The sequence below is a fragment of the Kriegella aquimaris genome (genome assembly GCF_900103215.1).
Classification (GTDB): domain Bacteria; phylum Bacteroidota; class Bacteroidia; order Flavobacteriales; family Flavobacteriaceae; genus Kriegella; species Kriegella aquimaris.
In genome coordinates this window covers 173015-403700 of sequence record NZ_FNGV01000002.1, presented here as the reverse complement: position 1 = coordinate 403700, position 230686 = coordinate 173015, and the positions used below count along the sequence as shown (strand labels likewise).

At 39.9% G+C, this 230686-nt stretch carries 184 protein-coding genes and 2 pseudogenes (2 of these 186 cut by a window edge); 80 read left to right on the top strand and 106 right to left on the bottom strand.

The window, feature by feature from the left end:
* The 5 genes from BLS33_RS06785 to mutY form a co-directional block, all read right to left on the bottom strand.
* On the bottom strand, positions 1-125 hold the 5' end (the start) of the coding sequence (locus tag BLS33_RS06785) for an MBL fold metallo-hydrolase (protein ID WP_089886721.1). The gene continues 985 nt to the left of window position 1, outside the view; only the first 125 of its 1110 coding nucleotides appear in the window; it begins with the start codon at positions 123-125; its stop codon lies off the left edge, out of view.
* Positions 126-228: 103 nt separating this feature from the next.
* A complete protein-coding gene (gene gldD, locus BLS33_RS06780; RefSeq protein ID WP_089886720.1) occupies positions 229-783 on the bottom strand; it encodes a gliding motility lipoprotein GldD in 555 nt (184 codons plus the stop codon).
* The gene (locus tag BLS33_RS06775) at positions 773-2101 is read right to left on the bottom strand and encodes a gliding motility-associated protein GldE (protein ID WP_089886719.1); all 1329 of its coding nucleotides are present in this window, start codon (positions 2099-2101) and stop codon (positions 773-775) included. The genes gldD and BLS33_RS06775 overlap by 11 nt, the downstream gene beginning before the upstream one ends.
* Positions 2102-2124: 23 nt before the next feature.
* A complete protein-coding gene (locus BLS33_RS06770) occupies positions 2125-2595 on the bottom strand; it encodes a single-stranded DNA-binding protein (protein WP_089886718.1) in 471 nt (156 codons plus the stop codon).
* A gap of 24 nt (positions 2596-2619) precedes the next feature.
* The gene (gene mutY / locus BLS33_RS06765; protein ID WP_089886717.1) at positions 2620-3666 is read right to left on the bottom strand and encodes an A/G-specific adenine glycosylase; all 1047 of its coding nucleotides are present in this window, start codon (positions 3664-3666) and stop codon (positions 2620-2622) included.
* 126 nt (positions 3667-3792) lie between these two features.
* On the opposite strand from mutY, the gene BLS33_RS06760 reads away from it, so the two are divergent.
* The 3 genes from BLS33_RS06760 to BLS33_RS06750 all read left to right on the top strand — a co-directional run bounded on the left by BLS33_RS06760 (position 3793) and on the right by BLS33_RS06750 (position 6620).
* Positions 3793-4083 carry an HU family DNA-binding protein gene (locus BLS33_RS06760; RefSeq protein ID WP_089886716.1) on the top strand — a complete coding sequence of 97 codons (291 nt, stop codon included), beginning with the start codon at positions 3793-3795 and terminating at the stop codon, positions 4081-4083.
* Positions 4084-4339: 256 nt separating this feature from the next.
* Positions 4340-5887, top strand: a complete 1548-nt coding sequence (locus BLS33_RS06755; protein ID WP_089887128.1) for an Rne/Rng family ribonuclease — start codon at positions 4340-4342, stop codon at positions 5885-5887.
* Between the two features lie 259 nt (positions 5888-6146).
* Entirely contained in the window at positions 6147-6620 is a 474-nt protein-coding gene (locus BLS33_RS06750) for a regulatory protein RecX (protein ID WP_089886715.1), read from the top strand.
* Positions 6621-6627: 7 nt separating this feature from the next.
* Here BLS33_RS06750 and BLS33_RS06745 read toward each other — a convergent pair whose 3' ends face one another.
* The 3 genes from BLS33_RS06745 to bioB all read right to left on the bottom strand — a co-directional run bounded on the left by BLS33_RS06745 (position 6628) and on the right by bioB (position 9211).
* Positions 6628-7125, bottom strand: a complete 498-nt coding sequence (locus BLS33_RS06745) for a DUF6646 family protein (protein ID WP_089886714.1) — start codon at positions 7123-7125, stop codon at positions 6628-6630.
* Positions 7126-7159: 34 nt separating this feature from the next.
* Complete coding sequence (locus BLS33_RS06740; protein WP_089886713.1) at positions 7160-8041, bottom strand: cupin-like domain-containing protein; 882 nt, start codon at positions 8039-8041, stop codon at positions 7160-7162.
* Between the two features lie 69 nt (positions 8042-8110).
* Positions 8111-9211, bottom strand: coding sequence for a biotin synthase BioB (gene bioB / locus BLS33_RS06735; protein WP_089886712.1), 1101 nt, complete (start codon positions 9209-9211; stop codon positions 8111-8113).
* A 272-nt stretch (positions 9212-9483) separates the two neighbouring features.
* Here bioB and BLS33_RS06730 point away from each other — a divergent pair, with 272 nt between their 5' ends.
* The 3 genes from BLS33_RS06730 to BLS33_RS06720 all read left to right on the top strand — a co-directional run bounded on the left by BLS33_RS06730 (position 9484) and on the right by BLS33_RS06720 (position 13049).
* A complete protein-coding gene (locus BLS33_RS06730; RefSeq protein ID WP_089886711.1) occupies positions 9484-10734 on the top strand; it encodes a LamG domain-containing protein in 1251 nt (416 codons plus the stop codon).
* 501 nt (positions 10735-11235) lie between these two features.
* On the top strand, positions 11236-12369 hold the full coding sequence (locus BLS33_RS06725; RefSeq protein WP_176801348.1) for a sensor histidine kinase: 1134 nt from the start codon (positions 11236-11238) through the stop codon (positions 12367-12369).
* Positions 12369-13049, top strand: coding sequence for a LytR/AlgR family response regulator transcription factor (locus tag BLS33_RS06720; RefSeq protein WP_089886709.1), 681 nt, complete (start codon positions 12369-12371; stop codon positions 13047-13049). The genes BLS33_RS06725 and BLS33_RS06720 overlap by 1 nt, the downstream gene beginning before the upstream one ends.
* 20 nt (positions 13050-13069) lie before the next feature.
* On the opposite strand, the gene BLS33_RS06715 is transcribed toward BLS33_RS06720, so the two are convergent.
* Positions 13070-14284, bottom strand: a complete 1215-nt coding sequence (locus BLS33_RS06715) for a beta-ketoacyl synthase N-terminal-like domain-containing protein (protein WP_089886708.1) — start codon at positions 14282-14284, stop codon at positions 13070-13072.
* 42 nt (positions 14285-14326) lie between these two features.
* A complete protein-coding gene (gene bioA, locus BLS33_RS06710) occupies positions 14327-15595 on the bottom strand; it encodes an adenosylmethionine--8-amino-7-oxononanoate transaminase (RefSeq protein ID WP_245731310.1) in 1269 nt (422 codons plus the stop codon).
* Between the two features lie 133 nt (positions 15596-15728).
* Between bioA and BLS33_RS06705 the strand changes: the two genes are divergently transcribed.
* On the top strand, positions 15729-17156 hold the full coding sequence (locus tag BLS33_RS06705) for an ArnT family glycosyltransferase (RefSeq protein WP_245731309.1): 1428 nt from the start codon (positions 15729-15731) through the stop codon (positions 17154-17156).
* Here the strand turns inward: BLS33_RS06705 and bioD are convergent.
* From bioD to BLS33_RS06690, 3 genes are read right to left on the bottom strand one after another with little or no spacing between them, the layout of a single operon-like run.
* Positions 17142-17759 (bottom strand): dethiobiotin synthase, encoded by a 618-nt coding sequence (gene bioD / locus BLS33_RS06700; RefSeq protein WP_089886705.1) that lies wholly within the window; start codon positions 17757-17759, stop codon positions 17142-17144. The two genes, BLS33_RS06705 and bioD, sit on opposite strands and share 15 nt — an antisense overlap.
* The gene (locus BLS33_RS06695) at positions 17756-18196 is read right to left on the bottom strand and encodes a DUF2007 domain-containing protein (RefSeq protein WP_245731308.1); all 441 of its coding nucleotides are present in this window, start codon (positions 18194-18196) and stop codon (positions 17756-17758) included. The genes bioD and BLS33_RS06695 overlap by 4 nt, the downstream gene beginning before the upstream one ends.
* 12 nt (positions 18197-18208) lie before the next feature.
* Positions 18209-19369 carry an aminotransferase class I/II-fold pyridoxal phosphate-dependent enzyme gene (locus BLS33_RS06690; RefSeq protein WP_089886704.1) on the bottom strand — a complete coding sequence of 387 codons (1161 nt, stop codon included), beginning with the start codon at positions 19367-19369 and terminating at the stop codon, positions 18209-18211.
* Positions 19370-19449: 80 nt separating this feature from the next.
* On the opposite strand from BLS33_RS06690, the gene BLS33_RS06685 reads away from it, so the two are divergent.
* Positions 19450-19977: a GNAT family N-acetyltransferase gene (locus tag BLS33_RS06685; protein WP_089886703.1), complete on the top strand. Its 528-nt coding sequence runs from the start codon at positions 19450-19452 to the stop codon at positions 19975-19977.
* 9 nt (positions 19978-19986) lie between these two features.
* On the opposite strand, the gene BLS33_RS06680 is transcribed toward BLS33_RS06685, so the two are convergent.
* The 8 genes from BLS33_RS06680 to BLS33_RS06645 all read right to left on the bottom strand — a co-directional run bounded on the left by BLS33_RS06680 (position 19987) and on the right by BLS33_RS06645 (position 31902).
* Positions 19987-20505, bottom strand: coding sequence for a hypothetical protein (locus tag BLS33_RS06680; protein ID WP_089886702.1), 519 nt, complete (start codon positions 20503-20505; stop codon positions 19987-19989).
* 70 nt (positions 20506-20575) lie between these two features.
* Positions 20576-20854 (bottom strand): F0F1 ATP synthase subunit delta/epsilon, encoded by a 279-nt coding sequence (locus BLS33_RS06675; protein ID WP_089886701.1) that lies wholly within the window; start codon positions 20852-20854, stop codon positions 20576-20578.
* Between the two features lie 78 nt (positions 20855-20932).
* Positions 20933-22441 carry a F0F1 ATP synthase subunit beta gene (gene atpD, locus BLS33_RS06670; protein ID WP_089886700.1) on the bottom strand — a complete coding sequence of 503 codons (1509 nt, stop codon included), beginning with the start codon at positions 22439-22441 and terminating at the stop codon, positions 20933-20935.
* A 183-nt stretch (positions 22442-22624) separates the two neighbouring features.
* The gene (locus BLS33_RS06665) at positions 22625-24259 is read right to left on the bottom strand and encodes an SGNH/GDSL hydrolase family protein (protein WP_245731307.1); all 1635 of its coding nucleotides are present in this window, start codon (positions 24257-24259) and stop codon (positions 22625-22627) included.
* Positions 24260-24271: 12 nt separating this feature from the next.
* A complete protein-coding gene (locus BLS33_RS06660) occupies positions 24272-27043 on the bottom strand; it encodes a TonB-dependent receptor (RefSeq protein WP_089886699.1) in 2772 nt (923 codons plus the stop codon).
* 185 nt (positions 27044-27228) lie between these two features.
* Positions 27229-29076: a glutamine--fructose-6-phosphate transaminase (isomerizing) gene (gene glmS / locus BLS33_RS06655; RefSeq protein ID WP_089886698.1), complete on the bottom strand. Its 1848-nt coding sequence runs from the start codon at positions 29074-29076 to the stop codon at positions 27229-27231.
* Positions 29077-29263: 187 nt separating this feature from the next.
* Complete coding sequence (locus BLS33_RS06650) at positions 29264-31087, bottom strand: DUF4270 family protein (RefSeq protein ID WP_089886697.1); 1824 nt, start codon at positions 31085-31087, stop codon at positions 29264-29266.
* Between the two features lie 5 nt (positions 31088-31092).
* Positions 31093-31902 (bottom strand): glycogen/starch synthase, encoded by an 810-nt coding sequence (locus BLS33_RS06645; RefSeq protein WP_089886696.1) that lies wholly within the window; start codon positions 31900-31902, stop codon positions 31093-31095.
* A 104-nt stretch (positions 31903-32006) separates the two neighbouring features.
* Here BLS33_RS06645 and panC point away from each other — a divergent pair, with 104 nt between their 5' ends.
* Genes panC through BLS33_RS06625 form a run of 4 tightly spaced genes read left to right on the top strand, consistent with a single transcriptional unit; the run spans position 32007 to position 35359 of the window.
* Positions 32007-32852, top strand: coding sequence for a pantoate--beta-alanine ligase (gene panC, locus BLS33_RS06640; RefSeq protein WP_089886695.1), 846 nt, complete (start codon positions 32007-32009; stop codon positions 32850-32852).
* Between the two features lie 13 nt (positions 32853-32865).
* Positions 32866-33216: an aspartate 1-decarboxylase gene (gene panD, locus BLS33_RS06635; protein WP_089886694.1), complete on the top strand. Its 351-nt coding sequence runs from the start codon at positions 32866-32868 to the stop codon at positions 33214-33216.
* 1 nt (position 33217) lies between these two features.
* Positions 33218-34183, top strand: a complete 966-nt coding sequence (locus tag BLS33_RS06630; protein ID WP_089886693.1) for a lysylphosphatidylglycerol synthase transmembrane domain-containing protein — start codon at positions 33218-33220, stop codon at positions 34181-34183.
* 33 nt (positions 34184-34216) lie between these two features.
* Positions 34217-35359, top strand: coding sequence for an alpha/beta hydrolase (locus tag BLS33_RS06625; protein ID WP_089886692.1), 1143 nt, complete (start codon positions 34217-34219; stop codon positions 35357-35359).
* 114 nt (positions 35360-35473) lie between these two features.
* On the opposite strand, the gene BLS33_RS06620 is transcribed toward BLS33_RS06625, so the two are convergent.
* Positions 35474-35992, bottom strand: coding sequence for a DUF4494 domain-containing protein (locus BLS33_RS06620; RefSeq protein WP_089886691.1), 519 nt, complete (start codon positions 35990-35992; stop codon positions 35474-35476).
* 376 nt (positions 35993-36368) lie between these two features.
* Between BLS33_RS06620 and aroE the strand changes: the two genes are divergently transcribed.
* The 8 genes from aroE to radA all read left to right on the top strand — a co-directional run bounded on the left by aroE (position 36369) and on the right by radA (position 42588).
* Positions 36369-37244: a shikimate dehydrogenase gene (gene aroE / locus BLS33_RS06615; protein WP_089886690.1), complete on the top strand. Its 876-nt coding sequence runs from the start codon at positions 36369-36371 to the stop codon at positions 37242-37244.
* A 66-nt stretch (positions 37245-37310) separates the two neighbouring features.
* Positions 37311-37895, top strand: a complete 585-nt coding sequence (locus BLS33_RS06610) for a DUF1349 domain-containing protein (protein ID WP_089886689.1) — start codon at positions 37311-37313, stop codon at positions 37893-37895.
* 194 nt (positions 37896-38089) lie between these two features.
* Positions 38090-38419, top strand: a complete 330-nt coding sequence (locus tag BLS33_RS06605; protein ID WP_089886688.1) for an ArsR/SmtB family transcription factor — start codon at positions 38090-38092, stop codon at positions 38417-38419.
* 48 nt (positions 38420-38467) lie between these two features.
* The gene (locus BLS33_RS06600) at positions 38468-38935 is read left to right on the top strand and encodes a DUF6428 family protein (protein WP_089886687.1); all 468 of its coding nucleotides are present in this window, start codon (positions 38468-38470) and stop codon (positions 38933-38935) included.
* Positions 38936-38963: 28 nt separating this feature from the next.
* A complete protein-coding gene (locus BLS33_RS06595; protein WP_089887116.1) occupies positions 38964-39593 on the top strand; it encodes an arsenate-mycothiol transferase ArsC in 630 nt (209 codons plus the stop codon).
* A 2-nt stretch (positions 39594-39595) separates the two neighbouring features.
* Positions 39596-40648 (top strand): ACR3 family arsenite efflux transporter, encoded by a 1053-nt coding sequence (arsB, locus tag BLS33_RS06590; protein WP_089886686.1) that lies wholly within the window; start codon positions 39596-39598, stop codon positions 40646-40648.
* A 107-nt stretch (positions 40649-40755) separates the two neighbouring features.
* Positions 40756-41157, top strand: coding sequence for an ACT domain-containing protein (locus BLS33_RS06585; protein WP_089886685.1), 402 nt, complete (start codon positions 40756-40758; stop codon positions 41155-41157).
* Positions 41158-41223: 66 nt separating this feature from the next.
* Positions 41224-42588, top strand: a complete 1365-nt coding sequence (gene radA, locus BLS33_RS06580; protein ID WP_089886684.1) for a DNA repair protein RadA — start codon at positions 41224-41226, stop codon at positions 42586-42588.
* 125 nt (positions 42589-42713) lie between these two features.
* On the opposite strand, the gene BLS33_RS06575 is transcribed toward radA, so the two are convergent.
* Together BLS33_RS06575 and BLS33_RS06570 are read right to left on the bottom strand one after the other, a co-directional pair.
* Complete coding sequence (locus tag BLS33_RS06575) at positions 42714-43754, bottom strand: NADP(H)-dependent aldo-keto reductase (protein WP_089886683.1); 1041 nt, start codon at positions 43752-43754, stop codon at positions 42714-42716.
* Between the two features lie 71 nt (positions 43755-43825).
* Positions 43826-44593, bottom strand: a complete 768-nt coding sequence (locus tag BLS33_RS06570) for an exodeoxyribonuclease III (protein ID WP_089886682.1) — start codon at positions 44591-44593, stop codon at positions 43826-43828.
* 205 nt (positions 44594-44798) lie between these two features.
* Here BLS33_RS06570 and BLS33_RS06565 point away from each other — a divergent pair, with 205 nt between their 5' ends.
* Complete coding sequence (locus BLS33_RS06565; protein WP_089886681.1) at positions 44799-46868, top strand: TonB-dependent receptor family protein; 2070 nt, start codon at positions 44799-44801, stop codon at positions 46866-46868.
* A 172-nt stretch (positions 46869-47040) separates the two neighbouring features.
* Here BLS33_RS06565 and BLS33_RS06560 read toward each other — a convergent pair whose 3' ends face one another.
* Together BLS33_RS06560 and BLS33_RS06555 are read right to left on the bottom strand one after the other, a co-directional pair.
* Positions 47041-48585: a glycine--tRNA ligase gene (locus BLS33_RS06560; protein ID WP_089886680.1), complete on the bottom strand. Its 1545-nt coding sequence runs from the start codon at positions 48583-48585 to the stop codon at positions 47041-47043.
* 37 nt (positions 48586-48622) lie between these two features.
* A complete protein-coding gene (locus BLS33_RS06555; RefSeq protein ID WP_317039839.1) occupies positions 48623-49474 on the bottom strand; it encodes a hypothetical protein in 852 nt (283 codons plus the stop codon).
* A gap of 99 nt (positions 49475-49573) precedes the next feature.
* Between BLS33_RS06555 and BLS33_RS06550 the strand changes: the two genes are divergently transcribed.
* Together BLS33_RS06550 and BLS33_RS06545 are read left to right on the top strand one after the other, a co-directional pair.
* On the top strand, positions 49574-50275 hold the full coding sequence (locus tag BLS33_RS06550) for a ComF family protein (RefSeq protein WP_089887114.1): 702 nt from the start codon (positions 49574-49576) through the stop codon (positions 50273-50275).
* A gap of 63 nt (positions 50276-50338) precedes the next feature.
* A complete protein-coding gene (locus BLS33_RS06545) occupies positions 50339-51955 on the top strand; it encodes an Ig-like domain-containing domain (RefSeq protein WP_089886678.1) in 1617 nt (538 codons plus the stop codon).
* Here the strand turns inward: BLS33_RS06545 and BLS33_RS06540 are convergent.
* From BLS33_RS06540 to BLS33_RS06530, 3 genes are read right to left on the bottom strand one after another with little or no spacing between them, the layout of a single operon-like run.
* The gene (locus BLS33_RS06540; RefSeq protein WP_089886677.1) at positions 51939-52715 is read right to left on the bottom strand and encodes an amidohydrolase; all 777 of its coding nucleotides are present in this window, start codon (positions 52713-52715) and stop codon (positions 51939-51941) included. The two genes, BLS33_RS06545 and BLS33_RS06540, sit on opposite strands and share 17 nt — an antisense overlap.
* Positions 52716-52726: 11 nt before the next feature.
* Positions 52727-53350, bottom strand: coding sequence for an NUDIX hydrolase (locus BLS33_RS06535; RefSeq protein WP_089886676.1), 624 nt, complete (start codon positions 53348-53350; stop codon positions 52727-52729).
* Between the two features lie 7 nt (positions 53351-53357).
* The gene (locus BLS33_RS06530) at positions 53358-53828 is read right to left on the bottom strand and encodes an ankyrin repeat domain-containing protein (protein ID WP_089886675.1); all 471 of its coding nucleotides are present in this window, start codon (positions 53826-53828) and stop codon (positions 53358-53360) included.
* Between the two features lie 440 nt (positions 53829-54268).
* Between BLS33_RS06530 and BLS33_RS06525 the strand changes: the two genes are divergently transcribed.
* The 3 genes from BLS33_RS06525 to BLS33_RS06515 are packed head-to-tail and all read left to right on the top strand — an operon-like array spanning position 54269 to position 57325.
* Positions 54269-56464 carry a PAS domain S-box protein gene (locus BLS33_RS06525; RefSeq protein WP_089886674.1) on the top strand — a complete coding sequence of 732 codons (2196 nt, stop codon included), beginning with the start codon at positions 54269-54271 and terminating at the stop codon, positions 56462-56464.
* Positions 56465-56478: 14 nt separating this feature from the next.
* Positions 56479-56880: a response regulator gene (locus tag BLS33_RS06520; RefSeq protein ID WP_089886673.1), complete on the top strand. Its 402-nt coding sequence runs from the start codon at positions 56479-56481 to the stop codon at positions 56878-56880.
* A 55-nt stretch (positions 56881-56935) separates the two neighbouring features.
* Positions 56936-57325 (top strand): response regulator, encoded by a 390-nt coding sequence (locus tag BLS33_RS06515; RefSeq protein ID WP_089886672.1) that lies wholly within the window; start codon positions 56936-56938, stop codon positions 57323-57325.
* A gap of 34 nt (positions 57326-57359) precedes the next feature.
* On the opposite strand, the gene BLS33_RS06510 is transcribed toward BLS33_RS06515, so the two are convergent.
* Together BLS33_RS06510 and BLS33_RS06505 are read right to left on the bottom strand one after the other, a co-directional pair.
* On the bottom strand, positions 57360-58721 hold the full coding sequence (locus BLS33_RS06510) for a DUF5689 domain-containing protein (protein WP_089887112.1): 1362 nt from the start codon (positions 58719-58721) through the stop codon (positions 57360-57362).
* Between the two features lie 61 nt (positions 58722-58782).
* Complete coding sequence (locus tag BLS33_RS06505) at positions 58783-61512, bottom strand: carboxypeptidase-like regulatory domain-containing protein (protein WP_089886671.1); 2730 nt, start codon at positions 61510-61512, stop codon at positions 58783-58785.
* An 83-nt stretch (positions 61513-61595) separates the two neighbouring features.
* Here BLS33_RS06505 and BLS33_RS06500 point away from each other — a divergent pair, with 83 nt between their 5' ends.
* Positions 61596-62678, top strand: a complete 1083-nt coding sequence (locus BLS33_RS06500) for an endonuclease/exonuclease/phosphatase family protein (protein WP_089886670.1) — start codon at positions 61596-61598, stop codon at positions 62676-62678.
* Positions 62679-62704: 26 nt separating this feature from the next.
* Here BLS33_RS06500 and BLS33_RS06495 read toward each other — a convergent pair whose 3' ends face one another.
* The 16 genes from BLS33_RS06495 to uvrC form a co-directional block, all read right to left on the bottom strand.
* Positions 62705-63295, bottom strand: coding sequence for a 3-keto-disaccharide hydrolase (locus tag BLS33_RS06495; RefSeq protein ID WP_089886669.1), 591 nt, complete (start codon positions 63293-63295; stop codon positions 62705-62707).
* An 88-nt stretch (positions 63296-63383) separates the two neighbouring features.
* Complete coding sequence (locus BLS33_RS06490; protein WP_089886668.1) at positions 63384-63824, bottom strand: hypothetical protein; 441 nt, start codon at positions 63822-63824, stop codon at positions 63384-63386.
* Positions 63825-63916: 92 nt separating this feature from the next.
* Complete coding sequence (locus tag BLS33_RS06485; protein WP_089886667.1) at positions 63917-66619, bottom strand: TonB-dependent receptor; 2703 nt, start codon at positions 66617-66619, stop codon at positions 63917-63919.
* Positions 66620-66799: 180 nt separating this feature from the next.
* Entirely contained in the window at positions 66800-68437 is a 1638-nt protein-coding gene (pgi, locus tag BLS33_RS06480) for a glucose-6-phosphate isomerase (RefSeq protein WP_089886666.1), read from the bottom strand.
* 1 nt (position 68438) lies between these two features.
* A complete protein-coding gene (locus BLS33_RS06475; protein WP_089886665.1) occupies positions 68439-69728 on the bottom strand; it encodes a peptidoglycan DD-metalloendopeptidase family protein in 1290 nt (429 codons plus the stop codon).
* 2 nt (positions 69729-69730) lie between these two features.
* On the bottom strand, positions 69731-70699 hold the full coding sequence (locus tag BLS33_RS06470; protein WP_089886664.1) for a tryptophan 2,3-dioxygenase family protein: 969 nt from the start codon (positions 70697-70699) through the stop codon (positions 69731-69733).
* An 8-nt stretch (positions 70700-70707) separates the two neighbouring features.
* Entirely contained in the window at positions 70708-71487 is a 780-nt protein-coding gene (locus BLS33_RS06465; protein ID WP_089886663.1) for a DUF3108 domain-containing protein, read from the bottom strand.
* A gap of 319 nt (positions 71488-71806) precedes the next feature.
* Entirely contained in the window at positions 71807-72949 is a 1143-nt protein-coding gene (gene hppD, locus BLS33_RS06460) for a 4-hydroxyphenylpyruvate dioxygenase (RefSeq protein WP_089886662.1), read from the bottom strand.
* 285 nt (positions 72950-73234) lie between these two features.
* Entirely contained in the window at positions 73235-77458 is a 4224-nt protein-coding gene (locus tag BLS33_RS06455; protein ID WP_089886661.1) for a T9SS type A sorting domain-containing protein, read from the bottom strand.
* A gap of 4 nt (positions 77459-77462) precedes the next feature.
* Positions 77463-79526, bottom strand: a complete 2064-nt coding sequence (locus BLS33_RS06450; RefSeq protein ID WP_089886660.1) for a fibronectin type III domain-containing protein — start codon at positions 79524-79526, stop codon at positions 77463-77465.
* A gap of 21 nt (positions 79527-79547) precedes the next feature.
* Positions 79548-84455 (bottom strand): hypothetical protein, encoded by a 4908-nt coding sequence (locus tag BLS33_RS06445; RefSeq protein WP_089886659.1) that lies wholly within the window; start codon positions 84453-84455, stop codon positions 79548-79550.
* A gap of 117 nt (positions 84456-84572) precedes the next feature.
* Complete coding sequence (locus tag BLS33_RS06440; RefSeq protein WP_089886658.1) at positions 84573-85019, bottom strand: hypothetical protein; 447 nt, start codon at positions 85017-85019, stop codon at positions 84573-84575.
* A 1-nt stretch (position 85020) separates the two neighbouring features.
* Positions 85021-90654, bottom strand: a complete 5634-nt coding sequence (locus tag BLS33_RS06435) for a hypothetical protein (RefSeq protein ID WP_143017583.1) — start codon at positions 90652-90654, stop codon at positions 85021-85023.
* Positions 90655-90694: 40 nt separating this feature from the next.
* On the bottom strand, positions 90695-93127 hold the full coding sequence (locus BLS33_RS06430) for a TonB-dependent receptor (RefSeq protein ID WP_089886656.1): 2433 nt from the start codon (positions 93125-93127) through the stop codon (positions 90695-90697).
* A gap of 286 nt (positions 93128-93413) precedes the next feature.
* Complete coding sequence (locus BLS33_RS06425) at positions 93414-95687, bottom strand: patatin-like phospholipase family protein (protein WP_089887110.1); 2274 nt, start codon at positions 95685-95687, stop codon at positions 93414-93416.
* 22 nt (positions 95688-95709) lie between these two features.
* Complete coding sequence (gene uvrC, locus BLS33_RS06420) at positions 95710-97497, bottom strand: excinuclease ABC subunit UvrC (RefSeq protein ID WP_089886655.1); 1788 nt, start codon at positions 97495-97497, stop codon at positions 95710-95712.
* A 560-nt stretch (positions 97498-98057) separates the two neighbouring features.
* Here uvrC and BLS33_RS06415 point away from each other — a divergent pair.
* Positions 98058-98627 (top strand): 5-formyltetrahydrofolate cyclo-ligase, encoded by a 570-nt coding sequence (locus BLS33_RS06415; RefSeq protein ID WP_089886654.1) that lies wholly within the window; start codon positions 98058-98060, stop codon positions 98625-98627.
* Here BLS33_RS06415 and BLS33_RS06410 read toward each other — a convergent pair.
* Genes BLS33_RS06410 through ileS form a run of 4 tightly spaced genes read right to left on the bottom strand, consistent with a single transcriptional unit; the run spans position 98606 to position 103734 of the window.
* Positions 98606-99265, bottom strand: coding sequence for a lipoprotein signal peptidase (locus BLS33_RS06410; protein WP_089886653.1), 660 nt, complete (start codon positions 99263-99265; stop codon positions 98606-98608). The genes BLS33_RS06415 and BLS33_RS06410 overlap by 22 nt on opposite strands.
* Before the next feature lie 32 nt (positions 99266-99297).
* Positions 99298-99918: a DUF4097 family beta strand repeat-containing protein gene (locus tag BLS33_RS06405; protein WP_089886652.1), complete on the bottom strand. Its 621-nt coding sequence runs from the start codon at positions 99916-99918 to the stop codon at positions 99298-99300.
* A 28-nt stretch (positions 99919-99946) separates the two neighbouring features.
* On the bottom strand, positions 99947-100330 hold the full coding sequence (locus BLS33_RS06400; protein ID WP_089886651.1) for a TraR/DksA family transcriptional regulator: 384 nt from the start codon (positions 100328-100330) through the stop codon (positions 99947-99949).
* 5 nt (positions 100331-100335) lie between these two features.
* The gene (gene ileS, locus BLS33_RS06395) at positions 100336-103734 is read right to left on the bottom strand and encodes an isoleucine--tRNA ligase (RefSeq protein ID WP_089886650.1); all 3399 of its coding nucleotides are present in this window, start codon (positions 103732-103734) and stop codon (positions 100336-100338) included.
* Positions 103735-104201: 467 nt separating this feature from the next.
* Here ileS and BLS33_RS06390 point away from each other — a divergent pair, with 467 nt between their 5' ends.
* Positions 104202-104501, top strand: coding sequence for a YtxH domain-containing protein (locus tag BLS33_RS06390; RefSeq protein ID WP_143017582.1), 300 nt, complete (start codon positions 104202-104204; stop codon positions 104499-104501).
* Positions 104502-104597: 96 nt separating this feature from the next.
* Here BLS33_RS06390 and BLS33_RS06385 read toward each other — a convergent pair whose 3' ends face one another.
* From BLS33_RS06385 to BLS33_RS06370, 4 genes are all read right to left on the bottom strand, one after another.
* A complete protein-coding gene (locus BLS33_RS06385) occupies positions 104598-106967 on the bottom strand; it encodes a TonB-dependent receptor plug domain-containing protein (protein ID WP_089887107.1) in 2370 nt (789 codons plus the stop codon).
* Positions 106968-107112: 145 nt separating this feature from the next.
* Entirely contained in the window at positions 107113-107832 is a 720-nt protein-coding gene (gene recO, locus BLS33_RS06380) for a DNA repair protein RecO (protein WP_089886648.1), read from the bottom strand.
* Between the two features lie 180 nt (positions 107833-108012).
* Positions 108013-109356 (bottom strand): NADP-specific glutamate dehydrogenase, encoded by a 1344-nt coding sequence (gene gdhA, locus BLS33_RS06375; RefSeq protein ID WP_089886647.1) that lies wholly within the window; start codon positions 109354-109356, stop codon positions 108013-108015.
* 104 nt (positions 109357-109460) lie between these two features.
* On the bottom strand, positions 109461-110615 hold the full coding sequence (locus tag BLS33_RS06370; protein WP_089886646.1) for a cystathionine gamma-synthase: 1155 nt from the start codon (positions 110613-110615) through the stop codon (positions 109461-109463).
* 87 nt (positions 110616-110702) lie between these two features.
* Here BLS33_RS06370 and BLS33_RS06365 point away from each other — a divergent pair, with 87 nt between their 5' ends.
* Complete coding sequence (locus BLS33_RS06365; RefSeq protein ID WP_089886645.1) at positions 110703-111446, top strand: DUF3298 and DUF4163 domain-containing protein; 744 nt, start codon at positions 110703-110705, stop codon at positions 111444-111446.
* On the opposite strand, the gene BLS33_RS06360 is transcribed toward BLS33_RS06365, so the two are convergent.
* The gene (locus tag BLS33_RS06360) at positions 111443-111913 is read right to left on the bottom strand and encodes a DinB family protein (RefSeq protein ID WP_089886644.1); all 471 of its coding nucleotides are present in this window, start codon (positions 111911-111913) and stop codon (positions 111443-111445) included. The genes BLS33_RS06365 and BLS33_RS06360 overlap by 4 nt on opposite strands.
* A gap of 148 nt (positions 111914-112061) precedes the next feature.
* Here BLS33_RS06360 and BLS33_RS06355 point away from each other — a divergent pair, with 148 nt between their 5' ends.
* Positions 112062-112415, top strand: a complete 354-nt coding sequence (locus BLS33_RS06355; RefSeq protein ID WP_089886643.1) for an arsenate reductase family protein — start codon at positions 112062-112064, stop codon at positions 112413-112415.
* Complete coding sequence (locus BLS33_RS06350) at positions 112412-113311, top strand: DMT family transporter (RefSeq protein ID WP_089886642.1); 900 nt, start codon at positions 112412-112414, stop codon at positions 113309-113311. The genes BLS33_RS06355 and BLS33_RS06350 overlap by 4 nt, the downstream gene beginning before the upstream one ends.
* Positions 113312-113317: 6 nt before the next feature.
* On the opposite strand, the gene BLS33_RS06345 is transcribed toward BLS33_RS06350, so the two are convergent.
* Positions 113318-113800 (bottom strand): acyl-CoA thioesterase, encoded by a 483-nt coding sequence (locus BLS33_RS06345; protein ID WP_089886641.1) that lies wholly within the window; start codon positions 113798-113800, stop codon positions 113318-113320.
* Between the two features lie 103 nt (positions 113801-113903).
* On the opposite strand from BLS33_RS06345, the gene BLS33_RS06340 reads away from it, so the two are divergent.
* The 4 genes from BLS33_RS06340 to BLS33_RS06325 all read left to right on the top strand — a co-directional run bounded on the left by BLS33_RS06340 (position 113904) and on the right by BLS33_RS06325 (position 117857).
* Positions 113904-114878 (top strand): NAD(P)H-dependent flavin oxidoreductase, encoded by a 975-nt coding sequence (locus BLS33_RS06340; protein ID WP_089886640.1) that lies wholly within the window; start codon positions 113904-113906, stop codon positions 114876-114878.
* 264 nt (positions 114879-115142) lie between these two features.
* Entirely contained in the window at positions 115143-116105 is a 963-nt protein-coding gene (locus tag BLS33_RS06335; RefSeq protein WP_089886639.1) for a YheT family hydrolase, read from the top strand.
* A 42-nt stretch (positions 116106-116147) separates the two neighbouring features.
* The gene (locus BLS33_RS06330) at positions 116148-116636 is read left to right on the top strand and encodes a c-type cytochrome (protein WP_089887105.1); all 489 of its coding nucleotides are present in this window, start codon (positions 116148-116150) and stop codon (positions 116634-116636) included.
* A gap of 93 nt (positions 116637-116729) precedes the next feature.
* Positions 116730-117857, top strand: a complete 1128-nt coding sequence (locus BLS33_RS06325; protein ID WP_218129542.1) for a glycoside hydrolase family 88/105 protein — start codon at positions 116730-116732, stop codon at positions 117855-117857.
* Between the two features lie 84 nt (positions 117858-117941).
* On the opposite strand, the gene BLS33_RS06320 is transcribed toward BLS33_RS06325, so the two are convergent.
* Both BLS33_RS06320 and BLS33_RS06315 read right to left on the bottom strand, forming a co-directional pair.
* Positions 117942-119519 carry a SulP family inorganic anion transporter gene (locus BLS33_RS06320; protein ID WP_089886638.1) on the bottom strand — a complete coding sequence of 526 codons (1578 nt, stop codon included), beginning with the start codon at positions 119517-119519 and terminating at the stop codon, positions 117942-117944.
* 81 nt (positions 119520-119600) lie between these two features.
* Positions 119601-120575 carry a phytanoyl-CoA dioxygenase family protein gene (locus tag BLS33_RS06315; RefSeq protein ID WP_176801347.1) on the bottom strand — a complete coding sequence of 325 codons (975 nt, stop codon included), beginning with the start codon at positions 120573-120575 and terminating at the stop codon, positions 119601-119603.
* Between the two features lie 150 nt (positions 120576-120725).
* On the opposite strand from BLS33_RS06315, the gene BLS33_RS06310 reads away from it, so the two are divergent.
* The 3 genes from BLS33_RS06310 (at position 120726) to BLS33_RS06300 (ending at position 124330) form a co-directional block, all read left to right on the top strand.
* Positions 120726-121574, top strand: coding sequence for an AraC family transcriptional regulator (locus BLS33_RS06310; RefSeq protein ID WP_089886637.1), 849 nt, complete (start codon positions 120726-120728; stop codon positions 121572-121574).
* 315 nt (positions 121575-121889) lie between these two features.
* Complete coding sequence (locus BLS33_RS06305; RefSeq protein WP_089886636.1) at positions 121890-122888, top strand: NAD(P)H-dependent glycerol-3-phosphate dehydrogenase; 999 nt, start codon at positions 121890-121892, stop codon at positions 122886-122888.
* Between the two features lie 41 nt (positions 122889-122929).
* Positions 122930-124330 (top strand): alpha/beta fold hydrolase, encoded by a 1401-nt coding sequence (locus tag BLS33_RS06300; protein WP_089886635.1) that lies wholly within the window; start codon positions 122930-122932, stop codon positions 124328-124330.
* Here the strand turns inward: BLS33_RS06300 and BLS33_RS06295 are convergent.
* The 5 genes from BLS33_RS06295 to BLS33_RS06275 form a co-directional block, all read right to left on the bottom strand.
* Entirely contained in the window at positions 124313-125980 is a 1668-nt protein-coding gene (locus BLS33_RS06295) for a glycerol-3-phosphate dehydrogenase/oxidase (protein ID WP_089886634.1), read from the bottom strand. The genes BLS33_RS06300 and BLS33_RS06295 overlap by 18 nt on opposite strands.
* A 151-nt stretch (positions 125981-126131) precedes the next feature.
* Positions 126132-127613 (bottom strand): glycerol kinase GlpK, encoded by a 1482-nt coding sequence (glpK, locus tag BLS33_RS06290; protein ID WP_089886633.1) that lies wholly within the window; start codon positions 127611-127613, stop codon positions 126132-126134.
* 134 nt (positions 127614-127747) lie between these two features.
* On the bottom strand, positions 127748-130090 hold the full coding sequence (pbpC, locus tag BLS33_RS06285; RefSeq protein ID WP_245731330.1) for a penicillin-binding protein 1C: 2343 nt from the start codon (positions 130088-130090) through the stop codon (positions 127748-127750).
* 46 nt (positions 130091-130136) lie between these two features.
* Positions 130137-130445: an antibiotic biosynthesis monooxygenase family protein gene (locus BLS33_RS06280; RefSeq protein WP_089886631.1), complete on the bottom strand. Its 309-nt coding sequence runs from the start codon at positions 130443-130445 to the stop codon at positions 130137-130139.
* A 136-nt stretch (positions 130446-130581) separates the two neighbouring features.
* Positions 130582-130938, bottom strand: a complete 357-nt coding sequence (locus BLS33_RS06275) for a hypothetical protein (protein WP_089886630.1) — start codon at positions 130936-130938, stop codon at positions 130582-130584.
* A 178-nt stretch (positions 130939-131116) separates the two neighbouring features.
* Between BLS33_RS06275 and BLS33_RS06270 the strand changes: the two genes are divergently transcribed.
* Complete coding sequence (locus BLS33_RS06270; RefSeq protein WP_089886629.1) at positions 131117-131620, top strand: CvpA family protein; 504 nt, start codon at positions 131117-131119, stop codon at positions 131618-131620.
* 298 nt (positions 131621-131918) lie between these two features.
* A complete protein-coding gene (locus tag BLS33_RS06265; protein WP_245731306.1) occupies positions 131919-132350 on the top strand; it encodes a hypothetical protein in 432 nt (143 codons plus the stop codon).
* 32 nt (positions 132351-132382) lie between these two features.
* Here the strand turns inward: BLS33_RS06265 and BLS33_RS06260 are convergent, their stop codons facing one another.
* A complete protein-coding gene (locus BLS33_RS06260; RefSeq protein ID WP_089886627.1) occupies positions 132383-137896 on the bottom strand; it encodes an alpha-2-macroglobulin family protein in 5514 nt (1837 codons plus the stop codon).
* A 376-nt stretch (positions 137897-138272) separates the two neighbouring features.
* Between BLS33_RS06260 and BLS33_RS06255 the strand changes: the two genes are divergently transcribed.
* The 5 genes from BLS33_RS06255 (at position 138273) to amaB (ending at position 143320) form a co-directional block, all read left to right on the top strand.
* Positions 138273-138749 (top strand): CAP domain-containing protein, encoded by a 477-nt coding sequence (locus tag BLS33_RS06255; RefSeq protein ID WP_089886626.1) that lies wholly within the window; start codon positions 138273-138275, stop codon positions 138747-138749.
* A gap of 218 nt (positions 138750-138967) precedes the next feature.
* On the top strand, positions 138968-139501 hold the full coding sequence (locus tag BLS33_RS06250) for a 3-hydroxyanthranilate 3,4-dioxygenase (protein WP_089886625.1): 534 nt from the start codon (positions 138968-138970) through the stop codon (positions 139499-139501).
* Positions 139502-139591: 90 nt separating this feature from the next.
* The gene (locus BLS33_RS06245; protein WP_089886624.1) at positions 139592-141235 is read left to right on the top strand and encodes a CHASE domain-containing protein; all 1644 of its coding nucleotides are present in this window, start codon (positions 139592-139594) and stop codon (positions 141233-141235) included.
* Between the two features lie 88 nt (positions 141236-141323).
* On the top strand, positions 141324-141683 hold the full coding sequence (locus BLS33_RS06240; protein ID WP_089886623.1) for a DUF1304 domain-containing protein: 360 nt from the start codon (positions 141324-141326) through the stop codon (positions 141681-141683).
* Positions 141684-141766: 83 nt separating this feature from the next.
* A complete protein-coding gene (gene amaB, locus BLS33_RS06235; RefSeq protein ID WP_089886622.1) occupies positions 141767-143320 on the top strand; it encodes an L-piperidine-6-carboxylate dehydrogenase in 1554 nt (517 codons plus the stop codon).
* A gap of 506 nt (positions 143321-143826) precedes the next feature.
* Here the strand turns inward: amaB and BLS33_RS25290 are convergent.
* Both BLS33_RS25290 and BLS33_RS25285 read right to left on the bottom strand, forming a co-directional pair.
* Positions 143827-143949 carry a hypothetical protein gene (locus BLS33_RS25290; RefSeq protein ID WP_262495058.1) on the bottom strand — a complete coding sequence of 41 codons (123 nt, stop codon included), beginning with the start codon at positions 143947-143949 and terminating at the stop codon, positions 143827-143829.
* Between the two features lie 386 nt (positions 143950-144335).
* On the bottom strand, positions 144336-144470 hold the full coding sequence (locus BLS33_RS25285) for a hypothetical protein (protein ID WP_262495057.1): 135 nt from the start codon (positions 144468-144470) through the stop codon (positions 144336-144338).
* Positions 144471-144955: 485 nt separating this feature from the next.
* Between BLS33_RS25285 and BLS33_RS06230 the strand changes: the two genes are divergently transcribed.
* A complete protein-coding gene (locus tag BLS33_RS06230; RefSeq protein WP_089886621.1) occupies positions 144956-145498 on the top strand; it encodes a hypothetical protein in 543 nt (180 codons plus the stop codon).
* A gap of 66 nt (positions 145499-145564) precedes the next feature.
* Here BLS33_RS06230 and BLS33_RS06225 read toward each other — a convergent pair whose 3' ends face one another.
* From BLS33_RS06225 to BLS33_RS06200, 6 genes are all read right to left on the bottom strand, one after another.
* Positions 145565-146563 carry an acyl-ACP desaturase gene (locus tag BLS33_RS06225; protein WP_089886620.1) on the bottom strand — a complete coding sequence of 333 codons (999 nt, stop codon included), beginning with the start codon at positions 146561-146563 and terminating at the stop codon, positions 145565-145567.
* A 62-nt stretch (positions 146564-146625) separates the two neighbouring features.
* Positions 146626-147357 carry a metallophosphoesterase family protein gene (locus BLS33_RS06220; RefSeq protein WP_089886619.1) on the bottom strand — a complete coding sequence of 244 codons (732 nt, stop codon included), beginning with the start codon at positions 147355-147357 and terminating at the stop codon, positions 146626-146628.
* Positions 147354-148436, bottom strand: coding sequence for a TFIIB-type zinc ribbon-containing protein (locus tag BLS33_RS06215; RefSeq protein WP_089886618.1), 1083 nt, complete (start codon positions 148434-148436; stop codon positions 147354-147356). Before BLS33_RS06215 ends, BLS33_RS06220 begins: the two co-directional genes overlap by 4 nt.
* Before the next feature lie 126 nt (positions 148437-148562).
* Positions 148563-149699: an SPFH domain-containing protein gene (locus tag BLS33_RS06210; protein WP_089886617.1), complete on the bottom strand. Its 1137-nt coding sequence runs from the start codon at positions 149697-149699 to the stop codon at positions 148563-148565.
* A 148-nt stretch (positions 149700-149847) separates the two neighbouring features.
* Positions 149848-150984 carry an ATP-binding protein gene (locus tag BLS33_RS06205; protein WP_089886616.1) on the bottom strand — a complete coding sequence of 379 codons (1137 nt, stop codon included), beginning with the start codon at positions 150982-150984 and terminating at the stop codon, positions 149848-149850.
* On the bottom strand, positions 150981-151736 hold the full coding sequence (locus BLS33_RS06200; protein ID WP_089887098.1) for an SDR family NAD(P)-dependent oxidoreductase: 756 nt from the start codon (positions 151734-151736) through the stop codon (positions 150981-150983). Before BLS33_RS06200 ends, BLS33_RS06205 begins: the two co-directional genes overlap by 4 nt.
* Before the next feature lie 504 nt (positions 151737-152240).
* Here BLS33_RS06200 and BLS33_RS06195 point away from each other — a divergent pair.
* The 20 genes from BLS33_RS06195 to BLS33_RS06100 all read left to right on the top strand — a co-directional run bounded on the left by BLS33_RS06195 (position 152241) and on the right by BLS33_RS06100 (position 177667).
* Entirely contained in the window at positions 152241-153242 is a 1002-nt protein-coding gene (locus tag BLS33_RS06195) for an AAA family ATPase (RefSeq protein WP_089886615.1), read from the top strand.
* A gap of 90 nt (positions 153243-153332) precedes the next feature.
* Complete coding sequence (locus BLS33_RS06190) at positions 153333-154199, top strand: DUF58 domain-containing protein (RefSeq protein WP_089886614.1); 867 nt, start codon at positions 153333-153335, stop codon at positions 154197-154199.
* Positions 154200-154204: 5 nt separating this feature from the next.
* Positions 154205-155863, top strand: coding sequence for a BatD family protein (locus BLS33_RS06185; RefSeq protein WP_317039836.1), 1659 nt, complete (start codon positions 154205-154207; stop codon positions 155861-155863).
* A complete protein-coding gene (locus tag BLS33_RS06180; protein ID WP_089886613.1) occupies positions 155864-156862 on the top strand; it encodes a vWA domain-containing protein in 999 nt (332 codons plus the stop codon).
* Positions 156863-156923: 61 nt separating this feature from the next.
* The gene (locus BLS33_RS06175) at positions 156924-157976 is read left to right on the top strand and encodes a VWA domain-containing protein (RefSeq protein ID WP_089886612.1); all 1053 of its coding nucleotides are present in this window, start codon (positions 156924-156926) and stop codon (positions 157974-157976) included.
* A gap of 1 nt (position 157977) precedes the next feature.
* On the top strand, positions 157978-158835 hold the full coding sequence (locus BLS33_RS06170) for a tetratricopeptide repeat protein (protein WP_089886611.1): 858 nt from the start codon (positions 157978-157980) through the stop codon (positions 158833-158835).
* A 23-nt stretch (positions 158836-158858) separates the two neighbouring features.
* The gene (locus tag BLS33_RS06165; protein WP_245731305.1) at positions 158859-160619 is read left to right on the top strand and encodes a BatD family protein; all 1761 of its coding nucleotides are present in this window, start codon (positions 158859-158861) and stop codon (positions 160617-160619) included.
* A gap of 7 nt (positions 160620-160626) precedes the next feature.
* Positions 160627-161430 carry an SH3 domain-containing protein gene (locus tag BLS33_RS06160; RefSeq protein ID WP_089886609.1) on the top strand — a complete coding sequence of 268 codons (804 nt, stop codon included), beginning with the start codon at positions 160627-160629 and terminating at the stop codon, positions 161428-161430.
* A gap of 57 nt (positions 161431-161487) precedes the next feature.
* Positions 161488-161787 carry a hypothetical protein gene (locus BLS33_RS06155; RefSeq protein WP_089886608.1) on the top strand — a complete coding sequence of 100 codons (300 nt, stop codon included), beginning with the start codon at positions 161488-161490 and terminating at the stop codon, positions 161785-161787.
* 97 nt (positions 161788-161884) lie between these two features.
* On the top strand, positions 161885-162511 hold the full coding sequence (locus BLS33_RS06150; protein WP_089886607.1) for a carbonic anhydrase: 627 nt from the start codon (positions 161885-161887) through the stop codon (positions 162509-162511).
* A gap of 126 nt (positions 162512-162637) precedes the next feature.
* Complete coding sequence (locus BLS33_RS06145) at positions 162638-164533, top strand: SulP family inorganic anion transporter (protein WP_089886606.1); 1896 nt, start codon at positions 162638-162640, stop codon at positions 164531-164533.
* 288 nt (positions 164534-164821) lie between these two features.
* Positions 164822-165841, top strand: coding sequence for a phenylalanine--tRNA ligase subunit alpha (gene pheS, locus BLS33_RS06140; RefSeq protein ID WP_089886605.1), 1020 nt, complete (start codon positions 164822-164824; stop codon positions 165839-165841).
* A gap of 10 nt (positions 165842-165851) precedes the next feature.
* Positions 165852-166247: a hypothetical protein gene (locus BLS33_RS06135; protein WP_089886604.1), complete on the top strand. Its 396-nt coding sequence runs from the start codon at positions 165852-165854 to the stop codon at positions 166245-166247.
* 105 nt (positions 166248-166352) lie between these two features.
* Positions 166353-167474: an efflux RND transporter periplasmic adaptor subunit gene (locus BLS33_RS06130; protein WP_089886602.1), complete on the top strand. Its 1122-nt coding sequence runs from the start codon at positions 166353-166355 to the stop codon at positions 167472-167474.
* 6 nt (positions 167475-167480) lie between these two features.
* The gene (locus BLS33_RS06125) at positions 167481-170624 is read left to right on the top strand and encodes an efflux RND transporter permease subunit (RefSeq protein ID WP_089886599.1); all 3144 of its coding nucleotides are present in this window, start codon (positions 167481-167483) and stop codon (positions 170622-170624) included.
* A 182-nt stretch (positions 170625-170806) separates the two neighbouring features.
* The gene (locus BLS33_RS06120; RefSeq protein WP_089886597.1) at positions 170807-171286 is read left to right on the top strand and encodes a GbsR/MarR family transcriptional regulator; all 480 of its coding nucleotides are present in this window, start codon (positions 170807-170809) and stop codon (positions 171284-171286) included.
* 82 nt (positions 171287-171368) lie between these two features.
* The gene (locus BLS33_RS06115) at positions 171369-172454 is read left to right on the top strand and encodes an efflux RND transporter periplasmic adaptor subunit (protein WP_089886596.1); all 1086 of its coding nucleotides are present in this window, start codon (positions 171369-171371) and stop codon (positions 172452-172454) included.
* 42 nt (positions 172455-172496) lie between these two features.
* Entirely contained in the window at positions 172497-175643 is a 3147-nt protein-coding gene (locus tag BLS33_RS06110) for an efflux RND transporter permease subunit (protein WP_089886594.1), read from the top strand.
* Positions 175644-175650: 7 nt separating this feature from the next.
* Positions 175651-177051, top strand: coding sequence for an efflux transporter outer membrane subunit (locus BLS33_RS06105; RefSeq protein ID WP_089886592.1), 1401 nt, complete (start codon positions 175651-175653; stop codon positions 177049-177051).
* A gap of 7 nt (positions 177052-177058) precedes the next feature.
* On the top strand, positions 177059-177667 hold the full coding sequence (locus BLS33_RS06100) for a TetR/AcrR family transcriptional regulator (RefSeq protein WP_089886590.1): 609 nt from the start codon (positions 177059-177061) through the stop codon (positions 177665-177667).
* A gap of 32 nt (positions 177668-177699) precedes the next feature.
* On the opposite strand, the gene BLS33_RS06095 is transcribed toward BLS33_RS06100, so the two are convergent.
* The 3 genes from BLS33_RS06095 to BLS33_RS06085 are packed head-to-tail and all read right to left on the bottom strand — an operon-like array spanning position 177700 to position 179332.
* Positions 177700-178182 carry a YciI family protein gene (locus BLS33_RS06095; protein WP_245731304.1) on the bottom strand — a complete coding sequence of 161 codons (483 nt, stop codon included), beginning with the start codon at positions 178180-178182 and terminating at the stop codon, positions 177700-177702.
* Positions 178179-178652 (bottom strand): CYTH domain-containing protein, encoded by a 474-nt coding sequence (locus BLS33_RS06090; RefSeq protein WP_089886587.1) that lies wholly within the window; start codon positions 178650-178652, stop codon positions 178179-178181. The genes BLS33_RS06095 and BLS33_RS06090 overlap by 4 nt, the downstream gene beginning before the upstream one ends.
* Positions 178652-179332, bottom strand: a complete 681-nt coding sequence (locus tag BLS33_RS06085) for an NAD(P)H-binding protein (protein WP_089886585.1) — start codon at positions 179330-179332, stop codon at positions 178652-178654. Before BLS33_RS06085 ends, BLS33_RS06090 begins: the two co-directional genes overlap by 1 nt.
* Before the next feature lie 82 nt (positions 179333-179414).
* Between BLS33_RS06085 and dinB the strand changes: the two genes are divergently transcribed.
* On the top strand, positions 179415-180515 hold the full coding sequence (dinB, locus tag BLS33_RS06080; RefSeq protein ID WP_089886583.1) for a DNA polymerase IV: 1101 nt from the start codon (positions 179415-179417) through the stop codon (positions 180513-180515).
* A 21-nt stretch (positions 180516-180536) separates the two neighbouring features.
* Here dinB and BLS33_RS06075 read toward each other — a convergent pair whose 3' ends face one another.
* The 22 genes and pseudogenes from BLS33_RS06075 to BLS33_RS05975 form a co-directional block, all read right to left on the bottom strand.
* On the bottom strand, positions 180537-181709 hold the full coding sequence (locus BLS33_RS06075) for a dipeptidase (RefSeq protein ID WP_089886581.1): 1173 nt from the start codon (positions 181707-181709) through the stop codon (positions 180537-180539).
* Positions 181710-181895: 186 nt separating this feature from the next.
* Positions 181896-182270, bottom strand: coding sequence for a hypothetical protein (locus tag BLS33_RS06070; RefSeq protein ID WP_089886578.1), 375 nt, complete (start codon positions 182268-182270; stop codon positions 181896-181898).
* 209 nt (positions 182271-182479) lie between these two features.
* Positions 182480-183193: a hypothetical protein gene (locus BLS33_RS06065; RefSeq protein WP_089886576.1), complete on the bottom strand. Its 714-nt coding sequence runs from the start codon at positions 183191-183193 to the stop codon at positions 182480-182482.
* 297 nt (positions 183194-183490) lie between these two features.
* Complete coding sequence (locus tag BLS33_RS06060; protein WP_089886574.1) at positions 183491-184744, bottom strand: FG-GAP repeat domain-containing protein; 1254 nt, start codon at positions 184742-184744, stop codon at positions 183491-183493.
* Positions 184745-184827: 83 nt separating this feature from the next.
* A complete protein-coding gene (locus BLS33_RS06055; protein WP_089886572.1) occupies positions 184828-185409 on the bottom strand; it encodes a pyridoxine/pyridoxamine 5'-phosphate oxidase in 582 nt (193 codons plus the stop codon).
* Positions 185410-185717: 308 nt separating this feature from the next.
* On the bottom strand, positions 185718-186608 hold the full coding sequence (locus BLS33_RS06050) for a hypothetical protein (protein WP_143017581.1): 891 nt from the start codon (positions 186606-186608) through the stop codon (positions 185718-185720).
* Positions 186609-186786: 178 nt separating this feature from the next.
* Complete coding sequence (locus BLS33_RS06045; RefSeq protein WP_089886567.1) at positions 186787-188394, bottom strand: sulfatase family protein; 1608 nt, start codon at positions 188392-188394, stop codon at positions 186787-186789.
* A gap of 308 nt (positions 188395-188702) precedes the next feature.
* Positions 188703-188870, bottom strand: a complete 168-nt coding sequence (locus BLS33_RS24810) for a hypothetical protein (RefSeq protein ID WP_176801346.1) — start codon at positions 188868-188870, stop codon at positions 188703-188705.
* A gap of 227 nt (positions 188871-189097) precedes the next feature.
* Entirely contained in the window at positions 189098-189511 is a 414-nt protein-coding gene (locus BLS33_RS06040; protein WP_089886564.1) for a DUF6691 family protein, read from the bottom strand.
* Between the two features lie 3 nt (positions 189512-189514).
* A complete protein-coding gene (locus BLS33_RS06035; protein WP_089886562.1) occupies positions 189515-190072 on the bottom strand; it encodes a YeeE/YedE family protein in 558 nt (185 codons plus the stop codon).
* A gap of 104 nt (positions 190073-190176) precedes the next feature.
* Positions 190177-191253 carry a cytochrome d ubiquinol oxidase subunit II gene (cydB, locus tag BLS33_RS06030; RefSeq protein WP_089886560.1) on the bottom strand — a complete coding sequence of 359 codons (1077 nt, stop codon included), beginning with the start codon at positions 191251-191253 and terminating at the stop codon, positions 190177-190179.
* 2 nt (positions 191254-191255) lie between these two features.
* Positions 191256-192587 (bottom strand): cytochrome ubiquinol oxidase subunit I, encoded by a 1332-nt coding sequence (locus BLS33_RS06025; RefSeq protein ID WP_089886558.1) that lies wholly within the window; start codon positions 192585-192587, stop codon positions 191256-191258.
* Positions 192588-192763: 176 nt separating this feature from the next.
* A pseudogene (locus BLS33_RS25140) lies at positions 192764-192950 on the bottom strand (rhodanese-like domain-containing protein); the annotation flags it as partial.
* A 218-nt stretch (positions 192951-193168) separates the two neighbouring features.
* Positions 193169-193801 (bottom strand): Crp/Fnr family transcriptional regulator, encoded by a 633-nt coding sequence (locus BLS33_RS06015; protein ID WP_089886556.1) that lies wholly within the window; start codon positions 193799-193801, stop codon positions 193169-193171.
* 149 nt (positions 193802-193950) lie between these two features.
* Positions 193951-194331: a plastocyanin/azurin family copper-binding protein gene (locus BLS33_RS06010; protein ID WP_089886554.1), complete on the bottom strand. Its 381-nt coding sequence runs from the start codon at positions 194329-194331 to the stop codon at positions 193951-193953.
* 79 nt (positions 194332-194410) lie between these two features.
* On the bottom strand, positions 194411-194959 hold the full coding sequence (locus tag BLS33_RS06005; protein ID WP_089886552.1) for a carboxymuconolactone decarboxylase family protein: 549 nt from the start codon (positions 194957-194959) through the stop codon (positions 194411-194413).
* Between the two features lie 310 nt (positions 194960-195269).
* Positions 195270-196121, bottom strand: coding sequence for a helix-turn-helix domain-containing protein (locus BLS33_RS06000; RefSeq protein WP_089886550.1), 852 nt, complete (start codon positions 196119-196121; stop codon positions 195270-195272).
* 132 nt (positions 196122-196253) lie between these two features.
* Positions 196254-197696 (bottom strand): pyruvate kinase, encoded by a 1443-nt coding sequence (pyk, locus tag BLS33_RS05995; protein WP_089886548.1) that lies wholly within the window; start codon positions 197694-197696, stop codon positions 196254-196256.
* A 4-nt stretch (positions 197697-197700) separates the two neighbouring features.
* Positions 197701-198165 (bottom strand): IPExxxVDY family protein, encoded by a 465-nt coding sequence (locus BLS33_RS05990; protein WP_089886546.1) that lies wholly within the window; start codon positions 198163-198165, stop codon positions 197701-197703.
* 105 nt (positions 198166-198270) lie between these two features.
* Positions 198271-199014, bottom strand: a complete 744-nt coding sequence (gene rnc / locus BLS33_RS05985; RefSeq protein WP_089886544.1) for a ribonuclease III — start codon at positions 199012-199014, stop codon at positions 198271-198273.
* 8 nt (positions 199015-199022) lie between these two features.
* Positions 199023-200273 (bottom strand): beta-ketoacyl-ACP synthase II, encoded by a 1251-nt coding sequence (gene fabF / locus BLS33_RS05980; protein ID WP_089886542.1) that lies wholly within the window; start codon positions 200271-200273, stop codon positions 199023-199025.
* 108 nt (positions 200274-200381) lie between these two features.
* The gene (locus tag BLS33_RS05975) at positions 200382-200615 is read right to left on the bottom strand and encodes an acyl carrier protein (RefSeq protein WP_010519573.1); all 234 of its coding nucleotides are present in this window, start codon (positions 200613-200615) and stop codon (positions 200382-200384) included.
* A gap of 164 nt (positions 200616-200779) precedes the next feature.
* On the opposite strand from BLS33_RS05975, the gene purN reads away from it, so the two are divergent.
* The 5 genes from purN (at position 200780) to BLS33_RS05950 (ending at position 206323) form a co-directional block, all read left to right on the top strand.
* Positions 200780-201352, top strand: coding sequence for a phosphoribosylglycinamide formyltransferase (gene purN / locus BLS33_RS05970; protein ID WP_089886540.1), 573 nt, complete (start codon positions 200780-200782; stop codon positions 201350-201352).
* Positions 201352-201990, top strand: a complete 639-nt coding sequence (locus tag BLS33_RS05965; RefSeq protein WP_089886538.1) for a ribonuclease H1 domain-containing protein — start codon at positions 201352-201354, stop codon at positions 201988-201990. Before purN ends, BLS33_RS05965 begins: the two co-directional genes overlap by 1 nt.
* A gap of 157 nt (positions 201991-202147) precedes the next feature.
* On the top strand, positions 202148-203161 hold the full coding sequence (locus BLS33_RS05960; protein ID WP_143017580.1) for an endonuclease/exonuclease/phosphatase family protein: 1014 nt from the start codon (positions 202148-202150) through the stop codon (positions 203159-203161).
* Positions 203162-203454: 293 nt separating this feature from the next.
* Positions 203455-204381: a PfkB family carbohydrate kinase gene (locus BLS33_RS05955; protein ID WP_089886534.1), complete on the top strand. Its 927-nt coding sequence runs from the start codon at positions 203455-203457 to the stop codon at positions 204379-204381.
* A 43-nt stretch (positions 204382-204424) separates the two neighbouring features.
* Positions 204425-206323 (top strand): amidophosphoribosyltransferase, encoded by a 1899-nt coding sequence (locus tag BLS33_RS05950; RefSeq protein WP_089886532.1) that lies wholly within the window; start codon positions 204425-204427, stop codon positions 206321-206323.
* A gap of 1029 nt (positions 206324-207352) precedes the next feature.
* Here the strand turns inward: BLS33_RS05950 and BLS33_RS05945 are convergent.
* Positions 207353-207961, bottom strand: coding sequence for a superoxide dismutase (locus BLS33_RS05945; RefSeq protein WP_089886530.1), 609 nt, complete (start codon positions 207959-207961; stop codon positions 207353-207355).
* Between the two features lie 103 nt (positions 207962-208064).
* Between BLS33_RS05945 and BLS33_RS05940 the strand changes: the two genes are divergently transcribed.
* The 4 genes from BLS33_RS05940 (at position 208065) to BLS33_RS05925 (ending at position 216674) form a co-directional block, all read left to right on the top strand.
* Positions 208065-211199, top strand: a complete 3135-nt coding sequence (locus BLS33_RS05940) for a UvrD-helicase domain-containing protein (RefSeq protein WP_245731301.1) — start codon at positions 208065-208067, stop codon at positions 211197-211199.
* Positions 211200-211208: 9 nt separating this feature from the next.
* Positions 211209-212402 (top strand): glycine C-acetyltransferase, encoded by a 1194-nt coding sequence (gene kbl / locus BLS33_RS05935; RefSeq protein WP_089886528.1) that lies wholly within the window; start codon positions 211209-211211, stop codon positions 212400-212402.
* Between the two features lie 112 nt (positions 212403-212514).
* Positions 212515-213861: an OmpA family protein gene (locus tag BLS33_RS05930; protein WP_089886526.1), complete on the top strand. Its 1347-nt coding sequence runs from the start codon at positions 212515-212517 to the stop codon at positions 213859-213861.
* Between the two features lie 68 nt (positions 213862-213929).
* On the top strand, positions 213930-216674 hold the full coding sequence (locus tag BLS33_RS05925) for a PD-(D/E)XK nuclease family protein (protein WP_089886525.1): 2745 nt from the start codon (positions 213930-213932) through the stop codon (positions 216672-216674).
* A gap of 2 nt (positions 216675-216676) precedes the next feature.
* Here the strand turns inward: BLS33_RS05925 and BLS33_RS05920 are convergent, their stop codons facing one another.
* The 6 genes from BLS33_RS05920 to BLS33_RS05895 form a co-directional block, all read right to left on the bottom strand.
* On the bottom strand, positions 216677-217390 hold the full coding sequence (locus BLS33_RS05920; protein WP_089886523.1) for an SDR family oxidoreductase: 714 nt from the start codon (positions 217388-217390) through the stop codon (positions 216677-216679).
* A 479-nt stretch (positions 217391-217869) separates the two neighbouring features.
* Positions 217870-219423 carry an Ig-like domain-containing protein gene (locus BLS33_RS05915; RefSeq protein WP_089886521.1) on the bottom strand — a complete coding sequence of 518 codons (1554 nt, stop codon included), beginning with the start codon at positions 219421-219423 and terminating at the stop codon, positions 217870-217872.
* A gap of 41 nt (positions 219424-219464) precedes the next feature.
* The gene (locus BLS33_RS05910; RefSeq protein WP_089886520.1) at positions 219465-220985 is read right to left on the bottom strand and encodes a SusD/RagB family nutrient-binding outer membrane lipoprotein; all 1521 of its coding nucleotides are present in this window, start codon (positions 220983-220985) and stop codon (positions 219465-219467) included.
* A gap of 17 nt (positions 220986-221002) precedes the next feature.
* On the bottom strand, positions 221003-224590 hold the full coding sequence (locus BLS33_RS05905) for a SusC/RagA family TonB-linked outer membrane protein (RefSeq protein ID WP_176801345.1): 3588 nt from the start codon (positions 224588-224590) through the stop codon (positions 221003-221005).
* Between the two features lie 160 nt (positions 224591-224750).
* On the bottom strand, positions 224751-225938 hold the full coding sequence (locus BLS33_RS05900; protein WP_089886516.1) for a FecR domain-containing protein: 1188 nt from the start codon (positions 225936-225938) through the stop codon (positions 224751-224753).
* A gap of 152 nt (positions 225939-226090) precedes the next feature.
* Positions 226091-226702 (bottom strand): RNA polymerase sigma-70 factor, encoded by a 612-nt coding sequence (locus BLS33_RS05895; protein ID WP_089886514.1) that lies wholly within the window; start codon positions 226700-226702, stop codon positions 226091-226093.
* A 411-nt stretch (positions 226703-227113) separates the two neighbouring features.
* Here BLS33_RS05895 and BLS33_RS05890 point away from each other — a divergent pair, with 411 nt between their 5' ends.
* From BLS33_RS05890 to pbfA, 3 genes are read left to right on the top strand one after another with little or no spacing between them, the layout of a single operon-like run.
* Positions 227114-228466 (top strand): alkaline phosphatase family protein, encoded by a 1353-nt coding sequence (locus tag BLS33_RS05890; RefSeq protein WP_176801344.1) that lies wholly within the window; start codon positions 227114-227116, stop codon positions 228464-228466.
* A complete protein-coding gene (locus tag BLS33_RS05885) occupies positions 228427-228774 on the top strand; it encodes a PA14 domain-containing protein (protein WP_089886511.1) in 348 nt (115 codons plus the stop codon). The genes BLS33_RS05890 and BLS33_RS05885 overlap by 40 nt, the downstream gene beginning before the upstream one ends.
* 58 nt (positions 228775-228832) lie before the next feature.
* Positions 228833-230182, top strand: coding sequence for a (R)-1-hydroxy-2-aminoethylphosphonate ammonia-lyase (gene pbfA / locus BLS33_RS05880; protein ID WP_089886509.1), 1350 nt, complete (start codon positions 228833-228835; stop codon positions 230180-230182).
* Positions 230183-230324: 142 nt separating this feature from the next.
* Here the strand turns inward: pbfA and BLS33_RS05875 are convergent.
* Positions 230325-230686 (bottom strand): annotated as a pseudogene (locus tag BLS33_RS05875) (efflux RND transporter periplasmic adaptor subunit) (its annotated part continues 919 nt past the right edge of the window); the annotation flags it as partial.

The window sequence follows — 230686 nt, the reverse complement described above, 5'->3', positions numbered from 1 at the left end:
TGCGATTGCGTGTAAATTGCCTTTTGCGCTTTAGTTGCCGAACCACCAAATTGAGGACTAAAATTAACAAAGAGCATTACTCCTACTATCAAAATGAGGATAATTCCGCCAATGAAAACCACCATTCTCTTAAATATTTTTATGCTTTTAGACATTATTTCTTAATCTCCCTGTTATTACCCGTAACTTTTTAATACTGCCAATGAACTATTAGAACTGCTAAAAGCGCTACTTCCATCGCAGGGTTTCCATAATCTTTCGAATATCTTTTTGAAGATATTGGGCTGCCGGGTAGATAGAATCATAGTTGGGCTTTACATAGAAATAAAGCGAACCCGTCACAAAATGTTCAGTGCTATCGGTAACATAGAATTGCGACTGAGATGCCGCATTACCGCTGATTTCATAAATCATTCCGAAGACCTTATTTTCTTCATCGACAAAGGAATCACCTTCGATTCCGTCTGCCTTCACCACGTGTTCATACGATAATTTCTGGGCATCGGTCAAGAGTTTGTCAAGATTACCATCAACGTCTTTATAGGTTAGAAATATTGACCCCTTCATACTGGGGTAATCTAAGGTAAGTGATGTTTCTCTCTTGTCCTTTAGCCTTGCAATCGTGTTGTACTCAAATTCAAATTTCTCGGTTTCGAGCTTCTTTCTTTCCACTTTAGGATATTCAAGTCGCAATTGGGCCTTGGGCTTGGGAAGCACATCTTCCTTACAACTTAAAAAAGCGAACAGAACGAAAAGAACGAAAATTATTGAATTATTCTTCATGGGGCAGGGTCACCTTAATTTGTTTTAGACGCTTCTTATCAAGACTCTCGATCAAAAATTGATACTCTTTAAAAGCTACTATATCTCCCTTTTTCGGAAAATTTCCAGCTATCTCAAGCACAAAACCAGCTATTGTTTCAGATTCCCCTTTTTGTTCTTCAAATATCGAGGCATCATCTATTTTGATTACCCGATAAAAATCTTTCAATGCCGTCTTTCCATCAAAAACATAATTAAAGTCATCAAGTTTAGAGTACACCAAGTCTTCATCATCGAATTCATCACTAATATCACCCACAATTTCTTCAATGATATCTTCCAGCGTTACAATACCCGAGGTGCCACCATATTCATCAACGACCACGGCCAAATGGTTCTTTTTCTCCTGAAATTCCAACAACAGATCATCTAATTTTTTGTTTTCAGGCACAAAGTATGGATCACGGATCAGAGACATCCAATTAAAAGTCTTTCGATCGATATATGGTAGAAGATCTTTTACATAAAGAACACCCAGAACATTATCCATATTTTCAGAAAAGACGGGTATTCTTGAGTATCCGTTCTGTTTTATCTCTGTCATCACCTCCAGAAATTTCATTTCCTCGCTCAGCGCAAAAATATCGATCCTGGGGCGCATTACTTGCTTGGTATCGGTATTGCCAAAAGAAACTATGCCTTCCAGAATTTTTTGCTCTTCTTTGGTGGTATCTCCTTCAGAGGTAAGCTCCAATGCTTGCGAAAGATGATCGACACTTAAACTAGATTTCTCTTTTCCCAATTTATTATATAGAAAAATAGTGCCCGACCTCATGGGCAGGCTCAAGGGGGAAAAAATAAAATCTAGGACTTTCAAGGGGTATGCCATGAACTGAGAAAAATCAACGCGATTTCTATTGGCATAGACTTTAGGTAAAATTTCACCGAACATCAGAATCAAAAAAGTAGCGACCACGACCTCTAAAAGAAAGCGTACGGAGATAAAACCAAGGAGAACCGAATCAATACCAAAGAAAATGGTATCGCCAATTATGCTAAACAACAGTACCACGCAAATATTAATACCATTATTGGCAATCAAAATGGTTGCAAGTAATTTTTTTGGTCGCTCTAAAAGTTTTACAATAATGCTACTACGCGAGGTTTTTGCCTCTTCCATTTCATTGATATCGGTCGGGGATAGACCGAACAAGGCCACCTCTGCACCAGAAATAAGGGCAGAGCAAGCCAACAGCACTATAAGAAAGCCGATCTTAAGCGCCAGTGCACTGTCAAATACAATAAAATTAAATAGTAAACTATAGGGGTCAGGGTCCAACAGTCACGGTTTTATTTAGTTTTTTAGAACGGTAGATCATCTTCGGGTTCGGGTTCTTTTACCGGGGCCGGTTGCGTGGGCTTTGGGTTTGCTTTCTGCGCGGGTGTATTACCAGAATTTGGTTGGCCCGTACTTTGGTTGTTTGCCATACTCTCTTTTTTGGTAGTCAAGAAAGTAAAATCTTGCACTTGCACTTCGGTCGAGTAGCGGGTATTACCATCTTCACCCTGCCATTGCCGATTTTTTAGCCGTCCTTCTACATACACTTTATCACCTTTGCTTAAATACTTTTCACAAATTTCAGCGGCCTTATTGCGCACAACCACATTATGCCAGTCGGTATTGGTCACTCTCTCGCCGGTCTGCTTATTGGTATAGGTTTCATTCGTGGCAATCGGAAATCTTCCAATACAGCCACCACCCTCGAAATAATGCATTTTAACCTCATCTCCAAGGTGCCCTATCAACATCACTTTATTCAATGTTCCACTCATACTGCTGTCTTAACTTATTGGATATCAAAAGTACGAATTTTTCAGTGTTTTTATTAAATCTGCAATTAAAACAGGAACAGGAAATTCATCGAGCTTTCTCAATGCGATACCATCATCAAATCTAGCATCGGTTTTAACAATCCAAAATTTGGTGTAAAGATGCTGGTGTGACAATTTATGAACGATTTGATCTTCGTTGTGCAATGAAATTTCCGTTGATGAACCGAGCCCAAAGTTACTCGTAAGATGGTGCTTAATTTCACTCATATTACTTTCTGTTTTTGTTTCAAAAAGCGGAAATTCCCATAAATTCTGCCAAATCCCCTTCCCTCTGCGCTGCTGCAGCTTAATTTGATTTTCCGTATCCAACATCACCAAATAATTAAAATATCGCTTTTTTACTTTGGTCTTATTGATTTTTACAGGAAGCAGATCGACTAAATTCTTTTGAAGTGCAACACAACTTTCATTTAAGGGACAATTGCTACATTTCGGATTCTTTGGAGCGCATTGTATTGCTCCGAACTCCATGATAGCCTGATTATAGTCGCGAATGTTCTCGGTATTCATGACCTCTCTAGCCAACTGCTTAAAGTATTTAACCCCCGAAGTACTGTTAATCGGCGTATCAACGCCAAAATAACGCGCCAATACCCGATATACATTGCCATCGACTACCGGCTGGAGCTCATCAAAACATATCGATGCAATAGCACTGGCCGTATAATCACCAACACCTTTTAAGTTTAAAAGTTCTTTATAGGTGTTGGGGAAATGACCTCCGTAAGCTTCTACAACCATTTTAGCGGTAGCATGTAAATTTCTGGCGCGGGAATAGTACCCTAACCCCTGCCAAAGTTTTAAGACCTGCTCTTCTGAAGCATTGGCCAAATGTTCAACAGCAGGAAACGCTTCATTAAATTTTAAATAATACGGCAAACCTTGCGCCACCCGGGTCTGTTGAAGCATAATTTCTGACAGCCAAATCTTGTACGGATCTCGTGTACTCCGCCATGGGAGTGAGCGTTTATTACCTGAATACCAAAGGAGAATTTTTTCGGAAAAAGACATCAACTAGAATAGTGATTAACAAAAGTAGCAGTTTATATACTTAAAATTAGTTCTTTAGCCTGAAAGATTGAATTTAATTTATATATTTGCAACCCAAAAAAACATACAGAAAATCTAAAATTCAAGATGACGAAAGCGGAAATTGTATCGAAAATCTCAGACAAACTGGGAATTGAAAAAGGTGATGTGCAAGCAACGGTCGAAACATTCATGGAAGAGGTAAAATCTTCATTAGAGGGCGGAGACAATGTTTATCTCAGAGGCTTTGGCAGTTTTATAGTAAAAACTAGAGCCGAAAAAACAGGGAGAAACATTTCTAAGAACACGACCATCAAAATACCCGCCCATAATATTCCCGCATTTAAGCCTGCAAAGGTTTTTGTCGAAGGAGTTAAGAGCAATGTCCGGGTAAAATAATTTTTTAAGAATAATAACTAAAGCAGAACTTTATGCCGAGCGGTAAAAAAAGAAAAAGACATAAGGTAGCTACCCACAAACGCAAAAAGCGTAGGAGAGCTAACCGACACAAGAAAAAGTAGTTTTTAAACTACTTTTTCGTTTTAACACGTTCTTTGACATAGAAATTCACAAAGGAATTTCGACGGGTTTATATAACCTGTTTTGACAATTGTTTAATCTATCTGCCACAGTTGGCAGGTACAAATACATTCAGGTGAATAGAGAATTAATCGTAAGGTCTAGTTCAGACGCTGTCGATTTTGCCTTGTTAAAGGATGGAAAACTCACTGAATTACATAAAGAGGAAGACAACAACAATTTTTCTGTTGGAGACATATTCTTGGCCAAGGTACGTAAACCCGTAACTGGCCTGAATGCGGCATTCGTAAATGTCGGTTATGAAAAAGATGCTTTTCTGCATTATCATGACCTTGGTCCGCAACTTTCCACTATGCTAAAATTCATAAAAGGAGTAAGTACTGGGAAACTTAGGGATTACACCCTGAAAAATTTTCCCATTGAGAAAGATATTGATAAAAATGGCACTATTAGCGATGTCATAAAAGCCAATCAATCCTTATTGGTGCAAATCGTAAAAGAACCCATCTCAACCAAAGGACCCAGAATAAGTTCTGAGCTTTCATTAGCTGGACGTTATTTGGTCATGGTACCTTTTTCAGATCGTGTTTCCGTCTCTCAAAAGATCGAAAGCAAAGATGAAAAAGATAGGCTAAAAAGGCTTGTTACAAGCATTAAGCCAAAAGGGTTCGGAGTAATTATACGTACGGTCGCCCAAGGTAAAAAAGTCGCTGAACTGGATAAAGATTTGGAAAACTTGCTGAGCAAATGGTCAGCAATGTGTAAAAAATTGTACAAGGCGCCTACTCCTTCTAAAGTATTGGTCGAGCTCAACAGGGCTTCCTCTATTTTAAGGGATGTTTTCAATGATTCCTTTACAGGTATCCATGTTGACAATGAAACGCTTTTTGCACAAGTTCAAGATTACGTGCAAGAAATAGCACCAGGTAAGGAGTCTATGGTAAAATTATACAATACCCCTGTTCCCATTTTTGAAAAATTCGGGATCGAGAGGCAAATAAAAACCTCTTTTGGCCGCACCGCCTCAATGAGTAAGGGCGCCTATTTAATTATAGAGCACACAGAAGCATTGCACGTCATAGACGTGAACAGCGGTAATCGTTCAAACAAGGCCAAAAATCAAGAAGACACCGCTTTGGAAGTAAATCTTTTAGCGGCTTCTGAAATTGCACGGCAATTACGCCTTCGCGATATGGGAGGCATCATCGTAGTAGATTTTATAGATATGGTTAAGGCACCTCATAGGAGAAAGCTATTTGACCATCTCAGAGACGAAATGAAAGATGATCGTGCCAAACATAAAATTCTACCTCCGAGTAAGTTTGGTCTTATTCAGATTACCAGACAACGGGTACGGCCCGAAATGAATATTAAAACAACAGAGGAAAACCCTAACGGCAATGGCCAACAGGTAGAAGCCCCGATTGTTTTGATAGACAAAATAAACTCCGATTTGGAAAAACTTTTAAAAGGTCCGAAAAAGGATAATGGCATTATTTTGAACATACATCCGTTCATTGCCGCCTACATTACTAAAGGCTTTCCATCCATGCGCTCCAAATGGTTCTTAGAGCATAAGAAATGGATTAAAATACAACCTAGGGATGCGTATACGTATCTTGAATACCGTTTTAAAGATAAAGATGGTAAAACAATTTATTAAGTACTAAAAGCGACCTCAGTTACGGGGTCGCTTTTTTTATACCCCAATTTCGCCCTTTAAATAAAAATCCAGATTGACTATATTTTGGGTTTAGAATAATGAATTACTTGATATTTGTATACTTTAGCACTTTCAAGGCAGAAAATTGATAGCTTCTACGTAAACTAGAAACCTCGTCATTTAAAGAAATTTTTCTCCGAAAAAACAAGCAACAAAACTTCCAATCTCTAATCGGCCACAATTCGAAACCATAGTATAAATGACAACCCGAAAGTCATACACGCTTACCGAAGCAACCAAAAAAGTGGAGTACTACTGCGCGTACCAAGAACGTTGCCATAAAGAAGTTGCTGCCAAGCTACGTGAAATGAGAATGATTCCCGAGGCCATAGACCAAATCATAGTCCATCTTATCAAAGAAAACTATTTAAATGAAGAGCGTTTTGCACACAGTTTTGTTCGCGGCAAATTCAACATCAAAAAATGGGGAAAAAAACGTATCGAGCTTGAACTAAAACGTCGTGATATCTCTCCCTTTTTAATAAGAACAGCATTAAAAGAAATTGATAACCGCGCATATCAAGAGACCCTCGATACCCTAATTCATAAGAAATTGGCAACGCTAAAAGAGAGCAACATTCAAAAAAAGAAAAAGAAGCTCGCTGACTACCTATTGTACCGAGGATGGGAAAGTCATTTGGTATATGACAAATTAAATAATCTCGTCAAATAGGTTATACCTATTGTATATTGAACGATGCCCCAATATTAATCGTGAACTGATTGTGCAGCTTTTCAGCGGCCGTCAAATCTTCAGTTTTATATTTAGCAATTGGTGTTTGCAATTCGGTAAAAACACCAAAGCCATCGGTAAAGAAATATCGAGCCCCCAAGTGTCCCCCAAAATTCTTTAGCCCAAGATTTAATCCTGGATAAATATCTACATTATCGCCCAATTGAAATACACTCCCCAAATTAGCATTGAATTTCGCCTTAAGGTCTATTCGATCACTAAAATCGGCATCTACTATTTCATTTACCCCTAAAAGGTAAGTGGATGCAGCCCCAATTGAAAAATTTTCGCCTAGGCCGTAGTCCAAGCTCGTCATGATACCGCTACCATTATTTTGAAAGTTGGCACCAATCTGTAGTTTTAAATCCCCTTTTCCATCATAAGCTTGGGCGCTACCTATGGCAGTTATTAAAAGCAATAAGGCAAGAATCGATAATTTTCTCATTATAAAAATGTTAGTGTTTAGAATACAAATGTATCTATTTATCTAAAACTGGAGTGGTTGCCGCCAATTGTTTATTTGTTTTTGCAATGGCCTGTTCATTCTTCCAATCGATCCATTTCTGCCCCTTTACCTTTCGCATCATATTATCATATGTTCTCATAACGAATACATTGTACAACCCTTTGGCGAAATTAGCAGGGTTTTTAGGCCACGCCCTTAAGCTCATTGAAAATCCGGGGGAAATGTACTTCATATAGTGCCAGTATCCTTCTGGCATATAAAGTACCTCACCATGCCCGAGATGGGTTCGATATCCTTTTGCGTCTTTCAAAGAAGGCCATTTCTCAAAATCGGGATTGGAAAAATCGATACTTTCGTGGGTAATCAAAGAGTGTGGTACTTTGTAAAGGTTTTTAGTTTCTGATTGCGGAAACAAGATACATTCTTTTTTACCCTCAAAATGAAAGTGAAAAATATTGGCCATATCGATATCGTAGTGCATGAAAGTATATGAATCCATTCCTCCAAAAAAGAGCATGGGCAGCTTTTTCTTTAGTTTCAACCCAAAATCTGGATAGGCAAAGTCATTTTGTAACTCGGGCACCTGTTTAAATATGTTCCAAAGAAAAATACGGTATTTTGTAGGCTCTGACTTTAACAACTCAATGTATTCGGCCATCTTCATTTGGGCATGTGGCTGGTTAAAGCCCTCTTCATGCCTTACGGGACGGTCATCATATAGCGGAACTATTTTATCACCGGCCACCTTTTTCATATACTCCATATTCCATTTGGAGTAGGCAGGCCAATCTTCAACCGATTGCTCGATCACTACCGGTTTTTGGGGTTTAAAATAGTTATTAATAAACTCCTTTTTGGTAATCTTTTTGACTCTGGGGATGTCTTTTAAATTCAAGCTTACTAAGGTTATTTGGATTCAAAGTTAAAAAACCTTACAAAAAATTAGCCCAAAATTAACCTTTGATTAAGATTGCCCTGCTAATTTGGCCTTAGCCTTGGCTATTTCATTGCGTTCGATGGTATGGCCAGGTCGTGTCCATCTTGGCTTTTCACCCAAAGTCATGAACTCAGAATCTTGGGCCTCCACAGTTTTCGGCTGGGAAACCTTCGTAAACGGTTTCTGCGGACTTAAACCCAACAATTTGAACATTTCCATATCTTCATTTACGTCTGGATTTGGAGTTGTCAATAATTTATCGCCGGCAAAAATAGAATTTGCGCCTGCGAAGAAGCACATTGCCTGCCCTTCTCTACTCATCTCGGTTCTTCCGGCCGATAAGCGTACTTGGGTCTCTGGCATTACGATACGCGTAGTAGCCACCATACGTATCATTTCCCAAATGGAAATAGGTTCTATATCTTCCATCGGTGTACCTTCGACGGCAACCAATGCGTTTATAGGCACTGATTCGGGTTGCGGACTTAAGGAAGCAAGTGCCACCAACATTCCGGCGCGGTCTTCCAATTGTTCTCCCATTCCTATAATGCCACCACTACACACGGTTACATTACTTTTTCGCACATTATCAATGGTTTCCAGGCGATCTTCGAAAGCACGCGTTGAAATAATGTCTTTGTAATAATCTTCAGAAGTATCTAAATTGTGGTTGTAAGCGTATAGTCCGGCTTCCGCCAAACGCTTCGCCTGGTTTTCGGTTAACATACCCAAAGTGCAGCAGACCTCCATATCCAATTTGTTAATGGTACGTACCATTTCGAGCACTTGATCGAATTCAGGGCCATCTTTTACGTTTCGCCATGCCGCTCCCATACAAACACGAGAACTGCCTGACGCTTTAGCACGCAGCGCTTGGGCTTTTACATGGGGTACCGTCATAAGATCATTCCCTTCTATATCGGTATGGTATCGCGCCGCTTGCGGACAATACCCACAATCTTCGGGGCAACCACCAGTTTTTATCGACAATAAAGTCGACACCTGAACCGTATTGGGATCATGATGTTTACGATGAATCGTTGCCGCATCATACAACAACTCCATCAAGGGCTTGTTGTAAATATCCAGTATTTCTTGTTTGGTCCAGTTATGTCTTATCGTGCTCATCAATCTTAATTTCTTCTTGGCATCAAAAATAGCGGAAAACAGCTAGAAAATTGAATTCTAACCTTAAATATTGTCGCGACTTAATATAAAGGAAAAGAATAGTGCTATTTGGAATGCCAAAAATTCATGTCTTATTGAACTATAGGTCTAATCCCGATCACAATTCACCAAATAAAATACTCATAATTGGCCATATGTAGCACAATTTTACATATCTCGCTCATCGCTTCGTCTTATTTGTTATTATTTTCGTTTACTATAAATGAGCTGTAATGAAACTACTATTACTCACTTCACTATATTTTTTACCATTTAATATAATAACATTCGACCCTCCCGAACCTGAAATTGGAAAAAGATGGGTATTGAATTTACAGTACTCAGATGAGTTCGATGGAAACGTTCTTGATTCAAAAAAATGGCGAAATAGCTATATGGGCTGGAAAGGTAGAAGTCCTGGGTACTTTTCGCCAGATGCAATATCTGTAAAAGAAGGAACGTTGCAAATCAAAAATGGAGTTTTAGATAAAACCGTAAAACATCATGTTAAAGGTCAATACAGCATCAAGGGCGGCGCAGTTCAATCATTGGAAAAAACAGCTCATTTTGGCTATTACGAGGCTAGTTTTAAGGCTTCCAAAATAGCCATGTCGACTACCTTTTGGATGTCAAATCAAAAAATACCTGTTGATTTTGTCACCAAAATAAGTGACGGCAATTGTCAGAAAGACCAATTTAGTCAAGAACTTGACATTGCCGAGAGTATTGGAGGTACCATAAGTTCTGGGGATAAATTCAAGAAAAATATGAACTTTAACACCCACTACAGATACATTGATTGTGCTGGAGGAAAAGAAAAGTTCTATTCCGCAGGAAATAATGCTATAGAGGGTAATGGACAAGAAATTAATGCTCAACTAAGTTCGGAGTCTTGGGAAGATTTCCATATCTACGGGGCTTACTGGAAAAATGCAAACGAAGTTGCCTTTTACTCCGATAACGCCTTAATAGGGGACGTTCAGATACGAACAGACGTTGTGGACGAGCCGTTTCCCAGACCCCTGGGCATAAACATGGTTACAGAAACGTATGACTGGGCAACCCCCTATCCCACAAATAAAGAATTGACCGATGACACAATAAACACTTCTTATTATGATTGGGTTCGTTCATATTCTTTGGTAGATATCAATTATGAAGAAGAGAAAACCAATAATTATAGCGGGGAAGGGGCCAAGATTTACGTTGAAGAAATACGCTTTTTTGAAAAGCCCTCGGTAGCAGATGGAGTGCTAAAAATTCCTTATGTATACAAAGCAAATACAAATAAATTGCTTGTCTTTAAAGTAATCGACTCCAAGAACAAAGTGGTTTTTGAAACTTCTTTCACGCTTCTTTCCGGCTACGGAAAAGATATTAAGACATTGGAACTGCCTACGCTTGAGACCGTAAAAAATTACACCTTTTTGGGCGAGCTCACTACCTTAGATGGAAAAACGGTCAGTAGTAATACGGAGAAGTGATGAATGTACTGGCGTTGTATTATACTTATAATCTTTCTTTAAATAGACTTCAACAGTAACGTAGAATCCGAAGAAATAGCAATTTTTAAAATCCAAATCGAAAATATATCCCATAAATCATACAATCTATAACATTAATTTTTTTAACCTTAGGACAAGAAATACTTTGGCTTCAAAACCATATTCATGTTCGCTTCAAATTTTTTTTCGCCTAAATACAAATATTATATTCACGGGCTTATCTTTATTTGCTTGGTCTGGTTATTTTTTGATTCTATTGAATCTATGAACGATATGATTCAGAAACATAACTACCATGAAGATTTTAAAACTTACGGAAGCGCAAGGCTAATAATTCAAATTTTTTCATTTTATGTACTAGCATGGTGGTTAGTTCCTTTAACCATAGTTAACAGAAAAAAAGGTCTTCTTTATATTCTACTTTATTCACTTTTATACACCGTATGTGTTTCTTGGCTGTATGTCAATGTAACCTACATTATGTTTAATGCAGAAGCCCATGATTCAACAACATTTAACTATAGTTTTTTAAGCATTAAGCATCTAACCCGTAGTTTTTATGAATTTGCTACATTTATTTTTCTGTCTTCCGTTTATAGTATTGCCATAGTAGACAAACGTTTGTTGACAAAAAAGTTTACGAATAAACAATTAGAGGTAACAATAAACCTAATAATATTGTTTTTTGTCTATCATCTATTCATTCATAATGCGGGCATCATTCAGGTTTTCTTTCAAGTATCATTGTACATAGTCTTTTTCTATATAAACTCATTTCTATTCGGCCCTTTTTTACTAGGGGATAAGAAAATAGGTAACTATCTATTTAAGGTAATTCTGTCTTATTTATCTATTATCATAATAACCCTATTAATATATGGCACCCATTTTCTAGATTTCATACATTCCGCTGATTTATTTAACCTTACTATCTTCTTCATAATTACCACCATACTATCATTAACCTACACCTATATACGTTTAAAAATAAAAAATAGAGAACGCTTCTATAACCTCAAGTTAGAAGCCCAGGAGTCTGAACTCAATCTGTTAAAGTCACAGGTCAATCCTCATTTTTTATTTAATACCCTGAACACTTTGTACGCAACCGCCTTGGAGGAAAATGCCCTGAAAACTTCAGAAAGTATAGCCAAATTGGCTAACCTTATCCGTTATATGCAAAATGATATTAAAAAGAATTTTATTCCGTTGGAAAACGAAATAACATATTTAAAAGATTATATCACCATTCAAAAATTGCGCTGCGAAGTCACACCGGAAATCGTGACCAACTTTAAAAATATTGAAGGAAAAATCATCAGTCCGGGTCTGCTAATTCCGTTTGTGGAAAATGCCTTTAAATACGGAATAGACCCTTCGAAACCTTCAAAACTAATTCTGTCGGTAACGGGAGAAGAAAAAAAAATCAATTTTGAATGCACCAATAGCTACGATATCGAATTTAAAACTCCTTATAAAGATCGAGGGTTTGGAATCGGAATCACCAATACCAAACAACGATTACAATTGATTTATCCTAAAAAACATACCTTGGTTATTATAAAGGAAAAGGAAGTATTTAAAGTTAAACTCAGCATAACCACCATAGACTAATGATTCATGCCATTGCCATAGACGACGAGCCCAAGGCCATTAGTATCATCGAAAACTATATTTCAAAACTGGCCAATGTGATGTTGCTTAATCATTTCTACGACCCTAAAAAAGCCCTAGCCTTTTTGAAGCAGCATCCTGTGGACCTCATTTTTCTGGATATCAATATGCCCCATATGTCTGGCTTAGAAATGCTTCAGAATTTACAATTGAAACCTTTGGTGATATTTACTACGGCGTATTCTGAATTTGCATTGGAAAGCTACAATATGAATGCCGTAGATTATTTATTGAAACCGTTCGAATTCGCACGGTTCCAAATAACTATTAAAAAAGTTGAAGACCGGCTTTCAGTCCTAAAATCACAAAACACCTTTTTCTTTGTAAAGGATGGATTTAAAAATATAAGACTGTTATTCGACGAAATCTTGTTTATTAAAGGGGCCGGAAACTATTTAGATATTACTACAAAAGAAAAAAAATATAGTCCCAGAATGACTTTTATCGATGTTGTAGCGAAATTACCCTCACAGCACTTTATCAGGATACATCAATCTTATATTGTAAATATTTCTGCAATAGATAAAATAGAAAACAATCATATTCACATAGGAACCCATAAGGCTCCCATTAGTACCAAATACAGGGAAGTTCTTTTTAAGCGATTAAATATTAGTTGAAGGAGAAGAAACTAGGAAAACTAATTTTTAGAAAAAAGCACAGATACTGCATTCCCTCCAAAACCTACGGCATTAACCATAATCTTGTTGATCTGTGATGGAACTGTCTTATAATCTATAAAAGGAACCTTTATAAACTCTTGTTTTTGCAACATCAGAACTGCCATTTCAAGACTCAACATACCCGATGCCCCGAAAGTGTGCCCAATCTTCCATTTATTTGTGGTCAAAGTCGGTATCTGTTCACCAAATACCTTTTTTATCGCGTTGCACTCCGAAGAATCCCCTTTGATCGTACCCGGTGCATGCATTACGATAACATCGATATCCTCGGGAGACGTATCGCCTAAGGCCATTTTCATGGATTGTTGAAAGCATTCGGCATCCGAAGAAATGGAAACATTATGTTTCAATACCTCTGTTGCATACCCGATGCCTTCAATAACCGCTAAAGCATTATCTGTACGGCCCGCCTCTAAACAAACTACGGCTGCCCCTTCCCCCAGAATCATCGAATTTTTAACTTTATCAAGATCAAGTGCCCGACATGGATAACTTTGATTGTCTTCAGCTACATCCTCTTGTCTGGCGTAAACTTTTAGCGCTTTCATTTGTGCTATGGTGAAAGGCGTCAATGGAGCCTCGCTACCGCCCACCAAAAACTTATTGGTCATACCACTTTTGATCCAAGCCACTCCGTTCAAAAGCGCGTGCAGTGCGGTGGAACAGGTTATGGAATGTGATATTTCAGGACCTTTTGTCTGTAAATCATGCGCTACCCATGAAGAAATATTGCCTAAAGTGGTCGTTGGCGAAGCCAATGTCGACGTTTTGCCTTGGTTGAGAAACTCGGCATAGTACTTTTCAAATAGCGCCGTGGCACCACGAGAAGAACCGATATTAACGCCAAAGTTGTCTCCAGATTTCCACCCGGCGACAGCAACACTCTTTCTAGCCACATAAATGGTAAAAAGCACCGTATCATCAAGATCTTTGTATTTGGAATCTGACTTTCGAAGCTGTTGAATGGCATTTTTTGCTTCTTCCGGCAATGGAGCTGCCCAATCTTCAGTCGTACCAAACCGCACCTTCTTAAAAAAATGACGATCCGTTTTATAATTCTGCCAGACTTCCTCCGTCGAAATTCCCAAAGGGGAAATGGAACTTATCGCCGTTATTGAAATGAGCCCTTGATCTGTCCGCTCCTTCAATGGAAAGGAAGTTTCATTCTCCATACTTTTAAACTTTTGACTCCTTTTAGAAACAAAAAACCTGCTTTAGACCAAATCGAAAGCACTTTTTATGGTACTATAAACCTTTTGTAGTTGGCCATCGGAAATAATATACGGGGCCGATATATATATTGTATTCCCAAGCGGACGCAAATATACGCCGTTATCCATAAAGTGTTTGAAAAGCCGGTCCCTTAAATTGCCGTATCGTTCCATTTTCACATTTAAGTCTAGCGCATAAATGATTCCACATTGCCGTGTACGGGCCACTTTGGGGTGGTTTTTTATTTCCGTATCAAATTTTTGATGAGCGGCAACAACTCGTTTGATATCATTTTGAATCTCATCGGACCGCAATAGTTCTATTCCTGCCAAAGCTGCTGTACAAGCTAGAGGGTTGGCGGTATAGGTATGCCCATGAAATAACCCTTTTGTCAATTCGTCACTATAAAAGGCATCGTAAACTGTGCGGGTGCAACTCGTAATTGCCATAGGCATCAAACCTGCTGTCAAGGCCTTTGAAAAGCACATAATATCTGGCTTGGCAGCCATATGGTCGGAAGCAAAATAGCTCCCCGTTTTGCCAAAACCGGTCATGACCTCATCAGCTATGGTCAGTACATTATGTTGCTGTAAAAGGGCAAGTATTCGATTTAATCCATCGGCATCGTGCATTTTCATTGCCGCAGCTCCTTGCACAAGGGGTTCATAAATAAATGCCGCAACAGTATTCTGCTTCAGTATTTTTTCTAAAGCAATAAGAATACTTTCAATATTCTTCTTTGTTGGCACGGGAATGCGCTCTACCTCAATAAAGAAATCTTCAAAAGGACCGTTGTATACCGATAGACTAGAAACCGACATGGCACCAAAGGTGTCGCCGTGAAAACTATCTTCAAATGCCAACAAAACCTGCTGGTTATTCCCTTGATTATGATGGTACTGCAACGCCATTTTAATACCTACTTCGACAGCTGTGGAACCATTATCGGAAAAAAAAAGTTTCTCTTGATTTCCTGGCAAAATACTCATAAGTTCTTCAGACAATTTTACCGCAGGTTCGTGGGTAAAACCACTAAAAACAACCTGATCCAATTGTTGCATTTGCTCATATACCTTTTTCAAGATGAAATCGTTGCAATGCCCATAAGCACTGGTATACCATGAGGCAATACCATCAATATATTCGACACCTTTATCATCGTACAGCAAGGAGCCCTTCGCCTTAACTATGGGCAACATTTCAGGATGTAGTTTGTGCTGGGTTAAGGGATGCCACAAGTATTTTTTATCTCTTTCCGCTAGATTTTTCAAAACAATTGAATTCGTTAAACTCGCTTTTTCTATCTTGCAAAGATGGGAATTAATCCCTAAACAATTCATGTTCCAAAGGCTTATACATTCATTGGCAAACAATTGCGATTCCCTGAAAAACCGAACTGTTTTTATGGTTCTGTTTTTGACCTCTTTCCTAATTCGATTGCCCTTTTTTTTCCGCGATTATATCGACCGTGATGAAAGCACTTTTATTTTAATGGGACAATCGTGGGTCGACGGACATCTACCCTATACCGAACTCTGGGATTTAAAACCACCGGTCATCTTTCTATTTTTTGCCGCTATCATCTACGGTTTCGGTAAAAGTTTTTTTGCCATTCGGTTTTTTGGTGTCATCATCGTAGCACTGACCGCTTTTTTCACCTATAAAATTGGTGAAACTGCACACTCTAAAAAAATAGGGCTATGGTCGGCCATCGGTTGTGTTTTGCTTTTGAGCCTCTTCGGAAGCCTGCAAGGGGTAATGTCTGAACATATATGCATGTTATTTTTTGTGCCTGCACTGTACCTTTTAGTACATTATGAAAAATTATGGGCTTATTGTCTTGCCGGACTATTATTAGGGCTGGCCGTAATGTCTAAATTGAATATCGCTTATGTCGTTCTTGTTTTATGTCTCTATCTCCTATCCCTCGATTACAAGGAAAAAAAACCTTGGATAGGGATTTTACATCTGGCCGGTCTCACCTTAAGTTTTGTACTTGTCGGTTTACTTACTTTATTACCGTATTATCTTCACGGCCAAACGGAAATTTGGTGGAATTCAGTGGTTATGGCGCCCATCGAATATTCGGCTTCACAACAAAATCCGATATACAAAACGGCTCCTTTTTGTATCGTCGTTCTAGCTTTCTTGTTTTTCACATGGAAAAGGAGGCTTTTAAACTTTAAAGACAGAACGGTGGGTATTTTAACCTTTACCGTTTTAGGTATCATACTAATGTTTGTATTGGGTGGAAAGGTAAATGGGCATTATTTAATTCAATTTCATCCTGTCTTCATCGTATTATTCGTTGAGGTGGTAAGTCAGATTAAAATATTAGAGTCGAAGAAACTATTGCGTTACCTACCAATCGTATTGCTTTTGCTTCCTATGGAAAGCTATTTAGAGTATGCCAACATCATCAAGCATCGCTGGAAACAGGGTACTTTTTACAATGGCGAAGGAATCGATGTGCCCAACTACATTATTAAAAATCACATTGAAACCAAAAACATCCTCTTTTTGGAATACCACATTGGTTATTGGGTTTTAGGAAAAACACCCCCGACAGTAGCAGCTACGCACCCAAGCAATATACTGCGAGAGGCACTTTTTCCATATTATAAAAACCCGAGAGTAACGGGTCTAGAAGAACTTCATCATATCATGGAAACCCTCAAACCACAAACAGTGGTCACTCGAAAGAACAGAAGGGTGTTTGATGAACAATACGAAGATGCCAACACCTACATCGACAACTATTTAGAAAATCACTACAAACTTATTGAAACCGTTGGTAACGCCAATATATTACAGCGATTAGAGAGATTCTAGCACTCCCCTGAATTTATCGGCATATTTACTGATTGTCTCTTTATCAAATATTTCTTCCTCGTCAATTCTTCCTATCAATGAAACGCCCGTTTTGTGCAATATGATGTTTTCAGTATGCGGATTGGCATCTCCACTGAATAGGACAGATACGTCATATCCCTTTCCGGTAAGCCAATTGATAGTCAATAAAGAATGGTTTATACTTCCCAAATAATGTCGAGAGACTACGATAACCTTATAACTTGGCATAATGATATCGAACATGGTATCTTCTTCGTTCAAAGGCACAAGTAGGCCTCCCGCCCCTTCAATAACCAAATGGTTCGAAGTTTCTGGTTGATTGATATGAAAACGGTCTATTCGAATTCCGTCAATTTCAGCGGCGGCATGCGGACTCATTGCTGTCTTGAGCTCATAGCCGCTCTTATGAATCACCGTTTTGTCGTTTGAAATCAAGGATTTAACCTTATGACTATCAGAATTATCTAAATCACCTGCTTGTATAGGCTTCCAATAATCAGCCTGCAAAGCTTCCGTTATAATGGCCGAGGCCATTGTTTTTCCTACTCCGGTCGATATTCCCGTGACAAAAATTTCTTTCATATATTGAACTTATTTTTACAATTTTCACACCGATATTCATATTTGGTATAGAATGGAAGTACTCCGAATATAAATCCAACTAAAAAGGAAATCAGTGATTTAAAATCTTTAACATTAGTGAAATAATCTACTTTTTTACTGTTACAGTTTGGGCATACGACCGCATTTCCTTGATCATCAATCGAGTACCTGTTTATCGATTTCAAGATGCTAATTGCGTCGTCTTCATCTTCAAATCGAACTTTCAGCTTGACTCCACCAATGGCGTTACTCACCAATGGGTCGGTATCAATGGTAAGATTGTCGGAAAGAAAAACCCGAATACCTTCTGCTTCTAGCCGCCCTTTTACAATCTGCGCCTCCGAAGAATACTGAAAAGACGCAACTGTGCTAAATATTTCGTCGTTCTTAACAAATTTGAGTTTCCTTATCGTCAAAATACAGCGGGATTAGACTTCTTTTGTAAAAATAGCTAATAATTGTAAAACCTTTCGTATTTCTTTCTTAGTATTAAAGCTATGTAAACAGATACGCAAACGTTCTTTGCCTTTAGGAACGGTCGGGGAAAGAATGGGGCGTATGTCGAATCCTTCCCTTTGGAGCCTTACACCAATTGAACGAACTTGGTCGTTACCGGAAAACACCCAACAATGTATTGCAGAAGTACTCGGAATAAAAAACGATTTCAGATTTAAAGATTCGACCTGTTCGTTGAAATAATCTATTTTTTCTCTCAGTTGCACCTGAGCTTCATGCTGCTTATCAAGCTTAGTATAGGCCGCAGAAATCGAAGCTACGGTATGGGGCGGAAGTCCAGTCGTATAAATAAAACTACGCGCAAAATTTACCAAGTAGGTTTTTAGGGCGGCGGAACCCAAAACTGTGGCCCCGTGTGCACCAATGGCCTTACCAAATGTTATGATTCGAGCAAAAACATCATCTTGTAAGTTCATTTGTTGTACTAGACCTTCTCCATTTTTTCCGAAAACCCCGATTGCATGTGCTTCGTCTACCACTAATAAGCAGTTGTATTTTTCACTGATTTCCGCCATTGCCCTTAAGTCCGGAGAATCGCCATCCATAGAAAACACTGATTCCGTAACGATGTATATTACCAAATCGGACGAACTTTGACTGCGCTCAGCCTCACACTTCTTTTCAAGGTCTGAAAAACTATTATGTTTGAATTTATAACTCTTTGCGTTGCCAAGATTGATACCGTCACGTATACTTGCATGTATGTATTCATCGTACAGAACTATATCACCGCGTTGGGGAACTGCACTGAAAAATCCGATATTGGCATCGTACCCAGAATTAAAGACCAAGGCAGCTTCGGTTTCGTGAAAAGTGGCAAGCATCTTCTCTAGCTCGGTATAATATGAATGATTGCCCGTAAGCAGCCTAGACCCCGTTGCGCCATTCTGAACCCTTCCGTTTGTGGAAAGTATCTGGGATGTCATTTGAATAAGGGATTCATCCCTAGAAAATCCAAGATAATCATTTGAAGAAAAATCGACCAAATCACCATTGTCGATTAGACTACGTAACGCTTTCGCTTCTTCTCTTTTGACAAGTTTAGCTTCTAATTTTTTTGGAAATTGGGCCATATATCAAATTTACTACCTTTAAAGACTAGTTCTAAAACTTGGCGAATTATTCTTTATGCTTTTTGACGAAACTATGTGCTATGATTATTTATAAACAAGTCTCAGAAGAAGCGGAACTCATTCAAATTTTGGAGTTACAGCAAAAAAACCTGAATGCCGTTTTAGAAGAATTAGAAAGAAAACAAGAAGGTTTTGTCACCGTATCCCATAATTTGGACCTATTAAGGGAAATGAACAATGCTTGTCCGCACATAATCGCATTGGCAAATGATGAGGTTATAGGTTATGCCTTATGTATGCATCCAAAACTCGCCCATACAATTGATGTGCTCAAACCCATGTTCCATGAAATAAAAAAGACATTACCCAAAATCGAAAATTATTTGGTTATGGGGCAAATCTGCATTGCCAAAAACTATCGCCAACAAGGAGTCTTTCGCAAACTATATGAAAAGATGCAAATAAGCATCGCCCCTAATTATACTAGTATTGTTACCGAAGTAGATCGCAAAAACATAAGATCACTAAATGCCCATTATGCCATTGGTTTCAAACATCTGAAAAGCTACCCATCCGCGGGACATCAATGGGAATTGATTATTTTATAGTAATACAATCTACTTTACCCAAAAATAGTTGTTTGGTGTTGTAGCATTCAATAAATCTATGTTCAACTTTTGCGCCACCGATTTCCCCATAGCAAAAGCCAGTTCTGGGTCAACACTCTCATAAATATTAAAATGCTTATTTTTTTGATACCACAAATTGGTTTCAAAAATATAGTGCCCATCACTTTTTGGTTGTCTGAAGACCGATACGTAGTCTATTTCTGGAAGTGTTTTCCATTGCCCCACACATACAGGCCCGACACTATGCTGAACTTTATACCTTTTTGTATCTAAGTCGAAAAAAACACGTTTTACCGAGGAAAACAAAACACCTTGCGACGCACAGGCAATCGCAAGCCACAAGACACCAAAATCCCATCTTGAAGAAACACCTTCTGAGGGAAACACTTCATAACCGAAAAAGAACATTGCCATCAATATTACTGAGATGGTGAAAAAAAAGGAAGCTGTCACACTTTGCCAAAACGGCCTGTTTCCCTCTGAGATAATGATTTTTTCTTCTTTCATTACTTCAACTAACGAAAAAAGGCCATACAATTTGTATGGCCTTTTAATCTGTACTATATATTCTCACCGACTAATCTGCCAGCACAATTGCTTTATTATCTTTCATTTCAAGCGTTCCGCTAGAAATTGGCAGAACCGTTTTTCCGTTCGCATCTTTTGAGAATTTGTTTTCATAAGCCTTATTGATGGTAATATTACCCTCAACTTTGACATTACCTTTCTGCAATAAAGACACTATTGGTGCGTGATTTTCCAACATCTGAAATTCCCCGTCAACCCCTGGTACAGTGACCGAGATAACTTCTCCGGAAAATAAGGTCGCTTCTGGCGATACAATTTCTAAATACATATTCTATAATTGTTGGTTGATAATTGTTAATGAATGTTTTAGGTTAACCAAAACAATCATCAGTCAACTATCGACTAATTAAGCCTCCGCAAGCATTTTTTCACCTGCCTCAATAGCTTCCTCAATAGTTCCTTTTAGGTTAAAAGCAGATTCTGGAAGGTGATCTAATTCCCCTTCCATGATCATATTAAACCCTTTGATACAATCTTTAATATCTACCAACACTCCAGGGATACCTGTAAACTGTTCTGCTACATGAAAAGGTTGAGACAAGAAACGTTGTACACGTCTCGCTCTACCTACTGCCAATTTATCTTCCTCAGATAATTCTTCCATACCCAAGATGGCAATAATATCTTGAAGCTCTTTATAACGCTGCAACAACTCTTTTACACGTTGTGCACAATTATAATGTTCGTTACCTAAAATGTCTGCAGTCAAAATTCTAGAGGTAGAATCCAAAGGATCAACCGCTGGATAAATACCTAGTTCAGCAATTTTTCTTGAAAGTACCGTTTGAGCATCCAAATGCGCAAAGGTGGTCGCTGGTGCTGGATCCGTTAAATCATCTGCAGGTACGTAAACCGCCTGAACCGATGTAATGGAACCTCTTTTTGTTGAGGTAATACGTTCTTGCATAGCGCCCATTTCAGTTGCCAAAGTAGGTTGGTACCCTACCGCAGATGGCATACGACCCAAAAGTGCCGATACCTCAGAACCCGCTTGTGTAAATCGGAAAATATTGTCAACAAAGAACAATACATCTTTCCCTTGACCGTCACCGGCCCCATCACGGAAATATTCTGCAATAGTCAACCCAGAAAGTGCTACTCGAGCACGTGCTCCAGGTGGCTCATTCATTTGTCCGAAAACAAAAGTCGCCTTAGATTGTTTCATGGCTTTTTTATCAACCTTGGAAAGGTCCCATCCGCCATCCTCCATAGAATGAAGGAAATCGTCACCATATTTTATTATGCCTGATTCAAGCATTTCACGCAATAAATCGTTTCCTTCCCTAGTTCGTTCACCTACACCGGCAAAAACTGAAAGTCCACCATGACCTTTCGCAATGTTGTTAATCAACTCTTGGATCAATACTGTTTTACCTACACCTGCACCTCCGAACAATCCAATTTTACCACCTTTTGAATATGGTTCAATCAAATCAATAACTTTAATACCTGTAAATAGCACTTCGGTAGAAGTAGAAAGATCTTCAAACTTCGGGGCCTCACGGTGAATAGGAAGACCATCTTTTCCTGCCTTAGGCAAATCTCCAAGTCCGTCAATAGCATCACCGATTACGTTGAACAAACGTCCGTAAACATCTTCACCAATCGGCATCTGTATGGCGCTACCAGTAGAAAGCACTTCAACTCCGCGGCTCAAACCATCGGTCGAATCCATAGAAATTGTTCTAACTGTATTTTGACCGGTGTGCGACTGCACTTCCAATACCAATTTAGAACCATCCTTGTTGGTAATTTCCAAAGAGTCATAAATCCTGGGAAGGTCCGCTCCCGATTCAAATTCTACATCGACCACTGGCCCAATAATCTGGGATACTTTGCCTGTAACTTTAGCCATTCTATTGCGTATTTATCTTTTTAAGATTAACCTAGATAAAAAAACCAGGCTTGGAAGCCTTTGTTTTTCAGGCTGCAAAGATAGGTTTTCAATCTTAAATAAGAAACTACTTTTTTCTTTTTTTAGCGCCGCCAAAAAAAACGTCATTTTCGGTATATTGTTATGGTTTAAGACCCACAAGTGCTATTGCAGTAGCGGGGAGTAATTAGTAGGAAAATCCTCTAAATTAACCAACGACCCCGAGGCCTCAAAATTTGACCCATAGGTTACATCGATAGCCTTCATAAACTCGTTCGCCATAACTGCATATCCTTTTCCCGTAAGGTGAACGCCATCAAGCGAAAATGCCCCGCCTCTTACCAAGCTAGCGGTTAGTGTGTAATCTCCATAGGTGACCCCTCCGCTTGCCAATGTCTGCATCAAGGCATTCGCGTCGACAAAAGCAAGACCGGCCCCAGTTGCCGCTGAGGCAATCGTCGCATTAAAAGTGTCGGTCGCCAATTTGATTTCATCTTGCTCTTCAGGAAGTAAAACCCATTTATCTTCCAATGGATAGCTAACACCCTCCACCGAGAATTGACCTGCTAGCTCCAAAGGCAAATTTTGACCGACCAAAGCTGCTACAGCCGCCTCGTTGACAGTTCCAATTATTGAAAGACTTGGCAACACGAACAAGTCATCCGCATTGGCCTGTCTTGTTTGCCCGTAGGTCGTTCCCAACAAATTAGCCACAAGCGGAGCCGCCTCTGCAGGAAGACCGAACTGTTGAACAAAAATTGGAAATCCAGGGTTTGCATTCAGGGCATTTATTATTTGTTCGGATATATCGGTAAGATTTTCATCTCTAATAACTACGGCACTAGCCTCAGTCTCAGAAAAGACAACATTTCGTTCTGGCTGTCCCAGCGCCGTATAAATTTGATTCAACGTACCAAATATGGTATTCAAAGTAGGTATCTGGGGGCCAAAATCAGGGTTTGTCGGATCTAAAGGATTATAGGGAACTGTAGTAAAATGTGGTATTGTATTTACATACGGTATGTTGGCCATAACCCCTTGTGCCCCTCCAGTGGTCAAAGTAGATACTAAAGTGTTGATTGCAAAGTCAAATGTGGTTTGCTCCGTGATTAGATTCGAACCATCACCTCCTGAAGTTGCATATCCCAAAACATCATTGTTGCCGGCCCACAAGGTGAAGAAAGTCGGTGATTGGTCCATGGCCAACTCCAATACGCTCGCATCAGGTGTAGCCCCTGTCATTCTAATAAAGTATGGATTTGCAAGCTTTGCTGGCAAATTTGCGATATTGCCATATCCCGGCGCAATCAAATGAAAGCTCTTAGCCCCGGGAACGCCCATATTGTTAAATGGTCCGGTAGGATTATTTAAAACGATATCGGTTGTCGGCGTGACCGGCCCAATAACATCGGCCAAGGGCGCAGGCCCATCTCCATCAAAGACCAATCTGGGGTTAAATCCCGGTATTTGTGCGCCGCCAGCAAGCAAGCCTCCAATATTATCATTGGTCAAAGGCTGGGAGAAGCTACCACCCCCTACAAGGGCAAACTTCGTAGCTAATATATTCGGCATTGAATTTTCCTGACCGGCTTTAAACAATGCATTATCGGTATAACCAGCGGTCAAAGAATTTCCGACGGAAACATAAGTCGAAAAATTTGCCGAACCCGCAGTCAGTTCAGGTTTCTCAACAAATACTTCCATCTCATCTTCGGGCAAGACGTCTTCAGGTTCATTACATGCATTAAAGCCTATCAACACCGCGAGAAAGGCTATATGTTTTATATTCATGATTTTCATGTTGCTATTTTTTTAATTATTGATTGTCCACCCCACATAGTACATGGATCCTATAAAGCCTGTTCCGAAAGCCGTGAAATATTCATCTCCCAAAAGGTTGGTGCCGCCAGCTTTAAACGTAGATTTTATACTTGGCACCCTATAGTTTATCTGAGCATCCACCGTATGGAACTCAGGCACCAAGCCATCTCCAAAGGTCGACTCCCAATAGTAGTCATCACTAAATCGATAAGCGACATTAAAACCAAAGTTCTCGAAAAGATCGGCGTTTCCAAAACTGGCCTTGAATTTATGCTCCGGGGTGTTAAAATTTGTTGTGAAATCGGGATATTTTTCTTGCTCAAAATCTAGTTTCGAGAAAGTATAACTTCCACTTAAATCAAAATCGCCAAATACTTTGAGCGATAACCCTAAAGATGCGCCATAAGAGTTAACATCAGCTTTGGCATTTGTATAGGTACCATAACCGATATAATCACCATTTACTATGGCAGCTATCGACAATCCATTATCCCCTACTGTGCCATATAAAGGTGCTGCAACAGATTCTTGAGAGATAAAATCTTTGTACTTATTATAGTAAGTACTAAAATCTACTATGAGGTTTCCAAACTTACCTCGGTAACCTATTTCGGCAGATGTTACTTGCTCCGGTTTTATCAAATTGGGATTTGCTATCGCATCTGCGCTGGCCAAAACAGCGGGGTTCCCGGTGGCAGCAAATTCTTCTAAAGAACTTTCGGTATACGAATTATTATAGGCAGCAGCCCCCGTTTGGGTTATTGTGGTCGGTTGGCCTGCTAATTGCCCGGCACTGCTCACATCATACGGTTTCGAGTATCTATCCAAATTTTCTGGTGCTGAACCTACCAAAACGCCTGCACCGGAATCTAGCCCAATAAACAAATCTTGAGTGGTCGGGTTTCTAAAGCCGGTCTGTACCGATGCACGAACATTATGGTCTCTATTAATCGTAAGCCCTGCAGATATTCTCGGTGAGATGTAGCCATCAAAAAATTCGGATTTATCATATCGTGCAGACCCTGTTATTTTCAGACTCATCACCTCGCTGAAATCAAAGCCCTTTTGTATCTGGGTATAAATACCAAATTCAGAATAATCGATAGCCCCATCAAAGTCGGTATAAATAGTTCCACCGGAATTCAAACTATATTGTCGGTAGGAACCACCTATTTGAATGTCGGCAAAATCGATTAAGTGGCTGAAGTTATAATTAGCGTCGGCATGATAATACTTCGAAGCATCTTGAAATTTAGAACCAGTCAATAGATTAGGGTCATTTATACTTCTGTCGAATGCAGCTTGATATTCAGGCGTTCCCGGTTCGAATCTTCCTTGTTCCGCAACTGCTCTTGCAGCGTCGTGCTTTTGCTGTGTAGTTAACCCTTGTGGGTTGCCACTTAATTCGATACCGGCATAGGTAGAAATATAGTCTGCAAACCATTGTCTGTGAGGTTTCCAACTATTAAGGATATTGATTCCTGTAAAGACCATATCATAGGAATCTCCTGCTTTATCGGCAACCACGTAACCCCTTACAAAGAAGTTGTCATTTTTTATTTCCAATTTATGCTGTTCTTGGAAAAAACCGTCAAGATTGTATCGGTTCAGGCCTTGGTATATGGTCGTTCCCGTTCCTACCTTACCGACATACGATAATTCTAAGCTATTATCTACAATTGGGCGATAGTACAATCCCCAATCCGCTTTCACACTTTCGGCTTTATAGTTGGTCAAGTCTCTTTCGTTATACCCTGTTCTTGATACTACGACATCTGGAATAACGCCCAACCCCGAAGCTGACCTGATGTTTTGAGCCACCTCATCTCCGTAAATATTTATACCATTGTACGAAGGGTTTGTCCTGGTTCTACCCTCAACAAACTTATCCACCTCACTTGTTGCTTGCCAATCGGTACCCCTGAGGTAACCGAAGTTCACTTTACCGGCAAACTTATCGCTAAATTTATAGGCGGCCCTGACGCCTACATCTGTGTATGAATTATCGCCTGCCGCTTCTTGAGATGTTATTCCCCGCTTAATGGATACGCTTATTCCCTGATGATCAAAAGGGTTTTTACTGCGCATAAACAAGATTCCGTTAAATGCGTTCGCGCCATATAATGCAGACGAAGCCCCTGGTAATAGTTCTACACTCAATACATCGGTTTCAATCATGCCCACTAAGTTTCCAATGGGGAAATTCAAGGCTGGAGTAGAATTGTCCATACCATCGACCAATTGCATGAACCGATTGTTTGCAAATGTCGCAAAACCCCTGGTATTAATTGACTTAAAGGTCAAACTGTTCGTGTTGACATCTACGCCTTTTAAGTTTTCTAAACCATCATAAAAATCTACGGAAGCCGTATTTTTTATTTCTTTCAGCCCCAAACGCTCTACGGTTACGGGCGATTCAAAAATACGCTCCGGGGTACGTGATGCCGAGAGAACAACTTCATCTAAAAAGGTTTGTGCCTCAGTAAGAACAATTGCCAAAGTTTGATTGTTGGTTGTCACCTCAGCTATGGCATCGGAATAGCCAAGAGTTGTAATGCGCAACTGAAAAGGAGGCTCCTCTTCTGTTTGAAGAAGGAAATTTCCGTCAAAATCAGAAGTAGTTCCAATGGCCTTACCAACAATTATAATATTGGCGCCAGGCACTGGCTCTCCATTCTCATCGGCCACACTTCCCTTGACATTAGTCTGTGAAAATGCAATTGCCCCCAGCAACAGCAGGGGGACGAGTAGTACTGTTCGCATAGTATTTGAGTTATATAGTTTTACCTTAGCAATTTACGGAATTTTTCAGTCCAAGAATACGAAAATGAAAAAAATTATGCACGCATAGTATATTTTTCCTAAAAACAGAGGTTTGAAAATCTTAAATCCACAAAAAAAGCCCATGAACTAATTCATGGGCTTTGTAAGAAGTTAAATTCGGTTTCCTATTCCACGGTAACCGATTTTGCTAGATTACGAGGTTGATCAACATTACATCCCCGCATAACCGCTATATGGTATGACAACAATTGTAAAGGTATTGTAGTCAAAAGCGGCGTAAGACTTTCAAGTGTTTCCGGAACTTCTACTACATGATCTGCTAATTCCCTTACTTGGGTATCTCCTTCGGTAACAATGGCAATGATTTTTCCTTTTCTGGATTTTATCTCCTGAATATTACTCACGACTTTTTCGTAATGCCCTTTTTTGGTAGCAATTACAAACACAGGCATTTGTTCATCGATCAAAGCAATTGGGCCGTGTTTCATTTCAGCGGCCGGATAACCCTCAGCATGAATATAACTAATCTCTTTTAGCTTTAAAGCACCTTCAAGCGCTACAGGAAAATTATACCCCCTGCCCAAATACAAACAGTTCGTTGAATCTTTATATACGTTTGCAATAACCTCAATCAGTGCGTTCGACTCCAATGCTTTTTCCACTTTAGCCGGAATAGTCTCTAATTCGGTCAAAAACTCATGGAACTTTGATTGTGAAAAAACACCTTTTTCCTTAGCTAATTTTAAGGCCATCAACGTGAGAACCGTAATCTGGGTAGTAAATGCCTTGGTTGAGGCTACTCCAATTTCTGGACCCGCGTGAGTATATGCCCCTGCATGAGTCTCACGGGCAATAGAAGAACCCACAACATTACAAACACCAAATACGAAAGCACCTTTTTCCTTGGCCATTTTGATAGCGGCCAAGGTATCCGCTGTTTCTCCCGACTGCGAAATCGCAATCAATACATCTTTATCTGTAATTACAGGGTTTCTATATCGGAATTCGGATGCATACTCGACCTCCACAGGAATTCGGGCCAAATCTTCAAAAATATATTCGGCCACCAGACCGGCATGCCAAGATGTTCCGCAAGCCACAATAATTATTCTATTGGCATTCAAAAATTTTTCTAAGTGTTCATCTATACCTGCCATACGGATTAAACCCTGATCTGCAAGCAAACGCCCCCGATACGTGTCTAAAATCGCCCTTGGCTGTTCGTAGATTTCCTTGAGCATAAAATGGTCATAGCCACCTTTTTCAATTTCCTCAAGATTTAATTGAAGTTCCAAAATATTAGGATAAGCAATGGCATCATCCTTGATTTTTCTCAATTTGATTTCTTTGCCCAACCGAATAATGGCCATTTCTTCATCTTCCAGATAGACCGCATTGTTTGTAAATTCGATAAACGGAGAAGCATCTGAAGCAATAAAAAATTCCTTATCACCAACACCGATAGCCAACGGGCTACCCAATTTGGCCACAACGATTTCATCAGGCTTCTGCTTGTCAAAAACAGCAATGGCATATGCCCCTACAACCTGGTTCAATGCGATCTGAACTGCCTTGCCCAATTTTACGTCTTCGGTTTTCTTAACCTCTTCGATAAGGTTCACCAACACCTCGGTGTCGGTATCAGAATGAAAAACATATCCTCTATTGGTCAACTCTTTTTTAATGGATTCGTAATTTTCAATGATTCCATTATGTATAATGACCAATTCTCCAGAATTGGAGTAATGTGGATGCGAATTAACATCGTTGGGAACACCATGGGTAGCCCAACGCGTGTGGCCTAATCCCAAGTTCCCGTTGAGAGAAATAGTGGCTTCAGACCTCTTTTTCAAATCTTCGACCTTGCCCTTCGTCTTTGAAAGATTTATGTTATTACCGTCGTAAAGTGCTATTCCGGCACTGTCATAGCCGCGATACTCCAATCGTTGCAATCCTTTAATAACGATAGGGTAAGCTTGCCTATGTCCAATATAACCTACAATTCCACACATAGTATTTTATTTCTAGTTCGGTTAAATTCTTAATATCGCGCAAATTTACATGATGTAGGGAGAAAATCATCTGGTTTACGGACATATAACGTAAATTTTCCGTAAGTCGCACTTTGAGGGGGCTAAAAATTATAAGATTTTCAAAAAAATCTCATAATCAGCATTTAATTATTTGGATAATAGGCACTTAGTCAACCTTCGTATAGGATATTTCAAGTTTTAATCTATTATCGGAAGGTGTGCTACCGGTACTTCCATAAAGAATAGTTCCCAAAGGAGTAATAGTAGAAGCTGCGGGTATATATTCTTCATTATCATTTGCCAAAATGGCATTGGATGCAACAGTTCTTGAAATATCAGGAGTAATTGTCAGCCCTAAATCGACATTGGTCGAATCTCTCAATACTAAATCGTTGATATAATCGGTTATTCGAACGGTATATTTTTTAGCTCCCGTTCCCGAGTCATCCAAAACTCCACCATAATTCAAATAGAGACCTTGTAAGGTTTCCGAAGATGATGTTTCTGTGGCATAATCGATAAGTGGCTCATTTGTACCGGTCTTGTACATATACAACCTCAGTGGTTCTTCTGCCAAAGGTGAGGTATTGTCAACGTAAAAAACAAGGTTTGCCTCATTGACAATCCAGTTGTTTACCTTAATTTGATTTATTATGCCCGCTGCATTATCTTTATTTTCATGAAATAACCTTATTTGAGAAAAAGAACCTGCACCACCCTTAAGGTAAAGCCTAGAAGCGTTCTCAGATGCATCCATACTATTAAGAATCTCTGGTGGATAAGCGTCGTTTATAAAGGTATTTACCGCGTTGCCCGAGATAATACCACTCTGATTGCGCAATAGCCCAAGTACAAAATCCCGCTCTTTCTTTTCGACTTCCCCGTCAGTCGCATTATAACTATCATATTCGTACCTAATGGTAATATTAGCAAGAGTCAAATCTAGCAGGAGCATGATATCATCGTTAATCGGTGCAACAGATAGATGGATACCCCTTAAGAACTCACTAAAATTTGCTTGGCTCAACAATTCAGAACTTCCTTCTTTGTCCAAGATGTTCTGCTGAAAAAAACTGTTACTTAACGGAATTCGTATTCCGGGTGCCAAATGTGTTTTCGTTAGTGATTCGTCAACATCCTCTGTCGCCTCATTATCTTCTGGGGTCAATAACATTTCTATATCACTAATGACCACATCTTCGGTAGCTAGCACATCATCAACAAAAGTAGGCGCAAACTCCTTGTTCGAAAAGTACTCCTGAGCTTGTTGAAAATTGGTGTTGGGGTCTAGATTACGTAAATAATAAGTTGAACGCTCTACTTTCAATGAGAAAGTATGAGAAGTTCCATCTAAATTTTTAGGCAGGCTCTTTCCATTCAAATAAATACTATCGATGTTGATACGCTTGGCGAAATTGTTCTGTATCGTATCGTTGACCGAGCTAAGCGGGTCTGTGCCATTCGCTCTCTCCTGATTATCAGTAATGCCATCACCATCACTGTCACTAGCAGGATCCTCGCTATCAACATCAAAAGCATCATCAACTCCATCGCCATCACTATCGCGCAATGCTTCGGCCTGCGTTAAATAAGGTATATACAAATAAACTTCTTTTACCTGTTCATTATCAGGAACGGTAGTATCGTCGCTATCGGCGGCCGCACTATCCTCTCCTTCTTGGGTAAGTCCGCCAAATGTTGGATTTCCTGATGAAAGTGTTAATTGTGTAGTGATTCTTGCCTCCGTCTTTCCATAAATGGGATCATCAAAAACACCCAACTGATAAACTGGTAGTTTGTTGGTGCGAACAGCTTCAATCTTCTTATTGTATGCAAATACGTCAAAAACCTGCTTATTGGTCGTAAAGGGAGAATCACCCACTACTTGGGCCCCTATAGTGGTTAGGTCTTCTTCACAGGAACCTAACATTACCACAACCAGAAAGAAACCTGCCAATGCAGGAAATTTAAATCTACTCAAAAAAGTCATCTAGATTATTTTAAAACTTCTGTGTTATAAAAGTTTGCATAGGCTTCCTCAAACTCTTGGAGAGAAACATATGGCAACACCGGTTTTTGGAGGTTGGCAATATGCGTTTGCAAATCTTCGGGAATTTCTTCCGAGGCTAAAATAACAGCATCCGAAAAATTTACAGCTACTTTTAACAAATTATTATAGGTGGGCTCAGCAAGCGGACTTATAGCTTCTTCGGGTAATCCATCAAAAAGAATCTTATCTTTCATTCCTTTATCCAATTCCCCTTCGAAAGATTTCCCATATACTGACAGTACAATCTTACTATCTCCAAATAGGGGTTCATCAGCGTAGTAGTTCTTTAGATAAAGCGGCAACAAAGAGGCCATCCATCCATGAACATGGATAATATCTGGCGTCCAGTTTAATTTTTTTACCGTTTCAACGACACCTTTGGCAAAGAAAATAGCCCGTTGGTCATTGTCAGGAAAAAGATTCCCTTCTACATCGGTAAAAGTTGCTTTTCGTTTAAAATACTCTTCATTATCAATAAAATAAACCTGAATACGCTCTCTTGGAATGGATGCTACCTTAATAATCAAGGGCATATCCATATCATTAATAACCAAATTCATCCCTGAAAGACGGATAACCTCGTGAAGCTGATGCCTACGTTCATTGATGTTACCGTACCTAGGCATAAAAATCCGAATTTGACCACCATTGCTGTTGACCATTCGGGGGGTTTCATAAGACATAAGTGAAACTTCGTTCTCTGGCAAGTAAGGGACTAATTCTGAAGATACAAACAATATCTTTTTACCATTCATATGGGGCTTTGTTTTATTTATCGACCGTGCGTGGCTGCAAAATTACAAAAATTATAGAGATTAGCAGTAATTATAGTAAGTTTGCTCGCTCTTAGACTAAACCAATGATGGTAATCAAAGCAAAAAAAGAACTAAGATTTCATCTTGAATCGTTAAATACAGGTCAAAGTGTTGGGCTCGTACCCACAATGGGCGCTCTGCACGAGGGACACATCTCCTTGGTCGAAAAGGCTCTTTCGGAGAACGACCACGTAGTCGTGAGTATTTTTGTTAACCCGACGCAGTTCAACAACAACGAAGATCTTGAAAAGTATCCAAAAACCTTGGAGGCCGATTTGACACTACTAAAAAACATCTCGAACGATCTTATTATATTCACGCCGTCGGTAGCTGAAATCTACCCTGAACACGTTGGCTCCAAAACCTATGATTTTAATGGATTGGATAAGGTAATGGAAGGCGCCTACCGCGACGACCACTTTAATGGTGTGGGTACAATAGTTGAAATGCTCTTGCGACTGGTACAACCTGATTGCGCTTATTTTGGGGAAAAAGATTTTCAACAATTGCAAATTATCAGAAAATTGGTCGAATTAGAACACCTTCCGGTAGCAATCAAAGGCTGCCCAATTGTCAGGGAAGCCAATGGATTGGCTATGAGTTCGAGAAACGAGCGCCTATCCAATAGCCTAAGAAAGGAGGCTTCTTTTATCTACAAGACCCTACAGAACGCAAAGAAAAAATTTGGCACGAAAAGTGCTAAATATATAATGGATTGGGTAGTTCAGGAATTTCACGATCAGCCTAATTTTGAGTTGGAATATTTTGAAATTTCAGACATCGAAACCTTGACTCCGATTCAAAAAAAACAGCAACACTTAAAATATAGGGCCTTTGTGGCCGTTTATGCCGACGGTATACGACTCATTGATAATATAGCCCTAAATTAACTAACTTTGTCCCATGCAAATAGAAGTTGTAAAATCGAAAATACACCGCATAAAGGTCACAGGAGCAGACCTTAACTATATTGGCAGCATCACAATTGATGAAGATTTGATGGATGCCGCGAATATCATACAAGGTGAAAAGGTACAGATCGTAAACAATAACAATGGTGAACGATTGGAAACTTACGTTATTCCCGGGCCACGTGGTAGCGGTGAACTTACCTTGAATGGCGCCGCAGCCAGAAAGGTCGCCGTAGGCGATATTTTAATATTGATTACCTATGCTAGAATGGATATTGAAGAAGCAAAAAAATTCAATCCGGCTTTGGTATTCCCCAACGAAGAAACCAATCGTTTAAACTGATTTGGGCGCTTCGGTAAAGAAAACATTAAAATTAATACTCCCAATTGCCTTGGGAGTTTTTTTCGTTTGGTACTGGTTCAATTCGACCTCTCCCGAAAATCGCAAAGAAATTCTCTTTTACATCAAAGAAGCGGATCCTATTTGGGTAACAGTTTCTGTATTAATAGGAATACTTGGCCACGTTTCACGCGCCATTCGCTGGAACTATCTTTTACAGCCTTTAGGATATCGGCCGAAATTGAGTAATAATATCTTTATCATTTTGATGGCTTATTTTGCCAATCTAGGTATTCCTAGAACAGGTGAAATTCTACGTGCTACTGCTTTGGCAACCTATGAAGGCGTACCCTTTGAAAAAGGATTCGGTACCATTGTAACCGAAAGGGTAATCGATGTTATTATGCTACTACTGGTAGTCGGCACTACCCTAGTTCTTCAAACGGATATTATCGTCGAATTTTTAGAAAAAAGAGGATTTGATTTTAAAAGTCTTTTACTATTAATGGGACTCGGAATTCTCGGACTATTTATTTTTATGATTTTTATAAAAAAATCTACGCACACCCTTGCGCTTAAAATCAAAGGCTTCATAAAAGGACTTTTAGATGGTGTTTTTAGCATTTTCAAAATGCAAAAGAAGGGTGCTTTTATTTTTCATACTTTGCTCATTTGGACGTGCTACATAGCCATGTTCTGGGTCATAAAATTTACGCTTCCGGAAACCGCTGAACTCTCTTTAGATCAATTACTGGTAGCCTTTGTTGCAGGCGCCTTTGCCATGGCAACGACCAACGGTGGGGTAGGATTATATCCAATTGCGGTAAGCAAGGCCTTGGCAATTTTTGGTATCAGCGCCATATCTGGCGATGCCTTCGGCTGGATCATGTGGATTTCCCAAACTTTGATGATCGTTTTCTTTGGTGCAATATCTTTTCTGGTATTACCGTTATTGAACAGAAAGAAATAACTGTACGTCACTTTCGTACCAAATCACCTTTTTATGCAACGTTCAATAGTCGTTTTTGCCCTCTTAATATGTCTTGGTGTGAAGGCCCAGGTCTCCAAAGAAATCTTTGAGTCTTTTAAACTACAGGAAAGAAGGGATGTAAGCTACTATTTTCCCGAAGATTACGACAAAGAAAAAAAATATCCCTTAGTCGTTGTTTTAGATGGAGATTATCTTTTCGACCAGGTAGTAGCCAACGCCAAATTTTACAGCACCTTTCACGGCATGCCCCAAATGATTGTTGTCGGCATACATCAAAGCAAGAACAGTATTCGATTAGACGATTGCGCCTATGAGCCCGATACCGGACTACCTACTGAAAAAGGAAAAAAATTCTTTGAATTTTTGGGCACTGAAATCATTCCTTATCTGGATTTGAACTATAGCACAGCGCCATTTAAAATGATTGTTGGTTACGACATTACAGCCAATTTTCAAAACTATTGGCTTTTCAAGGAAAACTCTTTATTCAATGCCTACATCAACATTTCGCCAACACTTGCACCAGAAATGGAAATGCGGGTGCCAGCGCGTTTAAGCGCCATCGACCAAAAGATTTTTTATCAATTGATCGTTGAAGGCGAAAAATCAAATGATACTCCAAAAATTATGGCTATGCATGCGGCAATAAAGGACATTGAAAAAGAATCGTTGCATTATTATTTTGACGAATACCCCGCCGCTGACCATATTGCCATAGCAACCTATGGTGTAGGCAAAGCATTTGATAACATTTTCGGGATGTTCAAACCAATCAGTCCGAAAGAGTACAAATCCGAAATTTTAACTTCCGAAGGACCTGTTTTTCAATATTTGGAAGACAAATATACAGGTATCGAAGACCTGTTTGGCTTTGAAAAAAGAGTAGACCTCAACGACATTATGGCTATATATGCGGCAACACGAAAAAAGGAAGATTTCGAGTCGCTGAAGCCATTATCAGACCTTTGCAAAAAAGAGTATCCTGATACCATGTTAGGTTTTTATTTCGAGGCCGAATACTACGAACAAAAAGGCGAACCCAAAAAAGCCCTGCGTACTTTTGAAAAAGCATTTGGAATGGAAGAAATCGATTTCTTGACAAAAGAAATGGCTTTAGAAAAAATCGACGCTTTAAAGGCTGATTTCGGATACTAGCCCAACCTAATTTTGCCAACTTAAGAAATGGATAATGCTATTAACACCCAAACAATATAATTTATTTGTTGCACGAAATTTGAAATAGCATTATCCATTCAGGTCATTTAGAAACTATTCTGTTTCTCGCTCTTCTAAGACTTCTTCTTCAGAAGTTTCCGGTTTTTCTACGGCATTAAATTTTTCCAACTGTTCTTCTTCCCCGGTAAAGTAAGGAAACACATCCATAATAGGAGATTCAGTAATAGCAGGAATAGTATAATCTCCCGTAGTTCCTTTCATCATTTCATTTGTATTGTCGAAAGCCTCCTTTACATCATTAGCCTGTATCAGCATGTAGATATTGGTTTTTCTTTCCTTCCCACTTTCCTCATCAAAAGCAATTAATGCAACTTTGGACTTGAACCACCGATCAGAATTTTCAAAAGGATGAACCTCGGATAAATTGGCCACTTTAATATTTGTAATCAAGAACTCTTCGCTAGTATAGGCAGCCATCTCTTGATTGATTCTAGTTTCTGCCTCGGTATACGATACGGCATCCAATAAATAAGCCTCCGTTGTTATTTTTTGTTCACCAGTTTCGTGTGTTTTTCTATATTTTACTTTGCACTCGTACCACGTTACGCTCATATCTTTTTTTTAGGATGGCAAATATAAATTTTAAAAAAACCATTGAAGATAAACTCGTAAATAGATATTCACAAAAAACAGAAAGTAGTACATCAGAATTTGTATTCTTCTAAAAATGAGTGAATAGCACGTTTCAATAAATTGCCTTTTATATAACAACAATCTTAAAAAGGAACAACACCGGAAAATTCCACCCAAGCCATATTCAACCTTAATGAATGCAGCGCATTCACCGACAAACTTTTATTATATTTGAGACCAAAGGGCGGCTATAAGTAACTTCGATCATTTTAAAAAACTATCCCTGTTGCCAACAGAAGCTCAATTGCTATTTAAGAAAAGTAATTGAATCATTCTTTAGAAAACAATTAACTACATGAATACCGACTCGAATACACCAATTGATTTTTTACCACAATTGACCGGATGTTTTGCACAACCCGCCGCCGAAAACCCTACGGTAGCCATGGTAGAGGCTGCCTATCAACATCACGGATTGCATTTTCGTTATGTGACTTGTGAAGTGAGTCCTGAAAATCTAAATGCGGCCGTAAATGGAGCGAAAGCTATGGGCTGGTCTGGGTTCAATTGTTCTTTGCCGCATAAAGTGGCCATTATTAAATACTTGGATGAACTCGGTGAATCGGCAAAACTAATAGGCGCAGTAAACACCATAGTAAAACGAGGTAATCGATGGATTGGTGAAAATACAGACGGTAAAGGTTTCTTACAGGCACTTAAAGAGATAATCGATCCCGATGCCAAGCACATTACCTTGTTCGGTGCTGGTGGTGCGGCCCGAGCGATTGCCGTAGAATTGGCATTGGCGGGAGCTGAGTCAATAACGATCGTGAACCGTAGCAAGCAACGTGCCGATGAAGTGGTCAGGTTATTAAATGAGAATACATCTGCAAAGGCCTTTTATAAGCCGTGGGACGAAAAATATGCTGTTGCCCCCAGCACGGATATTATTATCAATGCCACCAGCATCGGACTCTTTCCCAATATCGATGAGCAATTGAACATTGATTTTAACAGCATCAAACCTAATATGGTAGTGGCAGATTGCATTCCCAATCCACCACAAACACATTTATTGAAGACCGCAGCGAACAAAGGTTGTAAAACAATTGATGGGCTGGGGATGTTGGTAAACCAAGGGGTTATAGGTATTAAATTCTGGACAGATACTGATGTAGATGCAGCTGTAATGCACAGCGCTTTAAAGAAAGTACTACATATTAAAGAATAGTACTAACAAGCTACCAACACCTAAACCTTTGCCGATAGGCATAGTATACACATTAAATAATTGAGAATGAAAAAAATGCAATGGTACAATGAACCTGAAATATGGACACAAATCGATGGTTCCTCCCTATCAATGTCCGTGACGCCACAGACCGATTTTTGGAGGGAGACACATTACGGATTCACCGTCGATGATGGCCCCTTTTACTATTGCAATGTGGGTGGAGAATTTGAAATGAAGGTCAAAATAACCGGAGATTATAAGACCCGCTACGACCAAATGGGATTGATGATTCGAAAAGATGAAAAAACTTGGATCAAAACCGGTGTCGAATATGTTGATCAAAAAATCAAATTGAGTGCAGTGGTCACTATCGATAAAAGCGATTGGAGTGTGATTGAACTAGCACATAATCCGAAATCGATTTGGCTCAAAGTCATTAGAAGAATTGATGCCATAGAGATAAGCTATTCTTTAGATAATAGCAATTTCACAATGATGCGACTCGCCTATTTTCCTGATAATACGCCCGTCATGGTAGGGTTGACCGCAGCCTCTCCCGATGGAGATGGGTTTGAGGCCTTGTTCGAAGAATTTGAAATCAAATACCTTCCTGATGCAAGGCGAAAAAAATGGTTGTCGGAACATTGAACTAGAAGATTAAAAAATAATCTTACTTCCAACATGTAAACAAAGGTTAGAGGTAAAAGATTAATTTTCCGAAACAGCCTATTGCACACAAGTACGTATTCCCAAATAAACTTCAGCGGTTTCTACTGATATATAAAATTATTTTGTGTAATCAAATCTTTATCGTAATATTGCAATGAACTAATAAAGAAAAGATGGGATTGACCAAAACGGAAATGTTTTCCGAGCTGCAAAACGAAATTGCACTGTATGCCAAAGTGTTCGGGCATCCGGCAAGGGTTGCCATTTTACAGCATTTATTTAAAATAAATACGTGTGTATGTGGTGATTTGGTTGACGAGATAGGTTTAGCTCAACCCACAATTTCACAACACCTTAAAGAATTAAAACATTTGGGGTTAATAAAAGGAAACGTTGAAGGCACCAGTGTTTGCTATTGTGTTGATTCAAAGAACTGGGCCAAAATGAAAGAGGTTATGTTTCAGTTTTTAGACCAAGACCTTTCAAAAGAGCAGTGCTGCTAAAAAAAATTAAATTCATTAATCGTATAATCGCAATAAACAAATATAAGTATGAAACTATCGCAAGTTAAATCAGCTTTGGGGAATTTAGAGAAAATTGCATTTCAACTACCGAATGGAGAATTGGTACCCAACCATTTTCATGTTACAGAAATCGGTAAAATATCAAAAAACTTTATCGATTGCGGGGGAACCGTGCGTAATGAAGAGGTCGCAAATTTTCAACTGTGGGATGCCAATGATTATGACCACAGACTGCACCCTGAAAAATTGTTGAATATCATTGAGCTTTCAGAAAAGGTATTGGAAATAGGCGATTTGGAAATCGAAGTGGAATACCAAGGGGAAACTATCGGTAAATTCGGACTCGATTTTGACGGTACAAATTTCCTTTTGACCACTAAGCAAACCGACTGTTTGGCCAAGGAAAAATGTGGTGTGCCGACCGAAAAAACCAAACTTCAATTTTCTGAATTGCAAACCGAAAATTCTTGCACACCCGGTGGCGGTTGTTGCTAGTCTTTAAGAATTGAGACCAATGAAATCTATGATAGCAGAAAAAGTATTGTTCGATGAAATTGCCAACTTGATACCTAAGTTGAAAGTCGATACAATTTCAGAAGAACGAAAAGAAACCTTGCAACCTTTAATTGGTTTCATTCAGGATAAAGTAGACACCAAACAAGAAATACGAATCAATTTTATTTGCACCCATAATTCGCGCAGAAGCCATTTATCACAAGTATGGGCGCAAACGTTGGCGGCTTATTTCAATATTCAAAATGTGTTTTGTTATTCAGGTGGAACGGAATCAACCGCATTATTCCCCATGGTAGCCGAAACCTTGCGCAAAACGGGTTTTCAGGTCCAGACCATTTCTGAAGGAAAAAACCCGGTATACACTATAAAATATGGAGCTAACGAACACCCCGTTATTGGTTTTTCCAAAAAACTGGACGATGAATTTAATCCGAAGTCAGGCTTTGCCGCTATCATGACCTGTTCACAGGCAGATGGCGGCTGTCCATTTATCGTCGGTGCCGAAAAACGTATTCCGATTACTTTTGAAGACCCAAAAGTATTCGATAACACACCACAACAGTCCGAAAAATACAACGAGCGAAGTTTGCAGATTGCAACAGAACTTTGCTATGTTTTCTCAAAAATTAATCTTTAAAAATGGCTGCAAAAAAATTGAGTTTTCTCGATAGCTACCTCACCTTATGGATCTTTATTGCGATGGCCTTGGGGGTTGGTATTGGATATTTCTTTCCGACTTTTCCTACCCTAATCGATTCGGCAAGTAGCGGTGCCACAAACATCCCCATCGCTATTGGTTTGATTGTAATGATGTATCCGCCATTGGCCAAAGTGAATTATGCACTATTGCCCAAAGTGTTCCGTAACACGAAAATCCTTTCAATTTCATTATTGCTCAATTGGGTGATCGGCCCAGTTTTGATGTTCCTTTTGGCCATAACTTTTTTAAGGGATTATCCTGAATATATGGTCGGATTGATTCTGATAGGCTTGGCCAGGTGCATAGCCATGGTTTTGGTCTGGAACGATTTGGCCGAAGGAAGCAGCGAATATGGAGCAGGTCTGGTCGCCTTGAACAGCATATTTCAGGTTTTTGCCTATAGTTTTTACGCATGGATATTTATAACCGTACTTCCTCCCTATTTCGGATTCGAAGGTGCCATTGTCGATATTTCAATCGGAACCATTGCCGAAAGCGTTGCCATATATTTGGGCATCCCCTTTCTGTTGGGCATCCTAAGCCGCTTGATTTTAGTTCGCTTAAAGGGTGAAAAATGGTATACCGAAAAATTTATTCCGACGATTTCACCGATGACCTTGATAGCCCTGTTGTTTACCATTGTAATCATGTTTTCACTTAAAGGTGAATTGATTGTTAAAATACCAATGGATGTTTTGATTATCGCCGTTCCATTACTTATATACTTTGCCCTAATGTTTATTATCGGTTTTTTTGTTACAAAAGCAATGGGCACAGAATACGACAAAACAGCCTCCGTGGCATTCACCGCTGCAGGCAACAACTTTGAGCTGGCCATTGCCGTAGCCATAGCTGTTTTTGGTTTAAATTCAGGACAGGCCTTTGCGGGGGTAATCGGGCCTTTGGTTGAAGTGCCTGCCCTCATTTTACTCGTTCGCGTCTCATTTTGGTTGAGAAAAAAATATTTTCCAAAAACCGAAATAATAAAGTAATGTAATAACTAGCTGGCAGAATCGGTGTTCCCCGTTATTTTCTGTCCTTGATACATCCAATAAATCTTATTTTTACATAAATAAGTCCGAAATTCTTTATAATAAAAATGGCAGGAGAAACAAACCTATCGAAATTAATACAGGGGATGACACCCGAATTGAACCCGGGAGAATACATCTTCGCTTCCGTCAAAACCTTAAGCGAAATTGACCGAAAAGATACCATCTGCGAGTTTAAGGAAAAAGAAGGTACCACGATTGTTATCGATAGGAAAAGGGCAGACACTTTAAATCTCCACTATGACTATGTAGCCTCCTGGATAACACTCAAGATTCATTCTTCTTTGGACGGAGTCGGCCTCACGGCCTTATTCTCCTCCGAATTGGCAAAAAACAATATTAGTTGCAATGTTATTGCGGGATATTATCACGACCATATCTTTGTGGCCAAAAAAGATGCGAAAAAAGCTATTGAGGTACTGACCCAACTATCTCAAAGTTATAGCTAAAGCCATGGCTTCCTTTGGTTTTTACCAACAACCACAATATCTTAGTCCCTAACTTCAATTCAAATAATGGCCAAGACAAAAACAGCATTTTTCTGTCAAAACTGTGGTACACAGTACGCTAAATGGGTAGGGCAATGTAGTGCCTGCAAAGAATGGAATTCCGTCGTTGAGGAGGTCGTTCAAAAAGAAGAAAAAAAAGGATGGAAAATCACTGCTGGCCCGACTTCTAAAAAAATAGCCAAGCCCTTACGCGTAAATGAAATCAGCACTGAAACCGAATTGCGGTTGAATGTGCACGATCTAGAATTCAATCGGGTCTTAGGTGGTGGTCTGGTGCCCGGATCATTGGTACTATTGGGTGGTGAGCCTGGCGTGGGCAAGAGTACACTTTTACTTCAAATAGCGCTAAAACTACCCTACAAAACATTATATGTGTCTGGGGAGGAAAGTCAAAAACAGATTAAAATGCGGGCCGACCGCATACACCCCGATAGTGATACTTGCTTTATACTGACCGAAACAAAGACCCAGAATATTTTTCAGCAGATAGAGGCCACAGAACCCGATATCGTGGTTATTGATTCAATACAGACACTGCATTCCGATTATATCGAATCTGCCGCAGGTAGTATTTCCCAAATTCGCGAGTGTACGGCCGAACTGATCAAATTCGCCAAAGAAACAAATACTCCCGTAGTTTTAATAGGCCATATCACCAAAGACGGCAGCATTGCAGGCCCTAAAATTTTGGAACATATGGTCGACACCGTACTACAATTTGAAGGTGATCGAAATTATGTCTATCGCATTCTCCGTTCCCTTAAAAACCGTTTTGGTTCTACTGCCGAACTCGGTATTTATGAAATGCAGGGCAGTGGACTACGCGAGGTTAACAATCCGTCAGAAATTCTGATTTCAAAAAATGATGAAGGATTGAGTGGTACCGCTATTGCTTCCACCATCGAAGGTATGCGGCCCCTGATGATCGAAATACAAGCTTTGGTCAGCACCGCCGTTTACGGCACCCCTCAACGCTCGACCACAGGTTACAATGCAAAGCGACTGAATATGCTTTTGGCCGTTTTAGAAAAACGGGCAGGTTTCAAACTAGGCGCAAAAGATGTTTTCCTGAACATTACAGGTGGCATAACGGTCGATGACCCGGCCATCGATCTTGCGGTGATCGCGGCCATACTCTCAAGTAATTCTGATATCGCTATTGAAAAGGGAGTTTGTTTTGCCGCGGAAATTGGTCTTGCTGGAGAAATACGACCCGTACAGCGCGTGGAACAACGTATTTTAGAAGCCGAAAAGCTTGGCTTTACAACCATTTATGTTTCCAAACGGAATAAAATCGGATTAAAAAATACTAAAATCGAAATTCAGCTGGTAGCCAAAATTGAAGATGTGGTAAGCAGATTGTTCGGTTAGAAACCTTAAATTTTTGGCTTAACGTCTGTCTCTCATAATTCGAGACATCACCAAAATAGCGATGATTACCACTACAATCAAAATAACTTGTCCTAAACCTACTTTTAAGAAAATCATACTTTTGTTTATGGTGCGGGATTCGGAATCATGTTATGAATTTCCTCTATTCCCTTTAATACTTCTTCATTCAAGGTAATATCGATGCTGGCTATATTTTCTTCCAATTGTCGCATACTGGTGGCGCCAATGATATTGCTAGTCAAAAAAGGACGGGAATTAACAAAGGCCAAAGCCATTTGAGCCATTGACATATTATTTTCCTGTGCCAATTTATGGTATTTAGCAGTGGCCGCTACGGCTGTTTCACTGCTGTATCGATCGTATTGTGGAAATAAGGTTATTCTAGAAGTTGCCGGCTTCATGCCTCCCAGGTATTTACCACTCAATGTGCCAAAACCTAAAGGCGAATAGGCCAAAAGACCCACTTTCTCACGCATTGAAATCTCTGACAAACCTACCTCAAAAAGTCTGTTTAAAAGATTGTACGGGTTCTGAATAGTCCTAATTCTGGGCAAACTCGCATGTACTTTGCTTTCTTCCAAAAACCGCATCGTGCCCCATGGGGTCTCGTTCGAGATGCCCACGTGCCTGATTTTACCTTCCCTAATCAAATCACGTAATGTTTCCAAAACCTGATGAATATTATCTTCCCAAAGATCGGTACCACTGTGTTTGTATCCTCTTTTTCCAAAATAATTGGTATTCCGATCTGGCCAGTGCAATTGATAAAGATCTAGATAGTCGGTCTGTAACCTATCTAAGCTGCCTTCTACGGCATCAATTATCGAATCACGGGTAAAACCTCCCGTGCGAATGAATTTCGTAAAATCGGCTTTCCCTGCCATTTTACTAGCCAGAATAACTTTATCTCGATTACCTTTTGCCTTGAACCATGTACCGATTATTTTTTCGGTCTCTGATTTACGGTCGGGGTGTGCCGGAACGGGGTAGAGCTCAGCAGTATCGAAAAAATTTACACCTTGCTCAAGCGCGTAGTCCATCTGTTCATGGCCTTCGGCTTCGGAGTTCTGTTTGCCCCAAGTCATGGTGCCTAGACAAATTTTACTTACTTCAAGGTTAGTGTGGGGTAGGTTAGTATAGTTCATTTGAGGGTACTTAGGTGATTAGAAGCGGCAAATTTAATAATTATGTTGACAACAACATAAATTGTGTGTCATCAATTGTTTTCCAGCTCAATCAAAATAGGACAGTGATCGCTGTGCCTCGCCTCTGCTAAGATTACGGAACGCTGTAATCGCTCAGCCAGAGGATCGGAAACCATGCCATAATCGAGTCGCCAGCCTTTATTATTATTTCGAGCATTGGCGCGATAACTCCACCACGTATAATTATCCGGTTCTTCGTTAAAATGCCGGAAACTATCAACAAATCCACTTTTTATAAAATTCCCGATCCATTCACGCTCAACCGGCAAAAACCCGGAAACATTCTTATTGCGCACCGGATCATGAATATCAATGGCCTCGTGACAAATATTATAATCGCCCAAAACCACAAGGTTGGGGTTGGTTTTTCTCAGGGAATCGGCATACTCTTGAAAATCGGCCATATATTGCAACTTAAGGTCTAATCGTGCCAAATTGGTACCCGAGGGCAGGTACATACTCATGACCGAAACATCGCCATAATCGGCCCTGAGGTTTCTTCCTTCAAAATCCATATAATCAATACCGGTTCCAAATTGCACATGGTCAGGTTGTTTTTTTGAAAGTATGGCCACCCCACTATACCCTTTTTTTTGCGCACTATACCAATAATTATGGGCATAACCTGCCTCCTCAAAAACAGACAGGTCCAATTGTTCTTCCATCGCCTTAATCTCTTGAAGACACACCACATCTGGATTTACGGCTTGTAACCATTCGATAAAACCCTTCTTTAAAGCGGCACGAATACCGTTTACGTTGTACGATACAATTTTCATTCTTTTCAATTTGGGTCGAAAATAAGGAATGTTTTGACCATCTGAAACCCAACCGGACTATCAGAACGTGTTTCTAAAATTATGTCGTATGGGTAAAATATCCTTTTCAAAGAAGATCACATTTGTTTTTAAAGCGCTACCCTTTTGTAGGCTTTTCACTTTTAATTCCTTTTTGTTCTTTATTTTTGGCGCTTAATCCCTCTCAATGAAAACCATATTTATTTTTATATTTTTACTTCTTTCTTTTACGTTATTGTTTGCCCAAGATCCTGCTAAAACCGACAGCATTACACAACTTGATGAAGTTATTTTGTTGGATGCCTTAAAGACTAAAAATGCCACGGGAATTACCACCTCCGAGGTAATTGGTGCAAAAACTTTTCAGAATTATAGTCCTGTCGATATAGTTTCGGCCATTAATCAAGTTCCTGGTGTTTACATACTATCTGGAGCTTTGAACACGAATCGCATAACCATTCGTGGAATTGGGGCACGAACACTTTTCGGCACCGATAAACTTCGGTTGTACTATAATGATATTCCTGTCACCAATGGCTCTGGATTTTCTACTATTGAAGCCTATGACTTGGAAAACCTAAGTCAGGTAGAGGTAATCAAAGGCCCCAAAGGCAGTGCCTTTGGGGCCAATCTTGGGGGCGCCATTATTTTGAATCCCAAGGAGGCTATCGGTCGATCCACAAATATTTCAAATAATTTAACCGTTGGCTCATTTGGGCTCCTTAAAAACAACTTGTCATTTAATCACTACGATGGGAAGTTACGATTGGGACTGCAATATGGGCATATGGAGACCGACGGATATCGAGAAAACAGCAACTTTGAAAGAGATGGTCTACTTTTGAATGCGGCCTACCAAATCAACGAGAAGAATAGCCTAAGCTTACTGGTCAACCATATAGAGTATACGGCACAGATACCAAGTTCTTTAGGTGCAACAGCATTTGCCGAAAACCCAAAACAGGCGGCTTTCACCTGGAGGTCGGCCAAAGGCTACGAAGCCAACAAGTATTCACTTATTGGCTTGAATTACACCAATGACTTCAGCGAAAAACTTAAAAATTCGACCAGTATTTTCTATACCTATCTCGACCATTATGAACCTAGGCCTTTCGGAATTCTAGATGAATTCACCAACGGTTACGGGTTCCGCACTCGATTTATAGGTTATTTTAACAAAGGGGAATACACTTTTGGGGGCGAACTCTATAAAGATGAATACAGTTGGAGCGAGTTTGATAACCAATATGAAGAAAACAATGGCCAGGGCAGTCTACAGGGCGACCGATTTGCCCAGAACAAAGAGTTTCGAAGTCAATGGAATGCCTTTGGCACAGCACTTTATAACTTGACCGAAGCTTTTTCGGCACAGGTAGGCCTCAATATCAACAAAACGGATTACGATTTTCAAGATCTTTATAATATGGGAACGGCAAATAAAAGTGCGGATCGCAGTTTTAAGGCCATCGTGCTGCCGAGTCTCGACCTGAACTATCGTTTTTCGGGCGACCAGCAGGTATATGCCAATATCAGTAGAGGATTTTCAAACCCTAGCCTCGAGGAGACCTTGACCCCTGATGGCGTTATCAACCCAGATATTGCCCAAGAAACAGGCGTGAACTATGAATTGGGTACGCACTTGTTTTTACACGACAAACGATTTTATATGAATTTGGCCCTTTACCAAATGGATATTAAAAATCTTCTGGTCGCACAACGCGTTGGCGATGATCAATTTATCGGGAAAAATGCGGGCAAGACCCGGCATCGTGGTTTAGAAATTACGATGAACTACCGCTGGGAGCTCAGCCCACAAATTCAAATTACCCCCTTTGTCAACTATACACTGAGTGACCATGAATTCATGGAATTTATTGATGGGGACGATGATTTTTCAGGAAACCCGCTTACCGGTGTACCAAAGCAACGCCGTACAGCAGGACTTCAAACGCAGTTCTTCAACGATTTTTATTGGAATATTGTGCATCAGCATGTCAGCGAAATACCATTGACCGACGCCAATACATTAGAAAGCGAAGCTTTTACCGTTTTCACCACCCGCTTGGGCTATAGCAAAAAGCTTTCTGAACGATTTACTGTCGGAATCGATTTTGGAGTCAACAATGTCTTTGATAAAGTCTACGCCCGTTCGGTCTTGATCAACACCCAAGGTTTTGGCGGTAGTGAGCCCCGATATTATTATCCCGGTGATGCCCGAAATTTTTATGGCAGCTTACGATTGGGGTATCGACTGTAGTGTTTTAATGTTATTTATTAGCCTTGCCTTTTATTTTAAAATCATGTATACCTTCTTAGATAACAGGTGCCTAGCAAACACTTTTTACTCATAGAAAAACCCTTTAACAAAAAGTAGTATTTTTTACTTCTCATTAAAGGGCATATGAATATTAAATTATTTCAGAGACCAACTACGCCATCTTCATCAACCATGACTTCATATCCACTTCTTGGTGAATGATGCCTTTTAATTCAGAAATAGCCACCCGCTGTTGTTCCATCGTATCACGATGGCGAATGGTAACCGTTTCGTCTTCCAAAGTTTGATGATCGACCGTGATGCAAAATGGTGTGCCATTCGCATCTTGGCGACGATAGCGTCGTCCCACGGCATCTTTTTCATCATAAGTGACGTTAAAATCCCATTTCAAATCATCTATAATCTTACGAGCCACTTCGGGCAGCCCATCCTTTTTAACCAAAGGCAATACGGCAGCTTTGTTAGGTGCCAAAACGGAGGGGAGTCGAAGTACCGTTCTTGTTGTTCCGTTTTCTAATTCTTCTTCTTGCAATGCTTTCGAGAAGACTGCTAAGAACATGCGATCCAGTCCGATAGAAGTTTCAATCACATAAGGCACATAACTCTCTCGCGTATCGTTGTCGAAATATTGCAATTTCTTGCCCGAGAATTTTTCATGGGCGCTCAAATCAAAATCGGTTCGGGAATGTATGCCTTCCAGTTCTTTAAAACCAAAAGGAAAACGGAATTCGATATCTGCGGCGGCATCGGCATAGTGCGCCAATTTCTCGTGGTCATGAAAGCGATAGTTCTCTTCGCCCATCCCTAATGACAAATGCCATTTCATACGCATATCCTTCCATTTCTCGTACCATTCTTGCTGCGTACCGGGCTTAATAAAGAATTGCATTTCCATCTGTTCGAATTCCCGCATTCGGAAAATAAACTGTCGTGCTACAATTTCATTACGAAAAGCTTTTCCTGTTTGTGCAATTCCAAATGGAATTTTCATACGACCCGTTTTCTGAACGTTCAAGAAGTTTACAAAAATTCCTTGTGCCGTTTCTGGGCGAAGGTAGAGATCCATCGCAGTTTCGGTAGTTGCTCCTAATTTGGTACCGAACATCAAATTGAACTGTTTCACATCGGTCCAATTTTTTGAACCCGACATGGGGCAAGCAATTTCCAACTCTTCAATTAAACGTTTAACATCGTCCAAATCTTCGTTTTCCAACGATTTTCCTAAACGTTTTAAAATGGAAGTAGCTCTTTCTTGATACTCCACTACCCGCTGGTTCGTATTTAAAAACTGTGCTTTATCAAAAGAATCTCCGAAGCGTTTGGCGGCCTTATCTACTTCCTTTTCGATTTTACCTTCGATTTTCGCCACATAGTCCTCAACCAAAACATCAGCGCGATAGCGTTTTTTTGAATCTTTATTATCGATCAAAGGGTCGCTGAAGGCATCAACGTGTCCGGAAGCTTTCCAAGTAGTCGGATGCATAAAAATAGCGGCATCGATACCAACGATATTCTCGTTTAACTGTACCATCGCCTTCCACCAGTATTCCCTTATATTCTTTTTTAACTCTGCACCATTCTGTGCATAATCGTAAACGGCGCTTAGGCCATCGTAAATTTCGCTTGATTGGAATACGTAGCCGTATTCCTTAGCATGGGATATCACCTTTTTGAAATCGTCTTCTTGTTTTGCCATTCGGCAAAAATAGAATATTACCCTAAAATGAAATAATTTATTTTAGCTGAAATTCAGTATTGGTCAGCAAACGTTCATCTTCAAAGATGTTTAGGGTATAAATACCCTCTTTTAAAGAACCTTCAGGAATTGTAATAAAATCGCACACTATGATGTTTTCACTTTTCAGCAGCAGTTTAATACGTTTGCTATACACATTGCCATTAACTGTAATGGTATTGGCATTATCCTCTATGACCCGCATATCTGGTCCCAAAAATTGTAAATAGATAATTCTTTCCTCATCAATAGCCTCGGGATCTGCTTCAACAGTAACACACCCCCTTAATTTTTGGATAATTGAGGCTTTGTTCGTTCGTATGGGCCTTTCATTTCGTTCTCTAAACCCGCCACCCTCAGAATTTCGAAGTTGCAGGTAACTCTTTATTTTAGGCTCGCTATCCAGCTCTTTAGTTTTATCTTTCTGTGACTGGTCCGCCACTGCCATTGAGTTGCTAGCACCTTTCAATTCTTCCAATTTCTGTTTGGTTTCGGCATATTTTTCCGAAAGAACCATATTATTATACCGAAGAAAATTATTCTTCAGCATTAGACTGTCATTTTTCGCGCCTAATCTACTTAGTTCACTTTTAAATTCCCGTAACCTTTCAACCGTAAAGTTCAAGCGACCTACTGAATCCAATAACTGTTGGACACGAAATTTTGAAGACTCTAGTTCTATTTCATTGACCTCATCGAGCGCCGAAAGCCGGTCAACATCGGCCTTCATCAAATTAATATCTTTGATAAGCAAGGCTTTTTCTTGGTTCAAAAAAGCGATTTTTGTCCGTGACTGGGCGTAACTGTAGAAAAATGCTATTAATATGCCGATGATCACAGCAATCAGCATAGCGAGGATTATTTTGGAATTGAATTTCTTATCTTGACCGTCCATTAAAAATGTTAGGGTTAAGTAGGTTTTTTTATGTTCGATTCGGTTAAAATAGCGATGTCAAAGATACTAAATGATATCAACACGGTTTTAGTGCCACGACTGTGTTTTGGATGTAATGCTCATTTAATCAGAGGAGAACATCTGCTATGTACCGTTTGTCGAAACGAATTACCGCTTACCGAATATAGTTTTAACGTTGAAAACCCCATTGACCGTATTTTTTATGGTCGAATTAATGTTAAAAAAGCAAGTTCGTTCTTGTTTTTTGAGGAAAAAGGGATTGTACAACAACTTATTCATTACTTAAAATACAGAAATCAAGAAGAAATTGGTGGTTTTTTAGGTGATTGGTATGGTCAATTATTAAAAGAGGATAATGGTTCTGGTTTTATAGATGTCGTAGTTCCGGTACCCTTGCATAGAAGAAAACTTCGAAAAAGAGGATATAATCAAGTGGCCCTATTTGCCAAACGTTTAGCCCATCATCTAAACGCGGCATATGTCGACAATATATTGTTGAAAACCGCAAACACAAAAACGCAAACAAAAAAAGGCAGAATTGGTAGATGGTACGGCAACACCTCCCTTTACACTTTATCAGACCAAAAATTTCTCGAAAACAAACGCGTATTATTGGTAGATGACGTAATAACCACGGGTGCGACAATGGAAACCTGCGCCAAGGCTTTGCAACAATCAAAAGGGATAACCATTTACATTGCAAGTATGGCGATAGTGCCATTGCGCTATAAATGAGGCGCGGTAAATATTGCTCATTTTACCAAAATAGTTGTTACTTTGCCCCCATATTCAAAGACAATGTTACGACGTATTTTGGCTTCTATATTTGTATTCTTTGTGGTTACGGCACTCTGGCAATGTGCGCGAAGAGGCAATCCTACGGGTGGACCAAAAGATCTTGACCCTCCGGTATTGGTGAAGGCCGAACCTGAAAACATGAGTGTCAACTTTAAAGAGAAAAGAATACGCCTATATTTTGATGAGTTTATCAAACTCAAAGACATTCAAGATCAACTCATTGTCTCACCACCCCTGAAATATACCCCAGATATTACACCGCAAGGTGGAGCCAGTAAGTATCTTGAGATCAAGTTTAAAGACACACTTAAGGAAAACACCACATATACCTTTAATTTCGGACAGAGCATTACCGACAATAACGAAGGCAATCCGTTTAGCTTTTTCACCTATGTGTTCTCCACAGGGGATTATTTAGATTCACTCAAAGTGCAAGGGGCCGTGAAAGATGCGTTCAATAAAAAGGCAGATGAATTTATTAGCGTTATGCTCTATGAAATAGATTCGGCCTATACCGACAGTACCGTATACCAAAAACCACCTTATTACATTACAAATACTTTAGATAGTGCTGTCATATTTACCTTAGACCATTTGAAGGCAGGGAAATATGCGATTTTTGGGATAAAAGATGTAGCCAAAAACAATGTCTTTGACCAAAATACCGATAAAATTGCTTTCGTCAGTGATACGGTATCCATTCCTACCGATTCTACCTATTTGTTGAATTTATTCAAAGAAATACCCGATTATAGCGTGGCCGTTCCAACCTTTGCTGCGAAAAACAAAATAATCTTTGGCTATTACGGCGAAGGTGATTCGGTGCTAATCGAGACCTTAAATCCACTACCGGATAGCGTTAAGACCAAAGTACTGAGAGAACAGAACAAAGACACCCTAAATTATTGGTTTACACCCACCGATCTCGATTCGATTATTTTTACGGTCACCAATGAAAAATTAAAAGTCATTGACACATTTACCGTCAAAACGAGAAAGGTAGGCACAGATTCGTTACAGCTCAACCCTAACCAACGAGGATCTTTAAATTTTGAAGACCCTTTTTATATTGCCGCCAATACCCCGATTACGGCCATCGACACCACAAGGATTACATTAATGGACAAAGATTCGACCCAAATCAGTTTCAAATCAGACTTGGATACTTTGAAAAATAAGATAGACTTTGACTTTGAAGTGGAGCCCAATCAAAATTATCAAATGGGTTTGCTACCTGGTGCGATTACCAACCTTTTTGGGGAAACCAACGACACCATCAATTTCAATCTAGCGACCAAAAGTTTTGCTGATTACGGCAACCTCAGCTTTACCATAGTTACTGACAGCATATCCTATCCGCTGCTGGTTCAATTAACCGATGAAAAAGGAGAAATTAAAAGAGAAGTTTTCGCCGAAGAACCCAAAGTATTTGAATTCAATAACCTTCAACCATCAAAATACTTGCTTCGTATTATATTTGATGTAAATGGCAATAAAAAATGGGATACAGGAAGTTATCTTAAAAGAATTCAACCGGAAAAGGTTAGTTACTATCCCGAAATTATAGATGTTCGTGCCAATTGGGAGATGCCCATTACGTTTACACTTTTAGAGTAAATTCATCCCTGTCGGCTAAAAACTTGAGTTTATTTCTTAGTTCGTGAATCCTTCTTTTACTTAACGTTACATGTAGTACGGTTTCAGTTTCAGAAAACACCAATTGGTTTCCTAATGGGTCATAAACTGAGGAATGCCCTGAATAGTCAAATCCCGCATCATCTTCCCCCACACGATTGACTCCGATACAATAGGCCATATTTTCAATGGAACGTGCTTTTAATAGCGCATCCCATGCATCAATTCTTAGTTTGGGCCAATTGGCAACATACATTAGAATGTCATAGTCTTCAACATTTCTGGCCCAGACCGGAAATCGAAGGTCGTAACATATCATGGGGCAAATTTTAAAACCCCTGTACAGGACGATTAATTTATCGTTTCCTGCCCGATATACTTGGTCTTCCCCTGCCAAGGTAAACGTGTGGCGTTTATCATATTGCGAAACCTGTCCGGCAGGCTCAACAAAAAACAACCGATTGGTATAATTTCCGTTTTCAAAGAAAACTAGGCTTCCTGTAATCGCCATATTTTTCTTTGTAGCCAACTCTTGCATCCAAGTGACCGTTTTTTGTCCTTCGGAGGGGCTGATGTTTTTTGGGTTCATGGTGAACCCTGTGGTAAACATTTCCGGCAAAACAATAAGATCTACATCAGATGTAATAGCCGCTATAATTTCAGAAAAGTGAATCCTGTTACTTTCCGGATTTTCCCAGGCCAATTCAGATTGCACCAATGCTATTTTAAGATTCTCGTCCATCCTTAAAAATTTCAATCAAAATAAACCTCACGGTCATTTTCAATAACTTTTTTGAAAAGTTGCCGCAATTGCGATTCTAATATTCGGTCTTCTGATAACTCGGGCAGATTGTCGATTGAGAAGAACGACGCACCCCGCATATCAAAACCCGGTTGTAACGCTCCCCCGATTTTGGTACACAAAAAAATTAATTTGTAAATATAATAGGGCTCGGGCGGATGCTTATGACATTTTTTGTCATAAACGGCCAACAACCGCACCACCGCTGATCGAAGTCCGGTTTCTTCTTCGATCTCCTTTACCACGACCTCGGAAGGTGAATACCCAACATCTGCCCATCCTCCAGGTATCGTCCACTTACCATCAACACTTTCTTTGGCCATCAGTATCTCGTTCGCATCGTTCAACACAAACCCACGAACGTCGACTTTGGCCGTAGGATAGTCGGTAACGGGCATAAAGAAATTTTTAAAGGTCTTCAAAGGTTTCTCTGAAACCGAGCCTAGCAATTCTAGGCCAATTTCCCTGATTTCTTCGTATCGCTCGCGATTGTACTCATCTTCGGCATACACCAATCCCGTGTCAGCCAATGCCTTTATGCGCTTTATTAGCTCTAAATTTCTAGTTTCCTCCATATGAACACTATAGCCCTTCTAATAATTTAATCAAAGAGGGTTCGCCCTGCATTTTGGCATGATCTAAAGCGGTATTTCCCCTTGCGTCTGCCACCGAAGCATCGGCTCCATGTGAAATAAGCAGCTTTGCAATCTCTAATCGATTAAAAGTCGCGGCATATATCAAACAGGTCGCACCCATCGCGTTCTTTTCATTTACATTGGCGCCCTTCTCTATCAATTTCTTGGCAATATCGCTATACCCCTTGAAACAGACCCCCATCAATGCCGTATTACCTGATGCATCCTTGATATCAATTTTTGCCCCTTGCTCGAGTAAAAGTTCGGCAATTTCCAGTTCGTCATAATAGGTCGCTAAAATGAGCGGAGTCGAACCCCGTTGGTCTTTACTGTCGCGCAAAAGTGGATTTTTAGCCAACATTGCCCTAACCTCCTTGAGGTTGCCATTGCGTATTTCGCTGAAAAAAACTTCGTTCATAGCTAATTGTATTATTGGATTTTTCCCTTTTCAAAAATCCACTTTCATTCTATAAAAGTAAGTAAAAGCGCATCGATATGTATATCTTTTCATAACGATATTAAACTACCCCATTTATCTTTGTTTCTATTTTGCTATGGCCCCTTCCATAACCAAATTCCAACAATAAGCTCACAGTTATATTTTAATAAATAAACTAGTAACACTCAAGATGAGTGTATAAGATTTACCTCTTTTAAATATATTCATAATACTCTCATTTTAGGTTGTTTACAATGCACAAATAGCATTCATTCATGCCTTTTATCATCATATCAAATAAAATTCGTCCATCTAATCCACTATTTTCTAAAAGGGAATCAATTGTCTGACAATTTTTAGGTTATTTCCCACGTTAGATATAATAATCGTATTTTTAGACTAACTAAACGCTCACCATCTTGCAAACTTTGTCCGTTCATTCCTTCATTGAGGATGCACCAACCTCAATTGCCATTTTAGATGAAGAACTGTGTTTTATCAGTTATTCTAAACATTGGTTGAAGGAATTCCAAATTTCCGATAAGGACATCACCGGCAAATTATACTACGACATTTTTCCTGAGACGCCTTTAGCGCTTAAAAAAGCCCTTCAACAATGTCTTAAAGGTAAGACCAGCAGCAATGAAGGTGCCAAGTTCCTACAAGACGATGGAAAAGTACAGTGGCTCAAATGGAAAATAAATCCATGGAAAATGGACGATGGAAAGGTGGGTGGCCTCGTCATTGCCCAAGAGGATATAACTTCACAAAAGCGCAGGGAAGAAATTTTTTTGAAGGCACAAAATGTAGCTAAAATAGGAGGTTGGGAGCTTGATTTGGTCACCAACGATATCTATTGGACAGATACAACCAAAGAAATTCATGAAGTCCCTTCGAATTTTGAGGCTGACCTGGAAAACGCAATCACCTTTTATAAAGCCGGTGAGCATCGGGATAAGATTACTAAGCTTGTGGGCGAGGCTCTATCAAAAGGAACACCTTGGGACACCGAACTTATTATTATCACCGCAAAAGGAAGGGAACGCTGGGTACATGCAAAGGGGGAAACCGAGATGCACAATGGTAAATGTGTTCGAGTCTTCGGAACTTTTCAGGATATTGATGAACAGAAGAAAGCGAAAGTTAAATACCAAGCGGTTGCCGAACGTCTAAAACTTGCTACCAAAGCTGCACAAATTGGCATATGGGATTTAGATCTTACTAAGAATATGCTTGTATGGGATGATAATATGTACAATTTGCACGGGGTCTCAAAAAAAGATTTTTCGGCCAGTTATGATTCTTGGGCCCTAACCGTGCACCCTGATGACTTGGCACAAGTCGAAATACAGGTCGACGAAGCCGTTAAAGGCTTAAAAGACCTCAAAATGGAATTTAGAATCATCTGGCCTGATGGATCGATACGTTACCTTATGGGTATGGGGAAAACTATTAAGGATGCCAATGGAAACCCTACAAAAATGGTCGGTGCCAATTGGGACATAACCGAACTGAAAACTGCCCAATTGCAATTATTAAGAAGCAGGGAATCATTTCTCGGAGCCTTTGAAAATTCAACGCTTGGCATGGCCATGATTGGTATAGATGGTAAATGGCTCCAAGTAAATGAGAGTATCTGTAAAAGTATAGGCTATGAAAGACATGAACTTCTAAAGCTTACTTTTCAAGATGTAACACACCCAGAAGATTTACAGAGCGACTTAAATTTATTGAAAGAATTAGTTTCGGGCAAGCGTGACAGCTATCAAATCGAAAAGCGGTATTTTCATAAAAAAGGTCACCTAGTCTATGTTATTCTCACTGTAACAGGAGTAAGGGAAATCAACGGAGAGCTATCCCATTTTTTATCTCAAATCATGGATATCACTTCTCGCATAGAGGCTGAGAAAAAGTTGACCCAATTGCTCGAGGTGACTGAAAAACAGAATACAAGTCTCTTAAACTTTGCCCATATCGTTTCACACAATCTTAGGTCACACTCAAGCAATTTATCAATGCTGACCGGGTTTTTGAGCAGTGAAGAAGATGAAGATGAGCAGCGCAATTTAATCACAATGTTAGATGCAGCTTCTGAGAGCCTCAACGAGACCGTCTTGCATTTAAACGAAGTAGTTCAGGTAAAATCCGGAGCCTTAAATAAATTAAAAGATGTCAATCTTTATAAAACCATTTTAAATGTAGAAAAAAATCTGAGCGGCTTGTTACAAAATAAAAAAACAAAGTGCGTTGTAGATGTCCCGAAACATACTACGATTAAAGGCATACCCGCCTATGTAGATAGTATTTTTCTCAATCTATTCACCAATAGCATTAAATATAGCGCTCCAGATAGGTCACTGAAACTGGTGATTAAAGCCACTGAGACAGACGAAAAGAAAGTCATGGTTACCTTCTCTGACAATGGCTTAGGCATCGACTTGAAAAGGCATAGAAAAAAACTCTTCGGAATGTACAAAACATTTCACCGTAATAAAGATGCCAAGGGCATTGGCCTTTTTATAACCAAAAACCAAATTGAAGCCATGAATGGAAGCATAGCCGTAAATAGTACGGTTGACGTAGGAACAAAATTTACGCTCTTTTTTGACAAATAAACACTCAAACGAAAATGAAAAAATTTGAAAGCACCTGCATCATTGATGATGATCCCATTTTTATCTATGGAACAAAAAGGGTCATGAAAGAAGTGGGCTTCTGCAATAAAATCATGGTTTTTAATAATGGCCAAGATGCTATTGAAGCACTCACTGAAATGGTCGGTCAAAATAAAGAACTACCAGAAATCATTTTTGTAGACTTGAACATGCCCATAATGAACGGATGGGAATTTCTAGAAGACTTTGTTAAAATTCCCAATAAGAATAGGAAAGCGGTAACCGTATATATTATAAGTTCTTCTGTAGACCCCAGAGATTTAGAGCGTGTTAAAAATTATGAAGTGGTAAATAACTATATTTTAAAACCCATTTCCTCCAAAGATTTAGAGGATATACTTAATAGCTTGCGGTAAGCACTTTATCTAGCCTTCAAACCGCTTCTACCTAAATAAACCCCCAAATCTAGTTATGAAAAAAGTAGAGACCGTTTATATTATCGATGATGACGAAATAGCGATATTCTGTATAAAAAAATCGCTAAAGCAAATCGCCTTCTGTGATAATTTAATCATATTTAATGATGGTATTACTGCACTCGACCATTTTGTAAAGCTCGCTAAGAACAACATAAAATCATCATCGATTATTTTTCTTGATATCAACATGCCTGAAATGAGTGGTTGGCATTTTCTAGAAGAGCTCAAAAATATTTCTGGAAACGAGGCTGGCAAAGATGGAATATATGTCATGTCTTCATCTCTTGACGTTGCTGATATAGAAAAGGTACACAACAACAGTCTTGCAACAAAATTTTTACCCAAACCCGTGACTTCAGCATTGTTGCTCGATATTTTTTAGAAAATAGAATGTATACGCCATCCTATTTCACACGTCAATTTCGCACGCCAGGCGTAAAATCGTTCGGTGCGTTCTGCGGCTGGTTCATGGTTCCCGAATCGCCTGTATCATTGTAAATTACCCATTCGTCGGAGGAGTATATAGCATTCGCTTTCGTAATTTCAATATTACGAAGCGCCCTGCCATCTTCAAATTCGTGATCGGTGCCAGACCCATCTTCTCCGATTACCCCAAATACATCGATGACAACTCCGAAAGGATCAACAAGTTCAAAGTTATCATCCCCGTTCGAGTCGGCCGGACTACCCGTTCCTATTCCTAAATTTGGGGCAAACCCATACACTATTTCAAACTCCGAAGCATTGGGAGAAATTACAAAGGTGCTTTCCGCTTCAATAACATTATCAGATAAATCGAGTGTTGAACTAATTTCAGTGCTAGCATTCGTATAGCGACGCAAAGTCCATCCTTTTAAACTGAGTGATTCTGAATTTGAATTATAGAGTTCTACAAAACGCGCACTCGAATTATTATCAGGGTCGGCCAACTCTGATATAAAAATAGCAGTCGATGTGAATTCATCGACAACGTCTTCACACCGTTCTTGCGAAAAATCAAAATCGTTTAAATCGCGTACCGCTAATTGGTATTCATCATTTTGCCTAAGCAGCACCCCGGTAACACCTCCACTACCGTTGGGCAAAATTTCTGCACTGAAATCTGCAAAACCACTGTTCAATAACACAATTTCATTATCATAACAGTCTATAAGGGTTCGCTCCGTTTCTTTGCCATCTAAAGCAAAGGTCTGCCCCAATTCTTGTTCAAGAAATTCAACCCTTTCGAACCTCACCAAGGTATTGGTTTGATTTTTATTTAAACTATCAATCGAAACTTGGGTCGGCGCAATATCTACTGCTTGATCACAGGAGGTAAAAATATGGTTGTCAACTATTGCCGCTGGTAATCTCCCAACCGATATGTTTCCAAAGGAAGTGAAGACCCCTCCAATTTTATAGACATCTTTACTTTTACCTAGATATAATCCTTTAAGTTTTATAATAATTTTACTCCCGATGGGATAAAACAGGTGTGCATCACGAACATCTATTTCAATCTGAAAGCCTTCGGTTGGTGCAATAGGCCTGTCTTGAAAATGTAGTATACTAAAAAAGTTCCCCGCTTCATCGGAAGACACCACATAACCTTCAATGGCGAGGTCTTCCTGAATTTGCAGCGTTTCGTTCATATACAATCCCTTTATTTCCGTATAAGTGCTGTTAGTGATTACCGACGTATCGCAAAGGCGTTTAGGCGAATCGAAGTTTCGGTCATCGACACATGAAAGAACTAGCCAACAACTCAAGAGGCCTATTATTTTATTATTGTTCTTCATGAACAGTTCTGTTATTGTCTTAATCGTTCGCACAATATTTGAAAACCCTTTATACCATATTTTAAAAACTGAATGCCACATTTAAGAAATAGGTTCTGCCGTAACCATACCAATACTTTGGTGCAAATGAGGGTGTACCACTCAGATTATCTTGCTGCAATTGTCCGAAATTGCCATTTCTACTCTGTTCATAACCTCCTGTTCTAAAAACGGCATCAAACACATTATTGATACTCACAAAAATGCTGATATATTTACCCTTCTTTAACCATGATTTACCACCCACTATATTTAATAAATAAAAATCGTCCAATGGCTTTTGCTCTAGTAATTTATTTACATTTTCCGCTGTGGCATCGGGAAAGGGCGCTCCTGTTTCAGGGTTTAAATAAAAACTAGACGTTCTAGTAATCGTTGAAATGGCCGCATAATTATTTCCCAAATAATTGGCAGTGACGGACAACCACCAATATTTTGGGTCACGATATTCTACGCCAAACGCAAATGCTTTCTGTGGCCCTTGTGCTAAATTGTAATCTTTGATGTTGGCCACACCCAAATCAATGAATCCGTCAGGATTTATCAAATCTTCCTCCGATCCTGCGGTATCGAAATTGATAGAAACATTGGGATAACTTGCATAGCGATACTTTCCTAAGGCACCAACAAATGAAAGCTTGACTGCCGATGATAATTGATACCCCAAGCCAACTTCAATACCCATGTGTAATTTATCAAGGTCGGTAAGCACCTCTTGAACAAAATCAGATCCTACACCGGCATCCACAAAGAAGAAATTAATATCAGTCGTATTTTGAAAACGGGAATAGAAGCCCGTGAGCCGTCCGGTCAATTTTGGTAACCGAAGAAAATAATTCAAATCAACAGTCGACACTGTCTCACTCTGTAAAGCGGGAACAATTTGGTTATTTTCCCTCGGATTAATAAACACATTTTGAAGCACAGGAGCTTGTGTTAGCTGAGCGCTTTGAATTGAAACCCAGTGTCTTCCTGTAAGCTTATAGGTAAAGCCGCCCTTGGTGCCATAATTTGTAAATTGTGCCTTTTCACTTTTACCAAACGAATCATCAAGAAATCGCTCATTCTGAAACAGCCCTTCCCGTTGGAAAGCTGATGCGTTATAATTTCCGGATAAAAAAGCATTCCAGTTCAATTCTTCGTAGCGAAATTGAGCGAAAGCTATAAATCGAATAGCATCTATTTCATAACGATAATTGAAAATGCCTCCTTCACTCTTACGAACTTGTCCTTTGGCATCGTTCAGCGTATTCGAAAACGGGTCGGAATCTTCATGGAAAAGTGCTCCCAACAAATCTTGAATTTCGGCGTAATTATGCGATTGTAACTTTTTATACATCAACCCAAAGTCCGTTTGCAGTTTTGAATTAATATTCCAATTTGCGGTAGTATTTGCTATAAATTGACGGTCTTGGGCCACGTCGTCGTAATAGACATAAGCAGCCTTTTCCCTGCTATTTGCGACATATAGTTTTTGCCAATCCATTTGCGAATTTTTCAAAAGACCCTTCTCAGCAAGATTGGCACTAGGAAAGTTGGCACCGATGGGACTGTTTATTGAAAAACTAGGCAAATAACGATAGTAGGTCGCATCAGGGTTTGGTGCATTATAATACCCCAGCCGACTTCTGGTATTGATTCCAAACTGGTATGCGACACCCGTGTTCAAGCTGAAAGTTTCAGATTCATAGAAATGATTAAACATTAAAATGGGTTCGGCTATTTTGCGCTCCCGTGAATTTCTAATCTTATCATTTTGAAACCCCCAATACGGATTATACCGCTTCCCCAACAGCTCAAAAACCTCTTCGGTAACAGCCGACGAACGCCCTCTGCGATTGCTGGCCAATATACCCGTAAAATTAAAGCTATTCTTTTTGTTGATTTGATACTCCAAAGCACCAAAAAAAGAATACGCATCGTATAAAGTCCCATCGATATAACCCTCTTTGGCCCATCTTCTAGAGCCTGAAATAGAATAATACAGGCCTTTGTCAGGAGCGCCCGAAGTATATGTGGCCATTAATCTTCCAGCATAGGTTCTATTTGACGCTGATGAGGACAAACGAGTCCCCGCTCGGAATTTTGAAGGTCTTGTGTCAATATTTGTATTGCCCAAGATGCCTCCAAAAGTAACATCGGAAGGTGCCAACCCGTTTGTGTATTGTTGGTTTCTCGTTACATCGTTAAGTCCGCCCCAATTGTTCCACTGCGGCCGGCCATCGAACATTTTATTCATGGATATGCCATTGATAAGTACTTCTCCATTTTGTGAATCATAGCCGCGTACGCGAAAGAATGCCTGTCCAAAATCAAATGCAGCGCGGTTTAGAAAAACATCACGTGTAGCCCGTAAGAGTCCTGCCGAGTTGGCGTCGGCTTCATCGTCAAGCAATTCAGCGTCTGTTAATGTTATCAGGTTATCTGCCTGTTCCATTGTTAAATCTTTTTCCAAGTATATTGTACCAATATCCACCCCAAAACCTTCAAGTACCACTGGAATTCGTTTCAACTCATATTCAATGCCAGTGAGGTTCAGAATCACCTCACCGGACAAGTCAACCTTCAACGTAAAAGCACCAGCACTATTAGTTTTAACCGAAAAAGAAGACCCCTCAATAGAAATTGAAGAATTCTCAATCGGGTGTTTTGTACGATTATCAAAAACACTTCCCGATATGACAAAATCTTCTTGAGCCGACAGCAAATGAATCGACGAAAACAAGAGAATAAATAAAACTAGGACTCTCATTACCAACAGTTAATGAATGTTCTTACAATAAATATATCAATATATTGTAAGAATTTACGCTATTTATATCTTAAATTAGATGTTTGAAATCAATGAAGACTTTCAGAATTATATTAATACTAGCTATTCTTTCTCAATTGGGAACGGTTGCTCAAGACTCGCGTCAATACCAAATTCGAACTATTGCATTTTATAATGTGGAGAATTTGTTCGACACAACCAATGATTCGCTAACGTTCGATGATGACAGAACTCCAACCGGTAAAGACCAATGGACGGAAGAAAGATATTGGCATAAAGTAGATCACATTGCAAAAGTTATTTCTGAAATCGGGTCAAGCATCACTGCAACCTCTCCGGATATTGTCGGTCTTTGCGAAGTCGAAAACCGACAAGTACTCGAAGATTTGATACATCACCCAAAGCTTGAACATAAAGATTATGGCATCGTTCATTTCGATTCTCCCGATGAACGAGGAATAGATGTAGCCCTATTGTATAAAAAAGCGGCCTTCTTGCCAACTACATCTGCCAGCCACAGACTACTTTTAATTAATAATAACGATAAGCGGGATTATACTCGTGACCAACTGATCGTAGGAGGGCTACTCGATGATGAAGAAATACATATTATAGTCAATCATTGGCCCTCTCGAAGCGGAGGGGAAGCTCGTAGCCAACCCAATCGAATTGCAGCTGCCAAATTAAATAAGCACATTATCGACTCGGTTCAACGAATTAATGATATTGCAAAAATCATTAGTATGGGAGATTTAAATGATGACCCCGTGGATGATAGTCTAAAAAAGATTTTGAAAACAAAAGGGAAGCAAAAAAATTTAGAAGCTGGGGATTTGTTCAACCCTATGGAAAAGCTTTTTAGAAAAGGAATAGGGTCTTTGGCCTATCGTGATAAATGGAATTTATTTGACCAAATTTTCTTTACCAGCCATCTTATCAATACCGAAAAAAACAGCTATTCCTATTGGAAAGCGGGTGTTTTTACCAAACCTTATCTGATGACCACAAAAGGGCAGTACAGGGGCTACCCCTATCGAACCTATTCAGGAGGAAATTACACTGGAGGGTACAGTGACCATTTTCCAGTGTATCTCTATTTAATAAAAGAAAAACTCCCCACTGATCATTTTACCAATGGGGAGTAATGCTTTAAAGCACTTTGCTATTCAGTCTACAATTCTTTAATCTTGATATTGCGCCATTTTACTTTAATACCGCCACCATCATGGATCTGTAATGCGACCGAGCCTTCGCCTTGTCCTATTTTTTCATCGGTTATGTCAACCATTTCGGTTCCGTTAAGCCACGAAGTTAATTGATCGCCCTTCACCCGAATTTTCATTTTATTCCATTTACCCATTTTTAGGGCTTTGTCTTTTTCGGGATCTGGTTTTATCAACCACCCACGGCCATAAGATTCGTAAACCCCGCCCGTACTATGCCCTGGGGGGGCAACTTCTACTTGCCAGCCACTTACTTTTGTACCATCTACGGTAGACCTAATAAAAACTCCGCTATTACCATTGGCTTCTTGTTTGAATTCAAGGGTGAGTTCGAAATCTTTATAATGTTCGTTGGTCCCGAAATAACCATAGGCCTTATCCGGGCCACTCTCACAGACCAACAATCCGTCTTCGACATACCACTTTTCAGTACCATAGATCGTCCATCCATCTAGATTTTCTCCATTAAAGAGCTTTTTTTTCTGTGCGAACGTCAAGGTTGAAAAAAGAATTGTAACTAATAGGAGTATTTTTTTCATTCGTAATGTGTTTTAGTATTTAATTATCGTTTACAATATTAAGAAGTGTTATTTAGATGCCCTTTTCACTTCAATGGGCACAATAAAATCAATTGAACCACTGGCCCCATGGAATACGGCTCAAAATCAAAATCAGCCCCAAACCATAAAAAATGGCAATACTCTTAAATTTCTTATTCCCCTCGATAAACTTCTTATGACGTGACCAACCTACAGTTATTAGGGTTACGGCAATTATATTTATAAAAGGGTGCTCGACGGCCAACAATCGTGCCGGTGCGTTTAAACCGCCCATACCGAGCGTCTGTATGGCCTGAAGGCCGCTTGGGGAAACAAAGAACAGAATCAACCCGACAATCAGCATCAAATGAGTCAAAATCAATGCAAAAAGACTTAGTCGAAAATCTTTTTCGGGTGTAAACATTTTATTGCTGGCAAGGCCCGAAATGGCATTGCCCACTGCCAAAAAAAGAATGGCCAATACGATATAAGCCAAATAGGAATGGAGGGTAAGTATTACTTCGTACATATCTCAGGTTTTAAGCGGTTAAATGTAGCAAATTTTGCCCACAAAAAAACCCTGCGTATTGGCAGGGTTTTCATTTTTTATAAAAGCTATGCTTAGAAACTGTACCGTAGACTTAGGTTCCATGTTCTTCCAAAACCGAAAAACGCTTTGTTACTGGTAGCAATACCTTCATAGGTAGTATCTCCACTGCCAGGAAAAGTGTTGGTCAACGATTCTGCAAAATACTCGGTATTGAATACATTGTTTACGTTAAGGGCCAAGCCTATCGCATTTTGACCTCCGAATTTAAACGTATAATAAGCTCCGGCATCGAATAAATTATAGGTTGGCAATCGCAATGAACCTTGGTGGTTCGGTTGATCAAAATCTTCGGCCAAAATATCGGCATACAATTTAGCCGCAGTAAACCAGTTTGCACTCAATTTCAATCTCTCGACGGGTCTGATGATCATTTCCAAATTTGAGGTAAACTGAGCGGCGTTACCGACTTTCACCCCATCTAAATATAGATTGACATCATCATCGATAACATTTTGACTGTCATCAAAGGCAACCCCATTTACATTACCGGCATACTCCCAATCGCCGAGGGAAATCATACCTCTAAACTGTACAATTTCAGACGCTCTATAATCGGCCTCTATTTCAACACCTTTGTGTACTTGCTCGACGCCTGAAATATTGGCAAACCCTTCATCTCCTGTCGTAGTCTCGACCTCAACGTTGATAAACCTATCTTTCCAAGAAGTTCTATATACATTTAACTTTGCCCTGAAATCGCCTAGGTTAAGTCCATAACCTGCCTCTAAACCAAAAATCTTTTCATTTCTATAATCCGGGTTTACATCATTAACGAAGTTCAGGAATATAGCGTCGAAATTGGGTTGTTTCGAATAGTAGCCACCATTGACAAAGACGTTGTTTTCGTCGTTGATATTTACGTTCAATCCTCCTTTAATGTTTCCTCCCAAAATATTTTCCCAATCGGATTCTTGCTCGGGATCCGAATCTAAATAGTTGAAATAATCGATTCTCTTAAAACCTTGTTGTGATATTCCTCCTTGAACAAAGGCCGAAACAACTTCTGTTTTGTATTCCATTTGACCAAAGGCGCCATACCATCTTACCAGCCCATCGTTGTAATAATCGATTTTCTCTTCTTTGTCTATATCCTTAAATACGTTTAGAATCGATGAGAAATCAGACGCTACGGTCGCATTTTGGCGTACAATATGCTCAGGAGCGTTAACGTCATTGGTGTCTAAATAGCCATCGGCTCCCAATAAGTTATCTACTCTTCTGTAGTGAATTCCTTTGTAGCTTCTTAGGTCAACACCAAAATCATAACTGAATTTTTCGTTGATATCGGTATGCAAATTTGCAATAAGGCCAAACCAGTTATGTGAGTTCATTGAAGCTCTTCGTGTCAAACCATCGCCGAAATCCGTTGTCAAAAATTCACCATCATCATTGGGGCTTAATTGATAATCCCTGCCATCATAAAAAGTAACAGCTTCTCCCCCATTGAACCTTGATATCAAATCGTAGTCTACCTGACCGTTTTCAGGATTTCTATACCGGCTTGAGCTAGCAAAACCGAAACCTGGACCTGAACCAATATCACCAGTACCGCCACCTCTACCAAAAGAAGCATACGCTGAAGTGGACAAGGTCGACTTTTCGCTCATTTTCCATTCCCAAGTCAAAGAAGTCACTGGCTTATGATAGAAATTACTTCTCCAGCCAAAATCTTCACCATTTAAAGAGCCATAGTTGTAGTTGTACTTGTCACCATATTCTAAGTAATCTTCGACCGTAGCAACATTAAAGAAACTGGTCGTTCTTTGATCATGTACCTGTGGTGCACCTGTGAGTATAAATTGAAAGCTATGCTTTTCGTTGGGTTCGTATCCCAGTCCGATAAAATAATTATACCCTTCAAACTTAGTACCATCGATGTAACCGTCACCAGCTGTTCTACCCAACAAGACCGAGGCGGCAAAACCACCATCAGATTTACCTGTATTGTAGGCTACGTTGGTTTTAAGATATCCATCATTACCCATGCCAACAGTAACGGCACCGCCTTGAGACTGCTCAGTGGTCTTTGTTATGATGTTTATCGTTCCACCTACCGAAGAAATAGCCAGTTTGGAAGACCCTAGCCCTCTTTGAACCTGCATACCTGTGGTAACATCGCTAAGACCTGCCCAGTTACTCCAATATACAGCACCGTTTTCCATATCATTAACGGGAATTCCGTTGACCATAATTGCGATATTCGGAGATTCAAATCCACGAACATTGACTCGGCCATCGCCAAAACCTCCGCCTGATTTGGTAGCATAAACAGATGGTGTAGATTTTAAGAGTTCAGGAAACTCCTGTGAACCCAACTTTTCCCTAATCTCAGTAGCCCTGATCGTCGATACGGCAACTGGAGTTTCACGGTCTTTGGCGATATCCATGATACCTGTTACTACCACGCCTTCCAATTCTTCGGCATCGGGTAACAACGAAATAGTGCCAATAGCACCGACAGCGGTATAGTTCACCTTCTTAGTGACAAATCCGATATAGGATACCAACAAGGTTCCTGTATTTTTGGAAACCTCTATGACAAAATTTCCGTCAAAATCTGATGTGGTACCATTCGTAGTCCCTTGAACAACCACATTCGCCCCAGGTAGTGGCTCACCCAGCTCGACATCGGTAACCGTACCGGTAATCGTTCCTTGTGAAATAGCGGTAGAGGCAATAAACAACGCAACCAGCACGAAATAAATTTTCTTCATTATTTTTTAGTTTAGGGTTTCTTAAAGAGATGCAAATGTGCCGCAAATACACCACATTTAGATTAAGAAAATGTTAAATTTGTTAAATTAGCTGTCTCAAAATTAACACTTTACACCTAAAGAAAAGCATCTAAAAAAAAGAAGTTATCATACTTTATGAAGAAAAAGGAAAACGCTAAATCACTTCTTAAAATCTTGAAGAAGTTGTAATGTAGAGGCATCATGACTAGAGATTTCGGAATTTTCAATGTCTCCTAAAATTGCACCTGCCAACTGCTTACCCAGTTCAACGCCCCATTGGTCGTAGCTGAAAATATTCCAGATTACCCCTTGCACGAATATTTTATGCTCATAAAGTGCAATCAAACTGCCCAAACTCTTTGGCGTAAGTTTATCGATCAGCATGGTATTGGTAGGCTTGTTGCCCGCAAATACTTTAAATGGCAGCAATTTGGCTAGCTCGGCTTCGGAAAGCAATTTGCCCTCAAGCTCTTCACGCACCTGCTCTTCGGTCTTCCCGTTCATTAGTGCTTCGGTCTGAGCAAAGAAATTGGCCATCAATTTGTTGTGATGATCATCATCGCCATAAAGTGATTTTTTGAACCCAATAAAGTCTACTGGAATCAGTTTTGTGCCCTGATGTATCAGTTGAAAGAATGCGTGTTGTGAATTCGTACCGGGCTCGCCCCAAATAATTGTACCCGTTTGATAGGTCACGGGGTTACCATTTCTATCGACACTTTTACCATTACTTTCCATAATGCCCTGCTGCAAATATGCAGAGAACCTACTCAAGTATTGGGCATAAGGTATAATGGCTTCGGTCTCCGCACCGTAAAAATTATTATACCACACACTTAATAAAGCCAGTATTACCGGTATATTTTGGTCTAAATCTTCCGATTTAAAATGCTCGTCCATTTCATTGGCACCAGTCAAAAGGGCATCGAAATTTTCAAACCCCACCGCCAAGGCAATGGAAAGACCAACAGCGCTCCATAGCGAAAATCGGCCTCCGACCCAATCCCACATTGGGAATACATTTTCTGCGTCTATACCAAACTCCGCTATTTTCTCGGTATTCGTCGATACAGCGGCAAAATGTTTGGCTATATCTTGTTGTGTTCCGTGTTTTAAGAACCATTTTTTAATGGTCGTTGCATTACTCAAGGTTTCTTGCGTAGTAAATGTCTTTGATACCACAACGAAAAGCGTAGTCTCAGGATCGAGTTCCCTTAAAATTTCATGAACATGGTCGCCATCAACATTGCTTACGAAATAGGTCTTAAACTGATTCTTATAAAATTTCAGGGCTTCGGTCACCATGGCAGGTCCCAAATCTGAACCTCCAATACCAATATTGACAATTGTGGTAAAGGGCTTGCCGGTATACCCCTTTTTGTCTCCTGATATTACGGCATCGGTAAACTTCTTTATCTTCTCTTTAACCTCATATATCTCGGGCATCACATTTTCACCATCGACTAAAACCGTATCGGTTTTTTTGCCGCGAAGCGCCGTATGAAGTACGGCACGACCTTCGGTCTGGTTGATAAGGTCACCTCCAAAATAAGCTTTGATAGCCTCTTTCAACTTAACCTCATCGGCTAGTTGTAACAGTAGTTGTAAGGTTTCTTTTGAAATTCGATTTTTCGAAAAATCGACCAAAAAATCATTCCATCGTACGCTAAAATTAGTAGCTCTTTTTGCATCTGCGGCAAATAGCTCCTTTAGATGGACGTCTTTTGTTTCTTTATAATGTCGTTCTAATTTTTTCCAAGCTTCAGTAGTAGTAGGGTCAGTGTTCTGCAGTGACATTTTATTGATTCAATGTTAGTAGTTCTTCACTTTCATCATCCAGTTTTTCTGGATAAACGATACAATCCAATTGTGTTTTCTTTGGATTAATATAGGCAAAATAATCGGGGCGTAACGCTTCATCAAGTGGTTCTGCCAAAGGCAACTCCTCGCGCAACGGATCTACTTGGCTCCCATTCCTCCAAAAACGATAGCATACATGGGGTCCGCTGGTGTTCCCGGTCATACCGATCCATCCGATAATATCACCCTGACGCACAAAATCACCTCTACGTACTTTTTGCTTCTGCATGTGCAAATACTGGGTACTATAGGTGCCATTATGCCGTATTTTTACATATTTGCCATTACCGCCTTTTCGTGTAGATTCGGTTACCGTACCATCGGCAGTTGCCATAATGGGCGTTCCGACGGGAGCGGCGTAATCTGTTCCACGGTGTGGCCTTACTTTATTGCCATAATACCGTATTCTTCTCTTTAGGTTGTAGCGCGATGAGATTCTACTGAACTGAACCGGTGCCCTTAGAAAAGTTCTTCTAAGATTGTTCGCCTCTTCATCAAAATAATCGATCATACTTTTGAGCGAATCATTTTCATAGGCAAAAGCATATATGGGTCTACCATTATGCTCAAAATAAGCTGATTCTATAGGCCCTGCACCCGCATAAATAGTATCATTAATGTACTTTTCTTTATAAATGACCTTGAACTTGTCTCCTTTTTGCAAACGAAAAAAGTCAATGGTCCATGCGTATACTTCGGAAAGTTTATTGGTAATATTATAATCAATACCCTGGTCCAAAATGGCCTCTGACAATGAAGTTTCAATTATACCTGAAGCTTCACGCTCCACATATTTCACTTCTTTACTCTTTTTGTAGGCCACAACACTATCCCTGAAATCTACTACCGTATAATTGATGGGATCATTTTGATAGATAAAAACTTCCGCCGTTTCGGTAGTATCTTTGGACTTTAATATAAGATAGGGTTTGCCCAATTGAATTTTTCGAACATCGAAAGTGTCTTTGAAGTCTTGAGAGAGTTTAGCAATTTTAGGATAATCAACCTTATTTTCCAACATCAATTGACCGAAACTGTCTCCTTTTCTAACCGTATCGTGTTTCACCTTAAAATCTTCGAAATTAAAGCCAAACTGTTTTACGACCACAGGTTTTTCAATTGTTTCGACCTCGACCAGATTATTCCTTACTTCCTCGTCCTTTGGTTTTTTGTCATAACAAGATACTGATACTACTAAAATGGACAATAAACACCAAATTTTACGCATTGCTATTCTCTTATTTTATCGGGGTTAAAGATATGGTCTACCCACTGTTTTCCCCAATTATTTAACTCTTGTTTTGTATACAACTCCGGAAAAAATACAATTTTTTGAAAACTTGGCGGAAGATATTCCTTCCAATTGGTGCCTCCTGTAGCTTCTATCTCCCCGGCCTCTTTACCCAAATACCTATGGGCAGAACCCATATGCATCAATGGCCAGTTTACATTTGCATTCATATCTAAAGTCTTTAACGCTTCAACGAGCTCTTTATTATGTCGCTTTTTCTCCGGTAATTGCCTGTATTTATCATAAATAGTACTGTTCTCTACTTGCTTGGCAATACGTATAAGGCGCGGGGTATATCTGTACTCAAATTGCTTTAGGGTCAATGTCTTCTCACCTGTGGTAAGATCGGTGGCACCCTTTTTCCAATACGCATGCTCATATAGCTCCTCTACCGCGTTTTCAGATGAAAACATATTGCGTTCGGTATGGTGCACCAAATTCTCTAAAGGCGTGGCATAGATCTCGATCATTCTGTATTGGGCCGATTGAAATCCGCTAGCCGGCAACAAGGCCATTCTATATTGTAGAAATTGTTCGCGCTCCATACCCTTAATCATGATACTAAAGGATGAAATGAGTGCCTTAAAGTAACTATTTATTCTTCGCGCCTTTTCGATAAAAAATTCGACTCTTTGCGACTTATCATCTACCAGTTGCTTTTGTTCGTGCAATATCAGCTTAAAGTAAAGCTCGGTAATCTGGTGGTACATGATAAAAATTTCCTCATCGGGAAAATAGGTTCTGGGAACCTGAAGGCTCAACAAGGTATCTAAATGAATATAATCCCAATAAGTAAGATAACGCTGATAGAGCAGGCCGTCTAAATACGAGCTTAAATCTTGGCCGGAGTCTTTATATTTTTCTTCGAGTTTGGAAATTTGGGAATCGATACGCGCTTTGTCCTTCATGCGAATGGTTAGTCCATGATTATTTTAAACTGATGTTTCAGTCCGTTATAGCCATCAAGATCTGCTTTTATCGCCCCAACCGCCAAATCTGCCTTTATACGGATAGGAATTCTATTCTTATCGGCAGAAACCCACAATGAGAGACTTTCCTTTTCCTTAAAAACCCTTCCCGACTGCACCAGTGGTCTAAATTTATAGCATTCTACTTTGCCATATTTGGTTCTTAGTACCTCGTTGCCCAGGTATTTGAGCTTGAAGTTGAAAATTCCATCATCGTCGTACAACATTTTCAGCTTTATATCCTCCCCTTTGACCAAATCTTCGGGGTTATAATTGTTTCTCAAGTAATAAAAAGCGGAAATCAGGTCTTGAATACTGTCTTGAAGTGTAAAATTAATCTTTTTTTTATTCTTTTTATCATTCAACACCGCTGTGTCGTTCTGATGATCAAAAACAATATCATAATCTTTCTTATAACCCCCCTCGTCGATTTTGCGTACAAAGCGATAGGGTTTGCCATCTTCTTTTCCGAAATAACTTTCGTAGGTATCATCTACCTTAAAAAAAACGCTTGCAAAGCCTGTGGTTTCGCCCCTGCCCACCACATGATACACGGGAACACCGTCAACATGCTTAGAATTTACTTGAAGTGTGGCATAACTGGCATTCAACCAACCGTAATGCAATCGGAATTTCAGCCATTCGCCCGGTTTAAAAGCAGAATCATTGTTTTGGGCGTTGGAACACAGCCCTATGGACAAAAAAAACAGTACAAAAATTCTTCTCATAATCGAAGCCTTAAAACAAAATTACTAAATGAACTTGAAAGCAGGAGGTATCTGACAACTACTTAAACAAAATTTGTTCCAAAGTATTGTATAAAAAAAGCCCTGACGCTATTGTCAGGGCTTTTCCTAAATAACCAACCAAACTTTAAATTATGAAAAACCAATACTTAAAGTTGTAAGGGAACCACCCCTTACGAGAACAAATTTAATACATACTAGGCGTGCATAAAACTGTTTTAACGTACTTTAACTATTCTCTTAACAGTTATTTATGCTTCGGCCCCCAAATTGCCAAAAAAGTTAAGAAAATCAGCCCGTTTTAGAGCGTTCCCCTAGATGCTTGCTCCCGTTCGATGGCCTCAAAAAGAGCTTTGAAATTTCCTTTTCCGAAAGATTTTGCTCCCTTTCGCTGAATAATCTCGATGAACATCGTAGGACGATCTAAAATAGGCTTTGTAAAAATCTGGAGCAGGTACCCTTCATCATCTCTATCGATTAGTATGCCCAACTCTTTTAAGGGGGCCAAATCTTCATCGATTTCGCCGACCCTATCAAGTACATCTTCATAATAGCTAACAGGCACTGTTAAAAATTCGACTCCCCGATTTCTAAGTGCCGTAACTGTTTCTATAATATTATCGGTGGCCAAAGCCATGTGCTGAACCCCGGCTCCATTGTAGAACTCAATGTACTCTTCGATCTGTGACTTTTTTTTACCGTCGGCCGGTTCGTTGATGGGAAATTTGATCCTTCCGTTTCCGTTGCTCATCACTTTGCTCATCAAGGCGGTATATTCCGTCGAAATATCTTTGTCGTCAAAAGACACCAATTGTGCAAAACCCATGACCTTGGCATAAAACTGGCACCATTTGTCCATTTCGTTCCAGCCTACATTGCCCACCATATGGTCAATATATTTTAGGCCTACATCTTCGGGTCTGTATAACGGTTGCCATGCCCGATAACCGGGCATAAAGACGCCGTTATAATTTCGTCGTTCCACAAACACATGAACCGTTTCACCATAGGTATGTATGCCCGACAGCACAACTTCACCTTCGGCATCTTTTAGTGTTTTGGGCGCGAAATAGCTTTCCGCCCCTCTACTAACGGTTTCATCATAACTTATGGTGGCATCATCGACCCAAAGTGCGATTGCTTTTACGCCATCGCCATGGGCATCGATATGTTTATTGATCTCTCCGCCCGACTTTAGGGGAGAGGTAAGCACCAATCTGATTTTATCTTGTTGCACCACATAGGACACCCTATCTTTTAGCCCTGTTTCAAGACCCGCATATGCCAAGGGTTGAAAGCCCCATGCCGCCATATAGTAATGGGCAGCTTGTTTGGCATTGCCGACATAAAGTTCTACATGGTCTGTACCCAATAAGGGTAAAAAATCTTTAGCCTCAAGATTTTCTTTGGGCAATTGTAATGATGTTTTATCGTGTATTGACATAATCGTGTTTTTTGAAACCAATAGAATTAACAAAACTTATAAAGTCATTGGTCGGTGATACAATGACGATCAAGCTGTGTTTTACCACATCGCCCTAAGATGGGCCGTAATATCGATTCTAAATTGTAGCATAAGATAAATGTTGCCTTATACAAATATCGTGAAAATATCCAACGCTTAAAAAGGGCAACGCCTATTAATTGGTTGAAAATTAAAGTTTTGAGAAACGAACCCTTAAGAAGGAAAGTCAATGGGATTTGGGTAGTATGATTCTTTTAATAAGTATTATACAATAACTATTTTTCTTACCGTATTGCCATAAGGTGTCTCGAGTAAAACAACATACACCCCTGATGGAACACCAGAAATATCGAAAGAAAACGCATACGCTTCTTTTCCCTGCCCTTTTTCCGATGCGACCATGGCATTATTCGCAAAATTAAAAATCTTAATACCTATATCTCCCCTATCAGAAAGGCCAACTTGGGCAGTAAATCTGCCACTCGTTGGATTTGGATGTATGACAAAATCGACAATTTGCTTCTTCTCTTTTTGTGGTATTTCTTTATCTAACGATTCATCCTTATCAACAACAATTATCTTTTTTGTCTTTTGTGCACTACATGCGCCAGTACTGGTCATTATACCAATTTCATATTCTCCTACTTTCGAAAAAACCACCTCCACTTCATCACTATCTTCCTTTAGTATCCGCCCTCCTTCGGGAACAACCCACTGTATACTTTCTGGTAAAGGATAGCTAATATCGACAGCGATAAGAGACTCCCCCACAAAAACTTGGCTCGAGACAGCAAATTCAGCATTGATTTCATCATCTATTGATGCTACATATATATCGTCATAAGCCAAACACTCTGTGATTGTTTGTACGGTCACGTAATAATTTCCGGTTTCGGATACATTTATTGTCGGGGCAGTACTAATGATACCACCACTGTCGGTCGTCCATTGATAAATTGCCGTTTCATCGGCTACCATAGCATTCAATACCAGTTCTTGACCAGCACACAATGTTCTGTCTGGACCTAAATCCACCGAAATCGGTTCAGGGTCTTCGAGTACATAAGTACGCGTAATGGGACCATCGCCAAAACCGGAAATGGTCACCGTATAGCTTCCTGGGGCCAACTCAAAAATGCTATTGGTAGTTGCTCCTGTATTCCAACTATAAGTAAACATGCCGTTACCTTGATTAATTAGCACCACAATACTTCCGTCAGCGTATCCACCGCAGGTAGGTTGCATGACTGTTTCTTCAACAATATCTGGCTGAATGATTTCATAAGCTTCGTGGAGAGTACAACCATTGGCATCAGAAATCGTCACTTGATACGAATCTGCGGATAAATCGACAATTTCATTCTCATTTCCCATAATGGCTCCGTCCGATGCCCTAGCCCAAGTGATGGTATATGGTGTTGCTCCTCCGCTAATACGCAAAGAAATACTTCCATCGTTTGCCAAATACCCGGTAACATTGGTTACTATTGAATCTTCAATCCGAATAGCATTAGGAGCGGCATTAACGGTCGCTGTTATTTCACCCGAGCAACCATTGCTGTCAATAACCTCTAAAATATATTCGCCTGCCTTGACATCAACAAGATTTGGCGTTGTAGCACCATTGCTCCACACGTAAGAGTAAGGCGGGGTTCCACCATTTACTAAAACACTCGCGCCACCCGATTCCTCACTACTGCATGATATATCGGTCGTTCTCACAATAACAATATCTAAAGCATCTGGTTGTACAATGTTAATCGATTCTGAATCGATACTGATTCCATTCGTATCACTAACTCTTACAAAGTAAATCCCATCTGACAAATTTCCTATAATATCAGAATTTTCTGATAACACACGATTATTACCATTCATAATTTGAAACCATTCAAATTCATATGGGGCGGTCCCACCTTGAACGTTTGCGATTAACTCTGCAAAATCATCATCATTGCATTCCAGGAAAACACTTTGGGCCAGCGTGGCCGTAAGCTCTCCGGGTTCTATGATTTCAAAAGACTGGAGGAAAACACAACCGTTGGCATCTCTAATTGTAGCCTGATAAATTGCAGATTCTAGATTTACAATACTATACGGCGTCGAAAGATCAGTATCTTCAAAAATTGCAATATTTGCATCAATTTCTTTGGTCCAGCTAATGGTATAGGGATTTAAGGCAGACGCAAAAGGTGTTCCGCCATTTATGACGAGAGATATGCTTCCTTCAAAACCGTTGTTAGTCGCGGTGTTATTTGTTGATTCCAGAACATTAATTGGATCAGGTTCTTCAACGAGCAGGGCATCAATGAGAGGAACAGCCTCACAGCCATTCTCACTATTGCGCAAATATAGGTCATACATACCTCCAGCGGTAATTGGAATTATATTTCCGTTCAGTTGTTGCCAGTCGTCAAAAGCATCAAGTTTGTACTCATAGGTCGTTGCTCCCGAAGCATCTACTAAAACACTTCCATCTTGTGCTCCGTGGCAGCTAATGTTGGTTATCGTTGTCTTTTCCAAGAGAACTTGAACGGGCGGGTCTAAGATTAGGGTCGTAATGACATAACCAGAAATATCGTCAAAATCTATAAATCCGTTTGAGGCCACTTTTAGTATATATTCCCCTGGTTCCGATAAATTATTCAAGGAAATAGACGGGACTTCAGTGGTTTGGGCGGGAGAAGCAATACCATTGATGGTCCATTGGTAATTATAGGGCGTGACGCCACCGGAGACATTTACCGACAAGACTCCGCTATTTGTATTTGTACAGCTAATAGGAATTACTTCTTCAGTGCCTAAAACCGGAAGTGGTGTAGTACCTACCACAATGTCGCCCAAACTTTCGGTCGTAAGCGAACAACCCGAACCATCTTTATCGGTAATGGTGATTCTATAAGTGCCAATACTTAGATTTCTAAATTCGACTCTCTTAGAAAAAGGATTATCAATAATTGTCGGGTTAGAGACAGTTTCGAAAACCGAAATGACCTCATTTTGCTTTGACAATTGAAAAGTATAATTAGGTGTACCCCCATCATAATTTATGCTAATAACCCCGTCGGATACAGAACTTGACGTTACCATGCCATGGTTGGGGTTGGTGAATGTCAAAGGGGGCACTATCGCTTCTATTTTATCGAGTAGAGTTATTTCTTCGCTTTCACAATCACCAACGGAATAAATTGCCTTTATTTTCACGGTCTGTTCAGTTAAAGTAAGTGGAACATCTTGGGAATTGGAGTCAGAAGTTATCCAATTTCCGTCCCCGTTTAGCTGATATTGATAACTATAAGTCCCGGAAGAGTCCATATCATTACCCCCTATGGCCGAAAAATTTATTTGCGCGGTATTTTCGTTGCATTGCGCTTGGGTAATGGTTGCGGAGGGATCTATTTTGGAGGGTTGTTCAATTGTGAATGGTTGAGTGACCCCTCCACTTTTTACAATGACATCAGCGCCATTTCCGGCGTCAAAGAACTCTTGATAAACGATTTTATAAACACCCGCTCCAAGTCCAACTGGTAAGGCTCCACTAAAATAACCTGTACCGTCGTTGACAGCGATTAAACCACCCAACACTTCCTGTTCTGATGATTGAGGAGGGTTTTCCTTTTCCGGATCAAAACTTAGATTTGCATTTGCATCATACACAAAATATCGCATTCTGAAATTAGGATCAACATCTTGGTCGAATGTGAGGGTTATGTTACCGTCGGCTTCATCTAAGCAAGTTGCATTTTTCATCGCTGATCGTTCAGGAACAAGACTTGGCGAGCAGCTGATTACATCATAGACTACCGGGTCAGAATAATCAGCACCATTGTTCGAAACATTTTCTATATATCTAATCCAAAATGTGATTGTCTGATTAGGTAAAAGGCCAGAAATGTCCGCGGGATTAAATGTAAAAGATTCAAATCGTTCATCAAAAGAAAGTAATTCTTGTTTATTATTGAAATTACCATCAAGAGAATACTCTATCGCATAATTGAAGACAATACAACTTCCGTTTAATACCTTAAGTGTTTGTTGTTCACAATATCCTATGGCCCTGGAAGTATCATTTAGGGAATTAAATTCGGGTAGCTCAAAAAATCTAAAATAGTTCACCCCGACATTAATGCATTGATTCGGAGGTACTGAGAAATTTGGAGGACTACATGGTGAGGCAGTAATATTCGAATTTACAGATCCTCCAGTATTTGAACAGCTGCCAAAAGCACTAGACGACCCAAAACTTAATGTAGCAAATGAAATTGGACTAGATGAAGTAAAGTAATAATTATTTACAGCATTGATGGATGGTTGTCTATCATGAAATAGGTTATTTGAGCCTGCTTGAAGATCATATATGGCGAGCATTCCTAAATCATTTCCAGACACGTCAATATTTTGCTGTATGATATATCTATGTTGACTGGATATTTCATAAACAGCTAATCCCATAACAAAAAATATCAAGAATTTGACTTTCTTCCTCATAGCTCTAATAATTGATTGCGATTTTTTTTAGCATCGACTGTAATCCATTATAATTTAAAACTTGTAACCCATAAGTATACTCCGAATTAATCTCCAAATCCACATCATGAAAGCTATTGACATCCCCATCAAAGGTTTTATACAACTTTAGACTGCCTTTATCGGTACCGCGATATAAACGAAATTCAGAAACCTTTTGATTTTTCACTTTCCACGAAAGGTTTACAAAGCGGAGTTCGCGGTTTACGGTTCCAATAAATTTGATATCACCTTCTTCCAAAGTTTTTCCTTTCCAAACAATAGTTATGGGGTTGGATGGTTTACTTTCCAGTCCTAATGAATCTTTGGCAATAATTGTGTAACTATATAAATTTTGTTCGAGTTCTCCAGTATCCAAAAAACTAGAGTCACTCATGGTAGTTGATTCGAATCGTTTTTGCCATACGTTATCACCGGTCTGCCCGTTTTTTCGATAGACCACGTGCGACTGCACATCGACACTACTGCTGGGTATCCAATGGATTCGAATACCTTCTTCTATAACTTCATACTTTGTCAAAACAGGTGGTGAAGGTGGCATCATATCCGGTATATTTACAGTTAGAACTTCCGAAAATTTAGATCGGTTGTAGCGTTGGTCTTCTGCTTGTATTTTGTAGAATATCTTTTTGTTGAGACTAGCAAAATGAACAGTATCCACATATAATTCGGCCTCAAAAGTTTTATTAGTAACCTCGCTAAACTCGTCATTCGCATTGTTCGCTTTGAATATCCGATACCCTTTTAAGTCTTTTTCGCTATTTTTTGCCCAAGTCAGTTTGACCAATCCTGTGGTATCCATTACACCCTTCAATTCGACTGGCGGGGCGGGGGGTATAGAATCGACAGGTTGAACCATTGAAGAGTACGATTCGCTATCAATACCATTTTTACCTACGGCCGTAATGACAAAATAATTGATGCGCTTTAGACTTTCAAAGGCTATTTTTCTAGCCGTAACAGGGATATTATCAACTACAGTTTCAAATGGCCCATCGTTTGTATTTCCTCTTTTTAATTGAAACTTCGAAATAAGGGCATTGCCTTCTTCCTTAAATTCCCAAAAAAGTATGGCTTTGTTATCGGTCGGAATTTCTTTTCGATAAATACGGGGCACAAATCCAAGGGCTTGTGTCGCTTTTCCGAAAATCGATTCACTTGCTGGACCAACTTCCCCAAATGCAGTCTTTCCTTTTATCCTATAATAGAAGGTTTTATTATTGGGAATCGAATCGGAATAAAACAAAGAAACTTCTTTCTTTTCTTTGTCGTGGGAAGCGTTAAAAATTGGTTTTCCGTTTTGTTGTACAAAATTTATTCCATCTTCAGATCTCTCTACTACATAACTTGTATAGCTGCTGCTTAACAAATTGAAATTCCAACTTAAGAGTACGCTCTCATCCTGAAATACACCTGCCAAGCCAACCGGTTTTGGCAATTCTTCGTAAAGATCCGGACTGGCATAAACAGTACCTTCCTTTATACTCACGGAAATGTCGGCAGGTAATGCGACAGATACTTTATATAAATATTTCTCGCCTTGTTTGACCGAGGTGTCTTCCAAAGCCCAACCCGCCAATAGTGCGCCTTGGTAATTCTGTTCCGCCGATAATAATCCGAAAGTGAATCGCTGTTCCAACTCATCGTTTACCGCCGTGATTTGTCCCAAAGTGCCGGAACCAGAGGTGACAGTCTCGAAAGAATCGCCATAAAGTGCCTGCGCAAGTACGGCCGCGTTCTGGTCTTGGTTCGCCAAAATTTCCCATTCTACCAAAGGTTTTGGTTTTAGGGGGTAGGATGTCAACATTTGCCGTTCGATAGGTACAACCGCCTCGCCATTTCGAGAAATCGTTGCTCGTTCTACCAAGAAACCATATTCATTGGCCATTTTCCAAGCCAAAGGTTCGTCAACAGCCCATCTTAGAAGTACCTTGTCAGGTAACGAACGTGCGATGACCTGAACCGAAGAAGTATCTTGGCCCCAAGCAAGGTTACAGATTAGAAATAATATGACAATTATTTGTTTCAAATTATGAATTGGTTTGTAGGGTCAATTGTTTTTATATTTGATTTCGTACCCCTTTTCGTAAATGCTTCCCGGAGTTCTGTAAATTAATTGTGACTTGTAGATTCCAAGAGGCAAGGGAGGAAAACTGGTCAATAAATATTTAAAAGCGTTAAACTTTTGTTCATCACCTTCATCATTGCCATATCTATTCAAAATCGTATTCCTTAGATACACCATGTCCATTTTATATTGATACGGCAAATTATACACAAATGGAATTCTATTTTTTACCCAAGCTGAATTCGGGTTGTTTTTCAAATTGGCTAGATATTCGTTGCCTACATAAAAGGAGCGTATCGGCGGAACTCCCAGAATGGCTTCCTCTCTATCGACATGAATATTTCCATCGAGGGGATATATATCTTTATCGTATAGTAACGGTCCTATTTTCTTTTTATAATATTGATCGTCTAAAATGGCCTGAGCATATACCAGAGGTTTCGATGCCGTATTCTTCCCTCCTGTAACTTCCAGTTCGTCCAAATATTCGTAATCGGCCACTTTGAGGGACAAAGAGTGTACATCAGCATAAATAAAATTGGCCAAGGTGTTGGTTACGCTCAAATCACGCACCTTATCTTTAAACGAAGCATAATGACTGGTCTTAAAGTTATAGTCAAGTATCGATTTGGGTGCTCCATTTGAAATAATTACGTCGGCGGCTTTTTTATTGGAAATTACCGCGCTTGCCGAGGTATTTTTAGTTTCCTGTGTACCCGAATTAGGGTCGAACCAATTCGTGTTACCGGCTTCTTCGCCTGCAAACATTTCTGTTTCCTGAACAACAATTTCAGTTTGAATATCAGCTCCTGGGGGAAATGCCATCAAGTTTAATGTATAGGGTGCATTCAAAGCCATCTCGGGCACATCATAAAACACGGTAGCCTTTGATGGGTCGTAAGATAAATCGGTACGAACACCCTGACCACTATTTATAGATACAAATTCAGCGCGCATTTCAAACCCACTTTCAAAAAGATAGTTTTGCGGAGTTATTAATTTTACATAACCTTTATCATATTCTTCGGGATAAAAACTTTGTTGATTTATCACAGGATACAAATAGGCAATATTTTCTAGGGGGATATGGTCCGGGGCTTTGTCAGTAACAAAAGTTGATTCCATTCTTTCGACAACGGGTTTTCCGTTTTCCACCATGGTTTGGTACGAACCTCCTATTTTTTCATCAAAACTTACTTCGACCATTACGTTTACCTCTTTTTCGGAAGGTAAGGTTTCGGCAGGTTTGAAGGTGACGGCATCGTTGGTGTCATTCCATTCCAATTTACCTGCCAATGTCTTCCCTTCGGAAGTCACCGTAAAATTTTTCAGCTGCAACTTGAAAGTTCGGATGCCCTCCTCTAAATCAACGGTAAAATCAGAATTTGCAGCATAGTTAAATACCGCCTGCGGTGCAGCAAAAACGGAAACATCATCACTTTTGCCCCTCGGGGTAATATCCGATATCATAGGAACGCCGACAGCATTGTTGATATTCTCCAAATGACATTCTTCCCCGATTTCGACTTTCATCCGCATTCGACCTGAAACAAGTCCGCCAAGAATTTTATAATACATTCCCACATAACCTTGAATATAGACCGGATTGGGAAACTGTCCCCTCAACATCGCCGCCACCCCGGCCTCGGCAATCGTGAAATTACCTTTTATGAAGGCGAGGTCGACCTTAATACCAAATTCGCCGTATAAGTAGGCATATACCTGCCCCATCGAATACCACCCATTATTTCCTACGGGACCAGGGCGTCCTATGCATTTTGCATTGGGATAATAGGCATGCATAACGTCAAAACCGGCACCGATTTCAACGAAAGCATAAAAAAGGCCCCAATCGAAATTATACCCGTAGCCAAAATTCATTCCGAAGGCAAATCCTTTACCCGAAACCAACTGGTTATCTTTTCGTTCTCCATTGAGCATATCATCACCCAAAATTTTCACGACTATGGGATGAGGATCAAGTTGTGCAGGCAGCTGGGTACCTGTCATAAAATAACCGCCGACCCTGATTTGCACGCCAACGTTGAACAAAAGGTCTATTCTTTGTTGAGGAGTGCCGATATACATATACCAATCATTCGGACCTGTATGTATTTTTGCATAACCTGCCAAATTGTTGGCTCCGCCTCCCCTTATGGCTTCCAAGTCAAGATAAAGCTCAAATTCGCCATCGAAAGTAGCGTTCACAAAGTCCCTTTCAATACCCACATAGACCCCGACTTTTCCAGAAGCTGCAACATCATGAACGGGAATGGACTCTTTCGCTGCAGCCAAAAAGTTTCCGTACCGTTGATTTGCCGCAGCTGCACTGTTGTTCCTTATAGTTTTGTCAACTTTATCCGCTACTAGCCCGGCTCCCTTGATATCTTCCGAGCTTTTCTCATCTTTTCCCATAATGGCACCTTCACCCATGAAACCTATTCGATTTAGCCCTCCATTTACATTATATTCCATTTCCAAATAAGCCTTACAGGCAAAGGCATCGGCATTTTCAGTGGTTATCTTTACCCCCGCTCGAACACCAAGGCCGGTATTGGCATCGGGTTCATATACCGCACTGCCGGGGTCAAAACCGGAACTGTTGCCGCTAACCTTTCGCATTCGGTTTGAAATACCCCCGACAAAAGCTTTTATTGGCAGCTTTGTAGCGCCTTCATTTGGTATGGAATTGGTAGCGATATCAACCGACCAATATCGAAAATCAGTTCTTCCGAAAATGGCATTTCCTTCTGCACTAAATTTCAATTTTTTAAATGTTGCGGTGAGATTTCCCTTGAATCCGTTACCGTAGACAGGATCATCTTCCATCACTTCAAGTCCACCCTTTATTTCAAAATTTGCCTTTGTATAATCGATATCAATACCACCAACATTTACGCGCTCGAATTTCCATTCTTGAATTTTGGCGCCGTCTTCCAGTTTTCCGAGGATGTCGAGATTGGTAGTAGCATGGGAACCACTATCGTCCAGATTTATTTTCAGGTCAAAAGAAAGTCCGACTTGATTGTTGGGGGTCACCAGTTGCAAATTATCCACCGAAGCGGGGAAATTCATCAAACTCATTTCCCCGTTAAATCCAAAAGACCGTGCCTGTATCGGTTTTTGCCCGGGTTCAGTCTGTAGTTCCAACTCTTGAAAGCTAATGCCTTTGAAAGTAAATCCGTTTTTATCTTCCGGGTCGGTAGATTCCCCTTCTTTCTGATTTATCCTGCCCGCAATTGCAAGTTTGCCCGTGAGATTGGCATAGGGATAAACGTTTCCATTCTTTACATTGATAGCCACACTTGAATTCCGCTCCAATTGCATTTCTCCTAAAAACACAGGTGTATTATAAGAACTTTGCAGACCGACCTCGAGGCCATAGCCGTTTTGGTGAATATAGCCTGCATAGTCCATAGGTTCTTCAAAGATGGGTACCGCAATGTCTCCACCCAAGGAGCCCCCGGTCAAGGAATTTTTGGAAAGGGAAATGCTGATATCCTCGATGGTAAAGGCCCATTTGCCCGCGGTTCCATCTCCAGTCTTTAAGACACTTTCGCCAAAGAAGGTGCCTGAGACTCCCTGGCCGTCAAGCACTAGATTTTCAGCACTGAATTCAACGCGACCGCTTGATTTCTTTGTATCCTCTATTCCTTTTGGAAGCATAACTCTCAATTCTTTGGCAAAGAAACCACGCCATAGATTTTTATCGCCACCTGGATAAATTCTCTCATACTCTTGCGGCAATGTTAGGTTTGGTGAACTACGGGAGTCACTAAGGTCCAAAACGACATTTTCTAAATTGAATCCCCACCCTTTAAGACCGACGACTTCGAAACGAGGAAGGGAAACCTCCATCAATAAATCGTTCCAACCGTTCGCTTTGATTTCAAAGGAAGTACCTACATAACATTTGTTATCGATGACGTTATCGGAATTAAACTGATTGTCATGAATATCACCGCAGGTATATTCGCCACGATCGTCTATAGGGAGCAATACGTTGCGCGAAACCCTTAGATCACCCTCTAAATTGATGGACTTTAGCCCCGAACAATCAAATTCAACAAATGACTGGCCGCCGAAAGCACCGAATTGTAAATTAATGCCGCCCTTGAGCGTCAACAACCAATTGTCGCCATTAATGGGAATCGCCTGATTGCCCAAAAGCACTAAACGCATCTCACTCAGTAAGGCGCCGTCGTGTGATAGTTTGATGCCTTCAGCACCGAAAAAAATATCGCGATCTGGTTGGCCGTTTTCCCCTTTTTGGGGTATAGTCATTTTCGCCCAAGCCTTAAATTCGGCATACTGTGGAGTAAATTGCACCTGTGTAATGGCGAGCTGTACCGAATTACCTGAAGTAGAATCTTTTTTACTTAAGCCCACCGGAAGTTCCAAAAGCTCTTTGCCCGTTATGATATCTACAAAATTGGCCAGCTCATTGACGGCGGCAAAAGCGCGTTTGGCCTGTGCGACCAAAGTATCGGCTTTAGGGTTTCTACTAAAATTATCGACAATGAATTGATGGGTAAACTCAGGTTTTCGATTAACAAAGGAGACATTAAAATTTTGATTTTCGGACAGCTTTTGGTCTAGTGAAGGGAAAGTCCTCCCCCTATCCCCCTCCGAGTGAGGCGGCACCTCTTTTGGTTTAATCTTGGATATCGGGTTATTATACTTTGAAAGTTGTTGAAAATGTGATAGTTGACTTTGACTGTGCTCAGGTAACGAAAGGACTTTTTTGGTTTTTGTCGTGTCTTTTTCTTTGGCAGATAGAGTATCTTTTGTGACGAGAGTATTTGGTGTTGAAACAAAAGCATGCAGTTGGGTATTACAAAGCAGGCTATACCATAAGACGAGAATGATATGTAGGTAGTTGTTTTTCATACTACATGTTGATTGTGGTATCTACTGCTCATTTTATTTATATTAGTACTATTCCTGTGTTCTTTTGCTCTTGACGACATGAGCAAGATGCTCCAACCAGTGGGATAATATATTTAATCAAGTATTCTCAAATATGCTAACATCTCCTTTTTCGAAAACTTCAGGAAAATTCTTTTCGATGAAACTGAGCATTTTCTGAATGATGTATTTAGTATTCACATAATCAGTGTTTTGCTTAAAATCATGTTCGGAATATTCTTTACGTATAAAATCATTATAATCCTTAATTTTCTTATGAGTTAGGCGATAAAAGCTATTTAGTCTTTTTGAGACGGCATTAGGATTCTTTACGTTGGTAAAATAAATTTCATAACCTTCGATTTTATCAATGGTGCAGTAAATGAATAGGTCATTTTTGTAAACTACATAGTCCTTCTCTCCTAAATCGAAGTTGGATTTATCAGACTTATGAAATTGGTGTTTCCGAACCAAATATTCAAACAGATTTTCTTCTATAGCCAGTTTTACTTCTCGTGTATTATAAAATCCTCCCTCTTTTTTCATACTAATCAATTTCAAAAAGTTCTTGCTCTTCCATTTCTTCTAGTTCTTCGACTATTTTGTGCCAATTTTCTTGTGAGACATTCTGTGGCTTAACTTTTACGGAATTATTTTTTAAAAGCCGAAGTTCGTAGGCCGTAATAGAGGGCGCTATTTCTCCCGTATTTAGTGTAACGAATAAGAGCGTTTCTAAATCCCTTGGATCAGATACCAAAAAAATATCATCTCCTCTATCAATAGCTCTTTGCATCCAAGGCAAATTATGAGCCTTAAGCCAATTTTTCAGACCTTGCCAATATTTATCCGGTCTGTTAAGAATATTGATACATCCGGGTATTTCACCTAAATCAATATTTTTAAAATCTCCTATTTCTTTTTTAAGTTTACCTATATTGTATTTGCCTTCCCGCATCCTGCCTATTAGAGTAGTGGTTTTAATTGTTGAAGGAATAATACTCTTATCTAGAATTTTTATTGTATTCTCTGTTGTCAAACCAAGAATTGACTTCAATTTATCGGTTTGAAGGATTAGATGAACGCGAATGACGTCATCAACATTATCTCCTTCTTTAATTATTAATGGCGACTTGTTCTGAGCGAAGGCATAATATGTGCCATCCTCGACATTAGCCAATAATATTCTTCCATCACTCAAATCATATTTTACGTAGTACTTTTCATCAAATATCATCTCATATAATGTGCTGCCTTTTTCCTTCAAGAAGGATTTGGGAGATTGGATGAAATATTGATTATTATCGAATCTAACAAAGTTTTGGGATTCAAGTTGACTCGATAGTCTATTGAATGCCGAAATATCAAGTGTAGTCCCGGAATTTATACTAAGTTTGCCAAAGGAAGTTATCGAATTATTAGCTTCTTTGCCTAAATCGTTTAATAATTTCGCAACACTTTCTTTGTCTACATAGTTGTTAAAATCTTCCTCGCCAATCTTTTTAGCGATTTCCTCATCACTGGTAAGAATGGTCGATACTTGAAGTTCGTTATCTTTTACGTCAGCAACTTTCTTAACCTCATACTCAATTTCGCCTCTAATTTTTTTTGCGGTAATTGCATACGCCTCATCTGAATATTCAATGCCGTTTTTGACCCCTTTTAAATAACTCGAACCTGCAAAAGGAATTACTAAGGAACCTGAGTAGATTAATGCATTTTCCAAATCTCCTCGTACACCCGCATACAATACGCCACCCAAGTCGGAGAAAGTATCCAAACCTGGTACAAGACTTACTACATCCAGACCGCCATAAACCGTCTGGTCGACTACTGACCACATATCGAAGTCATATAAATGCTCCGATTCTAAATTTGACCTCGCAAAGAGTATTTTCCAGCTTTCGAGATAAGTACCTCTAATATTGGTGCCGACATAGGTATTTGTTAATGCAATATCCCTAATAAAGAACTCGCGAAACTCACCTATTCGAACATTTATTTTATCACCCCAATAGTCAACTTTATTTTCCCTAAATGCAGTGATTTCGTTTTTCTCAGCGCGTATAAAGAGCATGTTTAGTTCATTGATCCACTCCTTTCTTAACTTTTGAATGGATATAGCATCCATCTCATATAAATTTGGCGAAGTATTTTTTATGAGACTTTGGTATCTAACAATTTCCTTTATTTCTGGACTTTCATAAAATTCCACTGCATTTATAAACGGATAGCCTCTTAAACGATTTGTATTCTTCGTTTCAAGCTTTTGGTTCACTAGAGAACCATTAGCTTTTAAGAAGTATCTACGAATAAATAATGGTTTTTCAATATCTGTAAAGGCACCCAAAATATATTCCAACAGATTGTCTGCCTGTTTGAATTCAAAACTCTGACTACGAATTATTGAAGCATTACTTTGGGCAAAACCAGGCTGTATACAATTAATCGATGTGAAACTGACTAAAGGAGTAAGGGTAAAAAAGGGCACTGTTACGACAACATTTTTCCCGTTTGTACCCAAATCACTTTGCTTCAATACTTGTTCGGCAAAAAGGTCCCTTGCCTGCAGGCCCATCTTGCTATCTATCGGTTGGAACACGACGTAGAAATTAATTCCTGTTTTCTGTTTTAATAGGTACAATTTGTCTTCTACGACTTCCGCTCGTCCATCCAAATGGCCTGACGAAACATTTACAAGATGATGAAATTTGCCTTTTTCCCTAGGTTTATCCGTGTCAGTTATCGCATTGCGAAGAATATGTGCGGCATTTAGATTTTCTATTACTTTCTCTACTCCCTTTACATTTACCGATTTTTTCTCATCAAAGTATTCGCAAATACTCGATTTGAACGGATTTTCATTGGTATCACCCGATTGTGCACAAGGAATTGTGCCAACATATTCTACATTAGTATCTGTTCCAAGCTTTAGAGTACTCTTTTTCTCGTTTGCATAATGGAATTTCGTTTTGTAATATCTATTGTAACCGCAACCTCCATTGTATTGAAAGAGATACACGTCAGCATCACTGTTTAAATTTGAAACCTTGAATTGGTATTCTTTTTCATCTTGCTTGCCATAATTATGGAAATAACCAACAAATTTTTTCCCATCAAATCGAGCATGGTAAAATTTATTGTCCAACTCGAAACCCGGTATAGTTCCTACAGGGACCTTATCTGTTCTTATAGAGGTTATGGTGCTTGTTTCTTTTACTGAAAAAGGCCTCCAATCAGGCGTAAACCAAATCTTTCCGGCAATCTCCCCCTCCTCGTCATCCTGAAATACATAAAATTTCAAGTCCGGATTGTGTAGCTGAGCCCAGTCCATATGACTTAAAAGTGAACCGTTGGCGTAGTCCATCAACCAATTCGTATTCTCTTTTTCGGAGCCATATTGATTGAATGGATGACGAAGAGCAAAAACGCCATGCCCGATTTCATGGGCGATGGTCTTGGCTAAATTGCCCTTGCCTTCTTCTTCAGCAGTTACATCGCCATTGAATATGAAACCAAATTGCCGTTGTAGCGGCATAAAACCGCCTATAGGCTTAGAGGGTTGTACATCGTTGCCAAACACTAAAATGTAATAGGTATTCTGGTCGTAAGCAATCTGGGATTTTAAGCTCGAAATAACTGCTTTTTGCTCTTGGTTATAGTTGGTCAGCCATACGCTTTCCCCAATGTCTAATCGGTCGTTACCGCCTAATAAACCAAGGTCTAGTTGATTGTCACCTTCATCAATCAAGATTTTCAGGGTAATTACTCCTTTTTTGAAAATTTGCCTGATTTCGGAAACGATGCCTCGGGGAATGTTGGCCCCGTTTACACCGACCAAGACAACATCGACCAGCCTATCGGTGAGGTGCCAAAGCGTAAAGGCGCCAGCAGTCAATTGCTTGCTCGCATCTTCCAACGAAGGTACCACAGCGTAAATGGTCTCATTCTCGAAAGTGTAGTTTCCTGTAAGGGTAAGTTGAATCGTGTTGTTTTCAGAAACTTCAGTAGGTATCTTTTCTCCCTGTTGGGTCTTGAAAATAATGTCTTCCAGCTTATACTTGCTTCCAGTCTGTTTTACCCTTGCAGTTAATATTGCGGTCTTTCCTTTTTCGACAGCTTTGTTTACTAAGGTGTAATCCTTACCGTTGCCATCTTTTATCGTGAGGTATTCCTTTTTAATTGCGGAATTAGCCAGTTCCGGGATTTCATCAAAGCCATACGTACCGTCTGCAGTCTCAAAAGTGACCACAATGTCTTTCGCTGTAAGCTTCTGGATATCTCCATTTTTGGATATTCCCTCTACATTGCCCGAGGTTACAGCTCCACCTGAATCAATTTGGCCACCTTCGGTGATATTGCCGCCTGCATCAATATGATAGGTTTTTCCTTCAATATCAATAATAACCTTATCATCGCCCAAAGGTTCAGACTCGCTAGTTCCATTAATAGGGTTGGTGATGATGACCATCCCGTTTTCTAACTTGATATCCCTATCAGGATTGATTTCCCAATTGACTCGTATTTCATCTAAATCATTATCATCTTCAAAAGGCTCCGATACCAAATCAGTAACAGTATCGAGCGTCTCAACAGCATCGTCAATATCCAAGATGCTATTTAGGTTTGGATCGTAAATAGTTTTTACCGAACCCTCCGCTAATTGCTTATCGGTATTCACCAGCACATTCGTAAACTCGACCCCAACTTTGATATTATTCAAATAGGGGATGGTCACAAAGCCATGCCCAGTAAACCGACCATTACTACCGCTAACCTCTAGGATTTTTATAGGAAAGTCGCCCGCCACAAAAGCATCGCCTGCACTAATATTTGGCAGAGGGTCCTTGCTGGTCAAGTTGAAATCGGGCGTGATACCGCATTCGTATACACTAGCCTCTTCATCGGCGATAAAGGTGGTGAACTGCTTTTTTATACCCCAATCACTGCTACTGACCGCACATTTTTTCTGTACCTGATACTCATAGACGGTGCCCGCTTTCAAACCCCAAAACGTGGTTTGGTTAGATGTTGTTTTGTTAAGGAACCATTGGTTATCATTTCCTTTTTTGCGATAACGTATCGTATATTCTGGGACATCCGTAGAAAAATCGTCCCAGAAAACGTTGGCAATCGTACTGCCTTTTACTTCATGGTTGATGCCAATCGGTAAATCGCAGCTACCCGCATAACTAAATGAATAGATTTCGCTATACCCTTGGTTTTTAAAAAGTCCGATTTCTTCGATGCCCTGTTTTGCCTTAGCCTGTACCCGCCATGCATAATTTTTTCCTGAAAGAAAAAGTGGATCTGCCGGTACGTACACATATGTGGTTGCAGAGGTGGTAGTCTGAAAAACAGGAGGGGAACTCAAAAAAGCCTGTTGGGAATCTACTTGGGTATCCCAAATTTCAACTATGCTGAGTTCGTATTCGACATTGGTGACATTGATGTGCCGTGGCGTCCACTGAAAAACGATGTTCTGCGGATTGATTTCCTCCACATTGGTCTTATTTCTCGGAGAAATCAAAAAGGGCGGCCCGTTCTGAAATACTACACTGGTGGCACAGCTTTTTTGAGAGAGCCGATTCCCTGTCAATACATCATAAACCTCAAAACAAAACTGGTAGGCGCCTTCGGGAATAGCTCTTCCGTATACGTTTGGTGAAATTCCCACAACATTCTCAAACCTGAAATAGGGAGCAAGTTCTACGTTGGTCAAAATCAAAGGAACACCACCTTCCAAAAACAATGGTGCTGCTCCGACTACTAAATCGTTACTCTGAAAGGTTATTCCATTTCCCTCGAAATAAGCGCGCAACCGGACCTCTCGATTAGCTATTTCGAAATCATTCAAAACAATCTGTACCCGAAGTGGACTGCTTATCGTATTTGCATCGGCGTAGTCTGAAAAATAAATTGGCGGTGGCGGGGTCGTTTGTGGAATTACTTGTACTGGGAAGTTTTGGGCCGATACTAGAGAAAAGAAAACAGTAAACAGTAAAAAGAAAAATAAAGTTTTTTGATTTCGGGTGATGCTTGTTCGTTGTCGGTTTATTTTAAATGGTATGGAGATTCTTAATCCTTTCGTACGATTGATGTTAAAATTTTCAGTTGACGCTACCGAGAGGCCTTTCCCAAGTAATGAGAACATCAGCGTCAATATGTCCAAAATTTTATTCATTTTTTCTCTAAAGGCCATCAACTACCACCTGAAAACCATCTTAATTCTTATCTATATATTTTAGCTCAAACAAATCGGGGTTAACCGTATTCAGCGACTTTTTATAGTAGAAATCGATAATCTGGATTTCTAAATATTTTTCCAATTCCGTCGGATCAGCAATGTTGTCGTACTGTAGAAATGCTTGAGTAGCCATTGCCTCTTTAAAACTTTTTAAGTATCCCTTAGGACTTTCAATAACCTGCCTTGAATCGTATGCGGCAAATTGGTTTTCAATCCAACGGTGACCGACCAACTTTTCCAAACGGGTCTGCTCGTCGGTCAAAAGCGCTTGATAACCTTCCGCCAAAGCCTTGTCCTTTTCCGTATACCGCGATTTTGCCTTTCCGTTCAATGGGTGTTTGTCTGCCTCTAGTTTTTTTATGACAAATAATTTTTCCAAGGCCATATCCAATTCAAGCATATCTTCCTGAATTTTAGCAATGACATTGAAGAGTGCATCATCATAAACCTCCTTAAAATCATCAAAAGCATAAAGCTCCTTCAAAAAAATTAGGGCCTTTTCTTTATAGTTTTCTTGTTTTGTTTGCTCTTTTACAGTGGCCAAGAGTATTTTCAGGTCATCTTTTTTAAACTGCGGAATATCAGTAAACCCAGAACTTTCATACACATTGGTCAATTGTTCGTTTAGTTCATAAATTGCACCACTATATGATACATCTCGATACCGAAAACTTAGGGTATTTTCTCGTGAAAGTAGTTCATCGTGACTGCGACCACGATTACCAGATTCTATTTGTAGCTTAAAATTATCGAAAGCATAACTGTAACCGAAAGTTATAGTAAGGTCACGGCCCGTGTTCAAAACCGAATTACGAAAAAGTGCCATAAAATTAAGGCTTATGTTATGCTTTTGTAATAGGGAATAATTACTACCCAATCGAAAATTATACACATTGTTCCGGTTTGCACCGTTCGTAAATGCGCTATTATATGAACTTGAAAAATTGGTGCGTAATTTTTTCTCGAAAAATTGCTTTCCGATAGCCAGTGTTGGCCCAAGTGTCAGATGATTGGCTTCCGCTATGGTATTGTAAGAAGCATTACCGGCCAGAGAAATATTAAATGCCAGCTTCGGATACCCCAAAGTGTAAGCCGCTACTCCGTTATAGAATGAATTGTCGCCACCTTCAATGGTTTCCCCCTCTTGCTGATTAATACTATTGTGGTAAACCAAATTGAGACTAGTACTGTGCTGTTTGGCCTCTGTTTTCTTAACGACATAGTTTATTCCCAAATTAGCATTTTGGGAAATTTGCCGGTAGTTCAGGGTATCAACATTGTCTAAAACACCAACTTGGTTGATGTAATCGAACTGGTCTCGAATATTGGTGTATGATTGAAAATTGCTATAGGATGAATTAATGCCCAAACGTTCGGAAGCCGTTAATTTGGCATTGACCGAACTAACAATACGTTGCTGATCAGATGATTTGGCCTTATCGAGATTATTTTGCTGCAAACCTGCATTGACGCTGAAGTTCAGTTTATTATCAAAAAGGGTCTGACTGGCGTTTATTGTAATATTTTCAAGGTCGTTATTGAAATAGTAAGCTCCCAAAGTCTTATAGTCTGGGTCAATACGTTTATAACCGATACCTAGAGTACCGTTTCCAGCGGGGTAATCGAAAGATGCATTCAATGCGCTATAATAGTTCGAACTGATGTTTTCCTTTAATAGAAAGGAAAGCAACCCGCTTTTCAATGGAGTAGCCGTTAAACGGGAGTCTTCGGTAACCCCAGAAATGGCATATTCAACTCTGATTTGGGCTTTTTCGAAAACACTAAATTGCGTTTCAAAGGAAACCACTGCGTTATCTTTAGGTGAAAGTTCCAGCTCTATAGGAAACGATGTTCCTATTGAACTATCTTCATCACCAACCTTCAATAGAATAACCCCCAACTTCATAAAATCGAAATCATAAGCCGCCTTCATACCATAACCCATACGTTTGTAGGCCGCAATGGCAAGAGGTTCTTCAAAATTGTATTCCGTAGCCTTCAAAAATCGCCCGTACATGGCACTGACTTGAAATTTTCCTTTGGGATTCAGGTCAAATCCACCTCCTGTAAATTGATGTCCTGCTAAAGTATAGGGCGAAAAGGTCATACTCACATCACCAATATGTGCCATAGCCCATTTATAGGAAGGATGTAAACTTAACCGGTTAAATTTGAAAGGATTAGGAAAATCGAACTCCTGATTCGAATAAGTAAAAGATAACGGAATACTGTAAAGCCCGGCAATATTGAAGTTAAGGTTCCCAGTCAGATAGTAAGTTAGATTCTGCCGATTTGCCGTTCCGTCGTAGTACACTGCGTTGGCCGCAACGCCACCATTATAGCGCAACCACTTTTCTTTGCCCACTTGGTCAAAATTGATACTCTGGGAAAAACCTAGGGCGTGTAACATGAGAAATGGGACTATGAACGTATGCAAAGGGCGTATCTAAAGTCATAAAATTAAGTTAAAAAAGCATCAACTTATAATATTTTCGATGAATGGCTACAAAAAAATATAATAATTCTTCTCTTTTTTTGAAGATTATTCTTGTTAAAATATGTAATCATAAACTAAACATTCTAATGATATGTCCATGATACTTCCGCAATTTGCGTCCTATATACATCTCATTATTAGGAAAGAAATCAGTTTGAAATAGTAATCAGCTTTCGGTAAATTATTAACCCCTACCTCACTAAAACCAGTACCCTATACTAAAAAAGAAGTTGCTAAAATTGCCTTCAGGCGACCAAGAATAAAGCACTTGAACAGGGCCCAGAAAAGACTCCCAACCATAACCGATGCCGTAGCCCGAAAAATCAGGTTCGGTAAACCACTCCCCTGTTCGAAAAAGGTCATCATCGACATTGGCATAGTTTGCTGAAAGCGTAAAATGGTTTTTAGGGGTGAACTCCCAATCTACCCTGCTGTAGGCCTTTACAAAACTATTGCCGGGTAAACTTAAAAAGTCATACCCCAAAAAAGGCACAAAATTGTTGATCAGGTTAGTGCCGTACCCTCCTAAAACGAAATCGTACGTAGCGATGCCCGAAGTACCGAGCTTAAACCCACCCAAGGTTTCAAAATTTAAGGAAACGTTTTTTGATACCGAAAACGCCCCCCCTATTTTTGCTTTGGCAATTGAAAATTCCTTGAAATCATTATTAAAATCAGAAGAAAGTATGTAAAAGTGAAAGTCCCCGTCAAAAAATAGCCCCCTAGTAGGGAAATATTTGTCATCGTAGGTATCTAGCACAAGTTTCCCAAATGCGCTGTAATAATTACTCTTTTCGAACAATACCCGGCCCTTGGAGCCCGCAGTCACGCCAGCAACACCCTCATCTTCTTCATTAAAGAAATTACCCAAGGTTCTTGTACTATATTTCAAGAACTTATGTTCGACACCTAAACTGAATGCAAATTCTTCTTTTAGAACGGTTTGAATATAGAATTGATTGGAAAAGTCGGTAACATCAAAATTTATAGTATTGATGTTCGAAGTGTTCGTAATGTCGAAATTACCGGCAACCAACCCATAATCTACTTCTTTTTCAAACGCATTGAACCTAGAATTTAAACCGAAGCTCCAATAGGCGCCTTTATCAACAAAATACTTAAGGTCATATCTTACGTTATCCCCAAAAATAAAATCAAGGGAGCTCACGTCATCTTTCATCAAAAGATTTTTATGGGTTATATTTATAAGAGCTGCCGTTTTATATAAATCGTCATAATGTGCCCCCAAACGAATATAGGTTTTTATCGGATTTTCTTTCAAATCGAGCACTAGATGTACCTCGTCACTGCTAGACAATAATTCGTATCTGATGGTTTTAAAGTTGCCCGTCGCTGAAAGATTGTTTAGGCCCTGTTGTAATTTTTCAAAAGTAATTTTATCAACTAGATCAAACCTTAGCTTCCCTTTTACATAACCTCTGGTATAATTTTCGTTGCCCGTTAGCACGAGCCGGTCTATTTTAATACTATCCCGCATTTTTACCGGTTTTATTTTGTCCCCGGGGGAAGCTTTTTGTTTCGATAGCTTCTTTAACGCCTCCATTTTCTCCATAGCGGCACTGGTTCCACTATCGATAATTTTCTGCCCCGAATTAAAATCGACTACCGAAAAATCACCGATATCGGGTTTGATATAGATATCGGTCATGGCAGATTTCTCAACCATATCCAAGGCCGTTCTGTAATTGTTGATTTGTAGTAAAATTTCAGTTGCTGATAAAAGAGCTTCCCGGTCACGAAGACCGTGTTGTACATCGACCCCGATAATAATATCGGCACCCATGTTTCTTACCTCTTGAATAGGATAGTTATTAACCACACCCCCATCTATCAAAACCTTCTCGCCCATCGAAGCAGGTTCGAACAAAGAAGGCAAGGTTCCACTGGCCATTATGGCCTCAGGAAGATATCCCTTATCGAGTAATACTTCTTCACCTGTTTCTACGTCGGTTGCAATACACAGAAAGGGAATCGGTAATTTGCTGAAATCGGAGACATCTTTAACATGGTACAATATTCTTACCAATTCATTGTAGACGTTTTGCCCGCCCGAATAGGCTTGAGGAAACGAGACCTTTAAGTTGTCGAAAGGCAGGGTCAGCGCATATTTTTCTGCCGCTTCCTTTTCATAGAATGACTTGGCGCTACGTGGCAAATTGTCTTGAATGAGATTCGTGAAATCGATACTTCTAAAAATAGAATCCAGTTGCGTAGCGGAATACCCCGAAGCGTATAAACCGCCAATAATAGCCCCCATGCTCGTACCGCCAATATAATCGATTTGAATACCGGCTTCTTCGATTACTTTCAAGGCCCCAATATGGGCAAGTCCTTTGGCACCGCCACCACTTAATACAACCCCAACTTTAATATCCTGGTTACTCTTCACGTTCTGGGCTAAAGAAAAGAAAGAGCAAATTAAAAACAGTACTGAAACACTTAGTTTTTGCATAGTGCGATATAAGTCGTTTTTTTTAATGAAATGTTTCATATATTTTTTTCGCTCTAGCCATTCCGACACTTTTAGCCAAATTTTCTATGGAAGCTTCCTTGATCCGCTTTACCGATTTGAACTTTTTCAGTAACTCTTCCGCCGTTTTCTCGCCAATTCCATCGATTCCCTCCAATTCGGAATTAATGGCGGCCTTACTTCTTTTGTTTCTATGAAATGTGATACCGAACCGGTGGGCCTCATTTCTGAGTTGTTGTATTATTTTTAGACTTTCCGACTTCTTATCGAGATAGAGGGGTATGGGGTCTTCAGGAAAATAAATTTCTTCCAACCTTTTGGCGATTCCTATAATTGCTATTTTACCCCGTAATCCCAATATATCTAAACTTTTTACAGCTGATGAAAGCTGACCTTTGCCTCCGTCTATTACAATCAATTGGGGCAAGGATTCATCTTCTGCCAATAGGCGCTTATAACGTCTAAAAACGACTTCCTCCATAGATGCAAAGTCATCTGGGCCTTCCACCGTTTTGATATTATAATGCCGATACTCTTTTTTTGATGCCTTTCCGTTCCTAAACACGACACAGGCAGCCACCGGATTGCTTCCTTGTATATTACTATTATCGAAACATTCGATATGGCGAGGTTCTTGAAATAGCCGCAAGTCTTTTTGCATTTGGGCCATTATTCTATTGGTATGCCGATCTGGGTCTGTAATACGTATCTGCTTGAAGCGTTCTTGTCGAAAGAATTTGGCATTACGCTCAGAGAGCTCTAAAATCTTTTTTTTATCACCGAGTTTAGGTATCGTAACTTTTAAATGTGGTTCTACGATAACCTTGAACGGAAGATAAAGCTCTTTCGATTGTGAGTCGAAGCGTTGTCTTATTTCTACAATCGCCAGCTGAAGTAATTCTTCGTCAGTCTCATTCAGTTTCTTCTTTATTTCCAATGTATGTGAGCGAATGATGGATCCATGGGAAAGCTGTAAAAAATTGACGTAAGCAAACGTATCTTCCGATATAATGGAAAACACATCGACATTATTGATTTTGGGGTTTACAATCGTAGTTTTCACCTGATAGTTTTCCAGTATTTCTATCTTGTCTTTTATACGTTGTGCCTCTTCGTATCGCATTTCACTGGCCAAGGCCTTCATTTGGTGCCTGAAATAATGGAGTGAAGATTTAAAATTACCCTTTACAATTTCACGAATATCGGCAATCTGCCTGTCGTATTCCGTAATGCTCTGTAACCCTTCACAGGGACCTTTACAGTTGCCTAAATGAAACTCCAGGCATACTTTATATTTTCCCGCATTTATCTTTTCTTGAGAAAGGTCATAGTTGCAGGTACGAAGCGGGTAAACGCTTTTGACGAGATCCAATAAGGTCTTTACCGTTTTCATACTGGTATATGGCCCGTAGTATTCCGATCCATCTTTTATAAGTTTCCTTGTCGGAAAAATTCGAGGAAAACGTTCATTCTTAATACATATCCATGGGTATGATTTATCGTCCTTAAGAAGTACATTGTACCTAGGCCGATATTTCTTGATAAGATTGTTCTCTAATAGCAGCGCATCAGATTCTGTGGGTACAACAATATGTTGAATCGAACGAATCTTTTTTACCATGACCCTCGTCTTACCGTATTCATGGTTTTTTGTAAAATAGGATGACACCCTTTTCTTTAAATTCTTGGCTTTACCTATATAAAGGATGATATCTTCGGAATCGTAGAATTGATATACCCCCGGACTATTAGGCAGTGTGCTGAGTTGAACTTTGATAGGTACTTGGGGCATTTTATAATGGGCGGATTAGTTACTCCCTATTTGAGCAGTTAAATTACTATGTTTTTGTAAAACTAGCGGTTGTTCGTATTATTTTAACGTTACCCCAAACTCGACTTGCCCTCAATTTTCTAAGGCAAACCATACCTGATTTAACGATTTTCATCTTCTGATAATGGTTTTAACATGTCAAAAGATTACCGATTTTCTTTTAAGCATTGAAATCATTACAGAATTTATCGTTTTAACGAAAATCTTAAAAACAGAATTAATCATTGGCAGTCAATATTTTACACGACTCGGAATTAAACCAATGTAGTCTTTTGGTTAGAAATCTGTTAAAGTTTCTTAAAAAATGTGCACTTCATCGATAAAAATGTGCACTTGATAGGATTTCAAAGAAAAAATTCTTTAAATTTAAAGACAAATTCAATTTTACACATGGATAACTATTTAATAATGCTAGGCATGTACCTCATCTTAATGATTTTTGTTAAGGTATATGTTTCGGTTGCCACGAAGGATTAAAATCAAAATGTCATTCTAGTGAATGCACCGATTAATCCCCCAAAATGCTAAAAAAAAGTCTGCGCTCGAAATATTTGAAACGCAGAGAAGAAATGTCGGCCCAAGAACTTCTCGATGCCGACCTGAGTATAGCTAATAATCTCTTACAACTTCCTGTCTGGAAATTTAGCAATTACCATATTTTCCTTTCTATTTCAGAAAAGAACGAAATTGATACTACCCCCATACTTTCTATAATACAGGGCAAGGATAAAAACATCATTGTTCCTAAAATGAATGAAAACGATACGCTTTCAAACTACTTACTTACCGACAATACCAAATTGATTAAAAATAAGTGGAACGTTCCTGAACCCATTGATGGTATTGAAATATCGGAGAAAAAATTGGACGTTGTATTCGTTCCTCTTTTGGCTTTTGATAAAACAGGTCACAGAGTGGGATATGGAAAAGGATTTTACGACAGGTTTTTAAGTAATTGTAAACCAGATGTTATCAAAATAGGCCTTTCACATTTTGAAGCTGTGGAAAAAATTTCCGATGTGGATGACCATGATATCGCTTTGAACTATTGTGTTACCCCAACAAAAATCTACTCCTTTGAAGCGGTCTGATTTCCTTCGATCGAATCGGTTTCCTCAGTATTACCGAACGCTTTTTTGTTAAATACCAAAAGTATACCTACCCCCGTACTGATTGCCGTATCGGCAACATTAAAAACAGGTTCGAAGAAGCGAAAATTATTACCTCCTACAAAAGGAACCCATTCTGGCCAGACGGTATCGATCATAGGAAAATAAAGCATATCTACCACCTTACCGTGAAATATGCCGCCATAGGGGTCATCAGAAAACAATGTTGCAACTTGATTGTTACTATGATCGAACAAAACTCCGTAGAAAACCGAGTCAATAATATTGCCTAATGCTCCCGCAAAAATCAAGGCAACGGCAATAATTAATGTCTTTGAAGATTTTTTACGAATGACGTCGAACAGCCAATATCCGATACCCGCCACTGCAAACAATCTGAATACGGTCAATATCAGTTTTCCCGATCGCTCGGAAATTGGCAAAAAATCACTCAATTTGGCACCCCATGCGGCCCCTGAATTTTCGATAAAAAGTATTTTAAACCAACTGAAGACTTCAACGGGCTCACCAAGAACAAAATGGGTCTTGATATATAGTTTGCTCAACTGATCTACGATCAAAATAGCAGCGATTAAAAGTAAGGACTTATTTAGGCTCATTCGTTACAATAATAAATGCAAAAGTAGACATATTATTCGGTTTTCTTAAGATGGATATTTCCGGTTGTGGTGCGTAAAACCAAACTAGTGTTGCCGTTAGGTATCGATAAACTATCGACATGCCCATATTTACTGCTGGCCAGAATAGAGGCGCCAGAACTACTCACCATTATATCGCCGCTCTGGGTCATAACATTCGCCGATTCAGAAATATTCTTCAAGGTACACTTTCCGTCGTTCAGCGTTACCCTTAAAAAACGATAGTTCCCAGATGCGAACACATTGCAACTTGTACCATGGAGGTAGACATCTTTCTGTGCGGGTACCCTAATTTTCAGTGCAATCGAAATCACCTTATGGGCACTTAATTTGTCATTCGGGCGAACAAAATTTGGTTGAAAATCAGCACTAACCGCAGTAGTGGCCCCATCCTTATTTACGGTTAATAGAAGTTCTTTGCTATATTCTCCATCTATCGTAGCCTCTATAAGCATTTCGTTCGTAGTACCCGTTTCTATTTCGACCTTAAAACAATTGGCAGCATTTACCCTAATAAATGAGGTACTGGGATCAATAAACGATTTTTTTACCACTTTTTGGGCAGTCAGGAGCGTAGTGGGCAAAAAGAGGAGCAAGCAAAAAAACTTTTTCATATTAAAAAACGCCCCGAAGGGCGTTTATCTATTTCTGCATATTCTTAGCCTCGATGCTCAATGTCGCATGCGGCACAAGTTTTAGTCGTTCTTTATTGATCAGTTTTCCCGTCACCCGGCAAATACCATACGTTTTGTTTTCTATACGCAACAAAGCATTTTTCAAATCTCTAATGAATTTCTCTTGACGAATGGCCAACTGCGTATTGGCTTCCTTACTCATGGTTTGCGAACCTTCTTCGAAAGCCTTAAAGGTTGGTGAGGTATCATCGGTACCATTATTGCCATCATTCATATAAGAGCTTTTCAGCAATTCTAGATGACTCTTCGCTTTTTCTATTTTTTGCTCTATCAAAATCTTGAATTCTCCCAAATCTTTGTCCGAATATCTAATTTTTAAATCTTCTGCCATACTTTCTAGTGTTTTACAATAAACAATTTTGTGTTAATTTCATCAAAGGCAACCGTCGTGCCAATTTCCAAATTATCTTCAAAATTCAGTTCTGCAGTCAACGTCTCTGTCTTTATATAATCGATGTTGTTGACGACCGCATTTTCAACGAGCCCATCCTTAAGAATCTTGATATCGATTCTATCGGTCACCTCGTATCCTGATTCTTTTCTAATATTCTGAATACGGTTTACAAGTTCCCTGGCAATCCCTTCTTTTCTAAGTGTATCGTTGATGGTTACATCAAGCGCCACGGTCAGTGAACCTGAACTGGCTACCAACCAACCTTCGATATCTTGCGATGCTATTTCAACATCTTGTAACTGTAATTTAATAATTTTATTTTCAATATCCAGTGATATTTCGCCCTGTTGCTCGATTTTCTGGATGTCTTCCTGCCCCAAGCGCCCTACAGCCTTGGCTATTTGCTTCATTTCTTTCCCAAATTTAGGGCCTAAAACCTTAAAGTTGGGTTTAATCTGCTTTACCAAGATACCAGAAGTATCGTCTAAAAGCTCAATTTCCTTTACATTGACTTCCGATTTAATTAAATCGGCTACTGCCGCTATCTCTTCCTTTTGTTTTTCATCCAAAACAGGAATCATGATTTTTTGTAGGGGCTGTCGGACCTTGATTTTTTCTTTTTGTCGAATGGAGAGCACTAAAGATGAAATCGTCTGGGCCTTTTGCATTTTACTCTCAAGGTCTGTATCTACCAATGCAGCATCGTAAAGTGGGAAATTCGCCAAATGCACACTTTCGAAAGTCTCTTTTTGTGTCGTTCGCGTCAGGTCTTTATATAAACGATCCATAAAAAATGGAGCTACAGGCGCCGATAATTTGGCTACGGTCACTAAACAGGTATACAGCGTTTGGTATGCGGAAATTTTATCTTTTTGATAATCGCCTTTCCAAAAGCGTCTTCTGCTCAATCGTACGTACCAATTACTCAAATTCTCTTGAACATAATCAGAAATTGCCCTTGTAGCCCGAGTAGGCTCATAATCGGCATACGCCTCATCTACTTTCTTTATCAATGAATGCAATTCCGACAAAATCCAACGGTCTATTTCAGGGCGCTCGGATAATGGGATGTCGGCCTCCGAATACTCGAACTCATCAATATTTGCATACAGACAAAAGAAAGAATATGTATTGTATAGGGTGCCGAAAAACTTTCGTTTTACTTCAATAATACCTTCTTCATCGAACTTCAAATTATCCCACGGATTGGCATTGGAGATCATATACCAACGGGTCGCATCGGCTCCATGATTCTTCATGGTTTCAAAGGGGTCTACCGCATTACCAAGGCGTTTTGACATTTTCTTACCCTCCTTGTCGAGCACAAGGCCGTTAGAAACTACATTTTTATAGGCGACAGAATCAAATACCATGGTCGCAATAGCATGTAGCGTATAAAACCAACCACGGGTCTGATCCACGCCTTCGGCAATAAAATCGGCAGGAAATGTTTTTCCTTCATCGATCAAATCACGATTTTCAAACGGATAATGCCATTGTGCGTACGGCATAGAACCGCTATCGAACCAAACATCGATCAGATCGCTCTCACGTTTCATCGGTTTTCCCGATGCTGAGACCAAAATAATTTGGTCGACTATGTTTTTATGAAGATCGATACCGTCGTAATTTGCTTCCGACATATCATTTACTACGAAATCTTCAAAAATATCTTTTTGTAAAACGCCTGCAGTTACAGCTTTGGTCATTTCAGATTTCAACTCTGCAACAGAACCAATCATAATTTCTTCCTTACCGTCTTCGGTACGCCAAATGGGTAGGGGAATGCCCCAATATCTCGATCGCGAAAGGTTCCAATCGTTGGCATTGGCCAACCAATTGCCAAATCGACCATCGCCGGTCGCTTTTGGCTTCCAGTTAATCGATTGGTTAAGTTCGTACATGCGATCTTTAACATCGGTAACCTTGATAAACCAAGAATCTAATGGGTAATATAGAATAGGTTTATCGGTACGCCAACAATTGGGATAACTATGCACGTACTTTTCAACCTTAAAAGCCTTGTTTTCTTCCTTTAATCGGATGGCAATTTCTACATCGATAGATCGGTCTGGAGCTTTGCCATCTTCGTAATACTCGTTTTTAACATATTTGCCGCCCCACTCTTTCATTTCGGGCCGGAACTTACCTTGTAAATCGACTAAGGGAACAGGATTATTATTCTCGTCTAAAACCAATAATGGTGGCACTTCAGGGATGGCGAGTTTGGCAACCAAGGCATCATCTGCACCAAAAGTAGGTGCTGTATGTACAATTCCAGTTCCATCTTCGGTAGTTACGAAATCACCGGTGATTATTCGGAAAGCATTTTCGGGGTTTTGATACGGCTGCGCATAATCTATCAGCTGTTCGTATTTAATTCCGACCAAATCTTTGCCCTTAAATTCTTTAACGACAAAAAACGGAATTTTTTTGTCACCAGAATTATATTCCGATAACTCCCGTTTATTTTCGACCTGATGAAATTTTCCGGCAAATTGCTTAGCAACAAGACTCTTGGCAAGTACTACATTCATGGGCTGAAATGTGTACTGATTATAGGTCTCGACCAAAACATAATCGATTTTTGAACCGACGGTCAATGCCGTGTTCGATGGCAATGTCCAAGGCGTAGTGGTCCAAGCCAAGAAATGAATGGTGCCTTCATCTTGTAGGAAATCAGGTAATGTATCTTCTACAGCCTTAAACTGTGCCACAACGGTGGTATCGGTAACATCTTGATATGTGCCGGGTTGGTTTAGCTCGTGGGAACTTAATCCGGTACCGGCCTTTGGTGAATAGGGTTGAATGGTATAGCCCTTATAAATAAGGCCCTTATCATAAATTTGTTTTAACAGCCACCAGACCGATTCCATGTATTTTGACTTGTAGGTGATATACGGGTCATCCATATCGACCCAATACCCCACCTTTTCCGTCATTTCATTCCATACATCGGTATAGCGCATGACTGCTTTTTTACAAGCAGCGTTGTATTCCTCAATGGATATTTTTTTACCAATATCTTCTTTGGTGATACCCAATTCTTTCTCGACCCCAAGTTCTATGGGTAGTCCGTGTGTATCCCAACCAGCCTTCCGTTTTACTTGAAAGCCCTTCATGGTTTTGTAACGTGGAAAGATATCCTTAATGGTGCGCGCCATAACATGGTGAATGCCGGGCATACCGTTTGCAGAAGGGGGGCCTTCATAAAACACATAGGTGTTTTGACCTTCCCTTGTTGAAACGCTTTTTTCAAAAATCTGGTTCTCTTTCCAATAGGCAAGAATTTCTTCCGCTACTTTTGGTAAATCCAGTCCGTTATATTCTGCAAACTTCATAGTAACTTCTTCTACCGCCACAAATTAAGTCCGCAAAATTAGTCATTTTTAAGTAAAGTTTAGAAGGTGAAAAAACAAAAATCCTCTTTTTCAAGAGGTACGGCATCGCGAGATTGGCCATTCACGTTTTTTCTCTATACTTTGTCATATTACCTGTGATTTCAACAACCACTGATAGCCCTACAACTGTTGCTTTTTTTATCAAAACGTACCTTTTTTGTATAGAAGGATTTAAATTTTTGACAACGGCACACTATTCTTCTCCCATAAAAAGAGTGTTAAAAATCACAATTTTTTAGGAGAGACAAAACCGGTCATAGGAGTTCTGAAAATCAACCCATCGCAAAACCAAGAAAGCCATACACTAAAGTATTATGCTTATTTAATTATCGAAGCATCCAAAAGGCCGAATATTACGTATATAGCTTTATCTAAACAATAAACTGTAAACACTAAAACTAAAAACAATGAAAAAAGTAATTTTAGGTTCAATTTTGATGCTTGCCCTAAGTGTATCTTTCGTATCGTGTAGGGAAGCTGCCGATAAGGCCAAAAGTGCTACTGAAGAGGCAGGAGATGCCATGAAAGCTGCTGGTGAAGATCTTGAAGAAGTAGGTGAAGACGCCATGGACAAGGCTAAAGAAGTTGGAGAAGACATGAAGGAAGCCGGTCAAAATGCTGCCGATAAGGCCAAAGAAGCTGGTGAAGATGTTAAGAACGCCGCTCAAGATGGCATTGATAAAGTAAAGGACGCTGTTGAGAATTAATAGCACACATCCTATTCAAAAAATGACCCTGACAGTTTTGTCAGGGTTTTTTTGTGTCTGATTCCCAAGTGTATGAATACCTATTCTGTCGGAATTTTAAAAATTATAGCCAACACCAATTATAAGATTCGCCCCGGGAGCTACGATGCCCGATGAATAGGACCGGTACCGTTGATCAGTAAAATTTTCTAGGCCCACATTCACTTTTAATGCGTTCGAGACAGAATATTGAGTTCGCACGTTTAAGGTATACCAAGAGGGGGAATATGGATTGCCATCGGCATCGATAGCATACATATAATCTTTGCTCTTTTCCGATGTGGCCAAATTGGAAAATGAAATTTCCCCATTATAATTCAAAAACAAATCTGTTTTAAGTCGTTGATTTTTCCATTTGATGTGTAAATTTCCAAAGGTAGGCGCAACATGTCTTGCCGGAGAATCGGTGCCATCTTCTTCTTCTTCGATCCCTTCCGTCAATGTCAGATTAGATGACATTGAAAGGTTATCCGAAAAAAAAGCTTCCAACCCGAACTCAAAACCATACACATAAGCTTTAGCGGCATTCTGTATCGCTTGAACATCACTTAATTCTCCTTTATACTCAATTTGCGAATTCCCATTAAAAAGAAAATCACGCCTTACCAGGGCATCAACCAAATACGTATAAAAAGAAGCGGCTTTAAAAACTACCTTATCACTAAAATTTTTCTGTATACCCAATTCCATATTATAGGCATATTCAGCTACTAAATCAGGATTGGGAACAACCACTGAACCGGGTTCGGAATCAAATATTTTGCCCACATCGTCTATATTCGGTGCCCTGAAACCTGTTGATCCGTTCAGGGTAACCTGCAAATCTGCCTTCGGAAACCAACTGAACCCTACACTGCCCGTCAAAGCCCCGGTACTCAAATTGGCATCGTCAAATGGAAAAGGATAAAAGGTCTTGTCAAAATCGGCATCGATCCATACGTGACTATAGCGCAACCCACTGAGCATCGTGAAATTCGGTTTTGCCTTATACTCGCCGTGAAGATACCCTGCCAAGGTCTGCCAAGTAGACCCATCTGGGTATCTAGAAGCTGCGTTCGTTAGTGCATTGCTCTCGATATTTAAAACACTTCCTGTAGATCCTACTTTATTAAAGATATATTCACCCCCATAGTACAATCGTAGGTTCCCAATTTTTTTATTTTCGAAATCGATATTCGAAGAAATGGCATCTACTTTCTCTTTGGTCGAGAATAAGTCGCTATCTTGAAAGGCACGGTCGTGTCGGCTTTCTTCAAAATGCTGATATGCTGTCGTTATTTTGAGTCCGTCGTAGAACTTCCCTTTTCCTTTTTTGTCAATCTGTAAATTACCCAAAAACCATTTTTGGGGGCCATAGTACCATTCGGCCGATCTGAATTTGTCATCGTCTTTGCCTGGTCGTATTAGTCTGTCGTATCTTGAATAATCTGAGGTTTCTGAATAATGCATGCCAAGATCGTAACTCCAATTATTATTTGGTTTAAAAGACACTTTCTGCATGATATTTATTTGGTTGTAACCTGTCGGAACTTGCTTTTTGGCATTAGGGTTGGCGCTTACGATATCTTCACCATTGGTAGTTGAAACATATTCATTTCTCAGGTAGGAAACCGGGCCATGGCCTCCCATTTTCAAATCGCCAAAATTATTGTAGGACGCACTGGTCAAAAATGCCCATTTTCTTTTGCCTAAATTGACATCAAAGTGAAAAGTATTTTCAGTGTTGGCCGATGAGAACCTGTACTGGCCGTTACCCGACACAGCTAAACCATCGGTCTCTGAAAACATTGGTTTTTTGGTATAGAAGTTCATGACCCCTCCCATAGCATCGCTCCCGTAGATGACCGAACCTGGGCCAAAAATGATTTCTGTCTTATCTATTGCGAAGGGATCGACCGCTATTATATTCTGAATATTTCCGCCTCTGAAAATCGCATTATTCATACGAATACCGTCAACGGAAAGAACTAACCGATTAGTGGCAAAACCCCGAATCATCGGGCTACCGCCACCTAGCTGGCTTTTTTGAACAAATACTTGTCCGCTATGCTCCAATAAATCGGCAGAGGTCTGCGGAGCGGTGAATGAAATATCTTGTGCCCCTATGAAAACAACCTTTTGAGGAATATCTTTTTTCTGCTGTTCCCATTTTGAAACCGACATCACGACCTCATCTAAATGTTCGGCCTGTAACGTCATGAATATTCGGGAGGCACGCTTTATGGTTTGTGACTTCGTAGATCTATAGGTTTCGTAGCTCAGATGTTTAAAAGTAATACGTTCGTGTTTTTCAAATTTTGACAAATCACATTTTCCATCAAAGTCTGACAAGGCCGTAATAGACCTATCGTCATTATAGACCACTACATTTACAATTGGCATTTTGGTATCGGCATCCAATATGGTGATTTTTTGAGCGGATGCCATGGTAGTTGTCAATAAAAAAATACCGTAAAATAGAAGTTTAAGCCGTCTGTGGAAAGAGTCAAATTCGTTGATCGCTCCCGCTGTCTCCTTTCCTTTTTGATAGGAAAAAATAAAAATTAAGTCAATTAATTTAGCAATCATTACACTAGCTAAAAACTTCATTTAATATGGCGAGCGATTTGGGTTTCCTGAATCCTTGTAGATGCAGTTCATAATAAAGAACGATAGATTTCAATAGATTTTGCCGGTCGGTTTTCTTCATCTTGATTTCATGAATACTATCAAAATTTATGCCTAAAAACCGCTTAAAGTACACTAAGTTTTCCTTTTCCAAAATCAAGTTCGCAGAAAGTTGGGAAACAAACTCCCCTTCTACAATATCAAAGTACGGTAAATCGGTAGTAGAAGTGTCGGGGTAGAAGCCAAGATATTTGGTCAATCGCAACAAAAAGTACAAATGAAAATTCGAAATTTCTTCATGGGCGTCGAGCCATTGTAGTGCGGCTTCCAAAAAATAGAAAAGTTCCTGATTTTGTTCTTCTTCGAAAATGCTATTTCCCAGCATTTCGGCTAGAAACAAAGTCAATGAATTCTTTAAGATATCGGTATGCAGAGTAACATAGTGATAATTTACCTTTACCTCCCTGATGTTTTCCAAAGTGCCTTTGTTCTTATGGTTGGCAACAATTTCCAATTGGGTCAACGGTTGAAAATAGGCGGGTTTAAGCTTTCCTCTTTTTGATGCCAAAACCCCTTTTAGGAGATATGTTTTTAAGCCGTCGGACAATGTAAAAGCCTTAACGATAAGACTGGTATCCCCATATTTTAGAGAGGAAAAAACAATGGCCTTGGTAGTTACCTGCATCTTTTGCAATTCGATTTATACAAAGATATAGGTTTAAAGGTTGTATACTGATATTATAGGTGCTGTGGGGCCATCAAGTAACATCCCACAAAATAAAAATTCAGAAAACAGATTGTTAAAAATCTACTTTCCGAATAGTGTTGACCGTCATGTTTAGGTCATCTATTACTTTACTTTTCGTTAAATAACACCTTGCGCAAGCATCGCATCGGCCACTTTCACAAAACCAGCGATGTTAGCCCCTTTAACATAATTACAGAAACCGTCTTTTTCTTTGCCGTATTCGATACAGGAATCATGAATATCTTCCATAATATTTTTAAGCATATCATCAACCTTTTCCCTTGTCCAGCTAATACGCAATGAATTTTGAGACATTTCGAGGCCTGATGTAGCCACTCCGCCGGCATTCGAAGCTTTACCTGGGGCAAAGAGTAATTTCGCCGCATGAAATTCGTGAATAGCCTCTGGGGTCGACGGCATATTGGCTCCTTCTGCGACACAGATACAACCATTCTTAATCAATGTGCTGGCACTTTTACCGTCTAACTCATTTTGAGTGGCACATGGTAATGCTATATCACATACAACTTCCCAAGGCGTCTTTCCTTCATGGAAAGTCGCAGAGGGGTATTTTTTTACATATTCTGAGATTCTTTTCCTTTTGTTATTTTTGAGATCCATAACGTAGGCCAATTTCTCGGCGTCGATACCGTCTTTATCGTATACATAGCCTTGAGAGTCGGAAAGTGTCAATACCTTCGCCCCCAATTGCAGTGCTTTTTCAGCAGCATATTGAGCAACGTTACCCGATCCCGAAATGACAACAGACTTTCCTGAAAAATCCTGTCCCTGTGTTTGTAACATACTTTGTGCGAAATAAACAGTACCATAACCGGTTGCTTCAGGTCGTATTAATGAACCACCCCAAGAACGGCCCTTACCAGTCAAAACACCGGTAAATTCATTTCTAATTTTCTTGTACATCCCGAATAAAAAGCCGATTTCTCGAGAACCAACGCCGATATCACCAGCGGGAACATCAGTGTTCGGACCGATGTGTCTACACAATTCCACCATAAAGGCATGACAAAAACGCATCACCTCATCGTCAGATTTCCCTTTTGGGTCAAAATCAGAACCTCCTTTGCCACCCCCCATAGGAAGGGTAGTCAAGCTATTTTTAAAAACTTGTTCAAAAGCAAGGAATTTCAAAATACTGGCATTTACCGACGAATGAAATCGCAATCCTCCCTTATACGGACCAATTGCCGAATTCATTTGAATTCGGTACCCTCTATTTACATGTATCTGTCCATCATCATCAACCCACGCTACCCTAAAGGAAATCAACCTTTCGGGCTCCACCATGCGCAGAAGAATATTTTTACCACTATATATCTTGTTTTTGGCTATATACGGAATTACCGTTTCAGCAACTTCTTGCACGGCTTGTATAAATTCAGGTTCATGACCATTTCGAGTCTTGACCTCGTCCATAAATGCTTTGACCTTTGCTTCCATCTATTCTTAATTGATTACAAATATTTTAATGAAACGATAATTTTGGGGCAAAATTATACTATTTATTCAATTTAAATACTCTTTTTTAAGAATTTGATAAACGCCTATCCTATTGCCTGTTCTAAGTCACTTATTAAATCTGCTTCATCTTCAATACCAACACTTAGCCTAATCAGGGCATCGACTACTCCGCTTTTTTCCCGCTCTGCCTTTGGAATACTGGCATGGGTCATACTTGCGGGGTGACCGGCCAAACTTTCGACCCCTCCTAAAGATTCTGCAAGCGTAAATACTACTAATTTTTCTACGATGGCAATGGCATTTTCATAACTATTTCCTTTGGTTACAAATGAGACCATTCCACCAAAATCTTTCATTTGCTTTTTCGCTACTTCATGGTTTGGGTGATTTTCAAAACCTGGCCAATACACTTTCTCGATTTTCGGGTGTTGAGATAAAAATTGTGCTACGGCCCTACCATTTTCACAATGTCGCTGCATTCTTACATGAAGGGTTTTAATGCCCCGGAGCACTAAAAAACTATCCATAGGACCACAAATAGCGCCGCTAGCGTTCTGAATAAAGTACAAACGGTCTGCCAATTCTTTATCTTTTACCACCAACGCTCCGACAACCACATCACTGTGACCTCCTAAATACTTCGTAGCCGAATGCATGACAATATCAGCGCCCAAATCTAAAGGCTGCTGTAAATAGGGCGTAGCAAAGGTATTATCGACAGCTAACAGTATTTCATGTTTTTTTGCCAATTTCGAAACTGCCTTAATATCAATGATATTCATCATTGGGTTGGTGGGAGTCTCGACCCAAATGAGCTTTGTATTCTTGTTAATTTTTTCCGCTATCACATCCACATCTTGCATTCCAACAAAATGAAAAACGATACCATATTTTTCAAAAATCTGACGAAAAATTCGATAACTACCACCGTACAAGTCATTAGTAGAAATCACTTCGTCACCTGGGCTCAGTAATTTGATTACGGCATCCATTGCTGCAAGTCCGCTACCAAAAGCAAGTCCGTAAGATCCATTTTCAATACTTGCCAACGCATTTTCCAAAGCTGTACGTGTTGGGTTCGCACTTCGCGAATATTCATAGCCTTTATGCCCCCCTGGCGTTGTCTGCGCGTAGGTGGAAGTTTGATATATCGGAGGCATAACCGCGCCATAAGCTTTATCAGGCTGCTGACCTCCGTGTATTGTCTTACTGTTGAATCGTAATTTTTTTTCGCTCATGATATGTAATTTACTACACAAATGTATCGTTATCTTTCATAGCACACAATCATGATGTAACTTTGTATTTTATCCCTAAACATTCCCATGAAAACCTCCATCACCTGCCTCGTTTTGTTTTTAGTGCTTTTCAGCTGTAAAAAAGAGGATAAGCTGACATTTGAACCACTGGTTATAACCCAGCATGAATGTGCGGATTGTCCTGAGGTCAGTATTTCAATTCCCAATGCAATTGAACAAACCAAATTAACGAGAACTATCAACAGAACGCTAAAGGAAGAAATTATTTCATTGCTCTTGTATGATGATGACCTAGAGGCGACCACAATTGAAGAAGCCATAACCTCGTTTACCCATGGGTATACCGAACTCAGAGAGGAATATGCAGACGAAACCGCTCAGTGGGAAGCTAAAATTGACGGTGAAAAAGTTTATGAAGACGATGTCTTGCTGACTATCGAGTTAAATACCTATCTATTTACAGGAGGGGCACACGGGTATGGATCCAAACGCTTTTTAAATTTCGATAAAAAGAAAGGAACGGAACTTGAAAACTGGCAACTTTTCAAAGACTTGGAGAATTTTCAAAAATACGCCGAAACCGAATTCCGTATAAAAGAGAGTATTCCTGAAGGAAAGCCTATAAACAGTACCGGCTTCATGTTCGAAAGGGACTCTTTTTACCTTCCCGAAAATATTGGTCTTACCAAAGAGGGATTGAAACTTTTATACAATCAGTATGAAGTAGCCTCTTATGCTGATGGCCCCATTGAACTCACTTTGCCCTATAGCGATGTAAAAAAGTTTTTAGCGGCAAAAATAAAGTCTTAAGCCTCTTTCAGCATCACCATCTTTTGAAGCGCGATAACCGCACCTCTATGCAACCCCTCGTGAAAAGCAACAAATGCAATAGCGTCTTCTACATTGCTTAAGGTCACCTTGGCACTTGTGGTATATTCATTATACGCTTTAAAAACTCCATTTTTATAATCTTTTTGCGCCCATTCTACCGAGGTCACGATCAGGTCTGTGATTTTTTCAATCTCATCATCGTCAGCAGTGCCATCGGGTACCGTTCCCTTTCTGAATTTGGTCACCAACTCTTCATCGATCTTCATCGGCACTCCACTAAATTTATATAACAATACCTGTTGCGTAACTACAGCATGTGCTATATTCCACCAAATATTATTGCGAAAACCCTCAGGTATATGTAATAACTGTTCCTTTGGTGTTTCCTTTATTATTTCATGGAAAGCCTTTCGATTCTGTAATATAACATTGAATAATTTTTCCAAAATATGCCCTTTTTAAGTTAAAATACTTTTTGTATCGACGCCATAAAAGTAGCACAATTCGATTGAAATGGGTTTCTTTGCAACAGGATAATTTTTAATGAAATTGGGAAAATCTAAGTTTTTCCAAGAATGAAAAAACTGTTTCAGCATGAAAAAAATATACCATTTAAGCACTTGCAGCACTTGCCAAAGAATAATTAAAGAGCTTCAACCTTTGGAAGGATTCTTACTTCAGGATATAAAAAACGAAAGGATTACTGCGGCACAGCTTGAGGAAATGAAAAAACTTGCCGGAAGCTATGAAGCTCTTTTCAGCCGCAGGGCCATGTTGTACAAAGAAAGAAATCTGAAGGAAAAGCAGCTTTCGGAAACCGATTATAAAAACCTGATTTTAGACCACTATACATTTCTCAAAAGACCTGTCATTATTGTGGATAATCAAATTTTTATCGGTAACAGTAAAAACGTGGTCGCCGCTGCCGCAGCAACCATTCATCCTTGAGTAAAAGAACACTTGCAATATTTGCCGCTATAGGCGCAACGGTAATTTATGGTCTGAACCATACCATCGCCAAAGGTGTCATGCCTGATCATGTCGCTCCTTTCGGCTTTATAATGCTGCGCGTAATCGGTGCTTCAATTCTATTTTGGATTATCTCTTTTTTTGGTCCAAAGGAGACCATCGAAAAAAAAGATTATGGACGAATGCTTATCTGCGCTCTTTTCGGAATGGGTATCAACATGCTCAGTTTCTTTAAAGGTTTGCAGCTCTCGACCCCTATCAATAGCGCTGTTCTTATTACCACCACCCCTATTATTGTACTGCTGCTATCTGCCCTACTTATCAAAGAAAAAATTTCAAACCGCAAGGTCTTCGGTATTTTTATTGGTCTTATCGGAGCGGTATCCCTTATTCTTTTTGGGGCGGAAATACGCCAAGATGCCCCGAACATTCCAATAGGTAACGCCCTCTTTATTGTCAACGCTTTTTCATACGGGCTATACCTGATTTTAGTTAAAAAATTAATCGAGAAGTACCATCTTTTTACCTGTATGAAATGGCTCTTTACCATCGGTATTTTTGTATGCCTTCCAATGGGCTATCAAGAACTTTTGGAAATCGAATGGACAAATTTACCTCTTGAAGCGCTTTGGGGAATTGCTTTCGTAGTTGTCGGCACCACCTTTTGCACGTATCTTTTTAACGTCTTCGCGCTTACCCAGTTGAAAGCCTCTACGGTAAGCGCCTTCGTTTATCTTCAACCTATTATTGGCATATTGTTTGCCGTATTGACAGGAAAAGATAATCTGACAACCTTAAAAATTTTCGGGGCCGCAATGGTATTGGTCGGCGTCTACTTGGCAAGTCGAAAACCTTCTTCTATACCAAAAAGTTAATTCTGACTAAACAGATAAGTCTTTTTGGGGTGCCTTTGCGAATCGTCGGGTATCTTCTTTAGTCAATATTCTAAAGCCCTCTGGTTTATCAACCGAATTAAAAGCGGCCATCATTTTATCGGTCAAACCAATAAGACTACGCGTCTTTAAACTGATCCATGCGCCCATCATCTCACAATGGGCAACATTCTTTCCGTTGCTATCATAAAAGTTATGGTGAAATTCAAAAAACTTCCCATCTTCGCTCAATCCCGTAACTTCAAGAGACACTTTTATAGGCTTGCCTGGAAAAACTTCTTTAAAATAGTACATGTGCTCGTAGAAAACTACGGGTCCAATTTGATTCTCGGCCATTGTTTTATGATTGAAGCCCAATTCCCATAAGAAAGACATGCGTGTGTGGCTCATAAAATTAATGTATGCCGAGTTGGCCAAATGTCGATTGGCATCAATATCGCTCCACCGAACTTCAAAATCTTTTAAGTACATACTTCAAATCTTTTTGCTATGCATGCATAATATTTTATAAAAATAGTATAGTTTTGGAAATCTCAAGGTTAAAATGCCTTATTTTTAAGTAGAAAAACAAAAAATGGATTTAAAAGCTCCCTATATTAAGAATCTCTCACTTCCTGTTATTGCGGCACCAATGTTTTTAATTTCAGGTCCTGAACTGGTCATCGAATGTTGCAAGAACGGAATAGTGGGAACTTTTCCCGCCCTCAACCAACGCACATCGGAAGGTTTCGAAGAGCGGTTAATCGAGATAAAATCAGAATTGAAGAATTTTGAGGATGAAACAGGCAAAAAGCCGGCACCGTTCGGGGTCAACCTTATTGTTCATCCAACCAATCCTCGATTGGAGGCGGATCTTAAAATATGTGTTAAGCATAAAGTACCACTAATCATTACCTCTTTGGGCGCGGTATCACAGGTAGTTGACGCTATTCATAGTTATGGCGGATTGGTTTTCCATGATGTTATTAAGAAACGCCATGCGCAAAAAGCGGCAGGTGCCGGTGTTGACGGCCTAATTCTGGTAGCGGCAGGTGCCGGTGGTCATGCTGGGACCATTAACCCGATGACTTTGGTTGCGGAAATCAAAAAATTCTATCACAAGACCATTATACTCTCCGGATGTATCAGTACAGGTCGCGATATTGCTTCGGCGCTTCAAATGGGCGCTGATCTCGCCTATATGGGAACCCGTTTTATCAATACTGAGGAAAGCAAAGCCACAGCGGAATATAGAGACATGATAGTGGCGGCTGGCGCAAGCGACGTGGTGTACACCGCTGCGATATCAGGCGTTCATGCCAATTTTTTGGGAGCCAGCCTTAAAGCTGCGGGTATTTCGGAAGAGGATTTGAAAAAAGACAGGAAAATCGACTTTGGAAAAGAACTCGACACCGAGGCCAAAGCTTGGAAGACCATTTGGTCGGCAGGTCAGGGTTCGGCCACAATAGACGATGTGCTTCCGGTTTCCGAATTGGTAAGTCACCTAAAATCAGAATTTAAATCGGCAATTGAAGAACAAATAAAGGTATTGGAAATCTATCCGAAGTAACTATTTCAAATCATTATTTACCCAAGGATATTCATCTTAAAGCCAAAATAAAGTATTTATCTAATTGCGCGGCAATTCTCTTACATGGGTTGCTGCAACCCTAAAAGACCGATGCATTTGACTTATGGCCCACGAGTCTGCGGCTTCGGAAAAAGCTGACCTTATACTACAATGCATATTATTTACCTAGTACTAGTTACGAATGTTTAAGTACATTTGACTTTCACGGTCTCTTTTTGCACTCAATAGCAATTCACATTACAAATGCCAGTATTCAAATCGACTTATAATCCGCCTTTATTGTTCAAAAACGGACATTTCGCCACCATCTATTCGGGTCTTTTTCGTAAAATCGACGGTTTGCTACAAACCCGGGAACGTATTGATTTAGCAGATGGTGATTTTCTTGATCTCGATTGGAGTTTTTCTTTTAACCCGACCAACAAGGTCGTTATTCTGCTTCATGGCTTGGAGGGCAATGCCCAACGCCCCTACATCACAGGAAGTGCAAAAGCTTTCAACAGGTCTGGTTTCGATGCTTGTGCCGTCAATTTTCGAGGGTGTAGTGGTGAAACAAACAGACTGTTCCGGTCATACCATTCTGGAGCTACCGAAGATTTGGATGCCGTTGTACAACATATTATAAACACCGAAAAGTATAACGAAATTTATATTAAAGGGATAAGTCTTGGTGGTAATATGGCCCTTAAATATGCAGGCGAAGGGCGTGAAATTCCAGAGGCGGTGAAAGGCATCGTTGGAATTTCTGTTCCCTGCGATCTACACAGTTCCCTAAAAGCGCTTTTAAAACCAAAAAACTTTCTATACGCCAAGCGTTTTAGAAATCACCTAGTAGAAAAACTAGTCCCGAAACAGAAAATGTTTCCCGATAATATTTCGGCCGATGACATCTCCAATATTAAAACTTTAAAAGACTTTGATGACATCTACACGAGTCGCGCCCATGGCTTTAAAGATGCGCTAGATTATTATGAGAAATGTAGTTGTCTCCAATTTTTGGACCAGATTAAAATTCCGGCATTGATAATCAGCGCAAAGAACGATTCTTTTTTAGGAAAGGAATGTTACCCCATAGTGGCTGCAAATACCAATCCCAATTTAAGCTTAGAGATGCCCCGAAATGGTGGTCACGTCGGATTTTTTGGCAAAAACAACGCCACCTATTCCGAAAAAAGAGCGGTAAAATTTTGTGAAGAGGTTATTTAAATAATGGTAATTCTTATATTAGTGCCCACAAAAACAAACATGATGAAAAAATTATTTGCAGTCTTAGCTCTAGGTGGTCTGATGATCAGCTGCGGTGGAAAAGAGAAAAAGGAGGAAAAGAAAGAGGGTTTTGAAATGAATCGAACAAAAACCGAAGCCAAAGCCCCTGCGGCAGAGGCTGAAAGCGTTCCTGTTGATTTGAGTAACAAAGGTGTAGGCCCCATAAAATCGGTGACTTTTGCAGACGAGGTAGATTCTGAAATGGCAGCCAAAGGGGAAAAGATTTTTAGCACAGTTTGTATTGCCTGTCATGCCGTTGACAAGCGTATGATCGGCCCTGCTTTAAAGGGTGTTCTAGAACGTAGAAGTCCGGAATGGGTAATGAACATGATTATCAATCCCGATGTTATGCTTAAAGAAGATCCGATTGCAAAAGCGTTACTCAAGGAGTATAACAATGCGATTATGTTAAATCAAAATTTAAGCGAAGAGGATGCAAGAAATGTTACAGAATATTTACGCACGCTGTAGCATTTTACCGAACAAACATACTTGTGCTGTTATCCTGAAAAAAATTCAGGGTAATGGCACATTTCGTTTTGATATAAAACTAAATTTCCATCAATGAAACTACTAAAAATGAAATCAATTCGTAATATTCTTGCCTCGACCGTATTGGCTATTTCTTTCATATCGACCGCACAAGATATTAAGCCAAATGAGGTTGAACAAATCATGAAAAAGGTTGCCGATTGGCAGATAGACCATTTCGACGGACTTTATAGCGGGCACACAAAGCCCCACCACCCCCTTGATTGGACCAATGGTGCCTTATACGTTGGTATGGTAAAATGGGCCGCAATGGCGGATGATGATAAATATTACAATTGGCTAAAAACAATAGGGGAAGAAAACGAATGGCAATTACATCGTCGTAAGTACCATGCTGATGACCACACTGTCGGTCAAATGTATATCGAGCTTTACCGCAAGTATAATGACGAAAAAATGATTGAACCCACCAAGGAGCAATTCAATTTTATCATGATGCACCCTTCGCAATCTTCGTTTCACTGGAAGACTCCGTACCATCAAGACCGTTGGAACTGGTGCGACGCCTTATTTATGTCTCCTCCGGTTTGGGCAAAACTTTATAAAATCACGGGAGAGAAAAAATATCTTGATTTCTTAATGACCGAATTCAAAGCCTCTACAGACTTCTTATTTGACAAAAAAGAGAGCCTATATTATCGCGACGAAAGCTATATGGGCAAACTAGACCACGGCACCAAAATATTTTGGGCGCGCGGCAATGGTTGGGTATTTGCCGGATTGACCAATGTCATGAATGAATTAGACCCTAAGAGCAAGGAATACAAATACTTTTTGGGCATCTATAAAAAGATGGCCAAAAAATTACTCGCCATTCAAACACCTCAAGGCCATTGGGCCATGAGCTTGTTGGGACAAGATTTCTACCCTACACCTGAAACAAGCGGTTCATCATTTTATGTTTATGGTCTCGCATGGGGTATTAATCACGGTATTCTAGATAAGACAACCTACGGCCCGGCAGTGAAGAAAGGATGGAACGCCATGGTAGGCCATGTTACCGATGATGGTATGTTGGGCTATGTACAACCGATTGGTGCGGCTCCTGGGAAAGCTTGGCCCGATAAGACCGAAGTATATGGAACAGGCGCCTTTTTAAGCGCAGGATCAGAGGTTTATAAATTGTACGGCGGTCAATAACAAAACACGTTTTTGCAAAAACGCTTTAAAAAAAAGACCGGTGCACAAGCATCGGTCTTTTTTTTTAAGTATCTTTTTTTTGGTTTAGGCCTTGTCTACGACGACTTTATAGGTAGGATCTTCCATAACATTTACATCAATAATATCGTTAGCATTTTTTAGCAAGCGGATACAGTCTTTACTTAAATGTTTGAGATGCACTCTTTTTCCAACTTTTTGGTACCGTTCGGTTATTCTATTCAGGGCCTCAATACCTGACATATCTGCAACACGGCTTTCCTTGAAATCAATAACCACTTCTGAAGGGTCATTCTGAATATCGAATTTTTCAGCGAACAATGTGGTCGAACCAAAAAATAAAGGTCCATAAATCTCGTAATGTTTAACCCCGTTTTCATCGACATATTTTCTCGCTCGAATACGTTTTGCATTCTCCCAAGAGTATGCCAAGGCAGAGATAATCACCCCTAGTAAAACGGCTACTGCCAAGTTATGGGTAATCGCTGTAATCAAGGTTACTAAAACCATTACGATGACATCGGAGTTTGGCATTTTCCGAAATGTCTTAAAACTTGCCCATTCGAAGGTTCCAATAGCGACCATAAACATCAAGCCGACCAAGGCTGCCATGGGAAGTCGTTCAATAAGACTTGAACCGAACATAATAAATATAAGTAACATTACCGCTGCCGTAATACCCGACAAACGCGCTCTCGCACCAGATGAGGTATTGATCAAACTCTGACCGATCATTGCACACCCTCCCATTCCTGAAAGAAATCCGGATAATATATTTGCAGTACCCTGGGCCACACATTCTTTATTACCATTTCCTCGCGTTTCGGTAATTTCATCAATGATGTTCAAGGTCAATAGACTTTCGATCAAGCCTACACCAGCAACAATTGCGGCATAGGGGAAGATAATTTTTAGGGTCTCTAGCGTAAGGGGAATCTGTGGAATGGATAAAGGCGGAAATCCACCTTTAATCGACATGCCCTCTTTCATCGTATCGGCTACCGTAAGCGTATCAATTCCAAAACCTATAACCAGGGCAGAAACCACAACGATTGCCAATAAAGAAGATGGAATCGCTTTGGTCAATTTTGGAAAACCCCATATGATAAGCATCGTCAACAAGGTCAAGCCTAACATTGTATACATTGACGCCCCGGTCAGTAATGTATCGGTACCCTTTTGATAAAAGTTAGGAAACTGGGCCATAAATATGATAATGGCCAATCCGTTCACAAAACCGAACATTACGGGGTGCGGTACCAATCTGATAAATTTTCCCAACCGCAAAACTCCTGCACCAATCTGAAGTAATCCGGCAATAATTACCGTTGCAAAAACATAATTTAAAATAGTCTCGGGTTCAATCCCAGGAAAATTACGTTTGAGTTCAAGAATCAATCCAATAAAAATCACTGCGACTGCACCGGTAGCGCCAGAAATCATTCCTGGTCGACCTCCCAATATTGAGGTCACCAATGCCAGTACGAAAGCTGCATACAAACCTGTTAGCGGTGAGAAACCTGGAATCAAAGCAAAGGCAATAGCCTCTGGCACCAATGCCAATGCCACCGTGAGGCCAGATAAGATCTCGGTCTTGTAGTCTACCTTTTGTTTAAAATCGAATAAATTAAAGTATTTCTTCAAACCTTCTTATTTTAAGGATGCAAAAATACCATTAATAGTCGGTTTGACCTTAAACTAGATGAGAATTAAAGATTTGTTGATTTACCAAGGGGTCAATCCTAATAGCTTCTCTCCCAGAGGGGATAAATTAGCAGTTTCGTATTTTGTCTGTTCCCACCCTCTTGGATCTCCAGGAAAAGCATACCCCTCGGGAGCGATTCGATGACGCCAAGAGTTGATTCGCCACTGTCTAAGATCTTCATTGTTTTCCTCTGCCGGCATCATCGAAATATACTGGGCGATACGCACCTTGTCTTTGGAGTTGTTGGGTCTGATGCCATGTGGTTGCGTGCTATTAAAAATGAGCAGATCACCCGCCTCCATTTTAACTTTGACAATTTTATCCTCTAAATTAGAAACATCGGGTTGAAATCGATCTCGATCATCGGGTTGTGTCAATTTCCAAGTTTCATAATTACGATACAACCACGGAATACATTGAAAACCGCCCATATTCTCGTCGGTCTGATCGGCCAACGCCAAAACACCCTGCACATTTTGAGGTCGCGTTTCCGGGTCATAATCCCAATGAATAAAGCCCTTTTTCTTGACACCTGGTTGTAAAGGAAAATTTAAATTGGCCCGATCAATGGTAACCCATAATTTTTCCGTGCCCCACACATCGACAAATGCGTCATAAACTCTTTGGGTCTGGCGATTGTTCCAAAGGTATTGATGGTTATAAACTTCGACCATACCCGTTCCGGTCAGCTCTTTCATTTTCATTTCGGCACGTGGTGGAGCATACCAAGTCTGGGGATTTCCAGAATCCTTTTCATCAAACTCCCATATGAAATCGGCCGTAGCTTTGGCCTGCTCTTTTGAAATCGCATTTTTGATGACGATATAACCATTGTGTATCCAAAAATCCCAATCGGCTTCGCTTAAGACACGCAACGGTTGTTCATTGGAGCGATCGTTCAATTTAATTTTACTCGTCGTTGATGTAGATGGATTTCCCGGGATTTCTTTATGGCCTTTATTGGCCATTTCAATTTCACCTTTTATTTTTTCCATGATTCAACTTTTAATTAGGAGTTGGAATTATAAAGTAAAACTAGAAATTTAGGTAGTGCTTCTCTACCTTGATATTGACCAGTATTTGAACAATATTGATATTTTTAGCATTATAGGTTGTTATACCTGTGAATTTTGTTAAATTTAAGAATGAAAATTCAATTGGAAACTATCAGCCCTGAATCTAAAAGTCCGTTTCGGGTGTTGCACGATCCCAAACTGAACGACCTGTTCTTTTGGCACTTTCATCCAGAATACGAACTCGTTTATATTGAAGGGGCTACCGCTACACGACACGTGGGTGACCACATTTCTACTTATCAAAAAAGTGATCTGGTTTTGATAGGGTCGAATATGCCGCATCTCAATTTTGACCATGGGGTCAAAACCAATTATCGAATGGAAGTGTTGCATATCAAACCCTCGTTCCGAAAATCTTTCGCCAACGAAATACCCGAGCTAAACCAGATATGTGAACTCTTCGATCAAGCCCAATTTGGGATTGCCTTTAACGGAGAAACAAAAAATAGTATTGGAAAACGTATTAAAGAACTGCATACACTAGCCCCTTTTCAGCTATTTGTGGAAGTTATGCAACTACTGGAAGAATTATCCAACAGCAACGAATACACCCTTTTACATGACAAACCATTTGTCAATCGCTTTAGCTTAAAAGAACAAAAACGCATGCGAACCATCTACGCTTATATAGATGAACATTATCAAGGAAAAATAACTGTTGATGAAATTGCATCACTTTGCAATCTTAGCAAACCTGCTTTCTGTCGCTATTTTAAAAAAGCCACTGGCAACTCTTTTGTAGCATTCTTAAACCAATATCGCATTAGCCAGGCCAAACGATTACTTCTAATGGGCAAAAATATTACCGAAACTTGCTTCGATTGCGGATTCGAAAGTCTCTCCTACTTCAATCGTATCTTCAAAAAAGTTACACTGGAAAATCCCTCGGAATTCAAAAAAAGACATTTGAACAATTAAAAAAAGAACCAAATACTTTTCCAATTAACATGACAATAAAAAACCGCCCCAACTAAGACGTCGAGGCGGTTCCTAACTAAATAACCAACCAAAAAAATTGTTCTCAGACCGCTTAAGGTCCGTATATTTTATTTTTGCAATGTTCTTTAGTAATAGCGTATTTTCCTACATTATATTGTTTGGCAATTGGCGCAGAGTTGTTAAAATTTTACGCATTTTATCGGTTTTTATTCATGTGCATGTAATTCGTCGGTAAAACGACGATGAAGTACCTAAATCAATTTTAATTACTTTTGAAATTAATTACACCTACTAATGATAAAAACAAGATTTGCTGTATTTGGTGGTGGAAGCTGGGCCACTGCCATAGTGAAAATGCTCACCGAAAATTCGGACAAAATAACATGGTATATGCGTAGTTCAGATGCCATAGCTTATTTACAAACCGAAAAACACAACCCTAACTATTTACGATCCGTTGAATTCAACATCGATCAACTTCAATTGACAGATGATATTAATAAGGCCGTTGAACATGCTGATATTTTAATTTTCGCAATACCTTCTGCTTTTTTAGGAAGTGAACTTGAAAAATTAAAAGTAACCTTAGCTGATAAAATTATTTTCTCGGCCATTAAAGGAATCGTGCCAGAAACCGGACTCATCGTTGGAGAGCATTTTCATGAAACCTATAACATTCCCTTTGAGAACATCGGCGTTATTACCGGTCCCTGTCACGCCGAGGAAGTTGCTCTGGAACGGCTTTCATACCTGACCATCGCGTGTGCCGACGTTGCAAAAGCTGAACTTGTAGCCGAAAATTTAAGGAGCGCCTATATCAAAACTAAAATTTCCAAAGACATTATAGGAACCGAATATGCCGCCATGTTAAAGAATATTTATGCCATTGCCGCGGGTATCGCGCATGGACTAGGTTATGGTGACAATTTTCAAAGTGTATTAATGAGCAATGCAATCCGCGAGATGAAACGCTTTACCAAGCGCATTCATAAAATCGACCGGAATATAAACGACTCCGCTTATCTTGGCGATCTTTTGGTAACAGGCTATTCTACCTTTAGCCGTAACCGTATGTTCGGTAATATGATAGGTAAAGGTTACACCGTAAAAAGTGCCCAAATGGAAATGAGTATGGTCGCCGAAGGATACTACGCCACTAAGAGCGCCTTTGAAATCAAATCTAAATTCGAAAAAAAGGTAAAAACACCCATTATCAATGCGGTTTATGCCGTGCTTTACGAGGGCAAGAACCCCAAGAGTGTTTTTGCCAAGCTGACTGAAAAAATCGATTAAATAAAGTTTCTTTATCTTAGAATACTACATTCCATATAACTATGCGCAGTTGGGTCTTTTTATTATTTGCAACGCTCCTCATTGGTTGTAATACGACCCCTCCGGATATAATCTTAGATGGAATTCTAGAAGTACCTGAAAACAGAGATGATCCCGATTCCCGTACCCTCAAATTGGTTTATAAAGTATTAAAAGCGAAGGACACCACTTCCCGTAAAGCTCCTATTGCCTATTTGCAAGGTGGCCCGGGAGCCGCAACCTTGATAATGGAAGGTTTTTGGGAAAACCATCCGCTTAGAAAAGATAGGGATATCGTATTGATGGATCAACGGGGCACAGGTGCCTCTGAAGCAAATTGTACCGAAATTGGTGATATGCTTTTCGCCATCATGCGACAAAATCTTAGTGTGGAAGATGATTTTAGGGCTACGGATAGCCTACTAGCCGAATGCAAAGAAACTATGAAACAGAATGGGGTCGACCTTGCCGGATATAACAGCAGGGAAAATGCGGCCGATTTTGAAGATTTACGCAAAGCATTGGGTTATAAGAAATGGAACCTTTTTGGAGGTTCCTATGGTTCGCGGCTGGGTCTGACTATGATGCGTGATTTTCCCAACGGTGTTCGAAGTGCAGTACTTACAGCTATCCTTCCTCCAGAAGCAAATTTTTTAAATAATTCAATTCAAAATTTTGAAAATTCCCTTTTTTCAGTTCTGGAGCGTTGCATAAAAAATGAAGGTTGTAATAAGCGCTATCCTGATTTGAAAGAGCGCTTAATTAAGATACTGAAGAAATTAGAATCTGATCCTTTACATTTTGAATTTGAAGGCAAGCCTTTCGTGCTCAATACCCATGATGCCTATTTACTACTTTTTGTATCACTTTACGATCGCTATTCCATATCCAATATACCTTTACTCATTGAGGCAATGGAGAATGGAGAAACCGAACCTTTAAGAAATGCTCTAAAAGGTTTCGAATATATATTTAATTTTATCAATTGGCCCATGAACTATTCAGTGATGGTGTATGAAGAGTTCCCCTTTAATGACTTGGCAACTATGGACCAAGCTCTAAATAGTAGTGAGATCGGGTTTGCTTATCCACCTAATAGTTCAACAATAAAATTGTTGAATAATTGGCATTCCTTTAGGGCTACCAACATTGAAAACCAGCCCGTGGTTTCTGAAATACCAATTCTATTGACAAGCGGTGGCTTAGACCATGTTACCCCTATTAGCAATGCCAAAGGGGCAATTAAACATTTGAAAAACGGGTATGAACTTCTGTTTTTAGATGACGCACACAACAGTTTATACAATCCTTGTTTTTATCAAATAGCCGAAGACTTTCTGAACGATCCGCTCCATAAACCTGATATGGAATGTAGCGAGGTGCGAAAGCCTATTGAATGGAACTTATCAAACCCGCTCCAATGAAAAATCGGAGTGTTCTTTAATCAAGGCCAATAAGGTATCCCGCCAAGCATCAATTTGCGTTTCATCTACTTTAAAAACGGATTGAAACTCTTTCAGCACAGGCTCCATAAAAGTGGTGATGCTATCGATGTCAAAGTATAACCTTCCTGTTCTTCTCACAAAGAAATCCATCGGGTTCTGTACCATTTCGTAATCGATACCAAAATGCAACTCCGCTTTTATCAATCGCACATAGTTGTCTTTATCCTTTAATTTCGAGTAGGTTTCTAGAATAGTATCGGTCTGTTTGCCGTAATTGGTAACTAAGAACCAAGCGTCATATTCTGAAAATCCGTCGGCCTTTATCCGATCATAGATTTCTGCGATATATTTTTTAACGTGTTTGAATTTTTTAAAGCCCACATTGCCACATAAAGGTATATTCTCCGTATCCGATTCTTTCGATTTGGTCTCATACTCTTCTTCCAATTTCTTGGTAATTCGGTCGACCACACGTTCGGCCATTTTGCGATACCCGGTCAACTTACCACCGGCAATACTCACGAGACCCGAATCGGAAGTGAAAATTTCATCCTTTCGTGAAAGTTCAGAAGCAGATTTTCCTTCTTCATGAATTAATGGACGCAATCCGGCCCAGGAAGAAATAATATCTTCCATTTCCAAATTGATTTTGGGGAACATATTATTTACCGCGGACAAAAGATAGATAGCATCGGCCAAGTCAATACCGACATGGTCTTTATCTTTATTAAAATTGGTATCGGTAGTACCAACATAGGTGATTTTACCTCTAGGAATGGCAAACATCATTCGCCCATCGGGAATATCGAAATAAACCGATTGCTTCACAGGGAGTTTCTTATACGGAAAAACCAAATGTACCCCTTTGGTCAAGTGTAACTGCTTTCCTTTTTTAGAGTTGTTCATGCTTCGCAATTCGTCTACCCACGGCCCTGCTGCGTTGATCACGTATTTGGACTTGATATTGAATTCATTCCCTGAGACTAAATCTTTCACAGTTACGCCAGCTACCTTTTCCTCTGCATATGTAAAACCCTTTACTTCCGCATAGTTCAACGCCGCAGCACCATACTTAAGGCTTGTTTTAATGTTTTCAATGGTCAAACGGGCATCGTCTGTTCGGTATTCTGCATAATACCCTGCGCCTTTTAATATTTTTTTGGGAAGTAACGGTTCCAGCTTTAAAGCTTCCTTTTTTTCCAACATTTTCCGTTTATCGTCTCCCGTAACTTGTGCTAAAATATCATAGACCTTCAACCCAATGGAAGTAAGCCATTTGCCATAAGAGCCATTTTCGATCAGTGGTAGTAACATTTTTTCAGGAAGCACCAGATGTGGGGCCAACTTATGAACAATGGCACGTTCGGAACCTACTTCTTTTACCAACCAAAAATCGAATTGTTTTAAATAACGTAATCCGCCGTGTATCAATTTTGTAGATTTACTACTGGTGCCAGAGGCAAAATCACCTTTTTCAACCAAAGCTACTTTTAGACCACGTGCGGCGGCGTCAAGTGCAATACCCCCACCTGTTATACCTCCTCCGATTACAACTAGGTCGTATTCTTCTTTTATAAATTTAGCAATGGTTTTTGCCCTATCTCGATTCGAGAATTTTATATTTTCCATTTAATTTTTTATTTAATTCGTCGTTGCGAAGAACCTTCCCAACACAGCAATCTATTGAAACTTCATATTGGACCAAACAGTTTGCTTCGTCGTTTTAAAATTTCTACCTAACATTCAAATTTCATTTGGTTCTTGGTAAAGACAAATTTTTCTAGTGTTCCTCCCAACCCTTTGTGCGCTCAACCGCCTTTTGCCAATTCTTATACAACCTTTTCCTTTTCACCCGGTCAAATTTAGGTTCAAAAATTCGATTCATAGGGCGATTTTGATCGATATCTTCTTGTGACCATAACCCCACTTGTATTCCAGCCAAAAATGCCGCTCCCATAGCGGTCGATTCGATAACTTCGGGTCGATGTACTTCCGTATCCAAGATGTCGGCCTGAAACTGCATTAGATAGTTATTGGCGCAGGCACCACCATCGACGCGAAGATTCTTCAATTGAAGGCCCGAATCATCTTCCATAGCCTTTAAAATATCTTTCGTTTGGTAGGCCAACGATTCTAAAGTAGCTTTTACCAGATGGGCCTTTCCTGTATCACGGGTCAATCCGAAAATAGCACCACGGGCATACATATCCCAATATGGAGCACCTAGACCGGCAAATGCAGGAACGACATATACCGAACTGTCACCTTCAACCGAATTCGCCAGCGCCTCGGTTTCTGTCGCATCTTTTATCAATTCAAGCCCGTCACGAAGCCACTGAATGGCAGCCCCTGCAATAAAAATACTTCCTTCAAAGGCATAATTTACTTTTCCGTCAAGTCCGTAGGCAATCGTAGTCAAGAGTCCATTTTTAGAGAACTGAGGTTTCTCGCCAGTATTCATCAACATAAAGCAGCCCGTACCATAGGTATTCTTAGCCATTCCTTTCTTAAAGCATCCTTGTCCGAACAGTGCGGCCTGTTGATCTCCGGCAATCCCGGCAATCGGAATTTTTACGCCATCAATCTCATAATCACCAAAATGATAGGCCGAAGGTTTAACCTCTGGCAACATACTCTTAGGAATGCCCAGCGCCTTTAACATTTTATCGTCCCATTTTAGGTTTACGATATCATAAATCATGGTACGGGAAGCATTCGTATAATCGGTTACATGTTCTTTTCCGTTGGTCATATTCCAAACCAACCAAGAATCGATAGTTCCCATAGAAAGATCTCCATTGTCGGCCTTAGCCCTGGCGCCTTCGACATTGTCAAGAATCCATTTTACTTTGGTACCCGAAAAATAGGAATCAATGACCAGGCCGGTCGTATTACGAACGTGTTCTGTTAGTCCGCTCTTCTTCAAATGTTCACAAATATCGGCTGTGCGCTTATCTTGCCAAACAATGGCGTTGTAAATAGGCTCTCCGGTATTTTTATCCCAAACAACTGTGGTTTCCCTTTGATTGGTAATACCTATCGCCTTAATATCTGTAGCGGCCACCTTTTCCTTTTTAAGCAGTTCTTTGAGTACGCCCAACTGGGATTCTAGAATTTCATTGGCATCATGTTCGACCCAACCGGATTTAGGAAAAATCTGTTTAAATTCTTTCTGTACCATACCCTTTATCTTTCCTTCTTGATCTACCAACAAAGCGCGTGAACTTGTTGTGCCCTGGTCTAGGGAAATGATATATTTCATATGCTTGCTTTTATTATTGAAATTGGGGGTTGCTACCCTTTACATCTTACTTTGATTGCACCTCCTGATTGAAGTGGAGGCACCCGTTCCCTAAATTTCGAGAACTGTTAAATATAATACTTAAACTTTCCATATCAAAGCTCATTGATTATGCTTATCGAAATGGCAATTTCGTTCCCCAACGCATCAACCACCGTGATTTTATGTTTTCCTCCCAAAGGCAAAATACCCATTTCATGAAAGTTTTTGGTCTCACCAATAAAGGTATCGTCCAAATACCAGTACACTTCTGTCTCTGGTTTTGTATGTACCAATTTTACCACTATTTCATTTTTATTTCCATCGAAATTCTTGGCCAAGGTCAAACGGCTTCCATTTTTAGGATAAATAAACGCCATGGGAGGAGCATTGGTACTTTTACAATCGGAACGAAATGGAGGCAAGACTTTATAACTAGGGTGCGTTCTTTTATAATAAAACTCCATCAAGGGAGGCAAAACAAACCACGATTTAGAAACCGTCTCTGTCAGATCTGCACATGACGAATTCACCCGAAATTGTTTTTGGGCATCTAATTGTATCATTTGGTGGTAACCACAAGACCTTACAAAATTTTGTTTATTGGGGATAGCAATCGATATAGCAGGACAATCGGTCGTAGCCAAATAACCACTTTCGGCACAGATCTCTATATCGGTAAACTCGTCCAACGGTTTTGAGAACCATTTGCTTTTAGGAAGTACATCGAACACATCGAACAAGATAGGGGCCGCACTATTCACCCCGCTTACATTTGGCCTTCCCTCGCCATCGGCATTACCGACCCAAATACCGACTACATAGTCTTTTGTCAGGCCGATGGCCCAGGCATCTTTATTACCAAAACTGGTACCCGTTTTCCAAGCTATCTCTCTACTGCTGTCGAAAAATTCCCAAGATTCACTTCCCTCAGGGCGATTGACCTCCTTCATAGCCTCAAAAGTGAGGTACATGCTGGCAGCGTCAAAAATCGTTTTTTGAATAGATTTAGAAGCAAAATCGACTGCTTGGTCTTTTTTAAGTACCGGTGATGTGAATTCATTCGAAAAATATTCGCTCGAAGTATCATTAAAATGATTAACGGTCGACGCCATATTTGCATACGTTTTGCAGAGGTCCCAAAGGTTCGTTTCTGCACCCCCCAAAATAAGTGTCAACCCATAATGATCGGCAGATTTATTGAGCCCACGAAGGTCAAAAAGGTCAAGTTGATCTCGAAATTTTTCCAACCCATATGATTGTAGTAAACGCACTGCAGGTATATTTAGCGAACGCGCCAAGGCTTTTTTTGCCTGCACCGCACCACTATAATCTTCATTAAAATTTTCTGGGGTATAGCCAGCAATCTGCGTTGGCACATCGGGCACCAACATATCAGGCAATAGTTCCCCGGCATCTAACATGGCGGCATATAAAAGAGGTTTGATCACACTTCCCGTACTTCGGTTTGCCTGAACCATATCAACATCTTTTTGATGGGCTGCCGTCGTTTGGGTATTACCTACGTAGGCAAGAACCTGGCGCGTATTTACATTCATTACTAACACAGCGGCATTGTGAACTTGATTTTGTCGAAGACCTTGGTGATGCCTTTCAACAATAGCATTGACGTTGCGCTGAAGATTTTTATCGATGGTTGTCGCAATACGCTTCCCTTTGTTCTGTTTGACCATGTACTGTACCAAATGAGGAGCTATCTTTGGCAAGGCATAGGGTTTTTGAGGTAACTCTTCGAGCAACGCCAACTCGTAAGTTGTACTATCGATACTTCCCCTATCTAATAATTTCTGAAGAAGCCGGTTTCTTTTTGCCAACAATTTCGACTGGTTTTTACCCGGATAAATCAAACTCGGAGCATTCGGTAACACCGCCAAGGTTGCCGATTCGGCCCAAGACAATTGGTGTGGCTGGAGTCCGAAATACCGCCAAGCAGCCACATCTAAACCTACAACATTACCGCCAAATGGCGCATGACTAGCATACAATTTTAGAATATCATCTTTTGATGAACGAAGTTCCAATCGGGTGGACAAAATCAATTCAATGAATTTCTCCCAATAAGATCGCTTTTCTCCTTTTCTAGAGAGCCGAATAACTTGTTGGGTAATCGTGCTTCCACCACGCACGGTTTTTCCTATAGAGACATTGGCCACCAAGGCCTTGACTATTGAAACAGGGTTAAACCCTGGGTGTTTATAAAAATAGGCATCTTCAAATTGCACTACGCACTCCTTAAACTTATTGGGAACACTATCAGCCACAGGAAATCGCCATTGGCCATCATCAGCAATCATGGCGCCTAACAAGGTGCCCGATTGACTCTCGATAACCGTGGCCGTAGGATCGTTGAACAATTGTTTTGGAAGGCAAAAATTGTAGGCTGTTAAAAGAAACATCAAAAGTGTCAATTTTTTAAGATGTTTTTTGACCCATTGCATGAAACTTGACTGGTCATTGAAAATTGACAACGCTCCCCTTTTCTTGTTATTTTTCAAATTCATATTCCCGTTCGACTAAACAAATACGCACTTTGTACCAGGCGTACCAATCAGAAATACCTTTTTGTTGGGCGAACAAGTGATCGGCATTGGATTTCCAGTTGGCTATGGCCTCTAAACTTCCCCAATAACTTATGGTAATACCTACCTCGTCCCGGGCGCTTTCCATGTCGATATAACCCGGTTGCTGTTTGGCCAATACCTCCATTTTTTGAGCCATTTCAGCATAACCCTCGTCTGTTTCGGTTTTTTGGCTCGTAAAGATTACGGCGTAATAGGGTGGTTTGGTTTTCATGTTTTGTCGTTCCGAGCATAGCGCGTGAATCTGTTCTATCACGCAAAATAGCTGTTTTCATTCTAAGAGCTTCCAAGATACGGACAAACCGATTTCATCACATTGCCCGCCATTGGCAGACAAGTTCGAAATGACATCAGTTAATATACTCTTTCTCCAAAAAGTAGCCCACAATGGCCTCTTTCATCAAAACGGACTGTTCCCCGGCTTTTAGGGCAGGTAATTCTTCCTTTATCGTATAATGGGGCCAGCCTTCTTCGTCAAAAAAATCGAATTCATAATATCCATAAGGTTCCAATAATCGGCATATGGCAATATGCATGAGGTCTAGTTTGTCGTCTTTTTTATATTTTCTATGGTACTGCCCTAACTCTTGAACGCCCACCAAATAGATAATGGCATCCAATTCTAAAGGGTCACTGTCGGCAAATTGTGCAGAAAGCTTCTCCACAAGTACTTTCCAGCGTTCTTTAAGTTGTACGTCTCTTGACATTTATTTTTTAAGCTTTTGTTTTATGGTAAAGATGGGTATATAATCCTATCGAATAAATAGGCCTTAGCTGGCATCCACCTACCCTAATATCTCGCTCCTTTAGCATCGAATTCGAAGGAGCAAGCTTTAATCTACAAAGGTACAAATCAAAATACTACTTTTACATAAACGTTCGACTATGGGTTTTTTAGATATTATTTTGGGCCTACTCTTGCTATATGGTCTATGGAAAGGTCTTAAAAATGGACTTTTTGTGGAGATTGCTTCTATTATCGCTTTAATCGCGGGTATCTTCGGAGCTATCCATTTCTCGTATTATGCCGGGGATTATCTCTCTCAACATATAGATTGGGAAGAGCGATATATCAATATCGCCGCTTTTATCATTACGTTTATTGCCATAGTTATGGTGGTTCAAATCGCAGGAAAATTTCTCACTAAAATTGCGGACTTTGCCATGCTGGGACTGCTCAATAAAATTGCAGGAGCAATTTTTGGAGCATTAAAGGTTGCCGTAATACTTGGGGCTCTATTAATATTCTTTGATCGTTTAAACACCTCAACAGGCCTGGTGCCAAACGAAAAGGTACAGGAATCGGTACTCTATGAACCTATTAAAGAAATAGGTGCTTTTGTATTTGCCAAGGTTTTAAAGGAAGCGGACACTTCAGAGAGCGATTGAACACAACGCACCAATGTTTTGTACTGGTAGAGGCTTCATCTAAAAAGAAAAATAAATATCGCCGTTTTATAAAAAAAGCTGTTTTACCAAAGCAAGTCTACCCTTTAAACTTTTATGACCATTGAGCATAAATGAGCTCAATTACCCTTACATATAAACCTGTAAACCTATAGGCTATCAGCACCTTATACAATCATGAAAACCGACAGTCCAAAGAATATCGGAGCCTTTAACCGAAGAAACTGTTGAATTTTCAATTTTTTCTTGATCTTGCCGAGAAATCCTAAAACAACTGATTTTGAATAGTATAAAAAATTCTCCATTTTACAAGGAAGCTATACAAGTACTCAATCTTCCGTTTGGCAACTATTTCCTCTTTGATGGTTTTGTGGTTGCCGAGGTGCATGAAGATATTATATATAGTTGGGAAGACCATGGAAAAAAGGCAAGTACCATAATATCAGAACTTTATGATAATGATGGTAGTGATTTGGTATACATAACCAATCGAATAAATGATTACTCATGCAAACCGACAGGTTGGCTTAATTTTTTTAAGTTTAGCAAGCGATTAAAGGGGTACGGAATTATAAGCTACAGCCAATCTGGGCATTACAATGCCCTTTTGGAGAAGCTTTTTGTACAGACCGAAATAGAACGTTTCTCAAGCTTAGAGAACGCCATTGCATGGGCCAAAAATCTGTCGGACTCAAAGGCAATTGCTTCATAACCTCTTATAAACTCGAGAAAACGTACCTTCCGCTATTGAACCACCTCAACCCATTGCCCTTTAGTGCGTACGGCATAATCATTATCGTACATGGCCTCCGCTTGAATTCCTGGTAAATAATAGCGCCCTAAATAGGAAGCGTTTAGAAGTATACGAAAGGTTTTGGTCTCGTTTTTTTCCATGTCAAAATAAAAATAGGCACGATCGTCACGAAGGTCAGTATAGGTTACTTGGTTGTCAGCGAATTCCCCGAAATCGGTAAAGCGGGTATTTACAATTTCCCAGCCACTCGGAAAAATTTCCGTCAAGGCCATATCTTTTATAGCGTTGCCCGTGGTATTGGTCAAAGTTACCTCTCCTACAAAATCGGTACCCTGCATTATTTGTGAAACATCGATTGGAGAACCATTTCGACCCTTAAAAACCATACTTGCTTTGAGATTGCGTTGTACTGTCTTTTCATCGCCCACTGGCAGAATACCACTACTTACAACGCTTACATAAAGTGTGTTCTGTCCTTCATTTTTGAGAGAAATGCTATTATCACCATTTTTGATGTTCAGATTTCGGTGCGCCAAAGTCTTTGACGTACTTACACTTTCCGAAGTACCGTTTATCAGCATACTTGCTTCAATACCCTTTCCACCTACCAATTCGGCAAATTTTGCCATGGCCAGAAGGCTATACGCCGTGCTTTGGGTACTCATCCAACGTTTTTCACTCAGGGTTCTCGCCAAAGTCTTTGCCATTTGCTGAGACCTCGCCTTGTCTTTTTGTAATACAAAAGTCTCCAAGGCCATCGCCCTATTACGGTCTGAAGAGCCATAGGTATAGGCATTATGTGTGTATTGGTCAAAATCTAGGGAAGCACTATGCAATAAGGTATTCGCAACATTTGCCTGACCTATCAGTGCATAGGTCGCCGCTAATCGGAACATGGCCTCATTGGAGAGTTCGTTTGTTTCACGCAAACGGTTCATACTTGCCACATCGGCATTTCCTGAAAACGCCAGCGTATACAATCGATAAGCTTGTGCCAAATCAGAATTGCGGGATCCGGAACGCCATTGTTTAGCCATATTTTGTTGGAATTTTACCCAGCTTGATTTAAACCCGATCGGAAGCACATACCCTTTCTTTTCCGCTTCCAATAAAAAGTGACCGGCATAAGTCGTACCCCAATCGTCGGCCTGTGGTTGCCCTGGCCAATAGGAAAACCCGCCGTTACTATTCTGGAACCCACCCAAACGTTGAATGGCATTTTCCAAATTCTGTTGTATTTGGTTTTTCCGGGAGGCATCCACATCAAAGATATCGGCCAAGAACAATTGTGGAAAGGCAGCGGAAGTGGTCTGCTCGACACATCCGTGCGGATAACGAATCAAATACTGCATCCGTCCATTGAAATTCATAGGAGGCAAAGTCGAAAATTCAATCTGCGCCGCGTTGCTTCCAGAAACACCGAAGGTTTTTAAGGCTACCGAGCTTTCACTATTGGCATCCAAAATTACCTCTTGAACTTCCGTAGTTACCTGATTGGGATTGACAACGTCAATGGGAATTTCAAAAGAGGCGTTCTCTCCATTACCCGATGCCTCAACAATCACTTTTCCAATGCCTTTAAAATCAATGACCTCCAACTCAAAATAAGCCATTTTTTCATCTGGCTGTGTAAATGTCAATCTTTGGACGGCTTCACCAATTATATTGAAAGATTGATTCTTTTGAAGTTTTATGGTTACGTCTTTGACTTTCTTTTCCATTGCGAAGACCGTAACGGGCAATGTCACTTTCTCACCAGGGGTTATTTTTCGCGGCAATGAAGCCAAGACCATTAAAGGCTTGCGTACGGGAGTGGTTTTTTCCGTACTTCCATAGGCTTCTTTTTCCGAGTTTTGGGCGACCACCATTGTGCGTACCGAGCCCACGTATTTCGGAATTTTGACCGTATGAGATTTGGTCTCTCCTGCCTTTAATTCATAAGGCCCCAAATGTACCACCATAGGTTCAAAACGATTTGCTTTTTTATTTTTGGCCCCTGCGAGTTCGCCATCGCCTCCAATCGCAAAAACTTGATCGATACGACCGCCAAAAGCACCGATAACGTCATCGTAAACATCCCAAGTTTTTACCCCCAATGCTTCTTTTGCAAAGAATACCTCCCAAGGATTAGGCGTTTTAAAACGGGTCAAGTCTAAAAGTCCTTCATCTACGATGGCTATCGAATAGGTCATCACCTTGCCCTGCTTTTCGCTCACTTTCACTTCAATATTCTCCTCGGGCCGCAATAACGCGGACATAGAAATTTCAGGTTGTAGCTTTGTTTCAAGATTTTCTACTCCGATACCTACCACTCCGTACAATCGAATCGGCGAATCGTTTATGCTCGTGGCATGGGCTTGTAACAACGCGATATTGATAAATACGTTCGGTGTGTATAATTCATTGATTGCTATGTCGAATTTTGTCTCTCCCGGCTCCGTTTCAACCCAACGTGATTCTAAAACTTCGCTGCCGTTTTCAATGGTCACCAAAGCCCGACCACCTTCAGAACTAGGAAAAGTTACGGTGGCCGTCTCTCCTACCTTATACTGTTCCTTATCTGTAGAAAACACTAACATTGTGGCGGCAGAAGGGTCATTTTTCCTAGATTTCCCTGCCCAGCCCGGCCAGTCTATATAAACCGTCTTCCCGGTAGCATGCCCTCCTTTTTCATCTTCAACGCGCACCAAATAACGCCCCCATGCGGGGTACTTCAGTTCAAAATCAAATGATGCCTTTCCGCTTGAATCCGTATTCAGTGTTTTTTCAAAGACTTTTTCTCGATAATTACTGCTATTAAAATTACTGAGGTTATCTGCTGAGGTATCCCACCACCAGCGCCAATTTACCTTGTGAACGGTCATTTTGAGGTTTTTTGTTGGTATGGGGCTTCCTTTTCCATCAACTGAAACTACTTCAAAAGTATGCGGTGTATCGGTCAAAAGCATACCCCGTTCCTTATCGCCTTTTGGTGTGCTCAACCCAAGGTATGTTGTATATGGAGAATAGGACTTAGTAAACACATCGGTGCTAAAATCACCTCCATTTTCATAGACTTTCGTGATAAAAACAGCATTCAACATACCAGGCGCCTTACTAGTCAATTGTGGATTGATACTAAAATTGGCCTTGCCAAAAGCATCGATTTTTCCATCGAAAACAACTTGATCCTCCGTTGAAAAAATTCGAGTAGGGTCATCAAAAACAAAACCTGGAAACGTCTTAAAAGTGGTAGTCGATGGATTAAATTTTGCCGTAATATCTGCCTTTAAATTTTTTGCTATCGCCCCATGCAACCATTTTACTTCAAGCTTGCCCGATATCGGAGTGCCTCCGTTAAGCAATTCTTCTTCAAAATCAGCAATAATCTTCAATCGGTTGGGCTTTATCGTCTCGATTTTAATTGTCTTTGTAAAAGACGCCCCGCCGACCGATACTTTGACCAACCAATTGCCCGTCGGTGCATTCTCATCGGTTATCAAATCAAACTGATAAAAATTATTCAACCCCTGTGTTTTAATTTCCCGATGTATCACTTTATTATATGGGTCGAGAAATTCTAATTTCACCGGATGGTTCTCAGGCAATTTGTTGGTATTATCGTTCAACATAAATGAAAGGTAAATAGGATCACCAGGACGCCAGACACCCCGTTCGCCAAAAATGAAACCTTTGATACCCTGCTGCAATTTTACCCCTGACACATCAAACTTGCTTATCGAAAGTGCATTGCCATCATTCAATTTTAAATAAGTCTTATGACCGTTATATTCTGCAATGGCAAAATAGGCCAATCGGTCCGCATCAAAAACCGAAGTACCATCAGCTTCGGTAATTACATGACCCATGACCTGTTGTTGAAAGTTATAAAAAACAACTTTAGCCCCTGCAACTGGGTTGGTATTCAGAATATCGTTGACCGCAACAAAATAGCTTTTGTTTGCCCCTTTCTTTATCGTCAAACCAATATCAGAAGCCAACACGTTGATACCAATTTTTTTATCGTAATAATAGGAAGTATGGCAAGGGTTTTCACGTTCGTTCCAATCATAGTTATAATACGTGTCATCATAGTAGCCTTCAATTCCGTCCCAAGCACTATCCTCTGTTTCCTCGTCAAAATTCTCGGTGCCATCGAGTTCTGGCTCAAAATTATTCGAAGCACAACTAAAGTTACTATAAGATGGCTTAAAGTTAAATTCAACACGGTACAAAGCCCCTACCTCAGGGGAAATGAGCTCCTTAAGGTCCAAGGCATGTGCCGTCCATTTTGACTGTGCACTTGACCCTTCGGTCGAGATATTAATTTTCTTCGTAGCTATAGGGCGGGCCACTGCCCTCAAATTATAATTGCCATCAAGGTTGTTGCCCTGCAAAAATTGCAGGATGTTATTTTCATATATTTTTAATATCGAAACATCTACAGCCTTTAGACTTACTGTTTCAAAATTAATTTTCAAATTGCTGGACGAAGGCAGAATAGTTCCATTGGACAGCAAACGTACCTGTGGCTTCACCTGCTCGAAAGCGATATGTTCCTCAAATTTGATTTTTAGTTTATGACCATCAACACTTTCAATACCTTCGAAAACTTCGAGATTGGCCGTGCCTTTTATTTCTATGGAAGGATAGACTTTCAAGGTGTTGCCATCTACCGAATATTTGAGATCACTATCACCTTCTAAAACCACAAGACCTTCGAAATTCTGGCTTTTTCTTATGGGATCGGAAAAACTCACGAGCACCGACTGGTTTGCTCCACTTTCAACCGAAGCTCCCAAAACAGTAAAATTGTTTCTCCCAGGGATTTTAATCGTATTCTTTCCTGAACTTTCAATCTTAAAATCAGAACCTTCCCAAGCAATCTCCAATTTTGAATCTTCTTCTAAGCGTGATATACTATCAATCTTAAAAAAAAACTGCGTTCCCTTTTTTGGTGCGCTTTCGAAATATATTGGAATCGATTTACCATTTTGTTCGACTTTGATCAGTTGTTTTGCGGTTTCCAACGAAAGCTGGTCAGCACTGCGCAATTGTCCCTCGATAAATTGCAGCTCCTTAGAATATGATTGTAATGCGTTGGTATAGACATTATATTGCTGTTTCAGCGTTTTAACCCCAAAGGTCAATGTTTTTAACACATCAGGAACTTCCTTGAGAATAGTTTGCAAGGCCAATGTAAAGCTGTATTCGGTGTCTTGATTGAATCCGTTTTCAGGAATAAAAGCAATAGTTCTATCATTGAGGGCAACGACTTTCCCCTTCATATCTGGAGAGACCTGAAACAGCTTCGAATTTAGTTCATCACCCCCGCTCCATGATGCCACGGGCTGGTTCAATACCACACGAACATTAGATTGAGTAGAAATAATTCCGTGGCTTACTTCAGAAATGTATGCCCGAAAATTGTCGGGGTTATCAAATTGTTCTGGCTTATTGTCTTTCTTTGATGTACATCCCAAAAGAATTATTAGAAATAGTACAACTACTGCTCTTATGCGCATACTCGCAGATTGTTTTAGTTCTGTAAATTTACTTAATTTCTATGGATGCACTTAAAAGTCAATGGCAATCTGAAATTTGAGAAAACGTTCAATTCAGAGGTATAATTGTACAGCCGACTTACCACAAGTAAATCGTATTTTCCTTAGACATTGTCTTAAGGATTATAAGGATTGTATTATTTAGATTACAACAATTTTTTCGAAAAGCGCAGTTCATCGAAAAAAGTTCATTTAACATGACGGCAGGTGATATATTCATTAATATTACATTGTTGATTCTTCCCCTATCAACGTATATTTTTTGTTCTCGAGTACGAGAATCCCCATTTACTACCTACTTAGGTTTAGAACACCTGTTTGCTTTAAGAACACTATTATGAAGATACGATTGCACCATTCCTTCATGGTCTTGTTTGCATTTTTGGCGATATCCTGTAGTAAAGAATCGATACAAATTGCTGACGAACCTATTGCTGAAAACAATGTCGAAGTAGAGAGCGAATTGCTCAAAGTTGTTAATGACCACCGGGAAGCTTTGGGTGTCACGGCTTTAGAATTCAGTTCCGTTGCCTATATCTATGCCAATGAACATACTGATTATATGATTGCCAAGGGCAATCTAAGCCATGATAATTTTAGTGCAAGGGCATCAAGTATATCTTCTCAAGAAAATGCCGAATATGTAGCCGAGAATGTTGCCAAAGATTATGCAACAGCAGTCGAGGCCTTCGAAAACTGGCTTGATAGCGCTAACCATCGAAAGACGATTGAAGGTGAATTCACCCATACGGCCGTCAGTGTCAAGAAAGATGTGCAGGGTAAATTTTATTTCACCCAACTTTTTTTCCGCTAAATCTTAAATTAGCAGTAAATCTCTTTCGCTTTTTATCGAAACACTTTCACTCATCTTATGTAGAATGGGACTCATATGCCGCTTTGCAGAGCTGTTTAAAGTAATAGTAACTTAAATCACATTTGTTTTCTTAATTTTGATGAGCTGACCGGTAATGGATAGTTTTAGGTGAGGGTTCACAAACTACCTATGGTCATGAACTTTATACTTGGAAAACAATGGCAATACAACCCCCTTTCAACCTGAATAAATGGATCGACGAAAACAGAGACACTCTTAAACCTCCTGTTGGAAACAAAAATTTATATAAAGACGCCGGCGACTATATAGTTATGGTAGTAGCCGGACCCAATGCTCGTAAGGACTATCATTACAATGAGACTGAAGAACTTTTTTATCAACTGGAAGGAAATATCGAGGTTCATATTCAAGAAAACGGTCAACGGAAAACCATGGAACTTGGGCCTGGAGACATGTATTTACACCCTGCAAAAATTCCCCACTCACCCGTTCGCCATAAAGGTTCGATAGGCTTGGTCATAGAACGAAAGCGGGCAGATATGAACGTCGATGACGGACTTCTTTGGTTTTGCGATAATTGCAACCATAAATTATATGAAGTTTATTTCACCTTAAACGACATTGAAAAAGATTTTTTGGGTCATTTTAAACATTTCTATAACTCCGAAGAACTTCGTACCTGTGATAATTGTGGCACTCTGATGCCGGTTGACCCCAGGTTTATAGGCTAGTTTGAGCAAAAAATTTGAAAAAAGAAAAGTAAGGGTTTCACTAGCCTTATTGTTATCTCTTTGTTACGAGATTACTTATCTTGCACTATTATGACGAGAAGGCAAATCCTGAAATATTTTACAGTACTATTTACTGGAGTTTCGATATCTCTTTATCTTTTTTTTGCCATCAATGACAAGTATATTCAACAAGAAAAGGCTACCATTGAAAGTGCCAAGTCAAAAGTAGTCTTGCGTCTTTCTGAGGAAATCAATAAAATCAACCTGGTTCTAGAATCCATGGGTTTCTTTTTTGAGAACAAAAGAAAAACTAGTATTACCCAAGAGGTTTTTGAAAAATTTACCAATCCATTTTTAACCCAACTCTACGGAATAGGTGCGTTAGAGTGGTCGCCAAAAGTGTTGGACATTTCCAAAGAAGAATATTTCAGAAGAACCGAAAAAAATGGCAATAATCCACCTTTCATTCTGCAAATGGGCCCCAACAACAAGTTTATCGGTTCAGAGCGAAGAGAAGTTTATTTCCCCATAGAACTTCTCAACCCGCTAGAGCCTTTACGCGATGCCTTGGGTTATGATACGTACTTCGAAAGCGTTAGAAAACATGCTATCGACACTGCTATTGAAACCACTAAACTCTCTATTTCAGGCCCCATTGAACTCGTGGCAAAAAACAATGTCTCCAGTGGTTTTTTAGCAGTAAAAGCCGTCTTTCACCCCGCATCGGATAGCGTGAAGGGAATTGTTGTCGGGGTATATCGAATGGACATGTTTATTGAACAAATATTGGCCTCAGAACTTAAAGTTCTAGATATAGCCATTTATGAAAAAGGCGACAACACCCTTTTGTATTCCAGTGGCGAAAAAAGTGAACAGATAGGGAAAAAATCGAAGACAGAAGTCTTGCCGGTAGAGTTGAAAGCGGCAAATCATCTTTGGGAAGTACGTTTCGTCGCTAAGGCCCAACATCTTTCCTTTCCCCATGCTTATGAATCATACGTTGCAGCATTTCTAACACTCTTAGCTACTTTTCTGATTGCTTCAATAATTCGAAAACGCGATAATTATAACCGCCGATTGGAGGCTAAAGTGAGACTGCGAACAGCTGAATTGGAAGAGTCCAATGAATTGAAGGAAAACCTATTGCGCGAAATACACCACCGCGTAAAAAATAACCTTCAAATTACTTCGAGTCTAATGAACATGCAAAAAAGGAAACTATCAAGCAAAGAGGCCATTACAGCTTTGGAAGATAGTCAAGCCCGTATTTTAGCGATTGCAATGACTCACCAAAAAATTTATCAAGATAGAGATTCCAAAGCGGTTAATCTATATGAATATCTCGTCGATTTGATGGCTTATCAGAAAAAGGTATACCCATCGGTCAACTACAACATCGATTGTCCTGAAATATCTATTGATTTAGATCATGCGGTGCCCTTGGCACTTATTGTTTCAGAACTCGTGACCAACGCGTTGAAACATGCCTATGAAGATCCCGCAAAATCAAATCAATTAAATATCGAGGTAAAAAGCTATGATGGGGAAGTTGAACTTGTGGTCTACGATAACGGCAAAGGGTTGCCAAAAGATTTTGATATCAAGAAAGCAAGTGGTATCGGATTTGAAATAATACGTTCTTTATGCCGACAAATTTCGGCAAATCTATCATACGAATCTGATGAAACGGGCAGCCGTTTTAAGGTCGCCTTTGCAAATAAGGCTGAAATGTAGTGCGATTGACATCGCTTAAATTCATATATTGTATGATATACTTAAGTATTCTAGTACAATTAAAATCACCAACAGTTTTATACTAATTATGAGGGTAGTCAGCGATGTATTGATTGGTTTTATAGCACTTTTGCACCTTTATTTTTTATATTTCGAAATGTTCGCATGGACAACCAAAGGAAGAAAGATATTCAAAAACTTTCCTCCAGAGCTGTTCGAACCCACAAGGCCAATGGCAGCCAATCAAGGCCTGTATAATGGATTTTTGGCCGCAGGCCTCATCTGGACTTTTCTTATAGACAACCCTGTTTGGAAAACTAATATTTCGCTTTTCTTTTTAATCTGTGTTTCGATTGCCGGCATTTATGGCGCATTGACCGTCGAAAAGAAAATATTCTTCATACAGGCTCTTCCTGCCATCTTGGCCATACTACTTCTTATAAGCTGAATCTAGTTCCCTTGGCATTGGAAGACAGCTATTATTTGTAGCTTTGTCTTAAATCTAACAATACTCATATAAAAAGTTATAAAATGTCAAAAATTGCATCCGTATTCGGTATTGACGAAGCCCTTAAAAAATTGGGCATCGAGGCCATCAATGATGGAACCTCTTCCGGTTCAATAAAATTTGCATCCGGGACGACAATTTCTTCACACTCCCCGGTAGATGGCGCATTAATAGCCAAGGTAAAAACGACATCAAAGGCCGATTATGATAAGGTTATGAATACGGCGACCCAAGCTTTTAAGTCTTGGCGCAGCAAACCGGCTCCGCAACGAGGTGAAATTGTACGCCAATTCGGTGATAAGCTTCGAGAACTTAAAAAACCTTTGGGTAAGTTGGTCTCTTATGAAATGGGGAAAAGTTATCAAGAAGGACTTGGCGAAGTACAGGAAATGATAGACATATGTGATTTTGCGGTCGGTCTATCAAGACAACTACACGGGTTTACCATGCATTCTGAACGACCAGGTCATAGAATGTACGAGCAATATCACCCCTTGGGAGTGGTGGGCATTATTTCGGCATTCAACTTTCCAGTAGCCGTATGGGCTTGGAACACCGCCCTAGCTTGGATCTGTGGTGATGTCTGTATTTGGAAACCATCGGAAAAAACGCCCTTGTGCGGAATCGCTTGTCAAAATATAGCCGCTGAAGTTCTTAAGGCAAACAATCTTCCTGAAGGTATCTCTTGTCTTATCAACGGAGATTACAAAGTCGGGGAGTTTATGACCATTGATAAAAGAGTGCCATTGGTCTCGGCAACAGGTTCCATTCGAATGGGAAAAATTGTTGCACAGACCGTGGCCGCCCGCTTGGGAAAATCGTTGTTGGAACTTGGCGGAAACAATGCCATTATTGTGACGCCCGATGCTGACATCAAAATGACCGTTATCGGCGCTGTCTTTGGAGCCGTCGGCACAGCAGGACAACGCTGCACCTCAACAAGGCGGTTGATAATACACGAATCGATTTATAACAAGGTGAAAAATGCAGTGGTCAAAGCTTATCAACAACTACGTATAGGAAACCCTTTGGACGAGAGCAACCATGTTGGCCCGTTAATAGATACCGATGCGGTCGCTATGTACAAAAAGGCTTTGCAAAAAGTTGTAGATGAAGGCGGAAACATGATAGTCGAAGGAGGGGTGCTGGAAGGCCATGGTTACGAAAGCGGTTGTTACGTAAAACCTGCTATAGCAGAAGCCCAACCCCATTTTGAAATCGTACAACATGAAACATTCGCACCAGTGCTTTATTTTCTTAAATATTCCGGGGATGTCGAAAATGCCATCGAAATACAAAACGGAGTGGTTCAGGGCCTGTCTTCCGCTATTATGACAAATAATCTTAGGGAAGCAGAACGTTTTCTTTCCGTTTCGGGAAGTGACTGTGGCATTGCCAATGTAAACATAGGAACATCAGGTGCCGAAATAGGTGGTGCTTTTGGAGGCGAAAAAGAAACAGGGGGAGGGCGTGAAAGTGGTTCAGACGCTTGGAAAGTATATATGCGTCGCCAAACCAATACAATTAACTATACTACCGAATTGCCTTTGGCGCAGGGAATCAAATTTGATTTATAGTAAATATGCTGTTTGAAACGTAAAACATAAACCCGCTGTAATTCAACTTACCCGTTCCCCCGATCGGCAAGTCAAAACAAACAGCGGGCAATTAAGTCATATTTCCAACTTCGTGATAAAGCACGGTACATTATAAAAATACCTGATAGCAAAAAGCTCCTGGCCGTTTAGCTCCTTCATTACGTCAAAAAGCGCAACTGGCTCAAACGATCAGGGGCTTTTTGCTGCCAATTTTTTCCAGTAGCATTTTAGTTCCGGATGCTAAAAGGCTTTGGTTGGCCGGTATAATTATACTTCATACTTCTTTATTTATTAATGTTCCGGTCACGATAAAGGTTAACACCTTGTCAAAATTTTCCCGTCTACATACAGAAAAACCGCTGTACTTCCCTTTTTTTGCCCGTTCCCCCGATCGGCAATTTTTTAGAAAATACAGCGGTTTCTTAAACACTAACTAAACTAACTCAAACAACTATCTTCCGCGATTCCGCATGACTTACGGAATCTTAATCTTTATTACCTTGATCGGTTTTAATGGGTTTCGTTTCTTCGACCGTCCAACTACCCTTTAGTAGCGCTTGCGCTCCTAATACTAATACCATACAGCAAAACGTCAAAAAATGTATCATCTTAGTTTTCATTTTGATTGTTTCTCTAATCTTTCAATACTTAAAAATACATATTCAAGGTATGACTTTCAGTTACTTATGTATCCACGTCTTGGTAGCTTGTATAGTTGTAGTGCATTTTTGTATAATTGGTAAAACAACCTTTTTAAATCGATTGGAAACAGAAAGTTTATTCAGGAATCAAAGAAAACAACATAAATATTCGAAGGGGAGATATCTGAAAATACTTTTTCAGAACAGAAATAGTTTAGACTATACTTTCTAAATAAAGAATTGATTAGCTGGCATATAAGCCAAAATTGAAGTAGTAATTACCAACTTAAACCTATTAAATGGAAGCGGACCATAAAATATTGGCAAGTTAATTTAAGTTATTCTGGTTTCCGTTAAAGTTTGTTTTGCCCAGAGTTCGCTTCGGCACCAACAATGGTCTCACTATGCCTCTTGCACTGGAGGTCAAAACAATTGCCAATATCAATAGCCCCATCTTGAATATATTTATAGTAATTTTCATAATTCATATGTTTATCAATTTGTATTACCTTAAAAATAATCCAGCAACCAACTGATTACAAGCACTTTTGTATAACAGGGGAAATAAAATGTATGACCATGGCAAAGCCATGTTCGAATGGTAAAATATAGAAATTGGAAGTTTGCGACTTCGCTATTATCGATGTCTTATCAATCCAACAACAATAATTGCGGCCTTTGTATCAAGAGTTATTCTTCTCTTTATTAAATTCCAAAACGTAACGAATTAATCCCGATTGAATATAAAAACATTCAAACCCCTGAAATTTCTCAGGCTTGATATTCAAACCGATATGTTTTTGAAGGTTATTTAATTTAATAATTTGGAAACACCTTTTTCGGATTTTTTTAAAGTTTTTTTAATACATTGCTAATCAGAAAACTAAATGAAATATAATTGAAGCGTGATATATTTGAATCTGCCCGAACATCGAGTATTATATATGGCAGATGAACCCTAAATAGAAAACATATGGATTTTTCAACTGTAACCATCGGATACTGGATTTTGACCGTTTTGATAGGGGCTCTTTGTGCCTATTTCGGGTATCGCTATGGCAAAGGGAAAAATACCTCGGTCGATAATTCGGGGAACCTTGTGTTATTTGAAAAGGAAATTGCCAAATTACAGACCGATCTTGATGCTTGCAAAGCGCGGCTTTCTTCCCAAATCGAGCCACCTGTAGAATCGGTTGTACCCGTGGTCGCACTCGTTTCCTTTGATGCTACTACAGCAAAAGCGGTAATGGGAAAAACCGTAAAAGAAGATGACCTGAAAATTATTGAGGGTATTGGGCCTAAAATAGAAGAAATGTTCCGCAATGCAGGAATAAGCACATGGAAATCACTATCGGAAACAGCAGTAGCCCAATGTCAAGAAATTTTAAGGGAAGGCGGCAGTCGCTTTAAAGTTCATGACCCGGCATCTTGGCCAATGCAGGCAAAAATGTGCTTTGAGGGCAAATGGGTCGAATTGGCCAGATGGCAAGACGAACATGACCACGGAAAGTTATAGGTGTATCATAAAAAAAATCCGATTCGTTTATGAACCGGATTTCCCCTATATATGTTAATAAAAAACTTAAATCATTCCGTTAGCCTCGACCCACTTAAAACGGTACTGATCCTTAGGATGCTGTATTCGTTCTGATATGCGCTGCAGACGATCTGGTAATTTCACCAAGTAATCCCTTGCCTTTTCTGCTTCATCTGAAAGACTTCTTACAGAATCTATTTGCCAATAGGCATTCAGTTTCTCAAGTATTTCAATATAGTCTTGGGCCGTATATACCCCTAAGCGTTGCGCGCAATTCGAAAAGTTTTCAAAGGCCGTTCCGATAGTTCCGCCTGATTCCCTTAAAAAATGGGCGGGCATCACAATTTTTTTCTTCATCATATCTGCAAAAGCCAACATCATACCCGAAGGATCTTCTCCCATTATTGTCTTCACAAACTCTCTGTAAGCTAAATGATGCCTCATCTCATCCCCAGCTATGATGGTACACATTTTACCTAAAAGCACATTTCCTTTTTTCTTTGCCATCTGACCAACCCTTTTGTGCGAAATATTCGTTGCCAGTTCTTGAAAAGAGGTGTAAACGAAGTTTTTATAAGGATCTCTATCGGTACCGATATCAAAACCATCAGAAATCAAATGTTGGGTCGTAATCTCTACCTCGCGCATATTCACTCTTCCTGATAGGTAGAGGTACTTATTTAGCACATCACCATGACGGTTTTCTTCACCAGTCCAGGCACGCACCCATTTAGACCATCCATTTGTTTTATTCTCCCCGTGTTGATCGATTCCTTCAACATCCATCAGCCAAGATTCATATGTTGGAAGCGCCTCTTCGGTAATCGTATCTGCGACCATGGTAACCCAAAAATCGTACCCCAGTTCTTTCGATTCTCCACGTAAGTCGGCCACAGCATCTAAAAATCCTTCGTTCTCCGAATTGGGAAGAAAATCAGACGGTTGCCATATATCTTCGATGGGAATCAAGAATGATTCCATAAATCCCTCCACCTGAGGCTCTATCGCCTGCATTACCTCTAATCTTATATTCTTTGTGGGCATTCTATGCTTTTTTACAAATTTCGTCAATAATATAGTAAAATCATTTAAAATAACAGCAATTTTTAATTTCTGCCATTTTCTTGCGGATAAAATGTATATACGGGATTGCTTTGATATACCTCCTTAGTAATTACATCAATCATGGAAAGCGGTCCCTTAAAGGCTGCACCGGTATCAATATTCCATACATTTGCCGCTCTTTCAGGTACAGCCAGGCCCGTTTTTGAAATTGGGGTATGACCTATATAAATCTCTTCATAATTCCGTAAACGTTGTGGATAGTACGCATCGGTTTTTGACAGCGCAGGGTTTAAGGAGCGTGCCAATTCCCAAAGTGTTCGATCCCAGTAAAAGGTTTTTTTAAAGTATTCGTGGTCAATACCTTTGAGATTGGTAAAGCCCGCATGTAAGAAAAGTCTATTCTCGGAATCTAGATAATAATTTTCCAGATTCTCATAGAAGTACATATGTGCCTCAATAGTTTTTTTACTTGCTTGCTCATAAGAAGCCATTGTAGCCCTACCCCCATGTTGTAACCAAAGCGGATTGTCTTCACCATCACGAAGCCAATCGTAACATAGTTCATCATGGTTTCCCCTTAAAAAAACACAGTTATGGGTAGTTTTAAGATTGAGCAAAAAGTCAACAGTCTCAACCGCTTGACTCCATCCGTCAACATAATCCCCTAAAAAAATAAGCTTGTCTTTTGTTGTAACCTCGGCTTTTTGAAGCAACTGCTTCAAGGCGTTTAGTCCCGAGTGTATATCTCCTATAGCTAATATTCTTGAACTCATTGTGCAAAAATCGCAATTATAGCGGCTATTACAAGAATAAAGAGAACCAAAAAGAAAATTTTCCAAAAAGAGTAGGGTCTTGTTCCACTTAACGTGCCGGTTTGACCATTGATATAGAACTGATACTCTTTACCATTATAGCGATATGAGCTGATATAAACGGGGAGCAAAATATGCTTGAACGTTTCATCGTTCAACTTGATATCAGCATGATGGATTCTTTGGGTATCTCCCCCAATATCTCTGCGGATCCATTGGTATGCAATCTTCTTTGCTTCCTGAAACGATTGATGATGCCCCTCTTTTAATGAGACCGTATATTTTTCCGTGACAAAACCTGATAGGTAATTCGAGTCAAAGGGCACAAGTTCCTTAACGTTCCAAAAAGCGATCTTAGAAGGAAGGTCTCTTCGTTTCTTTTGAGAAGCATTGATTAATATATCATCAATAAAACCGTTTACGGTGCCTGATGCACGTGACCACCTTGTTTTTCGTACCTGTCGTGTCTGGGTTCCATTTTTTGTTCTGACTCGTTGTGTCTCATAATAATAATCGCCGCGTTCCCCTTGATATGAGGCATACAGATTGGAGTCGAATGTCCAATAAGGCACATAGAGTCCGTGAAGCCCTTCAGCATCGATGGATGCCTTTTTTAAATTGTTGGGGGCGAACCAAATACCTTTTACCCAATTTTTGAAAATACCAAGGGCCTTTTTTTTGTCCAATTGAAAGGGGAGAACAGCCCCGGGTAAAATCCAGCCTTCCTTTTCAACATCTTCCCGAATCAAAGGCTCACCACAATACACACAATTCAATGACTTGTAATTTTCCTCAACATGCTGATTGGCTCCACAATTCTTACAGTTGAGCAAGTCGATGGTCTGAGTAAACGCATTCTCGCCCACAACCTTTAAATAGTGCTCTAATTCTAGTTCTTCAAAACTGCTTTTGGCCTGTTCTATAAACTCCTCATAACCGCAATATTCACATTTTATCTGATTTGAGCCGGGTTTGAATTTCATTTCTGCACCACAATTGGCGCACGACTTTTTGCTTTCCGATTTTTTCGTTTCTTCCATGAACAACACCTATCATTCCCAAGAATAATGGGGATTTTTTGAAGTAAATAGTTCGGACATATTGCTTATCTATAGTATCGATTAAAAGGATTCGTCTCCTTCACTGCATCCGTTTCGAACGAAATGCTATGCTGTTGGTAGCGGGGGTGGGGTATTCCCTCCTAAAAACGATTTAAGTTCTTCTACCTCTTTTAAGGCTGTCCAATTGGCCATGCCCTGTTTCCAAACCAAAGAATCTCTATTTATCGTTCTTGCGGCAAAAAGTTCCTTTAGCTTTTCAAAAGAGACCGGACCCATCTGTTGGCCTGAAGTAGCATAAAAGTACATGACTTGTGTGGGTACCTGCGGTGGGGCAATCGCTTGCGGCTGCTGTCCACCAAAGGGTTGTTGTGCTGCTTGCGGGTTCATCATATTTCCCATTTGTTGCGCAAGTACAAAACCCATGCCCATACCCATACCTGCACCTGCGGTACCACCTTCATTTTTGGCAGCCGCTTCCATTGCCTTCGCGGCCTTGAACTGGGCAAGCTTGGTCATATCAAGTTTATCTAATCGGCTATACTCAAAAATTTCTTTTTTAAGTTCCTCGGGCATGGAGACGTTTTCAATATAGAATTTTTCCAATTCTATACCCACACGCCCAAATTCGGGTTGCATTACTTCACGACACGTTTCCGATAGTTCGCTCGTATTTGCCGCATATAGTTCAATGGGCAGATTCGCCTCACCGACCGTATCGGTAAAACGGGTGACGACCAGACTCTTTAAATGTTCATTTATCTCGAAATTGGTAAAATTTCCGTCTGTGCCCACCACATCGACAACAAATTTGCCTGGATCATTTATCCTGAAACTGTAGGTGCCAAAGGCTCGTATTTCGACTAGGCCAAACCTTTCATCACTAAGCATAATCGGGTTTTTGGTTCCCCATTTCTCATCAGTAAAAAGGTGCGTATTTACAAAATAGACTTCCGCCTTAAACGGACTGTCAAAACCATACTTCCAACCTTTTAAGGTCGTTAAAACCGGTAAGTTTTTAGTATTCAAGGTATAGGTGCCCGGCTTGAAAATATCGGCCAGTTGTCCTTCATTTATGAAAACAGCGGTCTGACCTTCTCGAACAATTAGTTGCGCATTGTTCTTAATTTCATTCTGATAGCGTTCAAACCGATGTACAATCGTGTCATTGGTATTGTCCAACCACTCGATAATGTCTATAAATTCGTGACTGAGTTTCTTTTTGATCTCGTTGAATATGTCCATCTTACTGCTGTTTTAAATTTTTCAAAAAGATAGGCATTTCTTTAAAGTGCGCAAAGAGGATGACTACCTATTTCTAAGAATGGAAAGCTCATAATTTGATAAAAAAACAAATCAAAAAAATTATTTTTATCGTACGGCTGCTACGTCTTTAATTATATCTCACTTTTCTTAAAATCCGTAATGCCTCTTTCAATGAAGCATAGATTTTGTCATCATATTGCTTGAGTAATGGCCTTGCAATTTCCATTTGATCTATTGCCTCTTCAAATCCATTTAGATAACAAATCAGATAGGTGTCGGGAAGGTTCTTAAGATCTTCTCTTTCCGACGGCTTAACTTCCATTTTATTTTTTACTTTATGAAGTAAGGTGTTGTTGACATTGTAGATATGGTGCAACGTTTTCTTATCGAATTGAGGAGGTTCGAAAATTAAATCACTCTGTATTTGATATGTACCATTATCGTCAAAAGTAAGCACCATTTTTTCCAAAGGGTAGTAAGCCTGATTTTTACCAAGCCCAAGTTGTACATACTCCATCGTAGAAAAAGACTGTTCATCATAAGTAATAGTGATTTCATCCAAGGTTGAATAAAACAATTTTACCTGTTCGTTGATCAGTTCAATATCGACCCTAGAATAATAAACGTTGTCTTTTACCTTCTTTCGGTTTCCGGCCCAACAGACAACAAATTGTTCCTTAAAAACCTTATAACTACTTTCAAGGTCTTTATGGCGGTTATTGATAAAATCAATAACTCCATCTAAGGTGAGTTCTATATTATTACGTGCATGCTGTTCAATTGTAGCCACGACATCGGCATTGATATTTTTTAGTTCAATGCCATATGCCTTTGGCATGCTGATACTTCCTTCACGAAAGAAAACAGCCCCCCCATAATATTTCCAGATATTTTTTCGAAGCGCACAAACCTTTCCATTGGACCTAATGGTAACCAGCCCAACAACTTTGCCTTCGGGCAAATGGGGAAACGGAATGTTCTCATATGATATCAACGGAGGATTATCTAAATAGGCATTGACCAAATTCTGAATCTTGCTATCATCAAAAAAATCAACTCCGACAATTTTGTTGTCTTCATCTTCTACCCCAATGACAATAAACGAGTTGTTTTTAGGGTTGCTGTTGGCCAAGGCACAAACGTGTTTAAGAAATTTTCCTTTTCCCTCCTTTTGGCCAATATCAATAAAGCGTTTCTTGTCGTAAAAACTATTCTCGTCATTATGGGCGAGCAAGTTCTTTACCAATAGCCGTTTGTTAATCATTGGTCTTTCTTCCAAATAGTGGCAGATGCTTGTGCCGTTGGTGTTACTATCAGATCTGCAATGTTCACATGTGGGGGTCGTGTGACTACAAAGAGCAACGTTTCTGCAATATCTTCAGCAACAAGAGGCTGAAACCCTTTGTAAACATCGGCCGCCTTTTCATCGTCTCCTTTGAATCGCACGTTACTGAATTCGGTTTCGACCGCCCCAGGGTTTACTGCCCCTACACGAATGCCATATTGGTTCAAATCTATTCGCATACCCTTCGTCAGGGCATCAACGGCATGTTTGCTAGCACAGTATACGTTTCCTTTGGGGTAAACCTCTTTCCCTGCCGTCGACCCAATATTTATAATATGTCCCGATTTCTTTTCAATCATTTTCGGAATCACTGCCTTGGAAACATAGAGCAGCCCTTTTACATTAATATCGATCATGGCATCCCAATCGTCAATGCTTCCACTCTCAATTGGATCCAGCCCATGGGCATTACCGGCATTGTTAATTAAAATATCAATGGTCGAAAAATCTTCAGGTAGTGAATTTATCGATTTGATTACGGAATTTCTATCTCGCGCATCAAAATTCAAGGTAAGAACCTTCGTTTGCTTACCGAGGGCTTTACTTAGTTCATCAAGCCGATCTTGACGTCTACCACATAAAATAAGATTAAATTTTTTCGTTGCAAAAAGTTCGGCGGTGGCTTTACCAATTCCACTAGTAGCGCCGGTAATAAGTACGGTTTTACTCATAAACATTCTTTTAAATAATTTGAAATCCCAGAACATTCTGGTCTAAGATTAAATCCGTTAAAAAAGACTACTTTTAAAACTCCAAATCGGCACATTAAACGCAAATTCCAATACAAGATAATTTTTGACTAAAAAAACTCCTTCTATAAATAGCCTTTTTAAAAAATCCATAAACGGCTTTTCTGGATATGTTCAACTTAAATATCGTTATGACAAACTTGGCGATTGCCTCTTTCAATCAATGGTGCCCCAAGGGTATTATTTCAGTTTTAGACAATTCTTTTCTACAGATGTCTCAAGCCGTGAATCATGCCATAATCTTAGAAAAAGAGTTAAAGTTTTCCATAGGTGTGTGAAATTAAAAAGAAATCCCTTAAAAACTTCATAAAAATAAGGGGTTGTGCCATTTTTTAACCAATCGTTAACAGCTACTCAATGAATAAATTTTCAATTTGCACCCCTATTAACCATTATACCGATCAACACCAAAATTTATAAAAATATATGGAGGAAAATACTACTGTGGATATTAGTGCGGTGAACGAGAAAATCGCCAACGAAAGTGCTTTTATAGATTTGCTTACCTTCGAAATGAACAAGGTCATAGTTGGTCAGAAACATATGGTCGAAAGGCTACTTATCGGTCTGTTGGGCCAAGGCCATATTCTATTGGAAGGAGTACCCGGTCTTGCTAAAACCTTGGCGATAAATACGCTATCTAAAGCCGTAAAGGGAAGCTTTAGTAGAATACAATTTACCCCAGACCTTTTACCGGCCGATGTTGTAGGTACCATGATCTACAACATGAAATTGAATGATTTTTCAATTAAGAAAGGTCCGATTTTCGCCAATTTCGTTTTAGCCGATGAAATCAACCGTGCTCCCGCAAAGGTTCAATCCGCCTTATTGGAAGCCATGCAGGAAAAACAGGTAACCATTGGTGATGAAACCTTTATTTTGGACAAACCTTTTTTGGTGATGGCCACCCAAAACCCTGTCGAACAAGAAGGCACCTATCCGCTTCCTGAGGCACAAGTTGACCGTTTTATGTTGAAAACGGTGATTGACTATCCAAAAATGAACGAAGAACAGTTGATAATGCGTCAAAATTTATTATCAACCTACGAAGAGGTCAAGCCCGTCGTTTCTATAGATCAGATTTTGAGTGCACAAAAGGCTGTTCGGGAGGTCTATATGGACGAAAAAATAGAAAAATATATATTGGATCTTGTCTTCGCGACACGTTATCCTGAAAAATATAATTTGGAAAGCTTGAAACCCTTGATAAGCTTCGGGGCTTCTCCCAGAGGTAGTATAAATCTGGGTAATGCGGCTAAATGTTTTGCTTTCATTAAACGTCGCGGCTATGTAGTGCCGGAAGATGTCAGGGCGGTAGTACATGATGTGCTTAGACATCGTATTGGAATAACTTACGAGGCCGAAGCGGAAAACGTCACTTCAGAAGAAATCATCAACAAGATCGTTAACGAGATCGAAGTACCTTAGAAGAGTGGGCAGTTAGCAGTTGCAGTCGCCATTGAAATTCTTTAATTGGTAGCGACTTGAGCTCGCTTGCCGAAAACTGTTTACCGAGAAATGGATACCAAAGAATTACTTAAAAAAGTTCGAAAGATCGAAATAAAGACGCGACGTCTTTCCGATCACATTTTTGGAGGAGAGTACCACTCTACCTTCAAAGGACGTGGTATGACATTCAGCGAAGTGCGACAATATCAGTTCGGAGACGACGTACGGAGCATCGATTGGAACGTCACCGCCCGCTATAATGAACCTTATGTAAAGGTTTTTGAAGAAGAGCGGGAACTTACGATGATGTTGATGGTCGATGTCAGTGGTTCAGAATATTTTGGTACTACCAATCAATTTAAAAAAGAAATCATCACTGAAATATCGGCCACACTTGCATTTTCAGCGTTGCAGAACAATGACAAAGCCGGGTTGATTCTTTTTTCCGATGAAATCGAGCTTTTTATTCCTCCCAAAAAAGGAAAGAGCCATGTGCTTCGAATCATTCGTGAACTGCTTGAGTTTAGACCAAAAAGTAATAAGACAGATGTTGCCGGGGCTTTAAAGTACCTGACCAACGTAATGAAAAAGAAGGCTATCGTTTTTGTACTATCCGACTTTATTGCCGAAGATTATGAGCGCACGTTAAAGATAATCGGAAACAAACACGATGTTACGGGAATACGCGTTTACGACGAACGTGAAGAGCAGATACCCAATTTAGGCATGGTACAAATGGAAGATGCAGAGACCGGCACCGTTCAATTGGTCAACACCCAATCGAAAAGGGTGCGTAGGGCATATGCGAGTTACCAAGAAGAACGCGTCGAATATTTTAAGAATAGTTTTACCAAATCGGGTTGCGGCGTATTAAGTTGCAGGGTCGATGAAAGTTATGTAAAAAAATTGTTGGGTTATTTTAAGCGAAGAGGCTGATTTCAATGAAAAACGAAAAGGTAATACAAAATTATTATAAATCGCAGGTTTTGCGGTGTATGGTCGCATGCCTGATTTTTATTTGTGCTTTTCAAGGCTTTTCACAAAACATACCATCCGTACGCTCTGAGGTCGATACGACTAGCATTAAAATAGGGGAACAAATAAATTTTAAGGTGACCGTTGAGGCCGATTCTACGGCGCAGGTTATTTTTCCGGAAGGGCAAACCTTCTCTCCCCTAGAAACCGTTGAGGCCTTTGCAACCGACACAACTAAAAAAAGTGACAGATATACACTTCAAAAAATTTACGCGCTTACCCAATTCGATTCAGGCTCTTACAAATTACCTGCCCAACGTATCGAAATTGATGGTAAGGGTTATTTCACCGACTCATTGGAAATTGAGGTAGCTAATATCCCCGTCGACACGCTCGCACAAAAAATGTACGATATCAAGCCATTGATGGAGGTGCAAAAAAGTAACACACAATTCTGGAAAATACTACTGGGCATTCTTATTGGGTTGGTTGTGCTAGGCGGACTTATTTATTGGTTCTTTTTTCGGAAAAAACCATTGACCGAAGCGGAAAAAGAAGCTTTGTTACCACCCTATGACAGAGCGCTTTTGGAGCTGAAAAAGCTCGAAAATTCGAAATACCTGATACAAGACGAATATAAAGAATACTATACCGAACTTACGGCCATTGTACGTTCTTACCTTGAAGAGGATGCCCATGTATCGGCATTGGAAAGTACAACAGATGAACTAATCACCAAATTGGAAATGTTGAAGGATGCGGGGGAACTGAAGCTTGACCATGACACCCTTCATCAATTCAAACGCATTTTGCAGACCGCGGATTTGGTAAAATTTGCCAAATCAAAACCGGACACGACAGTGGCGGAACAAGATAGGAAATCGATCGAACAAATCGTAATAAAGACCCACGATGCACTTCCAGAGCCCACCGAGGAAGAATTGATGGAACAAGAAGAATACCTAGAAGAATTGGCTCGAAAGCAACAAAGAAAAAAATGGGTGTTGACAGCGGGCATCGCTGTGGGAGCGATACTAATTGCCATCGTATCTTTAGCCGCGTATTATGGTCCAGGGTATGTATGGGATACGGTTACCGGAAATGCTTCGAAGCGACTTTTGGAAAAGGAATGGGTTTCGAGTTCTTATGGGTACCCTCCTATAGATCTTGAAACACCTGAAGTTCTGGTTAGACAGAATATCAAGCTTCCTCCAGAGGCAAAGGCAAATATTCAAGAGTTGCAGACTTTTATATACCAAAATGATGCAACCCTTCTTACGATTGCCACAACATCAACAACCTTTGCCCAACCCGTTGAGCCTGATCATGAAAAAACCATAGAACAGCTACTGAAAAACTTTGAGAAAAAGGGAGCAAAAAATATTATTACCAAACAAGAGGAATTCTCGACAATTACCGGGGTAAAGGGAATAAAAACTTATGGAAGCGGAAAATTCAAGGTGCCTGACTCATCGAAACTGGTCACCGGAAAATATGTAATATTAAGTTTTGGAGGCAAAGGCTTTCAACAACAAGTGTTACTGACTTGGCAAGAAGATGATACCTACGCCCAAGAAATTGTAGATCGTATATTAAAAACCGTAGAGGTAAAAACAGAGGCATAGATGTTCGAAAATATATCATTTGCAAACCCTGAGTTCTTTTGGCTACTGTTATTGCTGCCATTAGCTGCGCTATGGTATTTTTTCAAGCGAAATGAACAAAGTGCATCCCTTAAAATTTCAAGTATCAAGGGGTTTTCCAAAGGAGGACTACTTCCTAAGCTAAAACCCATGTTGTTTCTATTTAGATTATTGGCATTGGCGGCAATTATCGTAGCTATGGCACGCCCCCAAACCGAAGATATTTCTACTAGAACAAAGACAACCAAAGGTATCGATATTGTAATGACCATTGATGTCTCTTCAAGTATGCTCGCCAGAGATTTAAAACCGAACCGATTATCGGCATTGAAAAAGGTAGCTTCTGATTTTATAAAGAAAAGACCGAATGACAGAATAGGGTTAGTGGCCTACGCAGGGGAAGCATTTACCAAAACTCCCATTACGAGTGATAAATCAATCGTTCTCAACGCACTACGAGAAATAACCTACGGGCAATTGAACGATGGAACCGCAATAGGAATGGGATTGGCCACATCGGTGAACAGGTTGAAAGAAAGTAAGGCCGTCAGCAAAATAATTATATTGTTAACAGACGGTGTCAATAATTCGGGTTTTATCGAACCCCAGACCGCCGCAGATCTCGCTGTTGAATTTGGAATAAAAACTTATACGATAGGCCTTGGCACGAATGGCAACGCCTTAACCCCCATTTCTTACAATGCCGACGGGTCTTTTAGATATGGCATGCGTCAAGTCGAAATTGACGAAACTTTGTTAAAGGATATTGCAAATGCTACGGGTGGACAATATTTTAGGGCCACCAACAACGAGAAATTAGAGGCTATTTACGACGAAATAAACAAACTTGAGAAAACAGAAATAGAAGAGTTCAAATACTATAAATATGAAGAAAAATTTCGGCCATGGGTGCTTTTGGCAGGGGCTTTGTTAGTATTTGAATGGCTATTGCGAAATTCATTGTTTAGAAGTTTTATTTAAATTAAAGCGTACGCCCATCAAATATTGAAAACTGTTTGGGCTTGAGAGAGAAGACAAAAAAATGATACAGTTAGACGAAAAAATATATTTTTATCTATTGGCGATTATCCCGGTGATGATCGTTCTATTCGTGCTGTTGCTGATTTGGAAGAAAAAAACCCAAAAGAAATTCGCAGACCCTGCTTTATTAAAGCGATTAACCCCCAACAAGTCTAATTTCAAGTCTACGCTAAAACTATTGTTTTTCTTATTAGGAATAACATTTCTGACCTTAGGTCTGGTCAACCCCAAAATTGGCACAAAATTGGAAACGGTTAAACGGGAAGGCGTTGACATCGTATTTGCCTTAGATGTCTCGAAAAGTATGTTGGCCGAAGATATCGCTCCCAACCGCATCGAAAAAGCGAAAAGATTGATTTCTGAAATTATCAACCAATTGGCCAGTGACCGCATAGGTATTATCGCCTACGCCGGGCAAGCTTTTCCGCAACTTCCGATTACAACGGATTATGGCGCGGCAAAAATGTTCTTGCAGAGTATGAATACCGATATGCTCACCTCGCAAGGGACCGCAATAAATGAAGCTGTTGAACTGGCAACTACCTACTATGATGATGAAGAGCAGACCAATAGAGTGCTATTTATTGTTTCAGATGGTGAGGATCATTCCGAAGGTTCGGCATTAGACGCGGTCGAGCCTGCCGTAGAGGAGGGTATACAAATTTTCACTATTGGAGTCGGCAAATCCAAAGGAGCTCCAATTCCCATAAAACGCAACGGAGTGGTCGAAAGTTTAAAAAAAGACGCTCAGGGAGAAGTCGTAATATCCAAGTTGAACCAAAAAGTTCTTGAAGATATTGCCGAAGAAGGAAACGGCGAATACATCGACGGCACAAATACGGAAGAAGCCGTGAACAGGATTAAAGAACTGTTAAACCAAATGGACAAAACTGAATTCGAGGCCAAACAATTTGCAGAGTACAAAGACCAATTTCAATGGTTTTTGGGAGCAGGGCTGTTGTTTCTATTTTTAGATGTTTTTATATTGGACAGAAAAACGAAATGGCTGAAAAAATTGAATTTGTTCAACGAAAAAAACGAAGAAATTCTATAACATGAAAAAATTGATTTTCATATTGATGTTGTTGGGCTGCTTGGCAAATGCCCAAGAAACCGAAAAAGAAAATCGTGACGCCCTTCGGGCTTCCGAGAACCTTACTTGGGAGGCAAATGCCGCACTTTCTGAAAACAAATTCGTCGAAGCGGAAATCGACTATAGAAAGGCGATTTCAAAAAGTGAGAAGAACGCAGCAGCACCCTATAATTTAGGTAACGCCTATTACAACAAAGAAACTTATAGCGAAGCTTTTGGGCGTTTTAAGCAGGCCGGCGAGTCAGCTACCGATAAAATGGACAAGCACAAAGCGTACCATAATATGGGCAACGTTTTTATGAAACGTAAAGAATACGAAAAAGCAATAGAGGCCTATAAAGAAGCGTTAAGGAACGACCCCAAGGACGAGGAAACCCGTTATAACCTTGCCCTGGCAAAAGAAATGCTTAAAAAAGAGCAAGAACAAAACGAACAAAACGAGGACAACAAAGACAATCAAGACCAAGAAGATAAAAAGGACCAAGACCAGAAGAACGAGGGCGACAATAAAGAAGATCAGAAAGATCAAGACGAGCAAGATAAAGGCGACGAGGGCGATAAAGGTGATGAAGGAGACGAAAAAGAAGATAATAAAGAAGGTGAGGGGGATGAAAAGGAAGAACAAAAGAAACAGCCCGACCAAGGCGACAAATCTGAAGAAGAACAGAATCAGCAACAGCAACCCAGACCCAACCAGTTGAGCAAGCAACAAATTCAAAACCTGTTAGATGCCATGCAGAACGAGGAGAAAAAGGTGCAAGAAAAAATTGATGCACAAAAGGTCAAAGGCGTGAAAGTTAAAAATGAGAAGGATTGGTAATGGGCTTTAAAAAATATATCGCAATGTTTTCCCTATTTTTCACATTCATCTTGATGAATGCGCAGGATAAGGATGCGGTAACTTTTGAAGTAGAACTGAGCAAAGAAAAGTTGGGCATCAACGAACGTTTACGCGTCGATTTTGTTATGAATAAAGACGGAGACGAATTCAATCCTCCTGATTTTGAGGGCTTTCGGGTTCTTATGGGGCCCTCTCAACGAATTAGTTCCTCATGGTTCAATGGGGTAAGAAGTTATTCAAAGACGTACTCCTATACTTTAGCGCCGACAGCCCGTGGAAAATTTTCAATTAAACAGGCCTCTATTGTTATTGAAGGCAAAACTTATAAATCACTTTCAAAACAGGTCGAGGTTACAGCGGCCGTCGACAAGCCGAGCGGAGAGAAAACAGTAGACGATGTGGCCGATGAGAGCCTGCATTTGGTTGCAGAGGTGTCAAAGACCGACCCTTTTTTAAATGAAGCCTTAAGTGTCGTATACAAACTATATGTTAGTCCCTCAATAAGTGTATCTAATTACCGGCCTTTAGACAATCCTAAATACAATAATTTTTGGAGCCAAGACATACCAGTTTCCAAACTTAGTGCCCAAAATGGTACCTATCAAGGTAAGCCTTACCGCTATGTGATATTAAAAAGAGTCGTGCTTTATCCTCAAAAATCAGGGAAACTTGAAATTGAACCCCTTTCTCTAGAGGTCACCGTAGATGTACCAACCAATAAACGTGATTTCTTTGGTGGACGCATTTATTCCCAAACAAACAAAACAGTTTCGGCGGGCAACCGTACAATTACGGTAAAAGCACTCCCTTCTGAAGGAAAACCTCTTAATTTCGGAGGAGCAGTTGGTGATTTCGACTTTTCGGTTACTACGAGTAAAACAAGACTCAATGCCTCGGAGTCACTACAGGCGAAAGTCGAGGTCAGCGGAAAAGGAAACCTAAAACTTTTTCAACTGCCCGAACCCAATCTCCCCAGTTCTTTAGAGGTTTATGACCCAGAATTTGAAGAAGGTGTTCGCACTACCCTTTCGGGCATGCAGGGAAAAGTAAGTAACAGTTACACCATCGTACCTTCATTCAAAGGAAAATACCCTATTCCGAGCATCTCTTTCAGCTATTTTGATCCAGCCACGGAGAAATACAAGAATTTGAGCTCCGAAGAGATTATGATAGACGTAGTTCAAGGACCTAGCAGTGGATCCGCCGCCCAGACTGGAGCCATTCCCAGCACTGGAAACAAACAAACTGTCGTAACCACTGGAGATCAATTCAATTTTATAAAACTAAATTCGAATCTAACGAACATAGGGTTAACGCATTTCTTTGGTTCTACCTCCTTCTATTTATGGCTCTTATTACCGTTAGTATTAATTCCCTTAACAATTGTCACTGGCAAGAAAAGAGAGGCCATTGCCAGCGATGTAGTGGGCAACAAAATAAAAAGGGCAAACAAGCTCGCGCGAAAATATTTATCAAAGGCAAAAAAAGAGCTCGGCAACAAAGAAGCATTTTATATTGCCCTTGAAAAAGCGCTACATAACTATCTGAAGGCAAAACTGAAAATTGAAACTTCAGAATTCAGCAAAGACAAAATTGCAACATTGCTGACAGAGAAGAAAGTCGATATTGCCACCAAAGACGGATTTATAGCATTACTTCAAAATTGCGAAATGGCACGATATAGTCCATTTTCTGAAGTACAGATGCAGCAAGATTACGACAAAGCCAGTGAGGTGATTTCTCAAATGGACAAGCAATTGTAACCAAAAAATGAGAACACGAAAGGATATAATCAATGACTTGAAAAAAAGCGAATTGAAAAAAATAATTACAATATTTTCACTTCTTATATGCTTTTGGGCCTCGGCACAAAGTGAAGCTCTTTTTAATCGGGCCACTACAGCCTATAATGAAGGCAACTATGAACAGGCTGCAGAAAACTACCTGAAAATTTTAGAAAACGGGCAGCACTCTTCCGAGCTCTATTTCAACTTGGGCAACTGTTACTATAAGCTCAATCATATCGCACCAAGCATCTATTATTATGAGAAGGCGCTACTATTAAAACCTAATGATCCCGAGATAAAAAACAATTTGGCCTATGCTCAAAATATGACCTTAGATGCCATAGAACCGCTACCCAAAACTATATTCGCCAAAATATATAAGAGTACAGTGAAGGCTTTGTCTTTTGACCAATGGGCCTACTTGGCCATAGCTTTTATGTTTCTATTTGTCATCTCCTATATTGCATTTTATTTTTTTCGTTTTTCTTCACGAAAGCGTTTGGCATTTGTAATAAGCATAATTTCATTGCTCCTTATGTTAGTAGGCATTATTTTCGCATATTTGGGCTATCGAGAGTTTAAAAAAGACAATCCTGCAATAATCTTCTCGGAAGAAACAATGGTGAAATCTGAACCCAATAAAAGAAGCCAGGCGATATTCACCCTACATGAAGGAGCAAAAGTCAATGTCGTTGATGTACTCAACGATTGGAAGAAAATTGAGATTGCTGACGGTAAAACAGGCTGGATTTCTTCAGAAGATTTAAAAATGTTGAAAGATTTTTAATATTTCTTTAACGCATAATGAGTCTTTCGATAGTATTTTTGCAACAAATGCCGTTCAATGATTAGATCGACAATAATTATTACTCTTTTATCAATATGGCTTTTTGCCATTTTTGCACCCCCTATCATTTCTTTATTGAATAGTGATGGAAGTACCATCATTACCGTAAACTTAAATGAAGAGGAGCAACCGGAACAAGGGAAAAAAAATATTGCCGAAAAAAAGATTGTTTACGACAACACGAATTATTCTTTTTTAGCCCAGCTTAAAAACTCTACATCAAGTGACTTCTACCTTTTGGCAAACTTTGACCATACGTTAGAAATAATTCTTCCTCCCCCCGAATCGCTTATCTAGTTCCATTAATAAATTTCAATAAAATCATCCTGAGAGACTATGAAAATACTTTCATAACTACTCACGGATTAAAATCAGTACATTTAAACTAAAAACAATGAACCTAGATAACGTATTTAAAAACAACGAGAAGTGGATCCAAAATAAGCTTTCGACCGATTCCAATTTCTTCGAGGACTTAGGAAAAGGTCAAAGTCCTGAACTTTTATATATCGGATGCTCCGATAGTAGAGTAACCGCCGAAGACCTTATGGGCTTAGGGCCAGGTGAGGTTTTCGTACACAGAAACATAGCCAATATGGTTATCAGCATAGATCTCAACGTCATGTCTGTTGTCAACTATGCCGTTGAGCATTTAAAAGTCAACCATGTAGTGGTCTGTGGCCATTATGGCTGTGGAGGCGTCAAAGCCGCTATGCAATCAGCCGACTTGGGCATTTTGAATCCTTGGTTGAGAAACATTCGGGATGTTTATCGCATTCACAAAGACGAGCTGAACGTCATCACCGATGACGAAAAAAAGTACGAACGTTTGGTAGAACTAAATGTTCAAGAACAATGTGTCAACCTTATAAAAACCGCTGCGGTTCAAAAAGCTTACAGAGACCGTAATCTAAAGGTCCACGGCTGGGTATTTGATGTTCATTCGGGAAAACTTGTAGATCTTAAAATAGATTTTGAAGGTATTCTCAATAACATCATGGAAATCTATCATTTGGATTAAGACTGGTAGCGCTATTTATATAACATAAAATCAAGCATTTTCCATTTCAGTACTGAAAATTAAATAAATCACCATTAGGCCTGCGGCTTTGACATGTCGGTCTATGCTATTATATAACGTAATACTATGAAAAACTTATTCTCTAATTTTAAAGGCGATCTTTTCGGTGGAATCACCGCAGGTATCGTTGCACTGCCCTTGGCCTTGGCCTTCGGGGTAAGTTCTGGACTGGGTCCAAGTGCGGGCCTTTATGGAGCTATTTTTATCAGCTTTTTTGCGGCTATGTTCGGAGGTACGAACACGCAGATTTCTGGTCCGACAGCTCCAATGACCGCAGTAAGTATGGTCGTTATTGCGGGCATTATTGCCATATATGATGGCAGTATAGAAAAAGCGCTTCCGGCGATATTGACTATTTTTCTATTGGCAGGTCTAATGCAGATCGGATTGGGGCTCATTGGAATCGGAAAGTATATAAAGTACATTCCCTACCCCGTAGTGTCAGGCTTTATGACCGCTATTGGGGTCATTATTCTTGTTACCCAGATATTACCTGCAATAGGGTACTACCCCAAAGAAGACGTTGAATTTGTAGAACAATTCAAGCCACATGCCGAGGAAATCATTCTCGATAACATTCTAAAAGAGGAGGCAGGAGAAGGTATTTTGGTCTTGGAAAATTTCGAAGAAACTATTAAGCGGGCAAAAGGCATTACGGAAGATGACATGCTAAAGGAAGCGAAAACCCTAGCCTCTAGCGAAGCCTCCGGAGTCATCGGTGCATTTAAGGTATTACCAAGAGCATTGCAAAATATCAATTGGCTAGAACTCATCCTTGCCTTGTCTACCATTTTCATTATTTATGGTTTTAAACGTATTACCACTAAAGTACCTAGTGCATTAGTGGCATTGGTCGTAGTATCAGGTGTCGCTTATGGGTTCGGACTGAATTATAGACCTATTGAACAAATACCAAGCGGTTTACCCATACCCAACTTTAGTATTTTTACCCAATTCGAATTGGGTTCGATTACTCCATATTTTTTTACGGCCTTGACCTTGGCGCTCTTGGGAGCAATCGATTCTTTACTTACTTCAGTTGTTGCCGATAACATGACAAAAACGAAGCATAAGCCAAACAAGGAGCTTGTTGGTCAAGGTATCGGAAACAGTATCGCCGCTATTTTTGGAGGTATCCCAGGAGCCGGGGCCACCATAAGAACCGTGGTCAACATCAATGCAGGGGGAAAAACCAAATTATCGGGTATGGTAGCAGGGATACTCCTTTTAATTATTTTACTTGCTTTAGGCCCTGTTGCCTCACAAATACCGGCTGCCGTACTTGCTGGAATTTTGGTAACCGTAGGAATCGGTGTCATGGACTACAAAGGTCTCAAAGCCATACCTAGTTTACCTAAAGACATGAAAATAGGACCTATCAAATTAAGCTCCGAAGTGATTATTATGCTCGTCGTGCTTGTGTTATCTTCCGTATGGAATTTAGTTTATGCCGTGGGTGTGGGCCTTATAATTGCCTCTTTGATGTTTATGAAAAAAATGGGTGATTTGACGGCAGAACGCTCCGATGTAAAGAGCTTACTCAAGGAAAAAGCCTGGGACGATGAAGCTAATTTTCCAGAAAATCTGAAAAACGAAGTATTCATCAAGCATATCAAAGGGCCATTGTTCTTTGGATCGACCAGTGAATTTCAGCAATTGGCCGATCAGATTCCAGATACGGCCATTACCGTTATTATACGTATGGATCGTATGCAGTATATGGATCAAAGTGGTTTATACGCCATGGAAGAAGTCTTGGTTGATCTGAGGAAAAAAGATATTGAAGTGATTTTGGTCGATGTTTTACATCAACCCATGTATATGATGGAACGTATCGACATTATTCCCGACCTTATTCCCAAAGAGAATATCTTCGAAACTTTTAAGGAAGCTACTTCCTATATAAAATTAAAGCAAGCGCAATTTAAAATAGAAGAAAATATAGTGGAAGCTAAATCATAATCTTATAGATTGCAACAAGCCCCTTAGGGGAATTTGCAATTTTGCAATCAAATTGGTCCTGTCCCGTATATTCGGATTTATCCCCGATTAAAATAAACGCGGCAGGACTTTTTTCATTTATCTCTTATCCAATTAGCGTGTTTGCTTAGAAAGGTTTTACTGTTACCAAACTTTGTGGTTGACATTTTTTATAACTACTAGTTAAGTATAATCTATAAATGCAATGCTATATTATAGGCACGTAATAGGAATATTTCCTAAATTTGCCCTTCTCTCTTTAGCCAAACAATGATAGATAAAATAAAAGAGCATCTAAAAGAAGTCGAAGCGTTCATTTCTGACGATAAGGAAGCAATAGAAGCATTTCGAATAAAATATTTAGGAAAAAAAGGGCTGCTGAATGATTTTTTTGCGGCGTTCAAGGACGTCCCCAACGGACAAAAAAAAGAATTTGGCCAAACAATTAATGCGCTAAAGCAAACCGCTACCGAAAAGGTTAGTGCACTCAAAGGGGCTTTAGAGAAAAAATCCGAGAAGAAAGGTGTTTACGGTGATTTAACACGACCTGGAGCACCAATCGAATTAGGCGCCAGACATCCTATATCAATTGTGAAAAACCAAATTATCGATATTTTCTCGAGAATTGGCTTTAATGTTTCCGAAGGTCCTGAGATTGAAGATGATTGGCATAATTTTACGGCTTTGAATCTCCCTGAGCATCATCCAGCACGAGATATGCAGGACACATTCTTTGTTCAGACCGACCCCGATATATTATTGCGTACCCATACCTCATCGGTACAAGTGCGCTATATGGAAAACAATAAGCCGCCGATTAGAACAATATCGCCTGGCAGGGTCTATCGAAACGAAGCCATATCGGCTCGATCACACTGTTTTTTTCATCAAGTTGAAGGTCTCTACATTGATAAAGATGTATCGTTCGCCGACTTAAAGCAAACCTTACAATTTTTTACTACCGAACTTTTTGGCAAATCGAAAATACGGTTGCGCCCCTCTTATTTTCCGTTTACAGAACCTAGTGCTGAAGTAGACGTCTATTGGGGTTTGGAAACGGAAACCGATTATCGAATGACCAAGGGAACAGGTTGGCTTGAAATTATGGGATGTGGTATGGTCGACCCCAATGTACTCGAGAATTGTGGTATTGACGCTAACGAATACTCGGGTTTTGCCTTTGGCATGGGCATTGATCGTATTGCGCTATTGCTACATCAAATTCCTGATATTCGACTGCTCAGCGAAAATGACGTTAGGTTTTTAGAGCAGTTCAAGAGTACGTTTTAAAAACCTTATTTTGAAAAAGGATATCGAAATACCCATTGCCAAAAATGTCTATGTTGCCATAGTTCGGGAATGGGACGATGATTTTCTTTCAAAAGAATGGAATGCCTATCTCATAAACGATAGAAAGAATCAAATTGAAATGGTATTCGTAGTCTCGAAAGGTTTTGACGAACAACGAAAAACATCAATCATGCGGCATGGACTTGGCGCGGTTGCCTCAAAATCGTTTGCGAAAATTGAACTGCTACAAGAAGATGTTCTAGCATTGAACAATGAATTCTTCGTTACATTTTTCGCTGAAAACAAGCTTTTTGAAAAACGATTTTTGTTTTCCAAAAATTCGATAAAAGAAGATGCCATAAAACATATTTCGGTTATTGAAAAAGAAGGTATTTTATCGGAGTGATATTTGCCTGCTTTTAACATTCAATTAACTACTCCTATTCGGCTTAACATTGCACCTATCGTATTTTTGTTTTAAGGCATCGTATTTTACAACAATTTGAAGCTTATGAAACAAAATCTATCCTCTTCTCTTGTTTCGGTTTTAGTCTTAATGGTTTTTCTACTAACAAGCTGCGGAAGTAAGACGACCGAACAGAAATCTGAAAGCGCACAGCCTTATCCGACGATTCAAGTAGCAAAAAGAACAGTCGAAGATATTGCCACTTTTCCCGCAAGCATAGAGGGGCTGGTAAACAGTACTATCCGCGCCAAAGTTCCGGGGTACATTCAATCGGTATTGGTCGATGAGGGGCAACAGGTAAAAAAAGGGCAATTGTTATTTAAATTGGAAACCGAATCACTGACCCAAGATGCCGGGGCAGCAAAAGCCAGAATCAACGTCGCACAAGTAGAGGTCGATAAACTAAAGCCGCTAGTTGAGAAAAACATCATCGGCGATGTGCAATTGGAGACAGCGATGGCTAATTTAGAACAGGCCAAAAGCAATTATCAAAGTGTAACTGCCAATATTGGCTATGCGAATATTAAAAGTCCTGTCGACGGGGTCATTGGATCCATTCCCTTCCGTAAGGGCAATTTGGTAAGCTCACAAGATGCCAGCCCGCTAACTACCGTTTCCAGTATTTCCCAAGTGTATGCTTACTTTTCGATGAACGAAAAAGATTTAATCGGTTTCCTGAAAAAAATAAAAGGAGAAACGTTGGATGAAAAAGCGGGAAATCTACCCAAGGTACAGCTCCGTTTGGCAGATGGCTCCATTTATGACCACGAAGGCCAGATAGAGACCATTGCGGGTGAAATCAACCCGAACACAGGTACCGTAAAATTCAGGGCTACTTTCGCCAATCCCGAGGGGTTTTTAAGAAATGGCAGTAGCGGAACAATCTTGCTTCCTGAAAAAATGGAAGATGTACTTGTAGTACCTGCCCTTTCGACTTTTGAACAACAGGGTAAAACGTTTGTGTATTTGGTACAGGGCGATACATTGGTGACCAAGAATGTAGATCCGAAAGCCACCATTGGCGGAGTTGTAGTTATTGAAGGAATAAACGAAGGCGACGAAATACTTGCCAAAGGTGTAAATAAGGTACGTCCCGGTACCAAAATCGTGTCACAACCAACGACTATAGATAGTATTACCAGTTCATTCGAAACTGTTTTTAAATAACGTCCGATGCTAAAAACATTCATAGAACGGCCGGTACTTTCAACGGTCATATCGATTATACTTGTATTATTGGGCGTGCTCGGCTTGGCAACATTGCCAGTGACCCAATACCCCGATATTGCGCCACCAACAGTGCAGGTTTCCGCCAATTACCCTGGGGCGAATGCCGAAACTATTCTGGAAAGTGTTATCGTGCCTATCGAAGAACAAATCAATGGCGTAGAGGGAATGACCTACATTACCTCTTCAGCAAGTAATACCGGTAGTGCGAGCATTACCGTATATTTTGAACAGGGTGTGGACCCTGACATTGCGGCCGTGAACGTGCAGAACCGCGTAGCGCGGGCAAATGCCCTGCTTCCAGCCGAGGTCATACGTTCTGGTGTAATAACACAAAAGAGACAGAGCTCTGCACTTTTATACGCGGCAATTTATTCGACAAATCCCGATTATGACGATACTTTTGTTCAAAATTACCTAAATATCAATGTCAGACCAGAACTTCAACGTGTTAATGGTGTTGGCGATGTTTCTGTTTTCGGGGCAAAGGACTATTCCATGCGTATTTGGATAGACCCTGTAAAATTGGCGTCCTACAGCCTTACTACTACTGACGTATCAAATGCTATTGGGGAACAGAGTTTAGAAGCCGCAGCTGGTTCTCTAGGACAAAACTCAGGTGCATCTTTCGAATATGTTATCAAATATAAGGGCCGGTACAAGACTGCAGAAGAATATAGTGATATCATCATAAAATCACTCGGCAACGGGCAGTTCTTGCGGCTTGGAGACGTAGCTAAGGTAGAACTTGATGCGTTTTCATACAGTTCGACCAGTTTATCAAGAGGATACCCGGCCATCAGTTTCGGCGTTTTTCAGACACCCGGTTCGAATGCACAAGAAATCATCGAGAAAATTTATGTAAAGCTCGAAGACCTCAAACAGAATTTCCCCGAAGGTGTCGATTACCTTATCAATTACGATACGAATAAGTTTTTAACGGCTTCCATGGACAAGGTCAAAGAAACCCTAATCGAAGCATTTCTATTGGTCTTCTTTGTGGTGTTCATCTTTTTACAGGATATCAAATCGACACTTATACCGGCAATAGCCGTGCCTGTAGCAATTATCGGCACTTTTTTCTTTTTGGAAATTCTTGGATATTCCATCAATTTACTAACGCTCTTTGCACTGCTTTTGGCAATCGGTATTGTCGTAGACGATGCTATTGTCGTCGTTGAGGCAGTACATGCCAAATTGGAAGAAGGCTATGATTCCGCGCGGGAAGCGACTGTTTCGGCCATGGGTGAAATCAGTGGAGCTATTATCTCGATTACCTTGGTTATGGCAGCGGTATTCATTCCAATTACCTTCATACAAGGGCCTTCAGGCGTCTTCTACGAGCAATTCGGGGTAACGCTTATAATTGCCATCATCATTTCAGCGGTAAATGCCTTGACATTGAGTCCGGCACTTTGTGCCATCTTTCTGAAACCCTATAAAAATGAGGAAGAAAAGAAAAAGGGGTTTCTACAACGGTTCTACACTGCATTTAACGTTGGTTTCAATGCCATGCGTAAAAGATATGTAGGTTCTCTGGGGTTTTTGATACAACATAAATGGATTACGGCCGTGTTACTCGTTATCTGTGGAGCTGCCATTTGGTGGGCCAACAGTACTACCCCCAGTGGTTTTGTGCCATCTGAAGACCGTGGGGTAATCTTTCTTAACCTTGACCTTCCCCAAGGGGCTTCTTTAGATCGCACCTTTAGTGTCAATAAAAAGCTATATGAAATAATTGGTTCGGTAGAGGGTGTACGCACTGCTTCAATAATTAGTGGTCGAAATTTCTTCTCAGGACAGGGAAGTTCATACGGTATGGGCTTTATTATTTTAGAAGATTTTGAGAAAAGGCAAACTGATGAAACTTCGGCAAACGCCATTATACAACAATTATTCGCCAAGACCGCCAATATTGCCGATGCTAAAATTCTCTTCTTCACCCCTCCTAGTATTCCCGGTTTTGGATCTTCTGACGGGTTTGAACTACAATTGTTAGACCGCACTTCGGGAGAATTGAAAGACCTTGACAATATTGCCAACGATTTTGTAGCTGCACTTAACGAAAGACCAGAAATCGGATTTTCTTCCAATTCGTTCAGCACCAATTTTCCACAGTTGCAGATGGATATCGATATTCCTAAAGCTAAAGAAGCCGGTGTGGAAATCAGTAGTATTTTAAGAACGCTTCAAGGGTACATCGGGGGATTATATGCGGCAGATTTTAGTCGGTTCGGAAAACAGTTTAGGGTATTTGTACAGGCTGAGCCCGAAGACCGAAAAGATATCGCGAGTTTAAATAGTATGTTCGTAAGAAATGGGGAGGGAGAAATGGCGCCAGTTTCCGAATTTGTCACTTTAAATCGTGTTTATGGTCCCCAGACCGTAAGCCGTTTCAACCTATTCAACGCCGTTACCATAAATGGTTCCGCTGCTCCCGGATTTAGTTCTGGCGATGCAATCAACGCTGTAAACCAAGTAGCCGTAGATAATCTACCGAACAACTACGAAGTGGCATTTTCAGGAATTACACGCGAAGAAATTGCTTCCTCAGGACAAGCAGGGATCATTTTTCTGCTGAGCATCGTATTTGTGTATTTCTTTCTTTCGGCACAATACGAGAGTTACCTATTGCCCTTTTCGGTATTGTTATCTTTACCGATAGGCGTTGCTGGCGCGTACTTGACTACCAAATTTGCAGGTCTTGAGAACAATATTTATTTTCAGATTGCCTTAATTATGTTAATTGGACTACTGGCGAAAAATGCGATTCTTATTGTAGAATTTGCCAGACAACGCAGACAACATGGGCTCTCATTGACTGACGCGGCCATTGACGCGGCCAAATCCCGTTTGCGTCCGATTTTAATGACTTCTTTTGCCTTTATCTTAGGGTTGATGCCTTTGGTACTGGCGTCGGGAGTAGGTGCCGCAGGAAACAATGCTATCGGAACAGGGGCTGTCGGCGGTATGCTGATAGGTACAGTACTGGGAGTGTTCATAATTCCAACTTTATTCGTCGTTTTTCAGTGGTTACAAGAAAGACTTTCCGGGGCACCGAAAACAGTAGTGTCAAAACCCAAATTGTAAATGACCGGCCTATTATGACCAGTATACTACAACATATTTGAGTTCCATCTCATAATAGGAAAAGACACCTAAAAAATTAAATCGCAGTATACACTTCATATAAGTTTAACATAATTTTTGTTTCGTTTAGTTTTGTTGTTTCCGAACTAACTGTATATTTGCATCCTAAATTTATCTTTATCATGAATAAAGAAGAGAGTAAACAAATACTGATAGAGGAACTCGGCATTCACTTTGAAAATGAATACAGCCTACCCCCATTGGCTGCAAGAATCTTCGCAAATCTTGTGATAACCGATGAGGTTGGACTTACTTTTGATGATTGTCTAACAAAAAGGGGCGCTAGTAAAAGTTCAATTTCAACATCGCTCAATCTATTACTACAGTTGGGTATGATTACCTATTTTACCAAATCAGGTGACAGAAGAAGGTATTTTAAAATTGCGGATAAAAGTACATTTTTCATAAAAAAACTAGAGCAAGCTCTGAAAAAAGCTGCAAATGAATCAAAAATGATTCAAAAAGTAACGAGTTATAATCAAAAGTATAATCCTGAAAAATACATTTCCAATAAGGAAAAAACGGAAACTTACATGGGATGCCTAAATAAAAATGAAAAAACATACCAAGAAACAATTGAAGCATTGAAAAAACTTATTTAATATTTTTTACCCAAACAGTTCGTTTTACACCGAACAATCCGAATTAACAAAACCTTAATGCAAATACAATACCCTTTTTAAAATGAAAAATTTCTCCCTGATTAGTATATTGAGTTCAGTACTACTATTAAGCTCTTGTTTCGGAACAAAACCGGATCAACCGACAGGTCTGGCCGCACCACCCCCACCGGCGCTACATGTAAGCACCCTTGAAAAGCAAAACATAACCATATCGAATGAATTCTCAACCACTTTAGAGGGCAAGCAAACCGTTGAAATATGGCCAAAAGTTTCGGGCTTTATACAAAATGTATATGTAGAAGAAGGTCAGAAAATTAAAAAAGGACAACTCCTTTTTAAATTGGAGACCCAAACCTTAAATCAAGATGCCAATGCTGCAAAAGCTTCAGTAAACGTAGCAGAGGTAGAAGTAAATAAAATTAAGCCATTAGTTGACAAGGGTATCATTAGCGAGGTACAGTTAGAGACAGCGAAAGCGCAGCTTGAGCAGGCCAAATCTGCTTACCAAAGCGTCGCCTCGAACATTAACTACTCACGTATTACGAGCCCTGTTGACGGTTACATAGGTGAAATTCCGTTTAAGGTCGGTGCGTTGGTAAGCTCGAGTATGGGCAGCCCTTTAACCACTGTTTCCGATGTGAGTGAGGTTCGTGCCTATTTTTCATTAAGTGAAAAAGAAGTTTTAAAGCTTAAGGAATCAATGCCCAAAAATGCAAACAATCAATTAGATTTATCAAAGGCACCAGAAGTTACATTGGTTATGATCAATGGTGAAGAATATGCCGAGCCAGGTAAGATTGCCATGATCAACACTATCATTAACAGTACTACAGGAAGTGTTACTGCCAGAGCAGATTTTGACAACAAGAACAATTTATTGAGTAGCGGTAGTACCGGAAAAATTAAAATTCCGACCGAATACCAAGATGCTTATGAAATTCCTCAAACGGCAACGATCGATCTTCAAGGTAAAAAACTTATCTACGTACTAAAAGATGACAACACGGTTACCACTATGCCTATTAATATAGCTGCGAACACTCAAAAAGGCTATATAGTTAAAACTGGTTTAGAACCTGGAACTACCATTGTCATTGAAGGGGTTTCAAAGTTAAGGGACGGAATGACCATAAATCCATCCAAATAACCTCCATCGACATATTTCCCTACAACCTATAATTAAAGAACAATGTTTCAAAAATTTATAGATCGTCCCGTACTATCTACGGTAATATCGATCATCATAGTTATTCTAGGTGTTTTAGGATTATCATCCTTACCTATTGAACAATATCCGGAAATTGCACCGCCAACGGTACAGGTTACCGCTTCCTATACGGGAGCAAATGCCGAAACGGTACTAAACAGTGTTGTTACTCCATTGGAAGAACAAATAAACGGGGTTGAGGGCATGCTTTATATGACCTCCAATGCAAGTAATGACGGTGCCGCTACGATAAATGTATTTTTTAAATTGGGTACCGATCCCGATATCGCAGCCGTAAACGTTCAAAACCGGGTAGCACGGGCTAATAGTGTATTGCCAGAAGCAGTAGTAAAAACGGGTATTATTACCCAAAAGTCACAGACTAGTGCACTTATGTTCTTCTCTATGTTTTCAGATAATGAGAACTACGATGCCACTTTCGTTGAAAACTACGCTCGAATTAACTTGGTACCCAAGTTACAACGTATAGAGGGGGTAGGTAATGTAACCGTTTTCGGATCTAAAGATTACTCGATGCGTATCTGGTTAAACCCAGAAAAGATGGCCGCCTATAAGTTGATGCCATCAGATATTCAAAATGCACTTAAAGAGCAGAACCTTGAGGCAGCGACCGGTAAAATTGGCGAAAATGCCGATGGTGTTTATGAATATGTACTAAAATACAAAGGGCGTCTTTCAGAAGAAGGTCAATATGAGAATATCATCATCAGAGCAGAAGAAAACGGACAATTTTTACGTCTAAGGGATGTCGCCGAAGTTGAATTGGGAGCCTTTAATTATGGCACTAAAAACGAAGGTATGGGAAAACCCGGTACCGCTGTAGGTATCTTTCAAACATCAGGTTCCAATGCCAACGATATTATTAATGCTATTCAAGACATCTTAAAGGAAAGCAAACAAGATTTCCCCAAAGGATTGGATTATGTAATTCCCTACAACACCAAAGATTTCTTAGATGCTTCTATTGACCATGTTGTAATGACATTAATTGAAGCCTTTTTATTAGTATTTATAGTTGTTTTCTTGTTCTTACAAGATTTCAGGTCAACATTGATACCCGCTATAGCCGTTCCAGTAGCTATTATTGGTACATTTTTCTTTCTCTCGCTATTTGGATACTCCATTAACATGTTGACACTTTTTGCAATGATATTGGCAATCGGTATTGTTGTGGATGATGCCATTGTGGTGGTCGAGGCGGTGCATGCCAAGATGGAAGAAGGTGCCACGAATGCAAAAATAGCAACCAAATCAGCCATGTCTGAAATATCAGGTGCTATTATTTCCATCACCTTGGTCATGTCGGCCGTATTTATTCCGGTTTCCTTTATTTCAGGCTCTTCCGGGGTATTCTACCAACAATTTGGTATCACATTGGCAATTGCCATTCTTATTTCCGCAGTGAATGCGCTAACGTTGAGTCCTGCTTTAGCAGCACTTTTCTTGAAACCGCACAATCCATCCGAAGCACATAAAAAAGGGCTAACCAAGCGTTTCTTTAGCGCTTTTAATACTGGTTTTGACGCAATTACCGACAAATATGTCGGGTCCGTTAAATTCATTGCCAAAAGAAAGTGGATTACTGTATTGTCTTTAGTATTCTTTACTGTCGTAACCGTAGTATTATTTCAAACAACTCCAGCAGGTTTTATTCCCAACGAAGACAGGGGACTTGTTTTTGCAGATATTAGTTTACCTCCCGGAACAACTTTGGAACAGACGCAGAAAACTGTGAAAAAATTAGATTCCATTTATGCTTCTATGGATATTATTGAAGCGCGAATGAACGTTACCGGTTTCAGCCTTTTGAACAGGGTGAACGGCGGTTCATATGCTTTCTCGGTACTTCGTCTAAAAGATTGGGATGAACGAAAAGATCCATCACAATCAGTAGATGCCGTAGTAGGAAGCCTTTTCGGAAAAACAGCAGGTTTAAAAGATGCCAAAGCCTTCTTCTTTACCCCGCCAAGTGTACAAGGTTTTGGAAACTCTACGGGTTTCGAAATGAACCTACAAAGCAAAGATGCAGATGATTGGCAGACCGTGGGCAAGACCACAAATGAGTTCTTGGCCGCATTGAATGCCAGGCCCGAGGTAAAATATGCCATGACCCAATTCAACCCTAACTTCCCACAATACGAACTGCAGGTAGATATTGAAAAGACCAAAACGGCCGGTTTAGCGGTTACGGACGTCTTTAACGCCATGCAGGGGTATTACGGAGGATTGTACACCACCGACTTCAATAAGTTCGGGAAACAGTATCGTGTAATGATCCAATCAAAACCTGAAGACAGGGCCGATGAACAATCACTCAACCATATTTTTGTAACCAATAAAAATGGGGAGTCGGTTGCCGTATCGCAGTTCGTTTCTTTGAAGAAAATTTATGGCCCTGAAATCGTAAGTAGGTTCAATCTTTTGAGTTCGGTAAAGATCAACGGTGCGATGAACCCTGGCTACAGTACCGGGGATGCCATTAAGGCCATTGAAGAAGTTACAGCTCAAGTATTACCTAAGAATTACACGTATGAGTATTCAGGTCTTACAAAAGAAGAAAACAGTGCGGGTAGTCAAACGATTATTATATTTATACTGAGTTTGGTATTTGTCTACTTCTTGTTGAGTGCTCAATACGAATCATATGTGCTGCCATTTGCCATATTACTTTCATTACCCGTTGGTATTGCAGGTGCTATTGGGTTTATAAACGTGGCAGGGCTAGAGAATAATATTTACTTTCAAATTGCCTTGATCATGTTAATCGGCTTACTTTCTAAGAACGCCATTCTAATTGTAGAGTTTGCGTTACAACGTAGAAAACACGGTATGTCTATTATCGATTCTGCGATAGATGGGGCCAAGGCCAGATTAAGACCAATTTTGATGACGTCTTTTGCCTTTATTTTTGGACTTTTGCCACTTGCCTTATCATCCGGTATCGGTGCAGTAGGTAACAAATCAATTGGTATGAGCGCTGTGGGCGGTATGTTGATAGGTACCGTATTCGGAGTATTCGTTATTCCGGCACTTTATGTCATATTCCAAAGTATTCAAGAACGCATAACCGGGGCGCCGGAAGAAACTATTGAAGAATTAAAGAACTAGAGAAATCATGAATAGATTAGTGACTAATAAACTCGTACTGGTAGCCATTCTTCCGCTTTTGCTGCAATCTTGTTTTGTTGCCAAAGATTATGTACGGCCCGAATTGGAGACCGAAAGTCTTTATAGAACCGATAATTTGCCGCAAGACAGTATTTCCATGGCGACTGTTTCCTGGAAAGACATTTTCACCGACAGCTATCTCAATAGCTATATTGAAAAAGGACTTGCCAATAATCTAGACGTTCGAATCGCATTGCAAAATATTGCTGCAGCCCAAGCCTATGTAAAACAAGGTAAAATGGGATACTTGCCGACCTTGATGGGAACAGGCCAATACTCACGGACTAAAAACTCGGAAAACAGCCAATTTGGGAGTTTCTTTACTAGTGCCTTGGAGCAATATGAACTCTCCGCTTCCTTATCTTGGGAAGCAGATATTTGGGGGAAAATAAGAAGTACCAAAAGAGCTTTTGGTGCATCATATTTACAAACCGTAGCTGCCCATCAGGCGATAAAAACCGATTTAGTAGCTTCCATTGCCTCTTCTTATTATCAATTAATGGCTTTGGATAAGCAAAAGAGCATTACAGAGGAAACTTTAGAAGCCCGTCGAAGCAGTTTGGAAACTACCTTGGCCCTTAAAGATGCGGGGCAAGTGACCGAAGTAGCGGTTAAACAGACAGAAGCACAGCTCTATACGGCCGAAGTAATATTGATCGATCTTGAGAAAAACATCAAATTATTGGAAAATACTTTGAGCATTTTACTCGGTGAACCGGCACGGGCCATTGAACGTGGTAAAATAGATGAGCAGCGTATACAGACTGCATTGAGCACAGGGGTTCCTGCACAGTTATTGACCAACAGGCCCGATTTGATGCAAGCGGAATACAGCTTGATCAATGCTTTTGAATTGACCAATGTAGCGAAAAGCAGCTTTTACCCTTCATTACAATTGACCGCTTCAGGTGGTTTACAGAGTCTTGAACTTGACAATTGGTTCAATGCAAGTTCCCTGTTTTCAAGTTTGATCGGTTCTTTGACTCAGCCCATATTGAACGGACGGAAAATAAGAACACAATATGAGGTCGCAAAAGCGCAGCAAGAAAAGGCCTTGTTATCTTATAAAAAGACATTGTTGGTCGCTGGCAAAGAAGTTTCCGATGCCCTATATGGTTATGAGGCCGAAAGCAGAAAAATCGAAGCATACACTAAAGAGCTGGAAGCCTATACTTTGGCCGAATCTTATTCAGAAGAATTACTGAACAACGGTTTGGCGAATTATTTGGAAGTATTGACCGCTCGACAGAACGCCCTCAATTCAGAGCTTAACTATATTAACGCACAATACGGTCAGCTCGACGCCATTGTAACATTATATCGTGCTTTGGGCGGAGGCTGGAAATAATTCTTAAATGGAAACCAGAGAGCAGTTATTAGCGTTTTCAATCGCCAATTTCACCCAATTCGGCAGTAAAAGCTTCACTATGGATGAGCTGGCTCGCAAATTGGGAATCTCAAAAAAAACCATTTACCGCTATTTCAAAAATAAAGAGGAACTGGTATCGGAGAGCCTTCAATTTCTACTGGATAAGGTTGAAAAAGAAATCGAAACCCATCTCAAAGATGGAGTCGCCCTCCCCCCATTAACAAAGGTTGTCTATATTTATAAGGTAGGACTGAAGCACATGCGTAGCTTCAGTCCTTCTTTTTTTTTCGGCCTCCGCAAATATTATCCGAAGGCATACGATGCCTATGAAAGTTTTAGAAAAAAAATAGTGTTGGGCGTTGTCTATAAGCTATTGAAAGAAGCGCAAGATCTGAGGCAAATAAAAGCCGATGTAAACCTAAAACTGGTCTGTGAGCTTAATTTGATGCATATGGAAAATATTGTCTTTTCCAAGCTCAATTTATTGGAAAGATACACGATGCCTCAATTACTGGAACACCTCATCGTAAATAATCTGAAGGGGATATTGACTTTTGATTACACAAAGGAATGCTATCTTTTAAAGCATACCTAAAAACGAAATCTGGCAACTTTTGGAAACAAAAACTACCTGAGTGGAAATCCCTTACCCGCCCACCAAGGGTGTATTTCGATAATCAAGCGTCCTGCTTTCACCATAGGGTCTGAATTTGCTAAACTATCGGCCATTTCAAAAGTCGGAGTATTGTAAACGGTGATGCCCCTAATGTCGCCATCGTCACCAAAAGGTCCCGAGATATCGGCATAGCCCTTTTCATACATGCTTCCTAAATGCGCCAAATGTAGCGCCTGTAGGCTATCGGCCGTTGCTTTGTCCTGTGAACGATTAGGCCCACGTTTTAAAAAGGCAATAAAATACTGCTGCATGATTACAGTATCTTTGGTCTTTTCATCTACGAAATCAAAAATTTGAAACCCTTTTGAAGTAAGTTCTTCCTTAATTTCTTTTACTGTTTTGGCTTCTACCCTTTCAACGCTCGGGCCTGGCTTAGCGTCTGGCTTGCAAGAGAAAAAAGCGATAACGACGAGAAAAGAGTATATATATTTCATTTTTTCCAGCTTTTATATGGATTTTTTCCCAATTGAGAATTGTAATACTTCACTTCTCCTGTAACTTCCTTTCCTAACCAATCAGGTTTTTTGAAAGATTCCGTTTCGCTGCTCAGCTCAATTTCAGCTACTACCAAACCTTCATTATCTCCCTCGAATTCATCAACCTCAAAAACATGAGACCCTACAGCTACCTCGTAGCGAAACTTGGCTATGATACCCTTTTCACAGAAAGGCAATAAAGCTTCTGCCTCCTGCACCGCAATTTCTTTTTCCCATTCGAAGCGTGATGTGCCCGCTGTATTTGATTTTCCCTTTACGGTCAAGAAACCTTTATCTCCCTTGATTCGCACCCGAACCGTCCGTTCGGGGTGTGTATTCAAAAAACCCTGAACGATGCGTTCCTTTGAAGTAGCTTTTTCTCTATAAGCAGAGGATAACACCAAAAATTTGCGTTCTATCTCTAGCATTACAATAGCGAATTACCTTGTGCAATCTGTTTTATCTTATCGGAAGGTATGCGTACGTCATCATATTCGTTTTTCGCCAACCAGATCATACACTTCGCAATATTTTCCGGGGAAATCGACCGAAATTTATCCAACGGTCCGACCAAAACAATATTGATCAACTTCATCATTTGTTTGAAAACCAATTCTCCGAAGCGTTTTTCTTTTCGATTGCCTCCTATCAAGGAAGGTTGCAAAATATATGTTTCCGCAATTTTAGTTGCGAGCACGGCCTCTTCCATTTCTCCTTTTACCCTGTTATAAAAAACGTTACTCTTCGCATTGGCGCCTAGCGCCGAAATCACAATAAACGTCCCTATATTATTGTTGCGCGCCAATTCGGCCGCACTTTTAGGAATTCCAAAATCTATTTTTTTATAAACTTCCTTATCCGGGGATTTAGATTTGGTCGTACCGATACAACAAAAAACGACATCGCCAACGAACTCATTTTCGAATGCTTGAAGTTGTAGCATATCACCTAAATATTCCTTGATCTGCGGATGCGAAAGCCCTACCGAACTTCTAGAAAAAAGTTTTACTTTTTCATAATCCTCATCTTCCAAAAGCATTTCCAGTAATTTCCCGCCCGTTAATCCGGTTGCTCCTAAAACAATCGCTGTTTTGCCTTTCTTTTCCATACTTTACAAACCTCTAACTAATCTCTTATCCTTAAAAATATTTAAGGCTATTTCTAAATAATTTCTTCCATAAATTTACGATATGGAAACGGATTTTCCTTTACGAAAGATCATACACGTCGACATGGATGCTTTTTATGCCTCTGTGGAGGAACTCGACAACCCTGATCTTAAGGGAAAGGCGGTTGCAGTCGGCGGAAGCGAAATAAGAGGTGTTGTATCGGCCGCCAACTACGAGGCTCGAAAATTTGGAGTATATAGTGCCATGAGTGGTGTTCTGGCCAAAAAAAAATGTCCGCATCTTGTTTTTGTTCGACCGCGATTTGATCGATATAAAGAAATTTCAAAAAAGGTAAGGACCATTTTTTTCCAATATACCGATTTGGTAGAACCCCTTTCTTTGGACGAAGCTTATTTAGACGTCACCACCAACAAAAAAGGAAATCCCTCGGCCACCTTGATTGCCAAAGAAATACGGCAACGTATTTTTGACGAAGTGGGACTCGCAGCATCGGCCGGAATTTCAATCAACAAATTTATCGCCAAGGTAGCCAGCGATTATAACAAACCGAACGGACAAAAAACGGTAAACCCCGAAGAGGTGCTTTCTTTTTTGGAAGATCTTGAAATTCGAAAGTTCTATGGTGTTGGTAAAGTTACGACCGAAAAAATGTACCGCTTGGGCATTTTCACGGGCAAAGACCTTAAAACAAAATCGCTCGAATTCTTGGAAAGTAACTTCGGAAAAAGTGGCGCCTACTATTATCATGTGGTGCGCGGTGTTCACAACAGCGCCGTAAAACCGCATCGCACGCCCAAATCGGTAGGTGCCGAACGTACTTTTAACGAAAACCTCAGCAGTGAAATATTTATGCTCGAACGGTTGGAGCATATTGCAGAAGAGCTCGAACGGCGTTTGAAAAAATCGAATCTCGCTGGAAAGACGATTACCCTTAAGATTAAATACAGCGATTTTACACTGAATACCCGAAGTAAAACCGTGCCTTATTTTGTTGCGGACAAGGCCCTTATTCTCGAAACCGCCAAAGAACTACTTTATCAAGAAAAACTTCAAAACTCGGTGCGTTTGTTGGGCATTTCACTCGCCAATCTGAATACCGAAAAAAAGAAAACCGAGTCCAAGGAAGAATCGGTATTGGTACAATTAAAGTTTGATTTTTAAATTACAAAGAAGGCTGTGAAGCTACTTCAGGTTTTTTAGCATGAACCGCTTTACATTTTCTCCCATAATCAATCTGATTTCGGACTCTTGAAACCCTTGATTTAAAAGTTCTTCGACCAGCAACGGCAGACCGGTAACATCAAATGGTGCTGAGATGGTACCATCATAATCGGAACCCAAAGCAATGCATTCGACCCCCGCAATAGCTTTGATGTATTTCATCGCATCGACAATGCCTTTGGTTAACGGTGCGGTTACCGCTCCCTTAAAAAAGGCAACTCCGATCAAGCCCCCATTGGCTGCAATTTTTTGGATGTGAACATCGGATAAATTTCGCGAATTGTCTAGGGTGCCCCGTACGCCGGTATGCGAAACGAGCACTGGGTTTTTTGTCTGCTCCAGAACATCATCGATCAGCGCTGGAGAAGCATGGGCCAAATCAATAAACATATGCAGTTCATCCATGCGCTGTATCACATCACGACCAAATTCGGAAAGGCCACCTTTGGTCATCCCATGTGCAGAACCACCTAGTTCGTTATCAAAGAAATGGGTGGGGCCGACCATTCGTACGCCTTCTTGATATAATTTATCGAGGTTTTCGATTTTTCCTTCCAGGCAATGTGCCCCTTCGAGACCCAAGAACCCGCCGGTCACCCGTTTGTTTTGCTTTCTGAGTGTTATAAGCCGATTCAGGTCATCGGCATTTTTAACGACGATGAATTCGTCGTTATAATCATTGGCGAATTTTTGCAAGCGACGACTTTGGTACGCTGCTCTTTCAAAAAGACTAAACCAATTTGATAGCGGTCTCCCCTGTAAAAAATTCAACAAGGTGATGTTATCAAAAGCTTCTGCCGTGTTATTTGAAAAGTTCTGCCCCACAGGAGATTTGGTAACGATGGTAAACGCCTGCAACGCCATGTTCGCCTCTTGCATTCTTGGAAAATCTACATGGCCGATACTGTTGTTAATTGTCAGGTCTCGGCTCCAAAGCAGGGCATCGCAATGCAGGTCGGCTATAAAATCAAGTGAATTGTATACAGCAAGGGCTTTGTCTGAAACCGCATAGGGAGGGAGTTGTTGGGTCGTATTCTTTTGCCCGTCCAAAATATTAGGGACAATAACTACGGTCAGCGTATAAAGTATCACCAAGCCGACCAAAGCTATCAAAAGCCACTTCCTTTTTTTCATTTCATTTATTTTGCTGCTTAAAAATAAGTAGAAATGCGAATTTTAAGTAGTTTGATTGTCGAAATTCAACAAATTAGATCAATGGGACAATCTTGTCTTGTTCGTGAGCAGCTATAACATCAAAAACTTTTGCCCTATTTGCACAAGGCATTATTCAGACCTTATATTTTTAGTACGCAAAAAGTCTTATTTTTTATCTGAAATCATACATCCCTTCCACTGATTAGCTGTTAATGAAATAATAAGAAAATCGAAATTATCAGATTTACAGGCGCCCGAAGATTTGCCTCCCGAACTAGAAAGAGTCTTAATATTTCCTGATTCATCCCGTGAGTAGTGTATTTCTATATCTTCATCAAAACTGTGTAAAACATCAATTCGGGAATTTAATTCCTCATCATTCATGTCGCTGTTTATTCGGATGGTTAAATCGAATTCCGCATCTGCAATCTTTTTGTAAACATTTGCTTCCGAAATTTGCGGCTTATTATTTTGTCCGGATACGTTATGGAAACCGATTAATAATACGGCCAGTATACCAATTTTTGTCATTTGTTTCATTGCTTCGCGTTTTAAATATATTTTTTAATGGTTTAGCTATGATCAAAGGGGGGGAGGGTGAAACTAAGTTTACCTTCTACCGCGCACATAGCAAATCTTTTAGTTTTTTTCTTTTCCTTATTAAAGCAGAATTCAAAAGATTTTGCGGAATTAGTAAGTAAGACCAATCCCTTAAATTTAACGCTTGACACCCTATTTGCCATAGATGTTTATCCACAGTATTTTTTTCTTAATTCCTTCGCCTCTTTGTCCGACTTATAACCGTGCAAAAGCAGTCCCTCTGTACAACCTATTTTTTTATCTAGAATTTGTTTTATCACATAATTTTTATAGCTCTCATTTTGTTTAAATCGATCAGAGACAAGCTTGATTGATTTTTTTGAATCAATATTTTCTAATTTTCCGCTAATCACCAATTCAAATAGCGTGTTTTCCAGTTCTTTAAGATGAGTTTCACTTTCAAGTTTAAAGTTAAATGATAGTACTTCGAATTTATTGGAAATGCCAAGTTGGTTTCTTATTCCTAAGCTTTTTGTTTCATTAGGATTGGAATAGATAAGATTAATTCTTTGACCATAATAAGCAATTATTCCAATTTGCAAGTCGGTCAGTTCATGATATTTATAATTCCTAGAATAATCTATAATTATTTCATCTTCGTTAAATTCAATATGACCATCCTTTATATTATCAATCCTTTCATAATCATAATATTGATATATGTATGAACTTATAAACGGTATGCAGGCAATCAAAAAAAAAGATAACGTTAAATTCTGAATATTTTCAAAGACGGGCATTTTATTGTTTAAATACAATAAACCAAATACCAGTCCAAACATTAATAGTCCAGTCCAAAATAATTGTTTGGTGATGGAAGGCTTATCCTTGATAATTTGATATTTATAAGCTGTAAATTTCAATTTCCGGAATAATGTGGCTAACAATTGGATGGCATAATGGATGCTATTCCTATTATATACTAAGTTACATTTTTTAATACGAATTGTTTTTGGGACATTGTCGTGTTTGAAGGATAGGTGTTTATAAAGGTACGTAGTGCTTCGTACCTAGATGAAAGGATTGCTTCGTACCTCGCAATGATGGTCTAAAACAGCGAAATTGCTTTTGAGGGATTGCTTCGTTCCTCGCAATGATGTACCACAGAGATTACTACGTGACTTGGCAGGGGAATTGCTTCGTACCTCGCAATGAAGGGGCTATCTTTTGTGAGTGGCCTTATTGTTCAATGGGTTTTCATACCATATCACTCCAAGACCTTGGCTATCTACACCGTAATTTTCTTCACAAGTAAGTACATCTAAATCCCCATCGCCATCGAGATCCAATAGCTCGATGCGGTCAAATTTATAACCTTCGGGGCCACTTAAATGATGCCATTCCCAAACGGAATCGGTAGGCTCATTTTTATACGTTAGCCAGATTAAACCCTCCTTGCTGTTGTCGCCAAGTGTATTTGAGCTATAGACAATGTCAAGCTTGCCATCACCATTGATATCGCCTAAGCTGACCGCCTTGCCCCTACCCGTTATTTCAGGAATATCAATGTTATAATGCTGCCAGTTAAGACCGGTATGGTCAAGTTTTCGCAGGTAAACAATTTTCTGATGGGTATATTCCGTAGCAATTACGTCTTCCAATCCATCACCATCAAGATCGGCCATATCCATAAACATAACCTCCAAACCTTTTGCCCCCATAAAGTGGTTCGCCCATTCTTGAGATTGCTTTCCAGTTTCTCCGGGATTCGATAACCAACGAACCCCATTTGTCGGTCCCGGTTTACGGTCAGAGGTTACAACATCAAGGTCGCCATCACCGTCTATATCTTTAACCAGAAGCGACATCACCCAAGTTGCCGAACTAATGGGGTGCCATTTCCAGTCGATCAAGTTATTTGGATTTTCCGGCGCTTGAAACCATCCGATTTTCGCTTCTGCCCCTTTGGCTCCAGCAATAAAATCCATTCCGTTGATGCCATCTATCTGAGAAGGAATCGCAAACATCCATTGCATGAGACCATCAGAAACCGGAAGAACCTCACTGGTCCATTTCGTGGAAACAAGATAGTCTTCCGGATTTTTTGGTGCCCAATTGATATAAACCTTTCTATTTTTTCCTTCCGTACTGCTGATGACATCAACAGCCCCATCATTATTTAGATCTACAAAAACGGCATCTTCAACAGAGGGCGTATTTCCTACAATTACGGATGGCCATTTTTCAGTTACCAAATTGTACCCGGGATGAACATAAACCTTGGTGAAGCCACCTTCTTCCCAACCCGTGGCAATATCCATTAAGTTGTCATTATTTAAATCTGCCAGCCTTACTCCATCTGCCCCACTAAATGAAGAATCTATTACGTGTCTTGGCCAAAAAGCACCTTGAGCAAGCATCAAAGATGGAAACGGCAACACTAAAATAAGTATGCGTATTGAAAAATATTTCATGAAACCTTGTGCTGTTTTAAAATGACGCTCTATTTATTCTCCCATAAAAACTAACTGCGTATTGGTTTTCCACGGACTTTTTCCTAGGGTTGTATATTTTTTAAAGTCCAATCATCAGCTACAACTTGGTAAAGTTTTCTTTCGTGAAACCTTGTTTTCTTGAATTCCATAAACTCAATTCGTGTCGGTTTAATCGAAAATCCACTCCAATTCTGCGGCCTGCTTATTTTGGTGTTTTCCGAAACTTTATCCAACACTTTTTGTTCCAGTTTTTTCAGATTGTCAGTTTCTTTCCCCTGCTCACAAATTAAAGATACCGCTTGAGAATTTGTGTTGCGCGCTTCAAAATATTTATCTGCAAGTTGATCAGATATTTTTGAAGCAATACCTTGAATTCTAACCTGCCTTTCTGTTTCCGTCCACCAAAAAGTCAATGCTACCTTATTATTGTTTTCAATTTCAAGTCCCTTTCTCGAATTTAACGGGCCCGTAATAATAAACGAATCATCAATTAACTCTTTAAAGGAAACAAATCTAGCGTTGGGGAAATCATCTGTTCCCATGGTAGACAAGCAAACTGCTGTCGGAATACGGACTTTTGATAATTTTAATTCTTCGTCAAACCACTTTAAAAAAAGCTGCGTCGGTTGCTCTTTATTCTTCATTTCAATCTAAACTCAATTTTTTTTCAATTTACAGGCGCTATAGGTATACTTATTAGGTCCACCGATTATACACTAATTTACACTTTTTAAAAATAGCCGCACGAGTTAGTATAGGCGTGTCAGAAAAATAAGGGTTTTAGGTTATTGCTTACTCGGGACCTCTAGGAAGAGGTTGCTTCGTGCCTCGTAGTCAAAGTCGAGACGGAGCAGATTGTTTCAAGAGATTGCTTCGTGCCTTGGTGGAGAGATTGCTTCGTGCCTCGCAATGAGGAACTTGACGGATTGCATCGTTCCTTGCAATGATGGGTTTATTGTTGTGAAAATCGGTTTATCGTGATTTGGCGCACCGCACTTTTTTGGGTTCCCCATAGGTGCAATGCTCCTTGATTGTCGACTTGAAGGCCTGCAGCACCTCCAAAATCAACTCCATTTTTACAATAAAAAGCTTTGCTAAGCACTTTTTTCATTATCGGCTCGAAGGTACCTCGGTTACTTACAAGAATTAAATCTGCATAGCTTAACGCATCTTCTTCATAAGTTCCAATGGCATAAATGGCTTCGTCATCCTTAATCAAATTAATCGATTGATAGCCGGCCCAATCGTCAGGAGCCGCAAAACTCTTGAGTATTTTTTGATTTCCAGTTTTAGGGTTCACACGGTAGAAATCCCAATTGCGGCTGTCCCAATTGCTAACCAACATAAGATAGCCATTCTTCATGGCCAACAAACCCGTAGCCCCAGCAGTTTGTAACTCCACTTCACCCTGCCTTTTGATAATCATATTTTGTCGGGCCCTATAAAGGTTGCCCGTTTTATAATTATACAGACAAACCTTTGAGGCCGTCTTAATCACATTGTCCTCTATTCCCACTACCATATACGGTTCGCTAACCTGAATGCCTCCCGCATGTCTAAAAGGTTCTTTCATCAAAGGAATAAGCCTGTCCGTTTTTTGTGTCGCCAAATCGGCCTGTAAAACATAGGCGGTGGTTTGTGAACTCCCAGAGATAAGTATTTTTTCGACACCGTTATTTACCATCACCTGTACTCCCTGAAAATGACCGTTAGCAGTAGGTACATCTAGGGTATTTTTCAAAACGATTACTTCCGGCGTTGTGTCTAATGCTTTAAAAGCCTCGGGTACGTTCTTTACCTCTTGACCAAAACTGAAATTAGGGTACAAGCATAAAATAATCATTGGAAAAAATAGGCTTCGAAAACTCATGGTAACGGTTAATTCGATAATTAGGAACCCTACGAATTTAGCGGTTTTTTGACAATATCGATTGGCACGAAGAGCAAGCATTCTGAAAAAACGCTAAAGAAGATGCATAAGTCGATTCCAATTGTCACATTTGCTATTCGTTTCGATACGCTTAGGTTTTATCTGGTTTGGGAAACTTTCGCATCGGGGAATATCTCTTATAACTATCGAATATTTCACGGTCAGGACCAACAATACGTGGGTCGTTGGTTCTTTTCAATTCCTCCAACAATTCCTTTTTTAAATCTTTTTCAATGATTTTGAACGACTGCTTACCGGATAGATTTTTTAAGCAAGCGGGATCTTCGGTCACATTAAAAAGTTCATATTCGGGTCGTTTGGCAACCGCCAGTTCGAAATAGGGCTCAATTTCGTCTACCTCATAATTTTCGATGAGATATGTTTTTGAAGGGCAATCATCGATATCGGTATAGGCACCGTTGGGGATGTATTTATGTTGTTCGTCCAAACCATGCATCGGAAGTAATTGTAACGAATCGTTTGCGTCGAATTTTTGGGGAGCACCTGCCGGCCAACGTTCCGATTTCATGTTCCAAATCAAAAGATGATCTCCCTTTCGGATGGCTCTTTGCGGATATCCCCAATTCAAATACCGCGAAGAAGAATGACGCTCCCTGCCCGAAAATACGGCGCGCTCTTTTTTTGAAACAAGGCCATTTTCCTTTCTTTTTAAAATATGTAAAATACTTTTTCCGGTAATCGGAAGCATTCCTTTAGATGACGTATTCGTTATCTCAAGAATCGTCGGTGCAATATCTACAAAACCGACGGCATCATTAACAATTCTATTTGATGAAAACCCTTTCGGGTATCTAATGGCCAACGGTACATGCACGCCATATTCATAACTATTTGCCTTGGCCCGAGGAAAGGGCATGCCGTTATCGGCCGTTACGATGACAATGGTATTTTCCAATTCCCCGATTTCCTCAAGATAATCGAGCATTCTTTGAAGATGAAGATCAAACCATTCAATTTCTACGGCATAATCCAACAAATCGCCCCGAATCTCATCATTGTCCGGAAGAAATTCCGGCACATCAACATCTTCCAACCTTTTCGACCTATTTTTCCACGATCCTTTTTCATATCTCCGATGTGGTTCTCGACCTCCATACCAGAAAAAAAATGGTGCGTCACCCTCATCATGCTCTAAAAAATATTTGAAATTTTCGAAATAATTAGTTGTACTGATGCCTTCGGCAAAACGCTCGTCCTCTTGTCCGTCGTAACTTATATTGCTATGGGCGATTCCTGCAGCATCCGATTTTCGCCATAGTGAATCTTCTGCCGTTCGCGCATATTGAAAAGGACCCACACCCTTACCCGTTCGTCCCACTGAATATCCATTCTTCTCAATCAGGTCGACAAACGGAACATGTTTTTTCAACCATGCGGAAGCATGTTGGCCAGATTGTTCATTTTGCCAATGGTGCCTTCCCGTAATGATGGCACTTCTTGAAGGGGCACAGCCCGGAGAACCGGCATAGCAATTCGAAAAATACACACCTTCGCGGGCTACCCTATCGAAAGCAGGCGTTTTTATAAAATTAGACCCTTCAAAGCTTGTATGCAAGAACGATTGATCGTCGCTGATAACGAATAGAATGTTAGGACGGTCTTGACCATAAAAATCATACTGACACCCCGAAAGCGTCAGTATTATTATAACATGGGAATATACTTTGGATAATTTCATAGTTACAGATGATTGTAGAATTGTATCAAACTGTACTAATGTACCATTTTTCAAGAAATGATGAAATGGAAACTTTGAGAAGGCTGGTATTACGCATTAATAACCTCCAATTGCTTTGTATCTTAATGGAGAGATTGCTTCGTACCTCGCAATGATGGGCCTGGAGAGGTTGCCTTACTTTTTTTCGAAGTGCCCGATTTACTTTTTCAAAATTGATTAACCGTAATCCGGTGCTCTGCTTTTGGCAAATGAAAAACCAATGTAGGCCTAATTATTCAACGGAACATCTGGTTTGGGTGGACTGGCATTTATGAATAAAATTCCAAAAATTCGGGAAAGGCAAATAAACGCCCTGTGGTCAATAACGGATCGGATTTGATTTTTTGTTCCCAAGTATTGTCGCTTTCCTGTAATAAATTAGTGGTACTCTGAAAATTAAGAAAAAGCATCAGGTCTATATTCGTTTTAGATTCCATGGCATCATTTGTTTAGTTCGACAATTACTTCATGCACTTATTAAGTCGAAATTTATTCGGTTTACATACGTTTAATCGCGTTGGGACTCATATTCATTTGGTGTCTGACAATATCTTTATCGAGTAATATAAAGTTACAACCGTTTTTAAGCGTTGATATGGCTTTTGTACCGTTGGAATACAATAGCGTGTATTTTACCAAAAAGCAATTGTCTTCATTATCATAATCAATGTGGCAATCGGTCTTTGAGTACCCCATATAGATAAGTGCCTAGCATGGCACCAAAAATAACGACCAAAATAGGCACATAACCTGCTCCTACCAATGTAAACATGGGGCCCGGACAAGCACCCGCCAATGCCCACCCCAAACCAAAGACAATACCTCCAAAAAGATATTGCCTGATACCTTTTTCTTTAGGCATAAACAGAATTTTCTCCCCGTAAAACGACTTGATATTGTACCGTTTTATCCATTGTACCATAGCAATACCAATGACCAGGGCAGAACCAATAATACCATACATGTGAAAGGATTCGAACTTGAACATTTCATAAATCCGGAACCATGAAGCGGCCTCCGACTTGAACATTACAATTCCGAAAAATATGCCTATAAATAGATATGAGAGTGTGCGCATCGTTTAGAATAAAAGGGGAAATATTAAATGTATCATTACCAAACCACCAATAAAGAAACCGATTACGGCTATCAATGATGGCAGTTGCAAGTTACTAAGCCCAGATATGGCATGGCCAGAAGTACACCCATTGGCATACCTTGCACCAAAACCGACGAGTAGGCCACCAACTGCCAATAGCACCAAGCTTTTTATATCTGTCAATGCAGCGGTATCGAACAATTCGGTAGGTAAATAAGCTTTTCCTGCGCTCTCAAAACCCAACGAGTTCAGGTCGCCGATGGTTTTAGGGTTTATTGCTACGGCAACATCCGGTGAAAGCCAATGAGAACCTATATAACCTCCGATTATAGCACCGACCACCACCACCAAGTTCCAGCGCTGGGCCTTCCAATCGAACTTAAAGAAATCAGTGGTTTTATCAGCCCCGCAAATGGTACATAATGTGCGTAGGTTTGATGACATACCGAACTTTTTGCCAATCATTATCAACAAAAACATTATGACAGCAATCAGTGGGCCCGAAACATACCAAGGCCAAGGTTCATATATTAAATTCATGAAGTAACGTCGTTAAATGCAAAGAAAGGTGATTTCATTATGAAGTTATGTAACATTTGTTACAAAAGAATGGGACCAAGAAAAACGTAGGCAAACAAAAGATTTCAATGGTCTCCGTATCCAATATCGTCCATTTTGCCTTTAAAGACCCGATATTGTATCACAAAATAGATAATCACAAGAATCAAGGCTATGACGAACCAGTTCAATCCGACTGTAAGTCCGTACGAATCGGCGGCAACATTATAAATCGTCAAAGACGGATTTACATCATTCGTCGAGGGCAACACATTAGGAAAGATGGATGCTACCGTGGTAGCAAAACCTCCCAACAAGAAAAGCGTAGAAAACAAAAACCCTTGACCGTCTTTTTTGAATCTTTTGACATTGAACAGACCGGAAAGACCCGCAAATGTAATTACGGGGAAGACCCACAACCAAGGGGTTTCGATAAAATTATGAAAAGGTTTCGGTTCAATCACATGCCATACCAATAAGGAAACTACTACCAAGGCCAATAGCACAAAATTCAATCGGAAAATCACTTTTTTGAGCTTTTCGTTCAAGTCGGCATTAGTCTTGAAAATAATCCAATTCGCCCCGTGAATAGTCAATGTCACTACTCCGATAACACCCAATAGAAGGGTAAACCAATCGATAATGCCGAGGTGCTCGGCTGTTGGGCTAAAGGTTGCGTTCCACAAGGGCAAAAAGAAATAATGCGCCTCATGCGTAGAAACTCCATTTTCTACAATACCCAAATTCACGCCCCGAACCACATTTCCCAAGGCAACCCCGAAAAACAATGCCAGAAGCAGACTAGAAATTCCGAAGGCCTTATCCCAAACACTTTCCCATAAGCTGTTGTGTACTTGTCCCCTTAGCTCTAAGCCTATGGCCCTAAAGATCAACAACCACAAAATCATCATCAAAGGCAGGTAAAAACCACTGAAAGACGACGCATATAGGGTAGGAAAAGCGAAAAAAAGCACCCCGCCAGAAGCAATCAACCACACCTCGTTAGCGTCCCAAAAAGGACCTATGGCACTGGTGATGGCTTTTTTGTCTTTTTCTTTCTTTGCAAAGAACAAGTGAACAATGCCGGCCCCAAAATCATAGCCATCAAGTACGACGTACATGCCCAACATCCCCATCAAAACGATATACCAAAATAACTCCATAATTAAACTTTTGCGGTTTCAGGTCCCTTGTTTATTATTTTTCCCACCAAAATCAAAAACAACATCCCTAGCAATAGGTACAGCCCTACAAAACCCAATAGTGTGAAAAGGGTGTTTCCAGCGGATACCGTAGGTGATGCCCCATCAGCAGTGCGCATCAAATTATAGACCAACCACGGCTGCCTACCAAGTTCAGCGGTGTACCATCCGGTAGTGTTGGCGATATAGGGAAAGGGCAGTGCAAAAACGAGCGCCCATAAAATCCATTTGGTTTTGTATAACTTTTTACGCCAAAGCTGTAGGGCCGCTACGAACATCAATGCTATAAAAACGGTACCTAAACCTACCATAATATGGTAGGCGTAATAAAGCCCGGGAATATTGGTAGGATAATCTTTTTCATCGAATTCGTTCAGCCCCTTTATTTGAGCGTCCCATCTCTGATAGGTCAAAAAACTCAACACATTCGGTACGGCGATTTTGTTATCCAGTTTTTTGTTTTCAGTATCGGGTTGACCTATCAATACGATTTCTGAGCCCCCATCAACGGTTTCGAAAATACCTTCCATGGCAGCAAAAGTAACGGGTTGGTGTTCAACAACATTTTTGGCGGCCCAATCACCAGTAGGGAAAGCCACAAGAACTGAAGCGGCCAAACCAAATAGCACACCAGTTTTGACAAACAATTTTCCGAATTCGCTATGCTTGTTGTTCAAGATATAAAATGCACCGATAGCAGCGACTACAAAAGCCGCAGTTATCAATGAGGCCAACTGATTATGAATATAGGAAGGCCATAACCACGGATTTGAGAAGAGGGCGGAAAAATTGTTGAGCACGAATTTCCCGTTCTCAACTATTTCAAAACCTACGGGGTGCTGCATCCACGAATGCGTCGCTATGATCAAAAAACCACTTGCCCAAGACCCTAAAAAGACCAAGAATCCGGTAAGAAAATGAAGTTTTTGACCCAGTAATTTTTCACCAAAAAGGAACATCCCCAAAAATGAGGACTCCAAAAAGAAGGAAAACATGCCTTCCATGGCTAAAGTCTGTCCAATAATGCCTCCTGTTAATTCCGAAAATTTTGCCCAGTTCGTTCCGAATTGAAATTCCATGGGTATACCCGTTACCACACCCATGGCAAAATTCAAGGCAAAAATTTTCATCCAGAATTTGGCCGCATCATTATATATGTCAAGCTTGGTTCGTAAAAATTTCCACTTAAAATAGACGATCATTAAAGAAAGTCCCATGGTTAATTGCGGAAATAAGTAATGGAAAGTTATCGTGAAGGCGAATTGCATCCGATCGTAAAAAAGCATGTCTTCCATAAAAGGATGGTATTTTGGAATAAGCAGTACAAAAATACGGATAAGACCAACGTAATTATCGTGGTCACTTTAGAAATAAAAAGAAATTTCCCGAAACAGAAATCTCTTTTTTAGCTTTTAAAAGCATCGTATAAAATACCACTTGAATTATCCATTTATTATTTTACTAATTGATATTAGAGTTCAGTCGGACAGACATAGTCAGAAACTGGTACGCCCGCTTCTTTGATTGCCCCGAAACCTCCTGCCACATCTATCATATTATGAATGCCCCGACTTTTGAATATCCATGCTTATCATGCTTCGATAACTTCCCGTACAATACAGGTAAATGGTTTCTCCAAAAGGGAATTCAGAAATATGGCAGTATTATCTGTCACTATTTAAAATCAAAAGTAGTTAGGTACCATCCATTGCACAGTGACCAAAGTTACAAAGCCGTTCCTTTTTCATTGAAAGGCTTTTTCCCTCTCTTACCATTAGAATATTGGGAATACTAGCTTTGGCATCCTATTTGGGTCTGGACTTCAAAGATATGTGCTCATTTCAACATACAATATGTCGCCATTTGCCAAAACCTCTTATAATGATATGATTTTTAAGTAGTTTCTGTGCAGTTCAATCTTGCCCATTCGTTCTAACTTCTTTAACAGCCTCGAAATAACCACTCTAGAACTATGCAATTCATATGCAATTTCTTGATGGGTATTTTGAACGCTATTACTTTTATTGACTCTTGCTTTTTCTTTCAAATAAGCAATAAGACGTTCGTCCATTTTACTAAAGGCAATAGTATCCAAGGTATTCAAAAGCTCATTCAATCGAGTGTGATAGCTATCGAACACAAAATTCCTCCATGACTTGTATTTTGCTGTCCATTCTTCCATTTTAGCCACGGGTATCATGATAAGTTTGGTATCGGTTTCGGCAATGGCCCTAATCTCACTTTTTGAATCTCCCATGCAACAGGTCATCGTAAGCGAGCAAGTCTCGCCCCGTTCTAAATAATACAATAGCAGTTCATCGCCATCACTGTCTTCGCGTAAAACTTTTATTGCGCCTGAAATTAAAAGGGGCATACTCTTTATATAGTCACCGATCTCAATCAACTTAAATCCTTCGGGGACCTCCTTAATGGTGCCTACCTGGATTATTTCGTTGATCAGGTCTTCTTCAAACACCTTTCCGTAACTTTCTTGTAATTCTTTTAACATAGTTATGTCTTATATCATGGACTTGTCTTGAGTTTATACCCGCCCCAATTTTCACATCGTTAAATTACTAACTAATCGGTATTAACTCCAAAAAAAAACCTTAAAGGTCAAATGACCTTTAAGGCTAATAAACACCAAACATAATCTTCTTATTTCACAACCAAGACATTATCAATAGCTGTAGGGTTTAAAGGGCAGAAGTATATATACTCTCCCGCCTGTAAGACAGTAGGTTTTGAATGTTGCGTTTTTCCATTGGCAACAGCTTTCGTTACATAGGCCGTTTGAATATGGTTTTCCGGTTTACTAACATCTCTTCCTTTTTCTACCAATACAAAACCGACATCGTGCCCCACTTCGTTATTGTGGACGGCGAAAACATAAGTTCCAGCGGAAACCGTAATTCCTTTTTGGGTAAATTCACCGGGAGTCTGCTCCAAAGAAATGACCTTGGAAGTTTGCCCATCTTGCGCATTTATTGAAAATACTACACCGAATAGTAATGTAACTAGTGTGATTATCTTTTTCATGATTTGTTTTTAAAGTTTATGAATTATATGTTTTAACGGAAAGTATGGTCAAGAATAATGCATGACCTACCATCTACTGTTATACTTCAACTGCTTCCAAAGGTTGGGCAGCGGGAAAGTCTACGGGTACATCTGTCGTTTTATGGATATAGTTCGATATGGTTTTATCTCCAACCAAAACTACGGTGTCGATCAACTGTTCTTTTGTCCATCCCGCGTTAAAAAAATCATCAATAACAATAGTGTTGGTAGCGCCCCTATTTTCAGTAATGTTCTTTGCTAAGGCCGCCAAAGCATTCAATTTGGCATTAAAAGAGGCTTTTCCTGTTCGCAGCTCCAAAATTTCGCCATCACTGAAACCATTCATCTTACCCATCGCCGTATGTGCTGCCAAACAATACGTACAATTATTTACCTGGCTTACAGCGAGGTTCACTACTTCTTTCTCTTTATTGCTTAACGAAGTCTTGGCTCCGCTTAGATTTAAATAGTTCTCCAAAGCATTTTCGCTATGCGCATAAGTGGCATATAAATTGGGTACAAAACCAACTGCTTTTTCTAAATTATCGAAAATACCTTGGTTTTTCGTACTTACTTCTTCTCTAGTGGGTACTTTAAATTTGCTCATAACTTTTAAACATTTATGACCTATCCCTTTTTGGAAATGGACTGATTATTCATTAAAATTTTTGTTTGTATTTAATTAAGGTCTATCCGTATCACAATAAAAATCGTGGTGATGCTTTTGCTCACAATGTGTTTCCGAATTGATAGTGTTCCACACTGGTCTTTTGGGCGTCCGGAAAATTTCAATTAAGTTGAAAATAGATATATGCTTTGTCTTCATCTGGTGATATTTTTAATTACACTGCAAAGATGAGACAGAATGCAAGGGAGGTGTTATGAAGGATTGCCCGAAGGCTTGCACAAATTTCCCTTTAGACCGACAATGCGCCGATTGTCCGGAATTCGGTAGGTGAGTAGGAGGTCATTTTCTTGAAAAAACGGCTGAAATGTGCGGGGTCATTGAACCCTAGCTCAAAGGCTATTTCTTGATTTTGTTTATCACTAAAACTTATAAGTCTTTTTGCTTCCAAAGCCACACGCTCTAAAATTATTTGTTGCGGTGACTTCTGGTTATATATGGCAAATAGATTGGAAAGGGTTTTGGGACTCTTAAAGAGCATATCGGCATAATCACTTACTTTACGTTTAGACTTAAAATTTGTATCTACCAAGACATTGAACTTTCGTATGATATCTATTTGGTCATTGTCAAGAGTCTTGACTATCAACTGTTGTTTTGCCAAGCGCGTACAGATAATGATCAATCGTTTTAATAACATTTGTAGCATATCGCCCTGAATATTATCGCGTGGTGTAGAAAATTCGTCAACAAAAACTTCGTATAGCGTGTTAAACTTTCGTTCTTGATCGGCTGGTATTTGTATAATAGGAAGGTCTTGAGTGCCAAAAAAAAGAATTCCATTACACGACACCTCGCTGTCATGATCTACAATGCAGTAAAATTCTCTGTTGAACAAAAAGGCAGTTAACGGCTGCTGCGCTTTTTTATATGATACATGCTGCAAATATGTGGTGGTCAGCAACTGACCAGGCAGCAAAGCGACCTCTAAACCATCAACCTCAAGCACAACGGTAACCTCGTTTCTATTCCAAACAATAGTAATGTTGTCATTTGTGTTGGAAAAACGTTTTTCATTGACTTTTATATCACTAGTCAGTGCAAAAAGAGAACCAATTTTAGAATCATGAAACTCAAACATCATAATGAATGGAATTCGTGAAGCCTATTGGTCATATTTTCAGTTTGTAACTTACAATTCAAAGGCATAAAAAAAGACCGATTTCCATATATCTATATGGAAATCGGTCTTTATCAATACTATTATAGGTGTTTCCTAAAAGCTACAGCTCTCTATTTCAGTAACCCTTAGCGTGTTTACCATTCCTTTATCTTTTATTGGCATGGCGGCAAGACTAATAAGCATATCGCCGACTTCCAAATATCCCTTTTTACAAGCAATTCCGTTCACATCTTCGATAGTCTCATCGGTTGAAACGTACTTATCGTAAAAGAATGCCTTCACCCCCCAGAGCAAGCTCAACTGCGTCAATATTCTTTTGTTCGAGGTGAACACTAAAATATGGGCACTGGGCCGCCAAGCGGATATCTGAAAGGCCGTATAACCACTGTTGGTCAATGTTGATATGGCCTTCGCCTGAATTTCATTGGCCATTATCGCCGCGTGATAGCAAACCGATTTTGTAATGTACCGCTTCGTTCTAATATGCGGTGGATCATGTGGTACTTGAATCAATTCAGATCCCTCAACACTTCTTAGGATACTTGACATTTTTTCAATAACCTCAACAGGGTAATTACCTACCGAAGTTTCGCCTGAAAGCATTACGGCATCAGCACCATCCATAACGGAGTTTGCGACATCGTTTACCTCTGCCCTAGTCGGGGTCAGACTGGTAATCATAGTTTCCATCATCTGGGTAGCGATGATAACAGGTATTCTTGCCTTTTTGGCTCGTAATACCAATTGCTTTTGTATCAATGGAACTTCTTGTGCGGGCACTTCAACACCCAAATCGCCCCTTGCTACCATCAAACCGTCGCAATAAGCAACAATCTTATCGATATTCTCAACAGCTTCCGGCTTCTCAATTTTAGCAATAATCGGAATCTTGTGTTCTGAATGTTCTTTTATAATACTCTGAAGATCAATAAGATCTTGGCTGAAACGCACAAAAGAAAGTGCAATCCAATCGACATCCTGAGATATGGCAAAAATTGCATCCTTTATATCCTTTTCGGTCAGTGCCGGTAACGAAATGTTCGTGTTCGGTAAATTCACCCCTTTTTTGGATTTCAACGGTCCTCCTTGGATCACCTTCGCCCTTACCTGGTCTTTTCCGTTCGTAGAAAGCACTTGGAACATGAGTTTTCCGTCATCCAATAAGATGCGTTCGCCTGCCTTTACGTCCTTTGGAAAAGTATCATAGTTCATATATACCCTTTCGCTGGTACCTTCGAACGGTTCCCCGGTAACAAAAGTGATTTCATCACCTGGTGATACGACTACTTCACCGGCCATTACCCCTACTCTAAGTTTGGGGCCCTGTAAATCGGCAAGAATCGAAGTATTCGTCTCCATTTCTTCATTAAGCTCACGAATCATTTTTATGCGCTCGGCAACGTCATCATAATCGGCATGGGAGAAATTTATCCGGAAGACATCGACACCGGCTTCGACCATTTTCTTTAGCACCTCTTTTTTGCTAGTGGCCGGGCCTAATGTGGCAACTATCTTTGTCTTTTTTATACTTGGCATTGAATTAAAAAATTAAATTATTTTTAGATTTTAGATTTTCGGTGTCCACATTGTAGGCTAAAACAACCTTTGGTATGGAAAGAATGGATTTGAGGAGATTTCCTCCCATCGCTATGGCTTCTTGTTCTATTTTCAAAAAGTAATCAACTTCTTTGTACTCAGGAATCAAATAGTCTGTTGAGTACAATGGTTCATCTTGAAAAAGATCTGTTCGCACTTCAGTGTTTACGTTTTGACTTTTGTTTGCTATTAAGGCCCAGTGCTCTTCCTTTACATCATCGTTCCACTCAAAAATGGGAAAAGAAACATGTGTTTTCAGGTCTAAATCCTTGGCACACCTTTTAAAATTTAATTTTAAATATTTATTCAGTTCATAGGCCATTGCGTGGTCTTCTAAACTACAATGCATCGCAATTAAACTAAAAGAGATTTCATAAAAATCTTCGGAAATCTTGTGTACTGCAACCATGGTCGTACAAAAACGTAAATATAGGAGTTATAACCAACAAAGCCTAATACGATATTAGGTTTGGATGATAGATCTATTACTAAAACGTTATAGTTAGCTTTAGACCTAGGTTTTGGGCTTGCTCATTCTATCTTGTAGTGCAAAATACGCCCTTTTTGAAGCCTTCTCCTCTGCCTTCTTCTTAGAGGTCGCCCTGGCCTTAGCTACAACGTTGCCCGCAATCGATAATTTAACCGCAAAATGTTTGACGGCATCGTTTCCAGTATCTTCATAAACATTGAAGTTGAACGTTTTTTTCTGTTTCTGACACCATTCAATTATCAAACTTTTATAGCTGATAACCTTACCTTCCAATTGCTCAATATCGACATAAGGTTCAATGACCCGTTCATCAATGAACTTTTCACAATACTGGTACCCCCGATCAAGATAAATCGCACCTATCAATGCCTCAAAAACGTTGCCGTGAATATTATCACCAAAATGAGATTTAGGAATTCTACTTTCTACAAATTTTATGAGCTGAAGATCTTTACCCAACTCATTGAGGTGCTTTCTACTTACTATCTTCGAACGCATCTTAGTCAGATAACCTTCATCTCCCTCAGGAACTGCGGCGTACAAATGTTTTGAAATAATCGTCCCCAACATAGAGTCGCCCAAAAATTCAAGCCGCTCATAGTTCATCGGAATACCTTCTTTATCCCTTTTGTTCATCGAACGATGCAAAAAGGCCTTCTTATAAATGTCAAGGTTTTTGGGCTTGAATCCAAGAATTGCTTTTATTCCCAAAAAAAAATCCCCATCCTCCTTAGAATGGGAATTGAATATTTTGGAAGTAAAATTCATTATTAAACTTAACTGATTTTCTTAAAGACGACACAGGCATTATGTCCTCCAAACCCAAATGTATTGCTCATGGCCACTTTGACATCGCGTTTCTGTGCTTTGTTCAGTGTCAAGTTTAGTTTTGGGTCTATATTTTCGTCGACCGTAGTATGATTGATTGTTGGCGGTACGATACCGTGTTCCATGGCTAAAATCGAAGCAATTGCCTCAATGGCACCGGCCGCACCCAGTAAGTGCCCTGTCATAGATTTGGTTGAATTGATATTAATGTCGGGAGCATGCTCTCCGAATACCTGGGAAATAGCTTTTAATTCGGCTACATCGCCCAATGGAGTAGAAGTACCATGTGTGTTTATGGCATCTACATCTTCCGGTTTTAATCCTGCATCCCTTAAGCAGTTCTTCATCACCTGAACTACCCCAATTCCATCAGGATGGGGAGCTGTCATGTGATACGCATCACTTGAGAGTCCACCTCCCACAACCTCGGCATAGATTTTCGCACCTCGTGCCTTGGCGTGTTCGTATTCTTCTAAAATCAAGGCTCCTGCACCTTCTCCAAGAACAAAACCGTCACGGGTGGCATCAAAAGGTCTTGAAGCTGTTTCAGGACTTTCATTTCTTGTTGACAAGGCATGCATTGCTCCAAATCCACCCATACCCGCTATGGTAACCGCTGCTTCACTTCCACCGGTTACAATAACGTCGCAATGCCCCAAACGAATATAGTTCAAAGCGTCAATCATCGCATTCGCCGCTGAAGCACAAGCTGATACAGTTGTATAGTTTGGCCCCATAAAGCCATGCTTTATAGAGATATGGCCGGGTGCAATATCTGCAATCATCTTGGGAATAAAGAAAGGATTGAATCGTGGTGTACCATCGCCTTGGGCAAAGTTCATCACTTCGTTCTGAAAAGTTTCGAGTCCGCCTATTCCGGCACCCCAAATAACGCCTACGCGAAATTTATCGACTACGTCTAAATCAATTCCAGAGTCTTTAATCGCTTCATCAGAAGATACCAAGGCATATTGCGCAAAACGATCAAGTTTACGTGCCTCTTTTCTATCGAAATGGTCTTCCGGTGAATAATTTTTTAGTTCACAGGCAAATTTTACCTTAAACTTTTCGGTATCGTAATACGTGACCGGCGCTGAGCCGCTTTTACCGTTTACCAAACCGTTCCAATACTCTTCAATATTGTTACCTATGGGTGTTAAAGCACCCAAGCCAGTAACTACAACTCGCTTTAATTGCATTAAATCAAATTTTGATTAATTTTAAGCCTAGCGTAAATTAAAAAAAATTATCCATGCGATACTGTTACCACATGGATAATTTTAGATCTTATTCAAGAAATCATAAAATTACTTCGCTTCTTCTATATAACTTATGGCTTGGCCAACAGTTGCGATATTCTCAGCTTGATCATCTGGAATTTGAATATCAAATTCTTTCTCGAATTCCATAATCAACTCTACGGTATCCAATGAATCTGCCCCTAGGTCGTTGGTAAAGCTAGCTTCTGGCACTACTTCGTTCTCATCAACACCCAATTTATCAACGATGATAGCTTTTACTCTTGATGCAATGTCTGACATAATAATATTGGTTTTAAAAATTTTAAATTGATGGCAAAAATAAAAAACTTTGGATGAATAACACCATTTGTCGTTAAAATGTCTGGTAATTTAAGAAATTTTAATTCAAGAATGGTATTTTAGCCCAAGAAATCATTCTCCATTTTGGTAATGTCCTCCACACCATGAAAAGCATCGTTCTATTTGCCTCGGGCTCCGGCTCCAATGTCGAAAATATAGTGAATTATTTTGAAAACAACTCCAATGTGACCATTGCCGGGGTACTGACCAACAAAAGGGACGCAAAGGTAATAGACCGATGCAATCGATTAAAAATCAATGCATTATACTTCAATCGACAAGCGTTTTATGGTTCAGATTGTGTGCTTGAAATAGTACGTTCATTTAATCCTGATCTCATCGTACTTGCAGGTTTTTTATGGAAAATGCCCAATAATATTTTGGAAAACTTTCCAGAAAAAATCGTCAATATTCATCCTGCTTTATTACCAAAATATGGAGGAAAAGGCATGTTCGGTATGAATGTTCACAAAGCTGTCAGGGAAAACAATGACGTTGAAACGGGCATAACTATACACTACGTAAACGAAAATTACGATGAAGGGGCCATTATTTATCAAGCAAAAACCATTGTTTTACCTGACGATTCTCCTGAAATGATTGCCGAAAAAGTACATAAACTGGAGTACGAACACTATCCCTCAACCTTGGAAAAACTGTTAGCACCTAAAACGTAATGGCTCAAAAAAAAGAAAAGTTTTATACGGTCTGGAAGGGAAAAAGGCCAGGTATCTACACCACATGGAAAGATTGCAAAGCTGCTATTACAGGCTATAAAGGCGCTCAGTATAAATCTTTTGCAACTTTCGAAACAGCCAAAAAGGCCTATAATGGCAATTATGATGATTTCAAGGGGAAGAAAAAGGGGGAACTCTTACTTTCACCGGAACAATTGCTTAAGATCGGTCGCCCTAACTATCATTCAATCGCGGTCGATGCCGCATCAAGCGGTAATCCGGGAATTATGGAATACCAAGGGGTCGATACCAAAACAGGAAAGAAATTATTCAAGCAGGGGCCATTTGCAGAAGGCACAAATAATATAGGTGAGTTTTTGGCCATTGTACATGGGCTTGCCTTTTTAAAAGAACGCAAAAGCGATAGAATCATTTATACCGATTCTCGCACGGCGATGAGTTGGGTGCGCAAAAAAACCTGCAACACGAAACTTAAGGAAACGTCCAAAAACAAAGTAATATTCGATTTGGTAAGAAGAGCCCTTCTTTGGCTTGAAAATAACTCATACGATACACCTGTTGTGAAATGGGAAACTAAGGCATGGGGCGAAATTCCGGCTGACTTTGGTAGAAAGTAATCAAAATGCGCCCATTACAAGAACCACTAAGAATTTTGTTGCCAAAAATAATCTAGGACAAACCATTTGACAACAAATATTAACGTAGATTCTTACAGTATAGATTATTTTTGGTATATTCAATTCCCGCAGTATTGATTCATAAAATTTATCAGTTATGACCGTTAAACTTCTTTGTTGGAACATGGAATGGATGAACGATTTATTCGATGGAGATGGCAATTTTCATGCAGACGACCACAAACCCCAACATTCGAGGAGCACTACGGTACTCGAAAGAAGAAAAGACCTTTCGGGGGTAATCGATGAACTTCAGCCAGAAATAATTGTAATTATAGAAGGCCAAAATCGCACCAAAGAGCTCCAACTCTTTTTTGACGAAGATGTAACTGGAACATGGGAAACCTATATACAGGCGACAAAAGGCTCTACCCAATGTATAGGTATCGCCATTCGCACAGACACTGATAAATTTGACGACCAAAATCCGATAATTAATTACAATACAGTGAACAATGTTGTTTTCGATGATTTTCAACTAGACAATGAAAACGACGGAATTATAGAAATATACAAATACGAAAGAAAACCACTATACTCTGAGGTTAAATTAAAAAATGGGGAACGTTTTCGCATCTTAGGCCTTCATTTGAAGAGTAAAGGTATTTTTGATTTGTTGGAATGGGGGAAATGGTGGGAAAAATCGATTTCGAATCGACGCAAAATATTTGCTAGTGCCGTTCATCTAAGAACAGATTTCATCGAGCCTTACCTGACCAATGACGACACAAAAAATATTCCATTGATTGTTTGTGGCGATGTAAACGATGGCCCTGGGTATGATGTAAGCGAAAAGAAAATTCTTGGTAGCGGTATCGAAAAATTAATGGGCGACATCTGGAAACCCCAATTCATATTAGGCAATGCCATTTATGATACGGAACAAAAATTGGATGTGAGCACGACACGATTCGCTGATCCGATTTTCAATTTCAATTACAACTACCATTATGTGTGGCTAGACCATATCCTATATTCTAAAAACAGATTAGGCTGGACGTCGAACGGGCAGATAATTAAAAAAATGCAAAACGGAAACATATGGTCAGAATACCCACATGCATCTGACCACCAACCAGTCTCGGTCGATATCACCTTGGAAAGCGACTAAACAAAAAGGAGGGACCTATTTCTTCTCAGTTCATACGGCTCAAAACAATAATTTAAGATGAAGTTTCCGAATTTGCTTAATTTATAAAAAGGTCAGGTGAGTCCTTATTATCAACGAACCTCCCTTTTCCTAAAAATTTACTCCTGACCCCCAAAATATTGGCTATTAATTTTTTATGCCGACCGTTAAAAGATTTTCTCCTACATTAAAACGATTCCTTTTAAATTTGATGGCAAGCCTGCTCGCAATTCGCAAAGCAAAACCCTATATTTGCAACAAATTTCTAAAACGAGATGGGCAAGCTTTTGATTGTTGGCACAGTTGCTTTTGATGCCATTGAAACCCCCTTTGGGCAAACAGATAAGATTTTGGGTGGTGCAGCGACTTTTATTGGTCTCGCAGCATCACAATTCGGATTAGATTCGGCAATTGTTTCTGTAGTTGGAGACGATTTCCCATCCGAGTATTTAAATCTTCTAAAATCTAGAAATATTGATATTTCTGGCCTTAAAATAGTAAAAGGAGGCAAAACCTTTTTTTGGAAAGGCAAGTATCATAATGATATGAATACCAGGGACACTTTAGCGACCGAACTTAATGTTTTGGCTGATTTCGACCCTATTGTTCCTGAAGATTATAAGGATGCCGAAGTTGTTATGCTTGGAAACTTACACCCAAGTATTCAATTAAGTGTAATAAACCAAATGAAAAAACGACCAAAGTTAATCATATTGGATACCATGAACTTTTGGATGGACAATACTTTGGAAGAATTAACGGAAGTTATTCAACATATAGACGTAATTACCATAAATGATGAAGAGGCACGTCAACTGACCGGGGAGTACTCCTTGGTAAAGGCCGCAGCCGAAATTCAAAAAATGGGTCCAAAATATGTGGTAATAAAAAAAGGAGAACACGGCGCACTACTATTTCACAAAGACAAGGTGTTTTTTGCACCAGCGCTTCCCCTGGAAGAGGTTTTTGACCCAACAGGAGCAGGAGATACGTTTGCGGGTGGTTTTGCCGGTTATTTGGCGGCAACCGATAATATTTCATTTAACAATTTGAAGAATGCTGTTATCCATGGGTCGAACTTGGCTTCCTTTTGTGTGGAGCGTTTCGGTACAGAGCGGATGCAAGACCTCGACAGGAAGCAGATAGAAAAAAGGCTACATCAATTTAAGGCCTTAACACAATTTGATATTGAATTACGATAATATACGCCCTGATGAATCGGGGCTTTTTTAATTTACTATAAAAATGAGCGACGCTATTAAGCACGAATGTGGAATCTCTGTGATAAGGTTGTTAAAACCTTTGGAGTACTATAAGGAAAAATATGGTACCGCCTTTTACGGGGTCAATAAAATGTATCTAATGATGGAAAAGCAGCATAATCGCGGTCAAGATGGCGCGGGCTTTGCCAGTATTAAATTAGATATGACAGCGGGTGAGCGCTATATGAGCAGAGTACGTTCCATCGCAAAACAGCCCATTCAAGACATTTTTGCCCAAATAAATGAACGTGTCAATAGAGCTTTTGTAGAGCATCCTGAATACAAAGACAACGTTGCACTTCAGAAGAAAAACATCCCCTATATAGGAGAGGTTTTACTTGGTCACGTTAGGTATGGCACATTCGGCAAGAACAGCATTGAAAGTGTACATCCATTCCTTAGACAAAACAACTGGATGCATCGAAATATTATTGTCGCGGGTAATTTTAACATGACGAATGTGCATGAACTGTTCGACAATCTGATACAACTAGGGCAACACCCAAAGGAAATGGCAGATACCGTGACCGTAATGGAAAAAATAGGTCATTTTCTCGATGATGCCGTTGCCAAACTATACAAGCAAATTAAAAAAGAAGGATATACGAAACAAGAGGCTTCACCCATAATTGCCGACCGATTAAAAGTAGCTAAGATTCTTAGGCGTGCAGCCAAAAACTGGGACGGCGGTTATGCTATGGCCGGTTTATTGGGCCACGGCGATGCTTTCGTACTTAGAGATCCGGTTGGCATCAGACCTGCCTATTATTATAAAGACGATGAAGTTGTCGTTGTAGCATCGGAAAGACCAGCGATACAGACTGTCTTTAATGTTAAATATGAAGAAATTAAAGAATTGGAGCCGGGCCATGCCATCATCATCAAAAAAGACGGTAGCGTTACCTTTAATGAGATACTCGAACCTGTCGAACGAAAAGCCTGCTCTTTTGAACGCATCTATTTTTCTCGAGGAAGCGACAAAGAAATCTATCAAGAACGAAAGGAACTTGGAAAGCTGCTTTTCCCCCACATATTGAAATCGATTGACAACGATATAAAAAATACAGTTTTTTCTTATATTCCAAATACCGCTGAAACCTCATTTTTCGGTATGGTTAAAGAAGCTCAAAACTATTTAAACAAGAAAAAAGAAGAACAAATACTAGCCATAGGTTCTAAAATTACCAGTGATCAGCTTCACGAAATATTGGAGGTACGCCCCCGAATTGAAAAAGTAGCCATAAAAGACGCTAAACTTCGCACGTTTATCACACAAGATAGTAGCCGTGATGACCTTGTAGCCCATGTCTATGACATTACTTATGGATCGGTCAATAAAGGTGACAATCTTGTAATCATCGATGATAGTATTGTAAGGGGTACTACCCTGAAGAAAAGTATTCTCGGAATTCTAGATCGCTTGGGGCCAAAAAAAATAATAGTTGTATCATCAGCGCCCCAAATCCGATACCCTGATTGTTATGGTATCGATATGGCAAAACTTGAAGATTTTATTGCTTTTAAGGCCGCATTGGCCTTACATCAAGAAAGGGGAACCCAGCAAAAAATCGATGATATTTATCAAAAATGTCTAGATCAGGTAAGTTCGAAAGACAAAGATGTCATCAACTACGTAAAGGAATTCTATGCCCCTTTCTCAGCTCTCGAAATTTCAAAGAAAATTGGCGAACTTTTAAGTCCGGCAGATATCAAGTCAGAGGTACAGATTATATACCAAACTATTGAAAATCTGCATGTTGCTTGCCCCCAGAATTTAGGAGATTGGTACTTTACAGGTAACTACCCCACGCCTGGAGGAAATCGGGTAGTCAATAAGGCTTTTATCAATTTTTATGAAGGAAAAAATGAGCGTGCATATTAACATTTTAGCACATAGTCGGAAATTCTTACACTTTATCGATAATCCATGCTTTTTATCGGGTTTATACGCACAACAGATTTAACACCATTATTTTTGAGCTTGCCATAGCATAAGTAGGTTAAGTTCATGGTAAGATTTGGGGCAAAAAAGGTGGAGACTTCTCCACCTTTTTTATTTTAGATATTTACATTTCAGACAATAGCTTAAGCACAAACCTCCTCCAGCCAAATTATCGAATAACAAAATTAGAAATTGAACTTTTTAGTTCTTAGAAATCTCTAATGAACACTTTAACAAAGGAATGAGTCGTTCAACAAAGAAATTTATTTTAAGGCGTAGAACACCTTATATTTGGAGAACCATAGCATAAGTAGGTTAAGTTCATGGTAAGATTTGGGGAAAAGACGGGGCAATGCTCCGTCTTTTTATTTTATACATATTACCTAATTTCACTTTAACTCCCACCCCCATAATAAAGCCTTCACTCAATTACATTTCAACCATAGATTAGGGTGTTCATCTAAAACTTTTTTTCCTGAGCTTTGTTCTCATTATTTTTGGAGGACCATAGCATAAGTAGGTTAAGTTCATGGTAAGATTTGGGGAAAAAGACGGGGCAATGCTCCGTCTTTTTATTTTGCTACTCTCGCTAATTAACAAGGTTTTACCCACTTTTTATTAAAGTGAACCATCTTTTTTTTGGGGCTTAGCTCATAAAATTTCTTAAAATTCCTTTTTTATTTCCCGTAATACCAGTAATTTAGCACTGCCATAGCATAAGTAGGTTAAGTTTATGGTAAGATTTGGGACGAAAAGGGTGGAGACTTCTCCGCCCTTTTCTATTTCTAATCCGCTCTTAGTCAATACCCTTCGACTTTAAATTACCTTTAAATCTTGTCTAAGAAAGATCAAAACGGCAACATTAAAAGAGATATTTGGTTTTAATTATATCATGAAGAATACATTACCAAATAAAAAAGGTGCTCAAAAATTTGAGCACCTTTTTACAATAAAGTTTTAATTCTACTTTTATTTGTTGGCTTCGTACAATTTAGAAACCTTGTCCCAATTGATAACATTAAAAAATGCATTAATATAATCAGGTCTTCGATTTTGATAATTTAGGTAATATGCGTGTTCCCATACATCCAATCCTAGAATAGGATGACCGGAACAACCTGTATCGGGCATTAGCGGATTATCTTGGTTAGGAGTAGAACAAATTTCTAGTTTACCTCCTTTGTGTACACAAAGCCATGCCCATCCAGACCCAAAACGGGTGCCTGCTGCGCCACTAAATTTGTCTTTAAAGCTTTCGAACGAACCGAAAGCATCATTGATTGCATCTGCAAGTGCGCCAGAAGGAGCGCCACCACCATTAGGGGACATTATTTGCCAGAATAGCGAATGGTTATAAAAACCGCCACCATTGTTGCGAACAGCTGCATTTGACATGTCTAGACCCGTTAAAATATCATCAATTGACTTGTCGGCTAAGTCAGTTCCGGCGATAGCGTCGTTCAACTTGGTAGTGTATCCGTTGTGATGCTTCGTATGGTGTATTTCCATGGTTCTTGCATCGATATGGGGTTCCAATGCATCATAGGCATAGGGTAATTTTGGTAATTCAAAAGCCATAATTATGTGTTTTTAAGTTATAAAAAAGTGATTCTCAAATTTACATTTTTTAACAAACATATTCCGCTAATAATTTGTTAAGAACTGTGCTATATTGTGTATTTTGCAACAAAAATCGGTGCAAGACACGCCCTTCAAAATATATAACGCCTCAGCGGGTTCGGGTAAGACCTACACCCTCACTAAAGAGTATCTTAAAATTGCCCTGACCTCCCAAAAAAGGTTTCAGACCATATTGGCCATCACATTTACCAACAAAGCGGTAAACGAAATGAAAGGCCGCATTCTAGACAGTCTTTTCCATTTTTCCCTAGAAAACATTCCTCATAAGAGTCAAAACATGTTTGATGATCTAGCATCAGATCTGAAAATATCACCTTCTAATTTACGTGAAAAAAGTCAGAGAACATTAAAAGAAATTCTTCATAATTATGCTTTTTTTGATGTTTCGACGATTGACAAGTTTACGCATCGCCTAATTCGAACTTTTGCCAAGGACTTAAAACTCCCTCAAAACTTCGAACCGGTTATCGATACGGCCCTATTACAAGAAGAAGCGGTGGCCCGCGTGATTCAAAAAGCCGGTATTGACAAGTTATTGACTCAAGTATTAGTTGATTTTGCCCTTGAGAAGACTGATGATAATCGCAGTTGGGATGTTGCTTTCGACCTGAACGAAATTAGCAAGTTACTGTTTAATGAAAACCACGTGCCCCATCTCGATAAGATCAAGAACAAGAGCATTTCCGATTTTATCCTCCTTAAGCAAACTATCAAAATTAGATTGGCTAAGGTTGAAAAAGAAATAACAGCAAATGCCATACTTGCATTAGCCGCTATTGAAGATAATGGTTTGGTGTTTTCAGATTTTTCAAGTAGCTATTTCCCAAAGTTCATGCTTAAAATCAGTCAAAACGACTTCAATATTGACTTTAATGCTGGATGGAAAAGAAATTTTGAAACAGCACCACTTTACGCCAAATCATGTGCCGATAGCACTAAGATCATTCTAGACGGACTACACCCCCAGTTTATCGAATATTTCAGTATTATAAAAAATAGGCATTCTGATTATCTCTTTCTAAAAAATGCCTATCAAAATGTAGTACCGCTCACGGTATTAAATGTAATTCAAAAAGAGATCAATGCTATCGGAGAAGAGCAAGATCAGATTCCACTTTTTAAATTCAACCATATAATATCCAATGAAATAAAGAACCAGCCCGCACCTTTTATCTATGAACGTCTTGGCGAAAAATACCGTCATTATTTTATCGATGAGTTTCAAGACACTTCAGAAATGCAGTGGAACAACCTTGTGCCATTGGTCGACAACGCATTAACAAGCCTAGACGACCAAGGTAAGATTGGATCTTTATTTTTAGTAGGTGATGCCAAACAGGCCATCTATCGATGGCGTGGCGGAAATGCCGAACAGTTTCTAGGTTTGGTCAACCAAAGGGCGAATCCGTTTGTAATCGATCCAGGCACTGAAAATTTGCCCATAAATTTCCGTAGCCATGAAGAAATCATAAAATTCAACAACGACTTCTTCAGTTCAGTAATTTCCTTTCTTGAACGACCCGAGTACCATGCACTTTTTGCCGAAGGCAATCAACAACGATATAATAGCAAAAAAGGAGGTTTCGTTCGGCTTGATTTCGTGGTAAAGGAAGATGAAGAACAAATAGACGAGAATTATTGCCGAGCTACTCTCGAAATCATACATGACGTCGTCAATAAAAATTATGTTTATAATGACATCTGTATTCTTGTAAGAAGCAATAGCAAGGGCATTTTGTTGGCCAATTATTTAACACAGCAAGAAATTCCTATTATTTCATCGGAAAGCCTTTTATTGGCCAGTAGTTCCAAAGTGCGGTTTCTAATTCATCTATTGTATTACAGTGGTGGTAGTCAAGAGGCTGATCTAGCCTACGAGATATTATCGTTTTTATCAGCTGACGAAGCCCTAAATCGTCACCATTATATCTCATCGCATCTCGATGACCTGAAATCACTGTTAAAAGAAGTACACGACTTTGATATTGACCATATAAAACAAAGTTCGGTCTACGACGCCTTCGAACTTGCCATAAAACAGTTTGATCTCGCCCCTGAATCAGATGCGTATATTACATTTTTGATGGATGTTGTTCTGGAAGTTGAACAAAAAGAAGGGGGCAATGCGCAATCGTTCTTAGACTATTGGGAAAAGAAACAGGACAAATTGGCCATTACGGCTCCAGAAAATATGGATGCCGTTCGTATCATGACAGTACATAAGTCCAAAGGGCTGGAGTTTCCTATTGTCATTTTTCCATTTGCGAATATGGATATGTTCCGCAGAAACGACAAAAAACTGTGGCTGCCCGTTGATAGTGCTTCTTATAACGGATTTGATGAAGTACTGGTGAACGAGAAATCGGAAGTTGCCGAATACAGTGATATTGCAAAAGTCATATTTGAAGAAGAAGAGCAGAAAATGGTGTTAGATGCGTTCAATGTGCTCTATGTTGCCCTGACCAGGGCAGAAAAGGCCCTGTTTGTTCTTACCGAAAAAGAAATCAATAAAAGTGGAGGCCATAACACCAAGCACTATTCTGGTCTCTTTATACATTATTTAAAAGAATTAGGGGTTTGGGAAGATTCAAAGAACCAATACACCTTTGGTGATTTGAATATGGCCCACCTGCAAAAAGACCATCTTACAAAACCCAGAACGTATATTCAACATTATTATTCGTACAAAAATCGTCCTAGCTTTAATATTATTACCCGATCTGGTGTTTTATGGGATACCCAACGTGAAGAAGCTCTTTTTCGTGGAAACCTGATACATTATATATTAGGCCTCATAGAAACTGAAAAGGATGTGGATCGCGCCTTTAATGATTTAATTCGAAATGGGGATATCACTCCGGATGAAACTGGTCCGCTAAAATCTCGAATATATAAAATCATAAAACACCCCGAGCTGCTTCCTTATTATCAAGAAGGAAATACAATTCTGAATGAAAAAGATATTTTGACCAAAACGGGAAGTCTCTTACGACCTGATCGTATTGTTATAACAGAAAACAAGGCCACCATTATCGATTATAAAACCGGAAAGAAAAACTCTAAATATCAAGACCAAGTATATGCATATGCAGCGGCCCTGGAAACCATGGGATACTTTGTAGAAAACAAAATCATTGTATATATTGAAGACAACGTAACTCCAGAATTTATATAGAACCAAATTATGTACGGAAAAATAAAAGAACACTTTCAACAAGAGCTGGCTACCATTAAAGAAGACGGTCTTTTTAAACAAGAACGCATTATAACCACACCGCAAGCAGCGGTAATCAAAATCTCAACAGGCGAGGAGGTCATTAATTTTTGTGCGAACAATTATCTCGGGCTTTCTTCGCATCCTGATGTAATTCAGGCGGCAAAAGACACCATGGACAGCCATGGTTTTGGTATGTCGTCGGTACGTTTTATATGTGGCACCCAAGATATCCACAAAGAACTTGAACAAAAAATAGCCGATTTCTACGGTACTGAGGATACCATCTTATATGCTGCTGCATTCGATGCCAATGGTGGGGTTTTCGAACCATTGCTAACAGTAGAAGATGCCATAATTTCGGATTCTCTGAACCACGCATCAATAATTGATGGCGTTCGCTTGTGCAAGGCCAAACGATATCGATATGCCAATAGCGATATGGCAGATCTTGAAAAACAACTACAACAAGCTAATGCAGACAACGCCCGATTTAAAATTATAGTGACCGATGGTGTATTTTCTATGGATGGCCTTGTTGCTCCTTTAGATAAGATATGTGATCTTGCCGAAACATACGATGCTATGGTTATGATTGACGAATGCCATGCTACGGGTTTTATTGGGGAAACTGGCCGAGGAACCCTCGAAGAAAAAAACGTTATGGGTCGTATCGATATTATTACCGGAACACTGGGCAAGGCCCTAGGTGGTGCCATGGGCGGCTACACTACCGGCAAAAAGGAAATCATCGAGCTATTGCGGCAACGTTCTAGACCCTATCTTTTTTCGAACTCTTTGGCACCGGCCATTGTAGGAGCCTCAATCAAGGTATTCGACATGTTGCAGAACGATACCACACTGCGCGATAAACTTCAAGAAAACACGGAATATTTCAAAAAAGGAATGAAGCAGGCAGGATTCGACATCATTGATGGAGACTCGGCAATTGTTCCCGTAATGCTATACGACGCCAAGCTATCTCAACAAATGGCTAACTTACTTTTAGAACAAGGCATCTATGTAATAGGTTTTTTCTACCCGGTGGTACCCAAAAATAAGGCTCGGATAAGGGTACAACTGTCAGCAGCACATGAAATTTCTCATCTTGATAAGGCGATAAACGCTTTCATAGCGGTAGGAAAAGCCTTAAAAATCGTTTAAGTGCACAAAATTTCCTACGTATTGTGTTAAAAAAAAAGGAAATTGATTTTGTTAATAATATTTAACAACTTACATTTGCCTCTAATAAACACTTAAACTTAAAAATTTGAACATGAAACATCTTAGCAAATTATTGGTCGTTACCCTGCTGATTGCAGCTGTTAACGGCATACAAGCGCAAGACGAGAATAACCCTTGGCAGATTGGCTTTGGAGTAAACGCCGTTGACGTATATCCAACTGGTGATTTCCCAAACAGCTCTTTTGGCAACCAACTATTCAACGCCACGGATCACTGGAACATTCTTCCTTCTATTTCTTACATCGGCGTTTCTAAGGCTGTTGGAAGTGGTTTTTCCGTTGGAGCTAGAGGTTCATTAAACAAAATCAGCAAATGGGGAGATACCGGAGTTGATGACCTTTCTTACTACGCTTTGGATGGTACAATTAAATATAACTTCTTGAAAGAAACCGTAATCGACCCATTCGTTGAAGTTGGTGGTGGTTACACTTGGATCGATGAAATCGGTGCTGGAACTGTAAATGGTGGTGTTGGTATCAACTTTTGGTTTACCGATAACATTGGTTTAACTGTTCAAACAAGTTATAAGCATGCCTTTGAAGATTATTTGGTTCCACATTTTCAGCATATGGCTGGTCTGTCTATCAAATTTGGTGGTACTGACACAGATGCTGACGGAATCTACGATAAAGACGATGCTTGTCCAGAGGTTGCTGGCCTAGAGGCTTTCAACGGTTGTCCTGATGCTGACGGCGATGGTATTGAAGATAGCAAAGATAGCTGTCCTAACGAAGCTGGTTCTAAAGAAATGAACGGCTGCCCAGATGCTGATGGTGACGGTGTTGCCGATAAAGATGACAAATGTCCTAATGAAGCTGGTTTAGCTAGTCTTGCAGGTTGCCCAGATGCTGACGGTGACGGTGTTGCCGATGGTGACGATGAGTGTCCTAATGAGTCAGGTCCTGCTGCTAACAAAGGATGCCCATGGCCAGATAAAGATGGTGACAGTGTATTGGATAAAGACGATAAGTGTCCAGATGTTGCCGGTACTGTTGCTAACCAAGGTTGTCCTGAAGTGACTGAAGAAGTTCAAAAACAATTGAACGACTATGCACGAACTATTTTGTTCGACACAGGTAAATCTTCTATCAAAGCAGAATCTACTTCTGTAATGGTTGACATTATCCAAATCTTGAAAGAGTACCCAACTGCTAAATTTACAGTTGAAGGTCATACTGATAGTGTAGGTAGTGCTAAATTGAACCAGAGTCTTTCTGAATCAAGAGCGCTTTCTGTAAAAGAATTCTTGGTTGACAAAGGAATCGATGCTTTCAGATTATCTTCTGTAGGATATGGTGAAGACAAGCCTATCGCTACCAACAATACTAGAGCTGGTAGAACTCAAAACAGAAGAGTTGAAATCAACTTAGTAAAATAAGAACTTTCATCCCGTTCAAATAAAGTAAAAAGCCCTGACAATTGTCAGGGCTTTTTCTATTTTTGGACATGCAAAGTTTTTTAGAAGAAGTTGTAGCGGCCGTATGGAAAAAACAAGGAACCCTTGAGGAAACCATATTCATTCTACCCAGCAAGCGAGCGGGCACTTTCTTGCGCAATGCAATTGCCCATATCACCCAAAAAACGCTTTTTGCCCCTGACATTTACAGTATAGAAAGTTTTGTCGAGCATCTCTCGGGTCTCTCTTATGCCAATAATACACAACAGCTTTTTGAGCTCTATTCAACATATGCCAATCAAACTCCCGATAAAAAAGATGATTTCTTCACTTTTTCAAAATGGGGCCAAACGTTATTACAAGATTTTAACGAAGTTGATCGGTACCTTGTAGACACAGAAAAACTGTTCTCAAATCTGTACGATATTCAACAAATCTCTCATTGGTCTCCCGATGCCCCGAAGACCAAAATGATGGAAGACTACCAGCAGTTTTGGAAAAATCTCAATCCACTTTATAAAGCCTTCAACAATAACCTTTTAAAAAAAGGACTTGGCCACCAAGGTCTAGTATATCGGCAAGCCGTCAAGAAGCTCGAAGACTATATCGCTTCCAATAAAAATAAAACTTACATTTTTGTGGGTTTTAATGCTCTAAATACTGCCGAGATTACTATTATTCAAAAAATATTAGCGCAGTGTAAATCTGATATTTATTGGGATCTTGACAACTATTTTTTAGATGATTCGGCCCACGATGCCAGTTTTTTTATTCGTCAGCATCAAAGAACGTGGCCTCAATTGCAAAACCATGGGCTACTAGGAATAAGTGACCATTTTCTAGGGGATAAAAACATTCATATCATTGGTGTACCCAAGAATGTCTCACAAACGAAGTATGTCAGTGGTCTGTTATCAACACGGCTTAAGAAGGATGAAAATTTTATAAAAAAAACCGCTGTAGTACTCGGCGACGAATCACTATTAAACCCGTTGTTGAATTCCATTCCAGAAGATTTGAAAGGCGTAAACATCACGATGGGATATCCTTTGAACAAGACACCGTTGGCCAGTTTGTTCTACCAATTTATGGATCTTTATATCAAAAAAGACTCGCACGGATGGTTCTATAAAAGCGTACTTGCCTTCCTTTCACACCCATATATTAACATACTACTAGATAAGGAAACTAAGAATGATGCCGAAATTATTATTGAAACTATAAAAGCCCAAAATTGGGCGTATATCGATATAGATAAAATAAGGTCACTGGCGACAAGCGAGCAATTATCGATACTATTTTCGGAGGAAATTCCAAACCCTGAAAAGTTTGTCAAAAAATGCCTTGCCATTATTTTAGATTTAAAAGACAAACTTCAAGTTTCAAACAACGCGCTCTCCCTCGAATATTTATATCACTTCTATACGCTTTTTAATCAACTATTAGACGTTGTTCAGCAACACAGCTTCATAGACGATTTAAAGTCGCTGCAAAGCATTTATAAAGAACTGTTATCATCGGAAACACTTGACTTCAAGGGGGAGCCCTTGCAAGGTCTCCAAATTATGGGCATGTTGGAAAGTAGAAACCTAGATTTTGAAACGGTAATCTTAACCTCGGTCAATGAAGGAATATTACCATCAGGAAAATCAAATAATTCATTTATACCCTTCGATCTCAAGTCAGCCTTTGGCCTACCTACCTATAAAGAAAAAGATGCCGTTTATACCTATCATTTTTATCGCTTATTACAACGTGCGAAAAACATCTATCTATTATACAACACAGAACCTGATGTGCTGGAGGGCGGAGAACGAAGTCGTCTTATCTCACAATTATTGACCGACCAGAATATGATGGGAAAAATTTCCCAAACCATAATAGCACCCGCCATATCACCGACCATTAAAACAATGGAACGTATTGACAAAGACGCCGCTCTGATTGAACTTATCGAAAAGTATGCGAGCAAAGGGTTTTCTCCAACCTCGTTAAGCAACTACATTAGAAATCCCATCTCGTTTTACAAAAAGAATCTCTTGGGCATCGAAGACCTTTCTGAGGTAGAGGAAACTGTTGCGGCCAACACCTTGGGGACCATAGTGCATGATACCTTAGAGGAAATATACAAACCCTTTATTGGCCATGTATTGACCGTAGACCTGCTAATTCAAGGTAAAAGTTTGATTCGCACCATTGTTGAATCACACTTTTTAAATTCTTATAAGGGGGGCGATATCTCTTATGGAAAAAACTTAATCGCGTTTAATGTTGTGGTACGCTATATCGAGAACTTTATTGATTTGGAAATTGCAGATGTGAAGAGACATCAAATCAAAATCATAGGTTTAGAGGAAAGTTATCAAATCAACCTCGATATGCCCCAACTTAACTTTCCTGTGGTTCTGAAAGGAAAACTCGATCGCATCGACGAGAAAGACGGTACCTTAAGAATTATAGATTATAAAACAGGGAAGGTTGAAAACAAGAACGTCACTATTGTAGATTGGCAGGAAATCAGAACCGAATACGACCAAAGCAAAGCATTTCAACTCTTGTGCTACGCTACCATGTATGCCAAGACGAACCCGTTTAACCATATAGTCGCAGGCATCATCTCGTTTAAAAATTTAGGCTCGGGACTACAATATTTTGGAACCAAAGATTCTAAAGCTAGCAGAAAAACAGATACCGTAATTACTCAAGACACTATGCTTGCTTTCGGCGAACAACTTGAAGAATTGATTCTAGAGATTTGTAATCCGGATATTCCGTTCGTGGAGAAGGAGGTCTAAGGTCACTTCTTATCAGGACGGCTCGGCCTGACCTCTACTTTACTAGGTAATGTTCGCGGATGCATCTTTAAAAGGTCTACGACCAATTCCCCTATATCCTCTGGCTGAATCTTCCAAGCATCCTTTTGTGAGGGTTCATTTCCTGCAAAATGGGTCGCCACCGAACCGGGCATAATCGTCGAGACTTTTATATCATATTTTCGAAGATCTAGCATGGCGGCTTGGGTAAACCCGACTACCCCGAATTTTGTGGCATTGTAACCAGCACCAGAAGCAAAAAAATTAGTTCCTGCCAAACTGGCCAAGGTCATATAATAGCCTTTCGTCTTCTTTAACGCTTCGACAGAAGCCTTTAAGGTATGAAATACACCATTTAGGTTAGTATCTATCATCTGGTGCCATTGTTCATCTGACATCTCATCTACCGGGGCAAAATGACCTACTCCCGCATTAGCAAGAACGACATCCAATTGGCCCCATTTATCCAAAATTTTCTGAACTGCCTTTTTCTCATCACCATGGGTCGCAACATTCGATTCGAGCGCGAGAACATTACCCTCGTTGCCCAAGTACTCAGCCGCTTGTTTTACCGTTTTTAGTGTTCTGCCACTTATGGCAACCCGCATTCCCGCATTGATCAGCGCCTGTGCTACTCCAAAACCTATACCTTTAGATCCTCCTGTTATATAGGCTACTTTATTCTTTAAATCTTTCATTAGTCTGTTTTATGTGAAATTATAATTCTGCTAAATAAAAAGAAAATCTGTGCCGTTATTATTTTCTTAAAAACTCATTATGCTCTTTGTTCCTATCCAATATTTTGCCTGTGGCCAAATCAACCTCAATGTGTTCTGAAGACTCGTAATTTAAGAACAACTTAAAATTATTCATTGGCTCGTTAAACCTTTACTAGTTGGGGCAGATGGGATGCCAAGTAGCAATGGATTGAAAAGGTAAGTCATGTTCCTTAAAAAAGGCCTCACTTTATTTTAAGCATTTTTAAAAAATATGCATAAATATTTTTGCGTGTAACGTGTATCAAATATAATCGATACGGTATCCCTTGACGGACTACAGTGTTATTTACCCAAAAAAAATTAACCCGCATTTGCAAAAAAAGGCCTCATATCAACGAGGCCTTTTTGTACTAATTACTAAATAATAAAACAAATCAAATACTATTTTTCAACCTATTTTACTCGGCGAACAAAGCTGTGACTTCCGTCAGTGAAAGTGCTTTGTTATAAATTTTTAATTCATCCATTAGTCCGGTCATGGCTCCTCTGCGATCATCGCTGGCATTATAGGCTCCTGTGACATCTTCCCAAATAGTAATGGGGTAGTCATTAACCGTGTCATAAAGTGGACCGGGTACCGTACTTAAATCAAATGACGATGCAATTGCGCTACTTTCAAACTCTTGTCCGTCGATGTAAACCGATAATTCAGAATTTGTTCTATCAAAGACCATGGTAACCATATGCCATTGGTCATCGGATAAAGCAGGTGCCTGAGGTGTTGTCGCGGCAGCCCTCCAATCCATTCTATTATCGTTTTTAGGGTCATCTGCAATATTAACGATCCAACCGTGATCGGTACCATTACCTGGTGCGTATTCATGACCGTCGTCAGTAGCCAGCAACCATCCTGGATTTCCACCGCTGCCCCAGTCTTTATTACCGATAATGGCCGGGTCAGAATCGGTACCCGCCAATTTTATCCATAGATTAACACTAAAATCATCGGTTGCTTCAACTGACCTTAACAAGGGATGTACCGGAAGTCTTGCATATGATCCCGCATTAAATCGAATTACCCCACCTCTTGTAGCGTCGTTCTCAAATGAAACATCGGCAGTAGCCGTTTCGCCCAAAGTCGCATCAAATTTATTACCACTAATATCTGCAAGGTCGCTATCAAAGGGTAAATGGACTACCAAATCGGTTCCACTACCAGCGACAGTCTTGAAATTCCAGGTTGTAGCATCGGTTATCCCACCAAAAGGATTGCCCGCAATATCTTTCACCACACCTGATTCGAACTGTACATAATAGTTCGTATCAAAGGAAAGTGGTGCGGGATAGGTAATCGACAATTTGTCTTCATCAATAACGAGCATTTCACCTTCGGCATCGATCGTGTGAACTGGAGCATCGGTACTGGCATCATAGATGACAAAACTTCCGGCTGCCGTCTTGACCCCCTCATTGAACGTCAAAACAAGGCCAAAGACAGAAGCTTCTGTGTCATCATCGGTGGGAGATTGTGTTGCCAGTTCCGGCGCATCTAAATCTCTAGCGTTGCCACCACTCTTAAAAGTCCAAGTTTCATTATCGGGCATTCCAAAATAGGCATTTCCCGTGCTGTCGACTACAATTCCCCTATCGATTACCACTTGATAATCCCTCCCCGACAAAAAGTCTTGTGGATTTATGGTCATAACACGGCCAACGTTACTAATAGTAACTGCTTCGTCGTTAACGTCTATAACCTGCTTGGCCAACTCAACGTCAGAAGTAATGGTAATCTTGCCGCTACCTTTATAAACGATATCATCGAAGGTCAAAACTAGGTTACTATTCAAAGCAACCCCATCAACCCCGGGTACTGGATTGTAACTTACCACATACGGATTAACAATGTCTATTTCATCTTCGAGGTCATTCTCACAGGAAAGTAAGAAAGCAAAGAGGCCCAAGAGGGTGAAAATAAAGGAACGATATTTTATTTTGGATTCTATTTTTTTCATGATCTAATATATTTTAAAGCTCTGATTATTGTTTTTTTGAATTAATCGACATCCCACCACACTGGGGTTGTAAGATCGTCTGGGCCACCCAATAATTCGACACCCTCATTATAGTTTTCAAGGTTCAGGCGTTGCTCATCGGCTGGATACAGGTATCTAACCGGAATATACCCTACACTATTTGGCCCCGGTGTAATCTCGGGAACCCCAACTCTTCGCCAATGTGACCATGCTTCTGACCCGACTAAGAATAACGAAAGCCATTTCTGAATATAGATTTTATTCAATTTATCTTGTTGGGTTCCTGTATAGGCCACACTATCTTGGGTGTAATAGGTAGTTGGTGGAATCACTTCGTTCGCGGTAGGCAGTACAAAGTGCTCGGGTATGCGTGAAGCATAATAATCAAATTGGTTTCGTACGCCATTTAAATAGTAGGTTTCCGCTGTACCGGAAGTTATATAGCCCAGTTCACGAGCTTCGGCAAGAATAAATTGTAACTCCGAATACGACATCAAGATACTTTGCGCCGCGTTCTCCGATGCCATATCGGGCGCAAACTGCTGTGGTGCCCAAAGGAGACCGATGGCCGAATGATTTGCCGACCCCCCATTCCACTGTTCAATGTCTTGAATACCATTGGGGACTCCCCCATATTCGGGAGTGTCGGTGTTTGCCGAAGCTGGTGTGGGCATTGCGAAAACGGTCAAGCGTGGATCGTTCATCGATTTTAAAATGGCCTCCATTGTGGTCGACAATCTTGATGATGAAGCCCAATCGCTGACATTACCGCGAAATGATGGATGTTCATTGCCCAAATCGGTTAGGTACTGTAGTGCTGCCTGATCTTCATCGGAAGTAAAAATAGGATACGTCGTAGGGTTGCCTAAAATTTGCTGCATTTCGGCAGATGGGTCTTTTCTGCCCGATTGACGCAGTAGAATTCGCAGCCGAAGACCATTGGCAAATTTTTTCCATCCAGTGATGTCACCGTTGTACAAAATATCGCCGAGAACCAATTCATTGGTACTTCCCAAAAGCTGATTGGCCGTTTCCAATTCACTCAAAATTCCGGCATAAACCATTTCTTGGGAATCGTATTCGGGAAAATTGATATCGTCTTGTGCCTTGCCAGCCTCGGTATAGGGAATTGCACCAAAATTATCGGTAATCCCCTGAAAGAGCCACGCTCTCATCACCATGGCGACTCCCTTGTAATTGGCAAGTCCTTGCTCTTCGGAAATTGCAATCAACTTATCAAGGTCTTTTATTTTATCGTAATTGCTCCAAAAGAAACGGTCGGAATCTAATCGAGTCCAATCTAAAAAGGTACTGGCAAACTGATTGGCGACTTGATCCGAAACAACGGCAAATCTATCAAATGAATTGTCCCAGTTTCGGTTCGAGGTTTCCCTGATTATACTGGGCAGTAAAAGTCCGGGATTTGTCAAGCGATCCGCTTGATTCGGATTGGTGTTGATTTCCTCGAAATCTTTGGTGCATGAAAAGAGCAGCAGCATAGTGCATAGCCCGATTATTATGTTTGAAAGTATATTTTTCATGATGCTTTTTTAAATGATTAAAATTTCAGGCTCAAATTGATTCCCAAACTTTTAGTAGAAGGAAGGCTCATGTTTTCAAACCCCGGAACCAATCCTCCTCCGCCAGTGGCGACAGCCACCTCTGGGTCAAAATGTTGATTGCTTTTGGGTGTCCATAGGAATAAATTCCTCCCGACAATTGAAACCTGCGCATCTTTAAGAAGACTACCCAAATGTTCTTTGGGGAACCTATAGCCCAATTTGAGTTCACGAAGTTTAACATAAGTTGCATCAAACAATTGGCCTTCACTAATATGATCCAAACGTGCTTTATGAAAACTTCTCGCATCGGTGCCATACACACCTGCACTATAGGTGCCATCGGTACTCGTAGAATTCTCGACGTAGATGCCATCGACCAAAGCCGCACCAACCATATAATAAGGATCATCATATTCAGTGCCAACAGCCCTTGCCGACCTACCCTCTGCACTTTCGATCAATTGACCTGCGCCGACCGCTTTATTATAAAAACGCGATACAAATTTTCCGCCGTAGTGAACGTCTACAAGGGCCGACAGGCTAACATTCTTATAGGTAAAGGTATTTGAGGCACTTCCAATCCAATCAGGGTTTATATTTCCCAAATAAATATCTTCATCCGTACTCTCTGGAATACCGCTTGCCCCAATTATTATTTCACCGGCCAAAGGGCCACTTTCTACACGTTGGTAACCGGGACCCCAAATAGCCCCCATTCGTTCTCCGACCCTAGCTTGTATCGAAGCATCTTCTCCCGGTGCGCTTTGCGTAATAGAAGTAATACCTTCCGCCAGCTCAATTACTTCACCCTCATTCTTTGAAAAATTCAGGGAGATATCCCATTTCAATCCGTCTACAATTTGCAATGGCGTCATATTCAACATGACTTCAAAACCTCGATTTTGTATTTCACCAGCGTTGATTATGCGCCCTGCATAACTTGTTGATGCCGCCAATGGAATACTGATAATCTGGTTTTTCGAAGTTGTATTGTAATATGTAAAATCTAAACCGATACGGTTATTAAAGAATCGTAGATCGGTACCAATTTCATAGGTAGTGATACTTTCAGGCTTTAGATTGTTGTTTTTCAAACTGGAACCACTTGCCAATGCATAGACACTGCCCCATGGTTGTTGAAAATTAAAGGTGTCGTACAGATTGTAGGGTTCAGTGTCGCTACCTACTTGAGCAGCGCCCAATCGAAGCTTGGCCAATGTTACCCAATCGGGCATCGATAGTGCCTTATCCAGCAAAGCGCTAAAAGAGACAGAGGGATAAAAATATGAGTTGTTCTCAGCAGGCAGCGTACTTGACCAATCATTTCGCGCCGTAATATCTAAGTAGAACATACTCAGGTAATCGAACTGGGCAAAGGCATAAAAACTATTAATAGCCTTTTCGCTGTTCGATGCATTGATAACTACGTCTGATGCGCTATTGGACAACGAATATACATCTGGCACCAACAATTCAGGGGCTAGAGCCAATCTATATCTGGTACTCCGTTTCATTTGGTTACCACCAACGGAAACGTTATAATTAAAATCTTGGCCGATGCTATTGTTGTAACGTAATAAGAAATCGTAATTCCGTTCTTCAAAAAACTGAGATACTTCTTGATACCTTCCGTTTTCATAACCTACAGTACTCAGCGCCCATTGCATGGGTCGAAAATCATTATATACATCGGTACCACCGCGTAGCATAAGTGATAAATGATCGGTGAAATCATAATTTAAGCTTATGTTTCCAAACAACCGGTGTTTATCTTGTCCTTTGGTGTTCTCATATTGATAGAAGAAGGGATTGTTATGGTTTTCACCATAGTTGTATTGAAACTGTCTTGTTCCTTCAAAACCCTCTTGCCAATAATCCCTAAGAGAATTGATATCCATATTACGCACAGACCAGTTCATAAAATACATCAGCGAATTACGGCCGTACCCTGTTTCTGGTCTATTGGTACTCGTTGTATTCACATAGTTCATTGAAGCGTCGACACTAAACTTGTCGGTAAACTTATAACTACCTCGGAGTGCAACAGTATTTCTTTGAAGATCATTGTTTGGTACAATACCCGTTTGGTCTACGTTCGTATACGAGAGTCTATAATTTCCTTTTTCGTTCCCTCCCGTAAGGGCCACATTATTAAAGTAGGTGCGACCTGTGGTAAAAAAATCACGAATATTGTTGGGGTAGGAAATCCAAGGAGTAGGTATAACCTCTCCTCTATTTGGGTTGGCAACATCGCCCCCACGCATACGCCCTAAAGTAGGAGACTGAAATTGTCTTTCGAGCGTGCCTACATTCAACCGTGGCCCCCAACTTTCGTCATAGCCATCGCGAATGCCGCTTGGGTAAATAGACCAATCGGCCCCGAAGTTCGACCCTTCATAATTTCCATTGGCTCCGCCCCCAAATTGATCCTGGAATTTTGGAAGCCGTAGTAAACTTTCCATTGTCGTGCCTGTTGTCACGCTTACTCCAAGTCCTTGACTATCTTCGCCTGTCTTAGTGGTGATTACAATTACCCCATTCGCAGCACGTGAGCCATAGAGTGCCGAGGCCGCCGGCCCTTTAAGAACAGTTACCGACTCGATATCGGCGGGGTTTATTTCCGCAGAACTATTGCCATAATCGGAAGTTGTTGAATTGCTCGTTCCTGCATTTCCTATCGGAATCCCATCTATTACGTACAGTGGCTCATTTCCATTAAAATTAAGTGAACTTTCGCCCCTGATGATAATTCTAGATGACGATCCTACGGCACCGGAAGATGATATGTTCACGCCGGCGACCTTACCAGAAAGAGAATTCACAAAATTGGTTTCACGAGCTTCGTTCAAATCATCACCCTGAATTTCTTGAACAGCATACCCTAATCCTTTTTTATCGCGACTAATGCCTAAAGCGGTTACCACCACTTCATCAAGGCTTGCGGAACTTTCTTTCAACCGTATACTGAGCGTCGTCTGACCATTGCTCGGCACTTCGATAGTCGCAAAACCGATGTATGAAACAATCAAAATGGCATTAGAATCACTGACGGCAATAGTGAAATTTCCATCAAAATCGGTTTGGGTACCGTTGGTGGTTCCTTTTTCAACAATGCTTGCCCCGGGTAATGGATTACCGTCTTCGTCCGATACCGTCCCTGTTATATCAGCCTGCAACACACTCTCTTCTTCGTTCTTGGTGTAGTTCAACCCTTGCGGAACACTTTTTTTAAACAGAAATATCTGAAGACCTATTACATTAAAGGCTGTTTCCGTTTTTTTAAAAATATCATTGACAATGGTAGTTACCAATTGGTCACGAACAGCGACATTCACTTTTCGATTTAAATCGACATCATTGATTTTATAGGCAAATCTAAAATCGGTACCGCCCTCTATCTGGTCAAGCACGGTTTTTACGGTGACATCTTGCAAGTTCAAAGTAATCTTGGTACGCTGCGAATATGTCGTACTTGCCTGCAATGAAAAAAAGGCGGCAAACATTACAAGAGTGCTTATTTTCATCTTAAAATACAGTTTACTTAAAGACCCGGACCTTCCTCTAGTCTTAAGAAGTTTTTTCATATTTTTATGGTGTTTTAAAAGTGGTTGTTTTTTAGGCCACATCTTCGAAATCGGGGAATGCTGGCACATTTCCCGATTCTTTTATGAAGTTGGCGTTCTGTTCTGTATTTACTTTGGTGCGTTTTGGTTTTTTATATCATAGGCGATTTACTATTGGTTCTTATTTTATAGTTATTTCTCTTCCGTTATTGCTAATTTCAAGAGCATAGGTAGTTTTAAAAAACTGCAAAACCGTATCGATAGGTGCTTTTCTAAAGCTTGCGTTAAATTTTTCCTTTGCCAAGGAAACATTTTTATTGGTAATGGAAACGTTGTAGTTACGCTCCATTTTTTTGAGAATATTTTCAAACGTCATATTTCGAAATATTAGATCACCATGAATCCATGAGGTATAAATTTCGGTGTTGACTTTTTCAGTAGCAATACTACCTTCTTCTTTTGAGAAGCTCCCCTTATGGCCCGGCGTCAACATGGTTGTATTTTTTCCGCCGAACTTTTCAGTCGAATCATACAGCCCGACCGAACCCTCGACCAATACGACATCGGTTACATCATCTTCGGCATAATTTGAAACATTAAACTTGGTTCCTAAAACGCGTACGTTGAGCTTTGCTGCATTAATAATAAATGCACTTTTCTTATTTTTTGTGACATCAAAAAAAGCTTCTCCATCTAAGAATACCTGTCTTTCTTTTCCTGGCAAGAATTTTACCGGATACTTTAAGGAAGTCCCGGCATTTAAGTATGCCGTTGTACCATCTGATAAAAGCAGTTCGAATTTCTTGCCAAACGGGACCTTTAAGGTGTTGAATACCAATTCTTCAGTAACAGCCAAACTATCATAAATCAATCGGTTCCCCATTTGTTTCCCTATCACCTGGCCTTTTGCGTCAGTTACTTGTGAATTGCCGTTTTCTGAGATAACCTCGATATTTCCATTCTGCAATTGTAGCGTAATCGCTTCTGGGCTAGATGTAAAATCTACAGATTTCTTAGAATCTATAGTAAGGGATGAGTGGTAGAAAAAGGGAATGGCCAAGAATCCGATTAAGACAGCTGCGGCAACAGTGGTGTACTTCCAAATTTTTCTTTTGCGATTCGTTCGGTTCGATTTGATTGCCTCTTGTTTCTTTCCAGCTGCGATTATGCATTTAAAAATCGCATCGGCATCTTGTACATCTAGAATTTCATGCGTCGACAACAACGCATTTATTTCCTCTACCGCCGGCAAATCTTCTACAGAAGCATTTTCCTTAAAATAAGAAATTAGCTCAGCTATTTCTTCTGGTGTACACCTGTTCAAAGCAAACTTCTGCAGTACTCCTTTTATTTCTTTTTTGTTATACATTAACGTTTTCTATATATACAGTACAGTTGAAAAAGGGAAAAGTACTATGGTCTAGTCACTTTTTTTCTAAATAAAAAATATTGTGTAATGAATGAGTTCAAAGACCTTGAAGATTGAAACCGAAGAAAAAGTGATCTTTACGCTTGGTCTATCTAGTTTGAGAGCTGCCATAACGCAACTAATGCAAGCGTGAAATCGGCATTTGCTTGAAGAAAATTCCTGACGAGTGCCAAAGATTTGCTCATCTGGTTTTTTACGGTACTAACGGAAATTCCCAGTTCACTACTGATTTCTTGGTAGCTTTTTGACTCTTCCCGTGACATATTAAAAATTATTCTTTGTTTTGGAGAAAGTCCCTCAATGGCCCTTTTTCTCATCGACTCGTATTCTGCATCTTGAATTTGACGGTCTATGGGGTTATGGAATTTTTGAGTTTTCTGAAATATGGCAAGCCGCAGATTACGGTCATTGACCGCTTTTTGTAAGAAATTAAAGGAAAGATTTCTGGTAATTGTAAAAAGGAAAGATTTAAAAGAAAGCTCCGGGTTTAAATTTTCACGATGTAGCCAAACTTTCATAAATACATCTTGAACAATTTCCTTGGCATTGGCGGAAGACTTGAGTAAACTGAGGCTATAGGAATAGACGTCCTTACGATACATTTCAAAAAGTGCCCGGAAAGCTTTTTCATTTCCTTTAGAAAGTTCTATAACCAATAGACTTTCTGACTCCCCCCTTGTAACCAACTTTCCTTTTAGTGGCATTGATTTCTTTGTATAGATTAAGAACTCCCTTCAATCTCAGGAATATCATTTGACGTACTGCATAAAAGTATAGAATCTATATTTTTTTTTCTACAATTCCCCTTTGGCAACACCCATTGATAAGATTTATTTAATAAATGCATTACAGTTTAATAACAACTCCCCCAAATTAAAAATAATTTAAGTATCGGGGCTCCATATGTGTCTTCCACTATGTGTTGATGGGCTTAAATAATTTAAAAAAACATGCCGAAAGAACTTTTGAAACCACCCTAAATGGAAAAATTTTATTTACTAATATATAATTTTATTTACTATAAGTAATATTTTTACATCATTAAGATTACTTTTACTGTTCGTAAATCTGCTTATCTAAGGCTGCTGTGTAATTTTAGAACCTAAAAAATGATTATGAAAAAAGTAAATGGACTAAGAATTGGAACCCCACTTCTTTTAGGGCTTTTTTTATCGGTTTCTTCGTGCTCAAATCAAAAGAAGGGTATACAATCGATAGAACCCGTAAAACACGTTATCGTAATCGGTGTTGACGCCATGAGCCCCGATGGGATCACCAATGCAAACACGCCGGTAATGGACGACATCATGAAAAACGGTGCTTTCACCTTGAATGCCAGAGGCGTTTTACCTACTAGCAGCAGCACGAACTGGGCGTCGATGGTTTCAGGTGTGGGTCCGGCGCAACATGGAGTAACATCCAACGGATGGGAACGCGATGACCATACGATTCCACCAATGCGAACCGGGTTGGAAGATATTTTTCCCACGATATTCGGCGTTACCCGACAACAACGCCCTACTATTGAAATGGGTGCTATTTATACGTGGAGTGGTTTCGGTAGGCTTATTGAACGAACTGCCCTTAGTTACGATACTACCCAACCTTCTGATGAGGAGACCCTGATTAAAACCACAAAATATATAAAAGAAAAAAAGCCTGATTTTCTATTTGTCCATTTTGACGATGTTGATCATGTCGGCCATGATAAGGGGCACAAAACTTCCTATTTTTACGATGCCGTTGCTAAGGTTGACCAACAAATCGGAGAAATTATTCAGGCAACAAAAGATGCCGGCACCTTTGACGACACGGTGTTTATCATTTCAGCAGACCACGGAGGCATAGGTTATGGTCATGGTGGGGAAACCCTTGATGAACTCGAGATTCCTTTCTTACTATACGGCAAGGGGGTAAAGCCTGGCTATTTAATAAAGAATACCGTATATACTTATGACAATGCCGCTACAGCGGCCAGTTTACTAGGTGTAAATCAGCCTTATGCATGGATTGGAAAACCCGTTCAAAGTGCTTTTACAGGTTTCCCCGAACCCGATTTAGGAGAGCAGAAAGTTCAAATTGCAAGCCCCGTAATCTTTCCGAAACCGAACCTTTATGATTTGGCAGGCGGTTTATATATCGATGAGCTTCCCATAGTAAAAATGGAAGTAAGAAACAATTCAGAAATCAGATATACGACCGACGGATCTGTACCGACCATAAATTCAGAACTTTATACGGGTCCCTTCGAATTGTCACAAAGTGCCGTTGTTATGGCCAAAGCGTTTATTGGCGAACAGCAAGAAAGCAACGTAACTACCGCCTATTTTAGACTTGTGAAGAAGAATTCAAAAAATGGTGTTCGGTACACCTACTACGAAGGTGAGAATTGGAAGTTCCTTCCGGTTTTTGAAAATATGAAACCACTATCCGAAGGAAAAAATACGAATTCAGAATCGATGATATAAATACGAAAGACAACCAATTCGGTATACAGTTCAAATCGTCAGTAAAAATTGTCACTACAGGCGAGTATCGCTTTTACCTCAGTTCAGATGATGGCAGCAAATTGTATATCGACGGGGAATTGGTCGTCGACAACGATGGAGGTCACGGAACTATTGAACGTATGGGAAGCATTTATTTGGAAGAAGGTATGCACCCAATTACGGTAGATTATCACAACCAAGCAGGTGGCGCATGGCTCGACGCATTTTATAAAGGACCGGGAACACCAAAACAGATAATTCCGGCCAACCTTTTATTTCTTGACTAGAAATCCCCAGCAAGACAGGGCACGAAATAATTTATAAGACAAACTCTAGTATCCAGCAATGAAAACAACTGTATCAAAAGAACAAGGAGATAATAACGCAACGGAAAAACGGAAGGACTATGTCGAAAATTTGGATGACAAGACCCGACATTGGATCGATGAGGACGCTAAATACTTTTTACATCAAGCGCTCTCGACACCCGTAATGAATGTTCTTTCAAAAACGAATGGAGCCTATATCACCGACCTTAACGGTAAAAGATATCTTGATCTGCATGGCAATGGCGTTCATAATGCGGGTTTTAGCAATCCAAAAGTAATAGAAGCGGTAAAGGCCCAATTGGATGAAAGTCTGGCATTCACTCCACGGCGCTATACCAATCTTCCGGCTATTAAACTCGCTAAGAAATTGACCGAAATCACACCTGACGGACTCGACAGGGTTCTATTCTGCCCCGGTGGGTCACAGGCCATCGAAATGGCCGTAATGCTAGCGAAGCAAGTAACGGGTAAATGGAAAACAATATCCTATTGGGATTCGTACCATGGCACAGGTTTTCAGGCTTCTAGTATAGGGGGTGAAGAGCATTTTACCGTTGGGCAGGGACCTATGGTACCCGGTGCTTTTCATGTTGAATTTCCAAATTATTATCGAAATCCATGGGGTTTTACCGACCAAGAGACCATCGATCAAGAATATTTACGACAGATTAAGAACATTATTCACCGTAACCCCGATATAGCCGCCATTATTGCCGAACCCATTTCGGCAACACCTGTTGTACCCTCTTATGCCTATTGGCAGCAGATTCAAGACCTTTGCGAACAATATAATATTTTATTGATTTTCGATGAAATTATTGAGGGTTTCGGAAGAACCGGAAAAATGTTCGCTTCAGAGCATTTTGTTACTCCTGATGTGCTTGTTATGGGAAAATCTTTAGGTGGTGGGTTGGTACCCTTTGCCGGAATCGTCACCAAAGAAAAATATAATACACTTCAACACCGATCTATCGGCCATTTCACACATGAAAAGAATCCGCTTTGTTCCGCTGCAGGGTTAGCTGAAATCAACTACATCGAAGAACACAACTTAGTGGAAAATGCCGCGGAACTCGGAGATTACCTAATGGAACAATTGGCCGAATTAAAAGAAATCTATCCGCTCATCGGAAATATTGCGGGCAAGGGCTTTCATATTGGAATCGATTTGGTCAAAGACAGAAAGACAAAAGTAAGAGCGGTCGAAGAGGCAGAACAATTGATGTATGATTGCTTTGAACAAGGCGTAGCCTTTAAAATAATTGAAGGCAACATCATAACTTTAAGACCATCATTAATTTTAACCAAAGATGATTGTGACTTTATCATTTCGACTTTGAAAAATGCATTAAAAAAATTCACGTAATCGCATTTGCATAACTATTAGTGCTCCAAGGCATCCTTTCAACAACGAAAAGCAGCAAGAGACAGTGCAGCATTTTGCAATTCTAGCCGACTGATCGTGGTCAAAATTTATTTCAAACTCCCTTAATATCAACTTATTCCATCTCCATTCCCGTATGGCCTTCATGGCCTGTCACGGTTTTTCCACCCGCATCGTTCATCATTGATTTTTTACCCTGTAACTGTGCCGCTGCATCAACGGTAAAAGTTCCATTGGTAACGATTTCGTCTCCTATCCTTAAACCTGAAAGAATTGCATAACCTTTGCCTACGACCTCACCTAAAGTGACTACCCGCATTTCAAAAATAGAATTGTTTTGGTCCGATTTTACATATACCACCGAGCGCTCCCCTGTCCATAGTACAGCGCTCTCCGGAATGATAATCGTTTCATCTTTTTTGTTGGCTGATAGCATCAAAGAACCAGCCACAAACATTCCAGGTTTTAATTGTCCGTTCGAATTTT

Coding starts and splice junctions, on each gene's coding strand:
- gldD (WP_089886720.1), bottom strand. CDS start 783: ATGAAGAATAATTCAATAATTTTCGTTCTTTTCGTTCTGTTCGCTTTT.
- BLS33_RS06770 (WP_089886718.1), bottom strand. CDS start 2,595: ATGAGTGGAACATTGAATAAAGTGATGTTGATAGGGCACCTTGGAGAT.
- mutY (WP_089886717.1), bottom strand. CDS start 3,666: ATGTCTTTTTCCGAAAAAATTCTCCTTTGGTATTCAGGTAATAAACGC.
- BLS33_RS06760 (WP_089886716.1), top strand. CDS start 3,793: ATGACGAAAGCGGAAATTGTATCGAAAATCTCAGACAAACTGGGAATT.
- BLS33_RS06750 (WP_089886715.1), top strand. CDS start 6,147: ATGACAACCCGAAAGTCATACACGCTTACCGAAGCAACCAAAAAAGTG.
- BLS33_RS06745 (WP_089886714.1), bottom strand. CDS start 7,125: ATGAGAAAATTATCGATTCTTGCCTTATTGCTTTTAATAACTGCCATA.
- bioB (WP_089886712.1), bottom strand. CDS start 9,211: ATGAGCACGATAAGACATAACTGGACCAAACAAGAAATACTGGATATT.
- BLS33_RS06730 (WP_089886711.1), top strand. CDS start 9,484: ATGAAACTACTATTACTCACTTCACTATATTTTTTACCATTTAATATA.
- BLS33_RS06725 (WP_176801348.1), top strand. CDS start 11,236: ATGTTTAATGCAGAAGCCCATGATTCAACAACATTTAACTATAGTTTT.
- BLS33_RS06720 (WP_089886709.1), top strand. CDS start 12,369: ATGATTCATGCCATTGCCATAGACGACGAGCCCAAGGCCATTAGTATC.
- BLS33_RS06715 (WP_089886708.1), bottom strand. CDS start 14,284: ATGGAGAATGAAACTTCCTTTCCATTGAAGGAGCGGACAGATCAAGGG.
- BLS33_RS06705 (WP_245731309.1), top strand. CDS start 15,729: ATGGTTCTGTTTTTGACCTCTTTCCTAATTCGATTGCCCTTTTTTTTC.
- bioD (WP_089886705.1), bottom strand. CDS start 17,759: ATGAAAGAAATTTTTGTCACGGGAATATCGACCGGAGTAGGAAAAACA.
- BLS33_RS06690 (WP_089886704.1), bottom strand. CDS start 19,369: ATGGCCCAATTTCCAAAAAAATTAGAAGCTAAACTTGTCAAAAGAGAA.
- BLS33_RS06685 (WP_089886703.1), top strand. CDS start 19,450: ATGATTATTTATAAACAAGTCTCAGAAGAAGCGGAACTCATTCAAATT.
- BLS33_RS06680 (WP_089886702.1), bottom strand. CDS start 20,505: ATGAAAGAAGAAAAAATCATTATCTCAGAGGGAAACAGGCCGTTTTGG.
- BLS33_RS06675 (WP_089886701.1), bottom strand. CDS start 20,854: ATGTATTTAGAAATTGTATCGCCAGAAGCGACCTTATTTTCCGGAGAA.
- atpD (WP_089886700.1), bottom strand. CDS start 22,441: ATGGCTAAAGTTACAGGCAAAGTATCCCAGATTATTGGGCCAGTGGTC.
- BLS33_RS06665 (WP_245731307.1), bottom strand. CDS start 24,259: ATGAAAATCATGAATATAAAACATATAGCCTTTCTCGCGGTGTTGATA.
- BLS33_RS06660 (WP_089886699.1), bottom strand. CDS start 27,043: ATGCGAACAGTACTACTCGTCCCCCTGCTGTTGCTGGGGGCAATTGCA.
- glmS (WP_089886698.1), bottom strand. CDS start 29,076: ATGTGTGGAATTGTAGGTTATATTGGACATAGGCAAGCTTACCCTATC.
- BLS33_RS06650 (WP_089886697.1), bottom strand. CDS start 31,087: ATGACTTTTTTGAGTAGATTTAAATTTCCTGCATTGGCAGGTTTCTTT.
- BLS33_RS06645 (WP_089886696.1), bottom strand. CDS start 31,902: ATGAATGGTAAAAAGATATTGTTTGTATCTTCAGAATTAGTCCCTTAC.
- panC (WP_089886695.1), top strand. CDS start 32,007: ATGATGGTAATCAAAGCAAAAAAAGAACTAAGATTTCATCTTGAATCG.
- panD (WP_089886694.1), top strand. CDS start 32,866: ATGCAAATAGAAGTTGTAAAATCGAAAATACACCGCATAAAGGTCACA.
- BLS33_RS06625 (WP_089886692.1), top strand. CDS start 34,217: ATGCAACGTTCAATAGTCGTTTTTGCCCTCTTAATATGTCTTGGTGTG.
- BLS33_RS06620 (WP_089886691.1), bottom strand. CDS start 35,992: ATGAGCGTAACGTGGTACGAGTGCAAAGTAAAATATAGAAAAACACAC.
- aroE (WP_089886690.1), top strand. CDS start 36,369: ATGAATACCGACTCGAATACACCAATTGATTTTTTACCACAATTGACC.
- BLS33_RS06610 (WP_089886689.1), top strand. CDS start 37,311: ATGAAAAAAATGCAATGGTACAATGAACCTGAAATATGGACACAAATC.
- BLS33_RS06605 (WP_089886688.1), top strand. CDS start 38,090: ATGGGATTGACCAAAACGGAAATGTTTTCCGAGCTGCAAAACGAAATT.
- BLS33_RS06600 (WP_089886687.1), top strand. CDS start 38,468: ATGAAACTATCGCAAGTTAAATCAGCTTTGGGGAATTTAGAGAAAATT.
- BLS33_RS06595 (WP_089887116.1), top strand. CDS start 38,964: ATGATAGCAGAAAAAGTATTGTTCGATGAAATTGCCAACTTGATACCT.
- arsB (WP_089886686.1), top strand. CDS start 39,596: ATGGCTGCAAAAAAATTGAGTTTTCTCGATAGCTACCTCACCTTATGG.
- BLS33_RS06585 (WP_089886685.1), top strand. CDS start 40,756: ATGGCAGGAGAAACAAACCTATCGAAATTAATACAGGGGATGACACCC.
- radA (WP_089886684.1), top strand. CDS start 41,224: ATGGCCAAGACAAAAACAGCATTTTTCTGTCAAAACTGTGGTACACAG.
- BLS33_RS06575 (WP_089886683.1), bottom strand. CDS start 43,754: ATGAACTATACTAACCTACCCCACACTAACCTTGAAGTAAGTAAAATT.
- BLS33_RS06570 (WP_089886682.1), bottom strand. CDS start 44,593: ATGAAAATTGTATCGTACAACGTAAACGGTATTCGTGCCGCTTTAAAG.
- BLS33_RS06565 (WP_089886681.1), top strand. CDS start 44,799: ATGAAAACCATATTTATTTTTATATTTTTACTTCTTTCTTTTACGTTA.
- BLS33_RS06560 (WP_089886680.1), bottom strand. CDS start 48,585: ATGGCAAAACAAGAAGACGATTTCAAAAAGGTGATATCCCATGCTAAG.
- BLS33_RS06555 (WP_317039839.1), bottom strand. CDS start 49,474: ATGCTGATTGCTGTGATCATCGGCATATTAATAGCATTTTTCTACAGT.
- BLS33_RS06550 (WP_089887114.1), top strand. CDS start 49,574: ATGTCAAAGATACTAAATGATATCAACACGGTTTTAGTGCCACGACTG.
- BLS33_RS06545 (WP_089886678.1), top strand. CDS start 50,339: ATGTTACGACGTATTTTGGCTTCTATATTTGTATTCTTTGTGGTTACG.
- BLS33_RS06540 (WP_089886677.1), bottom strand. CDS start 52,715: ATGGACGAGAATCTTAAAATAGCATTGGTGCAATCTGAATTGGCCTGG.
- BLS33_RS06535 (WP_089886676.1), bottom strand. CDS start 53,350: ATGGAGGAAACTAGAAATTTAGAGCTAATAAAGCGCATAAAGGCATTG.
- BLS33_RS06530 (WP_089886675.1), bottom strand. CDS start 53,828: ATGAACGAAGTTTTTTTCAGCGAAATACGCAATGGCAACCTCAAGGAG.
- BLS33_RS06520 (WP_089886673.1), top strand. CDS start 56,479: ATGAAAAAATTTGAAAGCACCTGCATCATTGATGATGATCCCATTTTT.
- BLS33_RS06515 (WP_089886672.1), top strand. CDS start 56,936: ATGAAAAAAGTAGAGACCGTTTATATTATCGATGATGACGAAATAGCG.
- BLS33_RS06510 (WP_089887112.1), bottom strand. CDS start 58,721: ATGAAGAACAATAATAAAATAATAGGCCTCTTGAGTTGTTGGCTAGTT.
- BLS33_RS06505 (WP_089886671.1), bottom strand. CDS start 61,512: ATGAGAGTCCTAGTTTTATTTATTCTCTTGTTTTCGTCGATTCATTTG.
- BLS33_RS06495 (WP_089886669.1), bottom strand. CDS start 63,295: ATGAAAAAAATACTCCTATTAGTTACAATTCTTTTTTCAACCTTGACG.
- BLS33_RS06490 (WP_089886668.1), bottom strand. CDS start 63,824: ATGTACGAAGTAATACTTACCCTCCATTCCTATTTGGCTTATATCGTA.
- BLS33_RS06485 (WP_089886667.1), bottom strand. CDS start 66,619: ATGAAGAAAATTTATTTCGTGCTGGTTGCGTTGTTTATTGCCTCTACC.
- pgi (WP_089886666.1), bottom strand. CDS start 68,437: ATGTCACTGCAGAACACTGACCCTACTACTACTGAAGCTTGGAAAAAA.
- BLS33_RS06475 (WP_089886665.1), bottom strand. CDS start 69,728: ATGCGTAAAATTTGGTGTTTATTGTCCATTTTAGTAGTATCAGTATCT.
- BLS33_RS06470 (WP_089886664.1), bottom strand. CDS start 70,699: ATGAAGGACAAAGCGCGTATCGATTCCCAAATTTCCAAACTCGAAGAA.
- BLS33_RS06465 (WP_089886663.1), bottom strand. CDS start 71,487: ATGAGAAGAATTTTTGTACTGTTTTTTTTGTCCATAGGGCTGTGTTCC.
- hppD (WP_089886662.1), bottom strand. CDS start 72,949: ATGTCAATACACGATAAAACATCATTACAATTGCCCAAAGAAAATCTT.
- BLS33_RS06455 (WP_089886661.1), bottom strand. CDS start 77,458: ATGAGGAAGAAAGTCAAATTCTTGATATTTTTTGTTATGGGATTAGCT.
- BLS33_RS06445 (WP_089886659.1), bottom strand. CDS start 84,455: ATGAAAAACAACTACCTACATATCATTCTCGTCTTATGGTATAGCCTG.
- BLS33_RS06440 (WP_089886658.1), bottom strand. CDS start 85,019: ATGAAAAAAGAGGGAGGATTTTATAATACACGAGAAGTAAAACTGGCT.
- BLS33_RS06435 (WP_143017583.1), bottom strand. CDS start 90,654: ATGAATAAAATTTTGGACATATTGACGCTGATGTTCTCATTACTTGGG.
- BLS33_RS06430 (WP_089886656.1), bottom strand. CDS start 93,127: ATGTTACACGCCCTAGGTTTTTCCCAGAGTATCAATTTTGACCAAGTG.
- BLS33_RS06425 (WP_089887110.1), bottom strand. CDS start 95,687: ATGCAAAAACTAAGTGTTTCAGTACTGTTTTTAATTTGCTCTTTCTTT.
- uvrC (WP_089886655.1), bottom strand. CDS start 97,497: ATGCCCCAAGTACCTATCAAAGTTCAACTCAGCACACTGCCTAATAGT.
- BLS33_RS06415 (WP_089886654.1), top strand. CDS start 98,058: ATGCTAAAAAAAAGTCTGCGCTCGAAATATTTGAAACGCAGAGAAGAA.
- BLS33_RS06410 (WP_089886653.1), bottom strand. CDS start 99,265: ATGAGCCTAAATAAGTCCTTACTTTTAATCGCTGCTATTTTGATCGTA.
- BLS33_RS06405 (WP_089886652.1), bottom strand. CDS start 99,918: ATGAAAAAGTTTTTTTGCTTGCTCCTCTTTTTGCCCACTACGCTCCTG.
- BLS33_RS06400 (WP_089886651.1), bottom strand. CDS start 100,330: ATGGCAGAAGATTTAAAAATTAGATATTCGGACAAAGATTTGGGAGAA.
- ileS (WP_089886650.1), bottom strand. CDS start 103,734: ATGAAGTTTGCAGAATATAACGGACTGGATTTACCAAAAGTAGCGGAA.
- BLS33_RS06390 (WP_143017582.1), top strand. CDS start 104,202: ATGAAAAAAGTAATTTTAGGTTCAATTTTGATGCTTGCCCTAAGTGTA.
- BLS33_RS06385 (WP_089887107.1), bottom strand. CDS start 106,967: ATGGCATCCGCTCAAAAAATCACCATATTGGATGCCGATACCAAAATG.
- recO (WP_089886648.1), bottom strand. CDS start 107,832: ATGCAGGTAACTACCAAGGCCATTGTTTTTTCCTCTCTAAAATATGGG.
- gdhA (WP_089886647.1), bottom strand. CDS start 109,356: ATGGAAGCAAAGGTCAAAGCATTTATGGACGAGGTCAAGACTCGAAAT.
- BLS33_RS06370 (WP_089886646.1), bottom strand. CDS start 110,615: ATGAGCGAAAAAAAATTACGATTCAACAGTAAGACAATACACGGAGGT.
- BLS33_RS06365 (WP_089886645.1), top strand. CDS start 110,703: ATGAAAACCTCCATCACCTGCCTCGTTTTGTTTTTAGTGCTTTTCAGC.
- BLS33_RS06355 (WP_089886643.1), top strand. CDS start 112,062: ATGAAAAAAATATACCATTTAAGCACTTGCAGCACTTGCCAAAGAATA.
- BLS33_RS06345 (WP_089886641.1), bottom strand. CDS start 113,800: ATGTACTTAAAAGATTTTGAAGTTCGGTGGAGCGATATTGATGCCAAT.
- BLS33_RS06340 (WP_089886640.1), top strand. CDS start 113,904: ATGGATTTAAAAGCTCCCTATATTAAGAATCTCTCACTTCCTGTTATT.
- BLS33_RS06335 (WP_089886639.1), top strand. CDS start 115,143: ATGCCAGTATTCAAATCGACTTATAATCCGCCTTTATTGTTCAAAAAC.
- BLS33_RS06330 (WP_089887105.1), top strand. CDS start 116,148: ATGAAAAAATTATTTGCAGTCTTAGCTCTAGGTGGTCTGATGATCAGC.
- BLS33_RS06325 (WP_218129542.1), top strand. CDS start 116,730: ATGAAACTACTAAAAATGAAATCAATTCGTAATATTCTTGCCTCGACC.
- BLS33_RS06315 (WP_176801347.1), bottom strand. CDS start 120,575: ATGGAAAAAATAAAAGGTGAAATTGAAATGGCCAATAAAGGCCATAAA.
- BLS33_RS06310 (WP_089886637.1), top strand. CDS start 120,726: ATGAAAATTCAATTGGAAACTATCAGCCCTGAATCTAAAAGTCCGTTT.
- BLS33_RS06305 (WP_089886636.1), top strand. CDS start 121,890: ATGATAAAAACAAGATTTGCTGTATTTGGTGGTGGAAGCTGGGCCACT.
- BLS33_RS06300 (WP_089886635.1), top strand. CDS start 122,930: ATGCGCAGTTGGGTCTTTTTATTATTTGCAACGCTCCTCATTGGTTGT.
- BLS33_RS06295 (WP_089886634.1), bottom strand. CDS start 125,980: ATGGAAAATATAAAATTCTCGAATCGAGATAGGGCAAAAACCATTGCT.
- glpK (WP_089886633.1), bottom strand. CDS start 127,613: ATGAAATATATCATTTCCCTAGACCAGGGCACAACAAGTTCACGCGCT.
- pbpC (WP_245731330.1), bottom strand. CDS start 130,090: ATGCAATGGGTCAAAAAACATCTTAAAAAATTGACACTTTTGATGTTT.
- BLS33_RS06280 (WP_089886631.1), bottom strand. CDS start 130,445: ATGAAAACCAAACCACCCTATTACGCCGTAATCTTTACGAGCCAAAAA.
- BLS33_RS06275 (WP_089886630.1), bottom strand. CDS start 130,938: ATGTCAAGAGACGTACAACTTAAAGAACGCTGGAAAGTACTTGTGGAG.
- BLS33_RS06270 (WP_089886629.1), top strand. CDS start 131,117: ATGGGTTTTTTAGATATTATTTTGGGCCTACTCTTGCTATATGGTCTA.
- BLS33_RS06260 (WP_089886627.1), bottom strand. CDS start 137,896: ATGCGCATAAGAGCAGTAGTTGTACTATTTCTAATAATTCTTTTGGGA.
- BLS33_RS06255 (WP_089886626.1), top strand. CDS start 138,273: ATGAAGATACGATTGCACCATTCCTTCATGGTCTTGTTTGCATTTTTG.
- BLS33_RS06250 (WP_089886625.1), top strand. CDS start 138,968: ATGGCAATACAACCCCCTTTCAACCTGAATAAATGGATCGACGAAAAC.
- BLS33_RS06245 (WP_089886624.1), top strand. CDS start 139,592: ATGACGAGAAGGCAAATCCTGAAATATTTTACAGTACTATTTACTGGA.
- BLS33_RS06240 (WP_089886623.1), top strand. CDS start 141,324: ATGAGGGTAGTCAGCGATGTATTGATTGGTTTTATAGCACTTTTGCAC.
- amaB (WP_089886622.1), top strand. CDS start 141,767: ATGTCAAAAATTGCATCCGTATTCGGTATTGACGAAGCCCTTAAAAAA.
- BLS33_RS25290 (WP_262495058.1), bottom strand. CDS start 143,949: ATGATACATTTTTTGACGTTTTGCTGTATGGTATTAGTATTAGGAGCG.
- BLS33_RS25285 (WP_262495057.1), bottom strand. CDS start 144,470: ATGAATTATGAAAATTACTATAAATATATTCAAGATGGGGCTATTGAT.
- BLS33_RS06230 (WP_089886621.1), top strand. CDS start 144,956: ATGGATTTTTCAACTGTAACCATCGGATACTGGATTTTGACCGTTTTG.
- BLS33_RS06225 (WP_089886620.1), bottom strand. CDS start 146,563: ATGCCCACAAAGAATATAAGATTAGAGGTAATGCAGGCGATAGAGCCT.
- BLS33_RS06220 (WP_089886619.1), bottom strand. CDS start 147,357: ATGAGTTCAAGAATATTAGCTATAGGAGATATACACTCGGGACTAAAC.
- BLS33_RS06215 (WP_089886618.1), bottom strand. CDS start 148,436: ATGGAAGAAACGAAAAAATCGGAAAGCAAAAAGTCGTGCGCCAATTGT.
- BLS33_RS06210 (WP_089886617.1), bottom strand. CDS start 149,699: ATGGACATATTCAACGAGATCAAAAAGAAACTCAGTCACGAATTTATA.
- BLS33_RS06205 (WP_089886616.1), bottom strand. CDS start 150,984: ATGATTAACAAACGGCTATTGGTAAAGAACTTGCTCGCCCATAATGAC.
- BLS33_RS06200 (WP_089887098.1), bottom strand. CDS start 151,736: ATGAGTAAAACCGTACTTATTACCGGCGCTACTAGTGGAATTGGTAAA.
- BLS33_RS06195 (WP_089886615.1), top strand. CDS start 152,241: ATGGAGGAAAATACTACTGTGGATATTAGTGCGGTGAACGAGAAAATC.
- BLS33_RS06190 (WP_089886614.1), top strand. CDS start 153,333: ATGGATACCAAAGAATTACTTAAAAAAGTTCGAAAGATCGAAATAAAG.
- BLS33_RS06185 (WP_317039836.1), top strand. CDS start 154,205: ATGAAAAACGAAAAGGTAATACAAAATTATTATAAATCGCAGGTTTTG.
- BLS33_RS06180 (WP_089886613.1), top strand. CDS start 155,864: ATGTTCGAAAATATATCATTTGCAAACCCTGAGTTCTTTTGGCTACTG.
- BLS33_RS06175 (WP_089886612.1), top strand. CDS start 156,924: ATGATACAGTTAGACGAAAAAATATATTTTTATCTATTGGCGATTATC.
- BLS33_RS06170 (WP_089886611.1), top strand. CDS start 157,978: ATGAAAAAATTGATTTTCATATTGATGTTGTTGGGCTGCTTGGCAAAT.
- BLS33_RS06165 (WP_245731305.1), top strand. CDS start 158,859: ATGTTTTCCCTATTTTTCACATTCATCTTGATGAATGCGCAGGATAAG.
- BLS33_RS06160 (WP_089886609.1), top strand. CDS start 160,627: ATGAGAACACGAAAGGATATAATCAATGACTTGAAAAAAAGCGAATTG.
- BLS33_RS06155 (WP_089886608.1), top strand. CDS start 161,488: ATGATTAGATCGACAATAATTATTACTCTTTTATCAATATGGCTTTTT.
- BLS33_RS06150 (WP_089886607.1), top strand. CDS start 161,885: ATGAACCTAGATAACGTATTTAAAAACAACGAGAAGTGGATCCAAAAT.
- BLS33_RS06145 (WP_089886606.1), top strand. CDS start 162,638: ATGAAAAACTTATTCTCTAATTTTAAAGGCGATCTTTTCGGTGGAATC.
- pheS (WP_089886605.1), top strand. CDS start 164,822: ATGATAGATAAAATAAAAGAGCATCTAAAAGAAGTCGAAGCGTTCATT.
- BLS33_RS06130 (WP_089886602.1), top strand. CDS start 166,353: ATGAAACAAAATCTATCCTCTTCTCTTGTTTCGGTTTTAGTCTTAATG.
- BLS33_RS06125 (WP_089886599.1), top strand. CDS start 167,481: ATGCTAAAAACATTCATAGAACGGCCGGTACTTTCAACGGTCATATCG.
- BLS33_RS06120 (WP_089886597.1), top strand. CDS start 170,807: ATGAATAAAGAAGAGAGTAAACAAATACTGATAGAGGAACTCGGCATT.
- BLS33_RS06115 (WP_089886596.1), top strand. CDS start 171,369: ATGAAAAATTTCTCCCTGATTAGTATATTGAGTTCAGTACTACTATTA.
- BLS33_RS06110 (WP_089886594.1), top strand. CDS start 172,497: ATGTTTCAAAAATTTATAGATCGTCCCGTACTATCTACGGTAATATCG.
- BLS33_RS06105 (WP_089886592.1), top strand. CDS start 175,651: ATGAATAGATTAGTGACTAATAAACTCGTACTGGTAGCCATTCTTCCG.
- BLS33_RS06100 (WP_089886590.1), top strand. CDS start 177,059: ATGGAAACCAGAGAGCAGTTATTAGCGTTTTCAATCGCCAATTTCACC.
- BLS33_RS06095 (WP_245731304.1), bottom strand. CDS start 178,182: ATGAAATATATATACTCTTTTCTCGTCGTTATCGCTTTTTTCTCTTGC.
- BLS33_RS06090 (WP_089886587.1), bottom strand. CDS start 178,652: ATGCTAGAGATAGAACGCAAATTTTTGGTGTTATCCTCTGCTTATAGA.
- BLS33_RS06085 (WP_089886585.1), bottom strand. CDS start 179,332: ATGGAAAAGAAAGGCAAAACAGCGATTGTTTTAGGAGCAACCGGATTA.
- dinB (WP_089886583.1), top strand. CDS start 179,415: ATGGAAACGGATTTTCCTTTACGAAAGATCATACACGTCGACATGGAT.
- BLS33_RS06075 (WP_089886581.1), bottom strand. CDS start 181,709: ATGAAAAAAAGGAAGTGGCTTTTGATAGCTTTGGTCGGCTTGGTGATA.
- BLS33_RS06070 (WP_089886578.1), bottom strand. CDS start 182,270: ATGAAACAAATGACAAAAATTGGTATACTGGCCGTATTATTAATCGGT.
- BLS33_RS06060 (WP_089886574.1), bottom strand. CDS start 184,744: ATGAAATATTTTTCAATACGCATACTTATTTTAGTGTTGCCGTTTCCA.
- BLS33_RS06055 (WP_089886572.1), bottom strand. CDS start 185,409: ATGAAGAATAAAGAGCAACCGACGCAGCTTTTTTTAAAGTGGTTTGAC.
- BLS33_RS06050 (WP_143017581.1), bottom strand. CDS start 186,608: ATGATTATTTTATGCTTGTACCCTAATTTCAGTTTTGGTCAAGAGGTA.
- BLS33_RS06045 (WP_089886567.1), bottom strand. CDS start 188,394: ATGAAATTATCCAAAGTATATTCCCATGTTATAATAATACTGACGCTT.
- BLS33_RS24810 (WP_176801346.1), bottom strand. CDS start 188,870: ATGGAATCTAAAACGAATATAGACCTGATGCTTTTTCTTAATTTTCAG.
- BLS33_RS06040 (WP_089886564.1), bottom strand. CDS start 189,511: ATGCGCACACTCTCATATCTATTTATAGGCATATTTTTCGGAATTGTA.
- BLS33_RS06035 (WP_089886562.1), bottom strand. CDS start 190,072: ATGAATTTAATATATGAACCTTGGCCTTGGTATGTTTCGGGCCCACTG.
- cydB (WP_089886560.1), bottom strand. CDS start 191,253: ATGGAGTTATTTTGGTATATCGTTTTGATGGGGATGTTGGGCATGTAC.
- BLS33_RS06025 (WP_089886558.1), bottom strand. CDS start 192,587: ATGGAAGACATGCTTTTTTACGATCGGATGCAATTCGCCTTCACGATA.
- BLS33_RS06015 (WP_089886556.1), bottom strand. CDS start 193,801: ATGTTAAAAGAATTACAAGAAAGTTACGGAAAGGTGTTTGAAGAAGAC.
- BLS33_RS06010 (WP_089886554.1), bottom strand. CDS start 194,331: ATGAAAAAGATAATCACACTAGTTACATTACTATTCGGTGTAGTATTT.
- BLS33_RS06005 (WP_089886552.1), bottom strand. CDS start 194,959: ATGAGCAAATTTAAAGTACCCACTAGAGAAGAAGTAAGTACGAAAAAC.
- BLS33_RS06000 (WP_089886550.1), bottom strand. CDS start 196,121: ATGATGTTTGAGTTTCATGATTCTAAAATTGGTTCTCTTTTTGCACTG.
- pyk (WP_089886548.1), bottom strand. CDS start 197,696: ATGCCAAGTATAAAAAAGACAAAGATAGTTGCCACATTAGGCCCGGCC.
- BLS33_RS05990 (WP_089886546.1), bottom strand. CDS start 198,165: ATGGTTGCAGTACACAAGATTTCCGAAGATTTTTATGAAATCTCTTTT.
- rnc (WP_089886544.1), bottom strand. CDS start 199,014: ATGAATTTTACTTCCAAAATATTCAATTCCCATTCTAAGGAGGATGGG.
- fabF (WP_089886542.1), bottom strand. CDS start 200,273: ATGCAATTAAAGCGAGTTGTAGTTACTGGCTTGGGTGCTTTAACACCC.
- BLS33_RS05975 (WP_010519573.1), bottom strand. CDS start 200,615: ATGTCAGACATTGCATCAAGAGTAAAAGCTATCATCGTTGATAAATTG.
- purN (WP_089886540.1), top strand. CDS start 200,780: ATGAAAAGCATCGTTCTATTTGCCTCGGGCTCCGGCTCCAATGTCGAA.
- BLS33_RS05965 (WP_089886538.1), top strand. CDS start 201,352: ATGGCTCAAAAAAAAGAAAAGTTTTATACGGTCTGGAAGGGAAAAAGG.
- BLS33_RS05960 (WP_143017580.1), top strand. CDS start 202,148: ATGACCGTTAAACTTCTTTGTTGGAACATGGAATGGATGAACGATTTA.
- BLS33_RS05955 (WP_089886534.1), top strand. CDS start 203,455: ATGGGCAAGCTTTTGATTGTTGGCACAGTTGCTTTTGATGCCATTGAA.
- BLS33_RS05950 (WP_089886532.1), top strand. CDS start 204,425: ATGAGCGACGCTATTAAGCACGAATGTGGAATCTCTGTGATAAGGTTG.
- BLS33_RS05945 (WP_089886530.1), bottom strand. CDS start 207,961: ATGGCTTTTGAATTACCAAAATTACCCTATGCCTATGATGCATTGGAA.
- kbl (WP_089886528.1), top strand. CDS start 211,209: ATGTACGGAAAAATAAAAGAACACTTTCAACAAGAGCTGGCTACCATT.
- BLS33_RS05930 (WP_089886526.1), top strand. CDS start 212,515: ATGAAACATCTTAGCAAATTATTGGTCGTTACCCTGCTGATTGCAGCT.
- BLS33_RS05925 (WP_089886525.1), top strand. CDS start 213,930: ATGCAAAGTTTTTTAGAAGAAGTTGTAGCGGCCGTATGGAAAAAACAA.
- BLS33_RS05920 (WP_089886523.1), bottom strand. CDS start 217,390: ATGAAAGATTTAAAGAATAAAGTAGCCTATATAACAGGAGGATCTAAA.
- BLS33_RS05915 (WP_089886521.1), bottom strand. CDS start 219,423: ATGAAAAAAATAGAATCCAAAATAAAATATCGTTCCTTTATTTTCACC.
- BLS33_RS05910 (WP_089886520.1), bottom strand. CDS start 220,985: ATGAAAAATATACTTTCAAACATAATAATCGGGCTATGCACTATGCTG.
- BLS33_RS05905 (WP_176801345.1), bottom strand. CDS start 224,590: ATGAAAAAACTTCTTAAGACTAGAGGAAGGTCCGGGTCTTTAAGTAAA.
- BLS33_RS05900 (WP_089886516.1), bottom strand. CDS start 225,938: ATGTATAACAAAAAAGAAATAAAAGGAGTACTGCAGAAGTTTGCTTTG.
- BLS33_RS05895 (WP_089886514.1), bottom strand. CDS start 226,702: ATGCCACTAAAAGGAAAGTTGGTTACAAGGGGGGAGTCAGAAAGTCTA.
- BLS33_RS05890 (WP_176801344.1), top strand. CDS start 227,114: ATGAAAAAAGTAAATGGACTAAGAATTGGAACCCCACTTCTTTTAGGG.
- pbfA (WP_089886509.1), top strand. CDS start 228,833: ATGAAAACAACTGTATCAAAAGAACAAGGAGATAATAACGCAACGGAA.